Source organism: Streptomyces sp. NPDC101237, from assembly GCF_044767465.1.
GTDB classification, from domain to species: Bacteria; Actinomycetota; Actinomycetes; order Streptomycetales; family Streptomycetaceae; genus Streptomyces; species Streptomyces gramineus.
This window is the reverse complement of record NZ_JBIWNY010000006.1, coordinates 162,966-391,569: the sequence shown is the minus strand read 5'-3', so window position 1 is coordinate 391,569 and position 228,604 is coordinate 162,966. Positions and strand designations below refer to the sequence as shown.

Sequence of the window (228,604 nt, the reverse complement as noted above, 5' to 3'; positions counted from 1 at the left end):
TTTTGTTGGGCGGGGTCTTTTTGGGGTCGGCGCCGCCCCACGCGGGCGGCCACCACGGAAACACGGGGGGGGGGGCGGGGGGGCCGGGGGGGGGGGGGGGCCCCCCCGGGGGGGGGGGCCCCCCCCCACCACGTGTGGTGCCCGTGTGATCAGCGGCCGAGGGCTCGACGACCGCGGCCCTGCGAGAGGACCGGCAGGTTCTTGGCCGGAGCCTGGGAACGCGTGTCCTCCTCGAGGCGAAGGGCGAGCGCCGGGCAGCGGCGCACCGCGCGTAGCGCCTTGGCCTCCGCGAAGCGCGGCACCTTCGCCTGCGCCACCGTCGGGAAGCCGTCCGCACCCAGTTCGAAGACCTCCGGAAGGATGTCCGCGCACAGACCGTGGCCCCGGCACAGCGTCCAGTCCACGTGGATCTTCTGCCGACTGCCGCCGGCTTCCTCGGGCTCCGCACCGCCGGGGATACCGGTCGGCGTCTTGCCACCCTCGAAGAGCGGCAGAACGCCCTCCACGGGCCGTCCGCAGCCGTTCCCGAGGACGTGCGCGGCCAGGTCGTCGGTGAACGCCTTGATCGTCGACTCCAGGAACATCGCGGAGCCGTCCGGATGCGAGCACGCACCACGCCGTTTGACGTTCTTGGCGACCTGCTTGAGGGCCTCCAGGGCGGCCGGACCGCCGCCGTTGAGGATGTCCTCCATGCCGCGCGCGGCAGCGGGCAGGCCGAGGTAGCAGGGACCGCACTGTCCCGCGCTCTCCTCCGCCAGCCACTGGGCGACCCGCAGCGACTCGCCCAGGGGACAGGTGTCCTGGGTGATCGGCAGGATCGCGCCGGCGCCCAGCGCACCGCCCACCGCGTCCAGCGAGTTGCGGGAGACGATCGCCTCGTTGACCGTGGCCGCGTCGATCCACTTCCCGTGGTAGCCACCGGTCAGCACACCCTGCGGCACCGGCGGGGCGCCGGCCAGCTGCAGGACATAGCGCAGCGGCACGCCCGTGGGCACCTCGATCACCATGGGACGGGCGACCGCACCGGAGACCGTCAGCATGACAGTGCCCGGTTCGTCGTACAGGCCGGTGTTGCCGTAACGCTCCGGGCCGATCCGGGCGGCGATCGCCAACTGCGCGAACGTCTCCGCGTTCGACAGCAGCGTGGGCGCGCCGCCGACACCGTTCTGGGAGGCGCTGGTCTTGCGGCCCGGCGGGATCGCGGGGCCGCCGTCGATCGAACGGACCAGTGACGCGGCGGCACCGGTGACCATGCGGACCGGGTTGCGCTGCACGAACGCCTTCAGGGCCGAACGGCGACCGGTGCTCAGACCGCGCTCGGCGAGCGCCTGCTCCATGGAACGCTGCGTGGACTCCCTGGTGACCCCCACCACGAGCGTGCGGGCGCCCAGCGCCTCGGCGCACAGCAGCGCGCCGTCCAGGATCAGATGCGGGGCACGGTTGATGAGCACCGTGTCCTTGCGGCAGGCCGGCTCGTCCTCGCTGCCGTTGACGACGACCACCGGCCGGACACCGCGTTTGATCGCCGCTTCGGCGACCGACCGCAGTTTCTTGTGGAAGGGGAAGCCCGCGCCGCCGCGACCCTTCAGGTTGATGCGTTCGGAGAGCTGCGCGAGCTGCTCCCCGCCCAAGGGCTCAAGCGGCCCGTGCACCTTGAGGTGCATGGGCAGATCGAGCCTTTCGACAAGGTCGAAACCCGACGTGAGCTGCGGAAGGCCGACCACTCGGACTTCTGGTACGTCGGGCAGGGCCTCGTTCACCTATAGCCTCCGGAAGGCGTGTTCCAAGGTTCGCCCGAACCCGGTGCGTCGTATGAAGCGCCGGGCGCTGGTTCGTTGGCGGGACCGCTGTTGTACGTGTCATTCGAGTTGTACGTGCCATAGCCGGGGTTCGTCTCACCCGTGTCGTACACATCACGTCCACCTGTTCCAGCGGCGCCCGGATTGCCATAGACCGGGATGTTGTATCCGGTGTCCTGGAGCGGGTCGTACGCGGACGGCGGCGCCTCGCCGACCGGCGGCGGCGACGGGACCGGCCAGCTGCCCGAGGTGCTGTTGGGGTCGTCCATGCGCGGGAAGGACTCGGTGGCCTGCAGATCCAGCCGCTCCATGCGGGCGGTCTGACCGGCCGCGAACGGCGACTGGGGCTGTCCCGGCGAAGTGGCACGGTAGGCGGCCGCGAAACCGGAGGCCGGCTCGGCGGAGGGTGTACCGGTCGGGAAGAGCGGATGGGGCTGCGGCGCGGAGGCGCGCGCCCGAGAGGACCTCGGCTCGCGTTCACGGTCGCGACCGCCGTCGTAGCCGGACAGACCCGACTCGCCCATCCGCGCGCGGCTGGCGTCCAGGTCGTCCAGTTCGGGACGCTCCGAGCTGCCCAGAACGGAGACGAGACGGTCGGCGACCTTGCGCTTGAACGGGCGGGGTGCGGCGCGCAGCGCGAGTGCGGCCATCACGCCGACCAGGCAGAGCTCGTACGAGATCATGAAGAAGGGCTTCGCCGCGCGGCCCGCGAACAGACCGTGGATCAGTGCGGCGCACCAGGCCGGGTAGGCCAGCATGTGCATCGCCCGCCAGCGGGCCGCCACCACGGCCGGCGCGGCGAAGTTGCTGCGCAGGGCACCGGTGACGCCAACGAAGATCATCAGCAGTCCGGCCAGCGAGCCGAGCCCGATCAGACCGGCGCTTCCGGTGACGCCGAGGGAGAACGGGATGATCGCGGCGATCACCACGGTGTGATCGAGCGCGATCTTCGTGACGATGTGCACCAGCAGGAACGCGATCGAGGCGACCGCGGTCGTCCGGTGGACCGCCTGTCCGACGATCCGCTGGCGGGTGTTGAGGAAGATGCGGTCCTGTGCGATCAGACCCCAGATCACCGAACAGCTCAGCGAGACGAGCGACAGCACGCCCGCGCCGAAGTTCAGAAACGATTGGAACTGGCTGCCACCGGTCAGCACGACCACGGGTATGAGCAGCAGAACGACAGCAGACGCCACCCCCCAGACCGAACGGCCTGGCTTGGGGAGCGAGCTGTTACTACGACGAGGGTTCATGGGGGCAACTCCGAGCAGTTCGGGAAAGCGGTCCCGGTGCCGCAGCCTAAGTGGCGCCATACCGATCAGTACGAGGTTTGAGTTATTGCGTTGTTACCAAAGGGCAATATGGGTCGCGTGATGCCCCTTAGCGGTTGTTACGCGAAGTAATTTTTGAACCTGGTTCAACTTTCGTCCTGATTGTCGCCTTGGGCGTACGTGTCAACCGTTGATACGTAAGCGCGTCGCGGCTTGCTCAAGCGCTGCGGTACCCTGACGCCATGCGTGCCGTACGCCTTCTGCTTAGCGGGCCGCGCTGATCAGCACCGACCGCCGGACCATACGGCCGGTCGGCATCGGCGCGGCGTCCCCTCCTGTGCGAGGGGATTTTTCGTTTCTAGAAAGTCGCAGCCGCAGGCAGAGACGATCGATGGAGCTTTGAGGATCATGAGCGAGACGAACCCCGCTGCCGCCGCCACGTCGACGGAGGCTGCGCCGCACCGCTACACGGCCGCCCTGGCGGCTGAGATCGAGGCACGCTGGCAGGACTTCTGGGACGCCGACGGCACCTACGCCGCACCCAACCCCAAGGGCGACCTGGCCGGCGACCCCGAGCTCGTCGCCCGGCCCAAGAAGTTCATCATGGACATGTTCCCGTATCCGTCCGGGGCGGGACTGCACGTCGGCCACCCCCTGGGGTACATCGCCACCGACGTCTTCGCCCGCTTCCAGCGGATGAACGGCCACAACGTCCTGCACACCCTGGGCTTCGACGCCTTCGGCCTGCCCGCCGAACAGTACGCGGTGCAGACCGGCACGCACCCCCGCGTCTCCACCGAGTCCAACATCGAGAACATGAAGGCCCAGCTGCGCCGGCTGGGCCTGGGCCACGACAAGCGGCGGTCGTTCGCCACGATCGACCCGGACTACTACAAGTGGACCCAGTGGATCTTCCTGCAGATCTTCAACTCCTGGTATGACGACGAAGCGGACAAGGCCCGCCCGATCTCCGAACTGATCGCCCAGTTCGAGTCCGGTGAGCGCGCCGTACCGGGCCACACGCGCGCGTGGAACGAGCTGACCGCCACCGAGCGCGGCGACGTCCTGGGCGAGTTCCGGCTGGCCTACGCCTCCGACGCACCGGTCAACTGGTGCCCCGGCCTGGGCACCGTGCTGGCCAACGAGGAGGTCACCGCCGACGGGCGCTCCGAGCGCGGCAACTTCCCCGTCTTCAAGGCCAAGCTGCGCCAGTGGAACATGCGCATCACCGCCTACGCCGACCGGCTGCTGGACGACCTGGAGGCGCTGGACTGGCCCGAGGCGATCAAGCTGCAGCAGCGCAACTGGATCGGCCGCTCCGAGGGCGCCCGCGTCGACTTCCCGATCGATGGCGAGAAGATCACCGTCTTCACCACGCGCCCCGACACCCTGTTCGGCGCGACCTACATGGTGCTGGCCCCCGAGCACCCGCTGGTCGACACGTTCGTCCCGGCCGCCTGGCCCGAGGGCACCCACGAGGTGTGGACCGGCGGCCACGCCACGCCCGCCGAGGCCGTGGCCGCGTACCGCGCGCAGGCCGGCGCCAAGTCGGACGTGGAGCGGCAGGCCGAGGCCAAGGACAAGACCGGCGTCTTCACCGGCGCGTACGCGACCAACCCGGTCAACGGCGACAAGGTCCCGGTGTTCATCGCCGACTACGTGCTGATGGGCTACGGCACCGGCGCGATCATGGCCGTCCCGGCCGGCGACCAGCGCGACTTCGAGTTCGCGCGCGCCTTCGAACTGCCGATCGTGTGCATCGTCGAGCCGACCGACGGCCGCGGCACCGACACCTCCACCTGGGAGGACGCCTTCGCCTCCTACGACGCGAAGATCATCAACTCCTCCCACGACGACATCAAGCTGGACGGCCTGCCGGTCGCCGAGGCCAAGGACCGCATCACCGAGTGGCTGGCCCGCAAGGGCATCGGCGAGGGCACGGTCAACTTCCGACTGCGCGACTGGCTGTTCAGCCGCCAGCGCTACTGGGGCGAGCCCTTCCCGATCGTCTACGACGAGGACGGCGTCGCCCACGCGCTGCCCGAGTCGATGCTGCCGCTGGAACTGCCGGAGGTGGAGGACTACTCGCCGCGCACCTTCGACCCGGAGGACGCGGACACCCATCCCGAGACGCCGCTGTCGCGCAACGAGGAATGGGTCAACGTCACCCTGGACCTGGGCGACGGGCCCAAGAAGTACCGCCGCGAGACCAACACCATGCCCAACTGGGCCGGTTCCTGCTGGTACGAGCTGCGCTACCTGGACCCGCACAACGACCGCCAGCTGGTCGACCCGGAGATCGAGCAGTACTGGATGGGCCCGCGCCAGGGCATGCCGCACGGCGGTGTCGACCTGTACGTCGGCGGCGCCGAGCACGCCGTGCTGCACCTGCTGTACGCCCGTTTCTGGTCGAAGGTCCTGTACGACCTGGGACACGTCTCGTCCGCCGAGCCGTTCCACAAGCTGTTCAACCAGGGCATGATCCAGGCCTACGTCTACCGCGACAGCCGCGGCTTCCCGGTGCCCGCCACCGAGGTCGAGGAGCAGGACGGCGCCTACTTCCACCAGGGCGAGAAGGTCACCCGCCTGCTGGGCAAGATGGGCAAGTCCCTGAAGAACGCCGTGACTCCCGACGAGATCTGCGCCGAGTACGGCGCCGACACGCTGCGCCTGTACGAGATGGCGATGGGCCCGCTGGACGTCTCCCGCCCGTGGGACACGCGCGCGGTCGTCGGCCAGTTCCGGCTGCTGCAGCGGCTGTGGCGCGTCATCGTCGACGAGGCGACCGGTGAGGTCACCGTCACCGACGGCGAAGCGGACGACGAGACGCTGCGTGCGCTGCACAAGGCGATCGACGGGGTCCGTCAGGACCTGGAGGGCCTGCGTTTCAACACCGCCATCGCCAAGGTCACCGAGCTGAACAACCACCTGACCAAGGCGGGCGGCGCGGTACCGCGGACGGTCGCCGAGCCGCTGGTGCTGATGATCGCGCCGCTGGCCCCGCACGTCGCCGAGGAACTGTGGCGCAAGCTGGGCCACACCGACTCGGTCGTCCACCGGGACTTCCCCGTCGCCGACCCGGCCTACCTGGTGGACGAGACCGTGACCTGCGTCGTGCAGATCAAGGGCAAGGTCAAGGCACGCCTGGAGGTGCCGCCGGGCATCTCCGAGGACGAGCTGGAGAAGGCCGCGCTGGCCGACGAGAAGGTCGTCGCGGCGCTGGACGGCGCGGGCATCCGCAAGGTGATCGTCCGCGCCCCGAAGCTGGTGAACATCGTCACGGCCTGACGGCCGCGGGCCGCCTCCCCGGCGGCCCCCTACGGGCAGGTTCGGGGTTTTTCTGGAACTCCGGGCCTGCCCTTTGCGTTTACCGTTGAAGAGGGCGGCCGCCCCCGCCGTGCTCGGAAGCGGTCGAGCGACCGGGAGCCGAGGAGGAGCACCGTGGAAACAGTGATCGCCGTATTCGCCGTGCTCTTCCTGCTGTTCGTCGCGGGCGGGGCCTACGTCACCTTCAAGGCCGTCGGCGCCGCCAAGCGCGGTGTGGACCGCACGATCACGCAGGCCCGGCGGACCGTCGAGGACCACACCCTGCGCGCCAAGTCCGTGGTCCAGATCGGTCCGGCCGCCGAGATCGCACAGCTGCGTCTCGCCCTGCGCACCTCGATGCGGGCCACCCAGGACGCGCTGGACGCCGGCGCCGCCGAGGACGAGTCGCTGAAGGAGTCCCTCGCCCTCTTCCAGCGGCTCAGCGTGCACGGGCACGAACTGGACAGCGATCTCAGGCGCCTGGAGGCCGAGCCCGACCGCACCACCCTCGCCGCCCGACTGCCCGACCTGCGGGGGCGCACCACCCGCATCACCGAGTCCGCGGACGCGCTGCGATGGGCGGTGCGCGACCGGGCCCACCGGTTCGCCGACGACGATCTGGACACCCTGAGCACGCAGATCGGCGTCGAGGCGGACGCCCTGCGGCACTGGACCCGTCCCACCCCGGCCTCCGCCTCGGCGTCTTCGCCGTGGCCCGAGGCCGCCGCCGGCCAGGCCGGCCGGCAGACCTGGCCTGAGCCTCCCCGCTCCGCCCCGGACGAGGGTCCGGCACAGCCCGCGATCACCCCGCCCGGCCGCCGTCAGGCCTACCCTTGGCAGAAGAAGCCCCGGCCGGAGAGCACCACTTGAGACGGCCGGTCCTGGTCGGGACGGTCGGGGGCGGGCTGCCGCCCCTGGACTACGCCAGGTAACCTCCAGCTCATGTCCCGCCATGTCGCGATCGTCACCGATTCAACGGCCTACCTGCCGCCGCGGGCGATGGCGCGGCACGGCATCACCGCTGTTCCCCTGACCGTCGTCCTCGGTGACCGGGCTCTCGAAGAGGGCACCGAGATCTCGACCCGTTCCCTGGCCCAGGCGCTGCAGAAGCGGCGCTCCGTCACCACGTCCAGGCCCAGTCCCGAGGTGTTCGCCGAAACGTACCGCAGGGTCGCCGATGCCGGTGCCACCGACATCGTCTCCCTCCACCTGTCCGCCGAACTCTCCGGCACCTACGACGCGGCGGTCGTCGCGGCCCGTGAAGCACCCGTCCCGGTACGGGTGGTGGACACCGGGATGGTCGCCATGGCGCTCGGGTTCTGCGCGCTCGCGGCGGCCGAGGCCGCCGAGGCGGGCGGCACCGCCGACGAGGCGGTCTCGGCGGCGGAGAAACGCGCCGCGGGCACCTCGGCGTACTTCTACGTCGACACCCTCGACTATCTGCGCCGCGGCGGCCGTATCGGCACGGCCCAGGCGCTGCTGGGTTCGGCGCTGGCCGTGAAGCCCCTGCTTCAGCTGGACGGCGGACGGATCGAGCTCCTGGAGAAGGTACGGACGGCGTCCCGGGCCATCGCCCGCCTGGAAGAACTCGCCGCGGAGCGGGCCGGCGGCGCCGAGGTGGACATCGCCGTCCACCATCTCGCCGCCCCCGAGCGGGCCTCCTCCCTCGCCGACCGGCTGCGGGCGAGGGTGCCGGGGCTCGCCGAGCTGCATGTGAGCGAGGTCGGCGCGGTGATCGGCGCGCACACCGGCCCCGGCCTGCTCGGAGCGGTCGTCTCACTGCGGTGACCTGTGGATCACCGGGCGGCCGGCCCGTGGCTCTCACTCGTACGGGTGGTGAAGTTGTCCACAACCGGGCCGCCGTCCACGGAACTTGAGCAAGATCATCGCGGATCGGTGACGAGCCCCATCCTCGTCGCATGGCACTTCGATCACGCTCACACACGACCCATGCGACCAGCGGCCCAGGCAGGGGCCCCACCTCGGACGGCCGGAGCCGGAACCGCCGGCCCGCGGTTCTGCTCCGCGCCCGGCACCGCCCGGCCCCCGCGGAAGAACTCCGCCGCCGGGCGCAGCTGCTCTTCGGCGAACGGGGAGTCACCAGGCCCGGACCGGAACACGGACCCCCGCGCGCGGGAACGGTGACCGGTACCGGTGCGGCGGCCGGACTGACCGCGGCCACCTCCGGGATGCGCGCCGCCGCGTCCGGGGTACGCACCGCCGCGGCCGTCCTGTCCACGGCCGCCGCCGTGATGTCCTCGGCCCGCGTGCTCGGCGACGACAGCAGGGCCCCGCGCCGCCCGGCGCTTCCCGCCCTGCGGACCCGCGTCGGGCTCGCCGTCCGTGAGCGCATGCCGGTGTGGCTGCAGGCCCGCTGCGGGCTGGAGCGCCGGGGCGCGGTCGCGCTCGGCGTGGTCCTCGTCGTCGCCGGCGCCCTGGCCGTGCACCACTTCTGGTCGGGCCGGACCGAGACCGTGAACGCCCCGGAGGTGGTGCGGGCCGAGGCACCCTACGAGAAGAGCGGACAGAAGGTTCCCGCCGAGGCCGGCGACACCACTGCGGCGCCTGCCGGGCCCGCGCGCTCCGGTGGCGAGGTCGTCGTGGATGTCACCGGCAAGGTGCGTGAGCCGGGCGTGCACTCCCTGCCGGCCGGCTCCCGGGTCGCCGACGCGCTGCGGGCGGCGGGCGGGGTACGGCCCGGCACGGACACCGGCGGACTCAACCGCGCCCGTTTTCTGGTCGACGGCGAACAGATCGTCGTCGGGGGCCCCGCCCCGCCGGCCGCTCCGGGGCAGGCGCCAGGCGGTGCCGCTGCGGGAACGGGTCCGTCCGCACCGATCTCCCTGAACACGGCGACCGTGGAGCAGCTCGACGCCCTGCCCGGCGTCGGCCCGGTCCTGGCCCAGCACATCGTCGAGTACCGCACCGCGCACGTCGGATTCCGCTCGGTGGACGAACTCCGCCAGGTCAAGGGCATCGGCGACCGCCGCTTCTCCGACCTGCGGGACCTGGTACGGCCATGAGCACCACGACCGACGAGGCACAGCCGGGCACCAGGACCGTACGCGGGGCCCCGCACGCCCGGTCTGGTGGCCGGCTCGGCACCGCGCACCCCCGGCAGGACGCGGCGGCCGACCTGCGGCTGGTGCCGCCGGCGCTGGCCACCTGGGCGACGGCGGCGCTGACCCTGGACGCGCCGGTCACATGGACGGCCGGAACCGCCGCCGTCTGCCTCGTCGTCGGCCTGGCCCTGCTGTGGCGGAGCCGGGCGAACCGCGGGCCTGGCACGGCGACGGCCGGCCCTCCGGCACCCGCGCCCAGGCTGACGATCGCCGGCGCATCTCCGCACCACCAGCCCGCCGACCCCGTCGCCGACGAGGTCCCGGCCCTCCGACCGGCCTGGCGCCGAGCCTCCGTCGGCGCGCTGCTTCTCTGCGTCGCCGGAGCCGCCGCCTCCGCGGGGCTGCACGGGGCGGACGTGCACCGCGGCCCGGTACCCCGGCTGGCCCGCGCCTACGCAACCGTGACCGTCGAGGTGGATCTCACCGGCGACCCGTGGCTCAGCAGGCCACGGGTGCGCGGAGACCATGCCACTCCGGTCGCCGTGCTGGTGCGCGGCGAGGTACGGCGAGTGGAGAACGACGACGGGACGGCGGTGACGACGCGGTCACCGGTGCTGATGGCCGTCGACCCGGGCGTCCGGGCACCCGGCGGCGGTGGCCGCGCGCAGTGGCTCGGGCTGCTCCCGTCCACACGTCTGCGGGTGAGCGGCCGCCTGGCCCCGGCGACGGCGGGTGGGGACCGGACCGCCGCGATGCTGCGGGTACGGGAGCATCCGGCGCCGGCGGTGGTGGGCGAGCCCAGCGCTCCACAGCGGCTGGCCGGACGGTTGCGGGCAGGGCTGCGGGAGGCGACCGAGGGGCTGCCCGCGGACGCGCGGGCCCTGCTGCCCGGACTGGTCGTCGGCGACACCTCGCGCATCACGCCCGAACTGGACGAAGCATTCGAACAGACCGATCTCGCGCACACCCTCGCGGTCTCCGGCAGCAACCTCACCATCCTGCTCGCCCTGCTCATCGGCCCGCCGGGACTGGCGCAGCAGGTCGAGCGGCGCGGCCTCGCCCCACGCCTGGGACTGTCGCTGCGATCGACCTCCCTGTTCGCGTCCGCACTCACCCTCGGATTCGTGGTCGTGTGCCGGCCGGATCCCAGCGTGCTGCGGGCCGCGGTCTGCGGAGCCGTCGCCCTGCTGGCCCTGGCCACCGGCCGCCGCCGATCCCTGATCCCGGCGCTGGCCACGGCGGTTCTGCTGCTGGTGCTCTACGACCCGTGGCTGGCCCGCAGTTACGGCTTCGTGCTGTCCGTGCTGGCCACCGGAGCGCTGCTGGTGCTGGCGCCCGGCTGGAGCGAGGCGCTGCGACGGCGCCGGGTGCCGGAGCGGCTGGCCGAGGCACTGGGCGCGGCCGCCGCCGCGCAGGCGGTGTGCGCGCCGGTGGTCGTGGTGCTGTCGGCGCGGGTGAGCCTGGTGTCCGTCCCCTGCAATCTGCTGGCCGAGATCGCGGTCGCGCCGGCCACGGTCCTCGGGTTCGCGGCGCTCGCGGCGGCCCCGGTGGCGATGCCGTTCGCCAAGGCGCTGGCCTGGTGCGCGGGTTGGCCGGCCGGATGGATCGCCGGGATCGCCCGGTCCGGGGCCGCGTTGCCGGGCGCGGGAGTGGACTGGCCCGGCAGCTGGGCGGGGGCGCTGCTGCTGGCCGCGGTCACGGTGGTCGTCGTACCGCTCGGACGGCGGGCGCTGCGGCATCCCTGGTGGTGCGGGGCGTTCGCGGTGCTCCTCGCGCTGTTGGTCGTGCGGCCGGCGCCGCTGACCCGGGTGATCACGGGCTGGCCGCCGCCCGGCTGGCGGCTCGCGATGTGCGACGTGGGGCAGGGCGACGCCACGGTGCTCGCCGCGGGCGCCGGCACGGGTGTGGTGGTGGACGCCGGACCCGATCCGGCCCTGGTCGACCACTGCCTGCGGGAACTCGGCATCACCCGCATCCCGCTGGTCGTCCTGACGCACTTCCACGCCGACCACGTCGCCGGGCTGCCCGGGGTGCTGCGCGGGCGGACGGTGGCGCAGATCGAGACCACCGGGTTCGAGGAACCCGCGGAGCAGGCCGAGTTCGTGCGCAGAGAGGCGGCCGAGCACCGGATCCCCGTCACCCGCGCGGTCGCCGGAGAGCGCCGCGCCACCGGTGGGCTGGACTGGCAGGTGCTCTGGCCGCCCCCGGACCCGGTGGCGTCGCCCGACGGCCCGAACGACGCCAGCGTCGCCCTGCTGGTCCGTTCGGCCGGACTGCGGATGCTGCTGCTCGGGGACCTCGAACCGCCGGCCCAGCAGGAGCTGCTGAGATCACCGGCCGCCGCCGAGCTCGCTCGGGTGGACGTGCTGAAGGTGGCCCACCACGGGTCGGCATACCAGGATCCGCGGCTGCTGCGGCTGGCGGCGCCCCGGGTGGCGCTCATCTCGTGCGGGGCGGACAACCCGTACGGGCACCCGGCGCCCGACACGGTGGCGCGGCTGCGGGCCGCGGGGGCGGTCGTGCTGCGGACCGACCGGGACGGTGCGCTCGCCGTGACCGGCGGCCGGACGGGGCGCGGCGCGGGGGAGCTGGCGGTGGCGCGAGACTGAGGGCATGAACTCGCTGAACCCCGCGCAGACCGACGCGTACCTCCGCCGGCTCGGGGCCGCCCGCCCGGCCCGGCCCACCGCCGAGACCCTCCACGATCTGCATCTGAGGCATCTGCGAACCGTGCCCTTCGAGAACCTGTCGATCCACCTCGGCGAGGAGATCGTGCTGACGCCGGAGCGGCTGCTGGACAAGGTGACCAGCGCTGGCCGGGGCGGGTTCTGCTACGAACTCAACGGCGCCTTCTCGGCGTTGCTGGCCGCGCTCGGCTTCGAGGTCACGCTGCTGGCGGCGCGGGTGTACGGGGACGAGGGGCGGCTCGGGATCCCCTACGACCATCTCGCGCTGCGCGTCGGGACGGCGGACGGCAGTGAATGGCTCGCCGATGTCGGGTTCGGGGCGCACAGTCACCGTCCGCTGGCGTTCGCGGAGCGCGGTGAGCAGGAGGATCCGGGTGGCACGTTCCGGATCGCCGGAGCCGGGCCGGACGCGGCGGGCGCCGGGGGAGACGCCCGTGCGGGCACCGGGGATCTGGACGTGCTGCGGAACGGCAAGCCGCAGTACCGGCTGGAGGTCCGGCCGCGCGTCCTCGGGGACTTCGCGGCCGGAGCGTGGTGGCACAGCACCTCGCCGTCGTCCCACTTCACCCGGTCACTGGTGTGTTCCCGGCTCACCGAGGACGGCGGCCGCATCACCCTCGGCGGGCGGACGCTGACGACGACCGCCGCGGACGGGGCGCGCGAGGTACGGGACTTGGAGGGGGACGAAGAGGTACTGGCGGTCTACCGGGAGCGGTTCGGCATCCAACTGGACGGTGTGCCCGCCGTACGGGACGCGTCGGTCACCCGCTGAAACGGCTGATCCGGGCGGTGCGGAAGGCCTCGCCGGCACGGATGCCCCGCCTGCTCCTCGCAGGCGGTTCCGGCGTATCTGCCGGATTCCCGGAATGTGGTCCCGAGTTGCCCCGAAAGCATCTTCGATGATCGAATGTTCCTTCGTCGGTGACGGTGGCGAGGTGCGCAGAGGTGACGTGGATGTTCGGCGGCTTGAGGGGAAACCGGACGAATCGCGCGCAGCGGACGAGTCCCCTCACGGCGGTGCAGACCCCGCCCGACGCCGGAGTGGTGAGCTGCCGGGTGCTCGACCCGGTCGACCAGCCGGTCACGAACGCCGAGTTCACGGTCACCGACACCCTGGGACGCACGGTGGTGAGCGGCGGTGTGGATCCCTATGGCTCGTTCGTGACGGCGGTGCCGGCCGGCGAGTACCGGGTGGCGGTGTCCGCCGAGGGGTTCACGCCGTACCGGGCCGTCACGCAGGTCGCGGAGAACAGCCTCGCCTCGCTCGGTGACGTCACCCTCCAGGCCGCCCGGCCGCCGGAGCTGCCCGCGGCGGGGGACTGGGAGATCGAACCGACGCACTCCTCGATCGCCTTCACCGCGCGGCACATCGGACTGGCGAGGATCCACGGGCGGTTCAACTCGTTCGCGGGCGCGGTACGGATCGGTGATCCCATGGAGCGGTCCGCCCTGCACGTCGTGATCGACGCCGCGACCATCGACACGGGCGTGCGGATGCGGGATGACCATCTGCGGTCGGCGGACTTCCTGGACGTCGTGCGCTTTCCGACATTGGAGTTCTACGGCGACCGGTTCGCCCACCGGGGCGGCTCCCGGTGGGCCGTCACGGGGGCGCTGTCCCTGCACGGCGTGACCCGGACCGTGACGCTCGACACCGAGTACCTGGGCCTCGGCAACGGCATGGAGGGCGAGGTCCGGGCTGCCTGCCGGGCCACGACCGAGCTGCACCGCGACGACTTCACCGTGAGCTGGCAGACGATGCTCGCGCGCGGGATCGCGGTGGTCGGACCGAGTATCCGCGTCGACCTGGACGTGCAGATCGTGCCCAAGGGCTGAGCCGGTCGGGCGCCTCCTCGCCGCCGACGGCCGTGGCCGACAATGGTGCCGTGAGCGATGTGAGACACGTGCTGGTGCTGCCGGACCGCGACGCGGCCGAGGAAGCCGCCGAGGCGCTCGGGGAGCGCTTCGGGATCGGTGAGGAGCCGCGGCTGGTCCGGGACGCGCTGGCGGGGGAGGACGACGCCGAGGACGCCCAGTGGCTGGTGCTGCTGAGGGACGCCGAGGCCCGCCTGGACCCGGCGGCGCTGGACGAGTTCGCCGGCGAGTGGGAGGGATGGCGGGAGGAGCCGTAGTAGGCGCGCGGCGGCGTTGTCAGTGGGCCGTGGGATGCTTGGCGCGATGGCAAAGAAGACCGCTGATGACGATCCGCTCGCCCCGCTGACGCTCGCCGTGGGGCAGGAGGAACTGCTCCTCGACCGCGCCGTGCAGCAGGTGGTGGCCGCCGCCCGGGCCGCCGACGCCGACACGGACGTACGGGACCTCACCCCGGACCAGCTGCAGCCCGGCACGCTCGCCGAGCTGACCAGCCCCTCGCTCTTCGCGGAGCGCAAGGTCGTCGTCGTACGCAACGCGCAGGACCTGTCCGCGGACACGGTCAAGGACGTGAAGGCCTACCTGGCCTCGCCCGCCGAGGAGATCACACTGGTGCTGCTGCACGCCGGCGGCGCCAAGGGCAAGGGGCTGCTGGACGCGGCCCGCAAGGCGGGGGCGCGGGAGATCGCCTGCCCGAAGATGACCAAGCCGGCGGACCGGCTCGCGTTCACCCGCGGAGAGTTCCGCGCGCTGGGACGCTCCGCCACTCCCGAGGCCTGCCAGGCGCTCGTCGACGCCATCGGCAGCGACCTGCGGGAACTGGCCTCCGCCGTGACCCAGCTCGCCGCCGACGTCGAGGGCACCATCGACGAGGCCGTCGTCGGGCGCTACTACACCGGGCGCGCCGAGGCGTCGAGCTTCACCGTCGCCGACCGGGCCGTGGAGGGGCGTACGGCGGAGGCGCTGGAGGCGTTGCGCTGGTCGCTGGCGACCGGGGTGGCCCCGGTGCTGATCACCAGTGCGCTGGCGCAGGGTGTGCGGGCGATCGGGAAGCTGTCGGGCGCGCGCGGCGGACGGCCGGCGGATCTCGCTCGGGAGCTCGGAATGCCGCCCTGGAAGATCGACCGGGTGCGGCAGCAGATGCGTGGCTGGACGCCCGACGGGGTCGCGGTGGCGCTGCGGGCCGTCGCCGAGGCCGACGCGGGAGTCAAGGGCGGCGGAGACGATCCGGAGTACGCCCTGGAGAAGGCCGTGGTGACCATCGCGCGGGCGGCCCGCTCACGCGGCCGGAGCTGACCTCCGGACCGGAGCGAAGGGGCCTGGGTGACGCGGGCGGCGAGCCGCCGTGGAACGGGGCGCGCCCGGAATGCCGGAAGCCCCGGCGGTCTCCCTGGGGAAGGGGGACGTGCCGGGGCATCGGTTCAAGCTTTTCGAGCCCGTTCCCGCGTGGCGAACGCAGGCCGCGAACAGGCTCTGGGGGCCGTCAGGGGGCGGATGAGAGAGGGCCCGCCCGGATCCTTCCGGCTTCGTATCAAGTGTCAGCCCTGGAGGGACGCGACCTTGGAAGCGAGCGCCGACTTCTTGTTGGCGGCCTGGTTCTTGTGGATGACGCCCTTGGAGACGGCCTTGTCGAGCTGACGCGCGGCAGCGCGCTGGTACTCGGTGGCCTTCTCGACGTCACCCGCGGCAGCGGCCTCACGGGCCTTGCGGATCGCGGTCTTCAGGGAGGACTTGACGGCCTTGTTGCGCAGCCGAGCCTTCTCGTTGGTCTTGATCCGCTTGATCTGGGACTTGATGTTCGCCACGAATGAGCCTTTTCAGGTTCTGGTCCGGAACCACGCGGATCCCGTACCGATGAATTCTTGAGAGGTGCCTCGCGCTGAGAGGGCATGAGACACAGCTGCCCAGACTAGCAGCGGGGCGGGGGACGGCCCAAACCGGTCCCTGGTCCCCTGTCGTGGGACCATGGAGGCTACGTATCGATCCGACCCGAGGCACAAGGCGCCTCAAGAGACAGGACCCTGCGTGCCCGCGACCCCAAACAATGTGCCCGAGCCGAGCCGTACCGACCCGGCGCTGATCCGCAATTTCTGCATCATCGCGCACATCGACCACGGCAAGTCCACGCTCGCCGACCGGATGCTCCAGCTGACCGGTGTGGTCGAGCAGCGGCAGATGCGTGCTCAGTACCTCGACCGGATGGACATCGAGCGCGAGCGCGGCATCACGATCAAATCCCAGGCGGTGCGTCTGCCCTGGGCCCCTACCGAGGGCCCCGACCAGGGCAGCACGCACATCCTCAACATGATCGACACCCCGGGGCACGTCGACTTCACCTACGAGGTCTCGCGGTCGCTGGCGGCCTGCGAGGGGACCGTCCTCCTCGTCGACGCCGCCCAGGGCATCGAGGCGCAGACCCTCGCCAACCTCTACCTGGCGATGGAGAACGACCTCACGATCATCCCCGTGCTCAACAAGATCGACCTGCCGGCCGCGCAGCCCGAGAAGTTCGCCGAGGAACTGGCGAACCTGGTCGGCTGCGACCCGGACGACGTGCTGCGGGTCTCCGCGAAGACCGGTGTCGGCGTCGACGCGCTGCTGAACAGGGTCGTCAAGGAGGTCCCGGCGCCGGTCGGTGTCGCCGACGCCCCCGCCCGCGCGATGATCTTCGACTCGGTCTACGACTCCTACCGCGGTGTCGTCACCTACGTCCGTGTCATCGACGGCCAGCTCAACAAGCGCGAGCGCATCAGGATGATGTCGACCGGCGCCACCCACGAGCTGCTGGAGATCGGCACGAACTCGCCCGAGATGCTGGGCGCCGACGGCCTCGGCGTCGGCGAGGTGGGCTATCTGATCACCGGCGTGAAGGACGTCCGCCAGTCCAAGGTCGGTGACACCGTCACCAGCCAGAACAAGGGCGCCACGGAGGCCCTCGGCGGCTACAAGGACCCGAAGCCGATGGTCTTCTCCGGTCTGTATCCGCTGGACGGCTCCGACTATCCGGAGCTGCGCGAGGCCCTCGACAAGCTCCAGCTCAACGACGCCGCGCTCGTCTACGAGCCGGAGACGTCCGCCGCCCTCGGTTTCGGCTTCCGCGTCGGCTTCCTCGGCCTGCTGCACCTGGACGTCATCCGGGAACGGCTGGAGCGCGAGTTCGGGCTCGATCTCATCGCGACCGCCCCGAACGTGGTCTACCGCGTCGTGATGGAGGACGGCAGCGAGCACACGGTCACCAATCCGAGCGAATTCCCCGAGGGGAAGATCGGCGAGGTGTACGAGCCGGTCGTGCGCGCCACCATCCTGGCGCCGAGCGAGTTCATCGGCTCGATCATGGAACTGTGCCAGACCCGGCGCGGCACCCTGCTCGGCATGGACTACCTCTCCGAGGACCGCGTCGAGATCCGGTACACGCTGCCGCTCGCGGAGATCGTCTTCGACTTCTTCGACCAGCTGAAGTCGAAGACGCGCGGATACGCGTCGCTGGACTACGAGCCCACCGGCGAGCAGACGTCCAGCCTGGTCAAGGTCGACATCCTGCTGCACGGCGACAAGGTGGACGCCTTCTCGGCGATCACGCACAAGGACGCGGCGTACGCGTACGGCGTGCGGCTGGTCGCCAAGCTGCGCGAGCTCATCCCCCGGCAGGCCTTCGAGGTGCCCATCCAGGCCGCCATCGGCTCCCGGGTGATCGCCCGCGAGACCATCCGCGCCATCCGCAAGGACGTCCTCGCCAAGTGCTACGGCGGCGACATCTCCCGTAAGCGCAAGCTGCTGGAGAAGCAGAAGGAAGGCAAGAAGCGGATGAAGATGGTGGGTTCCGTGGAGGTTCCGCAGGAGGCCTTCATCGCGGTCCTCAGCAGCGATGACAACGCGGGATCGGCCAAGAGCAAGAAGTGACCACCGGTAACATCCGGCCGCGGCCGTAAAACGGGTGCAACAGGGGTCCGCGGTACGAAAGTGCGTCGGGCCCCTACGCGTGCGTAGGGTCGCTCTCGGTGGAACATGCGGGAAAACAGACAGGCCGGGGCCCCTTACGTACGGGCCGGTCGCGGCTTACTCTGATCCCTGCTCGATAGTTACTCACGAGTTAAACAAGTAGTCCGTACCGCACCGTGAGTGACCCCAGCCGCACTGAGCCAGCCGCACCGTCGCGGGCCCCCGGAGGATGTCGTGAGTGACACGCAGACACTGATCGAGAACCGTCCGCCGTCTGTGGCGGCCCTCTTCCTGGAGCGTGTGGCGGCCACACCGGACGCCGAGGCCTACCGGTACCCGGTGCCCGCCGCCTCCGGCGAGGGCCCGGACGAATGGAAGTCGCTGACCTGGGCGCAGGCCGCCGAACGCGTCTACGCGATCGCCGCCGGACTCATCGAACTCGGCATCCAGCCCGAGCAGCGCGTCGCTCTCGCCTCCTCCACGCGCGTCGAGTGGATCCTCGCCGACCTCGGCATCCTGTGCGCGGGGGCGGCCACCACGACCGTCTACCCGCAGACCAACGCGGAGGAGTCGGCGTTCATCCTGTCCGACTCCGGCAGCCGGGTGCTGATCGCCGAGGACGCGGCACAGGTCGCCAAGGCCCTGGAGAAGCGCGCGGAACTCCCCGAGCTCATCCGGATCGTCGTCATCGACCCGGCCGGCCCGGAGACGGGCGAGGGGGTCATCAGCCTGGCCGAGCTGGAGAAGCGCGGCGCCGAGTACCTGGAGGAACACCCCGAGCTGATCAAGGAGCGGGTCGGGGCGATCACCAAGGAACAGCTCGCCACGCTCATCTACACCTCCGGCACCACCGGCCGTCCCAAGGGTGTACGGCTGCCGCAGGACAACTGGTCGTACATGGCGAAGGCGATCGCCGCGACCGGCCTGATCGGCACCGACGACGTGCAGTACCTGTGGCTGCCGCTCGCCCACGTCTTCGGCAAGGTGCTCACCTCCGGGCAGATCGAGGTCGGACACGTCACGGCCGTCGACGGCCGCGTCGACAAGATCATCGAGAACCTGCCGATCGTGCAGCCCACCTACATGGCCGCCGTACCGCGCATCTTCGAGAAGGTCTACAACGGCGTCGCCGCCAAGGCCCGCGCCGGCGGTGCGGCCAAGTACAAGATCTTCCAGTGGGCGGCCGACGTCGCCCGCGAGTACGCCAAGGTCACCCAGGACAACTTCCGCCGCACCGGTGCCGCGACCGCGCCGTTCGCGCTGGCCGCCAAGCACAAGGTCGCCGACGGGCTCGTCTACTCCAAGCTGCGCGAGGCCTTCGGCGGACGGCTGCGGGCCTGTGTCTCGGGCTCGGCCGCGCTGGCACCCGAGATCGGCTACTTCTTCGCCGGCGCCGGTGTGCACGTCCTGGAAGGCTACGGACTGACGGAGTCCTCCGCCGCGTCCCTGGTCAACCCGGGCGAGGCCTACCGCACCGGCACGGTCGGCAAGCCGCTGCCCGGCTGCGAGGTGCGCATCGCCGACGACGGGGAGATCCTGCTCCGCGGACCCGGCATCATGGAGGGCTACCACGGCCTGCCCGAGAAGACGGCCGAGGTCCTGGAGGCCGACGGATGGTTCCACACCGGTGACATCGGTGAACTGTCCCCCGACGGCTATCTGCGGATCACCGACCGCAAGAAGGACCTCATCAAGACGTCCGGCGGCAAGTACATCGCGCCCGCCGAGGTCGAGGGACAGTTCAAGGCGGTCTGCCCGTACGTCTCCAACATCCTCGTGCACGGCGCCGACCGGAACTTCTGCACCGCCCTGATCGCCCTCGACGAGGCCGCGATCCTGGAATGGGCCAAGGAGAACGGCCTGGAGGGCAAGTCCTACGCCGAGGTCGTGGCGGCGCCGGCGACCGTCGAGATGGTCGACGGTTACGTCAAGCAGCTCAACGAGGGCCTGCAGCGCTGGCAGACCATCAAGAAGTTCCGGCTGCTGCCCCGGGACCTGGACGTGGAGCACGGGGAGATCACGCCGAGCCTGAAGGTGAAGAGGCCGGTGGTGGAGCGGGGCTACAAGCACCTCATCGACGAGATGTACGCGGGGACGCGCGAGGCGTAGCGGCCGCGCCGTCAGGTTCCGGCGCGCGGGGGCTGGTCGCGCGGCCCTCCGCGCCCCCGCGGCCTGATCAGCCGGCGCAGCTCGCCGACCTCGGCCCGCAGGGCCGCCGCGTCCGGCGGGCCGTCTTGCGACAGGTGGTCCTCCAGGACCGCCAGACGGGTGCTCAACTCGCCGAAGTCCGCCTGTTCCCGGGTCAGCAGGGTCTGCAGCTGCTGGTTCTTCCTGTGCAGCTCCAGGAACACGTTGACCTTCGCCCGCAGCACCCACGGGTCGAAGGGTTTCGTCAGATAGTCCGCCGCGCCCGTGGCATAGCCGCGGAAGGCGTATCCGGCGCCCTCCTCGGCTCCCGTCAGGAAGATGATCGGGACGTCCTTGGTCTGGTCGAGGCGTTTGATGTTCGCGGCCGTCTCGAAGCCGTCCATGCCCGGCATGCGGATGTCCAGGAGGACGACGGCGAAGCGGCCGCGCAGCAGGGCCTTCATCGCCTCCTCGCCGGAACGCGCGCGCACCATCGGCTCGTTCAGGGATCCCAGTACGGCCTCCAGTGCGGTCAGGTTGTCCTCCATGTCGTCGACCAGGAGGATGCCGGCCCGCTCGTCAGTGGTCATCGCCCCGTCCGTTCCCTGGTGGCGGCCGCGTCGTCCTGCGCGCCGTCGGGGTCCAGGCGTGCGAGCGTGGACGTCGAGCCCCTGCCCTGTTCGCCCGCCGCGACGACACGGCCGCCGGGCAGGCCCGCGATCTCGCGGCTGACGGACAGGCCGAGGCCGGTGCCGCCGTACTCGCGGCCGGCCGAGACGCGTTCGTCGAGGCGGCCGTGGCGCACCAGCTCCCGTTTCACGCGCTGCACCTCGGTGGTGAAGTGCACGCTGCGGTCCATGATCTGGTGGAAGACCGCCGCGAGTTCGCCGACGATCCCCTCCCCGCTCTCCGGCGCCTTCGGGAAGTCGCCGTCGCGGGCGGCGGTCGTCGCGGCGAGCGGTGGGCGCAGCTCGGATGCTCGGAGTTGGTGCGGTTTCTGTCCGTCTTCGAGCACACGCGTAGCACGGTTCTCACTCATGGCGGCCCACTTCGGTAACTCGGTGCTTATGGGCGCAGTCAGTCTGTCACTCTGTCCGCATCGACCGGGATGCATTCGTCCGAACTGCTCGGGGAGCTCGACATGGGGGCCATACCCACGCAACGGGAGACCGTCTCCCGGGTCCGTGAGGCGCCTGCGCACCACGAGGCGCCCGCGCACGAGGTCGCGGGCGCGTACGCGCAGGGGCGCGCGACCCTGCCCGGCAGCCCCCTCGCGCCGGGCTCCGCCCGCGCGCTGGTGCGCGCCAGCGTCGACGAGTGGACGGACTGCGGCCTGCTGGAGCCGGGACAGCGGGTCGCCGAGGACGCCATGGTCGTCGTCAGCGAACTGGTCACCAACGCCGTCGTGCACGCCGGCACCGACGTCGAGGTCGACTGGTGGCTGGAGGAGACGCGGCAGGAGACGGCGTTCGTCGTCGAGGTCACCGACCACCATCCCTCCCGCGCCCCGCGCGACCATCCGGGCGAGACGCCGTACGAGACGCCGGAGTACGGGCGCGGGCTGCGCCTGGTCGCCTCGCTCGCGGAGTCCTGGGGCGTCACCTACCGCATCGGCGCGAAGACGGTGTGGGCCCGCCTGACCGGCCGGGGCGGCACGCTCCCGGACGAGCAGGAGCTGAAGGTGGCCGAGATCCTCGCGCCGGAGCCTCCCGCGCACCCCTCCGCGCCGGAGCGCGGCTGCCTGAGGCGTTCGGACCGGGACCGGGACTGGCTGGACAGGGGCGCGCTGTCCTTCCTCGCCGAGGCCTCCGACCTGCTCGCCGGGCAGCTCGACGAGAACCTGGTGGCCGCGTTGACCGGCCAGCTGATCGTGCCGCGGCTGGCGGACTGGTGCGCGGTGTGGCTGGAGGACGAGTCGACCGTGCGGCCCGGCGGCCACGGCGAGGCGAACGGCGCGGGCGGGCCGCGCCTGGCCCGGGTGTGGCACGGCAGCGAGAACCGCATCGAGGACCTGCGCCGGGCGCTGGAGAAGGACCCGCCGTGCGTGACGGGCGGCCTGCGGTCGGGGCCCGAGCCGTATCCCTGGCCCGGCGAGGCGCTCGGCGGCCCGCAGGGAGCGGTCGGCTCGGCGCTCGCCTACCGGCTGATCGCCGGCGGACGTCCGCTCGGCACGCTGGTGATCGGGCGCCTGGGGCCGGCCGGTTTCCCGGACGAGATCACCGGCCTGGTGGAGGACTTCGGCCGCCGGGTGGCGCTCGCCATCGGCGCGGCCCGCCAGTACGCCCGGCAGGCCACCATCAGCGCCGTCCTGCAGCGCGGGCTGCTGCCCGGCGCGGTCGCCGAGATCCCGGGCATGCGCAGCGCCCTGGTCTACGAGCCCTGCGACAAGGGCGGTCCCAGCGGTGACTTCTACGACCTCTTCCCGGCCGGCGACGGCCGCTGGTGCTTCGCCGTCGGCGACGTGCAGGGCAAGGGTCCCGAGGCCGCGGTCGTGATCGGTCTGGCCCGGCCCTGGCTGCGGCTGCTCGCCCGCGAGGGCTACCGGGTCGCGGACGTCCTGGACCGGCTCAACCAGCTCCTCCTGGACGACGCCACCGAGGCCGCGGACGCCGCCGCACGCGCGCTGGTCGCCGCCGGCGGCCGCGCGGTGCCGCCGGGCGACGGTCCGCAGACACGTTTCCTTTCGCTCCTGTACGGCGAGCTGACGCCGCTGGAGGCGGGCGGGGTCCGCTGCACCCTGGCCTCCGCCGGACATCCGCTGCCGCTGCTCCTCGGTCCCGGCGGCGAGGTCCGCACCGCGGCCCGGCCGCAGACCCTGCTCGGCGTCGTGGAGGACGAGACGTACACCAGCGAGACCATCGAGCTCGGGCCCGGCGACAGCCTGCTGTGCGTGACCGACGGGGTCACCGAGCGCCGCTCGGGCTCCCGGCAGTTCGACGACGGCGACGGGCTCGCGCGGGCGCTCGCGGGCTGCACGGGCCTGAGCGCCGAGCTGATCGCCGAGCGCATCCGACGGCTCGTGCACGAGTTCGGCGGCGGCCAGCCGGCGGACGATCTCGCGCTGCTCGTCCTGCAGGCCGAGTGAGCCCGGCGGCCGGCGTCGAACGCTTCGGGCGGCGTACGGGACAATGGAGGACATGCCTTCCGCACTCCCCGACGGCGAGCCGGTCCCGGACGACGGCGCGCTCCCGGCGCACGCGCTGGCCGGTGCCGCCGACCGCCCTCTCGGGTTCTACCTGCACGTCCCGTACTGCGCGACCCGCTGCGGCTACTGCGACTTCAACACCTACACGGCGACCGAGCTGCGCTCCACCGGCGGTGTCCTCGCCTCCCGCGACAACTACGCCGACACCCTGGTCGACGAGGTCAGGCTGGCCCGCAAGGTCCTCGGCGACGACCCGCGCGAGGTCCGCACGGTGTTCGTGGGCGGCGGCACGCCGACGCTGCTGGCCGCCGGCGACCTGGTGCGGATGCTGGGCGCGATCCGGGACGAGTTCGGCCTGGCCGCCGACGCGGAGGTCACCACGGAGGCGAACCCGGAGTCCGTCGACCCCGCCTACCTGGCGGCGCTGCGCGAGGGCGGCTTCAACCGGATCTCCTTCGGCATGCAGAGCGCCCGGCAGCACGTGCTGCGCGTCCTGGACCGCACGCACACCCCCGGACGCCCCGAGGCGTGCGTCGCCGAGGCCCGCGCGGCCGGTTTCGAGCACGTCAACCTCGATCTGATCTACGGCACGCCGGGCGAGTCCGACGACGACTGGCGGGCCTCGCTGGACGCCGCGGTCGGGGCCGGCCCCGACCACGTGTCCGCGTACGCGCTGATCGTCGAGGAGGGCACCCAGCTGGCCCGCCGGATCCGCCGGGGCGAGGTCCCGATGACCGACGACGACGTGCACGCGGACCGCTACCTGATCGCCGAGGAGATGCTGTCGGCGGCGGGCTTCGACTGGTACGAGGTGTCCAACTGGGCCACCTCGGAGGCCGCCCGGTGCCTGCACAACGAGCTGTACTGGCGGGGCGCCGACTGGTGGGGCGCGGGACCGGGCGCGCACGCCCACGTGGGCGGCGTGCGCTGGTGGAACGTCAAGCATCCGGGGGCCTACGCGGCGGCGCTGGCGGCGGGACGGTCGCCGGGCGCCGGGCGCGAGGTCCTCACCGACGAGGACCGCCGGGTGGAGCGGATCCTGCTGGAGCTGCGGCTGCGCGAGGGGGTGCCGCTGACGCTGCTGAAGGAGCGGGGGCTGTCGGCGGCCCGGCGCGCGCGGACGGACGGGCTGCTGGAGAGGGGCCCGTACGACGACGGACGGGCCGTGCTGACGCTGCGCGGCCGGCTGCTCGCCGACGCGGTGGTCAGGGACCTCGTGGACTGAAGCCGGGGGAGCCGGCCCGAACCCCGGCGGCCCCGGCGGCCCTGGCGGCCCCGGCGGGGGCGCCGGGGCGGGGCGGCGGTGACCGGCTAGGGAGCCGTCACGAAGTCGATCAGTTCCTCCACCCGGCCCAGCAGTTCCGGTTCCAGGTCCTTGTAGGAGCCGACGCGGGCCAGGATCGCCTGCCACACCGCGCCCGTGTTGTCCGAGGGCCAGCCGAGCGCCCGGCACACGCCCGTCTTCCAGTCCTGGCCGCGCGGGACCCGCGGCCAGGCGTCGATGCCGACGGCGGCCGGTTTCACCGCCTCCCAGACGTCGATGTACGGGTGGCCGACCACCAGGGCGTGTTCGCTGGTGACCGACTCGGCGATGCGCCACTCCTTGGTGCCGGGGACCAGGTGGTCCACCAGGACCCCGAGACGGGCGTCGGGGCCCGGCGCGAACTCGTCGACGATGGCGGGGAGGTCGTCCACGCCCCCCAGGTACTCCACGACCACGCCCTCGACGCGCAGGTCGTCGCCCCAGACCTTCTCGACGAGTTCCGCGTCGTGGCGGCCCTCGACGTAGATGCGGCCGGCGCGGGCCACGCGCGCGCGTGCGCCGGGCACGGCGACCGAACCGGAGGCCGTCCGGGAGGGACGCGCGGGCCCGGCGGCGGGGCGCACGAGGGTGACCACCCGGCCCTCCAGCAGGAAGCCGCGCGGCTCCAGCGGGAAGACGCGGTGCTTGCCGAAGCGGTCCTCCAGCGTCACCGTGCCCGCCTCGCAGCGGATCACCGCGCCGCAGAAGCCGGTGCCGGGTTCCTCGACGACCAGGCCGGGTTCGGCGGCCACCTCCGGGACCGGTTTCGGCTTCTTCCACGGCGGGGTCAGGTCGGCGGAGTACTGGCGCATTCGGATGACGATAGGAGAAGCGGGGGCGGCGTGGTCACGACACGCCGAAGCGGGCGGCCAGCGCGTCGCGCTGCCGCCTGACGAACGCCGCGTCCACCACCGCTCCGTGACCGGGCACGTACCGGGCGTCCTCGCCGCCCAGGGACAGCAGGCGGTCCAGCGCGGCCGGCCAGCCGGGCGGTACGGCGTCGGGTCCGGCCTGCGGCTCGCCTGACTCCTCCACCAGGTCGCCGCAGAACACCACCGCGGGGTCGCCGGGGACGAGGACCGCGAGGTCGTGCCCGGTGTGGCCGGGGCCCACGGCGGCCAGCAGGACCCGGCGGCCGCCGCCGAGGTCCAGGGTCAGTTCGCCGCGCACCGTGCGGCCGGGCTCCGGCAGCGCGGCCACCGCCTCGGCGGCCTCGGCGGCCGGCAGGCCGTTGCGGACCGCGTCCCGGCGGATCTCCCCGCGGCCGTGCGCGAACACGGCCTCCGCGCCCGCCGCCGCGTACACCTCGGCGCCCGCGAACGCCGGGGTGCCGAGGACGTGGTCGAAGTGGGGATGGGTGAGCGCGAGATGGGTCACACGGCGCCCGGCCAGCCGCCGGGCCTGCCCGCGCAACCGCGCGCCCTCGGCGAGGCTCGACCCGGCGTCCACCATCAGGACCGGGCCCGCCCCGAGGACCAGCCCCACCGTGCAGTCCCAGCCCGGCAGCCGGCACCGGCCGACCCCCTCGGCCAGCCGCTCCCAGCCCAGCTCTTCCCAAGTCACCGTCATACCGGGACGCTAGCTGCAGAACGCAACGGGTCCCGGCCGACCTTGCCCGGTCGGTGCCCGACGGCCGTACACTGGGCCGGGGACCTGGCACTCGGGATCACAGAGTGCCAGACGAAAGACCCGCAAAGGCCGCGGGGACGACTTTCTGGAGGTGTGGCGCCGCATGCTGAGTGAACGCAGGCTTCAGGTCTTGCGCGCCATCGTCCAGGACTACGTCGGCACCGAGGAGCCGGTCGGCTCGAAGGCGCTGACCGAGCGGCACAACCTCGGCGTCTCCCCGGCGACCGTCCGCAACGACATGGCCGCCCTGGAGGACGAGGGGTACATCGCCCAGCCGCACACCAGCGCCGGGCGGATCCCGACCGACAGGGGCTACCGGCTGTTCGTCGACAAGCTGGCCGGCGTCAAGCCGATGACCGCGCCCGAGCGGCGGGCCATCCAGAACTTCCTCGACGGCGCCGTCGACCTCGACGACGTCGTGGCGCGGACGGTGCGGCTGCTGGCGCAGCTGACCCGGCAGGTCGCGGTCGTGCAGTACCCGTCGCTGACGCGGTCCACCGTGCGGCACGTGGAACTCCTCGCGCTCGCGCCGGCCCGGCTGATGCTGGTGCTGATCACCGACACCGGACGGGTCGAACAGCGTATGGTCGACTGTCCGGCGCCCTTCGGGGAGTCCGCGCTGGCGGATCTGCGGGCACGGCTCAACAGCCGGGTCGCGGGCCGCCGGTTCTCGGACGTGCCCCGGCTGGTGGAGGATCTGCCGGAAGCCTTCGAGGCCGAGGACCGCGGTACGGTCTCGGCGGTGCTCTCCACCCTGCTGGAGACGCTCGTCGAGGAGAACGAGGAGCGGCTGATGATCGGCGGCACCGCCAATCTCACCCGCTTCGGACATGACTTTCCCCTCATGATCCGGCCCGTCCTCGAGGCGCTGGAGGAGCATGTCGTGCTCCTCAAGCTCATGGGCGAGGCGGGGGATTCGGGCATGACCGTACGCATCGGTCACGAGAACGCCCACGAGGGACTCAACTCCACGTCTGTGGTGTCGGTCGGCTACGGTTCGGGCGGCGAGGCACTCGCCAAGCTCGGCGTGGTCGGACCGACCCGCATGGATTACCCGGGAACGATGGGAGCGGTACGAGCGGTGGCACGGTACGTCGGACAGATCCTGGCGGAGTCGTAAGTGGCCACGGACTACTACGCCGTTCTCGGCGTGCGCCGCGACGCGTCGCAGGAAGAGATCAAGAAGGCCTTCCGTCGGCTCGCGCGCGAGCTGCACCCGGACGTCAACCCGGATCCGAAGACCCAGGAGCGGTTCAAGGAGATCAACGCCGCCTACGAGGTGCTCTCGGACCCGCAGAAGAAGCAGGTCTACGACCTCGGCGGCGATCCGCTCTCGCAGAGCGGCGGCGCGGGCGCGGGCGGCTTCGGGGCCGGCGGCTTCGGGAACTTCTCGGACATCATGGACGCCTTCTTCGGCACGGCGTCGCAGCGCGGTCCGCGCTCGCGCACCCGCCGCGGCCAGGACGCCATGATCCGGATCGAGGTCGAGCTGGACGAGGCGGCCTTCGGCACGACCAAGGACATCCAGGTCGACACGGCGATCGTCTGCACCACCTGCAACGGTGAGGGCGCGGCGCCGGGCACCTCGGCGCAGACCTGTGACATGTGCCGCGGCCGCGGTGAGGTGTCGCAGGTGACGCGGTCCTTCCTGGGCCAGGTCATGACCTCGCGGCCGTGTCCGCAGTGCCAGGGCTTCGGCACGGTCGTGCCCACCCCGTGCCCGGAGTGCGCGGGCGACGGCCGGGTGCGCTCGCGCCGGACGCTGACCGTGAAGATCCCCGCCGGTGTCGACAACGGCACCCGCATCCAGCTCGCGGGCGAGGGCGAGGTCGGCCCCGGTGGCGGTCCGGCCGGTGACCTGTACGTCGAGATCCACGAGCTGCCGCACTCCACGTTCCAGCGGCGCGGCGACGACCTGCACTGCACGGTGACGATCCCGATGACGGCGGCGTCCCTCGGCACGAAGGTGCCGCTGGAGACGCTGGACGGCCTGGAGGAGGTCGACATCCGGCCGGGCACCCAGTCCGGGCAGTCGATCCCGCTGCACGGGCGCGGTGTCACGCACCTGCGCGGCGGCGGCCGGGGCGACCTGATCGTGCACGTCGAGGTGACGACCCCGACCAAGCTCGACCCCGAGCAGGAACGGCTGCTGCGGGAACTGTCGAAGCTGCGCGGCGAGGAGCGTCCCACGGGCCAGTTCCAGCCCGGCCAGCAGGGTCTGTTCAGCCGTCTCAAGGACGCGTTCAACGGGCGCTGACCGGCCGCCGGGCCGGGGCGCCGCCCCCGCGGGCCGGACATATGCGGCAGGTGCCGAAGGGGCGGCCCGATTCGGTCTTGTCCGGAGGACGTGACAACATGCCGTCATGTCCTCCGCACTGACCGATCTCTTCCCGCTTCCGATCGTGCAGGCCCCGATGGCGGGCGGGGTCTCCGTGCCGCAGCTCGCCGCCGCCGTGTCCGAGGCGGGCGGGCTCGGGTTCCTGGCCGCCGGGTACAAGACCGCCGACGGGATGTACCAGGAGATCAAGCAACTGCGGGGACTGACCGGCCGGCCCTTCGGCGTGAACCTCTTCGTGCCGCAGCCCGAGCACGCCGAGTCCGGCGCGGTGGAGGTCTACGCGCACCAGCTGGCCGGCGAGGCCGCCTGGTACGAGACCGAGCTCGGCGACCCGGACAGCGGCCGGGACGACGGCTACGACGCGAAACTCGCCGTGCTCCTCGACAACCCGGTGCCCGTGGTCTCCTTCCACTTCGGCGTGCCGAGTCCCGAGGCGCTCGAGGCGCTGCGCCGGGCGGGCACCCTCACCCTCGTCACCGCCACCACCGCCGAGGAGGCGCTCGCCGTCGAACGGGCCGGCGCCGACGCGGTGATCGCCCAGGGCGTGGAGGCCGGCGGGCACCAGGGCACCCACCGGGACGTGCCGGAGAACGACGGGTCCGGGACGGGCCTGCTGGCGCTGGTCGGCCGGATACGCGAGACCGTGGGTCTCCCGGTGGTGGCGGCGGGCGGCATCATGCGCGGCAGCCAGATCGCCGCCGTCCTCGCCGCCGGGGCGAGCGCGGCCCAGCTGGGCACCGCCTTCCTCGCCACCCCCGAGTCCGGCGCCGCCGAACCGCACAAGCGGGCGCTGACCGACCCGCTGTTCACCCGGACCGCGCTGACCCGGGCGTTCTCCGGGCGGCCCGCCCGCGGCCTGGTCAACCGCTTCCTGCGCGAGCACGGCCCGTACGCGCCCGCAGCCTACCCCGAGGTCCACCACCTCACCTCGCCGCTGCGCAAGGCCGCCGCCGCGGCCGGCGACGCGCAGGGCATGGCGCTGTGGGCCGGGCAGGGGCACCGGATGGTCCGCGAGCTGCCCGCGTCCCGGCTGGTGGAGGTCCTCGCGGAGGAACTCGCCGCCGCGGCGACAGCGTTGTCCGCCGGCGCCGGGGAGCCGGGCGTCACGGGGGCCGGGCGGTGACCGCCCCGGTGTTCGTGGTCGACCCGCTGACCGTCCTGGGCGGCGAGGTCGTCCTGGACGGACCCGAGGGCCGGCACGCGGTCTCCGTGAAGCGGCTGCGGCCCGGAGAGGACGTCATCCTCACCGACGGACGCGGGCGCTGGAGCGAGGGCGTCGTCAAGGCCGCCGAGGGCAAGGACCGGCTCGTCGTGACGGACCTGGACACCCTCCACGAGGAGCCGCCGCCGCGGCCCCGCATCACCGTCGTCCAGGCCCTGCCCAAGGGCGACCGCGGCGAGGTCGCCGTGGAGACGATGACCGAGGTGGGCGTCGACGCGATCGTGCCCTGGCAGGCCGCCCGCTGCATCACCCAGTGGAAGGGCGACCGGGGCCTGAAGTCCCTGGCGAAGTGGCGGGCCACCGCCCGCGAGGCCGGCAAGCAGTCCCGCCGGGTGCGCTTCCCCGAGGTCACGGACGCGGCGACCACCAAGCAGGTCGCCGCCCTCCTGGCCGGCGCCGACCTGGCCGTCGTGCTCCACTCCGACTTCGGACACGCCGTCGAACCCCTCGCCGCCGCGGCGCTGCCCGCCGACGGCGAGATCGTGCTGGTCGTCGGGCCCGAGGGAGGCGTCGCCCGGGACGAGGTGGCGCTCTTCGAGGAGGCGGGTGCCAGGGCCTGCACCCTGGGCCCTACGGTGATGCGTACGTCGACCGCCGGAACCGCGGCCGCGGCCCTGCTCCTGGGCCGGACCGGCCGGTGGTCCTGACCCGTACGACACCACCCCGACCCGAACCGCACCCCAGGGGGAACGCGCCGTGGAACTCGCCCAGGTCCGGCTCCTCGTCTCCGACTTCGCCGCCTGCTACCGCTTCTACGCCGAGGTGCTCGGGCTGAAGCCGCAGTCCGGGGCGAGCGAGGGACCGTACGAGAAGTTCAGCCCGCACCCCGGGTCGGCGGGGATAGCCCTGCAGGACCGGACCGTGATGGCCGAGGTGCTGGGCGAGCTGGGGGACGCCGCGACCGGGCACCGTTCGCTGGTGGTGCTGCGCGTCGACGACCTGGACGCCTACTGCGAGCAGCTCGCCGCGCGCGGCGCGGTCCTCGTGCACGGGCCGGCGCCGATGACCGAACGCATGCGCGTCGCCCACCTGAAGGACCCGGAGGGCAACCTGGTGGAACTCCAGGAATGGCTGCTGCTGCTCACCTGACGGGACACGGGCCACGACCCGTGCGGGTGACCCCCGCGAACACGTGAGTGGCCGCACGCCCCCTACCGTCACGGACCGGACGGTGGCAGTCTGCCTCCCATGGGGGCATCGAGGCCGCTTCGGCGGCGCCCGCGCGTGACCGGGCCGGCGGCCGTGGCCGGGCTCGTCGTGATCGCCGTGACCGGCCTGGCGGGCTGCCGGCCGACCGACCTGAACTCCGCGACCGTCGCGTACACCACCGACCGGACCGCCACCGCCGAGCTGCAACGCCAGCACGTCGACGTCAGCTGGCTCACCTGCACCGGGAACTACGGCTCGGCGGCCCCGAGGACGCCCTCGGCGTCCGAGACCGCCGTCGTCTCGGTGGACTGCCGGGGCCGGACCAAGGACGGCCGGGACATCACCGTGACCGGGCGGATCACCAAGGCGGTCAGCGGGGCCTGCGTGCGCGGGAACCTCGTCGCCAAGGTGGGCGGCAAGGAGTGGTTCCGGGTGTCGGGCCTCGGCGACTGCGACGCCACCCCGGCGCCCGTCTCCAGCACCTACCGGCCGCCCACCTTCGGACAGCGGCCCGGCCCCACCGTGACCGTGACGAGGACCCTGTGGTGCCAGGACGACCCCAAGTGCCGGCCCGTGCAGGGCAAGTGATCGAAACCGGTCACCGCGACCGGTCCGGCGTGCATAGTCTGAGCGGGTGACTCAGGGTGCAGCGACAGGACCGCGGTCCTACCTCCGATTTCCCCATGTCCACGGCGACCTGGTCGCCTTCACCGCCGAGGACGACGTGTGGCTCGCGCCCCTGGACGGCGGCCGGGCCTGGCGGGTCAGCGCCGACAACGTCCCGGTGACCCTGCCCCGCATCTCGCCCGACGGGACCACACTGGCCTGGACCTCCACCCGCGACGGCGCCCCCGAGGTGCACACCGCCCCCGTGGACGGCGGCTCCGCCACCCGCCTGACGCACTGGGGGAGTTCCCGCACCCAGGTGCGCGGCTGGACCGCCGACGGGCAGGTCCTCACGATCAGCACCTACGGCCAGGCCGGCCTGCGGCGCAGCTGGGCCAGGACCGTCCCGCTGGACGGCGGACCCTCCACCCTGCTGCCCTACGGCCCGGTCGGCCACGTCGCCCTCGGACCGCACACCGTGCTGCTCTCCGCGACGATGGGACGCGAGGCGGCCGCCTGGAAGCGGTACCGGGGCGGCACGGCGGGCCGGCTGTGGATCGACCGCGAGGGCGCGGGCGAGTTCGTCCGGCTGCACGGGGAACTCGACGGCAACATCGAACAGCCCGTGTGGGCCGGCGACCGGATCGCCTTCCTCAGCGACCACGAGGGGACGGGCGCCCTGTACTCCTCCCTCGCCGACGGCTCCGACCTGCGCCGGCACACCCCCCTCGGCGGCTTCTACGCCCGGCACGCGTCCGGTGACGGCACCCGCGTCGTCTACGCCTGCGCCGGTGAACTCTGGCTCCTGGACGACCTGGAGGGCGCCGAGCCGCGCCGGCTGGACATCCGGCTCGGCGGGGCCCGGGTGGACCGGCAGCCGGGCCCGGTCGACGCGGCCCACTGGTTCTCCTCCGCCTCGCCCGACCACACCGCGCGCGGCAGCGCCGTCCTGGTCCGCGGCGGCGTGCACTGGGTGACCCACCGGTCGGGCCCGGCCCGCGCCCTGGCCGCCGAGCCCGGCGTGCGCGCCCGCATGCCCGTCACCTTCCGCGCGGACGCGGAGGAGTGGGTGGTGTGGGTGACCGACGCCGAGGGCGACGACGCCCTGGAGTTCGCGCCCGCCACCGGACAGGTGCCCGGCGCCACCCCGCGCCGGCTCGCCGCAGGGCAGCTCGGCCGGGTCCTGGACCTCGCCGTCGCCCCCGACGGCGGCCGCGTCGCGGTCGCCGCGCACGACGGACGCCTGCTCCTGGTCGAACGCGAGACCGGCGAGGTGCGCGAGGTCGACCGCAGCGAGGACGGCGACGTGGGCGGGCTCACGTTCTCACCCGACTCCGGCTGGCTGGCCTGGTCCCACCCCGGCGTCGGCGGTCTCGCCCAGCTCCGCATCGCCCACACCACCGACCTCACGGTCACCGAGGCGACCCCGCTGCGCTTCAAGGACTACGCGCCCGCCTTCACCCGCGACGGCAAACACCTCGCCTTCCTCTCCACCCGCTCCTTCGACCCGGTCTACGACGAGCACGTCTTCGACCTCGCCTTCGTGGTCGGCGACCGGCCGCACCTGATCACCCTGGCCGCGACCACCCCCTCGCCGTTCGGCCCGCAGCGGCACGGCCGCCCCTTCGAGACCCCCGACAAGGACGAGACCCCGGACGCCGAGGGCACCCCCGCCACCCGCGTCGACCTGGAGGGCCTCGCCGACCGGATCGTGCCCTTCCCCGTCGAGGCCGGCCGCTACTCGGATCTGCGCGCCGCCAAGGACGGCGTGCTGTGGCTGCGGCACCCGGTGCGCGGCGTGCTCGGCGCCTCCCGCGCCCATCCCGAGGACCCCGACCCCAAGACCGAGCTGGAGCGCTACGACCTCGCCCAGCGGCGCATCGAGTACCTCGCCTCCGACGCCGACCACTTCGAGGTCAGCGGCGACGGCAAGCGCGTCCTGCTGTGGGCCGACGGCAAGCTCAAGGTCGTACCCAGCGACCGCCGTGCCTCGGGCGACGACGACAGCGACACCAACGTCACCGTCGACCTCTCGCGCGTGCGGCAGACCCTCGACCCGGCCGCCGAGTGGCGGCAGATGTTCGACGAGACCGGCCGCATCATGCGCGACCAGTTCTGGCGGCCGGACCTCGGCGGCCTCGACTGGGACGGCGTCCTGGACCGCTACCGCCCGCTCGTCGACCACGTCGCCACCCACGACGACCTGGTCGACCTGCTCTGGGAGGTGCAGGGCGAACTGGGCACCTCGCACGCCTACGTCACCCCGCGCCACGGCCACGGCCACGGGCCGCGCCAGGGCCTGCTCGGCGCCGACGTCTCCCGGCACCCGGACGGCAGCTGGCGCATCGACCGGATCCTGCCCGCCGAGACCTCCGACCCCGGCGCCCGCTCCCCGCTCGCCGCACCGGGCGTCGCGGTGCGCCCCGGCGACGTTATCGTGGCCGTCGCGGGCCGGCCCGTCGACCCGGTGACCGGACCCGGACCGCTCCTCGTCGGCACCGCGGGCAAGGCGGTCGAGCTGACCGTGTCGCCCGCGGGCGGCGGGGAACTGCGCCACCCCGTCGTCGTCCCCGTCGCCGACGAGGAACCGCTGCGCTACCACGCGTGGGTGGCCGGCCGCCGGGCCCGGGTGCGCGAGCTGTCCGAGGGCCGGCTGGGCTATCTCCACGTGCCGGACATGCAGGCGCCGGGCTGGGCGCAGATCCACCGCGACCTCGGCGTGGAGATGGCCCGCGAGGGCGTCGTCGTGGACGTCCGGGAGAACCGCGGCGGGCACACCTCGCAGCTCGTCGTGGAGAAACTGGCCCGCCGGATCGTCGGCTGGGACGTGCCGCGCGGCATGCGTCCCTTCAGCTATCCCGGTGACGCGCCCCGGGGCCCGGTGGTCGTCGTCGCGAACGAGTTCTCCGGTTCGGACGGGGACATCGTCAACGCGGCGATCAAGGCGCTCGGCATCGGCCCGGTCGTCGGCACCCGCACCTGGGGCGGGGTGATCGGCATCGACAGCCGCTACCGCCTGGTCGACGGCACGCTGGTCACCCAGCCGAAGTACGCGTTCTGGCTGGAGGGGTACGGCTGGGACGTGGAGAACCACGGCGTCGACCCGGACGTGGAGGTCGTACAGACACCGCAGGACTGGGCCGCCGGCCGGGATCCGCAGCTGGAGGAGGCGGTACGGCTGGCGCTGGAGGCGCTGCGGACCACGCCCGCGAAGACTCCGCCGGCGCTGCCCGGGTGAGAACGGCGCCCGGTCCGGCGGCGCGCCCGGCCCCCGCCGTCCCGCGGCCCGACCGACTACGATGCCCCCGAAGCTGATCACCGGTGAGGAGAAGCCATGGCAGGGGAACCCGAGGACGACTGCCTGTTCTGCAAGATCGTCGCAGGCCAGGTCCCCGCGACCGTCGTCCGCGAGACCGAGACCACCGTCGCCTTCCGGGACATCAACCCGCAGGCGCCCACGCACGTCCTGGTGATCCCCAAGGTCCACTACGCGAACGCGGCCGAACTCGCCGCGGCCGAACCCGAGGTGGCCGCCGGCATACTGCGCGAGGCGCGGGCCGTCGCCGACGAGGACAAGCTGGAGAGCTACCGCATCGTCTTCAACACCGGCAGCGGCGCCGGGCAGACCGTCTGGCACGCCCACGCGCACGTCATCGGCGGCCGTGGCCTGCAGTGGCCGCCCGGCTAGGTCGCCGTGTCCGTCCGTGAACTGGTGGTCCTCGGCACCGCCAGCCAGGTTCCCACCCGGCACCGCAACCACAACGGCTACCTGCTGCGCTGGGACGGCGAGGGCATCCTCTTCGACCCCGGCGAGGGCACCCAGCGGCAGATGCTGCGGGCCGGGGTCGCCGCGCACGACCTGAACCGGATCTGCGTCACCCACTTCCACGGCGACCACAGCCTCGGCCTCGCCGGGGTGCTCCAGCGCATCAACCTCGACAGGGTCCCGCACCCGGTCACCGCGCACTTCCCGGGGTCCGGGCAGCGGTTCTTCGACCGGCTCCGGTACGCCACCGCCTACCGGGAGACCGTCGGCGTCACCGAGGCGCCCGTCGACGCGGACGGCGACCTCGCCGTCACGCCCGCCTACACGCTCCAGGCCAGGAAGCTGTCCCATCCGGTCGAGTCCTACGGCTACCGGCTGGTCGAGCCCGACGGCCTGCGCATGCTGCCCGACCGGCTCGCCGCGCACGGCGTGAAGGGCCCGGACGTCGGCCGTCTGCAGCGCGAGGGCGTCCTCGGCGACGTCACCCTGGACCAGGTCAGCGAGGTGCGGCGCGGGCAGCGGTTCGCGTTCGTGATGGACACCCGCCTCTGCGACGGCGTGCACGCCCTCGCCGAGGACTGCGACCTGCTCGTCATCGAGTCCACGTTCCTCGACGAGGACGCCGCGCTCGCCGCCGAGCACGGCCACCTGACCGCCGGTCAGGCGGCCGCCGTCGCACGGGACGCCGGGGTACGGCACCTCGTGCTGACCCACTTCAGCCAGCGCTACCCCGACCCGGAGGAGTTCGCGCGGCAGGCACGGGACGTGGGCTACGCGGGCGAGTTGACCGTCGCGTACGACCTGCTCCGAGTGCCGGTTCCGAAGCGCAGGTGAAGCGGCCTTACGATGCTTTGATGCCCCTCCCCAAAGCGGAACTGCACCTCCACATCGAAGGCACCCTGGAACCGGAGCTGGCGTTCCGGCTCGCCGCCCGCAACGGCGTCGTGCTGCCGTACGCGGACACCGAGGCCCTGCGCGAGGCCTACCTGTTCAAGGATCTCCAGTCCTTCCTGAACCTGTACTACGAGCTGATGACCGTCCTGCGCACCGAGCAGGACTTCGAGGACCTCGCGAACGCCTATCTGGCGCGGGCCGCCGCGCAGGGCGTGCGGCACGCCGAGATCTTCTTCGACCCGCAGGCGCACATCGCGCGGGGCGTCCCCATGGGCACGATCGTCGAGGGGCTGTGGCGGGCGCTCGGGCGGAGCGCGGACAACCACGGGATGTCCACCCGGCTGATCATGTGCTTCCTGCGGGACGAGTCCGCCGACTCGGCGCTGGAGACGCTGGAGGCGGCCCGGCCCCACCTGGACCGGATCATCGGCGTCGGGCTGGACTCGGCCGAGGTCGGCCACCCGCCGGCCAAGTTCCGCGAGGTGTACGAGATGGCCGCCGACCTCGGACTGCGCCGCGTGGCGCACGCCGGTGAGGAGGGGCCGCCCGCCTACATCACCGAGGCCCTCGACCTGCTCGGCGTGGAGCGCGTCGACCACGGGCTGCGCTGCGTGGAGGACCCGGACCTGGTCGCCCGGCTGGTGCGGGAGCGGATCCCGCTGACGCTGTGCCCGCTGTCGAACGTCCGGCTGCGCGCGGTCGACGTGCTCGCCGAGCACCCGCTGCGGGCGATGCTCGAAGCGGGCCTGCTGTGCACGGTCAACTCCGACGACCCGGCCTACTTCGGCGGTTACGTCGCCGACAACTACCACGCGGTGCGCGACGCGCTCGGCCTGTCCAGGGAGCAGATGCGGGAACTGGCCCGCAACTCCTTCCTCGCGTCCTTCCTGGAGGACGACGAGGACCTGCGCGCCCGCTACCTCGCCGAGGTGGACGCCTACGAGTTCGGCGACGGGCCCCACCCCACGCCCGGCAGGCCCTAGGCGGCGACGTCCAGGCGGACCGGTGCGTCGGTCAGTGACGGGTAGGCCGTCGTGACGGTGGTGGTCCGGCGCCGCAGGGCCACCGCCGTCAGCGGGACCGCGACCGCCAGCAGGCCCGCCGCCAGGACCGCGCCCATCGCCGGGAACCCGGCGCGGGCCGACAGCAGGCTGCCGGTCATCGGGCCGACGGCCGTCCCCAGCGACGACGCCGATCCGACCAGCACCGCCCAGCGGCCCCGCGGGTCGAGGGAGGCGGCCAGACCGATGACGTACGACAGGACGACCGGGTAGAGCAGGTTCCAGGCGATCTCGCCGGACGCGAACGTCCTCAGGTCCGTGGCCGACGCGCTGAGCGCGATGCACCCGGCGATCAGCACCGTGCCGAGGCCGATCGGCAGGGCCTGCCCGAGCCGCGGACCGAGCGCGCCGGCCGCGACCACGCCCAGCAGGCCGGCGCCGAGCGCCACCGCGAAGACCACGCCGACGGTCACCTCGCCGAGGTGCGCCTGTGTCAGGCCGATGCGGCCGCTGACCCCCCACAGCGAGTTCTGCGCCGCCGACCAGCACGGCATCGCGGCGGCCAGCAGCAGACCGGAGCGCAGGTGCGGCAGCTTCGGGCCGCGGGTGACGGCGACGGTCCGCGCGGTACGGGGGGACAGGCGGGCGGTGAGCGGCCAGACCGCGAGCGCGGTGAGCGCGATCGCGGCGAGCGGCTGCCCGTGACCGGGCCCGAGGTGCGGGACCGTCAGGTACACGGCAGCGGCGAGCGCGGAGACGCCGAGCAGGCCGAGCGTGGTGACGCGGTGCGGGTCGCGCTGGGCGGCGATGCCGGTGGCAGCCACCGCGGTGACCGTGCCGGAGCCGAAGCCGCCGGCCAGCACGCCGGCCACGACCGCGGGGACGTACCCGGTGAGGGCGGCGCCGCCGTAGCCGAGCACGGCGAGCAGGAGTCCGGCGCGGGCCAGGGTGCGGGGGCCGGCGCGGTCCACGCGGGAGGCCAGCAGGAAGCCCGCCGCCGCGGAACTCAGCAGCAGGGCGCTGCCGATGACGCCGGCCTGGGTGGCGGAGACGGGCAGCCCCGAGTCGAGCCGGCCGACGGTGGTGGGGAGCAGGTAGGGGGAGAGGTACCCGGCCGTGAAGAGGGCGACGAGCGGCCAGGGGGTGGTGCGGGCGAACACGGGCGTTCCCAGGGCATGCGAAAGGAGCGACGGAGCGGGGGAAGGGGGCGCAGGCCGTCGACGGACAGGAACGCGCGGGCAATTTGTATCAAGTGCGGGGAGGGCGGAAGAAGGGGCGGTGGTGTGATGTGGGTCATGTTCCGTTTGGAGGGTGACCCGAGGGGCAGGAGCGCCGCGCGCCGTGGCGGACCGAGCGGTTCCGCCCGGTCCGTGACCGGCCGGCACGTGCGGTTCCGTCAGCGCCAGTTGACGGTGCCTCCGGTCGTCGCCGCCTCGATCCTCGCGCGGATCTCCCGCATCACGGCGACGATCCGGTCCTCGTGGTCCGGCGTCAGACGGGTCACCGGCACCGAGCAGCTGACGGCGTCCTGGGCCGGGGTGTCGTAGCGCAGGGCGAAGCCGAAGCCGGTGATGCCGGTGACGGCCTCCTCGCGGTCGATCGCGTGGCCCCGGGCGCGGACCTCGGCGAGGTCGGCGGCCAGCGCGTCCCGGGTGGTGCGGGTGCGCGGCGTCAGGGACTCGTACGGCCCCTCGGGGAGGTCCTCGTCGGGGCGCTGGGCGAGGAGGGCCTTGCCCAGGGCGGCGGCGTGCGCGGGCAGCCGGCGGCCCACCCTGCTGATCGTGCGCAGGTACTCGTGGGACTCCCGGGTCGCCAGGTACACCACGTCCCGGCCGTCCAGGCGGGCCAGGTGCACGGTCTCGCCCAGCTTCTGCGACGCCTCGTCCAGGTACGGGCGCACGAGGCGGACGCGCGGGTCGGAGTCCAGGTAGGTCGTGCCGGTCAGCAGGGTGCGGATGCCGACGCCGTAGAGGGAGCCGGTCGTGTCGGTGCGCACCCAGCCCCGCGCGATCAGGGTCTGCAGCAGGGCGTACATCGAGCTGCGCGGGACGCCGAGTTCGTCCGCCAGTTCCTGGAGGCGGGCCGGGCGGTCGCCGCGGGCCGCGAGGAGCTCCAGCAGCTCCACCGTGCGCGCCGCGGACTTCACCTCGCGGACGCCTGCTGTCTCGGACATGTGCCGATCGTAAGGGGCCCGGGGCGGGGTGCGCCGTTGACGGGGGGTGTTCGCATATCTAGTCTTGGTTCTCATACGTGTATGACATCTACATGGGGAGATGGATCGGTGGCCGGAGAGCCGAAGGACGTGGTGCAGAGGCTGCGGGACGCGATGGCGGGCGGGGTGCTGTCGTTCCCGCTCACCGCCTTTCACGCCGACGGGTCCCTGGATCCGGACGGATACCGGGAGTACGTCCGCGGGCAGCTCGCCGCCGGACCGGGCGCGCTCTTCCCGGCCTGCGGGACGGGCGAGTTCTTCTCGCTCGACGAGGACGAGTACCGGCAGGTCGTCGCCATCGCCGTCGAGGAGGCCGCCGGAGCGACCCCGGTGGTCGCCGGAGTGGGGTACGGCTGGGCGCAGGCCGCCCGGTTCGCCCGGGCCGCCGAGGAGGCCGGCGCCGACGCCCTGCTCGTCCTGCCGCACTACCTCGTCGCCGCCCCGCAGGACGGCCTGGTCGCGCAGCTGGAGCGGATCGCGGCCCGGACGTCCCTGCCGCTCATCGCCTACCAGCGCGGACAGGTCGCCTTCACCGCCGGGTCGCTGGCCCGCATCGCCCGCCTCCCCGGCGTCATCGGGCTCAAGGACGGCCACAGCGACCTCGACCGGCTGCAGCGGCTCACCCTCGCCGCCCCCGAGGACTTCCTGTTCTTCAACGGCGCCGCCACCGCCGAGATCCAGGCCCGCGCCTACGCCGCCGTCGGCGTCCCCGCCTACTCCTCCGCCGTGCACGCCTTCGCGCCGGAGATCGCCGACGCCTTCTTCGCCGCCCTCGGCGCCGGCGACCACGGCACGGTCGACACGCTGCTGCGCGACTTCTACGTGCCCTTCGTCGAACTCCGCGACCTGGTGCCCGGATACGCGGTGTCGCTGGTGAAGGCGGCGGCCCGGCTGCGCGGCCGGCCCGTGGGCCCGGTGCGCGCCCCGCTCACCGACCCGTGCGCCGCCCACCTCGACGACCTCGGGACGCTGCTGCGCACCGGCCTCGGCCTCGTCGGAGCGTCCCTGTGAACCCCGCGTCCGCCGCCGGGCGCCCGGCGGCGGACGGGCGGCGACGGCACGCTGCGTGACGGGGCTCCTTCGCGCGGTCGTACGGCGGGAGCCCCCGTCACCGCCCCGGCATGGTGCAGACTGGCCGGATCCGCACCACGTCCAGGGAGCGCACCGTGACCGCGTCCAACGCGTTCGCCGGAGAGGAACCGGAGTACCTCGACGACGACAGAGGAGCAACGACTTCGCACTGCGCCGCCCAGGTCGACCCGCTGGCCGGCCTGCGCGCGCCCGGCGATCCGCCGTGGGACGTCTACCTCACCGGCACCGTCTTCCTCGACATCGTCTTCACCGGCCTGCATGCCGCGCCCGTGCGCGGCACCGAGTCCTGGGCCCGGGGCATGGGCTCCAGTCCCGGCGGCGTCGCCAACATGGCCACCGCGCTGGCCCGGCTCGGCCTGAAGACCTCCCTCGCCGCCGCGTTCGGCGACGACCACTACGGCGAGTACTGCTGGGACGCCCTCGAACAGGGCGAGGGCATCGACCTCTCCCCGTCGCGGAGGGTGCGCGGCTGGCATTCGCCGGTCACCGTGTCCATGGCCTACGAGGGCGAGCGGACCATGGTCTCGCACGGCCACGAGCCGCCCGCCGACGCCCTGTTCCGGCAGCAGAACGCGGCCGGTCACCCGGCCCACGCGCGGGCCGCCGTCGCCTCCCTGACGCCCGGCACCCGCAGCCCCTGGATCGCCAGGGCCGCCGCCGAGGGCACCCGGATCTTCGCCGACGTCGGATGGGACGACACCGGCGCCTGGGACCTGGCCGGGCTCGCCGACCTGGAGCACTGCGAGGCGTTCCTGCCGAACGCCGAGGAGGCGCGGCGCTACACCGGCGCCGACTGTCCGCGGGCCGCCGCCCACGCCCTCACCGACCACGTGCCGCTGGCCGTCGTCACCCTCGGCGCGGAGGGCGCCTACGCCGTCGACGGGCGGACCGGCGAGTCCGCGGAGGTCCCGGCGATCGCCGTGGAGGCCCTCGACCCGACCGGCGCGGGAGACGTCTTCGTCGCCGGGTTCGTCACCGGCACCCTCGCCGACTGGCCGCTGGCCGACCGCCTCGCCTTCGCGGGCCTGACGGCGGCGCTGTCCGTCCAGGAGTTCGGCGGCTCCCTGTCCGCGCCCGGCTGGTCGGAGATCGGCGCGTGGTGGCGCGAGGTCCAGTCGGTGGACGGCCAGGACCCGGCGGCGCTGCGGCGGTACGCGTTCCTGGACGCACTGGTGCCGGAGGAGGACCTGGTGCGGCCCTGGCCGCTGCGCCGGGCGGTCCCGACGATCGGCTTCGGCCGGGCGGGGTGACGGTGCCGGTGGGGCGGGGGGCGGGTGCGCCGCCGTCGTGGTCGTCGCCCGCGCGGTTCCCCGTGCCCCTCAAGGGGCGCGGGGAACCGCGCGACAAGCCCCCACCTGCCCGCGGCCGGCGACGGACCCGCCCGCCCCCGCCTACGTCCCGGTCACCCCCGCGATCTGCTGCCGCACCAGCGCACGTCCCCCCTCCGACACCCCGGCCAGCGCCCCGGCGAACAGCTCCTCCACCGCGTCCCCGCCGGCCGCGGCCGACCCGCTGCTCACCACGTACCGCTCGCGCACCGCGACCCGCAGCACGCCCTCCGTGTCCACCGCCGCCGCGGCGATCGTCGGCACCTCGCCGCCCGCCGGGTCGGCGACCTTCGCGTACGCGCCCCGCACCGGCTCCCGCCAGCGCAGCGCCAGCAGGACCGGCGCCTTGGCCTCCAGCTCGGCCAGGTCCACCTCGTCCACGCCGTCCGCCGTGAGCACCTCGGCCCACGCGTCCAGCACGATCGCCGCCGGCAGCAGGTCCCGCAGGGCCGACCCGGCGATGTTCCCGCCCACCGTCGCCGTCCGGCGCACCGAGCCCGTGCCGACGCCCCTCGCCGCCGTCCGCAGCACCTCGGGAACCCGCTCGTCCACCTGGTGCAGCAGCACCGCGCCGCCGAGGACGCCGTCCCCGATCGCCGTCGCCTCCGGCACGTTCCGCAGGGACACCGCCTGTTCCGGGAAGCCGTCCCGTTGCCAGAGGGCCCAGACGAGGGTCGCGCCGCCGACGGGTATCGCTCCCTCGGCCAGGCACCGGCGTGCCTCGGCCACCGACGTGGGCAGACACAAGCGCACGGCTACCTGCCTTTCCGGACGGACAGGTGGCGCGGAGCGGACGCGGCCCCCCCCGGCCACGCGTGGCGGTGAACCCGGATTCTGCCGCGGCGCACCGGAGCGCATGCAGGGCTCACGGCGGCAATGGGGGCGCCTTCCGCCGGGAAAAGCCCTACGGCGTTGTCACCCCGGCGTCGTACGCTTGGTAACGCGAGGCCGCCCTCAGCTACGCGGCCGTGACGAGGAGGAACCGCAGGCCTTAAGCGCCGGCCCATGACTCAGACACCGACAGCTCACTCTCCCGCGCAGCCGCAGGCCCGAGCTCAGTTCGAGGTTCCCGCCCAGCACCCGATGGTCACCGTGCTGGGATCCGGCGACTCCCTGCTGCGTGTGATCGAGAAGGCCTTCCCGGCGGCCGACATCCATGTCCGGGGCAATGAGATCAGCGCGGTCGGCGATGCCCGTGAAGTCGCCATCGTCCAGCGCCTGTTCGACGAGATGATGCTGGTGCTCCGCACCGGACAGCCGATGACGGAGGACGCAGTGGAACGCTCGATCGCCATGCTGCGGGCGAGTGAGAACGGGGAGGGCGCGGAGGAGACCCCGGCCCAGGTTCTGACCCAGAACATCCTGTCCTCGCGCGGCCGCACGATCCGCCCGAAGACCCTCAACCAGAAGCGGTACGTCGACGCGATCGACAAGCACACGATCGTCTTCGGCATCGGCCCCGCCGGTACCGGCAAGACCTACCTCGCCATGGCCAAGGCGGTGCAGGCCCTGCAGTCCAAGCAGGTCAACCGCATCATCCTGACCCGGCCCGCCGTCGAGGCGGGCGAGCGGCTCGGCTTCCTGCCGGGCACGCTCTACGAGAAGATCGACCCGTACCTGCGGCCGCTGTACGACGCGCTGCACGACATGCTCGACCCGGACTCGATCCCGCGCCTGATGGCGGCCGGCACCATCGAGGTGGCACCGCTCGCCTACATGCGCGGCCGCACCCTCAACGACGCCTTCATCATCCTCGACGAGGCCCAGAACACCTCGCCCGAGCAGATGAAGATGTTCCTGACCCGGCTCGGCTTCGAGTCGAAGATCGTGATCACGGGCGACGTCACCCAGGTCGACCTGCCCACCGGGACCAAGTCCGGTCTGCGCCAGGTCCAGGACATCCTGGAGGGCGTGGAGGACGTCCACTTCTCCCGGCTGACGTCCCACGATGTCGTACGGCACAAGCTGGTGGGCCGTATCGTCGACGCGTACGAGCAGTACGACAGCACGCACGGCACGGAGAACGGCTCCCCTCAGGGCGGCCGCTCGAAGTCCGGGCACAAGGGGAAGTAGACGAGCACAGCGCCATGTCGATCGACGTCAACAACGAGTCCGGAACCGAGGTCGACGAGCAGGCGATCCTCGACATCGCCCGCTACGCCCTCGCGCGGATGCGCATCCACCCGCTCTCCGAGCTGTCGGTGATCGTCGTGGACGCCGACGCCATGGAGCAGCTGCACATCCAGTGGATGGACCTGCCCGGGCCGACCGATGTCATGTCCTTCCCGATGGACGAGCTGCGTCCGCCGTCGAAGGACGACGACGAGCCGCCGCAGGGGCTGCTCGGCGACATCGTGCTCTGCCCGGAGGTCGCCGCCAAGCAGGGTGCCGAGGCCGACACCCAGCACTCCATGGACGAGGAGCTCCAGCTGCTCACCGTCCACGGAGTGCTGCACCTGCTCGGCTACGACCACGAGGAGCCCGACGAGAAGGCCGAGATGTTCGGCCTGCAGGCGGCCATCGTGGACGGCTGGCGCGGAGAGAAGGGCCTGACCGGCCCCTCGCCCGCGCCCACGGTCTCCTAGCCGGGCGGTCGTCCTCACATGAGTCCCCAGATCGTCGCCGGAGCGATCGCGCTGGTCGTCGTCGCATGGCTGGCCGCCTGCGCCGAGGCCGGCATCGCCCGCGTCTCCAGCTTCCGCGCCGAGGAAGCCGTGAAGTCGGGGCGGCGCGGCAGCGCCAAGCTCGCCCAGATCGCCGCCGACCCCACCCGTTACCTCAACGTGGCGCTCTTGGTGCGCGTCGCCTGCGAGATGGCCGCCGCGGCCCTGGTCACCTACGCCTGCCTGAAGGAGATCCCCGCCACCTGGGAGGCGCTGCTCGCCGCGATCGGCGTGATGGTGCTCGTGTCGTACGTCGCCGTCGGCGTCTCCCCGCGCACCATCGGCCGCCAGCACCCGCTGAACACGGCCACCGCCGCCGCGTACGTCCTGCTGCCGCTGGCCCGCGTGATGGGCCCGGTCCCGAACCTGCTCATCCTCCTCGGCAACGCGCTCACCCCCGGCAAGGGCTTCCGGCGCGGTCCGTTCGCCTCCGAGGCCGAGCTGCGCGCCCTGGTCGACCTCGCCGAGAAGGAGTCGCTGATCGAGGACGAGGAGCGCCGGATGGTGCACTCGGTCTTCGAACTCGGCGACACCCTCGTGCGGGAGGTGATGGTCCCGCGCACCGACCTCGTCGTCATCGAGCGGTACAAGACCATCCGCCAGGCCCTCACCCTGGCCCTGCGCTCCGGTTTCTCGCGCATCCCCGTCACCGGGGAGAGCGAGGACGACATCGTCGGGATGGTGTATCTGAAGGACCTGGTCCGCAAGACGCACATCAGCCGGGACGCCGAGTCCGACCTGGTCTCCACCGCGATGCGGCCCGCGTTCTTCGTGCCCGACACCAAGAACGCCGGCGACCTGCTGCGCGAGATGCAGAAGGAACGCAACCACGTCGCCGTCGTCATCGACGAGTACGGCGGCACGGCCGGGATCGTCACCATCGAGGACATCCTGGAGGAGATCGTCGGCGAGATCACCGACGAGTACGACCGTGAACTCCCGCCCGTCACCGCCCTCGGCGACGGCCGCTACCGGGTCACCGCCCGCCTCGACATCACCGATCTCGGCGAGCTGTACGGCCCGGAGGAGTACGACGACGAGGACGTGGAGACCGTCGGCGGGCTGCTCGCCAAGGCGCTCGGCCGGGTGCCCATCGCCGGTGCCGCCGCCCAGGTCGAACTCCCCGACGGCCGGAAGCTGGCGCTGACCGCGGAGACCGCCGCGGGCCGCCGGAACAAGATCGTGACGGTGCTGGTGGAGCCGGTGCCGGTGCCCGACGACGCCGAGGAGGAGGCCGAGTGACCCCCGACCGGCTCCGCGCCCTGTGCCTCTCCTTCAACGCGGCGGCGGAGGAGTTCCCCTTCGGCCCGGACGCCTCCGTCTTCAAGGTGCTCGGCAAGATGTTCGCGCTGAGCCGGCTGGACGCGCGGCCGCTGACGGTCAACCTCAAGTGCGACCCGCAGGACGCGGTCCGGCTGCGCGCCGGCCACGAGGGACTGATCGTTCCCGGCTATCACATGAACAAGCGCCACTGGAACACGGTGACCGTGGACGGCGGCCTGCCCGACCGGCTGGTGAAGGAACTCGTCGAGGACTCCTACGACCTGGTCGTGGCCGGCCTGCCGAGGGCGGAACGGCTGCGGCTGGACCGGGCCTGACGCGGGCGTCCCGGGTGTCTGACCGAGTCAGGTTGTTCGTATGCTCGGAGCATGACCGAGAGCAGCGCGCTTGACCCCGAGGACCGGAAGATCGTCACCCTGGCCCGCTCGGCCCGGGCCCGCAACGGGGTGCCCGAGGGGGCGGCGGTCCGGGACTCGACGGGCCGCACCTACGTGGCCGGCACGGTGGAGCTGGCCTCGCTGAAGCTGAGCGCGCTGCGGACGGCGGTGGCCATGGCGGTGGCGTCGGGGGCGGAGTCGCTGGAGGCGGCGGCGGTCGTGACCGGCGCCGACGGGATCGGCCCCGAGGACCTGGAGGCGGTGCGGGATCTCGGCGGTGCGGGGACGCCGGTGCTGCTGGCGGGGCCGGACGGGGAAGTGCGGCTGACCCTCCCGGCCTGACCCCGTTGACTGCGTCGGGGGCCGGACGGGGACCGTTGACTGGGGTGGACCGCCGTCGTGGTTGCTCGCGCGGTTCCCCGCGCCCCTTTCGGTGCGCGGCCACCCCCCGCGCACCCGCACCCGCACCCGCCCGCGCGACCGTGCCGTCCCCTCGCAGTCGGCCAGATTTCAACCTTGTCGGTGTGTGTCGCTCGCGCATCAATGGGACCGTACGTTCCGACGGACCGTCAGATCAGGGCGGTGCGCAGGAACCGGCGCCCCGCGGTGTGCCCGCATCCACCCGGACCGGGGTCGCCATCCCCACATGGCATTCCCCCAACGGGAAGGGAGCCCGATCCCCATGAAACGCTTGACCACCGGTGCGGCACTCGCGGCGGGGACCCTCGCCGCCACGGCGCTGGTCTTCGCACCCTCGGCCGCCGCCGTCACCCCGACCACCGCGACCACCACCGCCAGCTGCGGCATCTTCGGCGGCGGCGCGGCCACCCTCACCGCGACCCAGAGCGGTACCTCGGCCACCCTCACGCTCACCTCCACCGCGATCACCACCCCGCTCGCCCTGTCGGCGAACTCCATCGCCTCCACGCTCACCATGGCCAACTCGCACGGCAGCAACGTCGTCTTCAGCGGCACCGTGAACCCGGCCATGGCCGCGGGCAGCGCCGTCACCGTCGGCCCGCTGCCCGGCACCGTCGCCTCCGGTGACAGCCTCGACTTCCGCGGCGGCTCGCTGAAGATGGTCATCTTCGGCATCACCGTCACCTGTACGTCCAGCGCGGCCCAGTCGCCCGGTCCGTTCGTCTTCTGATCCCGGGCGCGCTGACGGGTTCGTTCCGGATGCCGCAGAAGCTGATGAACCGTCAGGTTTCTGCGGCATCTCCATTGACTTCTCACGCGCCCTCCACATCAATGGCCCCCTGTCGGCGCAGAGGAGCCGCTGCGCCCGCAACCCTCAGGAGGGGGCTTCCATGGGTTCACCCCCAACATCACGAAGATCCCGACGGTGGCGCCTGGTCTCACTGTTCGGGGCGACCGCGCTCGCGGTCACGGCCGGGGGCGCGCTGGCCTGTCCGGCCGGTGCCGCCGGGACGAACGTCGACTTCGCCACCCACTGCATCCCGCCCGCCGTCGCGGGCCTCCCGCCGATCGACGGCACGACCACCGCGAGCGTCTCGGTGGACGACGCCGCACCCAAGGTCGGCGACACGGTCACCGTGACCTACACCGTGGTCACGCCCGCCGCCAACAACCCCACCGCGCTCGCCCTGCCGGCCGACATCATGACGCCGACCGGGAAGGTGACGCTGGGCGGGGCGCAGAGCGGGGACGTCACCGTGACCGGGCCGAAGAAGAACGACCCGGTGCCCGGCTACGGCACCTTCCCGTCGTTCTCGATGACCGGCACCTTCACGGTCACCTCGCCGGGTGCCATCACCCTCTCTCCCGGCGACTACAACATCCACACCAGCTACATCCTGGAGCTGGACACCCCCTGCACGGTCACCAACCCGCCGGCCCCGGTGTCGCAGACCGTCACGGCGACCGACTCGACCCCGGTCAACAACCGTGCCATCAGTCTGAGTTCGGCCTCCGGGAACGCCGGTGACAGCGTGACCGTCAGCGGGCGGAACTTCACCCCGGGCGCGGCCGTCACGCTCGCCGGCCGGTCCGGGAGCAGCCAGACCGCGGACACGGCCACCGCGACCGCGGGCTCCGACGGTTCCTTCAGCGCCCCGATCACCGTCGTGGACAAGACGACGACCGGGATCGTGGCGTACGAGGGAAGCGCGTGGAGCGACACGGCGGGCGCCGGTCCCGCCGCCTACGTCGTCAACGACACCACTCCGGTGCCGGACGGCAGCCAGAAGCTGACGACCACCGTCAAGGCGGGCACCCTGTCCATGTCCCAGGCCGGGAACTCCGTCGCGCTGTCGGCGGTCGACTTCGGCCAGGGCGGGGCGTCCACCGGCGCGCTGCAGACCGTCACCGTGAAGGACTTCCGCGGCGGTCCCGCCGGGTGGTCGCTCACCGGCAAGGTCACCGACTTCACCGGGCCCGGCGCCAAGATCGGCGCCGGGAAGCTGAGCTGGACGCCGTCCTGCGCGACCAAGGCGGGCAGCCCGAGCACCTGTGCGGCCGGTTCGGCGGGCGCCGTCGGCACCGCAGGAGCGACCCTCGCCTCGGCCCCGGACTCCGCCGTCACCGGCGGCGAGTTCACCGTCGGCGCCGGACTCTCCCTGGACGTACCGGCGTTCACGCCGCCGGGATCGTACTCGGGAGTCCTCACCCTGACGCTCAGCTGAGCCGTCTCCCCGTGGCGACCGGGCCCGCCGGACGGACCCGGTCGCCACCCGAACCGCTTCCGACCGGGGGTCCGCACCCATGCGTCGCGTCAAGCCGTACGTCCTCCTCCTGAGCCTGCTCCTTGCTCTCCCGTGCGCGGTGGCTCCCGCGCACGCCGCCGACAACGGCAGCTGGTCCGTCTATCCGGTCGCCTCCAGGATCGCCGCGCGGCCGTACTTCTACCTCTCCCTCGACCCCGGGCGGACGATCACCGACAAGGTGGCCGTCGCCAACAAGACCGGCAGGCCGCTCGCCTTCCGGCTGTACGCGGCCGACGCCTACAACACCGCGCGCGACGGCGGGTTCGCCGTCCGGACCGTGCGCGAGCGGATGCGGGGGGTGGGGGCCTGGGCGCGGATCGCGAAGACCCGGATCACCGTGCCGCCGCACCGGACGGTCACCGTCCCCTTCACCCTCCACGTGCCCCGGGACGCCGAACCCGGCGACCACCCGGGAGCGGTCGTGGCACTGGACGAGCGCGTCGACCCGGGGGCCGGCTCCCTCGCGCTCGGCGTGCAACGGGCCGTCGCCGCCCGCGTCTACCTGCGGGTGAGCGGACCCACGCTGCCTGCCGTCTCCGTCGAGAACGTGGCGCTCGTCCACCACCAGCCGCTCGTGCCCGGCCTCGGCGCCAGCACGGCGACGGTCTCCTACACCCTGCACAACACGGGAAACGTGACGCTGGACCCCCGGGTCCGGCTGCGGGCCGAGGGACTGTTCGGCCGTACGCTGCTCAGCCGGGACCTCACCGGCGTCCCCTCCGAACTGCTGCCCGGTGAGCGGGTACGCCTCACCGCACCCTGGCGGAACGCACCCCAGCTCGACTGGGGGAAGGTCACGCTGACGGCCAGCGCGACCGGCACCGAGGAGTCGGCGAGCACGTCGTTCCTCGCCCTGCCGTGGCTGGTGGTGGGGCTGGTCTTCGCCGCCGGAGTGGCCGGCGGGGTGCTGCTGGCCCGGGTGCGCCGGCGCGGCGGTCCGCCGCGGCCGTTCAGAGCGCGTCGGGGCCGCGCTCGCCCGTCCGTACCCGTACGACCGTCTCCACCGGCTGCGCCCACACCTTCCCGTCCCCGATCTTCCCCGTCCGCGCGGCCGTGACGATCGCCTCGATCACCGGCTCGGAGTCGGCGTCGGCCACGACCACCTCGATGCGGACCTTGGGGACCAGGTCGACGCGGTACTCGGCGCCGCGGTAGACCTCCGTGTGGCCGTGCTGCCGGCCGTACCCGCTGGCCTCGGTCACGGTCAGGCCGTGCACACCGATCTCCTGGAGTGCGGTCTTCACGGCGTCGAGGCGATGGGGCTTGACGATCGCGGTGACGAGCTTCATGGCTGGGGCTCGACCTTCTGGGCGGAGGGGAGGAGGGACGCGCCGACCGGGGCGCCGTGGCCCAGGACCCCGTGATCGTAAGCCGTCCCGGCGTGCGCCGTGAGGTCGGGACCGGTGTGCTCCTGGTCCTCGCCGGCCCGGAAGCCCGGTGTCCTGTCCAGCAGCCTGCCGAGCCCGTACGTCACGGTGAACGCGTACGCCGCGACGGCCGCCACCGCCACCGCCTGCTTCCCGAGCCGCGCCAAGCCGCCGCCGGAGGCCGCGCCCAGGGGGGTCGGGTGGCCGTCGCGCCGCTGCCCCACGAAGAGCCGGCCCGGCAGGCCCGTGCGGCCGACGGCCAGGGTGTTCAGGAAGACGGCGGCCGCGAGACCGTTCGCGCCGAGCGCGCTGCCCGCGTGGAACCGAACCAGCCGAACCAGAGCAGACCGGCGCCCAGGACCTCCGTGACGTTTCGTCGCCGCCGCGTCACCGAATTCTCACGGTACGGCGGGGCTCCGTGGATCAGGGAGAATGGGGGCCATGAGCGTTCGCAGCCAGTCAGCCGAGCCGTCGGAACCGTCGAAGGCCGCCCACCGGGCGGGCTTCGCCTGTTTCGTCGGGCGCCCCAACGCGGGCAAGTCCACCCTCACGAACGCTCTGGTCGGGCAGAAGGTGGCGATCACCGCCGACCAGCCGCAGACCACCCGGCACACGGTACGCGGCATCGTGCACCGGCCGGACGCGCAGCTGATCCTGGTCGACACCCCGGGCCTGCACAAGCCGCGCACCCTCCTCGGCGAGCGCCTCAACGACGTCGTCCGCACGACCTGGGCCGAGGTCGACGTGATCGGCTTCTGCCTGCCGGCGAACGAGAAGATCGGTCCCGGTGACCGCTTCATCGCCAAGGAGCTGGCCGGGATCCGCAAGACCCCGAAGATCGCCGTCGTCACCAAGACCGACCTGGTCGACTCCAAGGCCCTCGCCGAGCAGCTGATCGCCATCGACCAGCTGGGCAAGGAGCTGGGCTTCGAGTGGGCCGAGATCGTGCCGGTGTCGGCGGTCGCCGACAAGCAGGTGGCACTGCTGGCCGACCTCCTCGTCCCGCTGCTGCCCGAGGGCCCGGCGCTCTACCCCGAGGGCGACCTCACCGACGAGCCCGAGCAGGTCATGATCGCGGAGCTGATCCGCGAGGCGGCGCTCGAGGGCGTCCGTGACGAACTGCCGCACTCCATCGCGGTCGTCGTCGAGGAGATGCTGCCGCGCCCGGACCGCCCCGCCGACCGGCCCCTCCTGGACATCCACGCCAACCTGTTCATCGAGCGCCCCAGCCAGAAGGGGATCGTCATCGGCCCCCAGGGCAAGCGCCTGAAGGAGGTCGGCATCAAGTCCCGCAAGCAGATCGAGGCCCTGCTGGGCACCCCGGTCTTCCTGGACCTGCACGTGAAGGTCGCCAAGGACTGGCAGCGGGACCCGAAGCAACTGCGGCGGCTGGGGTTCTGAGGGCGCCGGGCATCCCGGGCCTCGGTGCCCTTCCCCGGGGCCCGGCGCGGCCCCGGCGAACGAGACCGTCGCCTACGGTGACGACGAGGTGCCGTCATCGGCGACAGCGTGCAACCCGGACGCGAGCGTGCGGACGCGCCGCGGGTCGCCGGGCGTCGGGTCCCGGTCCAGATCGAGTGGCTGCCAGTCCGCCGGTCGGTACCCCGCCATCACCCACAACCTCCGTCGCCGTCGTCCACTTCAGTGCGCGTGCGTCCCGGCAACGGTGTCCGAGGGGTCAGGAGCGGCTCGGTGCCATGTCCTGGAGCCCCACCACCCGCAGCAGTCGCAGGCGTTCGTGGGACGCGGTGCCCGGGCGGGCGGTGTGGACGACCAGTTGCTGGTGGGTGTCGGCGTTCAGGAGGACCTCGCAGTCCAGTTCCAGGAGGCCGACGACGGGGTGCAGGAAGCGTTTGGTCGTGGCGCGCCGGACCGCCACCTCGTGGTCGGCCCACAGGCGGGCGAACTCCTCGCTGCCCGAACGGAGTTCGGTGACGAGAGCGGCGAGGGCCGGGTCGGCGGGGCGGGCCGCGGCCACCGCCCGCAGGGACGCCACGTGGTCCCGGGTGTGGGCCGGACGGTCCTCCGGCGGGAACAGGTCACGGGCCGACGGGTCCAGGAAGTACCGCCGGAGCAGGTTGCGTTCGCGCGGCGGCCGGGCCAGGACGTCACCGCTGAGCGCCCGCGACAGCGCGTTCTGGGCCAGCACCTCGCCGTAGTCGGTCGTCACCAGAGCCGGGGTGTCGTGCAGCCGGTCCAGGACCAGCAGGAGGCCGGGGCGGACGTGGGTGCTCGTCGCCTCCCGGCGCGGCGGCTCCTCACCGGCCAGGTGGAACAGGTGGTCGCGTTCGTCCTCCGTCAGCCGCAGCGCGCGGGCCATCGCCGTGAGCATCTGGCGGGACGGGCGCGGGCCCCGGGACTGTTCGAGGCGGGTGTAGTAGTCCGCCGACATGCCGGCCAGGGACGCCACCTCCTCGCGGCGCAGTCCCGGCGTGCGACGACGGGAGCCGGCGGCCAGGCCCACGTCGGCGGGGTCCAGGCGGGTGCGGGCGTGGCGCAGGAAGTCGGCGAGTTCGGGGCGGTTCACCCCTCCAGGGTGACGCGGGCCGCCCGGCTTATCCAGGGACTGCCGCTCCCCTGATCGGGAGGTCTCTCCCGGTGCCGGGCCGGCGGGCCGAGGGTGGTGGTGACGGAGCGAAGGCCCCAGAAGGAGAACGTCATGATCACTCTTGTCACCGGAACGACCGGACAGGTCGGACGGCGGTTCGTGCCCAGGCTGCTCGGCCAGACGAGGCCCGGGGAGCGGGTGCGCGTGCTGGTGCGGGACGCGGCCCGCGGCGAGCCGTTCGCGGCCCTCGGCGCCGAGGTGGCCGTCGGCGACCTGCGGGACGAGGAGGCGCTCGGGAAGGCCGTCGCCGGGGCGGACGCCGTCGTGAACGTCGCCGCGGCCTTCCGCGGGGTGCCGGACGAGGAGGCGTGGGCCGTCAACCGCGATGCCGCGGTGGCCCTCGGCAAGGCCGCGCGCTCGGCCGGCGTACGACGGTTCGTGCAGGTCAGCACCGGGAACGTGTACGGCACCGGGCGCGGCAGGCCGCTGACCGAGGAGGACGAGAGCCGGCCCGGCGGCGAGCTGTGGGGCGCCTACCCGGAGTCCAAGGCGGCCGCCGAACGGGAGCTGCTCGCGCTGGCGGGCGCCATGGAGGTGCGGATCGGGCGGCTGCCGTTCGTCTACGGCGAGGGAGATCCGCACCTGGCCGCCGTCATGCGCTGGGCCGTGCACTGGGCGCCCGCCCAGCGGCTCCAGATGGCCCACCACGCGGATGTCGGGCAGGGGCTGATGCGTCTGCTGTACGCCCCGGCGGTCGGCGGCCCGCTCTACAACATCGCCGACGACGCGCCGGTCACGACCGTCGAACTGCACCGGCTCAACGGCGTGGAGATGCCCGCGGACCAGCACACCCGCACCGACCCCGACCCCTGGTTCGGGATCATGTCCAACCAGCGGATCCGCCGCGACCTCGGCTTCCGCCCGATCTACCCGAGCGTGTGGACCGCCCGCGACGCCGGCGCCCTGTGAGCGGCTGAGCGGCTAGTCGACCCCCCGTATCCGCCCCACCAGCCCCGCCCCCGCCAGCCCGATCACCGCCGCGAGCAGGTAGAGCACCCGGTAGCCGCCCAGGTAGGTCACGACCGGCGCGGCGAGGGCGGGGGCGGCGACCTGGGGCAGGGCGTTGGCCACGTTGATGACGCCGAGGTCCTTGCCGCGGTCCAGGGCCGTCGGCAGGACGTCGGTCATCAGGGCGAAGTCGACGGAGGTGAACACGCCGAAGCCGACGCCGAGCAGGGCCGCCGCGACGATCGCCCCCGGCCAGGTCTGCCAGACGGCCAGCAGCGCGGTCGCCGCCGCCATCAGCATCCCCGACCAGATCACGAACGGCTTGCGCCGGCCCACCCGGTCCGACCAGATGCCGCCGACCACGACGGTGGCCATCAGGGTCAGCCCGTTGACCGCCGTCAGGATCAGCACGCCCTGCTCGGGGTCGAAGCGGTGGAGGCGGTCGCGGAGGTAGTACAGCAGGTAGAGCAGGACCAGGGCGTTGCTGAGGTTGATCAGGAAGCGGGTCAGCCACGCCCAGCCCAGGTCCGGGTGGCGGCGCGGGCTGAGCCAGAACCCGGCGAGGAAGCCCCGCCGGGACCAGGGCGGCCGGTCCGCGGGCGCGAGCCGCAGGTCCGGGTAGCGGAGCACGTACGGCAGCACGCCGAGCGCCGTGAACACCGCGCACGCCGCATAGCCCGCCCCGACGCCCCCGGCGGCCGTCGCCAGGCCCGTGCCGCCGACCACCCCGAGGATCTGCGCGGCGCCCAGCCAGCCGCCCACCGCGCCCCGCTGGCTCCTGGGCACCCGGTCCGGCACGGCCGCCGTGACGGCCGCGAACGCCGCGTTCAGCGTCAGCTGGACCAGGCACCAGCCCAGCATCATCGTCCCCAGGCCGCCGGCGCCCGCGAGGAGCAGCAGGGACAGCGCCCCGCCGGCCGTGCCCGCGACGATCCACGGCGTACGCCGGCCCCGGCGGGACGCCGTACGGTCCGACAGCGCGCCGAAGAGCGGGTTCGCGGCCAGCGACACCACCGCGCCGACGCCCGTCACCCACGCGAGCATCGTCTCCTTCGACATCCCGGAGCCGGGCGCGAAGTCCTTCGCCTGGGAGGCGAGGAGGATCTGGAGCGGCCCGTACCAGCCCACCCAGATCGCCCCGTTGGCGAGGCTGAGCGCCGCGGTCCAGCCCCGGCCGACCCGCTCGGCCGGTTCGGCCAGCGCGGCCGGCTCCCGCGTCCGGGTCATCCGCGCGCCCGGGATCCCTGGGCCCGGAGCTGGTCGCGGAACCAGCGGTAGGACGACTTCGGGGTCCGCGTCTGGGTGTCGTGGTCCACGTGGACCAGGCCGAACCGGCGGGCGTAGCCCTCCGCCCACTCGAAGTTGTCCAGCAGCGACCAGACGAAGTAGCCGCGCACGTCCACCCCGGCCTCCACCGCCCGGTGCAGCGCCCGGATGTGGCCGTCCAGGTAGGCGATCCGGTCCTGGTCGTCGAGGCCCTCGTAGGAGCAGCCGTTCTCGGTGATGACGATCGGCGGGAGCCGGTCGCCGTAGCGGTCCCGGAAGCCGGTGAGGAGTTCGGTCAGGCCCTCGGGGACCACCGGCCACCCGAAGTCCGTCACCGGCACGTCCTCGATGTCCTGGACGGAGAAGGGAAGGTCGGCCGGGAGGGTGAGGCCGCCGAACTCGATCTCGGTGCCGCGCGGGGCGCCCACCTTCGTCGGGGCGTAGTAGTTGACGCCGTACCAGTCGAGCGGCTCGGCGATCACCGTGAGGTCCGCGGCGACGTCGCCCGGCATCAGGTCGCCCATGCCGTCCGGGTACGCGCCCAGCAGGACCGGCTCCGCGAACAGCCGGTTGAGGAGGAGGTCGTGGAAGGCGGCCGCGTCCAGGTCCGGCTGCGCGGGGGAGGCCGGCCAGGTGGGGCCGTGGGAGTTGGCGATGCCGATGTCGGCGGCCCCCGCCGCGCGCAGCGCCCGAACCGCCAGGCCGTGGGCGAGGAGCTGGTGGTGGGCGGCCGGGAGCGCGTCGAACATCAGCCGCTCGCCGGGGGCGTGGGCGCCGAGGGCGTGGCCGAACAGGGTGTGCTCGGCGGGCTCGTTCAGGGTGATCCACTTGTGGACGCGGTCGCCGAGCCGGTCCGCGACCGTCGCGACGTGGTCGGCGAACCGGGCCGCGGTGTCCCGTTCCAGCCAGCCGCCCTTGTCGTGCAGGGCGGTGGGCAGGTCCCAGTGGAAGAGGGTGGGGACCGGGCGTACGCCCACCGCGCACAGCTCGTCCACCAGCCGGTCGTAGAAGTCCAGGCCGCCGGCCGAGCGCACCCTCGGCCAGGAGACGGAGAAGCGGTACGCGTCCACGCCGAGACCGGCCAGCAGGGCGACGTCCTCGCGGTGGCGGTGGACGTGGTCGCAGGCCACCGCCGCCGTCGAGCCGTCCTTGATGCGGCCCGGCGCGGCCGAGAACACGTCCCACACGGAGGACTCGCGCTCGTCGGCCGCGCCTTCGATCTGATGGGCCGAGGTCGACACACCCCACAGGAAGCCGTCGGGGAAGCCGGGGAGCGGGGGTGCCGGATGGACCGCGTCAGTCGCCATGGCCGGGATCATCCTTACCACCGGTAACGGAAGTCAACGTCCTTGCGTGAACTACCCGTTGCCGGCGTCGTTCAGGCGCCCTCCTTCAACACCCTTGTGATCAGCTCCCGTTGTCCGGCGGTCAGCTGCGGATCGGCGGCGTACACGGTCCGCCCGTCCACCGTGATCCGGTACGCGAACCCGTCCGGCACGCCGTGCGGCGGCGCGCCCCGGCCGGCCGCGAGCGCGTGCTCGGCCAGGGTCTGCCACTCCTGGGCGTCGGGCCGCCCCGAGGTGTCCACCTCGGCCTGCCGCTCGATGCCCGCGAATCCGCCCGTTCGCCTCACCTGAATACGCATGGGTCCCTGTGTAGTACGGGATCAGGCGGTCTGCACACCCACCTGGGCCCACGCCTTGAGGACGGCCTCGCTCTCCTCGCCCTCCTCGAAGCGGGACCTGGCCGCGGCCACGGTGAGCTTCGCGAAGTCCGTGAAGCCGGCGTCCGCGCGCAGGTCACCGCCGGTGAGCACGTCGTACCAGATCTGCCCGGCCCGTTCCCAGGCGTTGCCGCCGAGGGCGGCGGCGAGCAGGTAGAAGGCGTGGTTGGGGATGCCGGAGTTGATGTGGACGCCGCCGTTGTCGCGGTTCGTCCTCAGATAGCCGGCCATGGTCGCGGGCTGCGGGTCCTTGCCGAGGCGGGGGTCGTCGTACGCGGTGCCGGGAGCCTTCATGGAGCGCAGGGCCACCCCGCGCACGCCCTCGGCGAGCAGCCCCTCGCCGATCAGCCAGTCGGCCTGGTCGGCGGTCTGGCCGAGGGAGTACTGCTTGATGAGCGAGCCGAAGACGTCCGAGACCGACTCGTTGAGCGCGCCCGACTGGCCGTAGTACTCCAGGTTGGCGGTGTACTGCGTGACGCCGTGGGTGAGTTCGTGGCCGATGACGTCGACGGAGCTGGTGAAGTCGGTGAAGATCTCGCCGTCGCCGTCGCCGAACACCATCTGCTCGCCGTTCCAGAAGGCGTTGTCGTAGTCGCGGTCGTAGTGCACGCTCGCGTCGAGCGCGAGTCCGGCGCCGTCGATGGAGTCGCGCTCGTACGCCTTCAGGTACAGCTCGAAGGTGGCGCCGAGACCGGCGTAGGCGCGGTTGACGCTGGCGTCCCGGCCGGGCTCGGAGCCCTCCTCGCGGACCTTGGTGCCGGGCAGGTCGGTGCCGTGCCCGGCGTCGTAGACCGTGCGGCGCGGCGCGCTGTCCGGGGCCGCCGGGGCGGCGACGGCGGTCAGCGTGCGCACGGCGGTGACCCGGCGCCGGGTACGGGCCGCGGAGTCGTGCTGCAGGGTGCGCAGCGCGGAGTCGGCGAGTGCGCCGTCCTCGTGCCGGGCGAGCTGGTCGAGGATGTGCGGCGGCACGATCCCGCAGAAAACGGGCGTGCGGCGGATGACGGGCTCAGAGCCCCCGTTGGTCGTCATGCACCGCACCCTCGCACTGGGTCATGCCGGTGTCACTACCCGCAACCATGATTGATGAAATACCGCGACAATTGATGACTCTGCGTGAGCGTGAGTGGTATGGCGCACGTTTTGTCCCTTTCGTTCTCGCGGTCCCGCATACTGATACGGCGCCCCGCGTCCGAAGGGGCTCGACTAGCATGCGGAGCATCATGCGTTTCGGGCTGCTTCTTCTTAGCTGCCGCGGCGAGGGCCTGTAGTCCAGGTCGACTCCCTCCCCGCGGAGCTTCGTGTTGCGTCGTCGGCCGTCCTTCCGGACATCCTGAGGAGCCCCGCATCATGGCGAACCGCCAGCAGCCCACCACCATGCCGGTCCACAAGTACGGCCGCTACGACCAGGTGGACATCCCGGACCGCACCTGGCCCCAGCGGCGCATCACCACCGCGCCCCGCTGGCTCTCCACCGACCTGCGCGACGGCAACCAGGCCCTGATCGACCCCATGTCGCCCGAGCGCAAGCGCCGGATGTTCGACCAGCTGGTGAAGATGGGCTACAAGGAGATCGAGGTCGGCTTCCCCGCCTCCGGCCAGACCGACTTCGACTTCGTGCGCTCCATCATCGAGGAGGAGGGCGCGATCCCCGAGGACGTCACGATCTCCGTGCTGACCCAGGCTCGCGAGGACCTGATCGAGCGGACCGTGGAGTCCCTGAAGGGCGCCCGGCGGGCCACCGTGCACCTGTACAACGCCACCGCCCCGGTCTTCCGCCGGGTGGTCTTCCGCGGCTCCAGGGACGACATCAAGCAGATCGCCGTCGACGGCACCCGCCTGGTGATGGAGTACGCGGAGAAACTGCTGGGCCCCGAGACCGAGTTCGGCTACCAGTACAGCCCGGAGATCTTCACCGACACCGAACTGGACTTCGCGCTGGAGGTCTGCGAGGCGGTGATGGACGTCTACCAGCCCGGTCCGGGCCGCGAGATCATCCTCAACCTGCCCGCCACCGTGGAGCGTTCGACGCCGTCCACGCACGCGGACCGCTTCGAGTGGATGCACCGCAACCTGTCCCGCCGCGAGCACGTCGTGCTCTCCGTCCACCCGCACAACGACCGCGGCACCGCCGTCGCCGCCGCCGAACTGGCACTGATGGCCGGCGCCGACCGCGTCGAGGGCTGCCTGTTCGGGCAGGGCGAGCGCACCGGCAACGTCGACCTGGTCACCCTGGGCATGAACCTGTTCTCCCAGGGCGTCGACCCGCAGATCGACTTCTCCGACATCGACGAGATCCGTCGTACGTGGGAGTACTGCAACCAGATGGAGGTCCACCCGCGCCACCCGTACGTGGGCGACCTGGTCTACACGTCCTTCTCCGGCTCCCACCAGGACGCCATCAAGAAGGGCTTCGACGCCATGGAGGCCGACGCGGCCGCCAGGGGCGTCACCGTCGACGACATCGAGTGGGCCGTGCCCTACCTGCCGATCGACCCGAAGGACGTCGGCCGCTCCTACGAGGCGGTCATCCGGGTCAACTCGCAGTCCGGCAAGGGCGGTATCGCCTACGTCCTGAAGAACGACCACAAGCTGGACCTGCCGCGCCGCATGCAGATCGAGTTCTCCCGGCTCATCCAGGCCAAGACGGACGCCGAGGGCGGCGAGGTCACCGGCTCCGACATCTGGGCGGTCTTCCAGGACGAGTACCTGCCGAACCCGGAGAACCCCTGGGGCCGCGTCCAGGTGCGCACCGGCCAGTCGACCACCGACACCGACGGCGTGGACACCCTCACCGTCGAGGCCGTCGTCGACGGCGAGGACACCGTCCTGACCGGCTCCGGCAACGGACCGATCTCCGCGTTCTTCGACGCGCTGCAGGGCCTGGGCATCGACGTACGGCTCCTGGACTACCAGGAGCACACGATGAGCGAGGGCGCCTCCGCACAGGCCGCCTCGTACATCGAGTGCGCGATCGGCGACAAGGTTCTGTGGGGGATCGGCATCGACGCGAACACGACGCGTGCCTCGCTGAAGGCGGTCGTCTCCGCCGTCAACCGCGCGACGCGATAACCCCTCTGACCGGCGGTTTACCGGCCCTGATCGCGAGTTGCCGCGATCAGGGCCCCGTCGTATACCGGCCATCGGGCCGTGGAGGTCACGGAAAGGTCTCGTACGGGGTACTGACTCCACCTCACCGATGTGGCTAACATCACGCCAGCGGTGGCGATGTTGCCACGGCGTTAAGGAGGTGCGACGTGCTGCCAGTACGGGGACGAGACGGCCGAACCGCCAGGCCTGCCCGCATTCTGGGCACCCGCACCGCATGGACACCCGTCGGCGACGGCGAGTTCTTCTGCCCCGGCTGCGGAGGCGACCGCAACTACCAGCGGCTCACCGGCCGTCGCCGCTTCACCCTGCTCGGCGTGCCCGTGCTGCCGCGCGGCACCACCGGACCCGTCGTGGAGTGCGCCGCCTGCCGCCACCACTTCGGCACCGACGTCCTCGACCACCCCACCACCTCCCGCTTCTCGGCGATGCTGCGCGACGCCGTGCACACCGTCGCCCTCGCCGTCCTCGCCGCCGGCGGCACCTGCGCCCGCACCTCCCTGGAGGCGGCCGCCGGCACCGTCCGCGCGGCCGGCTTCGAGGACGCCACGGAGGACCGGCTCAGCGCCCTCGTCGACGCGCTCGCCGCCGACACCGGCAGGGTCTTCGAGCAGCCGGGCGGCGCGAGCCTCGCGATAGAACTGCACGAGGCCCTCGACCCGCTGGCCCCGCACCTCGCCCCCGGCGGCCGCGAGTCCCTGCTCCTGCAGGCCGCCCGGATCGCGCTCGCCGACGGCCCCTACACCAACGCCGAGCGCGAGGTCCTCGGCACGGTCGGCGCGGCCCTGACCATCTGCGCCGCCGACGTGACCCGCCTGCTGGCGGCGGCCCGCACCCCGTCCTGACCTGACGGTGCGCCAGAGCGCCTCACCCGTTCGGCCGTTGCGGGGATGCGGTGGCGACGGCGTGGAGGACCATGGAGGCGTGAGCCATGTGTCTCCTGTGACCCGTGCGAGCCGGATCTCCCTCGCCGCCGCCCTGCTGCTCGGGGCGTTCACCGCCGCACCCAAGGCCTGGGCGGCCACCTGCGAGTCCTCCGTGCCCTACACGTCAGGGACGGAGGGCTACGCCCAGTTCCGCATCCCGGCCGCCGTCCGCACCGGCCACGGCACCCTGCTCGCCTTCGCCGAGGGCCGGCACAGCACCACCGGCGACAGCGGCGACATCGACGTGGTCCTCCGACGCTCCTCCGACGGCGGCTGCACCTGGGGCCCCCTCCAGGTGGTGACCGACGGCAACGGCGACACCCGCGGCAACCCGGCGCCCGTGGTCGACCCGCGCACCGGCGACGTCGTCCTGGTGACCTCCTACAACGACGGCTCAGTGAACGAGGCGCAGATCATGCGCGGCCAGGTCACCGAGGAGCAGAGCCGCCGGGTGTTCGTGCAGCGCAGCAGGACCGACGGCCGCTCCTTCACCGCCCCGCGGGAGATCACCGCACAGGTCAAACGCGCCGGCTGGCGCTGGTACGCCACCGGTCCCGGCCACGCCGTCGCCCTCACCGAGGGACCGCACCGCGGCCGCCTGGTGGTCGCCGCCGACCACTCCGGGCCGCCCCGCGCCGGCTCCACCGACACCGGCCGGGAGGCCAGGTACTACGGCGGCCACGCGATCTACAGCGACGACGGCGGCCACCGCTGGCACCTCGGCTTCGCCGACGACTCCTACACCGGCCGCGACAACGCCAACGAGACGACCGCCGCCCAGCTCCCCGGCGGCCGGATCTACTTCAACGCCCGTGACCAGAACGGCTCCAGCCCCGGCAACCGCCTCGACGCCTGGTCGAGCGACGGCGGGCAGACCCTGGACGCGCCCTACACCGTCCAGCCGACCCTGCGCCGGGTCCCGGTGGTCCAGGGCTCGGTCCTCCAGCTCCAGGGCCCCGACGCCCCGCTGCTCTTCTCCGCCCCCTCGGTCCCCACCGCCCGCCAGGCCATGGCCCTGTGGACCAGCACGGACCAGGGCATCAGCTTCGACCAGCTCCTCACCCTGTCCACCCTCAAGGCGGCCTACTCGGACCTGGTGCAGGTGAACCGCGGCACGGTGGGAGTGCTCTACGAGACGGGGACGCGGACGGCGTACGACACGATCGAGTTCCGGCGGGTGGCGGCACCCCGGCCCTGAACCCGGGCGCCGGGCAACCGAATCGGCGCGCCGGATGGCCGGGTGGGTGAGGGGGTGGCTGATGCGGGCCGAACTCGAGGCCCGGTTCCAGGAATTCGTCAGAGCGCGGTGGTCCCCTCCGGTGCGGACCGTCCATCCGCTCACCGGCGACCCGCACCACGCGCAGGACCTGACGCCGCGGAGGTCCGGCCGTCACCGGTGCCCCGCCCCGAGATCCGGCGGCGGGGCCTGCGGCGGCAGCACCCGCGAGGCCGCCCTGGACCACGGCTGGTTCGTCGCCACCGGCACCCTGGACCGCCAGGTCACCGCCGCCCACGGGTCCGCGGACACGGCCACGACGGCACACTCGTCTACGACTCCGACCAGGACCCCTCCTACGAGAGGACCCTGCCCCAGGCATGTCCGGCGCGCGTCATCGGTCCGACCTCTGATGGTTTACGCCATTCGTGTGCGCTGCCTTGACCGTCCCGAAACCCCCTCTTATGGTCACGCTTACACACGAGTCCGACGTCTCCTTCCCCCCACGCCGGAGGCACCGTGCGCGACGAGGCGACCCACGGCCGCAGGACGTTCCTGAAACACGCCGGGGCGCTGGGCGCGACCGCCTCGCTGACGACGCTGGCCGCCTGCGGACCCCGATCGACGATCGACCTCGGCGGCGACGGCACCGACCGCACCCTCACCGCCGTCATCGGCTACGGCAACGACGGCAGCTGGGACCCGACCCAGACCGCGTCCGCGTTCGCGATGGCCGCCAACAACCACATCTACGAGGGCCTCGCCGACACGGACCCGATCACCCGCGCGCCCTACCCCGCGCTGGCCACCCGGCTGCCCGCCGACCCGTCCGCCACCACCTGGCGGTTCACCCTGCGCCCCGGCGCAACCTTCCACGACGGCACCCCGGTCACCGCCGACGACGTGGTCTTCGTCTTCGACCGCATCCTCGATCCGGGCACCCAGACCCTCGCCAAGGGCTTCTTCGCGGGCTGGCTGAAGGAGGTCCGCAAGGTCGGCACCATGACCGTGGACCTGGTCCTCGCCTTCCCCTTCCCGGACGGCCTCGCCCGGCTCACCCTCGCCAAGATCATGCCGAAGCACGTGTTCTCCCGGCCCGGTGCCTGGGACGACGCGATCAAGGGACTGGCGGTGGGCACCGGACCGTACCGGCAGACCGCGCACCACCCGAAGTCCAACACCACCTTCGCCGCGTACGACGGCTACAACGGCCCCCGCCGGCCGGCCTTCCGCGCGATGAACTGGCTGACGATCGTCGACGCGGCCTCACGGGTCGCCAGGATCTCCGGCGCCGGCGCGGGCGCCCAGATCTCCGACAACATCCCCTACGCCAACATCCCCCGCCTCGAACAGGGCGGACTGTCGGTCGGCGGCGGCGCCGGGATGAACAACCTGTTCCTGATGTTCAACACACGGCACAAGCCCTTCGACGACGTCCGGGTCCGCCAGGCCCTGCACTACGCCATCGACAAGGAGCAGCTGGTCGAGGTCGCCCTCAAGGGCCACGGAAGGCCAGCGAGTTCGTTCCTCAACGAGACCAACCCCGCCTACCGCAGGGCCAGGACGGTCTACGGCCACGACCCGGACCGGGCGAAGGCGCTCCTGAAGGCCGCCGGAGTGCGCCGCCTGAGCGTGGAGATCCTCGCGGTCGACGTGAGCTGGCTCGTCGACTGCCTGCCCACCATCAAGTCGTCCTGGGACGCCGTCGGCGTCGCCACGACCCTGTCACCCCAGGAGACCACGGCCGTGTTCACCAAGATGGACCAGAAACAGGACTACCAGGTCGTCGCCGCCGTCTCGAACCCCAACCAGTTCGGCCTCGACGCCGACCTGATCATGCGCTACAACTACGGCCCCGGGAACCTCTGGATGGGCTACGCCCGCTGGTCGGACGACGCCGTCGCCAAGCGGCTCTTCGCCGCCATGGACGCGGCCACCCGCGAACCGGACCCGGACCGGAAGACGGCGATGATCCAGGAGTACGTCGACGTCGTCGCCGAGCAGGCCGTCCTCTACCCGGTCGTCCACAACGAGCTGATCACCGCCTGGGACCCGCGCCGGCTCACCGGCATAAGGGCCCAGCCCTACCCCGGCATCAACGTCCTGACGGCCAAGTGGGCCTGACGGCATGCACGCCGTCCCGCGCATCCTGCTGCGCCGTGTCCTCCTGCTGGTGCCGCTGCTGCTCGGCATCGCCCTGTTCGTGTTCCTGGTGATGCGCTTCTCCGACGTCGACCCGGCGTCCGCGTTCTTCCAGGGCGCCAACCCCACGCCGCGCCAGCTCCACGACTTCCGCGAGCGCAACGGCCTCCTCGACCCGCTGCCGCTGCGCTACCTCCACTTCGTCGGCGGCCTGCTCCACGGCGACCTCGGCACCAGCGCCCTGACCCGCACCCCGGTCCTCGGCCAGGTCGCCACCGCCCTGCCGCTCACCCTCCAGCTGACCTTCCTCGGCCTGGGCATCGCCGTCGTCCTGGCCCTCGCCGCGGGCGTCACCGCGGCCGTCCACCGCGACCGCTGGCCGGACCAGGCCATCCGCGTCCTGTCCCTCGTCGGCGTCGCCGCCCCCGCGTTCTGGCTGGCGCTGCTGATGATCCAGTACCTGGCCGTCGACCGGGGCTGGTTCCCGTCCGGCGGCTACATCAACCCGCAGGACTCCGTCACCGGCTGGCTGAGGACCATGGCGCTGCCCGCCCTCGCGCTCTCCCTGCCGGTCGCCGCCCAGCTCACCCGGATCGTGCGCACCTCGGTGGTCGAGGAACTCGACAAGGACTACGTCCGCACCGCGATCGGCAGCGGACTGCCGCCCCATGTCGTGGTCGGCCGCAACGTCCTGCGCAACGCGCTCGTCAACCCGCTGACCGTGCTCGGCCTGCGGGTCGGCTACCTGCTCGGCGGCGCCGTCGTCATCGAGACCGTCTTCGCCCTGCCCGGCATGGGCAAGCTGATGATCGACGCCGTGCAGAACGGCGACCCGGCCGTCGTCCAGGGCGTCGTGCTCACCACCGCGACCGGCTTCGTCGTCGTCAACCTTTGCATCGACATCCTCTACCTGCTGGTCAACCCCCGTCTGCGGGAGGCGGCATGACGACGTTCACCCGCGCGGCCCTCACCGCCGCCCTGGCCCGGCCCGGCGTACGGCTGCGCCGGCTGTCCCCGCTGTCGCTGGCGGCCCTCGTCCTGCTGGCCGTGGTCGTCCTGACGGCGCTGTGCGCGCCGTTCCTCGCCCCCGACGACCCGCTCGCCCAGCAGGCCCCCGAGGGCGGCACAGGACACCCCTCCGCCGCCCACTGGATGGGCCAGGACAGCCTCGGCCGGGACATCCTCAGCCGGCTGATGTACGGGGCCCGCTGGTCCCTCGCCATCGGCCTCGGCGCGACCGCGCTCGCCCTGGTCGCCGGCGCGCTGCTCGGCGCCCTCGCCGCCACCTCCCGCAAAGGCGTCGACGAGACGCTGATGCGCTGCCTGGACGTGGTGATGGCGTTCCCCGGCATCGCCCTCGCCGCCGTCCTCGTGGCCGTCTTCGGCGCCGGCGTCACCGTCCTGATCTGCGCGATCGCGTTCCTGTTCACCCCGCCCGTGGCCCGCGTGGTCCGGGCGAACGTCCTCGACCAGTACGGCGAGGACTACGTCACCGCCGAACGCGTCATCGGCGCCCGCACCCCGCACATCGTCCTGCGCCACGTCGCCGTCAACTGCGCCGCGCCCGTCCTGGTCTTCTGCACGGTCCAGGTCGCCGAGGCCATCGTCTTCGAGGCCTCGCTGTCCTTCGTCGGCGCGGGCGTGCGGCCCCCGGACCCGTCCTGGGGCAGCGTCATCGCCGACGGCAGGAACATGGTGCTCACCGGCGGCTGGTGGGCGACCCTCTTCCCCGGCCTGCTCATCCTCCTCACGGTCCTCTCGCTGAACGTGCTCTCCGAGGGCGTCTCGGACGCGTGGGCGTCCCCCGCGGAGCGGGAGCCGGAACCGGTCCCCGACCCCGTCGAGGCGCCACCCGAGCCGGGCGAGGTCCTGGAACTGCCCGCGCTGGGCGAGGCCGCCGAACGGCTCCGGGCCCGGGCCCGCCCGCTCCCGAGCGACGCCGGGCCGCCGGTCCTGTCCGTGGAGAACCTCACCATCGGCTTCCCGGACCGCCACCGCGGCGTGCACGTCGTCGACGGCATCAGCTTCGGCGTCCACCCGGGCGAAGTCCTCGGACTGGTCGGGGAGTCGGGCTGCGGAAAGTCCCTGACGGCCCTGACGATCATGGGTCTGCAGCCGAGGACGGCACGGGTGGCCGGCCGCATCGACTTCCACGCGGGCGCGCGAACGCGTCCCGCAGAGGCGGGCGTCCGCACCGGACACGCGGCTGCCGCCGGGCCGGAGCCGCAGCCGCCGCTGGACCTGACCGCCGGGCACCGCCGCGTCCTCGGCCACGAGATCGCGATGGTGTACCAGGACGCCCTGTCCTCCCTCAACCCCTCCATGACGGTCAACGCCCAGCTCAGACAGCTGGTACGACGCGGCGGCCAGCACCCGCCCGCCGAACTGCTCTCCTTCGTCGGCCTCGACCCCGCCCGCACGCTCCGCAGCTACCCGCACGAACTCTCCGGCGGCCAGCGCCAGCGCGTCCTGATCGCCATGGCCCTCTCCCGCGACCCACGCCTGATCATCGCCGACGAACCGACGACCGCCCTCGACGTCACCGTCCAGGCCCAGGTGATGGAACTCCTCCTGCGCCTGCGCGCCGAACTCGGCTTCGCGCTGATCCTCGTCTCCCACGACCTGGCCCTCGTCGCGGACGTCACCGACCGCGTGGCGGTGATGTACGGCGGGCAGATCGTCGAGACCGGCGTCACCGCGGAACTGGTCGCCGCGCCGGCCCACCACTACACCCGCGGCCTGCTCGGCAGCGTCCTGTCGCTGGAGTCCGGCGCCGAGCGGCTGACCCAGATCAGCGGCGTGGTGCCGTCCCCGGCCGGCTTCCCGGCGGGCTGCCGCTTCGCGGACCGCTGCCCGGCGGCGAGCGCGCTCTGCCGCACCACCGCACCGGACCTCGCCGGCTCCCGCGTGCACACCGTGGCCTGCCACCATCCGGCCGCCGACCTGGCCGGCGCGGAGGCGGTCACGTGAGCGCGGTGGAACTGGCCGGCGTCCACGTGGTCCACCGGGCGCGCGGCGGAGGCCTGTTCGGCCGGGACCGGGTGCACGCGCTGACCGGCGCGGACCTCACCGTGGCGCCCGGCGAGACCGTCGGCGTGGTCGGCGAGTCCGGGTGCGGGAAGTCGACGCTGGCCAAGGTCCTGGTCGGCATCCAGCGGCCGACCTCGGGCACGGTCGCCTTCCGCGGCCGCGACCTGTGGTCGATGACCCCCGCCGAGCGCCGCGCGGCCGTCGGCGCCGGTACCGGCATGATCTTCCAGGACCCGTCGACGGCCCTGAACCGGCGGCTGCCGGTACGCCGCATCCTGCGCGACCCGCTGGACGTCCACGAGCGCGGCACCAGGGCCGAACGGGAGGAGCGGGTACGGGAGCTGATGGGCCTGGTCGGCCTGCCGCGGGCGCTCGCGGACGCGCTGCCCGGCCGGCTCTCCGGCGGCCAGCGCCAGCGGGTCGCCATCGCCCGCGCGCTGGCCCTGGACCCCCACCTGGTGGTGGCCGACGAACCGACCAGCGCCCTGGACGTCTCGGTCCGCGCCCAGATCCTCAACCTCCTGCTCGACCTGCGCGAACGGCTCGGCCTCGCCATGGTCTTCGTCTCCCACGACATCCAGACGGTGCGGCGGATGAGCGACCGGGTGATCACCATGTACCTGGGCCGGATCGTCGAGGAGACCCCGGCCGACGAGGTCACCGAGCACGCCCGGCACCCGTACACCAGGGCCCTCTTCTCGGCCGCCCCCGGCCTGCTCCGCCCGATCGACCCCATCCCGCTGACCGGCCCGGTGCCCTCGGCGGTCCGGCCGCCGTCCGGGTGCCCGTTCCGCACCCGGTGCTGGAAGGCGGACGACGAGTGTGCCGTCCGCATGCCTGACTTCACGGCCGCGTCACGCCCCGCTCACCGCTACCGCTGTCACCATCCACTGGAGGAGGACCAGCCGAGCCGCCGTCTGCCCAGGGAGCCCTGATGACCCTGTCCACCCCGCTGACCGGAGTCGTACCGCCCGTCTGCACCCCCCTGACCCCGGACGGCGAGGTGGACGTCGCCTCGCTGCGCGGGCTCGTCGAGCACCTGGTGACCGCCGGGGTGAGCGGACTGTTCGTGCTGGGCTCGACCTCGGAGGCCGCCTACCTCACCGACCGGCACCGCCGGCTGGTCACGGAGACGGTGGTCTCCCACGCGGCCGGCCGGCTCCCGGTGCTCGCCGGGGTCATCGACATGACGACGCCCCGGGTCCTGGACCACGTGGCGTCCGTCACCGCGGCGGGCGCGGACGCGGTCGTCGTCACCGCGCCCTTCTACACCCGCACCCACCCCGCCGAGATCGCCCGCCACTTCCGCCTGGTCGCCGACCGCTCGCCGGTCCCGGTGATCGCCTATGACATCCCGTCCGCCGTGCACACCCGCCTCCCCGCCGACCTGGTCCTGGAACTGGCCGCCGAGGGGGTGCTGGCCGGCCTGAAGGACTCCAGCGGCGACCTGGCGGGCTTCCGCGAGGTCGTCACCGGCAGCCGGGGCCTGTCCGGCTTCAGCGCGCTGACCGGCTCCGAGCTGACCGTCGACTCGGCCCTCGCGCTCGGCGCCGACGGGGCGGTACCGGGACTCGCCAACGTCGACCCGGACGGCTATGTCCGGCTCTACCGGCTCTGCCGGGCCGGCGACTGGGACCGCGCGCGGGCCGAACAGGAGCGGCTGTGCGGGCTGTTCGGGATGGTCAGGGCCGGTGACGGGCACCGGATGGGCGGCAGCTCGGCGGCGCTGGGCGCGTTCAAGGCGGCGCTGCACCTGCGCGGGGTCATCGCCTCCCCGGTCACGGCGGAGCCCCAGGTGCCGCTGTCGCAGGCGGAGACCGAGTGCGTGGGCAAGCACCTCGCGGCCGCGGGACTGATGTGAGCGGTGCCGCCGCGGCGGGCCGTCCGGGACAGACTCCGGACGAGTCTAGGCACGCGGCGCCACCGCGGTGATGCGAAGCGTGAAATCCCCGGGGGCGGGGGAGCCAGGTGAGGTGACTGCGACGAACCTCCCCGTCGGCTCCTGCGCCGTCGACACCGGTACCGGACGGCTGGGCATCGTCATGGGGCACGAGGGTCCCTACGTGCAGCTGCGGCCGTACGGGGGAGGACGCGAGTGGGACGCCCGGCCGGACGCCGTGCGGATCGCGACCCAGGCCGAACGGCTCAGCGCGGCCACCGCCCACGCCAACGCCCGCAGCCGCGGCGAGGTGCCCTGAGGAACCCGGCCCGCGCCGGCCCCGCGGCGCGGCAGGGCAGAATGGGCCCATGAGCCTGTTCCGCGACGACGGCATCGTGCTGCGCACCCAGAAGCTGGGTGAGGCGGACCGGATCATCACGCTGCTCACCCGCGGCCACGGCCGGGTGCGGGCCGTGGCCCGCGGGGTACGGCGGACCAAGTCGAAGTTCGGCGCCCGGCTGGAACCCTTCTCCCACGTCGACGTGCAGTTCTTCGCCCGGGGGAGCGAGCTGGTCGGGCGCGGGCTGCCGCTGTGCACGCAGAGCGAGACCATCGCGCCCTACGGCGGCGGCATCGTCACCGACTACGCGTGCTACACCGCCGGGACCGCCATGCTGGAGACCGCCGAGCGGTTCACCGACCACGAGGGCGAACCGGCCGTCCAGCAGTACCTGCTGCTGGTGGGGGCGCTCCGGACGCTCGCCCGCGGCGAGCACGCACCCCACCTCGTCCTGGACGCCTTCCTGCTGCGCTCCCTCGCCGTGAACGGCTACGCGCCGAGCTTCGACTCCTGCGCCAAGTGCGGCATGCCCGGTCCGAACCGTTTCTTCTCGGTCGCCTCCGGCGGCAGCGTCTGCGTCGACTGCCGGGTCCCCGGCAGCGTCGTACCCTCACCGCAGACCCTGGTTCTCCTCGGCGCGCTGCTTACGGGAGACTGGGAGACGGCGGACGCGGCCGAGGCGCGGCACGTGCGGGAGGGCGCCGGGCTGGTGTCCGCCTATCTGCACTGGCATCTGGAGCGGGGGCTGCGCTCGCTCAGGTACGTCGAGAAGAGCTAGAGGGAGACGAGAAGCACATGGTCGTACGAGGGATCCTGGGGAGCCGGCGCCGCGAGTACAGGACGCCGGAGCCGCACCCCTCCGGTGCCCGGCCGCCCAAGCTCCCGGGCGAGCTGGTCCCGGGCCACGTGGCCATCGTGATGGACGGCAACGGCCGCTGGGCCAAGGAGCGCGGGCTGCCGCGCACCGAGGGCCACAAGGTCGGCGCCGAGCGCGTCCTGGACGTGCTCCAGGGCTCCATCGAGATCGGCGTGCGGAACATCTCGCTCTACGCCTTCTCCACCGAGAACTGGAAGCGCTCGCCCGAAGAGGTCCGCTTCCTGATGAACTTCAACCGCGACTTCATCCGCAGGACCCGCGACCAGCTCGACGCACTGGGCATCCGGGTGCGCTGGGCGGGCCGGATGCCCCGGCTGTGGAAGTCGGTCGCCAAGGAACTCCAGGTCGCCCAGGAGCAGACCAAGGACAACGACCTGCTCACCCTGTACTTCTGCATGAACTACGGCGGCCGCGCCGAGATCGCCGACGCCGTGCAGTCGATCGCCGAGGAGGTCAGGGCCGGCCGCCTCGACCCGTCGAAGATCTCCGAGAAGACCATCCAGAAGCACATGTACTACGGCGACATGCCGGACGTGGACGTGTTCCTGCGCCCCAGCGGCGAGCAGCGCACCTCCAACTTCCTGCTCTGGCAGAGCGCTTACGCCGAGATGGTCTTCCAGGACGTCCTGTGGCCCGACTTCGACCGCCGTGACCTGTGGCGCGCGTGCCTGGAATTCGCCTCCAGGGACCGCCGGTTCGGCGGCGCGATCCCCAACGAGGAGCTGCTGGCCATGGAAGGCGACCGGTCCGGCGACTGACGGCCACCCGCCGTTCACGAAAGCCGTCCAGGATGCGGGAGTTCATGCCCGGCCCCACCGGTCTCCCGCCCCTGGACGGTCCTTCGTGAAGCGTGTCACCCCTCTTCTCGCCCTGGGCGCGCTGCTGCTGGCGGCGCTGCCCGCGCACGCCGCCTCCGACGGGCCCGCCCGCCGCGACGGCTACGGCACCAAGGCGGTGTACTCGCCCGGCCAGGACCCGCGCACCTACCGGCAGCCGCCCGCCGGGTACACCGCCGTGTTCACCGACGTCACCGCGGCCGAGGCGGTCCACAACCTCTACGCCATCGCGCCCGCGATGAGCGAGGAGAGCCCGGACGGCAGGGGCTGGGACTTCGGCCGCTACCTCGCCCCGCGCGACGCGGCCTGGTTCGGCTACCTCGGCGACGCCGAGGACTTCTACGAGAAGGGCCCGAGCTTCGCGGACAGCGACATCACCTACAGCATGGCGCGCCCCCTCCTGGACGACCTGTTCCGGCAGGCCGAGGCCAGGCGGGACGGCACCGGCACGCTGGGCGCCGAACTCCGCTTCACCCACGCCGAGGAGATCATCCCGCTGGCGGCGCTGATGGGACTGCCGGGCAGCGGGAGGCCCGCGACGCCGGGCCGGACCTACACCTGGGCGAACAACCCCTGGCGCGGCGCCGACGTCGCCCCGCTGGCCTCCAACATCCAGTGGGACGTCTTCAGGAAGGGCGACGACCACCTCGTGCGGATGCTCTACGACGAGAAGGAGATCCCCTTCAAGGCCGGCTGCCGGCCCGTCTCCCGGGGCAGCACGTTCTACCGCCTCGACGAGCTGGAGAAGTGCTTCGACCGGACCTGACCGGCGCCGCTACGATCCGCCCATGGTCATGGACATGGGGCGGGACGCCGAGCAGGGCGTGGTCGAGCTGAACTACCGGCCGGTCGCGGGGGACTTCACGGACGCGCTGCGGCAACGGGAACGGCTGAGACGGCGCAGATGGGTGCGGTACTGGGCCGTCGGCCTGGTGGGGTTCGCCGCCGTGCTGAACGCCGCGCTCGCGGTGGCGGGGTCGGCGCAGCCCGACTGGTTCCTGCTGACCGTCCTGCCACTCGGGCTCGCCCTGGTGCTCTTCACCCCCTGGCTCCAGGCCCGCGCCTTCCTCAGGCTCGCCGCCCGCCAGGGCGCGTACCGGGCGACCGTGGCGGACGCCGGGGTGACGGTGGCCAACGACCACGGCACGACCTCGGTGGTCTGGGCGGCGCAGCCCCGCTACCGGGAGACGAAGGACGTCTTCGTCACCTACAGCGACGACAAGAACGCCTCGTGCTTCACCGTGCTGCCCAAGCGGGGTCTTTCGGACCCCGCCGACGTCGACCGGCTGCGCGCGGTCCTCGACCGGCGTCTCGCGCGCGGCTAGCGCGGGCGGCTCAGCAGCCCGTGGCGGTCCGGGCGCAGTCCGCGCACGTCCCGAAGATCTCGACGGTGTGGGCGACGTTGACGTAGCCGTGCTCGGACGCGATCGCCTCCGCCCACTTCTCGACGGCCGGTCCCTCCACCTCCACCGCCTTGCCGCACACGCGGCAGACCAGGTGGTGATGGTGGTCGCCGGTGGAGCAGCGCCGGTACACGGACTCGCCGTCGGAGGTGCGCAGGACGTCCACCTCGCCGGCGTCGGCGAGGTTCTGGAGGGTGCGGTACACCGTGGTGAGGCCCACCGAGTCGCCCTTGTGCTTGAGCATGTCGTGCAGTTCCTGCGCGCTGCGGAACTCCTCGACCTCGTCCAGGGCCGCCGCCACGGCTGCCCGCTGACGGGTCGAGCGGCCCTTCACGGGCGGTCCAGCGGTCGTCACCGGTTGCCTCCTCACATGACTGTTTCTGCCGGGCCATTGTGCCAGCCCGCGGGCGGCGCGGTCAGACGCCGATCTCGTCGGCGGCCTGCCGTCCGGCCGGAATCGCGCACTCCGCCGGATCCCCGGCGGGCCGCCGCGCGGCCGCGGCACGGGCGCGCCGCCGGGCCAGCGGCGCGGCCAGCAGGCTCAGCACCACGAACGCGGCGATGGTCAGCAGCACGATCGTCGCCCCCGGCGGGACGTACTGGTAGTACGACGTGATGGTGCCGCCGATCGTCACCGTCACACCGATCGCGACGGCGATCGCGAAGGTGGCCGCGAAGCTGCGGCTCAGCTGCTGGGCGGCGGCCACCGGGACCACCATCAGCGCCGACACCAGCAGCAGGCCCACCACGCGCATGGCGACGGTCACGGTGACCGCGGCCGTGATCGCGGTCAGCAGGTTCAGCGCCCGCACCGGCAGGCCCGTCACCCGGGCGAACTCCTCGTCCTGGCTGACCGCGAACAGCTGCCGGCGCAGACCGAGGGTGACCAGCAGGACGAAGGCGGCGAGCACGCAGATCGCGGTCACGTCCGACTCGGACACCGTCGACAGCGAGCCGAAGAGGTAGGACATCAGGTTGGCGTTGGAGCCGCCCGGCGCGAGGTTGATCAGCATCACGCCGCCGGCCATGCCGCCGTAGAAGAGCATCGCGAGGGCGATGTCGCCGCGGGTGCGGCCGTACCAGCGGATCAGTTCCATCAGGACGGCGCCGAGGACGGAGACGGCCGTGGCCATCCACACCGGGGAGGTGGAGAGCAGGAAGCCGAGGCCGACGCCGGTCATCGCCACGTGGCCGATGCCGTCGCCCATCAGCGCCTGGCGGCGCTGGACCAGGTAGATGCCGACGGCGGGCGCGGTGATGCCGACCAGGACGGCGGCGAGCAGGGCCCGCTGCATGAAGGCGTAGTTCAGGAAGTCCATCAGCTCAGCAGTCCCGTGCGCAGTGGTGTGTGCTCGTCGTGGGGGTGGACGTGGTCGTGGCCGGGCAGGGCGTGCTGGCCCACGGCCCGCGGGGGCGGCCCGTCGTGCAGGACGCAGCCGTCGCGCAGCACGACCGCGCGGTCGATCAGCGGTTCCAGCGGGCCGAGTTCGTGCAGGACCAGCAGGACCGTGGTGCCCCGGGCGACCTGCTCGCGCAGGGTGCGCGCGAGGATCTCCTGGCTGGCCAGGTCCACGCCGGCCATCGGCTCGTCCATGATCAGGACGTCGGGGCGGGCGACCAGGGCGCGGGCGATCAGCACCCGCTGGTGCTGGCCGCCGGAGAGCGCCTCGACGTTGTCCCTGGCCCGGTCCGCCATCCCGACCAGGTCGAGCGCGTCCCGGACGGCCTGGTGGTCGGCCCTGCGGAAGAAGCCGAAGCGGGTGCGGGAGAGCAGGCCCGCGGAGACGACCTCGGTGACGGTGGCGGGCACCCCGCCGGCGGCGGTGGTGCGCTGCGGGACGTAGCCGACCCGCGACCAGTCGCGGAAGGCGCGGCGCGGGGTGCCGAACAGGGTGATCTCGCCGCCGGTGGCCGGCACCTGGCCGATGATCGTGCGGATCGCGGTGGACTTGCCGGAGCCGTTCGCGCCGAGCAGGGCGACGACCTCGCCGCGGTGCACGGTCAGGTCGATGCCGCGCAGCACGGGGCGCGCGCCCAGCTCCGCGGTGACACCGCGCAGGGATATGACGGACTCGGTCATCTTCTCTCCGCTCATTTCGCGCCCAGGGCGGTTTGGAGTGCCTTGAGGTTGGCCTGCTGGACGGCGAAGTAGTCCTTGCCGCGGGACTTGCCGGTGATGCCCTCGAGGGGGTCCAGGACGTCCGTCCTCAGTCCGGCGTCGGCGGCGATGGTCCGGGCGGTCTTGTCGCTGACGAGCGTCTCGTAGAACACGGTGGAGACGCCGTCGGCCCTGGCCATGGTCTCCAGGTCCTTCACGCGGGCGGCGCTCGGCTCCGACTCGGGGTCGAGGCCGTTGATGGCCTCCTCGGTCAGGCCGTAGCGCTCGGCGAGGTAGCCGAAGGCCGCGTGGGTGGTGATGAAGACCTTGGTCCTCGTGTTCGCCAGGCCGTCCTTGAACGCGGTGTTCAGGGCGTCCAGCCGCTCGACCAGCGACGCGGTGTTCTTCCTGTAGTCGCCCGCGTGGTCGGGGTCGGCCTTCTCGAAGGCCTTGCCGACGCCCTCGGCGACCTGGGCGTAGCGCACCGGGTCCAGCCAGATGTGCGGGTCGAGGCCGGACGCCTCCCCGTTCTTGGAGGTGTCGTGCGAGGCCGCGTGGCCGCCGACCTCGTTGCCGTGCTGTTCCAGCGTGGTCAGGGAGGCCGCGTCGATCTTCGTGCCCACCGAGGACTGGGCGACGGCGGCGTCGACGGAGGGCTGGAGGTTCTTCAGGTAGAGGACCGCGTCGGACTTCTCGATCCCGATGATCTGCTTGGGGCTGATCTCCAGGTCGTGCGGTTCCTGGCCGGGCGAGGTGAGACTGGTGACGTAGACGTGGTCCCCGCCGATCCTCTCGGCGAGGAAGGCCATCGGATAGAAGGAGGCGACGACGTCGAGCCTCCCGGTCCCGGCCGCCGTGGCGTCACCTCCGCAGGCCGTGAGGGTCGCTGTGCCGAGGGCGGTGACGGTGGCCGCGGCGGCCGCGGATATGAGGCGACGTCGTACGTTCATGAGAGTCATTTTCAACAAATATGGAAACCGTTGTCAACAAGCTCCGGGGGTCGCTTCGGTGGACGCCGGTGCGCGCCGGGCCGCCCGTCCGTCATGGGGGACCGATTTGGCCGGGGGGGAGCCCCCGCCGGTAACCTGAGTCATTCGCTGTGAAGCATCTCGCTTCGTCGCCCGTCGTCGTAATGAAGAGAGCACCGTGGCCGCCGACAAGATCGACACCATCGTCAGCCTGAGCAAGCGCCGTGGCTTCGTATTCCCGTGCAGTGAGATCTACGGCGGACAGCGCGCCGCCTGGGACTACGGGCCGCTCGGTGTCGAGCTCAAGGAGAACCTGAAGCGCCAGTGGTGGCGCTACATGGTGACGGCGCGCGAGGACGTGGTCGGTCTCGACTCGTCCGTCATCCTGGCCCCGGAGGTCTGGGTGGCCTCCGGTCACGTCGCCACCTTCACGGACCCGCTCACCGAGTGCACCGCGTGCCACAAGCGGTTCCGCGCCGACCACCTGGAGGAGGCCTACGAGGCCAAGCACGGCCGCCTCCCGGAGAACGGTCTGGCGGACGTGAACTGCCCCAACTGCGGCAACAAGGGCCAGTTCACCGAGCCCAAGCAGTTCTCGGGTCTGCTCTCCACCCACCTCGGCCCGACCCAGGACAGCGGCTCCGTCGCCTACCTGCGCCCGGAGACCGCCCAGGGCATCTTCACCAACTTCGCCCAGGTGCAGACCACTTCGCGCCGCAAGCCGCCGTTCGGCATCGCCCAGATGGGCAAGTCCTTCCGCAACGAGATCACGCCCGGCAACTTCATCTTCCGCACCCGCGAGTTCGAGCAGATGGAGATGGAGTTCTTCGTCAAGCCGGGCGAGGACGAGAAGTGGCAGGAGTACTGGATGGAGCAGCGCTGGAACTGGTACACCGGCCTGGGCCTGCGCGAGGAGAACATGCGGTGGTACGAGCACCCGAAGGAGAAGCTCTCCCACTACTCCAAGCGCACCGCCGACATCGAGTACCGCTTCCAGTTCGGCGGCAGCGAGTGGGGTGAGCTGGAGGGCGTCGCCAACCGCACCGACTACGACCTGAACGCCCACGGCAAGGCCTCCGGCCAGGACCTCTCCTACTTCGACCAGGAGGCCGGGGAGCGCTGGACGCCGTACGTCATCGAGCCCGCGGCCGGTGTCGGCCGCGCGATGCTGGCGTTCCTGCTCGACGCCTACGTCGAGGACGAGGCGCCGAACGCCAAGGGCAAGCTGGAGAAGCGCACGGTGCTGCGCCTTGACCACCGCCTGGCGCCGGTCAAGGTCGCGGTGCTGCCGCTGTCCCGCAACCCCGAGCTGTCCCCGAAGGCCAAGGGCCTCGCCGCCGCCCTGCGGCAGCACTGGAACATCGAGTTCGACGACGCCGGCGCCATCGGCCGCCGCTACCGCCGCCAGGACGAGATCGGCACGCCGTACTGCGTGACCGTCGACTTCGACACGCTGGAGGACAACGCGGTCACCGTCCGCGAGCGTGACTCGATGAAGCAGGAGCGGGTCTCCCTGGACCAGATCGAGGGCTACCTCGCCGGGCGCCTGCTGGGCTGCTAGGTCCGTCGCCGCCCCCTGATGCCCGCCCTCCGGCCGACCAGATCGGCCGGAGGGCGGGCGTCTTGGACCGGGCGGCGCGGCGGCGCGGCGGTGCGTCCTGAGCGCCGGTGAGCCCGGCCGGCCTCGGGGGCGCGGGGAGCTGCGCGATCGACCCCCACCGGCCCGCGGGGATCCACCGGCCCGCGGGGGCGCTGTGGCCGGTCTCGTGCGGTCAGCGGTGCTGGAGCGACCTCACGTTGTCGCCGAAGGTCCAGTTCTTCGAGCCGTCCCAGTTCAGCGACCAGGTCATCAGGCCCTTGAGGGACGTGCCGTAGTGGTTCCAGGCCTGGGCGACCAGGCTCGGCGACATGTAGCCGCCGCCCGCGCCCGACTGCGCGGGCAGCCCCGGGACCTGCTTGTCGTACGGCACCCTGATCGTCGTGCCCTGGACGACCAGGCCCTTGTCGAGGCAGTCGGTCTGGGCGGTGAAGCCGGCCACCGTGCCCGCCGAGTAGGAGTCGCCGGAGCAGCCGTACATGCTGCCGTTGTAGTACTGCATGTTCAGCCACCACAGCCGGCCGTTGTCGGCGTACTTCTTCACGATCGGCAGGTAGGCGCCCCAGATCGAGCCGTAGGTGATGCTGCCGCCGGTGACGTACGCCGTCTCCGGGGCCATCGTCAGGCCGAAGCCGGCCGGCATCTGGGCGAGCACCCCGTCGATGATGCGCACCAGGTTGGCCTGGGACGTGGAGAGCTGTCCGATCGAGCCGCTGCCGACCAGCCCGGTCTCGATGTCGATGTCGATGCCGTCGAAGTTGTACTTCTTCAGGATCGGGACGATCGTCGCCACGAACCGGTCGGCCACGGCGGACGAGCTGAGGTCGATGCCGGCCGCCGCGCCGCCGATGGACAGCAGGATGGTCTGTCCCGCGGCCTTGGCCGCGCACATCTCCGCGGGGGTCGCCACCTTCACGCCCGCGTCCATGCCGTTCTCCCACAGCGCGGTGCCGTCGGAGCGGATGACCGGGAAGGCCGCGTTGATCACGTTGTAGCCGTGCGCGGCGATCCGGGAGTCGGTGATCGGGGTCCAGCCGAACGGCGGGTGGACGCCGTTGGCCGAGCCGTCCCAGTTCTCCCAGTAGCCCTGCAGGACTTTCCCGGCCGGCCTCGACTTCACCGCGCAGGTGTCGGCGGCGGAGGCGGGAGCGGCGGCGGGCAGCTGGGTGAGCGCGGCGGTCGCCAGGGCGGCGGCGAGCAGGCTGAGGGCGCGGCGGAGCATACGGATCCTCCCGGTGGGGGTGCGGTGAGGGGGCGCGGCCAGGCGGTGCTGTCGTAGCCATGACAGTGCTCGTGGTCCAGACCTCTCGTCAATACGTCTGGACCATAACGCGGCCATGTATGGAATGACAGATATTGAAATCTGTCAGCTGTCATGCCAAGCTGGGGGCATGACGACGCACACGCGCACCCTCGGAACCACCGGCCCCCGCGTCCACGCTCTCGGCCTCGGCTGCATGGGCATGTCCCCCCTCTACGGCGAGGCCGACCGCGCCGAGTCGATCGCCACCGTCCACGCGGCCCTCGACGCCGGCGTGACGCTCCTGGACACCGGCGACTTCTACGCCATGGGCCACAACGAGATGCTGGTCGGCGAGGCCCTGCGCACCGCCCCCGCCGGCCTCCGTGAAAAGGCCCTGACCAGCGTCAAGTTCGGCGCCCTGCGCGACCCGGCGGGCGGCTGGAACGCCTACGACGGCCGCCCCCATGCCGTGAAGAACTTCGCCGCCTACTCCCTCCAGCGCCTCGGCGTCGACCACATCGACGTCTACCGGATCGCCCGCGTCGACCCGGACGTGCCGATCGAGGAGACGGTCGGCGCGATCGCCGAACTCGTCGAGCAGGGATACGTCCGGCACATCGGGCTCAGCGAGGCCTCGGTGGACAACATCCGCCGGGCCGCCGCCACCGCGCCCATCTCCGACCTGCAGATCGAGTACGCGATCATCACCCGCGACATCGAGCGGGAGATCCTGCCCACCACCCGCGAACTGGGCATCGGCATCACCGCCTACGGCGTGCTGTCCCGGGGCCTGATCTCCGGCCACTTCACCAGCGACCGGCAGCTCGGCGCCGGCGACTTCCGGGCCTTGTCGCCGCGCTTCCAGGGCGACAACCTCCGGCACAACCTCGACCTCGTCGAGGCGCTGCGCAAGATCGCCGACGAGAAGGGCGTGACCGTCGCGCAGATCGCCATCGCCTGGGTGCTCTCCCGCGGCGAGGACATCGTGCCGCTCGTCGGCGCCCGCACCCGCGAGCGGCTCACCGAGTCGCTGGGGGCGCTGGACGTCACGCTGGACGAGGCCGACCTCGCGGCGATCGAGGAGGCCGTGCCGGCGGGCGCCGCGGCGGGCACCCGCTACCCGGCCGCGCAGATGAGCCATCTCGGCACGGAGCACTGATCCCGGTGCCAGGTACCGTCTAGGCCATGGCAGCGACGTCCCCGACCCCGGCCCTGACCGCCGAGCGCATCCTCGAGGCGACCGAGGAGGTGCTGCGCCGGCACGGCCCGGCCAAGGCCACCGTGGTGGACGTGGCCCGCGCGCTCGGCGTCAGCCACGGCAGCGTCTACCGGCACTTCCGGACCAAGGCGGCGCTGCGGGAGGCGGTGACGAAGAGGTGGCTCGACCGCACCTCGGAGCAGCTGTGCGGCATCGCGGCCGCCGACCGGGACCCCGGGGCGCGGCTGCGCGACTGGCTGTGGGCGCTCTTCGACGCCAAGCGCCGCAAGGCCGGCGACGACCCGGAGCTGTTCGCCACCTACATGGTCCTGGTCGACGAGAACGGCCCGGCGGTCACCGAGCACATCGACGACCTGACCGGGCAGCTGGCCCGGATCCTGCGGGACGGGGCCGGCACGGGAGTCTTCACCGTGTCCGACCCCGCCGCGGCGGCCCGGGTCGTCTTCCAGGCCACCGGCCGCTTCCACGACCCGGGCTACGCCCGCGAGTGGATGCGGCCGGAGGCCGAGGCGGACTTCGCCTCACTGGCCGACCTGCTGCTGCGCGGTCTCAGCTCACCTTGACGCTGACCGTGGGGGAGTGGGTCTTGCCGGCCGCGATCCGCAGATGCTCGGTGCCCTTGGTGTTGATCTTCGCGGTGAGCGCGTAGGCGCTGCCGTTTTTGACCTTGACGCTCGCCCGGAGCGGCACCCACTTCCCGTGGTTCTCGTGCTGGAGCACCAGCGGCGTGCCGATCTTCAGGCCCTGGGTACGGCCGGTGAGGATCACCTTGTCGCCGGCCTTGACCGAGGTCTTGTTCGTCTTGACCGAGATCGAACCCAGGGCGGACTTCGACGGGCTCGGCTTCGGCTTGGCGCTGCTCGGCGCGGGGCTCGGCTTGGCCTGCGCGGCGAACGAGCCGGCGGTGCCGGCCGACAGCAGGGCCAGGGAGAGGGCGCCGGCGGCGAGGACCCGCGAGACCGGGCGGTGGATGCGGTGCATGGCAGAGCTCCTGTCGACGAGGACGAGGGACTCCTCAAGGCTTGGCCGGGCCGCGCGCGACGGCGACCCGGGCGGTTCCCGAACGGGTCGCGAACACCCCTCGGCCCGGCAAAGTCCGCAGGTGGCGACCGGCGCGCCGACCTCGCGGCAGACCCTCGCGCCGTCACCCGAATGCAGTAACCGCCGGACCGGCGGGAAGCGGTCACCGCGCGACTACGCCGTGACCCGCCAGAACTCCCGCATCAGCGGGCTGGGGGTCGGGCCCGTCATGGCCACCTGGGTCATCAGGACGGTGACCGTGCCGGTCGCCGGGACCAGGTGCGCGGTGGTGCCGGTGCCGCCCACCCAGCCGTAGCGGCCGGGCACGTTCCACGGATCGGCCGGGACGACGTCGACCTGGCCGCCGTACCCCCAGCCCTGGCCCTCCAGGAAGAGGGCGGCGCGCTCGCGCTGCGACGCCGTCAGGTGGTTGGTGGTCATCCGGCTGACCGAGGTCGCCGACAGCAGCCGGCGGCCGTCCGGCGCGGCGCCCGCGTTCAGCAGCAGCCGGGCGAACGCCAGCCAGTCGTCGGCCGTCGAGACCAGACCCCCGCCGCCCGAGGCGAAGCGCGGCACCCGGCCGTAGTCGCCGTCCGGGGTGTCCGTCAGGCGCAGGGAGCCGTCCTGGGCGGGCGCGTACGACGAGGTGAACCGGTCCCGCTTGGACGCCGGCACCTCGAACCCGGTGTCCCGCATGCCCAGCGGCTCGAAGATCCGCTCCGAGAGGAGATCGGGGAGGGCGAGGCCGGACACCCGGGCGGCCAGGATGCCCTGCAGGGCGGACGAGGTGCCGTACAGCCAGGCCTCGCCCGGCTGGTGCAGCATCGGCACCCCGGCGAGCAGACCCAGCCAGGTGTCCGCGTCCGGCCACTCCTGGAAGGGACGGCCGTGGTCCTGCACCTCGGACAGGGCCCGCGCGGCGGGCAGCGAGAAGTCCTCCGGCAGGCCCCAGCCGGCCCGGAAGCTGAGCAGGTCCTCGACGGTCACCGGCCGGGCGGCTGGCACGACGTCGTCGACGGGGCTCCGCGGCGTGCGGACCACCATCGGCTTCGCCAGCTCCGGAAGCCACTCGGCCACCGGGTCGTCCAGCCCGATCCGGCCCTCGTCCACCAGCATCAGCACCGCCGCCGCGGTCACCGGCTTGGTGATCGACGCGATCCGGAAGATCGACTCCCGGGTCATCGGCGCCGACCCCTCGGCGTCGGCGTTCCCGACGGCCACCGCCTCCACGTCGGCACCGCGGGCGACCAGCCCCACGGCCCCGGGAACGGTTCCGTCCTCGACACGGCGGCGCAGCGTGGCACCGAGCGGTGAGTCGTTCATCGGTCGTCCTTCCGTCGGATGCGGTCGCACCTACGACCCGCGCACCGGCCGGAACTCATCGCGAGGGCTGCGCACCCTCGGGATCCACGGTGGCCTGGTGGGCCTCGGCCAGGTGCTCCTCGGCCTTCAGCCAGGGCAGGAACTGCGCGTTCTGCCGCCAGCCGCAGGTGTCACACCTGATCGTGCGCTGGATGCCGGTGCGCCGGACCCGCACCGTGTGCTCCCGCCCGTGCTGGTCCCATCGGCTGACCCTGCTCGAATCCAGCTGTGACATGACGCCTCCGAGTCGGTGCCCGATCTGCCCTCGGGCACGCGTCGACGGGAGGAGTGTGCAGCATCACCAACATCAACAGGGATTTCTTCACAGCGAGTTGGCCAAGCCGTGTCCGGCCGGCCGGGTTTTCGCCGCTGGAGGGGCCCCTCCCGGTGTACATCCCGGCCCTCGTGCCAACCCGGCCGCCCCGAGCCCGACTTGGTGTACCGGCGGAAACCCTGGACACGGCATTGACCAAGGCTCAAGATGAGAGCGACCTATGCTGAAGCGGCCACCGGCACGGAGAGGCGATGCTGCCGGATCCACAACGTTTCCTTGCCGTGTCCGGCCGCCGGATCGCTCGCGCCGAGGGCGCGTCCCAGGTCGTCGGGGAACTGCGCCTGTCGACCGTTCCCGATCTGGCGGACGGCATGTTCGTCTACCTCGCCGACCGGGGACAGGACCCGGACGGCCCGCCACGCCTGCTGCTGGAGGGCCCGCCGGCCGAACTCGGCGGCCTGATGGGCGGCGCGCCCCCGGCCGTCGTCCAGGCCCCGTCCGGCGGAGCGCTCGCCGCGTTCCTGCGCTGCGGACGGGCGCGCGGCAGGGACACCGACGACGTGGAGGAGGCCCTCGGTGAACTCCTCGGGACCGCCTCCCGCCTCCCGCGGGGCAACAGGATCCTGCTCGCCCCGCTGCGCGCACCCGACGCCGTCGTGGGTCTCGCGGTGTTCCTGCGGCGCATGGACCGGGAGGACTTCGTGGCGGACGACATCGCCCTCGCCGACACGCTGGCGGCGCTGGCCGCGCTCGGCGTGAGCGAGGACACCGAAGCCCCGCGCACCCGCCCCGCCGCCCCCAGAGCGCCCGACGAGGACCGGCTGCGCTACGTCGGCGCCGCCACCCGCCGGATCGCCCGCGGCTTCGACACCGACGAGATCGTGCTCGGCCTGTGCCGGGCCGCCGTACCGACCTACGCGGACGCGGCCCTCGTCTACCTGCGCGACCCGCTCCCGGTCGGGGACGAACGCCCCGCGGGACCGGCCGTGCTGCGGCTGCGCCGCACCGACCGGATCAAGGGCCCCGGCGCCGAGGGCCTGGTCTGGCCCGCCGAGGCCGTCGACGACGAGCAGGACGACCTGGACGCCGGCGACTGGAGCGAGGTGGTGCCCGGCGGCGCGCTCGCCGAGGTGCTGCGCGGGGTCCGGCCGGTCTTCGCCGACGACCGGGCCACCCGCACCGCGCTGAGTGAACTCGTCGGCGAGGACAGCGCGTTGAACGGCTGGTCCGGCATGCACGCGATCCTCGCCCCGCTGCGCGGCCGCCGCCGCGTCACCGGTGCGGTGGTCTTCCTGCGCCGCCCGGAACGTCCCGCCTTCGAACCCGCCGATCTGCTGGTCGCCGCCCAGCTGGCCACCCACACCGCGCTCGGCGTCGACAAGGCGGTCCTCTACAGCCGCGAGGCCTTCATCGCCGACCGGCTGCAGCGCGCGATGCTGCCGCACTCCCTGCCCCGGCCCACCGGCGTCCGGCTGGCCGTCCGCTACCTGCCCGCCGCCGAGACGGCCCGTGTCGGCGGCGACTGGTACGACGCGATCCCGCTGCCCGGCAGCCGGGTGGCCCTCGTCGTCGGGGACGTCATGGGGCACTCCATGACCTCCGCCGCCGTGATGGGCCAGCTGCGCACCACCGCGCTGACCCTGGCCGGCCTCGACCTGCCCCCGCAGGAGGTGCTGCACCACCTCGACGAGCAGGCCCAGCGCCTGGGCACCGACCGCATGGCGACCTGCCTGTACGTCGTCTACGACCCGGTCTCGCACCGCATCACCGTCGCCAACGCCGGCCATCCGCCGCCGATCCTGCTGCACCCCGGCGGCAAGACGGAGGTCCTCGCGGTGCCGCCCGGCGCCCCGATCGGCGTCGGCGGCATCGACTTCGAGGCCGTCGAACTGGACGCGCCCGCCGGGGCGACCCTGCTCCTGTACACCGACGGCCTGGTCGAGTCCCGGCTGCGCGACGTGTGGACCGGCATCGAGCAGCTGCGGGAACGCCTCGCCGCCACCGCCCAGCTGACCGGCCCCGACCGGCCGCCTCCCCTGGAGGCGCTGTGCGACGAGGTCCTCGACATGCTCGGCCCCGGCGACCGTGACGACGACATCGCCCTGCTCGCCGCCCGCTTCGACGGCATCGCGCCCAGCGACGTCGCCTACTGGACCCTCGAACCGGAGGTCGGCAGCCCCGGCCGGGCCCGCCGGCTCACCCGCCAGGCCCTGGCCGGCTGGGGCCTCGACGACCTCAGCGACACCGCCGAACTCCTGGTCAGCGAGATCGTCACCAACGCGGTACGGCACGCCTCCCGGCCGATCACCCTGCGGCTGCTGCGCACCGACGTGGTGCGCTGCGAGGTCGGCGACGACGTCCCGCAACTGCCCCGGCCGCGCCGGGCCTCACCGGAGGAGGAGCACGGCCGGGGCCTGTTCCTGGTCAACCGCCTGGCCCGCCGCTGGGGCACCACCCGCCTGGGCACAGGCAAGATCGTCTGGTTCGAACTCCCCCACACGACAACCCCCTGACCCTCCAGAAGGAGCGCCCACAACCACGCACCCCGAGGCCCGGCCGAGCCCCGAAGGGGCGCGGGGAACTGCGTGACGGGCCACGACGGCGCTGCACCGGGGACACGTGCTCAGCCCGGCTTGATTGGGGCGCGGGGAACTGCGCGACCGGCCACGACGGCGCGGCACCGGGCACACGTGCTCAGCCCGGCTTGGTAGGGGCGCGGGGGAACTGCGCGACCGGCCACGTCGGCACCGCACCCGACCGACACGCACCGCCCCCAGCCTCACCCCCATCCACCCACCCACGGCTCACCCCACCGCACGCGGCAACCGCAAACTCAACACCCCCGTCACCACCACCAGCCCCAACTGCACCAACAGCGCCACGACCAGCGCATCCCGGAACCCGTGATGCGGAACCAGGGACAGGAACAGCGTCCCGAGCGTCGCCACACCCAACGCCAACGCCGACTGCTGCGTGGTGACCATCACCCCGCTCCCCACCCCCGCCCGCCCCACCGGCACCTCCGACATCACCAGCCGCAGCACATTCGGCAACTGCAGCGCCTGCCCCGCACCGGCGACCGCGACCCCGGGCAGCAGCCCGGCGAAGTCCAGGTGCGGCCAGTCCCGCCGGACGGCCAGCACGATCAGGACGACGCCGATCCCCTGGAGCACCGATCCCGCCGTCACCACCCGGCTGCCGTACCGCGCGATCAGCCGCGGCCCGGCCAGGGACACGAACAGGAAGGCGACGGCCATCGGCGCGAGGGCCAGCCCCGCCGGGACCGGGCCCAGACCCTCCCCGCTCTGCAGGGCCACGGCGATCACGAACATGAACCCGCTGAAGCCGACGGAGAACGGCACCATGAGCACCAGACCCCGCCGCAGCGAGGCGAGGGCGAACAGACTCGGCGGGACCAGCGGGGTCCGGCCGGCCCGGTCGGCGCGGCGCTCCACGGCGTAGAACGCGCAGGCCACCGCCGGGAACGCGGCCAGCGACAGCCAGGTCCACAGCGGCCAGCCCGCCGCCCGGCCCTCCGTGAGCGGGGCGAGCAGGGTCAGCAGGGAGAGGGCGAGCAGCACGGTGCCGGGCCCGTCGACGGGCTCGGGCCGCTGCGACCGCGTCTCCGGCACGAGCCGCGCCCCGAGCACCAGCCCGACGGCGACGACCGGCACGTTGACGAGGAACACGGCGCGCCAGCCGGTGCCGGCGATGTCGGCGGCCACGAGCACGCCGCCGAGGATCTGCCCGGCGACCATCGACAGGCCGGCGGTGGCGCCGTACAGGCTCATGGCCTTGGCACGGCGGCCGCCGCTGGTCGCGGCCTGGATGGTGGCGAGGACCTGGGGGAGCATCGCGGCCGCGGCGGCGCCCTGGGCGACCCGGGCGGCCACCAGCGACCAGGCGCCGGGCGCGAGTCCGCAGGCCAGCGAGGTCAGCCCGAACGCGGCCATGCCGGCGAGGAAGAGCCGGCGGCGGCCGAACAGGTCGCCGAGCCGCCCGCCGAGCACGAGCAGGACGGCGTAGGCGACGCCGTACCCGGCGACGACGAGCTCCAGGACCGCCTCGCTCGCGTGCAGGTCGGTTCCGATGGTGGGCAGGGCGACGTTGACGATGAAGAAGTCGACGAGCGGCAGGGCCGCGGCCAGCAGGACGGTGAACAGCCCCGGCCCGCCGAGCGCGGGTGGCGCGGACGGCGGGCGCACGGCCGCCGTGGTGACGGTTTCGGTCATGACCCCGAGCCTGCTCCGGCGCTCAGAGGGGTACCAGAGTCTTCTTGTCCTGGTAGAAGAAGTACCTGGCAACAGGATCCGCGACGCGGCAGGCTGGAACCATGACGACCTCGGCGCACGACACGGTTCCGGTTCGCACGACGACGCCGGTCCCGGCGGATTCGGCGGCCTCGGCGGCCCGCAGCGCCGTCGGCGTCCGGCGCAGCGAACTGGCCGTGTTCCTGCGCAGCCGTCGCGAGCGGATCACCCCGGAGCAGGTCGGCCTGCCGCACGGCACCCGCCGCCGCACGCCCGGCCTGCGCCGCGAGGAGGTCGCGCAGCTCTCCGCGGTCGGCGTCACCTGGTACACCTGGCTCGAACAGGCCCGCGACATCCAGGTCTCCGTGCAGGTCCTGGACGCCCTGGCGCGCACCCTCCTGCTGGACGCCAGCGAACGCGCCCACCTCTTCCAGCTGGCCGGCGCCGCCGACCCGACCCCGGCCGCCCACTGCACCGGCGTCACCCCGGCGCTGCACCAGATGCTGCGCGCCCTGGAACCCTTCCCGGCCACCATCCAGAACAGCCGCTACGACATCCTCGCCCACAACCGGACCTACGGCCGCCTGATGGGCGACCTCGAAGCGGTACCGCCCGAGGACCGCAACTGCATGATCCTCGTCTACACCAACCCCGACTGGCGCAGGTCGATCGTGAACCTGGAGGAGACCCGCCGTCTGATGGCCGCCAAACTCCGTGCCTCGATGGCCGGCCATCTCGCCGAGCCCGCCTGGAAGATGCTGGTCAAGCGGCTGACCACGGAGTCCCCTGAGTTCCGCGCGAACTGGGAGCGCTATGAGGTGGTGGACCTGCGCACCCGAACCAAGCAGTTCCTCAACCCGTACGTCGGTTTCCTCTCCCTGGACCACACCGACCTGTGGCTGACCCGCGAGACCGGTGCGCGCCTGGTCACCTACACGCCGACGGACGACGAGTCCCGGCAGCGGCTGGAACAGCTCCACGCGCTGGCGGTCGCCGCCGAACGGGACTGAGTACGGGTACTCAGGACAGCGCGCCGCCGTCGGCAGACGATGCAGGGACGAAGCCGAACCGACGACCGGCCCCGGGGGGACACCGATGACGACCGGCCCTGCGCGCACCCTTGTCCGACTGACGCTCACCAACCGGGTCTCGGTGGCCTACCTCGCCGTGGTCGCCGTGGTCGTCGCCAAGGCGGCGGCCGACTCCCCGGCCGCCGCCGAAGGCCCCGAACAGGACTTCGCCTGGCTCTGGCCGCCCCTGGTCACCTTCCCGTCCTTCCCGCTCGTCGCGGCCCTGGGCCGCACGGCATGGGGCACGACGACCGGCCCGACATGGTCCTTCGCCGCGGTACTCGCCATATCGGCGTTACTCCAGTCCCTGGCCCTGGGCACGCTCGCCCAGGCAGTACGAACCCGCCACCAACGCATGCTCCACTCCTGCTGACCCCGACCACGGGGCCCGAGCGGCCGCACTCGCCCTCCTGATGCGGCGTTCCGAGAGTGCCGACGCCTCCATCACCTTCGCTTGCCACGCACGGACTCGGCGGCGGAGGCGGCCCCGCGTCACCGACACGGAGTGACTCCGAACGATCCAAGGGAACTCGCCGAACTGCTTGGCGGCGCAGCTGTGCCGGACCCGTGCCCATTCGAGCTGGGAACCCCTGGAGCTGGCTTCGTGTCGGCAGTCAGTCGTCCGCGATCCGGCATCGCAGAACCTCGATTCAGTGTCCGAGATGCTGCGTCAGGAGGTCGGCGAAGCCGGGCAGACCGGCTTTCGCGAGTCGAGCGATGGCATCAGTGAGCGTGACGGGCGGGTTGCGCTTCTCTCCGGCAAGCCTGACCACCGTGTCCGCCACCTCACCCGGTAACTCGCCGTACAGCCCGCACAGGTACGAGTCAGGGTCGATCACCCGCACTCCGCGCCGAGCCAGGTCACCCGCAGGGAAGTCGGAAAGATTCCAGGTGACCAGGGCGCCGGCACCTGCGGCCACCGCTGCCGCCGCATGGTGCCGGTCGTCGGGATCGTCGCCAGGCATCTCGTCCACAAGATGCTCGTAGGACGCCGCCGCGATCTCACAGTCAGCGAAGAAGCGTCGAACAGCGTGGCCGACCGCGGCAGCCGACTCGGCTGAACGCCTGCCCTCCCGGACGATGACCCGCTCCCACTCCGCGAGGAGTCGCTCGGACCACACGATCTCGTGAACGGAGTCCTCCGTGAGAGCCAGCATCACGTCCATCACCGAGAACGGGAACAGGACGTTGGTGTCCACAAAGACCCGCGGTGCCACCTTTTCCCCTTTGCCTCGCCGCTGGCGGCGGGAACCGTGTCAACTGGCCGAGTCGGCATCGCCCAACAGGTCGGCGATCTGGCGCCGTCCCTCCCTGCGGCGCTCACGCCGCTGCTGGAACGCCAGCACATCGGCAAGGCGCACCACGCGGTGACTGCTTCCCGGCAGATTTGTCGATGGGATGTCGCCGGCATCAAGCAGGCGAGTGACGAACGGCCGGGACAGGCCCAGAAGTTCAGCGGTCTCAGCAGGTGACAGCTGAACCTCGGAGGCCAGGACCGTGACCGCGTGCCCGCGAGAAAGCTCGTCGGCGGAGGCGAGGAGGATGCGGACCAGTTCCCGTGGCAGCGCCAGCTCGCTGCCGTCCGAGGTGCGCATCAGAACCTGAACCTGCTCTGGTGCCATGCGGGCAGCCTCGGTGAGAGCGCGCTGATGCGAAGGATTCGGTTCGACCTTCTCAGCACGGGCAAGAACGCTCGAACGAGCCACAGCCGCCTCCGATCACTGACCAGACCAAAAATCCATCTGCAATAACTGTAACCGCGAGATCCTGCGCGGACAATCGTGAGGGTCACCAGGATGTCTGCCAGTCCCCGACCAGTAGTGGATCCCACTCCTGAAGCGGTGCTCCCGCGCCATGGCGCGCCGCGAGGCCTGCGAACTGGTCGAGTCGGCGTGATCCTTGCGGACCAGTGTCATGAGACCCCCCGGCAGCAAGGTTGCCGGCGAGGCGGGACCCATCGCCCGTCTCGGTGTTCTGCTCCTTCAGCCGGGTTCGCGACCGTTCAGTTAAAGGCAGGCGCCCAGTAGGCATCCGACGCCGGCACTCACGGGCACGGGCACGGGCGGCGGCGAGAATCAACTGGCGGTCAGACCCGCTCGCCCGTCGCCCCCACGACCTGGCGGATCTCCGCCGACTCCAGGCGGTGGGCCGCGCGCTCGGCGGTCGTACGGGCCCAGCGGCCGTTCGTCAGGGCGCCGATGACCAGGACCGCGAGGCCGCAGCCGGCGAGGATCCACCAGCCGGGGCGGGCGGCGGTCACGAACGTCTCGCGGTACGACGACGTGCCGATGCCCGACGCCAGCACCGCGCCGATCACCGCGACGCCCAGGGTCTGGCCGAGCTGCCTGCTGGTGGAGGCGACCGCGGCGGCCACGCCCGCCTGCGACCTCGGCATCCCGGAGACCGCCGTGTTGGTGATCGGCGCGTTCACGAAACCGAAGCCGATGCCGAACAGGACGTAGCCGAGGAACAGCGCGGTGTTCGAGGTTTCCGCCTCGAAGGCCGCGAACAGCACCGCGCTCCCGGTCATCGCCACACCGGCGATCACCAGTGGCAGCCGTGGGCCCCGGCTGCCGACCAGGCGTCCGGCGAACGGGGCGCACAGGAACATCGGGACGGCCATCGGCAGCATCCACAGGCCCGCGTGCAGGGCGTCCAGGCCGCGCACGTTCTGCAGGTACAGCGTGGACAGGAACAGGAAGCCGCCGAGCGACGCGAACGCGCTGATCGCGATCACGGTGGCCCCGCTGAACGGCGCGGAGCGGAAGAACCGCAGGTCGATGAGGGGTTCGGCGCGCCGCGGCTCGTAGAAGAGCAGGCCGGCCAGGGCGGCGAGGGCCACCGCCGCGAAGGGCAGCACCGTGGACGCGCTCGCCGTCGGCGCCTCGATGATCGAGTACGTCAGCGCCCCGAACAGCGCGATGACCAGCACCTGGCCGACCGGGTCGGGCCTGCGGGCCTTCGGCGCCCGCGACTCCGGCACGAAGCGCAGCGTCAGCAGCAGCGCGGCCAGGCCCACCGGGAGGTTGACCCAGAAGATCGCGCGCCAGCCGACCGACTCCACCAGCAGGCCGCCGACCAGCGGTCCGGCCGCCATGGATATGCCGACGACCGCTCCCCACACGCCGATCGCCCGCGCGCGCTCGCGCGGGTCGGTGAAGGTGTTGGTGATGATCGACATGGCGACCGGGTTGAGCATCGAGCCGCCGACCGCCTGGACCATGCGGAAGACGATCAGCAGTTCGAGGTTCGGCGCCAGCGAGCAGAGCAGCGAGCCCACCGAGAAGACGACCAGCCCGGTCATGAAGACCTTCTTGCGGCCGACCCGGTCGCCCGTCGATCCGGCCAGCATCAGCAGCGAGGCCAGGACCAGGGTGTACGCGTCGATGGTCCACTGCAGACCGGCGGTCGAGGCGTGCAGTTCGCGCTGCATGGACGGCAGGCCGACATTGAGCGCGGTGGTGTCGAGACTCACGATCAGCAGGCTCATGCAGCAGATCGCGAGCACGAGCATGCGTCGGCGATGGGTCAGCTCGGGCATGGATCCCATCGTACGCCCATGTCGATAGTGCGTCTAACTAATGAGTGTTACATGATCATGACGGAGGGTGTCCGGGGACGGTTGTCCACAGGGCCGGCCGAGCACCGCGCGACGTACGCGACAATGGGGGAATGCCCGAGTCCACGACCCCGCTCCAGATCGGCCCGCACACCGTGGCGCCGCCGGTCGTCCTGGCCCCCATGGCCGGGATCACCAACGCGCCCTTCCGCACCCTGTGCCGAGAGTTCAGCGGGGGCAAGGGCCTGTTCGTCAGCGAGATGATCACGACCAGGGCCCTGGTCGAGCGCAACGAGAAGACGATGCAGCTGATCCGCTTCGACGCGACCGAGAAGCCGCGCTCGATCCAGCTGTACGGCGTCGACCCGGCCACCGTCGGCAAGGCCGTCCGCATGATCGCGGAGGAGGGTCTCGCCGACCACATCGACCTGAACTTCGGCTGCCCGGTCCCCAAGGTGACCCGCAAGGGCGGCGGCGCGGCCATGCCCTACAAGCGCAACCTGATGCGCGCGATCCTGCGCGAGGCGGTCGCCGGGGCCGGGGACATGCCGGTCACCATGAAGATGCGCAAGGGCATCGACGACGACCACATGACCTACCTGGACGCCGGCCGTATCGCCGTCGAGGAGGGCGTCACCTCGATCGCCCTGCACGGCCGCACCGCCGCCCAGCACTACGGCGGCACCGCCGACTGGGAGTCCATCGCCCGCCTGAAGGAGCACGTCCCGGAGATCCCGGTGCTCGGCAACGGCGACATCTGGTCCGCCGAGGACGCGCTGCGGATGGTCCGTGAGACCGGCTGCGACGGCGTCGTGGTGGGCCGCGGCTGCCTGGGCCGGCCATGGCTGTTCGCGGACCTGGTGGCCGCCTTCGAGGGCCGGCCGCAGGACATCGCGCGACCGGCGCTCAAGGAAGTCGCCGACGTCATGGTCCGGCACGCCACCCTGCTCGGCGAATGGCTCGGCGACGAGTCCAAGGGCGTCGTCGACTTCCGCAAGCACGTCGCCTGGTACCTCAAGGGGTTCGCGGTCGGCAGCGAGATGCGCAAACGCCTCGCCGTCACCTCCTCGCTGGCCGAACTCCGCGCGGGCCTCGATGAACTGGACCTCGACCAGCCCTGGCCGGCCGGCGCCGACGGCCCCCGCGGCCGCACGTCCGGCAACAACCGCGTGGTCCTCCCGGACGGCTGGCTGAAGGACCCCTACGACTGCTCGGGCATCAGCGAGGACGCGGAACTGGACACCTCGGGCGGCTGAGGCCGCAAGCGGTCTCGACGCGGACTTCGGGGCCCAGGCCCACGCCAAGGGCGAGCTGTACGGGAAGGGCGACTTCCCGCCGAGCGGCGGCGAGTCCGGAGCGGCGGTGCCTCCTCCCGGCGTCAGTTCGTCTTCGGGTGCGGGGTGGAGCCGTAGGCGGTCAGGAACTTGTCGCGGAAGGCGCTCATCTTCCACACCGGGGCGTCGTGCGCCGGGCGCAGGCCGTCGGTCCAGTTCCAGGAGTCGATCGCGTCCAGCACCTTCGGGTCCTTGGCGACGATCGCGATCGGCACGTCACGGCTGGCGTGGTTGCCGCTGACCCGGGCGATCGGCTGGTGGTCGCCGAGGAAGACCAGCACCGTGTCGTCGTTGCCGTAGCGCTGCAGCCACTGGGAGAGCGCGGTCACCGAGTACTGGACCGACTTGCCGTACTCCTGGCGCGACTTGGTGGTGTCGGCGATGACGTCGGAGGCCTTGTTGCCGGCCTTCTGGATGGCGTCGAAGACCGACCCGTCGCCCAGCTGGTCCCACGGCACCATCTTCGGGATCGGCGCCCACGGCTGGTGGCTGGAGGTCAGGATCAGGAACGACATCCGCGACTTGCCGTCGGCCGGCTTCTTGCTGTGCACCCGCTCCTGGAACTGCTGGAGCGCGTACTGGTCGGGCATCGTCGACCAGCTGAACTTGGGCCCCTGGTAGCCGAGCTGGAAGGCGTTGTAGACCTTGTCCAGGCCGTAGTAGCTCTGTTCCGGCCAGCCCTTCTGGATGCCCGGCATCACGCCGACCGTGTCGAAGTCACCGGTCTTCTGGAAGGCCTTGGTGATGCTGAGGTGGTCGCTTGCCATGACCGTCCGGTAGCGCTGCTGGTTGCTCACCCACAGCCCCGACATGGTCGTGGAGTGCCCGAGCCAGCTGCTGCCGCCGTAGGTCGCCGACGTCAGCCATCCGCTCTTGGCGGCGAAGCCGGCCTTGGCGAGCGCCTTGGTCTGGGCGTCGAGGGTGCTGTCCACCCCGGGCGCCTCGATCGGGTCCTCGATGGCGCTGCGGCCGTAGCTCTCGATGAACGTGAAGATCATGTCCTTGCCGCGCAGGTCGGGCACCAGTTGGTCGGCCGGGGTGTTCCCGAACGCGTCCACCTTGGCGACCTTCCGGAACTCGGCCTCGTCGTGCAGGGTGTCGCGGACCTGACGGGCCTTGATCTCCAGCGCGTTCGCGGTGCGGTCGGAGGCGAGCGGCACCCCGCCGGCGATCTGGAGGCCGAAGGACGAGCAGGTGATCCAGACGACACCGGCGATCAGCGTGCCCCGGGTGGCCTGCCGCTGATGCCGGGCGAGCAGATTGCTCAGCCGGACCGTGGCCAGGGCGAGCAGCACGCACAGCAGCACCACGAGGACGACGGCGCCGACGCTGACGGCGACGGTGGCCGTCTTTCCGAGGGTGTCCTCCAGGTAGGACTCCGCGTCGCCGAGCAGGCTCCAGTCCAGGATCGCGTTGAAGCTCCGGCCGAGGTACTCGGTGAACCCCATGTCGAGGAAGTTGATCAGGGTCAGCGCGCCGAGCACGACGCCGAACACCGCGGCCAGCACGACACGGGGCCGCCGGGGCAGCGCCAGCGCGACGGCCGCCGCGACGATCCCCTCGGACGGGATCCGCAGGAACTTCGCCGGGCCGAGCCCGACCAGGGTGTTCGGCATCACCAGCGCGGCGATCACCAGCGCGGCGCAGAGCACGGTGATCCCGACGGAGATCGCGGCGGCGGCACCGGGATGAGCGTCCCGCCACGCCGCCCGCCGCACCCGTACCCGCCCGCTCCAGGCGGCCCACCCGCGCCGCCGCCCGCGCGCGTCCTCCGCGGATTTTTCCTCGCGCGCGCCGTCGGCCCCGGCGTCGGTGTCGGTGACGGCACTGGCATCGGCACCGGTGTCCGCGTCGGCCCGGCCCCCGGCCTCGGAGACGGCGGCCTCGGACTCGGGCACCGCCGGACCGTCCTCGGACTCGGCTCCGGACTGGGACTCGGCTCCGGACTTGGCCTCGGCTGCTCCGGACTTGGCCTCAGCTGTTTCGGACTTGGCCTCAGCCGTTTCGGGCTCGGCCTCCGCATTCCCGGGCGTGGCGCTGGACGTCCCGGGCGTGGCGCCGGACGTCCCGGGCGTGGCGTCCGCCATTCCCGGCGTGACGTCCGCCGTTTCGGGCTCGGCGTCCGCCGATTCGGCGGCGGTCGCGGTATCGGCGGCCGGCGCACCGGGAACGGCGGTCGTCGTGTCCGACGTCGGGGCGGATCCCGGAGCGGATCCCGGAGCGGGTTCCGAAGCGGTTTCCGGCTCGGCCGGTTCCGGTCCGGCGGCCGCGTCGGTGCTCTCCGGCGCCGGGGCCTCGGACTCCGCCGGTGCGGCCTCGCGTTCGGACGGCCCCGAGGACGTGTCCGATGACTGGCGAATGCTCGTGTGCTGAGGCAACCCGGAGGTCCTTCCGTGCGAGACCCGTGGAACGGAGACGGCGGGCCGGCGCCGAGGAGATCCGGCCCCGCCGTCATTCCGTACGGCCCTCACAAGGCCCCTGTTCAGGTCTTTCGGCAAACAAGGGGCAAATACAGCGCGCCTCACGCGAGGCGGCGGGCCACGGGGGACGCTACGCCCCGCCGACCGCGGTCAGCAGCGCCAGCGGGGCCGCCGCCGACCTGGACTCCCGCACGCACGCATGCGGATACGGAACCGGTTCCGGATGCGTGTCCCGCCCGTATCCGGCCAGCACCTCCGGCAGCCGGTGCCCGCCGGCCGTCGCCGCGTCGACCAGCCCGTGCGCCACGGCCCGCGCCTCGTCGTGCAGCCCGTACCGGGCCAGCCCCAGCGCGATGAGCGCGTTGTCGTGCGGCCACACCGATCCCCGGTGGTACGACAGCGGGTGGTACGCCGCCTGACCGGCGGCCAGCGTCCGGACCCCCCACCCCGAGAAGAAGTCCGGCTCCAGCAGCCGCCGCCCGACCTCCTCGCCGTACTCCTTGTCGAGCAGCCCCGACCACAGCAGGTGCCCGGCGTCCGAGGCGAGCGCGTCGACTTGGCGGCCCTCGCCGTCCAGCGCCAGCGCGGGGAAGGCGGGCCCGTGCATCCAGAAGTCCCGCTGGAAACGGTCCCGCAGGTCCGCCGCGGCCTGTTCGAGGAGCGCCGCGTAGGTCTCGTCGGCCCACACCGTCCGTGCCAGCCAGGAGGTGCGGCGCAGCGCGTCGTACGCGTAGCCCTGCGCGCCCGCCGCCATCACGGTCCCCACCGGCCGGCTGCCGTCGGCGGAGCAGATCGCGCCGGGGGAGTCCTTCCAGTTCTGGTTGGCGAGGCCGCCCTTGTCCGCGCGGTAGACGAGGTAGCCGCGCGAGGTCAGCCCGCCGTGGTCGAGCATCCAGCCGACGGCCGCACGGGCGTTGCGCTCCAGGCGCCGGGCCATGCCGGTGTCCCCGGTCCGCTCCACGTAGGCGCCGAGCAGGATCAGGAAGAGCGGGGTGGCGTCGACGGAACCGTAGTAACGGCCGTACGGCACCTGCCCGAAGTGCGCCAGCTCGCCGTGCCGCACCTCGTGCACGATCTTGCCGGGCTGCGCCACCGGGTGCGCGCCGGCCACGGTGGCCTGGGTGGCGGCGAGCGCCGGGAGGGTGGCGGCGGCCAGCCGGGGGCGGTACGGCAGGGCGAACAGGGAGGTGATCAGGGCGTCGCGGCCGAGCAGGGTCAGGAACCAGGGGGCGCCCGCTGCGGGGACCTTGAGGTCCTCGCCGTCCGGGCCGGTGGCCGGCACCTGGAGCGCGGCGAGGTCGGAGAGGCCGCGGGCGCAGGCCGCCGCCAGCTCGGGCCAGCCCGTCGGGAAGGCCACGCCCTCGACGAACTCGCCCTCCAGGGCGAGAAGTTGCTCGTTGAGCGCGGCCGGGTCGCGCGGGACGCGCAGTGCGCGCCGGTCGCCGTGCGGGCGCCCGATGACGCGGACGACCAGCTCGGTGGTGCCGTGCGGGGCGAGGTCCAGCGTCCACACCATGCGGCGGGCGCCGGTCCCGGTCTCCTCGACGCCGTCCGGCGGCGGTTCGGCGCTGATCGTCGTACAGGACCGCCACTCGCCGCGGCGGTAGCCGAACTCCAGGCCGTCGGCGAGGACCTGGCGGGAGCGCACGGCTCCGGACTTGGTGTAGGTGCGGTGGTCGGCGCGGAGTTCGAACTGGTCGGTGAAGTCGGCGTCGGCGGTGATCGCGAGCCGGACGGCGGTCGGCACCGGGCGGTTGCTGGTGATCCGCAGCGACTCGGCGAACGAGCCGTCGCCGACGGCCTGTTCGCGGAAGACGGTGTACGCGGGCGGTTCCTGGCGGCCGCCGCGCGGCACCAGTACGCACCGGGTGCCGTCCCCGTCGGAGACCGGGGTCAGTACCTCGGGCAGCGCTCCGTCGACCGTCAGCTGCCAGCGGCTGAGGTGGCGGGCGTCCCGTACGAACAACCCGTCCGGGGAGCCGCCGCCCCGTACGCCGCTGATGTCTCCGCGGTCGTCCACGGCGGCGAACGTCGCGCCGTGCACGAGCAGATGATGTCGGTCCGTCATCCCCGGTCCCCTCCTCTGGTCAACAGGTCGAACGTGAGGCGCCTGCCGAGGGCACCCCGCTTTGTCAGCTCTTGTCCATCTTTTGAAGCTGTCGGTGATTTTGCTGTCCGTGGTGCGGTGCGTGCTGCCGGCGGTGCAGGTCGAGGGCGAGCGCCGCGGTCCAGCTGAACCCCCTCGCCCCGCACGCCTCGCCCGTGCACGGGTCGACGTACTCGGCGAACCCGGTGGCGTCGGCCGCCTCGACGACCGCCTCGCCGAGCGCGTCGGCCCGCTCCCGCTCCCCGTGCAGCCGCAGTCCCCGTTCCAGCAGCCAGCCGGTGTTCGCCCAGGCCGGGCCGCGCCAGTAGCGGTGCGGGTCGAAGGCCGCGCCGAGCAGGTCGTAGCTGGGGACCAGGTGCGTGCCGGTGCCGAAGTGCGGGCCGCTCAGCGTCCGGACGAGCGCGGCGGCGATCTCGCGCGGCAACTCCGGCACGATCAGCGGGATCAGGCCGGAGACGCCGCGCTCGGGGATCAGGCCGCCGCGCAGGTCCCGGCAGAGGAAGATCTCCCGCTCCGGGTCCCACAGCCGCTCCACCAGGGCCGCCGTCAGCCGCTCCGCGCGCGCGTGCCGGGCCGTACCGGCGGCCCCCAACTCCTGCGCGATGTGGGCCAGGGCGTGCTCGGAGGCGATGAGCAGCGCGTTGAACGCCGGGTCCTCGACGGCGAACTCCCGCTGCCGGTCCGCGTATCCGGCGTCCCGGTAGTCCGCGGCCAGCCGTACGTACCGCCCGTAGTCCAGGTCCGTCGGCCGGTCCTCGGCGGCGCCGTGGTCCAGGTCCGCGCGCTGGAAGGAGCGCGCCGGAGCGGGCGCGACACGGGCCAGGGGCGTGTCCCAGCAGGGGCTGTTGTCCATACCCTGTTCCCAGGGGTGCACGACGGAGGCGAGACCGCCGCCGCCGAGGTCCCGCCGGTGCAGCAGGTAGCGGTGCCAGGCGGCGAGCCGCGGATGGACGGTGGCCAGGAAGCCGCGTGCCCGGGACAGGCCGGGGTCGGCGAGGTGCACCAGCCAGGCCGCCAGCGCGTGCACCGGTGGCTGCACGATCCCGGAGGTCTGTACGGTCCGCGGGGCGCCCGCGGCGCGGCCCGCGGTCGAGGAACGCCAGAAGTCGGGGCTCGGGAAGTACGCGTCGAGGGGTACGGAGGGGTTGAACACGATGTGCGGGATCCGCCCGTCGGCCCACTGGGCGGCCAGCAGCGTCTCCAGTTCGGTCTGGGCGCGCAGCGGCGACAGGTGCCGGAGGCCGATCGCGACGAACGCCGAGTCCCAGGACCACTGGTGCGGATACAGGCTGCGGGAGGGCACCGTCGAGCCGCCGGTCCAGTTGTCGGCCAGTACCCGAGCCGCCCTGACGTGCAGCGAACCGGGACCGACGGGGTCGGGGGCGCGCGTGGACGGCGGATCGTATGCGATCCCGGAACCGAGCGCATGGGCTGTGAGCTGGGCAGTGCGATCCACTCGGGGCTCCCCGAAGACGTCCGGCCGGCCGGGTTCGGCAGTGGCTACCGTAGGGTTACGTCTATTTAACACGCAAAACTCAATATGTAATGCAAGCTTGAGAAACACAAGGGGGTGCGCATGACCGGACGTCCCGGCAGGACCGGCAAGGGCGGCGGACAGGCGAGCTCGGGCGAACTGCTGGAGCTGGTGCGCAGCGGACGGGCCGTGACGCGCGGCGCCCTCCAGCAGGCCACCGGACTCTCCCGCGCGACCGTCGGCCTGCGCCTGGACCGGCTGTTCCGGGCCGGGTGGCTGCGCGAGGGGGCCGGCGGCCCGGTCGACTCGCCGCTCGGCGGCCGCCCCTCGATCACCCTCGAATTCGACGACGCGCACGCCGTGGTGCTGGCCGCCGACCTGGAGACCCGCCACGCCCGGGCCGCCGTCCTCACCCTGACCGGCGAGATCCTGGCCGAACACGCGGGCACGCTGGTCGTGCAGGACGGCCCGGACGTCGTGCTCACCGGACTCGGCCGGTGGTTCGCCGAGTTGCTGGAGAAGACCGGGCACGCGCCGGACGAGGTGTGCGGGATCGGCCTCGCGGTGCCGGGCCCGGTGGACACCGAGACCGGCCGCGTCGTGCAGCCGCCGATGATGCCGGGCTGGGACGGCTACGACATACGCGGCCGCATGGCCCGGGCGTTCACCGAGCACACGGGCGCGCCGCCGGGTGTTCCGGTCCTGGTGGACAACGACGCCAACCTGATGGCGTACGGCGAACAGCGCACCGCCCACCCGGACTGCTCGGCCTTCGTCCTCGTGAAGGTCTCCACGGGTATCGGCGCCGGAGTGGTGGTCGACGGCTCGATCTACCGGGGCGTCGACGGTGGCGCCGGCGACATCGGCCACATCCGGGTCGGCGCCGAGGCGCAGTGCCGCTGCGGCTCGTACGGCTGCCTCGCCGCCGTCGCCAGTGGCGGCGCGGTGGCCCGGCGGCTGGCGGAGGCCGGGGTTCCGGCGGCCTCCGGCTCGGATGTGCGCGATCTGCTCGCCTCCGGCCACCCGGAGGCGGCGGCCCTGGCCAGGGAGGCCGGACGCCGCGTCGGGGACGTCCTGGCGACGGTCGTGACCCTGCTGAACCCGGGGGTGCTGATGATCGCCGGGGATCTGGCGGGCACGTCCTTCCTCACCGGCGTGCGCGAGCTGCTGTACCAGCGCGCGCTGCCCCGTTCCACCGCCCACCTGGACGTCGTGACCTCGCGGCTCGGTGACCGGGCCGGGGTGATAGGCGCCGGGGCGCTGGTCGTGGAGCATCTGTACGCCCCGGAGCGGGTGGAGGAGCGGTTGCTGGCGCTCGGGATGTGAGCGGCCGGGGCGGTGCGACGACGGCGGGGTCTCCGTCCGTTTCCGGCGTCCGTCACTCGTCCGCATGGTGAAATCCCGGCGTCTGTGGCAGCGTGATTCTCGCCACCCTTGATAAGGGTTGCGCTCAGATGAGCGGATCTTGAGCGGCTGCACTTCTCCAAGGGGTGGCACTGGGTGCCACCCCTTGATCGTTCATCGATCGAAATCAGACGTGCATCCAGCCTGCTCATGTGAGCGAAGTAGTGCGGCCCTGAGCGGTCATGCGTTCAAGAAGTGAAAACATGTGCGCCACTCCGCTTGCCAACCTTTGACTTTCGATCCGGTGGCGGACGGTCGGTTACCAGCGCATGACACGCGAGTAGACGTACCCAGACGCCTTTGATCTGGGTATGTTCCTCGCCGTCAGGGCAGCCATCGCGTCCTTCAGGGAGTCGAGACCCGTGTCGGAAAACAAAGAACCCCACGTAGCGAAGTTCGTTTACGACTTCACCGAGGGAAACAAGGACCTCAAGGACCTCCTGGGTGGCAAGGGCGCGAACCTCGCCGAGATGACCAACCTCGGCCTCCCCGTTCCCCCCGGCTTCACGATCACGACGGAAGCCTGCAAGGTCTACCTCGACAGCGGCGAGGAACCGGTGGCACTGCGTGACGAGGTGAGTGCGCACCTCGACGCCCTGGAGCAGCGGATGGGCAAGAAGCTCGGCCAGGCCGACGACCCGCTCCTGGTCTCCGTCCGTTCCGGCGCGAAATTCTCCATGCCCGGCATGATGGACACCGTCCTGAACATCGGTCTCTCCGACAAGTCCGTGCAGGGCCTCGCCAAGCAGGCCGGCGACGACCGCTTCGCGTGGGACTCCTACCGCCGCCTCATCCAGATGTTCGGCAAGACCGTCCTCGGCGTCGACGGCGAACTCTTCGAGGAGGCCCTCGACGCGGCGAAGGACGCCAAGAAGGTCACCGTCGACACCGAACTGGAGGCGGCCGACCTCAAGAAGCTGGTCACCAGGTTCAAGAAGATCGTCAAGGCCGAGGCCGGCCGGGACTTCCCCCAGGACGCGCGCGAGCAGATGGACCTCGCCATCCGCGCGGTCTTCGACTCCTGGAACACCGACCGCGCCAAGCTCTACCGCCGCCAGGAGCGCATCCCCGGCGACCTCGGCACCGCGGTCAACGTCTGCACGATGGTCTTCGGCAACCTCGGCCCCGACTCCGGCACCGGCGTCGCCTTCACCCGCGACCCGGCCTCCGGCCACCAGGGCGTCTACGGCGACTACCTCCAGAACGCGCAGGGCGAGGACGTCGTCGCGGGCATCCGCAACACGGTCGCCCTCGCCGAGCTGGAGACCATCGACAAGAAGTCGTACGACCAGCTGATGCAGATCATGGAGACGCTGGAGAACCACTACAAGGACCTCTGCGACATCGAGTTCACCATCGAGCGCGGCCGGCTGTGGATGCTCCAGACCCGCGTCGGCAAGCGCACCGCGGGCGCCGCCTTCCGCATCGCGACCCAGCTGGTCGACCAGGGCCTGATCGACGAGACGGAGGCCCTGCAGCGCGTCACCGGCGCCCAGCTCGCGCAGCTGATGTTCCCGCGCTTCGACGAGCAGGCGAAGGCGCAGCAGGCCGGCCGGGGCATCGCGGCCTCGCCGGGCGCGGCCGTCGGCAAGGCGGTCTTCGACTCGTACACCGCCGTCAAGTGGTCCCGCTCCGGCGAGAAGGTCATCTTGGTCCGCCGCGAGACCAACCCCGACGACCTCGACGGCATGATCGCGGCGGAGGGCATCCTGACCTCCCGCGGCGGCAAGACCTCCCACGCGGCCGTCGTCGCCCGCGGCATGGGCAAGACCTGCGTGTGCGGCGCGGAGGAGCTGGAGGTCGACACCAAGCGCCGGCGGATGACGGTCCCCGGCGGCCAGGTGGTCGAGGAGGGCGACGTCATCTCCATCGACGGCTCCTCCGGCAAGGTCTACCTGGGCGAGGTCCCGGTCGTGCCGTCCCCGGTCGTCGAGTACTTCGAGGGCCGCATGCACGCGGGCGCCCAGGACGCCGGCGAACTCGTCGAGGCCGTGCACCGGATCATGGCGTTCGCCGACCGCAAGCGCCGGCTGCGGGTGCGCGCCAACGCCGACAACGCCGAGGACGCGCTGCGCGCCCGCCGCTTCGGCGCCCAGGGCATCGGCCTGTGCCGCACCGAGCACATGTTCCTCGGCGACCGCCGCGAACTGGTGGAGCGCCTGATCCTGGCGGACACCCAGGAGGACCGCGAGGAGGCCCTGCAGGCCCTGCTCCCGCTCCAGAAGAAGGACTTCGTCGAACTCTTCTCGGCGATGGACGGCCTTCCGGTGACGGTCCGTCTCCTCGACCCGCCGCTGCACGAGTTCCTCCCGGACATCACGGAGCTCTCGGTCCGGGTGGCCCTCGCGGAGTCCCGCCAGGAACCCCACGAGAACGAACTCCGCCTCCTCCAAGCCGTCCACCGCCTGCACGAGCAGAACCCGATGCTGGGCCTGCGCGGCGTACGCCTCGGCCTGGTCATCCCCGGCCTGTTCACCATGCAGGTCCGCGCGATCGCCGAGGCCGCGGCCGAACGCAGGAACGCCAAGGGCGACCCGCGCGCCGAGATCATGATCCCGCTCGTCGGCACCGTCCAGGAGCTGGAGATCGTCCGCGAGGAGGCCGACCAGGTCATCGCGGAGGTCGAGCAGGCCACGGGCACCAGCCTCAAGCTGGCCATCGGCACGATGATCGAACTCCCGCGGGCCGCGCTGACGGCCGGCCAGATCGCCGAGGCCGCCGAGTTCTTCTCCTTCGGCACCAACGACCTCACCCAGACCGTCTGGGGCTTCAGCCGCGACGACGTCGAGGCCTCCTTCTTCACCGCGTACCTGGAGAAGGGCATCTTCGGCGTCTCCCCCTTCGAGACCATCGACCGCGACGGCGTCGGCTCCCTGGTGAGGTCGGCCGCCGAGGCCGGCCGCGCCACCCGCCCCGACCTCAAACTCGGCGTCTGCGGCGAACACGGCGGTGACCCGGAGTCCGTCCACTTCTTCCACGAGGTGGGCCTGGACTACGTCTCCTGCTCCCCGTTCCGCATCCCGGTCGCCCGCCTGGAAGCGGGCCGCGCGGCAACCCAGTCGGAGGGCAGCGACCACCGCTGACGGACCCCGGGTCCGTCGTCCGTCCCCGACCCTCAAGACCGATGGACGACGGCCCCGGCACGCAAGAAGGGGGCGGCACCCTGTGCGGGGGTGCCGCCCCTTCGGGCATGAGCTGCGGAGGCCGTCAAGCTAGGGTGCTGACCAGGGAAAATGCCGTTTGTCTTCGTTGGCTGCCGTTGACCCCGCGTGATGCCGTTGTGCCCTCGTTGTGCCCTCCCGGTGCGGCTGCACCCCGTCGCGCGCCAGCGCCACAGCGGTCCGGCCCTGTTGCGCCCAACACGCCTTCCAACTGTCCGCGCGGGCGTCCGGGGGCGTTCGCTTGGGTTCGCGGAGCAGGTCACACGGGGTGCGCGTACGTCCACGAACGGTGCTGGCCATGGGTGCACTGGACAAAGACCAGGACAACGAAGCCTCGTTGGCCATCAGGTGGTCATCGGCGTCACGCGTGGATGTCGGGGTGCGCAAGCACGCGTACGGCATGCGGGCGGTAGTCATCCCTGCTCCGCTCAGCCTCGTAGCCAAGTGCCGCCAGCGTGGCGAGGACTGCCGTGACCGTGGACGCGTAGGTCTGGCTGGCGACCTTCAGGAAAGGATCATCAACCTGCGCGTGCTTGAACGCGGCCCGAATCGCTTCCCGTACCCGAGGGTGCAGCCGCCAGTGAAGCCAGACGCCCCCTCCGGCGTCATCGAGGTCATCTAGCTCGATCCAGCCGCCCCCTTCATAGGGCAGGGGGTCGTGTTCGGCGGTGGCGTGAACGGTCAGGCCAGAGGCAGACAGATCCTGCCGCACCCGCTCAGCGAGCCGACGCAGACGGTCGACCTCGCTGGGCGCGAGCTTTCTCGGGCTCAGGTCCTCACTGTCAGGATTCACAGCCTGCACGTTATCGAGCAGCCGTCGAGCTGCCGGCCTCAGCCGCAATCGGTACTGACATCCCGTTGCCGACCGGCTTGCCGCAGGTCGCGCCGGCGGGGAGTCGAGAACGCAGCGGTTTTCAAGACCGCGCCCCAGCCACGTCAGAGGAGGCCGAGGTCGTCGAGTTCCTTGTGGAGGGCGGCGCGGGGTCGGGGGGTGGCGTCGGTGAGCGGGCGGGGGGTGCGGTCGTCGGGGCGGGGGCGGCGGTTGCGGAGGAGCCAGGCTCCCAGGAGGCCGCCGAGCAGGCCGCCGAGGTGTCCGAGCCAGCTCACGCCCGGTGTGCCGGGTACGGCCACGGTCAGCAGGTAGGCGAAGGACGCGCCCATCACGATCCCGATCAGCGTGTCGATCAGGTGCCGGTCGAAGAGGCCGCGCACGACGACGTAACCGAAGTATCCGAAGATCAGGCCGCTGGCGCCGACCGTGGCCACGTCGCCCTTCTCGAAGAACCAGACCACCGCACCGCTGCTCACCGCGATCAGCAGGGTCAGCGCGAGGAACCGCAGGACCCCGCGGTAGGCGGCGAGGAAGCCGAAGACGAACAGCGGGCCGGAGTTGCTCTCGATGTGCGCCCAGTTCCAGTGCAGCAGCGGCGCGACCAGGATGTCGGGGAGCGTGCGCACGTCGCCGGAGACCACGGCGTGGTGCCGGGACAGGGCGTAGTGGCCGGCGGCGTTGGCGAGCTGGACCAGCCAGACGACGGCCAGCAGCGTGAACATCACGAAGAACGCCTTGCGCGCCTCCGCGATCATCTCCTCGGGACTCGTCGGACCCGGACCGGCCCACCGCGCGTTCGACGTACCCATGGCAGCATCCCCCTCCACCTTCACCTGCTACTTTACGCGCGACAAGGGGACGGGCCGCGTGCCCGCGTACGTACGGGGGTAACTCTTGGGCAGAGCGGGAATCGCCGTTCCGGTCGTCCTTCTCGTGCTGACCGGCTGCACCGCCACGGCACCGGCCGCCGGCCGCCCCGCCGCGAGCGGGACACCGGCCCAGGCCGCTCCGTCCGTCCCCTCGGCCACGCCCACCGCCTCCGGTGACCCGCGTACTCCGCCTCAGCTCGTCGACGTGCAGCGGACGTTCGTCGCGGCGGGCGGCAGGACCCGGCCCCACGTGTTCCCGGTGATCCCGGACATCCGGCGGGGAACCCTGGAGGTCGGCGTGGTCTGCTCGGGGTCCGGGACCGTCGAGGTCACGGTCGGCTCTCTGGTGTCCTCCTCCACCGTGTGCGCCGACGGCGACCCGGGGCAGCACGACGAGAGCGTTCTCTACCGCGAGTACAGAAACGTTTCCGTGTCCGTGACGTCCAGGACGACCGGATCCTGGGGGCTCTCGGTGGGATGGACCAGGTCCGTCGCCGCGCCGCGGGGCTGACCGCGGATCACAGCGCCGGCTCCGCCCACAGGTCTGCCGGTACGACGCCGGTGGAGCGGCCGTAGGGGTCCAGGAGGCGGCCGAGGAGTTTGTCCTGGCGCAGCGTGACGACCCGGTCGGCGATGTCCAGCGCCGGATGGGCCGTGGCCAACTGGCTCTCCAGGCGGGGGATGTCGGCGAGCGAGTGCAGCGTGGCCTGGAGCACGAGGTTCTCGGGACCGCTGACCGCCGCGCAGTTGCGGGTCTCGGGGAGACGGATCACGGACTGCCCGACGTGCGGGAGATCGGCGGGCGGCACCTTGGCCCAGAACGTCACGGCGACCGGCCAGCCGCCCAGGGGACGGGCGAAGTCGCAGCGGAAGCGGAGCAGACCGCTGCGGGTGAGGTGCTCGATGCGGCGCTTGGCGGTGGACAGGCTGACGCCCAGCTGCCGTGCCAGCGCCTGGTAGGAGATACGGCCGTCCCGCGCGAGGTGGGTGATCAGCGCCCGGTCGACGGGCGTGGCCCCGGCGGTGCGCGGCGCGCCGGCGGACGGGACCGGAGGGGGCGTCAGGCGGGCGCGCTGGGCGGGGGCGAGGGCCGCGATGCGCCAGTGACCGCCCTCGGTGAACATGTGGGTGACCACCCGGGACCGTACGGCGGTGATGCCGGGCAGGTGCGGGAGCCGGTCGAGGGTGTAGCGGGACAGGGCCGACAGGTCCCGGGTGGCGACCGTGGCCAGCAGGTCGTGGCCGGTGGCGGTGCGTTCGATGGTGACCGGGTGCGGGTGCCGGCCGAGGACCTCCGCGACCCGGGCCGTCGTCCCCGGCGCGCAGTCGATCACGACGTACGCCACACAGATCTGTTCGAGCAGGCGCGGGCCGGGGGAGAAGCCGACCCAGGCGGTGCCCTGCTCACGCAGCCGCTCGTAGCGGCGGGCCACGGTGACGGGGTCGACGTCCAGGACGCGGCCGAGTTCGGTCCAGGAGGCGCGCGGGCGCAGCTGGAGGGCGTTGATCAGCGCCAGCTCGTCCTCGCTCAGGAGAGCCGGGACAGCATCCTGCGCATGCGGGCCGATGGAGCGAGAATCCTGCGTTTCGGGGCTTAGCCGCGTCACTCTTCCATTGTGGACCCACGGGCCCGCGACCGGCGGGCGGGGCTGAAGGAGGTCTGGATCCATGGCGTTCGCCGACTACCAGAACGAGATCTACCTCGACGGGCTGAGCGGGGTGGTGCCGCCGTTCCCGATGACGTACGACGATCTGGAGCCCCTGGCCCAGGCCGCGATGCCCGCCTCCGTGCGGTCGTACGTCGCGGGCGGCGCGGGCGACGAGCGGACCCAGCGGGCCAACGTCGACGCGTTCGAGGGCTGGGGTCTGGTGCCGCGCATGCTGGTGGGGGCCAAGGACCGGGATCTGTCCGTCGACCTGTTCGGGATGCGGCTGCCCGCCCCGCTGTTCATGGCTCCGGTCGGGGTGATCGGGCTGTGCGCGCAGGACGGTCACGGTGATCTCGCGGTCGCGCGCGCGGCCGCCCGTACCGGCGTGCCGATGGTCGCCTCCACGCTCAGCGTCGACCCGCTGGAGCAGGTCGCCGCCGAGTTCGGCGACACCCCGGGCCTCTTCCAGCTCTACACGCCCACCGACCGCGGGCTGGCCGAGAGCCTGGTGCACCGGGCCGAGCAGGCCGGTTTCAAGGGGATCGTGGTCACCCTGGACACCTGGATCACCGGCTGGCGTCCCCGGGACCTGGCCACGTCCAACTTCCCGCAGCTGCGCGGGAACTGCCTGGCCAACTACACCAGCGATCCCGTCTTCCGCTCGCTGCTCGGCGGCCGGAGCCCCGAGGCCGACCCGCAGGCCGCGGTCGCCCTGTGGGCCGGCGTCTTCGGCAACCCGCTCACCTGGGACGACCTGCCCTGGCTGCGGTCGATCACCGGCCTGCCGCTGATCCTCAAGGGCCTCTGCCACCCGGAGGACGTCCGCCGGGCCAAGGACGCCGGCGTGGACGGCGTCTACTGCTCCAACCACGGCGGCCGGCAGGCCAACGGCGGCCTGCCCGCCCTCGACGCGCTGCCCGTCGTGGTCGAGGCCGCCGACGGGCTGCCGGTGCTGTTCGACTCGGGCGTGCGCACGGGGGCGGACGTCGTCAAGGCCGTGGCCCTGGGCGCGACCGCCGTCGGCGTCGGCCGGCCGTACGCGTACGGTCTCGCCCTCGGCGGTGAACCCGGCCTGGTCCACGTGCTGCGCGCCCTGCTGGCGGAGGCCGACCTGATCATGGCCGTCGACGGGTATCCGACGCTCGCCGATCTCACGCCGGAGGCGCTGCGGCGCGTCCTGTGATCCGGTGCGGCCGCGGCGGACGCCCCGGCGGTCAGCGGGCGGCGGCCGGTGCCGGTGCCGCGGTCCGACGGCGACGCGCGTGACGTGCTGATGGCGCTCGGCGGGATCAGCCTGGTGGCGGCGAGCGAGGAACAACGCGAACTGGCGAGCCGCCTCATCGACCTGCTGCTGCGCGGGGCCGTCGGGTCCTGACCGCGCCCGCCCCCGCGGCGGGGCGCGGGCGCGGCCGCCGGGAATCCTGTTGAGGCGCCGCCGCGGGTACGGCAGGGTCCTCGGCCATGGAGTTCTTCTGCTACCACCGTGACCGGGCCGGTTCCCTCCCGCTGCGCCGGGAGCTGACGGAGGAGCACTGGTCCTACATGGACCGGTACGAGGCCGAGCTGATCGCCCGCGGGCCGGCCTTCACCGCCGACGGCGAGACCCTCGCCGGCAGTGTGCACATCGTCGGCCTGCCGGATCCGGCCGCCGCGCGCGCCTTCGCCTTCGACGAGCCCAACCACCAGGCAGGCGTCTACCGGGACGTGCTGCTGCGCCGCTGGCACAACCTGCTGGGCCGCACCATGGCGGACTTCCCCGGCGGCCGGACCGGCGACGACCGCTACCTGGTACTGGGCCTGGCCCCCCAGCAGCCCCCCGCGACCGCCGCCCCCGCCCTCGGCCTCCCGTCCGGCATCGACCACGACGAGCTGATCGCCTTCGGCCCGCTGCTCTCCGACGACGCGTCCACCTGGCTCGGCACGGCGGCCCTCCTCCGCGCACCGGACCCGGCCCGCGCCCAGACCGTCCTGGCGCCGCACCGGTACGCGCAGACGGAGGTCTACCGGTGGGAGTTCGGCGGCCGCCGCTGACGAACCGGGGCGCCTAGCCGGTCAGCGATGTCGCCAAGGCGTCGGCGAACCGCGTGACGCGGTCCAGCCGAGGGCCGCCGCGTGCGACGCGGAAGCCGTGCCGGCGGCCGTGGAACGACGCCTGGACGGCGTGGAACTGCGCCCAGCGCCGCACGCGTTCGCGGTCGAGGTGCGCGGCCTCCGCGAAGACGTCCAGGAGGCGGTCGACCGTCCTGGTCAGGTCGTCGGCTCCCATCAGGGACAGCGCGCGGGACTTGAGCAGCGTGCCGCCGTCGTACGCCGGATCCCCCGCCCAGCCCTTCGGGTCGACCGCCAGCCACGGTTCCCGGTCCGCCCGCAGGATGTTCCGTGCGTGCAGGTCGCCGTGGACGAGCGTGTCGGGCTGGTCGCTGCCCAGGTCACGGGCGGTGGCGACGGCCGCGTCCACCACGCGGGACGGTAGCCCGTGCGCCAGGTGCGCGGCGTCCCTGCGCAGTTCCGACACCCAGGTGCCGACCCGGTCCCGGAGCCGCGGCAGGCCCGCGGGAGCGGGGACGGCCAGGCGGTGGTTCAGGCGGCCCGCGACGCGCACCACCGTCTCGTCGTCGGGCCGCAGGGTCGCCAGCGTCGACATGTGGGCCCGTTCCAGCAGGAGGGCGAAACGGGCGTCGTCCCGCCGGTGCAGGAGAACGGCTCCGCGGCCCTCCCACGCCTCGAACGCGTCCGGTTCGTGGACGTTGCCCGGGTGCGGGAAGGACACCTTGAGGACGAACCGTCCGGCGTCCGAAGGCCGCCGCACCGGGACGACCACTCCCACGCCCCCGTGCGTCACCTCGCCGTCGGGTACGCACTCCCATCGCTCCAGCAGGTCCTCGACGATCGCGGGGAGCCCGGCGATCCACGCCGCCCCGGGCTCGCCCTCGCGGTCGACGGTGCCGCGCGCCAGCCCCTCCGGAATGCCGATCACCCCGGCACCCTACGTGCCGCAGTACGGCCGCGTGTCCGTCCTCCCGGGGCGGCGGAGGCTCGTAGGCTGGCCGTGGCACGGATTTCGTCTGTGGAGGGCGTCCTCATGCGCAGCGGCTGGAGCAGCGGCGACGTCCCGGATCTCGCCGGCCGGGTCGCCGTCGTGACCGGGGCCAACAGCGGGCTCGGGTACGTCACGGCGCGCGAGCTGGCCCGCAAGGGTGCGCGGGTCGTGCTGGCCTGCCGGAGCGAGGCGCGGGGGCAGGAGGCCGGGGACCGGATGGCCGCCGAAGTACCCGACGCGTACCTTGAGTTCGGGCGCCTCGACCTCGCGGACCTGTCCTCGGTACGGGACTTCGCGGCCTCGTTCCCGTACGCCCGGCTCGATCTCCTGGTCAACAACGCCGGGTTGATGGCGCCGCCGCGGGGGATCACCGCGGACGGGTTCGAGACCCAGTTCGGGGTCAACCACCTCGGGCACTTCGCGCTCACCGGGCTGCTCCTGCCCGTCCTGCTGGCCACTCCGGCCGCCCGGGTCGTCACCGTCTCCAGCATGATGCACGTCGTCGCCAACATCGACCTCGACGACCTCGGCGGCACCCGCCGGTACCGGCGCTGGGTCGCCTACGCGCGGTCCAAGAGCGCCAACCTGCTCTTCGTCCACGAGCTGGCCCGGCGCGTCGACGCGCACGGCGGCGACCTCGTCGCGGCGGCCGCGCATCCCGGGTACGCGGCGACCAACCTGCAGACCGCCGGGCCGCGTGCCGAAGGGCGGCGCGGGGCCGAACGGGCGATGACCGCCGCGAACGCGGTCTTCGCCCAGTCCGCCGAGGCGGGCGCGCTGCCCACGCTGTACGCGGCCACCGCGCCCGGCGTGCGGCCCGACTCCTTCACCGGGCCCTCGCTCGCCATGTGGCGCGGCGGCCCGGCCCCGTCCTGGCGGGCGCCCTGGACCCGCGACGACACCATGGCGCGACGCCTGTGGGAGGCCTCGGAGCGGCTCACCGGGGTCTCCACCGCGACGGCCCTGAAGGAGATCTGAGAGGCGGGCGCCGGCCGAGAGGGCTACAGCGAGCCGCCGCCGTCCACCACCAGGTCGGTGCCGACCGTCGCCGCGGCGTCGTCCGAGGCCAGGTACAGCACGGCCGCCGCGATCTCCTCGGTGGTGGAGACCCGGCCCAGGGGCAGGGTGGCACGGACCCGCTCCGCGTGGTCCCCCTCCGTCTCGCCCGCGCGCAGGAACGATCAGTCAAGTATCGCCTGTTCCGGTACGACGGCCCCCGCAGGCCCCGCGGCGACCGTCCTTACCGCGTAGGCGGTCACCCGTACCGTCCCGTCGTCCAGGCACCGGCCGGTGGCCAGGTCGAAGCGCTGTCTGAGCAGCGGCGAGGCGACGAAGGGGCGGCCCCGGTGGGTGCCGGTCAGACCGCGGGAGAGGACGGCCGCGCCGCCGAACGGGTCGCGGTTGTCGATGGCGAAGAGGCGGTCCGCGCGGTCCCGGAACACGGCGGCCTGGCGGCCGTCCGGCAGCAGCGCGGCCACGCCGCGCCCCGGGGTCAGCCGGCCCAGGCCGCAGACCGTGAACCAGCCGTCGTCCAGGCGGAGCTGGACCGTCGGGTCGGTGGTGCCGAGGGTCACGGTCATCGCGGGGCGCTTCCTTCCAGGACGTCCGGCGCGGGACGCAGGCCGATCGACAGCAGGGGCAGGTCGGGCTTGATCTGGCCGCGCTCGGGCACGAAGCCGACGACCGGATCGGGCGTGCCGGGCGCGTTGACGAAGGACACGAACCGGGCGAGCCTGTCGGGGTCGGCGAGCGTCGACGCCCACTCGTCGGCGTAGTGGGCCACGTGTGCCGCCATCAGCGACTCCAGTTCCCCGCCGATCCCGAGGGAGTCCTCGACCACCACCTCCCGTACGTGGTCGAGGCCGCCCGGGATCCGCTCCAGCCACGCCGACGTGCGCTCCAGGCGGTCCGCGGTGCGGATGTAGAACATCAGGAAGCGGTCGATCAGCCGGACCAGCCCGGCGTCGGTCAGGTCCCGGGCGAGCAGGTCCGCGTGGCGTGGAGCGGCACCGCCGTTGCCGCCGACGTACAGGTTCCAGCCGCTCGCGGTCGCGATGACGCCGAAGTCCTTCGACCGGGCCTCCGCGCACTCCCGCGCGCAGCCGGACACCGCCGACTTGAGCTTGTGCGGCGACCGCAGGCCCCGGTAGCGCAGCTCCAGGCCGATCGCCATCCGGACCGAGTCCTGCACGCCGTACCGGCACCAGGTCTGCCCGACGCACGACTTCACCGTGCGCAGCGCCTTGCCGTACGCGTGACCGGACTCGAAGCCCGCGTCCACCAGTCGCCGCCAGATCAGCGGAAGGTGTTCCACCCGCGCGCCGAACATGTCGATCCGCTGGCCGCCGGTGATCTTCGTGTAGAGGCCGAAGTCGCGGGCGATCCCGCCGATCACGATCAGGCCCTCGGGGGTGATCTCACCGCCGGGGATGCGCGGGACGACCGAGTACGAGCCGTTCTTCTGGAGGTTGGCGAGGAAGTGGTCGTTGCTGTCCTGGAGCGCCGCCTGCTCACCGTCCAGCACGTAGCCGCTCGCGCCGATCGTCGGGGCGAGGGAGGCGATGACCGAGGCCACCACCGGCTTGCAGACGTCGCAGCCGTCCCCGCCCCGGGCCTCCTCGCGGCCGAACCGGTCGAGCAACTGCCGGTAGCCGGTGAGGCGCAGCGCGAGGACGATCTCGTACAGCTCCTGCCTGGTCCGCGCGAAGCAGCCGCACAGGCCGGTGTCGGCCCGTACGCCGGCCGCCGCCAGCTCGTCCGCGACCAGCCGGCCGAGAACCTTGACGCAACTGCCGCAGCCGGTACCGGCCTTGGTGCACCCGCCGACCTCCGCCACGGTGGTGCGGGCGTGCCCGGTCACCGCGGCGCGGACCGCGCCCTTGGTGACGTTGTGGCAGGAGCAGACCACCGCCTCGTCCGGGAGCGCGGACGGCCCGAGGCGGGCGCCGCCGGGCGCCCCGGGCGGCAGCACCAGCGACTCGGGCGGGACCGGCGGCACCGAACCGGTGAAGGCCTTCAGGGTCCCGTACGCCTCCGCGTCGCCGACCAGGACGCCGCCGAGCAGCGTGCCGTCCCGGCCGACCACCAGCTTCTTGTACAGGCCCGAACGGGCATCGGAGTAGACGACGTCCAGGCAGCCCTCGGCCGTCCCGTGCGCGTCGCCGAAGGAGGCCACGTCGACGCCGAGCAGCTTCAGCCGGGTGGACAGGTCGGCGCCGGTGAAGGCCGACTCCTCCCGCGCGATGGCGGCCGCCGCCGTCGCCGCCTGCGCGTACCCCGGTGCCACCAGTCCGTACACCCGGCCGTCTGCCGCCAGCGCGCACTCGCCGATCGCGAACACGCGCGGGTCGTCCACCGTACGGCCCTGCTCGTCGACGGCGATGCCGCCGCGCTCGCCGACGGACAGGCCGCAGTCCCGGGCGAGCCGGTCGCGCGGACGGACCCCGGCGCTGAACACCACCATGTCGGCGGCGAGTTCGCTGCCGTCCGACAGCCTCATACCGGTGACGGCACCCGAGGGGCCCGTCATGATCTCCTCGGTGCCCACTCCCGTGCGCACGCTCAGGCCCTTCTCCTGGACGGCGCGCAGCAGGGCCGCGCCGCCGCCCGCGTCCACCTGAGCCGGCATCAGCCGGGGCGCGAACTCCACGACGTGCGTGGCGAGCCCGAGCCCCTGCAGCGCGCCCGCCGCCTCCAGCCCGAGCAGGCCGCCGCCGACCACGGCGCCCACGGCCGCCCCGTTCGTCGCGTACGCCTCGATCGCCAGCAGGTCCTCGATCGTGCGGTAGACGAAGCAGCCCTCGGCGTCGGCGCCCGGGACGGGCGGCACGAACGGGTACGAGCCGGTGGCCAGGACGAGCGTGTCGTAGCCGAGGACCCGCCCGGACCTGGCCGTCACCCGCCGTGCCGCGCGGTCGACGGCGACCGCCGGGTCGCCGAGGCACAGCTCGATGCCGTGCGTGTCGATGAACGCCTGGTCGGTCAGGGAGAGTTCGTCGACGGACGTGCCGGTGAAGTACGACGTGAGGGCGACCCGGTCGTAGGCGGGACGGGGTTCCTCGCACAGCACGACCACGCGGTGCGTGGCGGTCAGGCCGCGCTCGGCCAGCTCCTCCAGGAAGCGCTGGCCGACCATGCCGTGACCAACGAGCACGAGGGTGGGCGCGGTCTTCGGGGCGGCGGTCATCGGGAGCCTCCGGCGTGCGCGGACGCGCCGGGTACGGTGTCGTGGCCGGGGCGGGTCCGGGCGTCGCCGCCGGTCACCGCCGCACGCGTGGTCGAGGTCATGTCCGGGAGCGTGCGGCGCCGACGTTACCCGGCCGCATCCCCGCTGTTTCCCGTGCGGAACGCTGCCCTCCCCGGGGGTCGGCGCGGGATGTGAGGGGTCAGCGGCTCGCCGTCAGGTGGGCGAAGACGACGACGTTGCCCTGGTAGCCGGTGGTCCGGGAGTAGCCGCCGCCGCAGGTGATGACCCTGAGTTCCGGACGCGGCGCGGCTCCGTAGACCTTCTCGTCGGGGAAGTCGCGGGCCTGGTAGACCTCGACCGCGTCGACCGTGAAGACGGCCACGGACCTGTCCTGGCGGTCCACCTCGATGGTGGCGCCGCGCTTGAGGGCCCCGAGGTCGTAGAAGACGGCGGGGCCCTCGGTGTTGTCCACGTGCCCGGCGACGATCGCGGTGCCGCTCTCGCCGGGCGCGGTGCCCGACTCGTACCAGCCGGCGAGGTTCTTGTCCGCGGCCGGCGGGACGTCGAGGCTGCCCGCGGCGGTGAGGGCGAGGCCCATGAGGGGCGCGTTCACCCGGATCGCGGGGATGCGGATGCGGGTGGGCGGGGACGGGGGCAGCGCGGGGGCCCCGAGGCGTTCCTCGCCGGGATCGGGGCGGCCCTCGGCGGCGGAGGGCTGGGGCGGCGCGGTGTGCGGGCCGGAGAAGGGGCCGAGCAGCCAGACGCCCGAACCGAGCGCCACGACGGTCACGGCGGCTATCGCGGTGTCCCCTATCCTGCGCATGCGAACCCCTTTGCCGGAGGCTGGACCTTCAGACGCGGGGGAGAGGGCCTCACGGAAGCGACCTGACCCCCTACCCCCTCCGGGCCGCGAGGGGCGTCGGACCCGGAGGGGGTGGGATGTGCGGTACCGGCGGACGGACAGCGGAGGGTGTCCGTCAGATCCCGTCGCCTCTCGCCCGGCGATGCAGGAGCCAGGTACCGCCCGCGGCGGCGACGGCCAGAGCCGTCACACCCGCCGCGGTCTGCACGGGGTCGGTGCCCAGGGCGCCGACCCCCGTCTTCACACTGCCGTGCGGCTGGATCTGCCCGCCGGCGGTCGTCAGTGCCACCGTCAGGTCACCGGTCACCTGCCGGTGCCCGTCGGCGCACTTCGCGACGATCTCGTACGTCCCCGGCTGCGCGCCGGCCGGCACCTGGAACTGGCCGATCGCCTCGCCCTCGTGGGCGCTGGGCGCGAGCGTGAACGTCCCGGCGCCCACCGAGCCGGCGTCGCCGACCGCCGACGACTCCTTCCCGCAAGCCGCGGTGTTCGCGGAGACCACGGCGCCCGGCGCCGTGGTCGACGGGTAGACGTCCAGGCCGCCGGTACTGCCGCCGTACGCCGGCGCGGCGGCGAGACCGGCCGCGGCCACGGCGAGCGCGGCCCCGGTCAGCGGACGGACAGTGCGTCGCATGGTGCTCCCTCGTCGAACTCGTCCCACTTCCTTGCTCTTCCGAGGTAAAAGCAGGCGGGCCGGACGCGCTCCCTGAGATTCCGTCAGGTGTGGGATGAATGGGTGTCACGGGGAGGGGGCCGGGCGGCGGTTGTGTGGGAGTTCTGGCAGGTCAAGGGGGGTGCGAGGGCTCTAGTATGAAAAGCACACGAACGGCGGGCCCCCGTGGGGAGTGAACGGGTGACCGAAGCCGCACCCCGAACGGCACCGGGGTCCGTGGTGCGGGATTCGGGGGTGCGGGATTCGAGGGTGCGGGATTCGGGGGTGCGGGATCGGGCCGGGACGGTTCCGGCACCGACGGATCGGGCGGCGCCGATTTCCGCTCGGTGGTTTCCGCCTCGGAGGTTTCGGCCCCTCGTGGAATTCGGCCTCGACGGAATTCGGCCGCGGGGGATTCGACCGCGGCGGTTTCGGCCCGTCCGGTTTCGGCGGCTCACGGTTTCGGCCGGGACTCCTCGCCCTCTTTGAGGGACGGTGCCCGCCGTATCCGCCGCGTCTCCGTCCCTGGCCGTCAGCCTCCCTACGGTGTCGACCGGATCGCCGCGATGTCGAACTGCAGGCGCACCGTCTCGCTGACCATCGCGCCGCCCTCCGCCAGGCGGGAGTTGTAGGAAAGGCCCCAGTCCATGCGGTTGATGGTGGTGGTGCCGTCGAAGCCGACGCGCTCGTAGCCGAACGGGTCCGTGACGTTACCTATGTACGTGAGTTCCAGGTCCACCGGGCGGGTCGTGCTCCTGATGGTCAGGTCGCCCGTCATGACGTACACGTCGGGGGACTTGAGGTGGACCGCCGTGCTCTGGAAACGCATCCGCGGATGGGTCGCGGCGTCCAGGAAGTCACGGCCGACCAGGTGGGCGTCCCGCTGCTCCACGCCCGTGTCGACGCTCCCCGTGGACAGGATGATCTCCGCCTGGGACCGGGAGGGGTCGCGGCCGTCGAAGTAGAGGCGGCTCTTGTACTCGGTGAAGGATCCGCGGACGGTCGTCACCATCGCGTGCCGGACCGAGAAACCGATTCTGCTGTGCGCCGGGTCGATGATCCACTCGCCGGTGAGGGCGGCGAGAGCGGGGTCGAGAAGGACCGGGGCCGAGCCGGAGGAGGCGGGGGCCGCCGCCGGGCTCGGGGGGACCGTGGGGGTGCGGCGGGACGGGTGGGGGCGGCTGAACAAGTTCATGACTCATCTAGTTAGTGCACGCGGAGAATTGCCGCAAGTGCTCGTCACGGGGGCGGAGTTCGGGAATTGCGCACGCCGTCACCGGAACCGCACATCACTGCACGGCATCACCATGGAATCCACCCGGGAAATGCCCGCAACGGACAGGTCCGGTGAATTCCGAATGGCGATGTCTCCCTTTTGCCGCCCCGGCCGGTGGGCCGGGGCGGTCTCCTCGGGTCGGCGGGCCGCCGCCGCTCAGTTGACGTTCACGGCGCTCCAGGCCGCCGCCACCGCGTTGTACTCGGTGCTGCCCGCGCCGTACAGGTCCTTCGCCGCGTTGAGGGTCGCCGTCCGGGCGCCCGCGTAGTTGGTCGAGGACGTCATGTAGACCGTCAGCGCGCGGTACCAGATCGCGCCCAGCTTGTCGTGGCCGATGCCGGTGACCGTGGAGCCGTTGTACGTCGGCGAGTCGTAGCTGACGCCGTTGACGGTCTTCGGGCCGCTGCCCTCCGCCAGCAGGTAGGCGAAGTGGTTGGCGACGCCGGAGGAGTAGTGGACGTCCAGGTTGCCCACCGACGAGCTCCAGTAGTCCGCCGAACTCCCGTCCTTCGACGGCTTGTCCATGAAGCGCAGGGCCGCCTTGCCGAAGCCGGGACGGACGATCTTCTCGCCGATCAGGTAGTCGCCGGGGTCGGAGGGGTTGTTCGCGTACCACTCGACCAGGGTGCCCAGGATGTCGGAGGTCGCCTCGTTCAGGCCGCCGGACTCGCCGGAGTAGGTCAGCGCAGCGGTCTTGGAGGTGACGCCGTGGGTCATCTCGTGGCCCGCCACGTCCAGGGCGACCAGCGGACCGAAGGTGGTCCCGTCACCGTCGCCGTAGGTCATGCAGAAGCAACTGTCGTCCCAGAAGGCGTTGTTGTAGCTGTTGCCGTAGTGGACGCGGTTGTACGAGCCCTTGCCGTCGCCCGCGATGCCGTTGCGGCCGTGGACGTTCTTGTAGTAGTCCCAGGTCTCGTTGGTGCCGTACTGGGCGTCGACGGCCGCCGAGGCGCGGTCCGAGGCCGCCCCGGTGCCCCAGTGGTTGTCGGCGTCCGTGAACACCGTCGACGGCGCCCGGACGATGCAGATGCCGAAGATGCACAGGTCCGTCTTGTTGGCCGCGTCACCCGTGTACGTGTTGCCGCGGGTGGGGTCCGTGAGGTTGTACGACGAGCCGGACTGCGTCGTCTGGAGCGGGACCGTGCCGCTGTACAGCGAGGCGCCGTCGCCCGTCGCCGTCTCGATGCTGTCCCAGGCGTCGATCTGGGCGCCGGTACGGGCGTTGGTCAGCACCGTGCGGGCGACCGGGTTGCCGAGCGAGTCCTTGCCGACCGCGTTCGTGCGCCAGGCCAGCTTCGGGGTGCCGTGCAGGGCGTCGACGACCAGCTCGGGTCTGGCCTTCACCTGCTTCAGCGCGTCGCCGAGGTTGGCCGCGCGCAGCGCGTTCACCGCGAGGTCGGCGGCCTTCGGGGCGGATATGTCCGGGACGGTCGAGGAGAGGGATATCGCGCCGCGGGTCGCCCGGTCGGCGCCGCGGTAGGCGCCGTCCGCCTTGAGGTGGACGACGAAGTCGCCGCCGAGGACCGGGAGCTGACGGTAGGTCCGGTCGTACCGGACGTGCTGGGCGCCGTTCCTGTCGACGATCACGTCCCGGACCCGGGTGCCCTCGGCGGAGGTGAGTCCGAGGGTGCCGGCGTGGTGGACGAGCGCCTGCGCCGCGTTGTCGATCGCGGTGGCCCGGGTCGGCCGCGCGTCGGCGTGGGCGGCGGGGGAGAGCGCGGCGGCCAGCAGGGTCGCGGTGGTGGCGGCGATGCCGGCCGTGGTGAGACGGGAAACGCGGGTGTTCGGTGTCCGGCTCATCAGTCTCCTTGGGGAGGCGCCTCGAAGGCGTGGGGGTGGCGCTGATGACGACAGCGATTTAAGAGGCCATGACAACTCATGTCCATAGCGCCTCCATGGAGATGTGTGTGGGGGTGGAGGGGATGGAGAATCCTTTCTGTGACCACCCCCGACCCCCGCCACCTCCCGTTCTTCGTCTACGGCACGCTCCGCCCCGGCGAGCCGAACCATGACCGGTTCCTGCGGGGACGGACCGAGTCCGAGGAGCCCGGCCGGCTCCCGGACGCGGTGCTCTACGACGGACCCGGCTACCCCTGGGCCGTCGAGGAGCCCGGCGGTTCGGTGCACGGTGACCTGGTCACCGCCCCTGCGGAGGGTTACGGCCGACTCCTCCTGGAACTCGACGAGTTGGAGGAGTACGCGGCCGGCGACCCGCGCAGCCTGTACGTGCGCGTGGAGCGGGACGTGGTCCGGCGGCGGGACGGGGTGGCCGTCCGGGCCTGGGTCTACCTGGCGGGAGCCGCCGTCGCCGCCGGACTGCGGGCGGACGGCCGCCGAATCGAGGGCGGCGACTGGTCGACCCGCGGTCTGCCGGGCCAGGCAGCCACCTGACCGGCTCCGGCCCGCCCCGCCCCGACCGGATTCGGCGGTCCGGTGAGGACCAAGTGGCTTGATCCGTGTCGGGGTTGGCCGGTCGGTCACCGTTGTGACGTCGACGGGCCGGGCTACAGTCGTGCACCTGTTCGCGCAGCACGCCCGACGGCCCGGTCCGGGCCCCGCCGCACCCGGCCCCGGCCTCCCCCCCACGTACACGCATGCAGCCAGGAGGTCTCCGAGCCATGCCTCTGCGCCACCTCGCCCCACGCGACCAGCACCTCTTCTGGCAGTACGGCCGCGGCCCCAGCGTTCCCGTCCACGAACCGCTCGTGCACCGCGCGGTCGAACGGCACGCGATCGTGCACCCGCACGCGGTCGCCGCCGAACACCACGGCGCGACCCTCACCTACGGCGAACTCGACCGCTACGCCGGTGCCCTCGCCGCGCACCTGGTCCGGGAGGGCGTCCGGCCAGGCGACCACGTCGGACTCTTCGCCCGCCGGTCCGTCCCGATGCTGGTCGGCCTGCTCGCCGTCCTCAAGGCGGGCGCCGCCTACGTCCCGCAGGACGTCGGCCGGGCCTCCCCGGACCGGCTCCGCCAGGTCGCGCGGACCGCCCGGACCCGGGTGGTCCTCACGCACAGGGAACACCTCCCGCGCATCCCGCTCCCCGACGGCCACCGGCTGATCGCCCTCGACGACCCGGTGCCGTGCCAGCGGCTCACCCCGATCCTGCTCCCGCACCCCGACGACGGCTGCCACGTCGTCTTCGCCGCCGGCCGCCCCGAGGGCGTGAAGGTGACCCACCGCAACGTCACCAGCCTGCTGCACACCGAACCGGGCGGCCTCGGCGTCCGGCCCGGCGACCGGGTCGCCCAACTCCTCGACCTCGCCGGCGGTCCGGCAGCCCGGGAGATCCTCGGCTGCCTCACCCGCGGCGCCACCCTGGTCATCGGCGACGACGACCTCGCCGCCGCGGCCGCCGCCGCGACCGTCCTGATCGCCACCCCGGCCGTGCTGGCCGGCATCGACCCCGCCGACTGCCCGCGCCTGCGCACCCTCGCCGTCACCGGGCAGCCGGGCCCCTCGCAGGCGCTCGTGGACCGCTGGTCGCGGCGGGCCGCCGTCCACGACTGCCGGGGTCCGGCCGCGGGAGCCGTCGTGAGCACCATGGCCCGCCACGACCCGTCGGCCGGGCGGCCGCCGGCGGCCCGGCCCGTGCCCAACACCACCGTGTACGTCCTCGACGCCGACCGCAGGGCGCTGCCCGTCGGCGAGACCGGCGAGGTGTGGGCGGGCGGCGACTGCGTCCCGGCCGGGCACGTCGGCGGTGACGCGTCCGACGCCGGACGGTACGCGCCCGATCCGTTCCTCGGCGAGGGCCGCGCCATGGTCCGCACCGGCACCCTCGGCCGCTGGACCTCGCACGGCGGCCTCGAACACCTCGGCCCCGCCGGCGAGGACCGCCCCGAGCCGCCCGCGCGGACGCGCACCGCCGGACGCCCGTCGCGCCCGGTCACCGTCCCCTACGCCGACACCGCCCCGCGCGCCTGAAGGCTCTAACCGGCCCGGCGGTCCGCCGCGGCCAGCGCGTCCGCCACCCCCGGTTCCCTCGCGCCGAGGAACCGGGGATCGGGCTCGAAGACCGCGTCCAGGGCCGCCTTGCCCGCCGCCAGGATCTCGCGCGTCCCGCCGTAGTACCAGGTCACGTCGTGCTTGGCGTCGACCCCGACGCCGTACGACGCCACTCCCGCCGCCTCGCACAGCGCCACCGCGCGCCGGATGTGGAAGCCCTGGCTGATCAGCACCGCCCGGTCCACGCCGAAGATCTTCTTCGCGCGGACGCAGGAGTCCCAGGTGTCGAAGCCCGCGTAGTCGGTGACGACGCGTCCGGCCGGGACCCCGTGCCCGGCCAGGTACGTGCGCATCGCGTCCGGCTCGTCGTAGTCCGCACGGCTGTTGTCACCGGTGACCAGGACCACCCGGATACGGCCCTCCTTGTACAACTCCGCCGCCGCGTTCAGGCGGTTGGCGAGGTACGGCGACGGCTCGCCGTCCCACAGGCCCGCGCCGAAGACGACCGCCACGTCGGCACGGGGGACGTCCGCCGCCGTGCGCAGCCGGCCGGCCGTCGACACGTACAGCCAGGTGACCGGCAGCAGCGCCAGCACGCAGCCGGCCATCACGCCCTGCACCAGGCGCCGTCTGCCGGCACGGGTGCGCGGCAGCCGCGGTCGTCGGATCCTCATACGGTCGTCCCCCTCGCTTGCCCCACGGCTTCCCCCGGTCCCTCGCAAGGGCTCCGACCCTGGAGGACGCGGTCCAGGACGTTCCGGTTCACTCACAACGCCCCGGCCCGCGCCGTGAAGCGCGCGAAAACTCGCGTGACGGCCGGGCAACCCGGGCGCAACCGTGCCCGGGGAGGATCTCGGCATGACCGTGTCCGGCCCTCCTTCGCGTCCCGGCCCGCCCGCACTGGTCCTGGTGGCCCACGGCAGCCGGGACCCGCGCGCGCTCACCACCGTGCGCGCGCTCGCGGACCGGGTGCGCGCGCTGCGCCCCGGCCTGTCCGTGCGCCTCGGCCACATCGAACTGAACGAACCCCTGCTCCCGGACGCCCTCGCATCCCTCGGCGGCGCCCCGGCCGTCCTCGTGCCGCTCCTGCTCGGCCGCGGCCACCACGTCAAGCGGGACATCCCGCGGGCGGCGGCCGCCGCCCGCGCCGCGACGCGCCTCGCCGCCCCGCTCGGACCGCACCCCCTGCTCGTCGACGTCCTGCACGACCGGCTGCTGGAGGCGGGCTGGCGGCCACGGCCGGCCGGTGGCGTGGTCCTGGCGGCGGCCGGTTCCCGCGACCCCGACGCGGCGGCCGACACCGGCCGCACGGCCGGCCTGCTCGCCGCCCGCCTCGGCGTCCCGGTCCTCGCGGCCTACGCCTCCGCGGCGGCCCCGACGGTCCCGGACGCGATCGCCGCCCTGCGCGCGCGGGGCCGCCACCCCATCGCGCTCGCCTCCTACTTCACGGCCCCGGGCCGGTTCGCGACGGAGTGCGCGGCGCACGTCCCGCGGCTCGCCGCCGCTCCGCTGGGAGCCCACCGGGCGATGGCGGACCTGGTCCTGCACCGGTACGACCGGTCCCTCGCGACACCGCTGACGGCGGCCGCGTAGAACGGAGGGAAGCCGGGCGGACGTCCCGCAACCCCCGTTTTGTCACCGTCAACCCGTACTGTCGAACCATGGCAGTCCCCGCACCCGCACCCACCTCGGCCTACGATCCGGCGTCAGCCGACCGCTGGGCCCCCGAACCCGACAAGCGCCCCGGACGCACCGCCTTCCAGCGCGACCGCGCCCGCGTCCTGCACAGCGCCGCGCTGCGCAGGCTCGCGGGCAAGACCCAGGTCGTCACGCCCGGCAACACCAGCCAGATGTGGGACGCCAGCCCCCGCACCCGCCTCACCCACTCCCTCGAATGCGCCCAGGTCGGCAGGGAACTGGGCTTCGCCCTCGGGTGCGACCCCGACCTCGTCGAGGCCGCCTGCCTCTCCCACGACCTCGGCCACCCGCCCTTCGGCCACAACGGCGAACAGGCGCTGAACGAGTTCGCCGACGACTGCGGCGGTTTCGAGGGCAACGCCCAGTCGCTGCGGCTGCTCACCCGCATCGAGCCCAAACGGTTCACCCCGGAGGGCTCCGTCGGCCTCAACCTCACCCGGGCCGCCCTGGACGCGGCCACCAAGTACCCGTGGCCGCGCGGCGCGCACCCCACCGACCCGGCGTCCCCGAAATTCGGGGTGTACGAGGACGACCGTCCGGTCTTCGACTGGGTCCGCAAGGAGGCTCCGGGCACCCGCACCTGCTTCGAGGCGCAGGTCATGGACTGGTCCGACGACGTGGCCTACTCGGTGCACGACGTCGAGGACGGCCTGCACGCCGGCCACATCGATCCCAACTGCCTGCACGCGGAGCCGGAACGGCAGGAGATCCACGCGGTCGCCGTCGGCAGGTACGTGCCGGCCGGCACCGACCCCGCCGAACTCGACGCCGCGCTCGACCGGCTCCAGGACGAGGAGTGGTGGCCGCACGGCTACGACGGCAGCGCCGTCGCCCAGGGCCGCCTCAAGGACGCCACCAGCCAGCTCATCGGCCGTTTCTGCCTGGCCGCGGAGTCCGCCACCCGCGAGCGGTACGGCACCGGCCGGCTCACCCGCTACGGCGCCGAACTCGTCGTACCGCGCGAGGTCCGGCTGGAGTGCGCGGTGCTGAAGGCGATCGCCCACCGTTACGTCATGCAGCGCGCCGAGCAGGAGCGGATCCGCGCCGAGCAGCGGGTCGTCGTCGCCGAACTCGCCGACGCGCTGACCCGGCGCGCCCCGGACGGCCTGGACCCGCAGTTCCGGGCGCTGTTCGACACGGCGGGCGACGACCTCGGCCGCAAACGTGTGATCGTCGATCAGATCGCCTCGCTCACCGACGCCTCGGCACGGTCGCTGCATGCGAGGCTGACGGGGCGTATGTGAACATTGTGCGCCCCGCTGTGACACTCCGTGGACTGAACGGGTCATGATCGCGCCAGTGGGGGGCACTCCCTCTTCCCGCATCACGCTGCGTGCGGGAGGCTCACAGTGCGGCGCATGTGGGCGGCATATGTAGCGGCACCCTTACGAGGAGGCTTCAAGTGGTCGACGCGGACCAGACATTCGTCATCGTCGGTGGCGGACTCGCCGGCGCGAAGGCGGCCGAGACGCTCCGGGCCGAGGGTTTCACCGGCCGGGTGATACTGATCTGCGACGAACGCGACCACCCCTACGAGCGGCCGCCGCTGTCCAAGGGCTACCTGCTCGGCAAGGAGGAGCGCGACAGCGTCTTCGTGCACGAGCCCGCCTGGTACGCCCGCCACGACGTCGAGCTGCACCTCGGCCAGACCGTGGACCGCGTCGACCGCGCCGCCAGGACCGTCCGCTTCGGCGACGACGGCACGATCGTCCGCTACGACAAGCTGCTGCTGGTCACCGGCGCCGAACCGCGCCGCCTGGACATCCCCGGCACCGACCTGGCCGGCGTCCACCACCTGCGCCGCCTGGCGCACGCGGAGCGCCTCAAGGGCGTTCTCGGCGCCCTGGGCCGCGACAACGGCCACCTGGTGATCGCGGGCGCGGGCTGGATCGGCCTGGAGGTGGCGGCGGCGGCCCGTACGTACGGCGCCGAGGTCACCGTCATCGAGCACGGCCCGACCCCGCTGCACGGCGTGCTCGGACCCGAGCTGGGCAACGTCTTCGCCCAGCTGCACCAGGAGCACGGGGTCCGGTTCCGCTTCGGCGTGCGGCTCACCGAGATCGTCGGCCAGGACGGCGTGGTGCTCGCCGCCCGCACCGACGACGGCGAGGAGCACCCGGCGCACGACGTGCTCGCCGCGATCGGCGCGGCGCCGCGCGTCGGGCTCGCCGAGGCGGCGGGGCTGGAGATCGCCGACCGGGAGCACGGCGGCGGCATCGTCGTCGACGAACGGCTGCGCACCTCCGACCCGAACATCTACGCGGCCGGCGACGTGGCCTCCTTCCCGCACACCCTGTTCGGCACCCGGCTGCGGGTCGAGCACTGGGCCAACGCGCTGAACGGCGGCCCGGCGGCGGCCCGCTCGATGCTCGGCGGGGAGGCGGCCTACGACCGGGTGCCGTACTTCTTCTCCGACCAGTACGACCTCGGGATGGAGTACAGCGGCTGGGCGCCGGCCGGCTCCTACGACGAGGTCGTCATCCGGGGCGACGCGGGCAGGCGCGAGTTCATCGCGTTCTGGCTGAAGGAGGGCCGGGTCCTGGCCGGGATGAACGTGAACGTGTGGGATGTCACAGAGCCGATCCAGAAGCTGATCGTCTCGCGGGCGGCGGTGGACTCGGACGCGCTGGCCGATCCGAAGGTGCCGCTGGAATCGCTCGCCTAGGCGGCCGCCGGGGCCGGCGGCCGGGCGGGCGCGGCCCGGAGCGCGGCCGCGCGCACGGTTCCTCCGAGGGCCTTCACCCGCGGGCGCACCCGGCGCCCCGAAGGAGCACTCCGGTGACCGTAGAATTCACCCGTGGCAGGACGGATCAATGACGAGGACGTGAAGGCGGTACGGGACGCGGTCCCGATCGACGCCGTCGTGTCCGAGTACCTCCAGCTGCGCAACGCGGGCGGCGGGAACCTCAAGGGACTCTGCCCGTTCCACGACGAGAAGTCGCCGTCCTTCCAGGTCAGCCCGAGCAAGGGACTCTTCCACTGCTTCGGCTGCCAGGAGGGCGGCGACACCATCACGTTCGTGATGAAGGTCGACCACCTCTCCTTCTCGGAGGCCGTCGAGCGGCTGGCCGGACTGGCCGGCATCACCCTGCGGTACGAGGAGGGCGGCTACAACCCCTCCCACCAGCGCGGCGAACGGATCCGGCTGGTCGAGGCGCACAAGATCGCCGCCGGGTGGTACGCGGAACAGCTCGCCACCGGCCCGGAGGCCGAGGCCGGCCGCGTCTTCCTCGCCGAGCGCGGCTTCGACCAGGCCGCCGCCGTCCACTTCGGCGTCGGCTACAGCCCCCAGGGCTGGGACCACCTCACCCGCTACCTGCGCGGCAAGGGCTTCACCGACAAGGAACTGGTGCTCTCCGGACTGTCCCAGGAAGGGCGGCGCGGGCCCATCGACCGGTTCCGGGGGCGGCTGATGTGGCCGATCCGGGACATCGGCGGCGAGGTCGTCGGCTTTGGCGCCCGCAAGCTGTACGAGGCGGACAACGGACCCAAGTACCTCAACACGCCCGACACCCCGATCTACCGCAAGTCCCAGGTCCTGTACGGCATCGACCTCGCCAAGCAGAGCATCGCCAAGGCCAGCCGCGCGGTCGTGGTCGAGGGCTACACGGACGTCATGGCCTGCCACCTGGCCGGGGTGACGACCGCGATCGCCACCTGCGGCACGGCCTTCGGCAGCGAGCACATCAAGATCCTGCGCCGGCTGCTGATGGACAACGGCAGCGCCCGGGTGATCTTCACCTTCGACGGTGACGCGGCCGGCCAGAAGGCCGCCCTGCGCGCCTTCGAGGACGACCAGAAGTTCGCCGCCGAGACGTACATCGCCATCGCGCCCGACGGCATGGACCCGTGCGAGCTGCGCCTGGCCAAGGGCGACGAGGCGGTGGCCGACCTGACCGAACCGCGGGTCCCGCTGTTCGAGTTCGCGCTGCGCCGGATCGTCGACCGCTACGACCTGGACACGCCGGGCGGCCGCGCGGCCGCGCTGGACGAGGCGGTGCCGGTGGTGGCCAAGATCAAGGAGGTCACGCAGCGGCGCGAAGTCGCGGTGCAACTGGCGGGCCTGGTCGGCATCCGCGACGAGCAGTACGTCGTGGAACGGGTCGGCGCGACCAGCAGGCGCACCGGCGGACGGCAGCGTCCCGGGGCGTCGCGCACCCGCCAGGGCGGATACGAGGAGGCGCCGCCGAGGCCGGGCCTCTCCGGCCCCTCCCTCACCCTGCGCAACCCCGTCTACATCACCGAACGCGAGCTGCTGAAACTGGCGCTCCAGCGCCCCGAGCTGGTCTCGCCGGTCTTCGACGCCTTCGGTGTCGACGAGTTCACCGCCGCGCCGTACGCGGCCGTGTGCCAGGCCATCCTCGACTCCGGCGGCGTGGAGTACGGCGTCCACGAACCCCAGGAGTTCCTGCACCAGGTCCTCGAGTCCGTCCCCGACGACACCGTCAAGTCGATGGTCACCGAACTCGCCGTCGAACCCATCAGGGCCAGGAACGTCGACGAGCCCTACGCGGGCGCCCAGTTGGTCACCGTCCGGCGGCGTGCGGTCGAACGCCGGGTCGCCGAGATCCAGGTCACCCTGACCCGGCTCGGCCAGCACGGAGACCCCGCTCAACTCGCCTCCGTACAGAACGAGTTGTGGGTCCTCCAGCAGTACGACCAGGCGTTGAGGCAGCGCGGCGCCGCCGCTCTCTGAGCACGCGGTCACGGACCGGACGCAAAAAGTCACCGCACGCCCCTCGTGGCGGCGATGTGTCGTACCCCACACTGGGTGCGGTGCCTGAGTCCTCGGAGCGCGGCCGGCCCGTCCCGGACGGGCCCCACACCCCCGCCGTTCCACTCATCGCGTACGGGACGGACAGCGGCGAGGCCGTCGTCTCCGCCCCCGAAGTACCGCTGCCGTACCCCCTGGCAGCGATCATCCTGGAGGTCGCCCGCGTGCAGACCCAGACCCTCACCCAGACCGACGGCACGCTGACGGACGAGCCGGCGGCCGACGCCGGCGGACACGCCGGTGTGCCACCGCAGAGCCGGCTCGCGCTGCACCCCGAGACGGAGCCGGAGCAGCCGAAGGAGGCCGAGGGCCCGGCCGCCGAGGACCTTGCGGGCGACGCCCCGGAGTCCGAGCCGGAGCCCGCCCGCGCGGTCCGCGTCGACACCGGCAGCCCCTCCTCCGACCTGTTCCGCCAGTACCTGCGCGAGATCGGCCGCATCCCGCTGCTCACCGCCGCCGAGGAGGTCGAACTCGCCCGCCGGGTCGAGGCCGGCCTGTTCGCCGAGGAGAAGCTGGGCACCGCGCCGGACCTGGAGGGCGAGCTGGCCCTGGACCTGGACCGGCTGGTCGTGATGGGCCGCATGGCCAAGCGCCGCCTGATCGAGGCCAACCTGCGGCTCGTCGTCTCCGTGGCCAAGCGGTACGTCGGCCGCGGGCTGACCATGCTGGACCTCGTCCAGGAGGGCAACCTGGGCCTGATCCGCGCCGTCGAGAAGTTCGACTACGCCCGCGGCTACAAGTTCTCCACGTACGCGACCTGGTGGATCCGCCAGGCCATGTCCCGCGCCCTGGCCGACCAGGCCCGCACCATCCGGGTCCCGGTCCACGTCGTGGAACTCATCAACCGGGTGGTGCGCGTCCAGCGCCGGATGCTCCAGGAGCGCGGCTACGAGCCGACGCCCGAGGAGGTCGCCGCGCACCTCGACCTGGCGCCGGAACGGGTCGGAGAGGTCCTGCGGCTGGCGCAGGAACCGGTCTCCCTGCACGCGCCGGTCGGCGAGGAGGACGACGTGGCCCTCGGCGACCTCATCGAGGACGGCGACGCGGCCAGCCCGGTGGAGTCGGCGGCGTTCCTGCTGCTGCGCGAGCACCTGGAGGCGGTGCTGTCCACGCTCGGCGAGCGGGAGCGCAAGGTCGTCCAGCTGCGGTACGGCCTGGCCGACGGGCGGCCGCGGACGCTGGAGGAGATCGGGCGGATCTTCGGGGTGACCCGGGAGCGGATCCGGCAGATCGAGTCGAAGACGCTCAACAAGCTCCGCGACCACGCCTTCGCGGACCAGCTGAGGGGCTACCTGGACTGAACCGACGCGGAAGGGGGGGGGCCCCCGGGGGGGCCCCCCACCGCCTGTTGCGCGACCTGTCCGGTCACGCCGGCAGCCCACGGTCCCGGACGACGTGCTTCATCACCAGGGTCGAGGTCAGGCGCTGCACGCCCGGCAGGGTCGCGAGCCGTTCGTCGTAGAGCCGCTGGAAGGCGGCGAGGTCGGCGGTGACCACCCGCAGCAGGTAGTCGGGCTCGCCGAACAGCCGTTGCGCGTCGAGCACATGGGGGATCTCCGCGAGCGCCCGCTCGAAGTCGGCCACCGTGTCCCGGTCCTCCTGCCGCATGGAGACGAAGACCAGCGCCTCGAACGGCAGCCCCACGGACGCCGGGTCCACCACCGCCCGGTACCCGCTGATCGCTCCCGACCGCTCCAGCTCGCGCAGCCGCCGATGGCACGGCGAGACGCTCAGCCGCACCCGCCCGGCCAGCTCGGTCACGGTCTGCCGCCCGTCCTTCTGGAGCTCGGCAAGAATCTTCCGGTCCACGTCGTCCATGAGGCGGATTCTCCCCCGCAGACCCCGGTTCCGCGCACACTCCGACACCACTTTCGGGGCATTCGCTCCTCATGTGCCCGGCGTCGTCCCCATGGCCTGGTGCACCGCCGTCTACCTGACCGTGGGCACCATGGCCCGGCGGCTGCTCTCGGCCCGTCCGCGCGCGGCCCGGCGGTCACCCGTACCTCGGGGCGCCGATGGTGGGCAGCGGGGCGCTCCCGCTCGCCCGGCACGCCCTGTGACGACGCCGGGCGGCCGCTCCCCTCGTCCGGTCCCCGCGGCTACGTCCGATCGAGCCGGAACACGCGGATCTCGCGGTCCACGCGCTCCTGGTAGGCGGCGTACGGCGGCCAGAAGGCGAGCAGCAGCCGCCAGGCGTCCGCCCGCTCCGCCCCGCGCAGCAGCCGGGCCGTGACGGGAACGTCGTGTCCTTTCCAGCTGATCTCGGCGGCCGGGCGCTCCAGGAGGTTGTACGTCCAGGCGGGATGGCCGGTGCGCCCGAAGTTGGAGCCGACGAGGTACCAGCCGTCCCCCGCGGGCATGCACGCCAGCGGCGTACGGCGGGGCAGGCCGCTGCGCGCGCCCGTGGAGGTGAGGATCACCCCGGGCAGCATCCGGGTGCTGAGCAGCGTCCGGCCGCGGCTGAGCCGGTGCACGGCCCGGTCCAGGGCCGGGACCACGTGCGGGGCCACCCGGGCGAACCCCCGCGTCGCGGAGACCCGCTGCACCAGCCGTGCGCCGATCACACCGCCACCTCCCGTCCCCCGAACAGGCCCGCCGCGTCGGCGGCCCGCGCGCGCAGCCGGTGCACGGGCCCGAAGAGCAGGTCGTCCCCGGCCGCCCGCTTGAAGAACAGGTGCGCCTCGTGCTCCCAGGTGAACCCGATGCCGCCGTGCAGCTGGATCCCCTCCGCGGCCGCCGACCGCAGCGCCTCCAGTGCCTGGGCGAGGGCCAGCGCGCCGGCCGGTTCCCCGTGGGCCGTCGCCCAGGCCGCGTAGTAGGCGGCCGACCGGGCCGCCCGCACGGCCACGTGCACGTCGGCCAGCCGGTGCTTGACGGCCTGGAACGACCCGATGGCCCGGCCGAACTGCTCCCGCTGCCCGACGTACGCCACGGTCCGCTCCAGCGCCCGCTCCGCGGCCCCCACCGCCTCGCCCGCGAGCACGGCGGCCACGGAGTCGCCGAGGGCCGCGAGCGCCGGCCGGGCGTCGGTGTCCGCGTCGCCCAGCGGTTCGGCGGTCACGTGGCGCAGCTGGATCCTGGCCTGCGGGCGGGTGGGGTCGAGGGTGGTGCGCCGGGTCCTGACGAGGCCGTCGGCGTCCCCGGCGACCAGGTAGAGCCGGACGCGCGAGCGGGCGTAGCCGCCGGTGTGCGCCGGGACCAGGAGCAGCCCGGCGCTGTGTCCGTCGAGCACCTGGTCGGCCTCGCCGTACAGCTGCCACCGCTCGCCCCGGTGCCGCGCCTGGACGCCGCCGGCCCGTCCGCCGCCGGCCCAGTCGCCGCCGCCCGGCCCGGTGAGCGCCAGGGCGGTGCCGAGCCGGGCGCCGGGGACGGCGAGGGCGGCGGTGAGGCCGCCCCGGGCGATCCTCGGCAGCAGCGCGGCGCGTTGGGCGTCGGTGCCGAGGCCGAGCAGCAGCGGGGCGGCGAGGACGGCGGTGGCGAGGAACGGCGAGGGCGCGAGGGCGCGGCCCAACTCCTCCGCGACGAGCGCGACTTCGGTGACCGAGCAGCCGGTCCCGCCGTAGGCCTCGGGGAGGGCGAGTCCGGGCAGGCCGAGCTGTTCGCCGAGGGCGGTCCACAGGGCGGGGTCGTGGCCCTGCGGGCGGTCGGCGGCGGCCCGTACGTCCTCCGTCCCGCATCGCCTGCGGAGCAGTTCGCGCAGGGCGCGCCGGATCTCGTCCTGTTCGTCGGTGAAGCGGGCGTCCATGACCGGACCTCCTGACGATCTGACGGCCCGTCATGCTAGGGGCAGCGGATGCAGTTGCACAGGGGTGACGGGTACCGGATCTGATGTACCGTCAGATCCATGAGCGGACCCCGCAAGGTCGCCGTCGTCGGCGTGGCCCTGTCCGACTGCGGCCGCGTGGACGACGCCACCGCCTACGCCCTGCACGCCCAGGCCGCCCGCCGCGCGCTCGCGGACGCGGGCCTCGGCCGGGAGGCCGTGGACGGCTTCGCGTCGGCGGGCCTCGGCACCCTGGCCCCGGTGGAGGTGGCCGAGTACCTGGGCCTGCGTCCCATCTGGGTCGACTCCACCTCGGTCGGCGGCTCGACGTGGGAGGTCATGGCGGCCCACGCGGCGGACGCGATCGCGGCCGGCCGCGCCCGTGCGGTCCTGCTGGTCTACGGCTCCACGGCCCGCGCCGACGTCAAGGCGGGCCGCAGGACGGGCAACCTGTCCTTCGGGGCCGGCGGGCCGCTCCAGTTCGAGGTCCCCTACGGCCATACGCTCATCGCCAAGTATGCCATGGCCGCCCGTCGCCACATGATCGAACACGGCACGACGATCGAGCAGTTGGCGGAGGTGGCCGTCCAGGCCAGGGCCAACGCGGCGCTGAATCCCGAGGCGATGTTCCGCACCCCGGTCACCGTCGACGAGGTCCTGTCCGGCCCGATGATCGCGGACCCCTTCACCAAGCTGCACTGCTGCATCCGCTCGGACGGGGGCGCGGCGGTGCTGCTGGCGGCCGAGGAGTACGTACGGGACTGCCGCACCAGGCCGGTGTGGGTGCTGGGGACGGGCGAGTACGTCTCGCACGCGGCCATGTCGCAGTGGGAGGACTTCACGGTGTCCCCGGCGGCGGTCAGCGGCGGACTCGCCTTCCGCCGGGCGGGCGTCCGGCCGTCGGAGATGGACTTCGCGGAGATCTACGACGCCTTCACGTACATGACGCTGGTGACGCTGGAGGATCTCGGCTTCTGCGCGAAGGGCGAGGGCGGCGCGTTCGTGGAGAAGGGCCGGCTGCGGGTCGAGGGCGGCGCGCTTCCGGTGAACACGGACGGCGGCGGCCTGTCGGCTCAGCACCCGGGCATGCGGGGCCTGTTCCTGCTGGTCGAGGCGGTACGGCAGCTGCGCGGTGAGGCCGGTGACCGGCAGGTGCGCCGGGCGGACGGCGGGCTGCCGGAGCTGGGGGTGGCGTCGGGGACCGGCGGCTGGTTCTGCTCCTCGGGCACGGTGGTGCTGGGCCGCGGGTGACACCGCGGGCGGCCCGGCGCCGGGGCCGCCTCAGCCGCGCACCGGCACGATCCGGTGGCCGCGGCGGGGCCCGGGGGCGTCGACCAGGCGGACGCCGACGTGGTTGCGGGCGGCCGCCCAGGCGACGGTGGCGGCGACCAGGGTCAGGACGGCCGCGCCGACCGGGAGGATCAGCGGCGCCGACTGCCCGGCCGCAAGGGCGCGGCCGCTCTCGAGGACGGCGTGGAGCAGCGAGGCGGCGGACAGTGCCAGGGCGAGGACGCAGCCGGTGGCCCAGGTCAGCCGGACGCGCCGGGTGCGGACGTGGTCGCGGACCTCGGCGAGGAGCGCGGCCGAGCAGACCGGGCACTCCAGCTCGACCCGGTCCCGGCCCGCCGCCGGCCGGACCAGCCGGAAGTCGCGGGCGGCCCAGGTGACCGTCCGCGCCCTGGGCCGCCCGCCGTCGCCGAGCACGTGCCGTACGCCCACTCTCACGGTCCTGGGTCCCCTCATGCCGGACAGTGTGGGCCCGGGGCACAGGCGTTCGCAGGAATTCGCCCGGTTGTGCCCGGGAGTCCGGCGGCCGGGTCCCCCGGGGCAGGCCGGGACGCCGTACGACGTGCTGCCGGGGCGGCCTCGCGGGTTCCCGAGTGATACTCGGCACATGGCAGCAACGGATCTTCACGCCCTCCTGAAGTCGCTCCGGGTCTGGTCCCCCGAGACCACCGAGCTGCGGCCCTTCGACCCGTCGTCGGCGCCGGACGACCCGCTCGCGCTCTTCACCACCTGGTTCGCGGAGGCGGTGGCGGCCGGACAGCCGGAGCCGCACACCGTGTCGCTGGCGACCTCGGACGAGGAGGGCCGGGCGGACGTACGGATCGTGATGCTGCACGGCGCCGACCGGGACGGCTGGTCCTTCGCCTCCCATCTGACCAGCCGCAAGGGCCACCACCTGAGCGCCCGGCCGTACGCCGCGCTGGCCTTCTACTGGCCGGTCCTCGGCCGCCAGGTCCGGCTGCGCGGGCCGGTCACCGCGGCCCCGTCGGAGGAGAGCCAGGCGGACCTGCACGCCCGCTCGACGGGCGCCCTCGCGGCGGCGCTCACCGGCAGGCAGAGCGGACCCCTGACCTCGCTGGAGGAACTGCGCGAGGAGTCGGAGGCCGCCTGGGACCGGGCCCGCGCCGACCCGTCCGCCCCCTCACCGACCTGGACCCTCTACCGGCTGCGCCCGGACGAGGCCGAGTTCTTCCAGGGCGAGCCGGACCGCCGGCACGTCCGCCTCCGCTACGCCGGCGAGGACGACGGGAGCTGGCGCAGGCAGCTGCTGTGGCCGTGAGCGCGGCCGGCTACGCCGCCTCCTCGAAGGCGTACACCGCCCAGTCGGCGACCGGCCGGTAACCGATGCGCCGGTAGAGCGCGTTGCTCGTCGGGTTCGCGAGGTCCGTGAAGAGGAGCACCCGGCCGACGCCCCGCGCCAGGGCGGCCCGGCTGACCTCCGCGGTCACCGCGCCGGCGTAGCCGCGGCCGCGCAGCCGGGGCGGGGTGTAGACGGGAGCGATCCGGGCCTGGCCGGCGACCGTGGGAGTCACGCCCGCCATGGACACCGGGGTGCCGTCGGGGGTCTCCCACAGCGTGACACCGCCGTACGAGAGCCGGAAGTCCGCCCAGTCCGCGCCGTTCCGGGCGCCCTGGACGCCCGCGTCCGCGACGAAGCCGTCGTGCCAGCGGATCAGCAGCTCCCGGTCGGCGGGCCCGGCCAGCCTGGCCCGGCCGGCGGGCGCCGGGGCGGGGACCGTCAGCTCGTCGAGCCGGTAGAGCCGTTCGAGGTCCCGGAGCGTGCCGGGCGTCCCGGTGCGCCGTTCCCAGGCGGCCGCGAACGCCCGCGCCGTCTCGCGTTCCGCGGCGAACGCGGAGAAGAGATGGCCGAGGCCGTGCAGCCGTGCGGCCAGCGACTCGGTCTCGTCGTCCGTCAGGCGGGTGGTGCGCAGGGCGTACGGCGGGGTGTGCAGGAGGGCCGCGGCCACGCTGCCGTCCGGGCGGGTCAGGTGGCCGAGGAACGGCGGTGCGTCGCCGTACGCCGACGCACCGCGCTGCCGCAGCTGCCCGGTCACCGTCAGGTGGACGGTGTGCAGGTCCGGGCGGGAGCCGAGGAAGTCCTCCACGCGGGCGAGGAACGCGTGCGTGTCGGAGGTGAAGTGCCAGCCGGACGCGTCGTCCGGCCGGGCTGCGGGGGTGTCGGGGGCCATGGTCGATGGTCCCGCCGTCCGCCGTGGCCCGCACGTGAATTAGCCGAGCGCCGGCTCCGGGTCCGAGGCGAGGCGGGCGTGCAGGTGGGCGTCTCGGAACGCGTGGGGGCGGCCCGCCTCGAACATCGCGCCGCGCAGTGTCCCCTCGTACGGGAAACCGCAGGTCCGCGCGATCCGGCAGGATGCCTCGTGGCCGAGGGCGTGGCCCAGTTCCAGGCGGTGGAGGCCCAGGTCGGTGAAGGTCAGCCGGGCGGCGAGGGCCAGGGCGTGGGTGGCGACCCGGCGGCCCCGGGCCTCGGGCAGCACCCAGTAGCCGACCCGGGCCGAGCGGGACACCCGGTCGATCATGTTGATGCCGATGTGCCCGAGGGTCGTGCCGCTCTCCGCGTCCGCGATCCGGTACGGCGCGCATCCGCCGCCGGCCGCCTGGTCCCGCTGCCGCAGCAGGGCGGTCCGGGCCCCTGCGAGGTCGATGTCCGGCTGCAGCGGGGTGTTCCAGCGCAGGAAGTCCAGGTCGGTGCGGCCGCGCAGCCAGGCCTCGGCATGGTCCCGCGAGTCCGGGTCCCACCGGTCCAGGCGCAGGCCGTGGCCGTGCGGGGCGGCGTCGAAGGGGTGGGCGGCGGGTTGTTCGTCGGTCTGGGCCATGGGGTCATTGAAACCTCTGATGCCCAAGGCGGCCCAGACCGCGTCCCCGCCCGCGGCCTCGTCAGCGCGACGCGGGGCGGAACACCGGTACGCCCGCGCGGAAGACGACCTCCAGCTCCAGTCCGGCGCGGGGCCGCGGCGTGTCCACCAGTTCGGTCATCATGCGCGGCCCCTCGGCCAGGTCGACCACGGCGGCGACGTAGGGGACACGGTCGCCGAACGGCGGCAGGTCGTTGCGGTGCACGACGGACCAGGTGTAGAGGACCGCGCGGCCGGTCGCGGGCCGCCAGTCGACGTCCTCGCTCCAGCAGTGCGGGCAGAACTCCCGCGGGTAGTGGTGGGCCCGGCCGCAGGCGCCGCAGCCGCGGATCAGGAGCCGGCCCTCGGCCGCCGCCTGCCAGTAGGGGCGGGTGAAGGCGTCCGGTTCGGGGAGGTCGTACCGCCGGGCGGCCGGCGCGCTCGTCGCATCCATGTTCCTGACGGTAGGTCAGATCGGCCTGGCGGCCCAGAGGATGGCGGCCGGACCGCGTCCTGAATCCGTCGTTCCCGTCGGACCACGTGGGCTACGCCACACGTCCCACCCAGCTCTCCTACGGGTGTGATCAATCCGCAACCAATTCCGGTCTTGACCGAGACCCATCAACGTAACGCGAGATTACGCTCCCGTCCATGGTCGTGTTTCCCCCCACCGTCTCACCCGTCTACGTCATCGGCGCCGGCCCCGGCGGGCTCGCCGCCGCGTACGCGTTGCGGGCCCGGGGCGTCCGCGCCGTCGTCCTGGAGAAGTCCGAAGACGTCGGCGCCTCCTGGCGCGGGCACTACGACCGGCTGAGGCTGCACACCACCCGCCGCCTCTCGGCGCTGCCCGGACTTCCCATGCCGCGCCGTTTCGGCCGCTGGGTCGCCCGCGACGACGTGGTCCGCTACCTGGAGAAGTACGCCGAGCACCACGAACTGGAGATCGTCACCGGCGTCGAGGTCTCCCGGGTGGAGCGCGCGGCCGACGGCGACGGCTGGCTGCTGCACGCCTCCGGCGGCCGGGAGCTGACCGGCTCCGCGGTGGTGGTCGCCACCGGCTTCAACCACACCCCGCGCATCCCCGGCTGGCCCGGCCTGGACGGCTACGACGGCCGGTTCCTGCACGCCGACGCGTACCGGAACGCCGAGCCGTTCGCCGGCCAGGACGTCCTGGTGGTGGGCGCGGGCAACACCGGCGCCGAGATCGCCGTCGACCTGAGGGAGGGCGGCGCCGCCCGGGTGCGGCTCGCCGTCCGCACGGTCCCGCACATCGTGCGCCGCTCGGTGGCCGGCTGGGCCGCCCAGTACAACGCGATCCTGATACGACGCCTCCCGGTGCCCCTCGTCGACCGGCTGGCCCGCGCGATGGCCAGGGCCAGCGTGCCGGACCTGGCCGCGAAGGGACTGCCCCGCCCGGACACCGGCCTGCTCAGCCGGGTCGGACAGGGCGCCATCCCGGTCCTGGACGTCGGCCTCCTGGACGCGGTGCGCGAGGGCGGGGTCGAGATCGTGGCCGCCCTGGACGGCTTCGAGGACGGCAAGGCGGTCCTCGCCGACGGCACCCTGCTCTCCCCCGACGCGGTGATCGCCGCGACCGGATACGCGCGCGGGCTGGAGAACCTGGTCGGCCACCTCGACGTCCTCGACGGCCACGGCCTGCCGGTCGCCCACGGCCCCCGCGCCCCGAAGAACGCCCCCGGCCTCTACTTCACCGGGTACACCAACCCCATCAGCGGCATGTTCCGGGAGATGGCGATCGACGCGGAGAAGATCGCGAAGGCCGTCGCCCGGCGGCAGCGGGCGGCCCAGGGGCGGTGACGGCCCCGTCCGCGCCGGGCCGGTTCCCGGCGGACACCGGGCGAGAAGCGCGTTCCGCGTCGACTTTGCGTGCAGACCCGTTCCTGACGCTGCGTCAGTTCAGTAATCTGACACAGCGTCAGTTTATTGGGCTGTCACACAGGAGCGGGCGGAACGATGCTTGGATCAACCCACGGCACCCTCACCACCGACTCCCGCCGGGCCCGGGTCATCGCCTGCGGTGAGCAGCGACCCGGGCCCGCCGTCCACGGCCGGACGGCCGACACGGACGAACACGACGTCAGCGGACGGCCGCTGCACGCGGACGTCCCCGACCTGGACCGGTTCTTCCGGCCCGAGTCCGTCGCCGTGATCGGCGCCTCGGACACCGAGGGACGGCCCAACACCGGCATCACCCGGCAGCTCCTCGACTGGGCGGAGCGGGTCGGGGCCCGGGTGCACCCGGTGCACCCGACCCGGCCGTCGGTCTTCGGCATCCCCTGCGCCAGGTCCGTGGCCGACCTGCCCGAGGAGGTCGACCTCGCCGTGCTGCTGGTCGCCGACCCTCTTCCGGTGATCGAGGAACTGACCGAGGCCAAGGTGCGGTTCGCCGTGGTCTTCGCGTCCGGGTTCGCCGAGACCGGCGAGGAGGGAGCGGCCGCGCAGGTCCGGCTCGCCGCCGCCGTGCGCCGCTCCGGACTGCGGCTGCTCGGCCCGAACACCAACCTGAACGCCTTCGAGCGGTTCCGGGACGACCTGGAGGGACCGGCGATCGCGCTGATCACCCAGTCCGGGCACCAGGGCCGGCCCGTCTTCGCCGCCCAGGAACTCGGCATCCGCCTCTCGCACTGGGCGCCCACCGGCAACGAGGCCGACCTGGAGACCGCCGACTTCATCTCCTACTTCGCCGAACGCCCCGAGGTCGGTGCCATCGCCTGCTACGTGGAGGGCCTCAAGGACGGCCGCGCCTTCCTGCTGGCCGCCGACCGCGCGGCCCGCCGCGAGGTGCCGGTGGTCGCCGTGAAGGTCGGCCGCACCGAGGCGGGCGCCCGCACCGCCGCCTCCCACACCGGCAAGCTGACCGGCGCCGACGACGTGATCGACGCGGCCCTGCGCCAGTACGGCGTGATCCGCGTCGACGGCCTCGACGAACTCCAGGACACCGCGGCCCTGCTGGCCCGGGCGCGGGCGCCGCGCGCCGACGGCGTGGTCGTCTACTCGATCTCGGGCGGCACGGGCGCGCACGTCGCCGACCTCGCGTCCGGTCTCGGGCTGACCCTGCCGGTGCTGTCCGAGGCGCGCCAGGCCGAGCTGCACCAGTGGATACCGGAGTACCTCAGCGTGGCCAACCCGGTCGACAACGGCGGGCATCCGGTGGGCGACTGGCGCGGCCGGAAGATCATCGACGCGATCCTCGCCGATCCTGCGGTCGGGGTACTGATCTGTCCGGTCACCGGCCCGTTCCCGCCGCTCAGCGACCGGCTGGTGCGGGACCTGGTCGACGCGGCCGAGGCGAGCGACAAGCTGGTGTGCGTGGTGTGGGGGTCCCCGGTCGGCACCGAACCCGCCTACCGCGAGGTCCTGTTGGGCTCGTCCCGGGTGGCCACGTTCCGCACGGTCGGCAACTGTCTGACCGCCGTCCGCGCCTACCTCGACCACCACCGCTTCGTCCGCGCCTACCGCTCCCCCTTCGACGAGGCCCCGCGCACGCCCTCACCCTCCTACCGCAAGGCGCTCGCGCTGATGCGGCCGGGACAGCAGCTCAGCGAGCACGCGGCGAAGCAGCTGCTGCGCGCCTACGGCATCCGGGTGCCGCGCGAGCAGCTGGTGACCAGTGCGGCCGCCGCCGTGCGCGCGGCGGGCCTGGTCGGCTATCCGGTGGTGATGAAGGCGTCCGGCGCGCAGATCGCCCACAAGACCGAGCTGGGTCTGGTGAAGGTCGGGCTGACCTCCGCGAGCCAGGTCCGGGACGCCTACCGGGAACTGACCGACATCGCCCGCTACGAGGGCGTCGCGCTCGACGGGATCCTGGTCTGCCAGATGGTCGAGCGGGGCGTGGAGATGGTGGCCGGGGTCACGCACGACGCCCTGTTCGGGCCGACGGTGACCGTCGGGCTCGGCGGGGTGCTGGTCGAGGTGCTGCACGACGCGGCGGTACGGGTGCCGCCGTTCGGCGAGGAGCAGGCCCGGGACATGCTCGCCGAACTGCGCGGACGGCCCCTGCTGGACGGGGTCAGGGGGCGGCCGCCGGCCGACCTGGAAGCGCTCGTCGAGGTGATCCTGCGCGTCCAGCGGATGGCGCTGGAACTCGGCGGCCATCTCGCGGAGCTGGACATCAATCCGCTCATGGTGCTGCCCGAGGGGCAGGGCGCGGTGGCGCTGGACGCGCTGGCGGTGTGCCGCTGATGGACACCGTCCGGTACGTGACGCGGGAGCGGGTCGCCCACCTCACCCTCGACCGCCCCGACGCCCTCAACGCCCTCACGCCCGACCAGCGGGACCACGTCGTCCGCCTCCTCGACGAGGCCTCCGCCGACCCGGGGATCGGGGCGGTGGTCGTCACGGGCACCGGCCGCGGCTTCTGCGCGGGCGCCGACCTGCGCGGCGGCGCCACCACCGCCGAGCGCCTGCCCGGCGACGTGGCCCGCACCATCCGGCTCGGTGCCCAGCGTCTGATCGCCGCCGTCCTCGACTGCGAGAAGCCGGTGATCGCGGCGGTCAACGGCACCGCGGCCGGCCTCGGCGCCCATCTCGCGCTCGCCTGCGACCTGGTCCTGGCCGCCGAGTCCGCCCGGTTCATCGAGGTGTTCGTGCGCCGCGCCCTGGTCCCCGACGGCGGCGGCGCCTACCTCCTGCCCCGCCTGATCGGCCCGCACCGCGCCAAGGAGCTGATGTTCTTCGGCGACGCCCTGTCCGCCCCGGAGGCCGAACGCCTCGGCCTGGTCAACCGGGTGGTGCCGGACGACGAGCTGGCCGGGACGGCACGCGACTGGGCGACCCGCCTGGCATCCGGCCCGACCCGGACCCTCGCCCTCACCAAACACCTGGTGAACGCCTCCCTGGACGCCGACCGCGCATCGGCCTTCGCGTCCGAGTCCACCGCCCAGGAGATCAACATGACGACCCGGGACGCCCAGGAGGGCCTGCGTGCCTTCGTGGAGCGCAGGAGCCCTGAGTTCCTGGGCCGTTGACGGCGATATCAGGTCCGCACCCCTTCCTATCTGACAGGCCGTCACCTTCAATGGAGGGGTGATGGGACACGCAGGAGCGGCCGCTGCCGCTGTCCGTTATCTCAGGTCGGCTCCCGCGGCGGGGCCCGCTCCGGGGCCTGTGGACGCCCTGCCGCGGCCGGAGTTGCGGTGTGTGGGTGCGGACGAGCGGGCGCCGGTGGATCCGGCGGAGTTCCGGCGCGTGCTGGGGAACTTCGCGACCGGGGTGACCGTCATCACCGCGCCGCCCGCCGACGGTGCGTCCTCTCCCGCGGGTTTCGCCTGCCAGTCCTTCTCCTCCCTCTCCCTCGATCCGCCGCTGATCTGCTTCATGGTCGGCCGGACGTCGGCCACCTGGCCGCGCATCGCCCGCGCGGGCGTCTTCTGCGTCAACGTCCTCGGCGCGGACCAGGGCGAGCTGTGCCGCGCCTTCGCGGTGAGCGGCGCGGACAAGTTCGCGGGCGTCGCGCACGACCCGTCCCCGGTGTCCGGCGCGCCCCGCCTGGCCGGCGCCGCCGCCTGGATCGACTGCGCGGTCCACGCCGTCCACACCGGCGGCGATCACCTGATCGTGGTGGGCCGGGTGGCCGCGCTCGGCGCCGCCGAGGCCCCCGGCGGGCCGCTGCTGTTCCACCGGGGCCGGTTCACCGGGCTCGGGCCGGTCGGCTAGACGGCCGGGGCGGGTGTGCCGAGGAGCGGTCGGCGGCGGATGACCAGGGCCATCAGGGCCGCCGCCGCGCACAGGGCGCCGGAGGCGTACCAGACCATGTCGTAGGTGCCGAAGACGTCGCGGGCGACTCCGCCGAGGTAGGCGACGAGGGCCGCGCCGACCTGGTGGGAGGCGAGCACCCAGCCGAAGACGATGGCGCTGTCGTCACCGAAGTGCTCCCGGCACAGGGCCAGCGTGGGCGGGACGGTGGCGACCCAGTCGAGGCCGTAGAAGACGATGAAGAAGATCATCGGCGGGTGGATGGCGGGGCCCAGCAGCATCGGCAGGAAGAGCAGGGAGAGGCCGCGCAGGGCGTAGTAGACGGCGAGCAGCCGGCGGGCCTCGAAGCGGTCGGTGAACCAGCCGGAGGCGATCGTGCCCACGACGTCGAAGACGCCGATGACCGCGAGGAGCGAGGCGGCCGTGGTGACCGGCAGGCCGTGGTCGTGCGCGGCGGGCACGAAGTGCGTCTGGACCAGGCCGTTGGTGGAGGCGCCGCAGATCGCGAAGGTGCCGGCGAGCAGCCAGAAGGGCCCGGTGCGGACGGCGGACAGCAGCACCCCGACGGTCCGGCGCGCGGCTCCGGTGACCGGGGCCGGCTTCGGCACGAACTCCGCGGCGCCGTACGGCTTCAGGCCCACGTCGGCCGGGTGGTCGCGCAGCAGCAGCCAGACGAAGGGGACCACCGCGAGGGCGGCCAGGGCGACGGTGACGGCGGCCGGCCGCCAGTCGTAGCGCTCGACCATCCAGGACAGCAGCGGCAGGAAGATCAGCTGGCCGGAGGCGGACCCGGCGGTGAGGATGCCGCTGACCAGACCGCGCCGCGTGGTGAACCAGCGGTTGGTGACCGTGGCGGCGAAGGCCAGAGCCATCGAGCCGGAGCCGAGGCCGACCAGCAGGCCCCAGCACAGCATCAGCTGCCAGGCCGTCGTCATCCACACGGTCAGCCCCGAACCGATCGCGATGACGGTCAGGGCCACGGCCACCACCCGGCGGATGCCGAAACGGTCCATCAGGGCGGCCGCGAACGGCGCGGTGAGCCCGTACAGCGCGAGGTTGACGGAGACGGCCGCGCCGATCGTGCCGCGCGACCAGCCGAACTCCTGGTGCAGGGGATCGATGAGCAGGCCGGGCAGGGAGCGGAAGGCGGCCGCGCCGATGATCGTGACGAAGGTGACGGCGGCGACGAACCAGGCACGGTGGACGCGCGGCGAACGGGTCGGCTCCGGGGCCTCGACGGATGCTGCGGCTTCGCTTGTCTGGGTCACGCCATCAAGCTTCGAGCAGCGAATTCATCCCATCGAGTGGCCCGGAGGACAGTGTTCGTTAGGATCGGGCCATGAGCAGTGGCCCCGGGTTCCGCCCGCACCGAGTCGTCGTCCTCGCCCTGGACGGCCTGCTCCCCTTCGAGCTGGGCATCCCGCACCGCATCTTCGGCCGGCCCAAGGACGCGCGGGGCCGCCACCTGTACGAGGTCGTGACCTGCTCGGTGCGGCCGCCGGGGCCGGTCGAGACGGACGCCGACTTCGCGGTCCACGTGCCGAACGGCCCGGAGGCGCTGGCCACCGCCGACACGGTGGTGGTGCCGGCCTCCTACGAGCTGGGCCCGGTCTTCGAGCAGGGCGTCCTCACCCCCGAACTGGCCGCCGCGCTCGCCCAGATCCGCCCCGGCACCCGGCTGGCCTCCATCTGCACCGGTGTCTACGTGCTGGCCGCCGCCGGCTACCTGGACGGCCGCCCGGCGACCACGCACTGGGCCGAGGCGGACCATCTCCAGCGGCTCTTCCCGCGGGTCAGGGTGGACGCGGACGTCCTGTTCATCGACGACGGGGACGTGCTGACCTCCGCCGGGGTGGCGGCCGGCATCGACCTGTGCCTGCACATCGTCCGCCGCGACCACGGCACCGCCGTCGCCAACGAGGTGGCCCGCCGTACCGTCGTCCCGCCGCACCGGGACGGCGGCCAGGCCCAGTACATCCACCGGCCGGTCCCCGACCCGCAGGTCGCCGGCACCGCCGCCGCCCGCGCCTGGGCCCTGGACCGTCTGCACGAGCCCCTCCAGCTGCGGGACATGGCCGCGCAGGAGGCCATGTCGGTACGGACCTTCACGCGCCGTTTCCGCGAGGAGACCGGCATCAGCCCCGGCCAGTGGCTCACCCAGCAGCGCGTCGAACGCGCCCGGCAGCTCCTGGAGTCCACCGGGCTGTCGATGGACCGGGTGGCGCGGGACGCCGGCTTCGGCACGGCGCAGTCGATGCGGCAGCACCTCCAGTCGGCGCTCGGCGTCACCCCGACCGCCTACCGGCGGACCTTCCGGGCCGCCGCGGTCCGCTGACGGTTCCCGGCGCTCCGCCGGCGGAACGTGGCCGCTAGAACGTGAGGACCCCCCGGGCCACCCGGCCCGCCTCCGCGTCGGCGCGGGCCTTCTCGAAGTCCTCCACCGGGTAGGTCGCGGTGACCAGCTCGTCGAGCATCAGGCGGCCCTGCCGGTACAGCTCGGCGTACAGGGCGATGTCGCGCTGGGGGCGGGAGGAGCCGTAGCGGCAGCCGAGGATGGACTTGTCGAGGAACATCGAGGCGACGACGAAGGATGCCTCGGCGGTGGCGGCGGGGGTGCCGAGGAGGACGGCCTGGCCGTGCCGGTCCAGCAGGTCGACGGCCTGCCGGACCAGTTCGACCCGGCCGACGCACTCGAAGGCGTGGTCGACGCCGGCCGGCAGCAGGTCCCGGACGCCTTCCGTCGAGGTCAGGAAGTCGGTCGCGCCGAACCGCAGGGCGGTCTCCTCCTTCGCCGGGTTGGCGTCCACGGCCACGATCCGCAGGGCACCCGCGATCCGGGCGCCCTGGATGACGTTGAGCCCGATCCCGCCGGTGCCGATGACCAGCACGGTGTCGCCGCGGTCCACGCGGGCCCGGTTCAGCACGGCGCCCACGCCGGTCAGGACACCGCAGCCGATGAGGGCGGCCGAGGTCAGCGGGATGTCCTTCGGGATCCGCACCGCCTGCACGGCCTTGACGACCGTGCGCTCCGCGAAGGCCGAGTTGGACGCGAACTGGTAGAGGGCCCGGCCGCCCCGGGTGAACGGCTGCCGCGGGCGCCCAATGGCCTTCCGGCACATGGTGGGCCGCCCGCGGTCGCAGTCGGCGCAGGCACCGCAGTTGGCGAGCGTGGACAGGGCGACATGGTCGCCGGGCGCCACATGGGTGACTCCCGCGCCGACCGCCTCCACCACGCCGGCGCCCTCGTGTCCGAGCACCACGGGAACGGGGAAGGGTATGGTCCCGTCCACCACGGACAGGTCGCTGTGGCACAGCCCGGCCGCCGCCACGGAGACCAGCACCTCACCGGCTCCCGGTTCCCGTACGTCCAGGTCGTCGACGACCCGCACCTGCTTCCCGTCGAACAGCACTGCGCGCATCACGACTCGACCCCCTTCGGTTCCCTCGGCAGACCGAGCACCCGCTCGGCGATGATCGTGCGCTGCACCTGGTCCGATCCGCCGTAGACGGTGTCGGCCCGGGAGAAGAGGAACAGGTGCTGGGCGGCGTCCAGTTCGTAGGGCGCCGCGGCCGACCAGTCCGCCGGGCCGATGCTCGCGCCGGCGCCCCGCACCAGCACGGCGAGTTCTCCGAGCCGCTGGTGCCAGCCGGCCCACAGCAGTTTGGCCACGCTGGGCGCGCCGGGTTCGGCGGCCGGACCGCCGAGCGTGCGCAGCGCGTTCCAGCGCATCACCCGCAGCTCGGCCCACTGCCGTACGAGCCGCGCCCGTACCAGCGGATCGTCGGCGGCCCCGGTCGCCACGGCGTCCCGCACCACCCGGCCCAGCTCCTCGGCGAACCCGATCTGCTGGGCGAGGGTGGACACCCCGCGCTCGAAGCCGAGCAGGCTCATGGCCACCCGCCAGCCGTTGCCCTCGCCGCCGACGACGTGCTCCGCGCGGGCGTGCGCCCCGTCGAAGAAGACCTCGTTGAAGTCGCTGGTGCCGGTCATCTGGCGGATGGGGCGGACCTCTATGCGGCCGGGCTGGTCCATGGGCACCAGCAGGAAGCTGAGGCCGTGGTGGCGCCGGGAGCCGGGCTCGGTCCTGGCGAGCACGAAGCACCAGTCGGCCTCGTGCGCGAGCGAGGTCCAGATCTTCTGTCCGATGACGCGGTAGCCGTCCGCCTCGCGTACGGCCGCGGTCCGCACGCCGGCGAGATCGGACCCGGCGCCGGGCTCGCTGTACCCCTGGCACCACAGCTCCTCACCGGCGGCGACGGCGGGCAGGAAGCGTGCCTTCTGCTCGGCGCTGCCGTGGGCGATGAGGGTCGGGGCGAGCAGGTTCTCCCCGATGTGCCCGGAGCGCGGCGGGGCGGCCGACCTGGCGTACTCCTCGGCCCAGGCGACCTGCTGGGTGAGCGTGGCGGTGCGGTTCCCGTACCCGCCCTCCGCCCACCCGAGCCCGATCCATCCGGCGGCCCCGAGGGCACGCTCCCAGCCGCGCCGGTCGGCGGCGGCCGGGGCGTGCGCGTCGAGCCAGGCCCGGACCTCGCCGCGAAACGCGTCGTCCTCCGGCGCGAACCCGAACTCCACGGTGACCTCCAGAGTGAGTGAAAGAGAACGGCCGACACCCCTTGAGGGGCGCGGGGAACGGCGCGGCCCCGCGCCCGCCCACGCACCGCACACCCCTGCCGCCAGCTAGGCGTTCGGCCGGTTTCCCGCCCGTGCGGCCGCTTCCATCGCCGCCAGCCGCGCCAGCATCGGCATCGGATCGACCCCCACGCTCCCCGGCAGGGCGCGCGCGATCGCCTCCGGTGTCCAGGACCCCTCGGCGGCGTAGGCGGCCCGCAGTTCCCGCGGCTGGGCCCAGACCGCGATCTTCGGCCCGGCCACCGTGTACACCTGCCCGGTGATCTCCGCGTCCCGCGCGGCGTCGGACAGCAGGTAGACGACGAACGCCGCGACGTCCTCCGGCTCGCCGATCTCCGCCAGTTCCGTCGGCACGCCCGCGGACATCCGGGTCCGGGCCACCGGCGCCACCGCGTTCGCGGTCACCCCGTACTTGTGCAGGCCGAGCGCCGCGCTGCGCACCAGCGAGATGATCCCGCCCTTGGCCGCGCTGTAGTTGGCCTGGGAGACCGAGCCCTGGTGGTTGCCGCTGGTGAACCCGATCAGCGTGCCGGCGCGCTGGGCGCGCATCACCGCCGACGCCGCGCGGAACACCGTGAACGTGCCTTTGAGGTGGGTGGCGACCACCGGGTCCCACTCCTGCTCGGTCATGTTGAACAGCATCCGCTCGCGCAGGATCCCCGCCACGCACACGACCCCGTCGAGACGGCCGTACGAGGACACCGCGGTGTCCACGACCCGCCGGCCGCCCGCCATCGTGGAGATGTCGTCGGCGACCGCGACCGCGTCGCCGCCCGCCGCCCCGATCTCCTTGACCACGGCCTCGGCGACCTCACTGGCGGGCGAGCCGCCGTCGACCGAGACGCCGTGGTCGTTGACGACGACCTTCGCTCCTTCGGCCGCCGCGGCGAGCGCGACCGCCCGTCCGATGCCACGCCCCGCACCGGTCACGGCGACGACCTTGCCTGCCAAGAAGTTCCCCACGCCGGCCCCTTCCCGCGGTATCTGACGGACCGTTAGATTTTATGGCGCGTCGGACGCGCGGACACAAGCCCCGGGGAGGAACCGGATGTCACTGCCCACCGCCCAGGCCGCGATGCGCGAGATCGCCGAGCGCGTCAACAACTGGGGCCGCTGGGGCGCCGATGACGAGATCGGCACGCTGAACCTGATCACCGACGAGGTGGTACGGGAGGCGGCGGCGACCGTCCGCACCGGCCACCGGGTCCCGCTCGCCCTCCCGCTGCGGCAGGACGGCGTGCAGACCGGCATGATCCCGGGCCGGGTCAACCCGATGCACGTCATGGTGCAGATCAACCAGGAACTCTTCGGGCCGGGAACCGTCGCGTGCAGCGACGACGCGGTGACCATGGGCCTGCAGGCGGGCACCCACTGGGACGCGCTCACCCACGTCTCGCACGCGGGGAAGGTGTACAACGGCCGCCCGGCGGACACCGTGACCGCGCACGGCGGCGCCGAGTTCGGCGGGATCGACAAGGCCCGGCACGTCGTCTCGCGCGGGGTGCTGCTGGACGTGGCCCGCGCGCGCGGTGTGGACCGGCTGGCGGGCGGCCACGCGGTCACGCCCGAGGACCTGGACGCGGCCGAGGAGCTGGCCGGGACGGCGGTGCGGGCCGGGGACATCGTGCTGGTGCGGACCGGTCAGGTGCGGGTGTACCTCGCCGGGGACAAGCACGGGTACGGCTATCCGTCACCGGGCCTCTCGGTGCGCACCCCGGAGTGGTTCCACGCCCGTGACGTGGCCGCCGTCGCCAACGACACGCTCACCTTCGAGATCTTCCCGCCCGAGATCGAGGACCTGTGGCTGCCCGTGCACGCCCTGGACCTCGTGGAGATGGGGATGCTGCAGGGCCAGAACTGGAATCTCGAAGAGTTGTCCACAGCCTGTGGAGAAACCGGACGGTACGCGTTCCTGCTGTCGGCGATGCCGGAACCGTTCGTCGGGGCGACGGGCACCCCGGTCGCGCCCGTGGCCGTGTTCTGAGACGCGCGGGGCCGGTGCCACGCCGGGGCCGGCGTGGCACCGCCCTCCCCCCGTTCCCCCCGGAACACCCGGACGGCAGCGCGCACCGGCCCGCCCCGGGCCAGGCTCGCGCGCCGCCGTCCGGCTCGTCCCACACGCGGCGAGGATCTCCCCCCACGGATCCCTCGCCGTCCCCTCGCGGCGAATCGCAGGCCTCAAGCGTGAGCATGCCGTCACAAGGCGTCAACACTCGTTCAGGATTTTATGACCTATGCCCTGGTTGGGGGCGGGCGCGCACGGATGCACGGCCCGGCGCATCACCGCACGGCCGGGATCACACCGCCTCGAAGGCCAGCCCTTCGAACGTGGCCAGTCCGCTTCCGTAGGCCACCGCCGCACCCTGTCCGGGCTCCGAACACCGGTCGAGTTCGCACCAGATGCGCTTGCCGGCGCCCTCCGGGCTCCAGCCCCAGCGGTCGGCCAGCCCGTCGACGAGGGCGAGGCCCCGGCCGCCGGTCGCGTCCGTGGCGACGCAGCGCGGTACGGGCGCGCGGTCGCTGCTGTCGGCGACCTCCAGCCGCACGGTGACCGACTCCCCGGCCCCCTCGCGGTCCGAGCCCGGCAGCGACAGCCTCAGCACGGCCGGACAGCCCGTGTGCACGACGGCGTTGGTGACCAGCTCGGAGACGAGGAGGATGAGCGTCTCGGCGAGCGGCTCGTCCGCCGCTATACCGGACCCGGCGAGGCGCGAGCGCGCCCACTTCCTGGCCCGTCCCACCTCCGCGGGGTCGGGCCGGATCTCCAGCTGCACTTGAAGCACCTGCACCGCTCACACCATCCGAACCGGCGGACACATGAACCCGCGCCGAGCGAGCGCCGCGACAAGGACCGCGACGACAAGGACGGCCAGGGCCACGATCGTAGCCATTTTCTGCATGGCCAGAACAACGGCCAGAGCAAGGGTCACGGAACGTGATTCCCTTACGAGACAGCATGGTTGACGTACAGTCACCCCAACAAGCGCTTCGGGCATATTCCAACGCGAAGGAGTACGCGTACGCCATACTGTGCGACGCTCGCCGCGGGGAGTCGAACAGGCGGGGGCCGAAGCCCTTGCCGCCCTGCCAGCAGCGGTACGCACCATGAACCGCGGGGCCGCTTCGACGGCACCGCCGGCATGGCTCGTCCTCGGAACCACTCGCATCCCACAGAAGGTACCCGAGGGAACGCCCGACTCCAGGCCGTGACGAGTCACGCGTTGGACACAACCCGATATCAACGCTCCGTGACACCGGTATGCCACGATCCGCGACACCGGTCCGCGCGGGGGCGCCGATTCCGCAGACCAGTACGTTTTAGAACAGTCGCCCGAGGAGGTCGGCGGCGAGCGCTTCCTCACTCTCCGTGCCTCCTCCGCCACGTCGGGCACGCACCCAGGCCCGCTTCAGGTGCAGGTGCACCTCGGCCTCCCAGGTGAAGCCCATGCCGCCGTGCACCTGGAGACAGTCCCGGGCGCCGCGTACGGCGGCCTCGTCGGCCAGCAGCCGGGCCGCCGCGATGTCCACCCGGTCGGCGGTCACCGCGGCCGCGTAGACGGCCGCACGCGCCGTCTCGGCCCGCACCAGCATCTCGGCGCACAGGTGCTTCACCGCCTGGAAGGCCCCGATCGGCCGCCCGAACTGTTCGCGGGTCCGGGCGTGTTGCACGGCGAGCTCCCCCACGCGCGCGGCGGTGCCCAACTGCTCGGCGGCGGTGAGCAGCACGGCGACCGGGTCGGGCGGCGCGGCATCCGCTCCCGGCACCCGGTGCAGCGGCGTCAGCGGGTCCACCGAACGCAGCGGCACGGCGCCCGCCGCGTCCCCCAGGACGGCGTCGGCCCCGGCCAGCCACTCCGCAAGGCCGCCGTCCACCCGGGCCACCACGGCCTCCCCCGCGGCCGCGCCGGGGACGTCGGCCGCCGCCAGATGGGTGGCCACCAGCGGTCCGGTCAGCAGGGCCCGTCCCGCCTCCTCGAAGACCAGCACGGCCTCCGGCAGCCCGAGTCCGACCCCGCCGTCCGCCTCCGGCAGCCGCAGCGCGAAGAACCCGGCCGCCCCGAGCTCCCGCCACAGGTCACGGTCCAGTCCGGGCGCGCCGGCCGCGGCCCGCAGCGCCTCGCCGTCGAACCGGCGCGCGAGCAGTTCCCGCATCCCCTCCCGCAGTGCGCGCTGTTCGCCGCTCAGCCGGAAACGCATGCCCGCTCACCGTCCCTTCGGCAGCCCGAGGATCCGCTCGGCCACGATGTTCCGCTGGATCTGGGAGGTGCCGGCCGCGATGGTGTACGAGAGCGAGGAGAGCCGGTCCAGGACCCACGGCCGGTCCAGGTCCAGGGCGTCCGGGCCGAGCACGGCCGCGGCCGCGTCGTACAGCTCCTGCCGTGCGTGCGAGTAGCGCAGTTTGAACACCGAGCCGCCGACGCCGGGCACGCCCCTGCCCTCGGCCTCGCTGACGTTCCACTGGGTGAGCCGCCACAAGGCCCGGAACTCGGCGTTCAGGCGGCCGAGGCGGCGGCGCAGCTCCGGGTCGTCCCAGGTGCCGTTCGCGCGCGCCTCGCGGGCCAGGGAGCCGAGCACCCGGCGGCAGGCGACGACCTCGCCGACGAAGGCGGTGCCGCGCTCGAAGGAGAGCGTCACCATGGTGACGCGCCAGCCGTCGTTCTCGGCGCCCACCCGGTGCGCCACGGGCACCCGCACCTCGTCGAGGAACACCTCGGCGAACTCGGCGGATCCGGCGAGCGTGCGCAGCGGCCGTACGGTGACACCCGGCGCGTCCATGGGCAGGGCCAGCCAGCTGATGCCGCGGTGCCGGGGCGCCTCCGGGTCGGTGCGCACCAGCAGTTCGCACCAGTCGGCGACCTCCGCGTGCGAGGTCCAGATCTTGGAGCCGCTGACCACGTAGTCGTCCCCGTCGCGCCGCGCGCGGGTGCGCAGCGCGGCCAGGTCCGAGCCGGCGCCGGGTTCGCTGAAGCCCTGGCACCACACCTCGTCCCCGCGCAGGATCGGTGCCAGCCAGCGGGCCCGCTGCTCCTCGGTGCCCTCGGCGGCGATCGTCGGACCCGCGTGCAGCAGGCCCACGAAGTTGGCGCCCACGTAGGGCGCGCCGGCCCGCTCGGTCTCCTCCAGGAAGATCAGCCGCACGGTGGGCGACGCGTCCCAGTGCACGTCCGCGTAGCCGGCGTCGTACAACATCCGCTGCCAGCCGAGGTCGTAGGCGCGGCGGGCCGGCCAGTCCTCGGGCCGCGGCTTCGCCGGCAGGCCGGGGAGCGCCTTGGCGAGCCACTCCCGCAGCCGCGCCCGGAAGTCCTCCTCCTCGGGCGTGTACGACAGGTCCACCGGCAGGCACCCCCAGGGAGCTGATGGTTCGTCAGATCTTGCAGGCTAACCCCGCACCCCTGGACCGGCAAGGTGCCAGGACCTAACATCTGACGACTCGTCAGTTCTGCTGGGCAGGGGGACTCCATGAACGCCACCGCACACGAACTGAGCGCCTCCCGCACGCTCTGGGACCTGGTCGCGCGCCGGGCCGAACTCACCCCGGAGCGGCCGGTGTTCCTCCAGGGCGAGCGCACCCTGTCCTTCGGCGGGCTGCGCGCGCGTGCCGAGCGCGCGGCGGCCGGGCTGTACGCCATGGGGGTGCGCCCGGGCACGGTCGTCGCCTGGCAGCTGCCCACCCGCATCGAGACGGCCGTGCTGTCCTTCGCGCTGGCCCGCCTGGGCGCAGTGCAGAGCCCCCTCATCCCCTTCTACCGGGACCGTGAGGTCGGCTTCGCCCTGCGCGAGTCCCGGGCCGAGTTCTTCGCCGTACCGGGCGTCCGGCGCGGCTTCGACCACACGGAGATGGCCAGGCGGCTGGGCGCGAAGGGCGTCTTCGAGGCGTACGACGAGCTGCCCGACGGCGATCCGGCGGTGCTGCCGGCTCCGCCCGCCGAGGGCACCTCCGTCCGGTGGATCTACTGGACCTCGGGCACCACCTCGGAGCCCAAGGGCGTGCTGCACACGGACCGTTCACTGATCGCGGGCGGCTCGTGCCTGGCGCACGCGCTGCGGCTGACGGCTGACGACGTGGGGTCGATGGCCTTCCCGTACGCGCACATCGCGGGCCCCGACTACACGGTCATGCTGCTGCTGTACGGCTTCCCCGCGGTCATGTTCGAGCAGTTCGCGCTGCCGGACGCCCTCCCGGAGTACCGCAGGCACCGGGTGACGGTGGCGGGCGGCTCGACGGCGTTCTACTCGATGTTCCTCGCGGAGCAGCGCAGGCAGCCGGGGGTCCCGGTGATCCCCTCGCTGCGGCTGCTGGCCGGCGGCGGGGCGCCCAAGCCGCCGGAGGTGTACCACGCGGTGGTGCGCGAGATGGGCGTGCAGCTGACCCACGGGTACGGCATGACCGAGGTGCCGATGATCACGATGGGGGCGCCGGACGACACGGCGGAGAACCTGGCGACGACGGAGGGGCGACCGCCCGAGGGCATGGAGATACGGGTCGCCGAGGGCGGCGAGGTGCGGTTGCGCGGGGAGGCGGTGTGCCAGGGGTACCTGGATCCGGCGCAGACCGCCGAGGCCTTCGACGCGGACGGCTTCCTGCGCACGGGTGACCTGGGGCGGCTGACCGAGAGCGGTCACCTCGTGCTCACCGGACGCCTCAAGGACGTCATCATCCGCAAGGGCGAGAACATCTCCGCCAAGGAGATCGAGGACCTGCTCGCCGCGCATCCGGCGGTCGGTGACGCGGCGGTGGTGGGACTGCCGGACGCGGAGCGCGGCGAGCTGGTCTGCGCGGTCGTCGAACAGCCTCCGGGGAGCGCCGTGCTGACCCTGCCGGAGGTGGTGGCGTACCTGCGCGCGGCGGGACTGTCGGTGCACAAGCTGCCCGAGCGGCTGGAGGTGGTGGACGCCCTGCCGCGCAACGACACCTTGCGCAAGGTGCTCAAGTACCGGCTGCGCGAGTGGTTCTCGGCGCCCGCCGGGCCGGGCGGCGCTACTCCGGAATCGTGAAGTAGCGGGCGAACGCCGGGACGATCTCCTTCTCCGCGACCCGTCCGTCGCCGTCGACGTCCAGGCCGGAGGCGACGGCGCGGGCGAGTTCCGGTGGGACGCCGAGGACGCGCAGCAGGCGCACGGTGTCCGTGACGGTCGCCGTGCCGTCGTTCGCGGTGTCCGCGAGGGCGAGGGCCGCGTGCAGGAAGGGCCGGGCGATCTCGCCGAACCGGTCGGGGTTGTCGTGCAGGCGCTTGACCGCGCCGCTCACGAACTCCTGGCGGCTGATGCGCTGGTCGCCGTCCCGGTCCGCCATCCCGGCCATGCCCTGCCAGAAGGCCTCCGCGCCGGCGTACAGCGCCTGGCCCTTGTCGGAGCGGGCGGGGGCGCCGAACTCGGCGAGGAGTGCCTTGGCCGCGGAGTTGAAGTCCTCGCGGTCGATCCAGCCGTTGCCGTCCTGGTCGAAGGTTGCGAACCGGGCGGCGATCCGTCGCTCGTACTCGGTGCTGACCATGTGTGTTCGGGCCGCCTTACGTGACGTGGGGGTTCCTCTCGCAGGGAGCGTACGACGCGGACGGCGGCCGGGGAGCGGGAAAACGACCCTTGTGCCAAGACCGGGGGAATTCCGCGACAACACGGCGGCACGGCGAGGGCCGTCGGCTATGGAGGCACGGCTGAGCCCGCTCCCCGGCCGTGGGCGTCCGCGCGGCCCGCTACGCCGAGAGCGGGTCCTCCTCCTCGCTGACCGCGCTGTCCATGTCGGGATACACGTCGAACAGCCGTCTCACGCCGAGGGCGCCGAGGACGCGGTTGACGTGAGAACCGTCACTCGCGCCCTGGGCGGGCAGGATCAGTCGCAGCCGGCCCTGGCAGGAGCGGATCAGACGGCGGGTGGCGATGAGGACGCCGACCCCGCTGGAGTCGCAGAAGAAGACGTCGGAGAGGTCGAGGACCACGCTGTGGCAGCCCTCGGCGACCGCGTCGTGCACCCGTTGGCGCAGCACCGGCGAGGTCACCAGGTCCAGTTCGCCCGACACTCCGAGCACGGCCCACTCGCCCTGTTCGACATCGGTCACCTTGAAAGTCACGGCTCAGCCCTCCGCTTGCCGGATCTCGGGAACCGCCCGGAAACGGAGCCAGTTCCTTCGCTTCTTTTCGCGCGGCTGCCCAGCGGCCGTTCCCCGAAACCCCCGATGACAAACGAGCGATGATCAGCAAGGGTCTTGTTTCGGTCACCATTGATCCTGTTCGATCAGAAGCAGAAGGTTCGCCCCGACCTGACTGTGGCACCGCCGGTGCGTCCGCGGGGGCGCACCGGGCGGCGCACACGGAAGCGCACCGGGGAAGACGGCGGGTCTCTACCACTCACGGGCCCTCAGGGGGCGCGCATTGCCATAAAGGGGCGTGCGTCGTCCGACGTGCCGACTACATTCGAGGAGACGGTGGAGACAGGCTGGACGCAGACACGGGGAGGGGGCCGCATGGCGAAGAAGGACGTTCCGCCCCGCTGGGACCGCACGATGCAGCAGCGACTGGCCCGCGGCGAGGCGGCCGCCCTCGGCGAGCTCTACGACCGCTTCGCCTCGCTCGTGCACGGCCTCGCCCACCGCGTCCTCGGGGACGAACGGGCCGCCGACTCCATGACCCGCGAGGTCTTCGCCCACGTCTGGGAGCATCCGGACGCCTACGACCCCCGGCAGGGCCCGCTGCGCTCCTGGGTCGCCGCGCTGACCCACCGGCTCGCCGTACAGCGCCTCCGGGCCACCGAGACCGCCGCGCTCACCCCGGGCGACACCGGCGCGCAGGCCACCGCGGAGCTGGAGCGCAAGGTGCGCCGTGCCTCCGTCGCCGCCCGCGCCGACTACATCGTGCACTCCATGCCGACCCCGCTGCGGGCCGCCCTGGACCTCGCGTACGTCCAGCGCCGCGACTACCGCCAGACCGCGGTGGACCTCGGCGTCACCGAGGACGAGGCCCGCCGCCGGCTGCGCCTCGGCCTGCTCCTGCTCTCCACCGCGCACGACGCCGGGAGACCGCCCGGATACGGAGGTGCGGTGTGACCGGCGCCGACCCGTTCGACGCACACACCGGCTCCGGCGACGGAGCCGGCGCCGCGCCCCGCGACCCCGTCGGCGGGACGGGCGGTCCGCCGGCCGTCCCGCTGCCCAGGGCCTCCGTCGAGGACGGCGGCCGTCCGCTGCCCGCACCCGACGGCCTGCCGCCTGAGCCGCTGGAGCTGCCGCACGACGTCCTGAAGTCGCTGCTGGGCGCCTGGGCGCTCGCGGCCTGCTCGACGGCGGAGGCCCTCGCCGTCGAGGTCCACCTCGGCGACTGCGGGGCCTGCGCGGACGAGGCACGGCGGCTGCGCGAGGCGGTCGGCCTGCTGCACCAGCCGGAGAGCCTCGACCTCGACCCCGGTCTGCGCACCCGCGTCCTGGAGGCCTGCCTCGACCGCCGGCCGCCGCGCATCCCGATCCCCGCCTGGGCGACGCCCTACGACGCCGAGACCGCGCGCCTGGACGCTCTGCTCCAGGACATCGGCGACGCGGAGTGGCACGCGCCGGTACGGCTGCGCTGGTTCGACGGCGCCGCGCCGACCAGCCGCCGGACGACGGTCGCCGGGGTCATCGCGCACCTGCTGTCCGTCGACGGTCTGGTGGCGGCCGCGCTCGGCCTGGACGACCCCCTGGGCGCGGCGACCGGACAGGGCCCCGCGGCCCGCACGGAGACCTTCTGGCAGGCCTCGCACCTCCCGCCGACCCGCGCGGTGCGGGGGCCCTGGCGCGAGCAGAGCCACCGGCTCGTGCAGACCGTCTCCTTCACCGGCGGCGGCGCCGGGCGCCTCGGGGTGTCCTACGGCGACTTCGCGCTGCCGCTGCACGACGCGATGCTGGACCGCGCCTTCGAGTGCTGGGTGCACGCGGAGGACATCGCGGTGGCCGTGGACTACCCCTACGAGCCGCCGGCCCCGCGGTATCTGCACCGGATGATCGACCTCGCGGCGCGGATGCTTCCCACCGCGCTGGCGGCGCGCCGGCAGGCGGGGCTCGCGACGCCCGGTCCGACCCCGCACCTGGTGTCCGCCGGGCGCCCCGGGCGCAGCCTGCGGCTGGAGATCGAGGGCAACGGCGGGGGTGAGTGGCTGATCCCGCTGGACTCGCCGGCGGCGGTGGGGTCGGAGGAGTTCGAGGTGGCGCACGTGGCGCTGGACGACGTGGAGTTCTGCCGGCTGGCGGCAGGCCACGTTCCTCCGGAGGATGCGGCGGCGGGCCAGCTGGGAGACCGGGCGGCGATCAGAGACGTCCTCTTCGCGACGGCAAGCCTGAGCCGGATGTAACCAGCCGGTTCGCCGAAGGGGCGGGGTGGTGCGCTGTCAGGGCGACTGCGGCCCGCCGGTGACCGTTCGGGTGTCAGGCGAAGACGACCGTTCGGCGGCCGTTGAGGAGGATGCGGCGTTCCGCGTGCCACTTCACCGCCCGCGCCAGCGCCTGGCACTCCACGTCCCGCCCGACCGCCACCAGCTGGTCCGGGGTGACACCGTGCCCCACCCGCTCGACCTCCTGCTCGATGATCGGCCCCTCGTCCAGGTCCGCCGTGACGTAGTGCGCCGTCGCCCCGATCAGCTTGACGCCCCGCGCATGCGCCTGGTGGTACGGCTTCGCGCCCTTGAAGCTCGGCAGGAACGAGTGGTGGATGTTGATGATCCGCCCGCTGAGCTGCTTGCACAGCTCGTCCGAGAGGACCTGCATGTACCGCGCCAGCACCACCAGCTCGACGTTCTCCTCGCGGACCAGCTCCAGGAGTTGGGCCTCCGCGTCGGCCTTCGTCTCCTTCGTCACCGGGATGTGGCGGAAGGGGACGTGGTACGACTCCACCAGCTCGGCGAAGTCGGTGTGGTTGGAGACCACCGCCGCGATCTCCACCGGCAGCGCACCGGTCCGCGCGCGGAAGAGCAGGTCGTTCAGGCAGTGCCCGAACTTGCTGACCATCAGGACGACGCGCATCGGCTGGTCGGCCCCGTTGATCTGCCAGTCCATGTGGAAGGAGTCACCCACCGCCGCGAAGCTGGCCCGCAGCTTGTCGACCGTCACCGGCGCGTCGGCCGAGAAGTGCACGCGCATGAAGAACAGACCCGTGTCGTGGTCCCCGAACTGCTGACTGTCCTCGATGTTGCAGCCGGTCATGAACAGGTAGCTCGACACGGCGTGCACGATCCCCTGCTTGTCCGGGCAGGAGAGGGTGAGGACGTACTGGTCGGCCAGCGTGGCCTGGGCTCGGGTGGGCTGATCCGTCATGCGCCCCAGAATCTCATGCCGGGCCGTCCCGCACCGTCCGCGTCCGTGTGACGGACTCAGGCCGCCCGCGTCATGATCCGCAGTACCTCCAGGGTGCGCGGCGGGACGTCCGGGTCGTCGCCGTCGCTCGCCGCCAGGCGCATGTGCGCGTCCCGGGCCGCACGGACCGCGTCCGGCCACCCCTGGTGGTCGAGGTACGCCGAGACCGGCGCGTCCGGGCCGACCTGGTGCATGATCCGCAGGACCCGCAGCACGGCGGTGTCGACGAGCGCCGCCTCCTGCGAGTCGCGGAATATCGTCCCGACGTATTTCTCCGCGGACCAGTTGTCCAGCCAGGTGTCCTCGACCAGCCGGTAGACCGCGTCGGTCACGTCGCCGTACCCGTCCTGCCCGGCCAGCCAGACGTTCCGCTGGAACTCCTGGTCGGAGAGCATGTGCAGCGCGGAGCGCACATTGCTGCGCCAGCGCCACCACGGCATGTCGTTGAGTGGCATGCCGCCCATGGTGGAGGAGCGACGGCCGCGACGGGAAGAGTTCTCCGAACCTTGCACGGTCATCGATCGTACGTTCCTCGTCACACGCCCGTCACAGGCCCCCGCAATTCACCTGTGCGTCACCTTTGGTTGACCATGGGTCACTCGCGGGTTATTCATGTGGGGGAATCGTGCGTGTCCATGACCGGCAGGCGTCCCACCCTCAGCACCATCCTCCCCGCCACCCAGCGGCGCGTCAGAGCCACCGCGGTGTCCGCGGTGGCCATGACCGCCTGTGCGTCCCTCGCCGCCGGATGCGGGGCCGTCCCAGGATTCTCGGCCGCCGGGGGCGACGAGATCAAGGTGATGACCTGGGCGCCGCAGAAGACCAGTGCCACCAACAAGCCCGGCATGCCCGCCATGGCGTCGGCCATCGTCCGCTGGGTCAACTCCCAGGGCGGTGTGAACGGCCGCAAGCTGAAGCTGGTGACCTGCAACGACCACAACAGCAGCGTGGGCGCCGCGAACTGCGCCCAGCGGGCGGCCGACCAGGACGTCGTCGCCGTCGTCGGCTCCTACAGCCAGTTCGGCGCTTCCTACTTCGCGCCGCTGGAAGGGGCCGCCATTCCCTACATAGGCGGCTACGGCGCGTCGAACGAGGAGTTCACCAGTCCCGTCTCCTACCCGGTCAACGGCGGTCAGCTCACGCTGCTGGCCGGCCTCGGCGAGGCGCTGGCCGGCTCCTGCGGGCCGGTCACCCTGGTCCGCCCGGACAGCATCGCCGGTGACCAGCTGCCCCAGCTGCTCGACTCGGGCCTGCAGGCCCGCGGCCACGCCAAGTCGGTCGACCAGCTCGCCGCCGAAGACCTCACCGAGTACGACAAGCAGTCCCAGCAGGCCCTGGAACACGCCACCTCGGACCCGCAGCGGACCGGCTGCGTGGTGCCCGAGCTCGGCGACCGCACGGCCACCTTCATGGACAACTTCCAGCGCGCCCGCCAGGACTACCCGAAGGTGAAGACGGCCGCCGAGGTCGGCAGCGTCGACCAGACGGTGATCAACTCCACGGGCGGCGCCTCCGGCCCGTACGAGGGGTCGTACATCACCGGCTGGTACCCGGCGGCCTCGGACAAGCGCTGGGACGAGATGAAGAAGGTCATCAGCAAGGAGGCCTTCGGCGACAACCGGATCGACCCGGCGGACGCCGGCGTGCAGACGACCTGGATCGCCTACCAGGTGCTGCTCGCCGCCCTGAAGAAGATCGGCGCGAGCGACGTCACCTCCGACAGCGTGCGCCGCACCCTCAACGACGGCCTCAGGGTCTCCACCGGCGACCTCACCCCGTCGCTGTCCTGGCCCTACCAGGGCAAGCTGGCCGCGGCCGGCTTCTCCCGGCTGGTCAACACCGACGTGAACGTCCAGACGGTCAAGGGCGGCCTGCTCCGGTCGGCGAACAAGAAGGCGCTCGACATGACCGACATCCTGCAGAACGCGGACCTCACCTGACCGGCCGGCCGGCGCACCGCCGGCCGGCCCTCAGCGGGGTCCGGTCTCACAGCTGGGTCGGCTGCCGCTGGGTCAGGCCGTACTTGCCCGCGATCGAGTTCCACAGCGCGGCCGCCTTCACCTTCTCGGAGCTGGCGGTCCCGCTCTCCCGGTTGCCGGCCGCGGTCTGGCCGGTGCCGCGGGCCTGGCCCTTGCGGCAGCCGTGGTGGCCCTTGGCCTGGTCGGCCCAGGCCGCGTAGTGGTTGTCGGCGTTCGCGGAGGCCTGCCACGCCTTGGTGAGGGCGGCGGTCAGCTCGGCGTTGTTCGGCAGCTTGTCGACGGACAGCTTCGACAGGCGGGTGATCAGCCCGGTCCGCTGCGTGGCGGCGTTGCGCAGGTCCGAGGCGGAGCCGTCCAGGTTCTTGCACTGCTTCACGTCGGCGACGGCGCTGATCACCGTGGCCCGGCTGCTGCCGCTGTCGGCGAGCAGCTTGTCCAGGGCCGCGGCCTGCGCCTTGCCCGGGTCGGCGGCGCCCGACGAGGACCCGCCGGTGGCGGGCGCGGTCGCGGCGACGGTCTTGTTCGCGTCGCCGGAGCCGCCGTCGCCGCCACCGCTGAAGAGCGCACCGGCGCCGATGCCGAGGACGGCGATGCCGATCCCGACGGCGGCGACCAGCGGCACTTTCGACCTGCCGCCGCCCCGGCCGCCGTCGTCACCGTCGTGGCCGTGGTCGTACGACGACGGGGGCGGGGTGTACGCGGGCGGCTGCTGCTGGTAGCCCTGCGGCTGCTGGAAGCGCGGCAGCTGGGCCGTGGACCCGGCCGGCTGCTCGGCGCCCGGACCGCTGCGGAAGAGGTTGTCGAACTCGGCGGGCGGCTGCCGGTCCCCGCCCTGCTCGGCACCGGCCTGGTAGGGCGGGATGTACTGCGTGGCATCGGCGTCGGAGTGCGCGTGCTGCGGGCCCGGGTAGCCGCCCTGCTCGTGTGCCGCCTCCGGCGGCAGCGCACCGGGGCCGACCGGCGGTATCAGCTGGGTGGCCCCTTCCGGACCGGCGGCCACCGGCGGTATGTACTGCGTGGCCCCCTCGTCCGCCGGCGCGGCGGGCACCGGCGGTATGTACTGGGTCGCGCCGTCGTCGGCGGTGGGCAGTCCACCGGGGTACCCGCCGTGCTGCGGGGCGGCGGGCGGCAGCGGGGCGCCGTAGGACTGCTGGGGCTGCGCGCCGTAGCCGTAGCCCTGCTCGTAGCCGCCGTCGTACGACGGGCCTGCCACGCCCTCCGGCGGGAGCGCGCCCGCGCCGGAGCCGTACGGGTCGGCGTGCGGCTGCGCCGCGTGCGACGGGGCCGCGTGCGACTGGGCGCTCCAGGCGGGCGGCAGTTCGGGGGCCGGCTCCTGGGGGTGCCACTCCTGGCCGGCCGCCTGCGGCCAGCTCTGCTCGGCCTGCGGTTGGCCGGGACCCCACGACTGCCCCCAGGCCTGGCCCTCGGAGGGCGCGGTGGTCGGCGCCTGGGCGGGCGCGGCCGGCCGCGTCGGGGGCGCGGGAACACCCGTCATGCCCGGCAGCAGCGGCTCGCCACCGTCGGAGGGCAGCACGATGCCTTCGCGCGCGGGCTCGCCCTGTCCACTCTGCGTCACCGGGACTCCTACTAATGGGGGACCTTGTGAATCGTCGGCTCACGCTACCGGGTCCCCAGAACCCGCTGCCACGCACCTGGTGGCGCAACCTCCTGCCCTGTGACCGCAGTAACAGAACCGCCCCGCGGTGCGCTGTATATGCCGTCACGTGCACGGCACGGTGTGGTTTCCCACACGTTCACGCGGCCGCGGGGCAGGAATTCACGCGGCCGCCTGCAGATCCAGCCGGGCGCCGAACTCCCTGACGACCGGTTCGTCCCGGAACGGCTCCAGGCGCTGCTGGAAGTCCTCCAGGTACTCGGCGCCCCGGTTGGAGCGGACCGTCTCCAGGAGTTCCACCGCCTTCAGGCCGGTGGCGCAGGCCTGTTCGATCTCGCGCTGCTGCACCTGCGCCGTGGCGAGGAGCACATAGCCGATCGCACGCCGCCGCGCCCGCGACGGCGGATGCCCGGCCAGCGACTGCTCCGCGCTGCGCGCCGCCGCGTCGGCCTGCCCCAGGTCCCGGTGGCAGTGCGCCAGCTCGTCGGCGAGGTAGGCCTCGTCGAAGTGCGCGATCCACGCCGGGTCGTCCCCCGAGGACGGGTCGGCCGCCTCCATCGCCGACACCGCGCGCCCCGAGGCCAGCTGCGCCGACCGCGCGTCGCCGAGCAGCGCGTGCCCGCGGGCCTCGGCCGCGTGGAACATGGCCTCCGCACGCGGCGTGACGCGCCCCCGCGCCCCTTCCTGCGCTGCCCTCGCCAACTGGGCGATCTCGCGCGGGTTCCCGAGCTGCGCGGCGAGGTGACTCATGGAGGCGGCCAGCACGTAGCCGCCGTAGCCGCGGTCGCCGGCGGCCTGCGCGAGGCGCAGCGACTGGATGTAGTACCGCTGCGCCAGGCCGGGTTGCCCGGTGTCGACGGCCATGTACCCGGCGAGTTCGGTGAGGCGGGCGACGGCCGCGAACAACTCCCTTCCCACGGACTCCCGGTAGGACCCGGCGAGCAGTCCGGAGACCACGCTGTTGAGGTAGTGCACGACGACCGGGCGCACGTGTCCGCTGCCGTACTGGTGGTCGAGGTCGGTGAGCGCCTGGGTCATCGCCTTGACGGCCGCGACGTCCGAGGGCCCGACCCGGGGTCCGGCCTGCCGCGCGACCTGCGCGTCGGGCGCCGAGATCAGCCAGTCCCGGCTGGGCTCGACCAGCGCGGACGCGGCGACCGAGGAGCCGGACAGGAAGTCCCGGCGGCCCACGTCGCTGCGCCACAGTTCGCAGACCTGCTCGATGGCCCCCAGCACCGTCGGCGAGAACTGGAGGCCGACGCCGGACGCGAGGTTCTTGCCGTTGGCCATCCCGATCTCGTCGATCGTGACCGTGCGGCCCAGCTTGCGGCCCAGCGCCTCGGCGATGATCGCGGGCGCGCGGCCCCGCGGCTGCTGTCCGCGCAGCCAGCGGGCCACGGACGTCTTGTCGTACCGGAGGTCGAGACCGTGCTCGGCGCCGCACATGTTGACGCGGCGGGCCAGCCCGGCGTTCGAGCACCCCGCCTCCTGGATGAGCGCCTGCAACCGTTCGTTCGGCTGCCGCGCGACAAGCGGCCTTGCGGCCATGGCGTACCCCCTGCGAACTCCCTGTAGGGAAAAGATCCGGCCTTGACGATCACTGCCCAGCGGACATACCGAAAATGCGGGACATGCGAGGATTGCCGGGTAAACGCGACGGAATTGCGGGGACGCCCGTCGCCAACCCCCCAGGTGTCAGTACCCGCTCACGCCCTGGTTCCTCCTGCGCGCCCCCGCACATGCATCCATGCGCCCCAGGTGCGGAATCGATGCTCCTCCCCCGCGCGCGCTACGCCCGTAACTCCAGGTGGGTGCGGGAGTTGTGATGAACGTGGAAGAGACGATCGTCGGCACCGAAGCCGCTCAGATTCCGAAGCAGCGCGGGGAATCGCTGCTGGAGACCGCCGTACGCTACGCCGAGGAGCGCCACTGGGACGTCTTTCCCGGCACCTGGCTGGAAGCGGTCGAGGGGGTGCAGCGCTGTTCCTGCGGGGAGGTCGCGTGCGCGACCCCCGGCGCGCACGCGGCGCGTCCGGACTGGGTGTCGCAGGCCACCGGGAGCGCGACGGTGGCGCGCCGGATGTGGCAGAAGCAGCCGACGGCGTCGATCCTGCTGCCGACGGGCCGGACCTTCGACGCCCTCGACGTCCCGGAGACGGCCGGGTTCCTGGCGCTGGCGCGGATGGAGCGGATGGAGCGGACCCTCGGCCCGGTGACGCTCACTCCGGCCCGCAGGATGCAGTTCTTCGTGCTGCCGGGCGGCGCGGCGAAGATGCCCGACCTGGTGCGGAAGCTGGGCTGGTCGCCGGCGTCGCTGGACCTGGTGGCGCTGGGCGAGGGCGCGTACGTGCCGGCGCCGCCGACCCGGCTGGGTCCCGGGGGCGCGGTGCAGTGGGCCTGCCGGCCGACGCCGGCGAACCGGTGGCTGCCGGACGCGGAGGAGCTGGTCTCGGCGCTGGCGTACGCCTGCGGGCGGGACCGGTAGCACGCCCGCCGGACCCCGGTCGCCCACCGCGCCGGCGGCCGGGGGTGCCGGGTGGCAGGTCGCGCCCGCGCGGCGGCGACCGCACGCCGAGACGGCCCGACGCCGCGAAACCCCGCCGTCCCCTTAGGGTTTCACCCATGACCGAAGCGGTGCGCGTTCGTGGGCTCTGGAAGCGGTTCGGGCAGCAGGTGGCGGTCGGCGGGATCGATCTGTCGCTCCCCGCCGGGAAGTTCGTCGGGCTGGTCGGGCCCAACGGAGCCGGGAAGACCACCACCCTCTCCATGGTGACCGGGCTGCTCCGGCCGGACCAGGGGAGCGTCGAGGTGGTGGGCCACGACGTGTGGCGGGACCCGGTGGCGGTGAAGGCCAGGATCGGCGTCCTGCCCGAAGGACTGCGCCTCTTCGAACGGCTCTCCGGGCGCGAACTGCTCGGCTACAGCGGCCGACTGCGCGGGCTGCCCGGCGCCGAGGTCGACAAGCGGGCCACCCAGCTCCTGGACGTGCTGGACCTCGCCGGCTCCCAGCACAAGCTCGTCGTCGACTGCTCGACCGGCATGCGCAAGAAGATCGGACTCGCGGCGGCTCTCCTCCACAACCCCGAAGTCCTCTTCCTGGACGAGCCGTTCGAGGGTGTCGACCCGGTGTCCGCGCAGACGATCCGGGGCGTCCTGGAGCGGTACACCGCCTCCGGCGCGACCGTCGTCTTCTCCTCGCACGTCATGGAACTCGTCGAGTCGCTGTGCGACTGGGTGGCCGTGATGGCGGCCGGACGGATCCGCGCGACGGGCACCCTGGAGGACGTGCGCGGGGCGCACGGCACCCTGCAGACCGCCTTCCTCGAACTGGTCGGCGCGCGGGGCCGGGACGCCGGTTCCGACCTGGACTGGCTGGGCGGCGGTGCGGCCCGATGACGGACGTGACCGCCACCGTCGTACGGCTGAAGCTGTCCCTGCTGCGCAACGGGCTGCGGCAGTCCGGTGGCCGGCGGGCCGCGTTCGTCGTGTCGGCCGTGCTCGCGCTGCTGTTCGGGGCCGCGCAGCTGCTGGTCCTGATCATGCTGCGCGGGCATGCGCACGCCGACGCGGTCGCCGTACCGGCGGCGGTCGTCCTGGCGCTGGGCTGGGCGTTCATGCCGCTGTTCTTCCCGAGCGGGGACGAGACCCTGGACCCGACCCGCCTGGTGATGCTCCCGCTGCGGCCCCGGCCCCTGGCACGGGCCCTGCTGGCCGCCTCCCTGGTCGGTGTCGGCCCGCTGTTCTCGCTGCTGCTGCTGACGGGCTGCGCGGTGGCCGTGGCGCACGGCGCGGCGGGGTACGGCGTCGCGGTCCTCGCGGTGGCCCTCGCGCTGCTGGTCTGCGTGGCCCTCGCCCGGACCGTGGCCGCCGCGAACGTCCGGCTGCTCAGCAGCCGCAAGGGCCGTGACCTGGCGGTGCTGAGCGGACTGGTCATCGCGGTCGGGGCGCAGCTGGTCAACTTCGCCGCCCGCAGCCTCGGTTCGGCCGGGCTCGGGGAACTGGCCCCGGTGGCCGACGTGCTGCGCTGGCTGCCGCCGGCGTCCGCGATCGGCGCGGTGCACGCGGCGAGCACGGGCTCGTACGGCACGGCCGCCGCGCAACTGGGCCTCACCGTGCTCGCGTTGGCGCTGCTGGTCGGCGCCTGGGCCCGGACCCTGACCCGGCTGATGACCGCGCCGGACGGTTCGACGCTCCAGGCACCCGACCCGGCCGGCCGCGCCCGCGCCTCCGACGGCGCGGGGCTCGGGCGGCTGCTGCCCGCCGGCCGCACCGGGACGGTCATGACGCGCAGCCTGCGCTACGTGTGGCGCGACCCCAAGACCAAGGCCGCGTGGGTGACGTCCCTGGCCATCGGCCTGATCGTGCCCGTCTTCAACGCCCTCCAGGGCACCGGGTCGATCTACTTCGCGTGCTTCGCCGCCGGCATGCTCGGCATCCAGATGTACAACCAGTTCGGGCAGGACACCTCCGCCTTCTGGATGGTCGCGCTCACCATCTCCTCGCCACGGGACGCCTACGTCGAACTGCGCGGGCGGGCACTGGCGCTGCTGGTGATCACCCTGCCGTACGCGACCCTGGTGACCGTCCTGACCACGGCCATGCTGGGTGACTGGCCCCGGCTGCCGGAGGTGCTCGGGCTGTCCTTCGCCCTGCTCGGCGCGATGCTGGCGACCGGCGCCTGGACCTCGGCCCGCTTCCCCTACTCGATCCCCCAGGACAGCCACAAGAACGTCGCCGCCGGTCAGGCCGGCCTGGCCTGGATCGCCATCTTCGGCGGCATGGTCTCGGCGGCCCTGCTGTGCGCCCCCGTGATCGCCCTGACCATCACGCTGAACGTGAGCGCGGGCGGCGGGGAGTGGACCTGGCTGCTGCTGCCGGTGGGGGCGGCCTACGGGGCGGCCATCACCTGGTCGGGCCTGCGCGCGGCGGCACCGCGCGCGGCGGCGAACCTGCCGGAGATCCTGTCGGCGGTGAGCAGGGGGTGAGCGGGGCGCGCCGCGCCTCATGACCGGCGGCGGGACGGCGTCCCGCCGCGGTACGGCTCACTCCGTCACGCGTTCGAGGAATGGTTCCACGGCCGCCCGCCAGGCCTCCGGCCGGTCGTACGGCAGCAGGTGCCCCGCCTCGGCCACCTCGGCGTACTCCCCCTGGGAGAGCACCCGCACCATCTCCTGCGCCTCCGCCCGGCCCAGCTCGCCGTCCACGCCGCGCACGACCAGCGCGGGGCACGGCACCTGGGCCAGTTCCTCCCAGTGCGCGTCGTACACCCAGGTCTCGCGGGACTTCAGCATCTGGTCGGGGTCGAAGACGGGCCGCCAGCCGTCGGCGCGCTCGTGCATCACCTCGGCGTAGAACTCCCCGCGCGCCGGGTTGGGCCGCTCCACCCAGGGGTCGTCCTCGCCGAACCACTTGCGTACGTCGGAGAGCGTGGCGAAGGGAAGGGGCCAGGACCTGAACCAGTCGGCCCACTCGCGCTGCGAGGCCGCGCCCAGCGCGGAGGCCCGCATGTCGCAGATGACCAGGCCCCGGACCAGATCGGGGCGCTTCGCGGCGAGCTGCCAGGCGGTCAGCGCGCCCATGGCGTGGCCGATGAGCACGGCCGGGCCGAGGCCCAGCTGCTCGATGGCGGCCGCGGCGTCCTCGACGTACGCCTCCCGGGTGTACGCAGCCTGCGGAGGCTTGCCGCTCTGGCCGTGGCCGCGCTGGTCGAGCGCGACGGCGCGGTGCCGGTCGGAGAGCCAGCGGGCGGTGGAGGCCCAGTGCGAGGCGCGGCCCATCAGGCCGTGCAGTAACAGCACGCCGGGGAACGCGCGGTCCGGCGCGGAACGGTCCCCGTGCGGCCGCGCCGAGTCCTCCGACTTGGGCGGGTCCGCGAACTCCCAGGCGGCGAGGTGTACGCCGCCGGCTCCTGTCACGTCGATGCGTCGTGCCATGAGCCTGGCACCCCCCTAGCTCCGCGTGCCTGATGTCGCCTCGTGTCGCTTCGGTACCGCTGCAGACTATCGAATATCTATTCGAACATCGGGGTTCTCGCGGGCAACACCCCTCGTTCGAGTGACCCCTCCCCAGGCATGATCGGCGCCACCAGGGGGATTTGTTCTGCGGGGGGCGGACCGCTCGGGGAAGACGGTCCGAGGGGATGACCCTGAGAGCTCGGGGCTCCGGGTCAGCTCTGGGGAGGACAGGCCCCGGCACCTGAGGGTGCCGGGGCCGGGCCCCGCTCTTTGTGCACGCCTCCGGCACATCTTCCCCGCCCCCTCAGGTCGTATGCCTCTCGCGACAGCCTCGCACGCGAATCGTCCGAGCGCTGCGATTCGGAGCACTGAATCTCGGAACCGACGCGTTCGACAGGCCTCTCGGGAACGTCGAGGGAGGACGCCAACTCCCCTATGAGCAGGGGAAGTTGAGGAACAGCCGGATGCCGTCGGCCGTCGGCGCACAGGCGCCGGACGGCCGGCTTCCGGTGGACGGCGACGGCCGCTCAGCGCTTGGCGACGAACACGTGCGAGGCGACGTCGGCCTCCAGCTCGGCCGCCTCGCCGCCGCTGCCCACCAGCACCCCGCCTGCCGCCTCCGTCACGCTCACCACCGAACCGGGCTGCACACCCGCCCGCCGCAGCGTGTACATCAGCTGCGCGTCGGTCTGGATGGGCTCACCGATCCGGCGTACGACCACGGTCTTGCCGTCCGCACCCGGATCCAGGTCGGCCAGGGACACCATGCCCTCGTCCAGGAACGGATCCGCGCCGTCCTTCTCGCCCAGCTCCTCAAGACCCGGGATCGGATTGCCGTACGGCGACTCGGTCGGATGGCGCAGCAGCTCCAGCACCCGCCGCTCCACCGCCTCGCTCATCACGTGCTCCCAGCGGCACGCCTCGGCGTGCACCTGCTCCCACTCCAGGCCGATCACGTCGACCAGCAGGCACTCGGCGAGCCGGTGCTTGCGCATCACGCGCGTCGCCAGCCGCCTGCCCTCGTCGGTCAGCTCCAGATGGCGGTCGCTGGCGACGGACACCAGGCCGTCCCGCTCCATCCGCGCCACCGTCTGGCTCACCGTCGGCCCGCTCTGGTCGAGCCGCTCCGCGATGCGGGCGCGCATGGGGACCACGCCTTCCTCTTCGAGTTCGAGGATGGTGCGGAGATACATCTCCGTGGTGTCGATCAGTCCGGACATACGTGCCCCTCGATTACCTCTGCCGGAAGCCCGGCCGCCTGCGTGCGCTGGCCCTGACACCAATTCTGCCGGATCCCACTGACAAGCGGGGGACGCGGGGAAAACAGGGGCCCGGCACACCGGCCCGCGGCCGCCGCTCCCCGGCCGTATTGACACCGAGATGGTCCAGACCGGAGGGTGATCCGCGACACACACCACTCGGCGTCGAGCAAAGGGGCACCGCATGAGCGACGGCACACCCGCCGACCTGTTCTTCGACGCCGCGATCGGCCTCCTGCAACGCGTCCGCGAGGAGGAGGCCGAGACCATCACCGCCGCCGGCGTCCTCCTCGCCGACACCGTCGCCTCCGGCGGCCGGCTGTTCGCCTTCGGCGCCGGGCACTCCTCCCTCGCCGCCCAGGACCTCGTCTACCGCGCGGGCGGCCTCGCCCTCATGAACCTGCTGGCCGCGCCCGGCCTCGTCGGCGTCGACGTGATGCCCGCGACCCTCGGTTCCCGCCTGGAACGCGTCGACGGACTCGCCACCGCCGTCCTCGACACCTCGCCGCTGCGGGCCGGCGACGCCCTGGTGATCATCTCCCTGTCCGGCCGCAACGCGCTGCCCGTCGAGATGGCCGTCAGCGCCCGCACCCGCGGCGCCAAGGTCATCGGCGTGACCTCCGTGGCCTACGCCGCCGAGACCGCCTCCCGGCACTCCTCCGGCACGTACCTCAAGGACCACTGCGACGTCGTCCTCGACTCGAAGATCGCCATCGGGGACGCCGAACTCACCCTCGACACCATCCCCGCCCCCTTCGCCCCCGCCTCCACGGTCGTCACCAGCGCCCTGCTCCAGGCGGTGCTGGCCACCACGGCGGCCACCCTGGCCGACCGCGGCATCGAACCCCCGCTGCTGCGCTCCGGGAACGTCGACGGCGGCCACGAATGGAACGCCCGCCTCTTCCAGGAGTACGGCGACCGGATCTTCTACCAGCACTGACGCGACCCGGCACCGGACACCGCTACTGCTGCCGCTCCCGCACCAGGTGGGCCAGGTCAAGCGCCGTCGCGATCCGCACCGCCACGTCCTCCGCGTACGTGGCGTCCACGCGCTCGAAGCGGCTGCGCCCCGGCCCGCGCAGGAACGTCAGCACGCCCAGCGTCCGCCCCCGGCTGCGCAGCACCGCGCACAGCGCGTGCACCGCGTCCCCCGGCCACTGCCGCTCCAGCGCCCACTCCCGCGCGCTGTCCGCCGGCACGTTCCCGGCGTCCGCCCGCACGCTCCCGGCGCGCGCCACGCACTGCAACGCCGGATGACCGTCGTCGTAGCGCACCGGCAGCCCGGCCGCACCGGTCAGCAGGCTCGGGCCCGGCGCCCCGGACGGCGTGGCCGCGATCCGCACCAGCCGTACCGGACCCACCTCCCCGTCCGCCCGCGAACCGCCCACCACCCGGTCGACCACGGCGTGATCGGCGAACCCGGCCAGCGCGAAGTCCAGATGCAGGGTGGCCGCCTCCACCGGGTCCTCGCACTCGGAGGCCGCGCGGCCCGCACGGTGCAGCTGGTTCGCGCGGAAGCGCAGCATCGCCGCCTCCTGCTCGGCCTGCTTGGCCTCCGTGACGTCCTGGAACAGCCAGCCGACCCCGAGCGGCACCGGCTCCTCCGCGAGCGGCGACGCCAGCCGCAGGAACCCCGACCGCCAGCAGCGCCGCTGCTCGCCCTCCTCCGTGCGCACGCTCACCCACATCTCGGCCGGCGCGGGCGGCGCGCCCTCGGCCAGGACGTGCGTCAGCGCGCCCTCCAGCTCCTCCACGCCCTGCGCCAGCAACTCCCCGAGCGGGCGCCCCAGCGCGGAGGTGCGCCCGGTCCCGAGCGCCCGCGCGGCGAACGCGTTGACCACGGCGGGCCGCAGGTCCGCGTCCACGAGGACGACACCCCAGGCCGCGTCCTCGAACAGCGCCTCGCTCAGCGCGATGGACCGCTCCAGGTCGATCTGGGTGTGCACCTCGCTGAACGCGCAGTACACGCCCGCGGGCTTGCCGTCCGGGCCGCGCACGGCCGCGGACTGGGTCCGCACCAGCACCCGGCCGCCGTCCTTGGTGAGCAGCGCGAACTCGTGCACCTGACGTCCCGGGGCGTGCATGGCCGACAGCAGCCGCCCCTCGACCTCGTCGGCGTCCGCCTCGCGCACCGCCCACCCGGCGAACCCGTGCCGGCCCACCGCCTCGGCGGCCGTCCACCCGAGGATCCGCTCGGCCTCGCGGTTCCAGTGGGTGACGAAGCCGTCCGCGTCGAACGCGCACAGGGCCGCGTCCATGCCGTCCAGGAGCGCGGCGAGCAGATCCGATCCGCCCGAGTCCTCCGGACCGTCCCGCTCCGGCTCGGGCTCGCCGGGCCCCAGCTCGTCGGTGGTCCCACTACGCCGGGAAGCACTCACCTGGACCCCCATCAGGCTGCGTCCGCACGCACGGCGCGTCGGTTCCTCGCTGCCCTTCATTCAACTCGAACGTGATGCAGCCCACACCGTGTTCCCGCAAGATTGAAGGAATCGTTGCGCGCGGACGCTCACAGCCCCAGCCGAAGATCGACCCACTCATCGTTCCCTCCGTCGAGCACATACCGCTCCACCTCGACGAACCCGTGCCGCCCGGCGAACCGCAGCCCGTCCTCGTTGACCGCCAGCACACACGTCCCGACGGCCTCGGCACCCTGCTCGCGCGCGTGCGCCAGCCCACGCTCGTACAACGCCTTGCCGAACCCCCGCCGCCGAAACCCCGGCAGCACGCGCGCGATCACCGTCACCGCGCCGTCGACCGCCGGCCGCACGGTCGAACACCCCACGAGCACGTCGCCGAGATACGCGTTCTCCAGCCGATAGCCGCGCTCCAGCCGCTCCCGCGCCTCGGCGGCCGACATCGCGGCGGGCGGCACGACGACGTTGTGCACGTACCGCCACCCCTCCAGCCCGCTCCCGCCCACACCGACACCGACGACCCTCAGCCGCTCCCCGCCCACGCCTTCCCCCGCTCTTCCCGCCGTCCGCTCGGGCGGGAAACGCTAGCCAGTTCTCCGTCACCGCCTCAACGCATAAAAAACAGCACTTCGGATACGGCTACGGCACTCGACCTGAACTCACTCCGCCGGCATCTCCAAAAACAGTTGAGCCCTTCCGAACGGCTTCGTAGAGTTGCTGATACTTCAGAGAGGAGGTGGTTCGGTAGATGTATGCATATCGGACGGAAGAGGTGGCTGCGGGCTGACGGCTCGCCACCACACGATGTGCGGTGCCGGACCGGCGTGCACGAGATGTACGCAGCCGGCCAATCCAACGCAGTCACCCGACCCGCGAGCTCGCCGGTACGTCCGGCCGGCTTCTCCGTCGTCAGGCGGAGAGACCCGAGCTCGCGGGTCGTCTGCGTTCCCTGGGCAGGTCAGGGGCTGAGACGTTCCACGCGCCAGGTGCCGTCGGGGGCGGCGACGTAGCGGAGGCGGTCGTGGAGGCGGTTGTGGCGGCCCTGCCAGAACTCGATGGTGCGGGGTTCGACCCGGAAGCCGCCCCAGTGCGGGGGGACCGGGACCTGTTCGCCCTCGGGATAGCGGGCCCGCAGCTCGGCGTAGGCGGTGTCGAGTTCGGTGCGGGAGCGGATGACCGAGGACTGGGCGCTGGCCCAGGCGCCGAGCTGGGAGCCGTGCGGGCGGGTGCGGAAGTAGGCGGTGGTCTCGTCGCGGCCGGTGCGGCGGGCGGTGCCGGTGACGACGACCTGGCGGGCCAGGGCGTGCCAGGGGAAGAGCAGGGAGACGTGCGGGTTCGCGGCGATGTCCCGGGCCTTGCGGGAGTCGTAGTTGGTGTAGAAGACGAAGCCCTTCGCGTCGAACTGCTTCATCAGGACCGTGCGTGAGCTGGGGCGGCCCTCGGCGTCGGCGGTGGAGACGACCATCGCGTTGGGCTCGTGGATCACGCCGTCGTCGGCCGCCCGCGCGGCCTGTTCGAACCAGTGCGTGAACTGGTCCATCGGGTGGACGGGCAGGTCGTTCTCGTCGAGGCCCTCGGCCCGGTAGTGCTGGCGCATCGCAGCGGGGTCACGGTCGGTCACGCGGTCATCCTGCCGTACGGGCCCAGGGGTTCGGGTCATAGGGTGCGCCAACCCCCATGGTGGCACTGAGTGCCGCTGGGCTCCCCAATTCTGGCACTCGGGGTTATGGTGCAGATGCCTCCGCCGTACACCTCTATCGAGGAGCCGCCCCATGTCCGACTTCGTACCCGGGCTCGAAGGAGTCGTCGCGTTCGAGACGGAGATCGCCGAACCGGACAAGGAGGGAGGCGCCCTGCGGTACCGGGGCGTCGACATCGAGGACCTGGTCGGGCACGTCTCGTTCGGGAACGTCTGGGGGCTGCTGGTCGACGGTGCCTTCAATCCCGGTCTGCCGCCCGCCGAGCCGTTCCCGATCCCGGTCCATTCGGGTGACATCCGGGTGGACGTGCAGTCCGCGCTCGCCATGCTCGCCCCCGTGTGGGGGCTGAAGCCGCTTCTCGACATCGACGCGGAGCAGGCCCGGGACGACCTGGCGCGGGCCGCGGTCATGGCGCTGTCGTACGTCGCCCAGTCCGCGCGCGGGCAGGGGCTGGCGATGGTGCCGCAGCGGGAGATCGACAAGGCGAACTCGGTGGTCGAGCGGTTCATGATCCGGTGGCGCGGGGAGCCGGACCCGAGGCACGTGGCGGCGGTGGACGCCTACTGGACGTCGGCCGCCGAGCACGGGATGAACGCGTCGACCTTCACCGCGCGGGTCATCGCCTCCACGGGCGCGGACGTCGCCGCCGCGCTGTCGGGCGCGGTGGGTGCCATGTCGGGGCCGCTGCACGGCGGTGCGCCGTCCCGGGTGCTCGGGATGATCGAGGAGATCGAGCGGACCGGGGACGCGACGGCGTACGTCAAGGGCGCGTTGGACCGGGGCGAGCGGCTGATGGGGTTCGGGCACCGGGTGTACCGGGCGGAGGATCCCCGGGCGCGGGTGCTGCGGCGGACGGCGCGGGAGCTGGGGGCGCCGCGGTTCGAGATCGCGGAGGCGCTGGAGAAGGCGGCGCTGGAGGAGCTCCACAACCGGCGGCCGGACCGGGTGCTCGCCACCAACGTGGAGTTCTGGGCGGCGATCATGCTGGACTTCGCCGAGGTGCCGGCGCACATGTTCACGTCGATGTTCACGTGCGCGCGCACCGCCGGATGGTCGGCGCACATCCTCGAACAGAAGCGGACGGGCCGGCTGGTGCGGCCGTCGGCGCATTACGTGGGGCCGGGGTCCAGGAAGGTGGCGGACATCGAGGGGTTCGCGGACATCGCCCACTAGGGCGCCCCGGGCGGGCGAGGCCCCGTTGTCAGGCCAGCACCTCGTCCAGGAGCGCCGCCCACTGCGTCACCACGCGTTCCCGCCTCGCCTTGTCGTCGGTCAGGAGGTTGGCGAGGCCGAGGCCTCGGGCCATGTCCAGGAGGCCCTGGACGGTCTCCCGGGTGCCGGGCCGGGATTCGTCCGCGGACAGGAGGTCCACGGCGATGCGGTGGGTCTCGCGGCCGACGCGGGCCTCCAGTTCGGTGACGCGGGGGCGGAGCTGGTCCTCGTCGGAGGCGGCGACCCAGAGGTGCAGGGCGGCGCGGAAGAGGGGGCCGGTGAAGAGGTCGACGAGGGCCGAGACGACGGCTCTGCGGTCGGCCGCGGCCCCGTCGGGGAAGAGCGCCCGGATGGCGTTCGAGCGTTCCTCGGCGACGAACTCGACGGCAGCGGTGAAGAGGTCCTCGCGGGTGGGGAAGTGGTGCTGGGCGGCGCCCCGGGAGACGCCGGCGCGTTCGGCGACGACGGCGACCGTGGAGCCCGCCCAGCCGCGTTCGGCCAGGCAGGCCACGGCGGCTTCCAGGAGCCGTTGCCGGGTGGCCCGGCTGCGGTCCTGCTTCGGCGCCCGTTCCGCCGTACTCACACCACCCACGCCGCGTCCCGTCGTTCGAGGAAGGCCGTCATCCCCTCGCGGGCCTGGTCGGAGGAGAACAGCCGGGCCGAGAGCGCGGTGAGGGTGGCCGCGTCCCGGTCGAATGTCTCCAGCACCCTAGCCGTGAGCAGCCGTTTCGTCTCGGCCAGGGCCTCGGGTGCGGAGCGCCGCAGTCCGTCGAGGACGGGTTCGAGGGCGGTGTCGACGTCGTCGGCGGCGGCGGTGAGCAGGCCCAGGCGCACGGCTTCGGCCGGGTCGAAGCGTTCGCCGGTGAGGTAGTAGCGGGCGAGGGTGCGGGGGTCGGCGCGCGGGAGGAGCGGCAGGGAGATCACCGCGGGGGCGACGCCGATGCGCACCTCCGTGAAGGCGAAGGTGGAGTCGGTGGAGGCGGCGGCGATGTCGCAGGCGGCGAGAAGGCCGAGGCCGCCCGCGCGGACGTGTCCGGTGACGCGGGCGACGACCGGTTTGGGCAGCTCGACGATCCCGCGCAGGAGCTGGACGAGGGCGTCGGGGTGGGGCGGGTCGCGCAGGTCGGCGCCCGCACAGAAGGTGGTCCCGGTGTGGGTGAGGACGACAGCGCGGACGTCGGGGTCCTTGGCGCAGTCGGCGAGGGCTTCGGCGAGTTCGGCGACGAGGGCGGCGGACAGGGCGTTGCGGGTGGGGACGGAGTCGAGGCTGAGGGTGGCGACGGCACGCGCGCGGGTGTGTCCGACGGACGTCATGGGCGCTCCTCGGATTCCGCGGTCGGGGCGGCCGCGGTCGTGGCGAGGCCGCGGAGTTCGCGGCGGAGTATCTTCCCGGAGGCGGCGCGGGGCACGCCGGCGATGAAGGTGACCTTGCGGACGCGTTTGTAGGGTGCGACGCGTTCGGCGACGTAGAGCATGGTCTCGTTCTCGGTGAGTGCGGTGGCGGTGGGCTGGCGGACGACGAAGGCGTGCGGGATCTCGTTGCCGTCCTCGTTGTACGCGCCGACGACGGCGGCGTCGGCGATGCCGGGGTGGGTGAGCAGGACGGCCTCCAGTTCGGCGGGGGCCACCTGGAAGCCCTTGTACTTGATGAGTTCCTTGACGCGGTCGACGACGAACAGCCAGCCGTCGGCGTCCGTGTGGCCGACGTCCCCGGTGTGCAGCCAGCCGTCGGTGTCGATCATCTCGGCGGTGGCGTCGGGGCGGCCGAGGTAGCCCTTCATGACCTGGGGGCCGCGGATGAGGATCTCGCCGGGTTCGCCGGTGCCGAGGTCCTTGTGCGGGTCGTCGAGGGAGACGATCCGCATCTCGGTGCCGGCGATGAGGCGGCCGACGGTGCCGGGCGGCGCGTGGTGCATGGCGTCGATCGGGACGACGTGGGTGCCGGGCGAGAGTTCCGTCATGCCGTAGGCCTGGGCGACGGGCGGCAGGCCGAGGCGTTGCGAGCAGGCGGCGGCGAGGCGGGCGTCCAGAGGTGCGGCGGCGCTCATGACGTAGTGCAGGGAGGAGAGGTCGTACTGCTCGACCAAGGGGTGCTTGGCGAGGGCGAGGACGATCGGCGGGGCGACGTACAGGCCGGTGATGCGGTGGTTCTGGATGGCCGCGAGGAAGGTCTCCAGGTCGAAGCGGGGCAGGACGACGACGGTGGCGCCCATCCGCAGCGGCGCGTTCATGAGCGCGGTGAGGCCGTAGATGTGGAAGAGCGGGAGCACGGCGAGGACGCGTTCGCCCGGGCCGGTGGGGACGGCGGGTTCCAGCTGGGCGAGGTTGGTGGCGATCTGCCGGTGGGTGAGCATCACGCCCTTGGGGACGCCGGTGGTGCCGGAGGAGTACGGCAGTGCGGCGACGTCCTCGGCGGGGTCGATGGCGACGTGCGGTTCGGGTGCGGTGGAGGCGAGCATGTCGATCAGTGAGCGGTGTCCGGGCGCGCTGTCGCAGACGAAGATCTCGGCCACGCCGCCGGCGAGTTCGGCGGCCCGGCGGGCGGTCTCCAGGAGCGGTGAGACGGTGATGATCCAGCGGGCGGCGGAGTCCGTGAGCTGTTTGGCGAACTCCTCGGGGGTCGCGAGGGGGTGCACGGTGGTGACGGAGGCGCCCGCGCGCGTGGCCGCGTAGAAGGCCGTCGGGAAGGCGACCGTGTTCGGGCTGTGCAGGGCGAGCACGTCGCCCTTGCCGACGCCTGCGTCGGCGAGTCCGGCCGCGATCCTGCGGTGGAACCGGTCCAGTTGTGCGTAGCTGAGGGTGGTGCCGTCGGTGCCGTCGATCAGGGCGGGCGTGTCGCCGAACGCGGCGGCGCGGCCCAGCACGGCCTCGTGGATGGGGAGTTCTACGGGCGGAACGTCTGCGTACGCGCTGCGGAACACGGTTCCTCCAAGGCGGCCTAGTACGACTTGGGCAGGCCGAGGGTCTGGTGGGAGACGTAGTTGAGAATCATCTCCCTGCTCACCGGAGCAATACGAGCCACGCGCGCGGCCGTTATCAACGAGGCGAGTCCGAATTCCCGGGTGAGGCCGTTGCCGCCGAGGGTGTGCACGGCCTGGTCGACCGCGCGCACGCAGGCCTCGGCGGCCGCGTACTTGGCCATGTTGGCGGCCTCGCCCGCGCCGACGTCGTCCCCGGCGTCGTAGAGGTGGGCCGCCTTCTGCATCATCAGGCGGGCGAGTTCGAGCTCGATGTGGGCCTGGGCGAGCGGGTGCGCGATGGCCTGGTGGGCGCCGATGGGGGCCTTCCAGACGGTGCGCTCGCGCGCGTAGCCGATCGCCTTGGTCAGGGCGTGGCGTCCCATGCCGATCGCGAAGGCGGCCGTCATGATCCGTTCCGGGTTCAGTCCGGCGAAGAGCTGGAGCAGTCCGGCGTCCTCGTCGCCGACGAGTGCGTCGGCGGGCAGCCGTACGTCGTCGAGGGTCAGCTCGAACTGTTTCTCGGCGGCGTTGAGTTCCATGTCGATGGGGCTCTTGTGGAAGCCCTCGGCGTCGGTCGGGACGATGAACAGGCAGGGCTTGAGGCGGCCGGTGCGGGCGTCCTCGGTGCGGCCGACGATCAGGACGGCGTCGGCTATGTCGACGCCGGAGATGTAGACCTTGCGGCCGGTGAGCAGCCAGTCGCCGGTGTCGGGGTCGCGGCGGGCGGTGGTGGTGATGCGGTGCGAGTTGGAGCCGGCGTCGGGTTCGGTGATGCCGAAGGCCATCAGGCGTGAGCCGTCGGAGAGTCCCGGGAGCCAGGCCCGCTTCTGTTCCTCGGTGCCGAAGCGGGAGATCACGGTTCCGCAGATGGCGGGCGAGACCACGAGCATGAGGAGCGGGGAGCCCGCGGCGCCGAGTTCTTCGAGGACGATGGAGAGTTCGGCGATGCCGCCGCCTCCGCCGCCGTACTCCTCGGGGAGGTTCACGCCGAGGTAGCCGAGTTTCCCGGCCTCCTGCCAGAGTTCGGCGGGGTGGCGGCCCTCGGCGATGGTGCGGGTGATGTAGGCGCGGCCGTACTTCTTGCCGAGGGCGGCGACCGCTTCGCGGAGTGCCTTGTGCTCGTCGGTTTCGATGGGGGTGGACACGGTGCTCCTTCGGGTGCGGGATCGTCGTGGTTTCTCGCGCTCACGCGGCGGCAGCCGCGCATGGGATACAGCCCCGCGCCCCTAAGGGAGGGGCGCTTGTACTACCGCCAGCAGAGAGCCGGGCTCCACCTGTTGGCCGACCGCGGCCCGCAGCTCGCTCAGCGTTCCCGTCACCGGCGCCGTGATCTGGTGCTGCATCTTCATGGCCTCCAGCCACATCAGCGGCTGCCCGGACTCCACCGGGGCGCCTTCCGCCAGGCCTTCGGCGATCCGTACGACCGTTCCCGGCATCGGTGCCAGCAGGGAGCCCGGTGCCAGCTGGGCCTTCGGGTCGGGGAAGCGCGGGAGTGCGGTGAGGGCCGTGCTGTTGACGTGGATCCGGTCGCCGTACCGGGCCACCGCGAACTTGCGGTGCACGCCCTCGATGTCGAGGACGACCAGGTGCGCGTCGGCGTGCACGACCCGTACGCCGTCCGCCGCGAGACCGTCGCGGGTGTGCCGGTAGTGGACCTCGTGCTCCTCGCCGGCCATCAGGTACCGCTTGGTCTGCGGCTGGGAGGCGAGGTTGCGCCAGCCGCCGAACCGGGAGCGGCCGTGGGCGTCGGCGAGGGCGGCGGCGAGCGGGGCGTGCGGGTCGGGGGCGGGGGCCGTCAGGGCGGCGAGGTGACGGTCGTAGAAGCCGGTGTCCATGCGGGCCGCGGTGAACTCCTCGTGGCGCAGGGAGCGGACGAGGAGGTCGCGGTTGGTGGTGGGGCCGTGCACGGTGGCCTGTTCCAGGGCGTGGGCCAGTCTGCGCAGGGCCTCCGCGCGTGTGGGGGCGTGCGCGACGGCTTTGGCGAGCATCGCGTCGTAGTGGACGCCGATCTCGTCGCCGTCGCCGTAGCCGGTGTCCAGGCGGACGCCGCCGGGGACGGCGAGGCGGTGCAGGGTGCCGGTCTGCGGGGCCCAGTCGCGGGCCGGGTCCTCGGCGTACAGGCGGGCCTCGACGGCGTGCCCGCGGGCGGGCGGAGGGTCGGCCGGGAGGGCGTGGCCCTCGGCGACGCGGATCTGTTCGGCGACCAGGTCGACGCCGAAGACGGCCTCGGTGACGGGGTGTTCCACCTGGAGGCGGGTGTTCATCTCCAGGAAGTGCGCCTCGGTGCCGTCGACGAGGAACTCCACGGTGCCGGCGCCCGTGTAGGAGACGGCGCGGGCGGCGCGCACGGCCAGCGCGTACAGCTTCTCGGTGAGCCCGTCGGGGACACCGGGCGCCGGGGCCTCCTCGATGACCTTCTGGTGCCTGCGCTGGAGCGAGCAGTCGCGGGTGCCCAGCGGCCACACCGTGCCGTGCGCGTCGGCGAGGATCTGCACCTCCACGTGGCGGCCGCGTTCGATGTAGGGCTCGACGAACACCTCGCCGTCGCCGAAGGCACTCGCGGCCTCGGCGCGCGCGCCCTCCAGCGCGGCGTCCAGGTCGCCGAGACGTCGCACGACGCGCATCCCGCGCCCGCCGCCGCCCGCGGCCGCCTTCACCAGTACGGGCAGGTCGGCCTCGGTGACCTCGCCGAGCGGCGCGGTCCCCATCAGCTCCTTGGCGCGCGTCTTGGACGCCATCGCCTCGATCGCCTCCGGGGGCGGGCCGATCCAGACCAGGCCGGCGTCGAGGACGGCGCGGGCGAAGTCGGCGTTCTCGGAGAGGAAGCCGTAGCCGGGGTGCACGGCGTCCGCGCCGGCGCTCACGGCGGCCTTGACCACCAGGTCGCCGCGGAGGTAGGTGTCCGCGGGCGTGGCGCCCGGCAGCCGTACCGCGCTGTCGGCCACGCGCGCGTGCAGCGCGTTCTCGTCGGCGTCCGAGTGCACGGCGACGGTCCTGATGCCGAGTTCGGCGCAGGTCCGGAAGATCCGGCAGGCGATCTCGCCCCGGTTGGCGACCAGCAGAGTCGAAATCATTGATGCCTCACATCCGGAAGACGCCGAAGCCGCCCCGCGCGCCTTCGTAGGGGGCGGTGTGGATGGCGGACAGGCACAGGCCGAGGACGGTACGGGTGTCGCGCGGGTCGATGACGCCGTCGTCGTACAGCCGCCCGGACAGGAACATCGGCAGCGACTCGGACTCGATCTGCTGCTCGACCATGGCGCGCAGCGCGGCGTCGGCGTCGTCGTCGTAGGGCCGGCCCTTCGCGGCGGCCGACTGGCGGGCGACGATCGAGAGCACGCCGGCGAGCTGCTGCGGGCCCATGACGGCCGACTTGGCGCTGGGCCAGGCGAACAGGAAGCGGGGGTCGTAGGCGCGGCCGCACATGCCGTAGTGGCCGGCGCCGTAGGAGGCGCCCATCAGGACGGAGATGTGCGGGACACGGCTGTTGCTGACCGCGTTGATCATCATCGCGCCGTGCTTGATGATCCCGCCCTGCTCGTACTCCTGGCCGACCATGTAGCCGGTGGTGTTGTGCAGGAACAGCAGCGGGATGTCGCGCTGGTTGGCGAGCTGGATGAACTGGGCGGCCTTCTGGGACTCCGCGGAGAACAGGACGCCCTGGGCGTTGGCCAGGACGCCGACGGGATAGCCGTGCAGGGTGGCCCAGCCCGTCGTCAGGCTGGTCCCGTACAGCGGCTTGAACTCGTCGAAGTCGGAGGCGTCGGCGAGCCGTGCGATCACCTCGCGCGGGTCGAAGGGGGTCTTGAGGTCGCCCGGGACGATGCCGAGGAGGTCGTCGGCGGCGTACTTGGGCGGCTCGGCCGGGCCCGGGTCGCGGTACGCCTTGCGGTGGTTGAGGCGGGCCACCACGCGGCGGGCCTGGCGCAGCGCGTCCTGCTCGTCGACCGCGAAGTAGTCGGCGAGGCCCGACACGCGCGCGTGCATCTCGGCGCCGCCGAGCGACTCGTCGTCGCTCTCCTCGCCGGTGGCCATCTTCACCAGCGGCGGTCCGCCGAGGAAGACCTTGGCCCGCTCCTTGACCATGATCACGTGGTCGGACATGCCGGGGATGTAGGCGCCGCCCGCGGTGGAGTTGCCGAAGACGACGGCGACGGTGGGGATGCCCGCGGCCGACAGCCGGGTGAGGTCGCGGAAGACGGCGCCGCCCGGGATGAAGATCTCCTTCTGCGAGGGCAGGTCGGCGCCGCCGGACTCGACCAGGCTGATGCAGGGCAGCCGGTTGGCGAGGGCGATGTCGTTGGCGCGCAGGGCCTTCTTCAGCGACCAGGGATTGCTGGCGCCGCCGCGCACGGTCGGGTCGTTGGCGGTGATCAGGCACTCCACGCCCTCGACGACGCCGATCCCGGTGACCAGCGAGGCGCCGACGGCGTAGTCGCTGCCCCAGGCGGCCAGCGGCGACAGCTCCAGGAAGGGGGTGTCGGGGTCCAGGAGGAGTTCGATGCGCTCGCGGGCGAGGAGTTTGCCGCGCCCGCGGTGGCGCTCGACGTACTTCTCACCACCGCCCGCGAGGGCCTTGGCGTGCTCGGCCTCCAGGTCGGCGAGCTTGGCGAGCATGGTGTCGCGGTTCGCCCGGTGGTCGGGGCGGTGGGTGTCGAGGGTGGTCTCGATGACCGTCACAGGAGGGCCTCCGGGATGTCCAGGTGGCGGGAGCGGAGCCATTCGCCGAGGGCCTTGGCCTGGGGGTCGAAACGGTGTTGGGCGGCCACGCCCTGGCCGAGGATGCCTTCGACGGTGAAGTTGACGGCGCGCAGGCCGGGCAGCAGGTGCCGGGTGACGGTCAGCTCGCGGCTCTCGGGGACGAGCTGCCGGAAGGCGTCGGCGGTCAGGGTGTGCGCGAGCCAGCGCCAGGCCTCGTCCGAGCGCACCCAGACGCCGACGTTGGCGTTGCCGCCCTTGTCACCGCTGCGGGCTCCGGCGACGAGGCCGAGGGGCGCCCGCCGGGTCGGTCCGGCCGGCGGCGGCTCGGGCAGCGGCGGCTCGGGCGGGTCCCGCAGGACGAGGGTGTCCTGGGCCGGCGGCACGGGGATCCGCCGGCCGTCCCCCAGGACGGCCACGTGGGGTACGTCGCCCTGGGGGACGTACACGTCCTCGAAGACCCCGTAGGGCGCGCCCTTCCCGGGCGGGGCCAGCACGTGGAAGCCCGGGTAGCTGGCGAGCGCCAGTTCCACGGCGGCTCCGCTCAGGGCCCGGCCGACGGGTTCCTGCTCCGGGTCGCGGACGACGAGCCGCAGCAGGGCGCTGGCGGTCTCCTCGGTGTCCGCGTCGGCCCGGTCGGTGCGGACCAGTTCCCACCGCACCTCCCGCGGGGGCGACTTGGCGAGGGCGTCGGCCATCTGGTCGCGTACGAGGTCCGCCTTGGCCTCGATGTCGAGGCCGGTGAGTACGAAGACGACCTCGTTGCGGAAGCCGCCGAGACGGTTGCGGCCGACCTTGAGGGCGGGCGGCGGCGCCTCGCCCCGGACGCCCTCGATCCGCACCCGGTCCCGGCCGTCCTGGCGCAGCCGCACGGTGTCGAGGCGCGCGGTGACGTCGGGGCCCGCGTACCGGGCGCCGCCCGTCTCGTACAGGAGCTGCGCGGTGACCGTGCCGACGTCGACGAAGCCGCCGGTGCCGGGGTGCTTGGTGATGACGCAGCTGCCGTCCTCGTGGAGTTCGGCGAGCGGGAAGCCGGGCCGCCGCAGGTCCCGGCCGGGTCCGGCGTCGGTGAAGAAGGCGTAGTTGCCGCCGGTGGCCTGGGTGCCGCACTCCAGGACGTGTCCGGCGACGACGGCGCCCGCGAGCCGGTCGTACTGCTCCGGGCCCCAGCCGAAGTGGGCGGCCGCGGGTCCGGTGACGAGGGCGGCGTCGGTGACCCGGCCGGTGACCACGACGTCGGCGCCGGCCCGCAGGCACGCGGCGATCCCGAAGCCGCCGAGGTAGGCGTGGGCGGCGAGGCTGCCGGGGTGGGCGGCGGTGAGGTCGTCACCCTCGACGTGGGCGACGCGCACGGGGATGCCGAGCCGGCCGGCCAGTCGCCGTACCGCGTCGGCGAGTCCGGCGGGGTTGAGGCCGCCGGCGTTGGTGACGATCCGTACGCCGCGCTCGTGGGCGAGGCCCAGGGAGTCCTCCAGCTGGCGCAGGAAGGTGCGGGCGTAGCCGGCGCCGGGGTCCTTGAGGCGGTCGCGGCCCAGGATGAGCATGGTCAGCTCGGCGAGGTAGTCGCCGGTGAGGACGTCGAGTTCGCCGCCGGTGAGCATCTCGCGCAACGCGTCGAAGCGGTCGCCGTAGAAGCCGGAGGCGTTGCCTATGCGCAGGGTCACGCGGTGCCGCCCCTCGGGGTGCGGCCGGTGCCGGGCGGGCCCGCGAAGGCCTGGGCGATGTCGAGCCAGCGGTCGGCGTCGGGGCCCGTGGCGGTGACGGCGAGGTCGGCGCGGTGGGCGCGCTGGGTGACGAGCAGGCAGAAGTCGAGTGCGGGGCCGGTGACGCGCTGCGGCGCGTCCTCGGGGCCGTGGGTCCACAGCTCGCCGCCGGGGCCGGTGATCTCCACCCGGAACTCCTCGGCGGGCGGGGTGAGTCCGTGCACCAGGTAGGCGAAGTTCCGTGCCCGTACGCCGATGCGGACCACGTGGGCGAGGCGGGCGGTGGGGGTGCGGACCACGCCGAGGGCGTCGGCGATGTCCTGGCCGTGGGCCCAGGTCTCCATGAGGCGGCCGGTGGCCATGGAGGCGGCGGACATGGGCGGTCCGAACCAGGGGAAGCGGGTGCCGGGCGGGGCGGCGCGCAGGGCCCGGTCCAGGGCGGCGCGGCCCTCGCGCCAGCGGGACAGCAGTTCGGCGGCCGGCAGCCGGGCGCCGTCCTCGGCGCCGTCGTCGACGAAGGTGTCGGGGGCGCCGAGCGCCTTCTCGGCCTCCGCGCGGAAGCCGTCCTCGTCGGTCACGGCGAGCAGGGCCGCGCGGTCGGTCCAGTGCAGGTGGGCGATCTGGTGGGCGACGGTCCAGCGGGGCGCGGGGGTGGCGAGGGTCCACCGCTCGGTTCCCGACTCGGCTACCAGCCGGTCGAGTTCCGTGCTCTCCTCACGCAGGTCGTCGATGACGGGCGTCGGCTCGGACATGGGGAGGAGCATGGCAGCGGCCCGAGAAACAATCAAGCACGCTTGCATGAATGTGCCGTCCGGGCCGGCGGGGGCGCTCCCCCTGGGGCATTCCTGGCCGTTCCCGGGGGATTCCTGGGGGATTCCTGGGGGATTCCTTGGGGCGCCCGGTCGGGGCGGTGGTGTCCGGATGGCCTATGTTCGATGCGAACATCCGGCGACGAAGTGATGTGTGGGGCGTGCGGAGGACGGATCAACTCGCCGCGGGGGCGGAGGCGACGGTCGTCGTGGAGTCCGCCGCGGCCGGTCACGGCCAGGCGGCCGGCGAGGGGGGCGCGGACGCGTCCTCGCGTGAACTGCCACGCCACTGGCCGCTCCTCCTGGTGGCCGCCGCCGTCCTCCCCGGCACCCTGCTCTTCTTCCTCGGCCAGGGCGTGAGCAAGGCCGCGCTGCAGGCCTGGCAGACGGTGTGCCTGGCGGTGGTCGTGCAGGCGACGCCGTTCCTGCTGCTCGGTACGGCGCTGTCGGGGGCGATCAACGCGTTCGTGCCGGAGCGGGTGTTCACCCGGCTGCTGCCGAAGCGGCCCGCGCTGGCCGTACCGGTCGCCGGGCTGGCCGGTGTGGTCCTGCCGGGGTGCGAGTGCGCTTCGGTACCGGTGGCGAACAGCCTGATCGGACGGGGCGTCACGCCGGCCGCCGCCTTCGCGTTCCTGCTCTCGGCGCCCGCCATCAATCCGGTCGTGCTGACCGCCACCGCCATCGCCTTCCCGGGCACCCCGCTGATGGTCCTGGCCCGGCTGCTCGCCTCGCTGGTGACGGCCGCCGTGATGGGCTGGCTGTGGCTGTGGCTGGGCCGCGCGGAGTGGCTGCGGCCCGCCGTGCGGCACACCGGGCACGAGACGGGGCACAGCCGCCTGACGGAGTTCCGCACCGCCTTCCAGCACGACTTCCTGCAGGCGGGCGGCTTCCTGGTGGTCGGCGCCATGGCCGCGGCCACCTTCAACGTGGCGGTGCCGCGCGCGGTGCTCGACACCTTCTCCGGTTCGCCCTGGCTGTCGGTGCTGCTCCTGGCCGCGCTGGCGATCATCCTGGCGGTCTGCTCGGAGGCGGACGCGTTCGTGGCGTCGTCGCTCACCGGCTTCTCGCCCACGGCCCGGCTGGCGTTCATGGTGGTCGGGCCCATGGTGGACCTCAAGCTGATCGCGTTGCAGACGGGCACGTTCGGCCGGGCCTTCGCGGTCCGTTTCTCGGCCGCCACGACGGTCGTCGCGGTCCTGTGCAGTGCGGTGGTCGCAGGGGTGCTGCTGTGAGACGTCCGCTTCAGGTGACGCTGCTGGCCCTCAGCGGCCTCGGCCTCCTGCACGCCTCGCTCTTCACCGACGTCTGCCTGCGCTACGTCAAGCCGGGGATGCGGCCGCTGCTGATCGCGTCCGGGTTCGTGCTGCTGGTGCTGGGCATCGCGGAGGCTGCGGGGCGGAAGGGGCGCGCGGCGGGCACGGACGGTGCCGGGCCCCACGGTCACGACCACTTTGCCGTGCCGAAGGTGGCCTGGCTGCTCCTGCTGCCCGCGCTGAGCCTGCTCTTCCACGCCCCGCCCGCGCTCGGCGCGTACACCGCTTCCCGGCAGCCCGCCAAGGTCGTGGACCAGCGGGACGGCTTCGACCCGCTGCCGCGGACCTCACCGCTGCCGATCACCCTCACGGACTTCACCACGCGGGTGCGGCAGGACCGCTCGCTGGCCATCAGGGGGCGGACGGTGCGGATGAGCGGGCTGGTCACGCCGGTCGCGGGCGGCGGCAGCTGGGACCTGACCCGGATCATCATCTCGTGCTGCGCCGCCGACGCGCAGTCGGTGAAGGTGCGGATCTACGGCAGCAGCGTGCCGCCGACCGACACCTGGGTGTCGGTCACGGGGAACTGGCACCCGGGCGGAAAGCTGGGCACGGCGTCCGCGCCGGTCGCGCTGGACGCCCAGAGCGTGCGGAGGATCCCGAAGCCGTCGAACGGCTATCAGGACGCGCTGCCCTTCCCCGCCTCCTGAAGCCCGTTCGCGCGCCCGCGGCGTCCCGCCTGGGTGCGGACGGCGCCGATGCTCGCGGCGATGACGAGGGCGACCGCGGCGGCCTGGGCGGCCGACAGGGCCTGGTCCAGGATGAGGAAGCCGGCCGTCGCCGCGATCGCCGGTTCCAGGCTCATGAGGACGGCGAAGGTGTGCGCGGGCAGCCGCCGCAGGGCGAGGAGTTCGAGGGTGTAGGGCAGGACGGAGGACAGGACGGCGACCGACGAGCCCAGCGCCAGGGTGGTCGGGTCCAGGAGCTTGCCGCCCGCCTCGGCGATGCCCAGCGGGAGGAAGAGCAGCGCGGCGACCGCCATGGCGAGGGCGAGGCCGTCGGCCTGCGGGAACCGGCGGCCGGTGCGCGCGCTGAAGATGATGTAGGTGGCCCACATGGCTCCGGCGCCCAGGGCCAGGCCGACGCCGACGGGGTCGAGGCCGCTGAAGTCGCCGCCGCCGAGCAGGAAGACGCCGGCCAGGGCGAGCGCGGCCCAGAGCGCGTTGACCAGCCGCCGGGAGACCAGCACGGACAGGGCGAGCGGGCCGAGGACCTCCAGGGTGACGGCGAGGCCCAGCGGGATGCGGGCGACGGCCTCGTAGAACAGGCCGTTCATCGCGCCCATGGTGACGCCGAAGACGACGACCGTGCCCCAGTCGGCGCGGGAGTGGCCGCGCAGCCGGGGCCGGCAGACGACCAGCAGGATCACGGCGGCCGCGAACAGCCGCAGGCACACCACGCCGAGCGCGCCCGCCCTGGGCATCAGGGTCACCGCGACGGCGGCGCCGAACTGCACGGAGATCCCGCCGGCCAGCACCAGCCCGACGGGGCCGAGCGAGCCGAGGCGGCCGGGTGCTGCGCCGCCGGGGGCGACGGCGGGCGCGGACACGGTGGTGGGCGTCGGCTGTGAGGTGCGGGGGGTGGTCACGGGCGGTCCAGGAAGCTCGTCGTTCATTGCGGTGCACTGCTCAGTCCAGGGTAATGGACTTGGACAGGCGCGTGAAGCCCTTACGGAGCTGTCCTGGCCGCCCACCGTCCGCGCCTCGGTGTCGCCGCAGGTCATGCCCGGCGGGGTCCGCCAAGGGACCCGGCCGGAGAGGTTCCTCTCCCTCGCGGCGGAGTCAGCGGCGGGCCATGTACACGTCGAACGCCTTGTGGAGCAGCCGGTTGAGCGGGAAGTCCCACTCCCCCAGGTACTCGACGGCCTCCCCGCCCGCGCCGACCTTGAAGCGGAGCAGGCCCAGCAGGTGGTTGGACTCCTCCAGGGTGTCGGTGATGCCCCTGAAGTCGTACACGGCGGCGCCCATGTCGTGGGCGTCGCACATCATCCGCCACTGGACGGCGTTGTTGGGCTGGACCTCGCGCCTGCGGCCGGTGGAGGCGCCGTAGGAGTACCAGACGTGGTCGCCGACGGTGAGCATGGTCGCGGCGGCGAGGACCTCGCCGTCGTGGTGGGCGAGGTAGAGGCGCATCCGGTCCGGGTGCTCGGCGGTGAGCGCGGTCCACATGCGCTGGAAGTAGGTGAGCGGGCGCGGCAGGAAACGGTCGCGCTCGGCGGTCTCGGCGTACAGCGTGTAGAAGGCGGGCAGGTCCTCGTAGCCGCCGCGGACCACCTTGACCCCGGCCTTCTCGGCCTTCTTCACGTTGCGCCGCCACTGCTGGTTGAGCCCCCCGCGGACGTCGTCCAGCGACCGTCCGGCGAAGGGGACCTGGAACACGTAGCGCGGCTGGCCGGCCGCGAACCCGTCCTCGCCGCCGTCCTCGGCCTGCCGCCATCCCAGCCGGCGCAGCCGTTCGGCGAGCGCGAGGGCGCCGGGCTCCTCCGAGGTCGGCGGGGCGTCCCGCAGCCGCCGGGCGGCCGGGTCGGCGATCGCCTCCTTCACCGCCTCCGCGCTCCACCGCCGTACGACGACGGGCGGCCCCATCTTCACCGCGAACGCCCCGCGGCCCTTCAGGTGGGCCAGCAGCGGGCCGAGCCAGCGCTCCGGCTCCGGGTCGTGCCAGTCGATGACGGGACCCTCGGGCAGGTAGGCCAGGTACCGCCTGACCTTGGGCAGCGCCCGCAGCAGCACCAGCGCGGCCCCGACCATCCGCCCCTCCCCGTCGAACCATCCGAGGCTCTCCGCCTGCCAGTCCGGCTTCACGTCACCCCAGGACGGCAGTTGCAGGTGGCTCGGGGAGGGGCGGCGGGTGTCGGTGAAGGCGAGGTGCTCGGCACGGGAGACGGGCTGGAGACGCAGGGGGGCGGCGGCTGATGTCATGGGCGAGGGCTCCTCGGGGTGATCCTGGACGGTCGGGCAGCCGGTCGACGGCGACGGCATCAAGCAGAACAGACCCGGACCTGCTCGGAATCGTTTCCGCGCACCCCGTCGCGGGCGTGTCGGAACCCTTGCCGCGAATGCCGCCGCCCCGCCCGCGCGGCCGCCGACCGCCCGCGGCCGCCGCTACCCGGCCCCGGTGGCCGCCTCCCGTCCGTCGCCGGGGCCGAAGGCGGACAGCGCCTCGGCGTCGGTCACCCGCGCGTTCAGGTAGAAGTCCGCCCAGTGCGCGATGTCCGGGTACGCGCACTCGGCACGCAGCCGGGCCACCGCCGCCGGGATGTCGTACGGCGTCACCCTGAGGTCCGCTCCGGGGCCCAGCAGGCACCAGTGGGCACCCGGACGGCCGTACGGCATGCCCACGCTGCCGGGGTTGACGACCAGACGGCCGTGGACGAGCCGGGTGTACGGCATGTGGGTGTGACCGCAGACGACGGTCGTGACGGCCGGGTCGAGCCCGGTGAACACCTCGGCCCAGCGTTCCGGTGCGGAGTCGACCAGGACGATCTCCTCGTCGTCGCGGGGTGTCGCGTGGCAGAACAGGACGCGGCCCAGGCCGCGCACCGTGAGGGTGGCGGTCCTGGGCAGGGCGGCGAGGAAGTCGACCTGCCCGGCGGTGAGCGCGTCCGCGGCGAACGGGCCGATCGGGTCCGGGATCGCCGTGCGCAGGCCGCGGCGGTACTCGACCAGTTCGCGGTCCGCGTTCCCCGACAGCCACAGCACCCGGCCGCCCAGCGCGCGCAGCGTCTCGATCACCCGGTCGGGCTGCGGGCCCGCGGTGATGTCGCCGGTGAGGACGATGCGGTCGGCCGCGGACACCTCCGGTTCCGCGAGGACCGCCTCCAGCGCGGGCAGCACCCCGTGGATGTCGGAGAGGACCGCCACCCGGTCCACGCCGGTCCCGGTCACGGCCGCCGCCCTTCCCCGTCCGGCTCCAGCGCCTCGGCCAGGACCTCCGCCAGATGCCTCCCCCGCACCCCGGCCAGCTGCTCCAGCTGCGTCCGGCAGGAGAAGCCGTCCGCCAGGACCACCGCCTCCCGGGGCGCCGCGGCCACCGCCGGCAGCAGCCGCTCCCGCGCGCAGGTCTTCGACACCTCGAAGTGTCCTTTCTCGAAGCCGAAGTTGCCGGCCAGGCCGCAGCAGCCGCCGACCAGGTCGCCGGTCAGTGCGGCGGCCGCACGGAGCCTGCGGTCGGCGGCGTCGCCCAGCACCGCGTGCTGATGGCAGTGGGTCTGGCCGGTGACCGGGCGGTCCAGGCGGGGCGGGGTCCACCCGGGGGCCAGCCGTTCCAGCGCCTCCGCGAAGGTGACCACCGCCGCCGCGAGACGGGCCGCCCGCGGGTCGTCCGGGAGGAGTTCCGGCAGGTCGGCGCGGAGGGCGGCGGCACAGCTGGGTTCCAGGACCACGAACACCGGCGCCTGCCGGCCGGGACCCGGATCCGGCGGCACGAGCGGGGCCAGCAGGTCGAGGGTGCGGCCGAGCACCGCGCGCGCCTCGTCGAGCTGGCCCGTCGACAGGTACGTCAGCCCGCAGCACGGACGGGAGTCCCGCAGCGGCCCCGGCCGCGCCGGGAGCTCGGCCACCGTCACGCCCGCCGCCTCCAGCACCCGGACCGCCGCCCGGCCCACCGACGGGGACAGGTGCTCGGTGAACGTGTCCGGCCACAGGTAGGCCGTCGGCGCCGGGACCCGCGGCCCGCCGCCGGGACCCGCGGCCCGGTCCCGCGGGCGTCCGCGCCGCCGGCGTCGCAGCCAGCGGCTGAACGGCTCCCTCGCCAGGCGCGGGAACTCCCGCTCCGGCGCGACCCCGCCCAGGCGTGCGGCCAGCGCCGCCAGCGGGCGCACCGCAGCGAGCGCGTTGACCAGGCCCGCGGTGCGCGTCCGGGCCACCAGGCTCAGCCAGCGCGGCAGCCGGCCCATGCTGTAGTGCGACGCGGGACGCCGCCGCCCGGCGTAGTGGTGGTGCAGGAACTCCGCCTTGTAGGTCGCCATGTCCACCCCGACCGGGCAGTCGGTGCGGCAGCCCTTGCAGGACAGGCACAGATCCAGCGCGTCCCGTACCTCCGTGGACCGCCAGCCGTCCGTCACCAGCTCGCCCGCCAGCATCTCGTGCAACAGCCGGGCCCGGCCGCGCGTCGAGTGCGCCTCCTCGCCGGTGGCCCGGAAGGACGGGCACATCACCGACGCGCCGGACGCCTCGGTCGTCCGGCACTTCGCCACCCCCACGCAGCGGCGGACGGCCGCCGAGAAGTCGCCGCCGTCGGCCGGATAGCCGAAGGCCACCGGCAGCGGCTCGCGGGGCAGCACGGCGAAGCGCAGGTTGGTGTCCAGCGGAGCGGGCCGGACCAGCATGCCGGGGTTGAGGAGGTCGTCGGGGTCCCAGACGCCCTTCGCGCGCTCGAACAGCGCCACCATCGGCGCGCCGTACATCCGCGGCAGCAGTTCCGCCCTGGCCTGGCCGTCCCCGTGCTCCCCGGAGAGCGAGCCGCCGTGGGCGACGACGAGGTCCGCCAGCTCCTGCGAGAAGCGGCGGAAGCGGGCCACGCCCGCCGCGTCGAGCAGGTCGAAGTCGATGCGGACGTGGATGCAGCCGTCCCCGAAGTGGCCGTACGGTGTGCCGCGCAGGCCGTGCGCGGCCAGCAGGCTCCTGAAGTCCCGCAGGTAGGCGCCCAGTCGGGCCGGCGGCACCGCGCAGTCCTCCCAGCCGGGCCAGGCCTCGCTGCCGTCCGGCATCCGGGTCGCCGTACCGGAGGCGTCCTCGCGGACGCGCCAGAGCGCGCGCTGTCCGGCCGGGTCGGTGACGACCAGTGCGTCCAGGACGTCCGCCGCGCGGACCACGGCCTCGCCGCGCGCGCGTGCCTCCGCGGCCGTCTCCCCGCCGGTCTCCACGAACAGCCAGGCGCCGCCGCGCGGCAGTCCGGCCGGGGACCGCACCAGGTCGGCGGCCATGCCCTCCACCGTGAGCGGGGCGGCGGCGAGCAGTCCGGCCGCCGCCTCCGCCGCCGCGCTCTCGTCGGCGTACCCGAGGACCGCGAGGGCCCGCGCGCGGGGTGCCTGGACGAGGCGGACGGTGGCCTCGGTGAGGATCCCGAGCGTGCCCTCGCTGCCGCAGAAGGCGCGGGCCACGTCGGCGCCGTTCTCGGGGAGCAGGGCGTCCAGCGCGTAGCCGGAGATCCGCCGGGGCAGGTCGGGGAACCCGGTGCGCAGGCGGGCCAGTTCGCCGTCGACCAGCTCGCGCAGGCCCGGCGGCGCGCCGGCCCAGTCCCGGCCCAGGCGCAGCCGGGCGCCCCGCGCGGTGACGACGTCCAGTTCGCGGACGCTGTCGGCGGTGGTGCCCCAGGCCACGCTGTGCGAGCCGCACGAGTTGTTGCCGATCATCCCGCCGAGCGTGCAGCGGCTGTGCGTGGAGGGGTCGGGGCCGAAGCGCAGACCGTGCGGGGCGGCGGCCTCCTGGAGTCGGTCCAGGACCAGACCCGGCTGGACGACGGCCGTACGGGTGACCGGGTCCAGGGCGATCAGGCGGTTCAGGTGGCGGGTGAGGTCCAGCACCACGCCGGTGCCGGTGGCCTGCCCGGCGATCGAGGTGCCGCCGCCTCTGGCGACCACCGGCACCGCGTGCGCCCGGCACACCTCCAGGACGGCCGCCACGTCGTCCGCGTCCCTGGGCGCCACCACCCCCGCCGGGACCCGCCGGTAGTTGGACGCGTCCATGGTGACCAGCGCCCGCGAGGTGACGTCGAAGCCCACCTCGCCCCGGACGGCGCCGCGCAGCTCAGCCTCCAGATCGACCATGCCTCCCAGTCTGCCCGCCGCTCCCGGCCGTGACGCGGGACGACGGCCGGGGAACCGGACCCGGCGGACGGCCTGCACGCGCCCGTCTCACCCGACGGACTACATTTCGACCGGGTTTCCTCCAGCCACTACGCTCGCCCCGTGGCTGACATCCAGATCCCCGCTGACATCAAGCCCGCCGACGGACGCTTCGGCGCTGGCCCCTCCAAGGTGCGGACGGAGGCGCTGGACGCGCTCGCCGCGACCGGTACCTCCCTGCTGGGCACCTCCCACCGCCAGGCCCCGGTGAAGAACCTGGTCGGCCGGGTCCGAGAGGGCATCAGCGCCCTGTTCTCCCTCCCGGACGGCTACGAGGTCGTCCTCGGCAACGGCGGGTCCACCGCGTTCTGGGACGTCGCCACGCACGGCCTGATCGACGCCAAGTCGCAGCACCTGACCTTCGGCGAGTTCTCGTCCAAGTTCGCCAAGGCCGCCCGGCTCGCGCCCTGGCTGGCCGACCCCACCGTCATCGCCGCCGACCCGGGCACCCACCCGCGGCCGCGGGCCGAGGCAGGCGTGGACACCTACGCGTTCACCCACAACGAGACGTCGACCGGTGTCGCCATGCCGATCGAGCGGGTGGCCGGGGCCGACCCGGGCGCGCTCGTGCTCGTGGACGCCACCTCCGGCGCGGGCGGCCTGCCGGTCGACGTCAGCGAGACCGACGTCTACTACTTCGCCCCGCAGAAGTCCTTCGCCTCCGACGGCGGCCTGTGGATCGGTGTCTTCTCCCCCGCGGCGGTCGAGCGCGCCGAGCGCGTCCACGCGTCCGGCCGGCACGTGCCGGAGTTCTTCAGCCTGCCCACGGCGATCGACAACTCCCGCAAGAACCAGACGTACAACACCCCGGCGCTCGCCACCCTCTTCCTGCTCGACCAGCAGCTGGAGTGGCTGAACGGGCAGGGCGGCCTGGCCTGGTCGACGGCCCGCACGAAGGACTCCTCGACCCGCCTGTACACCTGGGCCGAGGAGAGCAAGTACGCCACCCCGTTCGTCGCCGACCCGGCCCAGCGCTCCCAGGTCATCGGCACGATCGACTTCGCCGACGAGATCGACGCGGCGGCCGTCGCCAAGGTGCTGCGCGCCAACGGCATCGTGGACACCGAGCCCTACCGCAAGCTCGGCCGCAACCAGCTCCGCGTCGCGATGTTCCCGGCGATCGACCCGGCCGACGTCGAGGCGCTGACGAAGTGCGTCGACTACGTGATCGAGAAGCTCTGATCACCGCCGTACGACGGTGAAGGGCGCCCGGTGCATCGCACCGGGCGCCCTCGTCTCACCTCACCCGGCCGAGCAGGTCACGCTCGGCGCTCCCGAGCCGCCCGGCGCGCCGCCGAACCCGAAGCTCACCGAACCGCCCGCCGGGACGGACCCGTTGTGCGCGGCGTTCACGGCGGCGACCTTCTGGCCGCTCTGCGTGTAGGAGGCGTTCCACATGTTCGTGACCTGCTGCGAGCCGCTCCACGTCCAGGTCACCTTCCAGGAACCGATCGCGGCCGTACCGGTGTTGGTGACCGTGACGTCGGCGTTGAAGCCGCTGCCCCAGTCGCTGCTGACGGTGTAGGAGGCCGCGCAGGAGGCGCCGGTGCCACCGCCGCCACCGCCGCCGCCACCGCCGCCCGTGCCCGGGAAGAGCGGCGCCTTGATGCTCGCCAGGTATCCGTCCTTCACCGTGTCCACGGTCTGCCAGTCGTCCTTCAGGATCCCGCCCGTGTCACCGGAGTTCGGGTTCCACGACCAGAAGGTCCACTGGAAGGAGTCGGCGCCGTACGTCGCGGTCGGCCGCAGGTAGTTCACCAGCGCGGTGAGCCACTTCTGGTCCACGGTGGAGGCGAGCGTGGTGCCGAACTCGCCGACCCACACCGGCGCGATGTTCTGCTTGAACAGGTAGCCCCAGTACTTGTCCCAGATCCCGGGCATGTTGGCGGGGAACGAGGGATCGCCGAACCAGGGCTGCTGGGCCACGCTGGTGGCGTATTCGTGGGCGGAGTAGACGACCCGGCCGGGGACGCTCAGCTGCACCGGGTACGGTCCGGCGCCCATCAGGTTGCCGCCCCACCAGCCGGAGACGCCGTTGACCGTCTGCACGCCCTCGACGAAGACCAGCAGGTCGGGGTTGACGGACAGCACGGCGTTCCCGGCGCGCTGCGCGGCGAGCCGCCAGTCGACGGTGGTGTCCCCGCAGCCCCAGCAGGCGGGGTCGTGGGGCTCGTTGTGGAGGTCGATGCCGATGACGGTCGGGTCGGCCGCGTAACGCCCGGCCAGGGCCTTCAGGTCGGCGATCCACGTGGACTCGGGGACCGACGCGGTGTACCAGAGCGCCGACTGGCCGCCGGCGTCCGGGCGGTGCCGGTCCAGGATGACCTTGAGGCCGTCCTGGCCGGCGTAGGCCACGATGCGGTCCATCACCTGGAGCGAGTTCAGCCCCTGGAGGTCGGCGTTCTTGCCGCTGCTGAAGTCGATGCCGGTGGGGACGTTCGTGCTCTTGAAGATGTCGTCGCTGTAGGGCAGCCGGATGGTGTTGTAGCCCAGCGACCTCATCTGGTCGATCATGCTCTTGTAGTCGCGCGACCAGAGGCCGTGCACCACGTAGTTGGCGGTCTCGAACCCGAACCAGTTGATCCCGGCGATCCGGACCGGCTGTCCGGCCGCGTCCAGGATCTGCCGGCCGCTGGTGTGCCAGTAGCCGGCCCCGGGGGCGGCCGCCGCGTGCGCGGGGTGCACGGCGGCGAAGGGCAGGAGGAGGGTGGCGGCGGCAGCGCACAGCGCTTTTCGCAGGGTGCGTAAGCGGAACATGCGGCTGTTCCTCTCGGAAGTTCCACTGGGAGCGCGGTCCCGAACATGGGAGCGCTCCCATGCACCGCGCACCTCCCAGGAAACTGACACACCGTCATCACGTCAAGACGTACGACGCGGCTCTTCGCTCCTTCTCCGCACCGGACCCTCAGGACGCCGGGGGGCCGACCGCGGCCGTGACGGCGCCGATCACGCCGTCGGCGGTGACGGTCACCGAGACCGTGACGGGCCGCACCCGGTCCGGCTCCACGGCCGGGGCGGGCGGGACGACCGGGGAGGTCAGGACGAGGGCGGGCCGCACGTGGAGGGTCGTGGTGGCCGCCGCCGAGAACGGCAGGCTGTCCCGCTGGCCGCCGGTCAGGCCGTACGTCCCGCCGCTCGGGTCGCCGGTGCCGGCGGCGCCGTCCAGGCTGCTGACGATCTGCGCGGTGCCGCCGCCGGCCGCGTCCGGCGCGGTGACGACGGTGACCACGAGGGTGCCCTTGAGGCGCACCTTCTCGCCCGGGCCCGCGAAGGTGCCGTCGACCGGCAGACCGACCGAGCGGTGCCGCGGAACCGGGGCGGGCGTGGCGGCGGCGGCCGCCGGGAGGGTCAGGCCCAGGGCGGCCGTGAGCAGGCAGATCCTCCCGGCCGGGCGCGGGGCGGTTCGGCGCATGGGAGCTCCCGTTCCGTGCGGCGCGGGGCGGTCGCGATGTGCCGTCCCCGGCCCGCGGGACCCCTCCAGCCTGCGCGGACCGGCCCGGCACCGCCGCTCCGGTGGGCCGGACGGGTGACGCCAGGACGGACGTCAGTCCCGGCGGCCGGGCGTGCGCCGCAGCAGACGCAGCCCGAGGAAGGCGAGCACGGCGACGCCGACGGCGACGGCGCCGACCTTGACCTTGCCGTTGGCGGCGCCGCCGTCTCCCGAGGCCGACGAACTCCCGCTGCCGGACGGCGACGTGCCGGCCGGGCCGCCGCCCGGCACGTCCTCGGCCTGCACGGGGCTGTCGGAGCCCTCGCTGCCGTACATCAGCCTGGTCCCGTCGGCGGAGTAGCTGACGGACTCGCCCTGCTTCTGGAGCGGCACGTCGAGCCGCCCCTCGCGCTTGATCCTGCCGCCGTTCCAGTCGTAGTAGATGCCGCCGAAGTAGCCGCGGACGGCGAGCTGCTTCCCGTCGGGCGAGAAGGCCGCGTCGGTGGCCCACAGATCGACGGTGGCCACCGGCTTGAAGACGTTGGTGCCGGAGGAGGACAGGGTCGCCGGGCCCTCGTAGAGGTGGCCGCCGTCCTCCTTCTTGTCGATGATGTACACCCGGCCGGTCTTCGGGTGGACGATCAGCGACTCGGCGTTCCGGGCGCCGTTCGCGTACTTGACGACGTACTGCGTGGCCCTGACCGTCTGGTCCCGGAGGACCTTCGGCTCGGGCAGCCGGTAGATCCACACGTACGGCCAGCTGCCGTCGAGGTTGTCGCCGATGTCGCCGACGTAGATCTGGTGGTCGGGTCCGATGGAGATGGCCTCCACGTCACGGGGCCTGCCGATGCCGCTGAGCGTCACCGTGGCGACGGTCTTCCCGGTGGCGCTGTCGACGGCGTAGATGTAGGGGCCGTCGTCGCTGTCGTTGTGGGTCCAGTAGATGCCGGGGTGCAGGTGGGAGGCGGCGAGACCGCTGGACTCGGTGATCCGCGGATCCGTGATCGTGAATCCCTTGTCGCCGGTGCCGTCGGCGGCGGAGGCGGGCGCGGCGGCGAGGGCACCCGTGAGCAGGATCCCGGCGAGGAGGGCGAACGGTCGTGGACGCATGGGCCCAAGCCTGCCATCCCGCGCTGTGCGCGGGCGCGGCGGACGTGTCGGTCCTCACACCCCACCGCTCCCGCTGATCGTCCATCATGAGCGGATGCTCAGGTTCATGCCCGTCGGGGACTCGATGACCATCGGCAGCACGGGCGAACACACATGGCGGTACCGCATGTGGCAGCACCTCTGCGCGACCTACGGCGGCCCGTTCACGCTGGTCGGCCCCCGCGAGACGCTGTACGACAAGCTCGCCGACGCGCCCGCCTCGTACGCCTACGCCGATCCCGGCTTCCCGCGCGCCCACCTGGCCGGCTGGGGCGAGGGCTGGCTGCACATGGCGCCGCTGATCGGCGAGGCGGTACGCGCCCACCGGGCCGACGTCCTCCTGGTCTCCCTCGGCCTGATCGACCTCGGCTTCTACACGAACGCGGAGCAGACGGCGGCGAACGCGCGGTCCTTCGTCGCCGCCGCCCGGGAGGCCAACCCGCGCGTGCGCATGGTGGTGCTGCCGGTGATCCCGAACATCCGGGCGGCGTCGGACGCGCAGTTCGCGGACCAGGTGAACCTCTTCAACGTGCTGCTGGCGAAGACCGTCGCCGACCTGGACGAGCCCCGCTCCCCGCTGCTGCTGGCCTCGCCCCCGCCGGCGTACGACATCGACACGGACACCTACGACGGCACCCACCCGAACGCGAACGGCGAACACCGGATCGCCGAGGCCTTCGCCGAGGCGATGTGGCAGGGCTGGGACCTGGGCGAGGAGTACGTGGCCGCAACGCCCTGACCGGATCCCGCCGTTGCCCGGTCACCGTACGTATCGTTGTACGGCGCGGCCGCAGCCCCCGGAGGGCGGCCGGGGAGGAGCGCCAGGATGACCGTCCTCGAAGACAGGATCGCGATGGCCGAGAGCGACGCCAACACCAAGCGCCTGGACGAGTGGTTCGAGCGCCTTGAGCGGATGCCCGTCCCCGAAGGATTCCGAGTCGAGATCGTCGGGGGCAACGTCCACATGGTGCCGCAGCGGAACACGCACTGGCAGATCATCCGCCAGATCCTGTGGGACATCGAAGACAGGTACGGCCGGAAGGCCAAGATCTTCTCGGACGTCCGGATCGACTTTCCCGGGCACGAGAACGGCTTCTGCCCGGACGTGGCCGTGCTCAAGGAATCGGCGAAGCCCGACGAGACGGGCCACTGGCGCTACCAGGACGTGGAGTTCGTCGCCGAGGTGATCTCGAACGGCACGGCCGCCAACGACTACGGCCCGAAGAGGACCGCCTACGCGGAGGCCGAGGTCCCCGTCTACGTCATCGCGGACCCCTACCAGGGACGCTGCCTGATCTACACCGACCCCAAGGACGGCGACTACGACGAGCCCACGCGCGTGGACTTCGGCACCGACCTCGACCTGACCGGCACACCGGTGGACCTCGTCATCAGGACCGACGACTTCCCCCGCGACTAGGACCCGGCGCACGCACACCCCGGCAACGCCCTGACCGGATCCCGCCGTTGCCCGGTCACCGTACGTATCGTTGTACAGCGCGGCCGCGTCCGTCCGTGGGGCGGCCGGGGAGGAGCGCCAGGATGACCGTCCTCGAAGACAGGATCGCGATGGCCGAGAGCGACGACGAGATCACGCTGGACGAGCTGTTCGAGCGGATCGAGAAGATGCCCGCCCCCGAGGGATACAAGGTCGAGATCGTCGAGGGGACCGTCGTCATGACGCCACAGCGGGACACCCACTGGGAGATCATCGCGGACATCTACGAGCAGTTGCGGACCAAGTACCCGCGCAAGCGGGTCAAGTCCGACGTCCGTGTCGACTACCCAGGGCATCTGAACGGGTTCGCGTCCGACGTGACCGTGGTGGCCGAGGGGGCGGCCAGGAACGCGAAGGGCCTGTGGCGCTACCAGGACGTCGAGTTCGTCGCGGAGGTCATCTCCCGGGGCACCGCGGCCAACGACTACGGCCTGAAGAAGGCCGCCTACGCCCAGGCCGAGGTCCCCGTCTACCTGATCGCCGACCCCTACCAGCGCCGCTGCCACGTCTACACGAACCCCAAGGGCGACGACTACGCGACCGAGACGAAGGTCGGCTTCGGGGACGCGGTGGATCTCACGGCCACGGCCGTCGGGCTCACCCTGAACACCGACGAGTTTCCGGTCGACTGACGCTGCGCGCGCACCGGAGTCGGGCGGTTTCCACGGGTTCCCTCGGCTAGGGTCGGCCGGGCCTGCCGTTCGCGCGAGCGAAGGTGGCTCCGGATGCCGGACCAGGGTCTCGACATGTCCGCCCTCGACGGCGGGTTCGCGCTGCCGGGCCCGGTGGCCGAAGGGGACGAGTTCGACGCACGGCCAGGACGTCTTCGACGCGCTCGGCGCCTCCCGCCGTCCCCCCGCCGCAGGTCCCGGGCCGAGACCGGGCTCCGGGCGGTCGGCGCGGACGCGGATCGGTGGCTCGACATCGCCCGCGTCTTCCTCTGAGGAACCCCGGACCGACCGGCCCCGAGTGCTTGCCTGGAGCGCACTCCAAGACGTTGGCTGGGTGACCATGAAGTACACGCAGCTCGGACGTACCGGACTCAAGGTCAGCCGACTCGTCCTCGGCACCATGAACTTCGGCCCGCAGACCGATGAGGCCGCCAGCCACGCGATCATGGACGCGGCGCTGGATGCCGGCATCAACTTCTTCGACACCGCCAATGTGTACGGGTGGGGCGAGAACAAGGGCCGGACCGAAGAGATCATCGGCAGCTGGTTCGCCAAGAGTCCCGCGCACCGCGACAAGGTCGTGCTCGCCACCAAGGTCTACGGCAACATGGCCGCCGAAGGCGATGCCTGGCCGAACCACGACAAGCTCTCCGCCGTCAACATCCGGCGGGCCGTCGACGCCAGCCTGAAGCGGCTGGGGACCGACCGCATCGACCTCTACCAGTTCCACCACATCGACCGCCGGACCCCCTTCGAGGAGATCTGGCAGGCGATCGACACCCTCATCGCGCAGGGCAAGATCCTGTACGTGGGGTCCTCCAACTTCCCCGGCTACAAGATCGCCCAGGCCAACGAGATCGCCGCCCGCCGCGGCGGCACGATCGGGCTGGTCAGCGAGCAGTGCCTGTACAACCTCGCCGAGCGGCGTGCCGAGATGGAGGTCATCCCGGCCGCGCAGGAGTACGGCCTCGGGGTCATCCCCTGGTCGCCGCTGCACGGCGGGCTGCTCGGCGGTGTGATCAAGAAGGAGGTGGCGGGCGGGCGCCGGGCCGGCGGCCGGGCCGCCGACGCTCTCGCCAACACCTCTCTCCGGGCCCAGGTCCAGGCCTACGAGGACCTGCTCGACAAGCACGGGGTGGCACCGGGCGAGGCCGCGCTGGCCTGGCTGCTCACGCGTCCCGGCGTGACCGGCCCGATCGTCGGTCCGCGCACCGGCGAGCAGCTGGAGTCCGCGCTGCGGGCCGTCGAGCTGGAGCTGAGCGAGGAACTGCTGGCCGGCCTGGACGAGATCTTCCCCGGTCCGGGGCCCTCTCCGGAGGCCTTCGCCTGGTAGCCGGCGTCGGGAACGAGGTCCCGTAGGGGGCCGGGGGACCGCGTGACCGGCCGTGTGCCGCCCGTGGCGGGCACGGCGGCCGCGGTTCCCCGGCCGGGCCTCACCTCATCGCCGACGCCACCGCGACGACGACGAACAACAGCACGAGCGCACCGGCCATGATCCGGTTCCGGGTCTTCGGGTCCACGGCACCGAGCCTAACCGCCCGCCCCCAGCTCCCAGGAAGCGACCACCTCGTACCGCGGCTGCTCCCCGGGCACTCCCGAGACCGGCAGGTCGCTGCGCACCAGCGCCAGCTCGCCGACCGTCCAGGTCCGGCTCGCGAACCCGGCGAGTTGCTCGACGTACGGCCCGGTCCGCACCGCGTCCCGGCTGCGCGCCACCGTCAGGTGGGCCTTGTAGCGGCGGTGCTCCCCCATCGGCACGCCCGCCTTCCGGGCCGCCGCCTCCGCGCGCTCGGCGAGGCGGCGCAGGGCGTCCAGATCCCCCCGCGCGCCCGCCCACAGGGCCCGCCCATGGCCGAACTGGCCGCCGCCCGCCACGGCCAGCTCGAAGGGCGCGGTGCGGTGCGCGGCCCGCTCCAGCCGCTCCACCAGGCCGGGTACGACGTCGTCCTCGACCTCGCCGTAGAAGGCGAGGGTGTAGTGCCAGCCGGGACGGCCGGTCCAGCGCAGCGTCTCCGCACCGGGCAGCCGCTTCAGCCGGTCGACCTCGGCGGCGAGCTCGGCGGCCGCCTCGGGCGGGGGCAGCACGGCGGCGAAGAGTCTCATGGGGACCAGCCTGCCATCACGGCGAGACGAGGATCACCCTCGCGGGGGGGCCGGCCCGGGAACGGGCGGGGGGCCAGGGACGACCTCACGGGACCAGGCCGATCGGACGGGACCCGGGCGATCGGACGGGACCCGGGGGGCCTACGAACGGAACCGGAGCGACGACCGTTCGGCACCGGAGCGACCGGACGGGGACCGGCCGTACGAAACCGGTCGGACGGGGACCGGTCGGACGGGGACCGACCGTACGGACCCGGCCGTACAGAACCGGTCGGACGGGGACCGGCCTGACGGGGACCGGCCGTACGGAACCGGGCTGACGGGATCACCGCGACCGGTACCGGTCCGGGGCGCGCGCCGCGTCTCCGTACCGGTACCGGGCGGGTGTCTCAGGCGGCCGCGGCCAGTTCCTCCCGCTCCTGGCGCGGGACGAACCGCACTCGCGGGTGGCCGCCGTACCAGCCGATCGACAGGCGCAGGTTGCCGACGCGGGCCAGGACCAGGCCGATCACCACGGCCGCCGCGGCCGCGATGGCGCCGCCCACCGCGAGACCGGCGCGGACGCCGTACGTGTCGGTGATCCAGCCGGCGATCGGCGCGCCGATGGGGGAGCCGCCCATGAACACCATCATGTACAGGGCCATCACCCGGCCGCGCATGGCCGGGTCGGTGCCCATCTGGACGGTGGTGTTGGCGGTGACGTTGACCGTCATGCCGAACATGCCGATCGGGACCATCAGCAGGGAGAACAGCCACAGGGACGGCGCGGTGGCCGCCACCAGCTCCAGGCCGCCGAAGGCCACGGCCGCCGCGAGCATCACCCGCAGCTTGGCCGTGCCGCGCCTGGCGGCGAGCAGCGCGCCGGCCAGGGAGCCGACCGCCATCAGGGTGTTGAAGAGGCTGTAGGAGCCGGCGCCCGCGTGGAAGACGTCGTCCGCGAAGGCCGAGAGGTAGACGGGGAAGTTGAAGCCGAAGGTGCCGATGAAGCCGACCAGGATGATCGTCCAGGTCAGGTCGGGGCGGCCGGCCACGTAGTGCAGGCCCTCCCGCAGCTGGCCCTTGCCTCTCGGCGCGCGCCGGACGGCGTGCAGGTCGCGCCCGCGCATCAGGAGCAGGCCGACGATGGGGGCGACGAAGGACAGGCCGTTGAAGAGGAACGCCCAGCCGGTGCCGACACCGGTGATCATCAGGCCGGCGACGGCGGGGCCGACCAGACGGGCCGACTGGAAGTTGGCGGAGTTCAGGCTGACCGCGTTCTGCAGCTGGTCGGGGCCGACCATCTCGGAGACGAAGGACTGGCGGGCCGGGTTGTCGACGACCGTGGCCAGGCCGACGAAGAAGGCGGCGAGGTAGACGTGCCAGACGTGCACGTGGCCGGAGAGGGTCAGCAGGGCGAGCGCGACGCCGGTCAGGGCCATGGCCGACTGGGTGACGAGGAGGGCGCGCCGCTTGTTCAGCCGGTCCACCAGGACTCCGCCGTAGAGGCCGAAGAGGAGCATCGGCAGGAACTGCAGGGCGGTGGTGACGCCGACCGCCGTCGCGGAGCCGGTGAGGCTGAGGACCAGCCAGTCCTGGGCGATCCGCTGCATCCAGGTGCCTATGTTGGAGACGACCTGGCCTGCGAAGAACAGGCGGTAGTTGCGGACCTTCAGCGAGCTGAACATCGAGGATCTGCGGGGGACGGGGGTAGTCGGGGCGGTCGGTGCGGGGGCGGAAGGTGCTCCGGGTCCCGTACTCAAAGTGCGTTCGCCTCCTCTTTCTCTGGCTGGTCGCCGCCGGGGCGCTCCAGCCGGTGCGCCCCTTCGGCCCACTCGCGGTGTGAAGGGGTCTTACAGATGTGCGAGCTTCTCCAGGACGGGGGCGGCGGCACGGAGCTTGGCCCATTCGTCCTCGTCCAGGCCGTCCACCAGACCGGCCAGGAACGCGTTGCGCTTGCGACGGCTCTCCTCGAGCATCGCCTCGGCCTGCTCGGTCCTGGTGACGACCTTCTGGCGCCGGTCCTCGGGGTGCGGCTCCAGACGGACCAGTCCCTTGGCTTCGAGCAGCGCCACGATGCGGGTCATCGAGGGCGGCTGCACATGCTCCTTGCGGGCCAGCTCACCAGGGGTGGCCTGCCCGCAGTTGGAGAGGGTGCCCAGCACCGACATCTCGGTGGGGCTCAGTGACTCGTCGACCCGCTGGTGCTTCAGCCGTCGCGAGAGTCGCATCACGGCGGAGCGGAGTGAGTTCACGGCGGCCGCGTCGTCGCCATGGGTAAGGTCCGGCATGTTCCTTAGAATAACTCATTACTCTTTCTAAGGACCACCCGGGGCACGCCGATGCGCCCGTGACCTCGGCCACCACATCCCGAGGCCCGGAGTCACCCGCAAAACATCGCGTCACCCGTACGAGTGAGTCGAATCCGGAAAGTCACGCATCGGGCGCCCCGATGTGGCGCCCTCGTATGCATGGGGACCAGTGTGCTCAGCCTGCGGATAGACAAAGAGCTGCTCGACCGGCTCCGGCACCATGCGGCGAAAAGAGGAATGAGCGTCCAGGACTACGTGGTCCGGACGCTCATTCGCGGCGACTTCGACGAGCGGTTCTCGGCCGCCGTCGAGGAGACGGAGAGGTTCTACGGCGATCAGGTCAAGGTCACGTGAGACCCGGACCCGGCCGGGATCAGGTCAGGCCCAGGGCCGGCATCAGGTAGTAGAAGGCGAACACGGCCGCGACCGCGTACATGGCCACCGGGATCTCCTTGGCCCGGCCGGCGGTCAGCCGCAGCACCACGAAGGTGATGAAGCCCATGCCGATGCCGTTCGTGATCGAGTAGGTGAACGGCATCATCACCATGGTCACGAAGGCCGGGATCGCGACGGTGTAGTCGGCCCAGTCGATCTCCTTGATCGAACCGGCCAGGATCAGGAAGCCCACCGCGAGCAGCGCCGGGGTGGCGGCCTGGGAGGGGACCATCGTGGCGATCGGCGTCAGGAACAGCGCGACGGCGAACAGCCCGCCGGTGACGACGTTGGCGAAGCCGGTCCGCGCCCCCTCACCGACACCGGCCGTCGACTCCACGAAGCAGGTGGTGGCCGAGGAGGAGCTGGCACCGCCGGCCGCGACCGCGACGCCGTCGATGAAGAGAACCTTGTTGATGCCCGGCATGTAGCCCTGGGCGTCGGTCAGCTTGGCCTCGTCGCTGACGCCCATGATCGTGCCCATGGCGTCGAAGAAGCAGGACAGCAGGACGGTGAAGACGAAGAGGATGCCGGTCAGTACGCCGACCTTGCCGAAGCCGCCGAACAGGCTGACCTTGCCGAGCAGGCCGAAGTCCGGGGTCGAGACGGGGTTGCCGGGCCACTTCGGGACGGTCAGGCCCCAGGTCGTCACATGGGCGACGGAGTTGATGACCAGCGCGAGCACGGTCATCGCGACGATGGAGATCAGGATCGCGCCGGAGACCTTGCGGACGATCAGCGCGAGGGTCAGCAGCGCGCCGAGCACGAAGACCAGGACCGGCCAGCCGTCGAGGTGACCGGTCGCGCCGAGCTGGAGCGGGACGGTGGTCTGGGCGACGTCCGGGATGCGGCTGACGAAGCCGGAGTCCACCAGGCCGATGAGCATGATGAACAGGCCGATGCCGATCGAGATCGCCTTGCGCAGGCTGTAGGGCACCGCGTTCATCACGCGCTCCCGCAGGCCGCTGGCCACCAGCAGCATCACGACGATGCCGGCCAGCACGACCATGCCCATGGCGTCGGGCCAGGACATCCGGGGCGCCAGCTGGAGGGCGACGACGGAGTTCACGCCGAGCCCGGCGGCGAGCGCGATCGGGACGTTGCCGATGACACCCATGAGCAGCGTGGTGAAGGCGGCGGTGACGACGGTCGCGGTGACCAGCTGCCCGTTGTCGAGCTGGTGGCCGTACATGTCCTTCGCGCTGCCGAGGATGATCGGGTTCAGCACGATGATGTAGGCCATCGCGAAGAACGTGGCGAAGCCGCCGCGCACCTCGCGGGCGAGGGTGCTGCCCCGCTCGGAGATCTTGAAGTAGCGGTCGAGCGCGCCGTACGCGGGGGTCGCACCCGGCTGTTCGGGGGCGGGGGCCTGAGTGGAAGCCGGGGTCGACATTGGAGGTTCCTACGATCAGAAGTAGCCAGACACAAACGGTTTCAGTATGAACATATGAGTCCCAGATCGCCATCTCCGCGCGTAGAACCCCGCGGTGCGTAAGCTGAGCACCATGGCGAAGTGGACCCCCCAGCACGAGGCACCGGAACCCCTGGAGGGACCCGTGGTGCCGACGATCATCGGCGGCACGATCCTCTGGTTCGTCCTCTTCCTGGTCCAGCTCCCCTTCTACGGCTGGTACGCCGACCACGGCCACACCTGGTGGGTGTGGACCTGCCTGGCCGGCGGCGGCCTCGGGCTGATCGGCATCTGGTACGTGAAGGGGCGCGACGCGGCCATCAAGCGCGCGGAGGCCGCCCGCACCCTGTAGAGGCCGCCCCGGGTCCGCTCTACGACCAGGGCAGGACTTCACTCCTCCCCTGGTCGGATCTTCCGGGCACTCGGCAGGTGAACACGCAAATCCGCACGTACCGTCGAACGTATGACGCACATCGACGCGGGCGCGGAACTCGACCCGGTGCATCCGGTCCCGCTGCCTCCCCCGGTCCGGCCCGGCGGACTGACCGCCGCCGAGGTCGCCGAGCGGATCGCGCGCGGCGAGGTGAACGACGTACCGGTGCGCAGCAGCCGCTCGTTCGGCGAGATCGTGCGCGCGAACGTCTTCACCCGGTTCAACGCGATCATCGGTGTGCTCTGGGTGGTCATGCTGGTGGTGGCGCCGATCCAGGACAGCCTGTTCGGCTTCGTGATCCTCGCCAACACGGGCATCGGCATCGTGCAGGAGTGGCGGGCCAAGAAGACGCTGGACTCGCTCGCGGTGATCGGCGAGTCACGGCCGACCGTGCGCCGCGACGGAGCCGCGGTGGAAGTGGCCACCAGTGAGATCGTCCTCGACGACCTCATCGAGGTCGGCCCCGGCGACAAGATCGTGGTGGACGGGGTCTGCGCCGAGGCCGACGGCCTGGAGATCGACGAGTCGCTGCTCACCGGCGAGGCGGACCCGGTCGTCAAACGCCACGGCGACCAGGTGATGTCGGGCAGTTTCGTGGTCGCGGGCGGCGGCGCCTTCGCCGCCACCAAGGTCGGCCGGGAGGCCTACGCGGCCCAGCTCGCCGAGGAGGCCTCGCGCTTCACGCTCGTCCACTCCGAACTGCGCACCGGCATCTCGACCATCCTCAAGTACGTGACCTGGATGATGGTCCCGGCCGCCGTCGGCCTGGTCGCCACCCAGCTCGTGGTCAAGAACAACGGCCTCAAGGACGCCGTCGCCCGCACGGTCGGCGGCATCGTCCCGATGGTCCCCGAGGGCCTCGTGCTGCTCACCTCGGTCGCCTTCGCGATCGGCGTGATCCGGCTGGGCCGCCGGCAGTGCCTGGTGCAGGAACTCCCCGCGATCGAGGGCCTGGCCCGCGTCGACACCGTCTGCCTGGACAAGACCGGCACGCTGACCGAGGGCGGCATGGACGTCACCGAGCTGCGGGCGCTGGACGGGGTGGACGAGGGGTACGTCCGCAAGGTGCTGGGCTCGCTCGGCGAGTCCGACCCGCGCCCGAACGCCTCCCTCCGGGCGATCATCGACGCCTACCCCGACAGCGAGGACTGGCGGTGCGTGGAGTCGCTGCCCTTCTCCTCCGCCCGCAAGTACAGCGGCGCCACCTTCAGCGAGGGCGACGGGGAGCTGAGCACCTGGCTGCTGGGGGCGCCGGACGTGCTGCTCGGCGCCGACGACCCGGCACTGGCCGAAACCGTGCGGCTCAACGAGGAAGGCCTGCGGGTGCTGCTCCTCGCCCGCGCCTCCCGGGACCTCGACCACGCCAGGGTCGCCGACGGCGCCCGGCCCACCGCCCTGGTGGTCCTGGAACAGCGGCTGCGCCCCGACGCCGCCGACACGCTCCGCTACTTCGCCGACCAGGAGGTCAAGGCGAAGGTGATCTCCGGCGACAACGCGGTGTCGGTCGGCGCGGTGGCCGCCAAGCTCGGCCTGAGCGGCAGGACGGTGGACGCGCGCCGGCTGCCCGAGGAGCCCGCGGAACTGGCCGAGGCGCTCGACGAGGGCACCGTCTTCGGTCGCGTCACCCCGCAGCAGAAACGGGACATGGTCGGGGCCTTGCAGTCCCGCGGGCACACGGTCGCGATGACGGGCGACGGCGTGAACGACGTACTCGCCCTGAAGGACGCGGACATCGGCGTCTCGATGGGCTCCGGCTCGGAGGCCACCCGGGCGGTCGCGCAGATCGTCCTGCTCGACAACAGCTTCGCCACGCTGCCCTCGGTGGTGGCCGAGGGGCGCCGGGTGATCGGCAACATCACCCGGGTCGCCACCCTGTTCCTGGTCAAGACGGTCTACTCGGTGCTGCTCGCGGTGCTCGTGGTCTGCTGGCAGGTCGAATACCCGTTCCTGCCCCGGCACTTGACGCTGCTGTCCACCCTCACCATCGGCATCCCGGCCTTCTTCCTGGCCCTCGCGCCCAACAAGGAGCGGGCCAGACCGCACTTCGTACGCCGCGTGATGCGCTACTCGGTCCCGGGCGGGGTGCTGGCCGGTGTCGCGACCTTCGTGACGTACCTGATCGCCCGCCACTACTACACGGGCTCCGGCTCCCTGGACGCGGAGACCAGCGCGGCGACCCTGACCCTGTTCCTGATCTCGATGTGGATCCTCGCGATCATCGCCCGCCCGTACACCTGGTGGCGGGTGGCGCTGGTGCTCTCGATGGGCGCGGCCTTCGTCCTCGTCCTCGCGGTACCGGCGCTGCAGAGCTTCTTCGCGCTGAAACTGGTGGGCACGGTGATGCCGTGGACCGCGGTCGGCGTGGCGGTGGTGGCGTCGGCGGTGCTGGAGGTGGTGTGGCGGTGGGTGGAGCGGCGGTTCCCGGTGTGAGCGCCGGAGTCAGACGGCGGGCCACATGGTCTTACCCGATGCCAGTCCGCCCTTGCCGTTGCCCGCGAACCAGCTCAGCTGGCCGTTGACCTCCATGTAGGCGATGTCGGCCTTGCCGTCGCCGTTGAAGTCACCGCTCAGCAGGGGACGGAAGCTGGTCCAGTCCTTGCCGGACCACATCGAGCGGGCCTTGTCGAAGGTGCCGTCGGCCTTGGCCGGATACAGGCTCAGGGAGCCGTCCGAGGCGACCGCGGCGATGTCGTCCCGGCCGTCGCCGGTGAAGTCGCCCGTCGCGATGTGTTCCTTCTTCCAGGTCTTGTCCGGCCACATCGCCTTCTTCTGGTTCACCAGCTTGCCAGCGGCGTCCCTCTTGTAGCTGTAGAGCGACCCGTCAGGCCACTGGAACAGCAGTGTGTCGCGTGCCTTGACGGAGCTGTGCAGGACGGCAGCCGGGAGCAGTTCCTTCCAGGCGGCGTCCGTCCACAGCTTCGTCCTGGTCCACCAGAGCGCGGGGATCAGCCCCCGCTGCCCCATGAACAGGTCACCGTTGTCGTGGACCGAGATCACCTCCGGTCCCGGCACGTCGTCGAAGTCGCCCGCGAGAATCTCCTGGATTCCGGGACGCCCGAGCGCGCGCAGGACGGTGCCGAACTGCAGCGTTCCGTCCGGCCGGGTGTAGAAGACCTGGATCGAGTCGTCGGCCAGCTGCGCGACGACGTCCGTACGACCGTCGCCGTTGAAGTCCGCGGTCGACATGGCGTCCCGGACTGCCTTCTGACGCGTGGTCATGCGCACCCGCTGGACCCAGTCCGCGATGTCGTCCACGCGGGTGGCGACGGCCCCGGTGCGGGTCTCCGCGGAGTTGAAGCAGCCGCCGTCCCAGGAGGCGGTGACCACGGCGGTCAGGTCGCCGCCCGCGTCGAGCACGGGACCACCGGCGTCCCCGGGGCACAGAGAGGCGCCGGAGGTGGGCGAGAGCGCCAGCGTGGTGGCGGCGACGGAGTCCACACCGAACTCACCGGCGTGGGCCTTTCCGGGCGCCCACTCGGACCGGGTGCGGCCGTATCCGACGGCTCTGAGCCGGTCGCCCTGGGCCGGCGCCGCCGAACCGAGCTGGGCCGCGGCGATGTCGGGGAAGGGGCCGTCCAGAGGGTTCTCGATGCTCGGATCGTCGATACGCGCCATGACCAGGTCGCGGTCGGGGTGCGGGATCAGTTGCAGTACCTGCTGCTTCTCCGGCGCCTTGGCGGGCCGGTCGCCGCCCGCGGTGACCACGGTGGGGTACGGCGGCTTCCCCGCCGTCAGCTTCGTCGCGTGCTGCGGGTCGGCCGCGAAGCAACTGGCGGAGGTGAGGACCCACTGGGCGTCGACCAGGGTGCCCGAGCAGGCGCGTTCGTTCTCCTTGCCGAAGGCTATGTGCAGCTTCACGGTGAACTGGTCGGCGTCGTCGGCGACCTGGTCGCCGGCGACGGAACGGGCGGGCGACGCGCCCAGGAGTCCGGTGGCGAGACCGGCCGCCAAGACCCCGGCGATCCACGCCGTGCGCTTCCCGGAGGTACGGGGGTGTGTCACGTTTCCTCGCATCACGAGACGGCTCTGCCGACGCAGAAGCCGTGGGGGTGTCCGTGTACGGGTGCGCACGGACGGGGGAGTCGGTGGATCAGCCGGTCACGCGGAGTTCGACCAGTACCGCGCGGGCACCGCCGAAGACGCCTTCACCGACGGACTGGAAGCCGCCCTGCGGCACATCGACCGTCGTGGTCGTGCCCTCGGCGGTGAGGTCGGCGCTCATCGGATGGTCGGCGGCCTCCACCGCGAAGACGCGCGGGAGTTCGAGCGTGAGGCGGCCGGTCTTGGCCGTGGCCCGGAAGCAGTAGGTGCCCTGGCGGCCGGCGGAGTCGTCCTTGACGGTGAGCACGCGGATCTGCTGGGCCGCCTGGTCGCAGTCGGCCAGCAGGATGTGGCCGTCCCCCTTCTTGAGCCTGATCCCCTTCTCGGCCAGGATCCGGTCGGCTCCGGGATACCCGTAGTCCTCGACCGCGACGGGCGGCGTCGAGGGAGCCGGAGCGGACGGCGGGTCGTCGGCCGAGGCCACGGAGACGCCCGCGAGCGTGGCGACTCCGGCCACGCATGCGGACACCACTATTTTTCGGGCACGGAAAAGCACTGAGGGGTCCCTCCAGGAAGGAATTCTCGAAAAAGAGATGACCTCAATCGCAGGCGCGCCAAAAACGCTGAAGAAGCCGCAAAATTGCCCCCGCAATTAAAGGAAACAGGGCATGGAAGTGCCCTGGAAAAGAGGCGCCACTGGTCAGGCGGCGGCAAAGACAACCCACAGAGTAGTCAAAGGATGGTCATGCGTCAACGCACAAGCTTCACAGTCGCACCAATGAAGGCCCATGAATCATGGGCCACTTACGCGTCATGGAGCGACAAAAGGGGCATAATTCCTGTCGTTCGTCCGGCACGCCGTCCCGGCGGAAAAAGTTGGTTCGATTTACAAAGTTGACGAGGGTTACGCTGCCTTCTCACATATTCGGCGACTCGCATTCGGGGGCGTCGCCGATGACCGAGACAGGTGTTAGGTGAATCGAAGAACTGACCAGCTCGATACCACCGGAATAGCGGCGCGTCTCCTACGCCGAACGGCATTCACCCTCCTCCCGCTGGCCCTCACCGGCGGGCTGCTGGGCGCGGCGCCCACCGCGGGAGCCGCACCGGCCGGGACGAGTCCGCGAGCCGCCGCCCAGGCGTGGACCGGCGCCGGACAGCGCGACCAGGTGGTCGCCTACTGGGAGAAGGGCGGTCCCGGCGTCAAGGCGGCTGCCGAGGCGGCACTCACCGGCAGCGACGCCGACATCCAGGCCTTCCTGGCCGCGGCCGACGACCTCTCCTTCCAGGACGAACGGGTCAGCGCCGCTCAGCTCGCCTCCGTCGGGGGCCCGGAGCTGCTGACCGCCGCCCGCCAGGCGCTGGCCGGAACACCGGCCCAGCTGCACGAGTTCCTGGACGACGGCTGGGAAGACCCGATGGAGCAGGACGACCGCGTCCGGGTCGCCCAGATCATCGGCACCGCAGGCCCCAACGTGCAGAGCGCCGGCCGGGCCGCTCTGGCGGGCGGCGCCGACGACGTACGGAAGTTCCTCACCGAGGGCCGCTCCGCCCAGCAGGCGGAGGACGAGCGGGTCCAGGTCGCGCAGATGGTCGGCGCGGGCGGCACCAACGTGCGGGCCGCGGGGCGCCTGGCGCTGGGCGGCACCACGGCGGACGTCCACGAGTTCCTCCAGGTCGGCCAGTTCGTCGCGCGGGCCAAGGACGAGGAGCACGCCTCGGTCGCCGAACTCGCCGAGCAGGCGAAGGAGGCGGGCCGGCAGGCCGCCGAGGAGACCGCGGCCGCCAAGGCCGAGTCAGCCAAGGCGGTGAAGGCCGCCGACCTCGCCAAGGACGCAGCGCTGCGGGCCCAGGCGGAGGCGAAGGCCGCCAAGGACGACACGGGCAAGGCCGCGAGCGCCGCCAAGCGGGCCGCTTCCGCCGCCGCACAGGCCGCGGCCGCCGCGCAGCGGGCGATCGACGCGGCCAACGCCGCCAACAACTCGGCACGTGTCGCCGCCAACGCGGCCGCACAGGCGGCGGCCGCCGCGGCCGGTGCCGCACAGGCGGCGTCCCGAGCCCGGGACGCCGCCGCCGACGCCGCGGTGGACGCCAAGAAGTCGGAGGCCGCGCGCAAGGCGGCCGATGACGCCGAGAAGGCCGCCAGGGGCGCCGATCTCGCCGCCGACGCCGCCGACCAGGCGGCCAGGGCCGCCGACGCCGCCGGTGACGCCGCGCACTCGGCGGCCGGCGCGGGCGCCAGTGCCAGGGCCGCCGCCGACGCGGCGGCCGAGGCCGGTGACTACGCGGGCCAGTCGAGTGCGGAGGCCGCCGAGGCGCGCTCCGCCGCGGCCGCCGCCAGGCGCCACGCCGGAGAGGCCAACCGTGCCGCGGGCGAGGCCGAGGCGCTGGCGCACAAGTCGGGCAAGGCCGCCCGCGAGGCCCGGGACGCCGCGACGTCCGCGGCCGCCCACGCGCGCAACGCGGCCAAGGCGGCCCGGGATTCGGCCGAGCACGCGGGCGACTCCGCGAAGGCCGCCGCCAGGTCCACGGAACACGCCACCGCCGCCACCGCCGCCGCCGACGCCGCCACCGCCGCCGTGGCCAAGGCCCAGGAGATCTACACCCTGGCCCGTCAGGTCGAGGCGGAGGAACTGCGCGGCCGTACCAACGCCGGCATCGAACGGGCCAGGGACGACAAGGAGCAGGCCGACGCCCGGACCGCCGCGCAGGCGGCGTCCGAGAAGGCAACCGGGGACCGGCAGGCCGAACGGGACCGTCTGGTGTCTGAGGCGGCCGGGCCCGGCGCCGACCTCGGCGCCGTCGCCAGGCAGGGCCGCGCCCTGGCCGTGCGCGTGATGAAGGGCGGCGGCGCGGCCTGGGGACGCGCCGCGGCCGAGGCCGCGCTCGGCGGGACCGACCAGGCCGTCGTCGACTACCTGCGCACCGGCTGGACGACCGCCGAACAGCAGGACCAGCGCTCGTACGTGGAGCGCCTCGCCGAGGAGAGCGAGGACAAGACGGTACGGGACGCGGCCGAGACCGCTCTGGACGGCGACGCGGCCGTCATCGGCGCGTTCGTGGCGAACGGCCAGTACCAGGTGGCCGCCGAGAGCATGCGCGTGGCCATCGCCCGGGTACTGGACGGCGCAGGCCCCGTGCTCGTCGACGCCGGCCGCAAGGCCCTCGCGACCGGGGATCCGAAGACCTACAGCACGTTCCTGCTCACCACGCAGCACACCGCGCGGACGCAGGACGAGCGGGTCCGGGCGGCCCAGCTGATCGACAGCGGGACACCGGAGGTGAAGTCCGCAGCGCGGATCGCCCTGGAGGGCTCGCCGCAGGCGCTGCACGCCTTCGTCGTCTCCGGCCAGTACCAGGCGCTGCGCAGGGACGGTCTGGCCGCCACCCACCTCGCCCAGGTGCAGAAGCTGATCGCGGACGCGGCTAAGGTCGCGGCGACCGCGCGGCAGAACGCGGCCACGGCCCAGAAGGTGGCCGCGACCGCGCGCAAGGCGGCGGCCGAGGCCGGCGAGTGGTCGAAGAAGGCGAACGCGGCCGCCACGGACGCCGAGGGCTACGCGAAGAAGGCCGACCAGTACGCCAAGGACGCGGAGGACGCGGCGACCCGGGCCGCCGCCTCCGCCAGGACCGCCCGCGCCGCGGCCGAGCGGGCCGACGCCGACGCGGCCGACGCGGCCAGGTCGGCGGCGGACGCCACCGTGTCCGCGGAGACCGCCCAGGCCGCCGCGTCGAGCGCCTCGTACTACGCCGACCAGGCATGGAAGTCCGCGGTCGCGGCGGGCAAGGACGCCGACGCCGCGCTGAAGGCGGCGACCGACGCGTTCAAGGTCTCGGTGCAGAAGTACCGGGAGGAGGCGGAGGCCCGGCGCAAGGCGGCGGTCGCGGCCAAGGAGAAGGCGCAGAGCGACGGCGGGGCCCGCGCCCGTGAGCTGTACCGCTGCGGGCAGGGACTCATCCCCTGTGACCCGCAGGGCTTCGCCCGCTGGTGTCAGCATCAGGAGATCTACTGCGGCATCCTGGCCCACGGCGAGGAGTTCGGCGACGCCGCCGAGCAGCTGTGGAACGCGGAGAAGGAACTGCTGGGCCTCGGCCAGTACGAGGCGTGCATGGAGCGGAAGGACCTCGGCGCGTGCGGCACTCTCGCGGTGGATGCCCTGCTCAAGAGCAAGTTCAAGGTCCTCGACCGGGTCTTCGACGAGCTGAAGCTGCTGAGGCGCGGCTGCAGGATCCTCGGCAAGGCGCCGCTGGCGAAACCGGCCGCGCCGAGGTCGATGGCGCGCGCGGCCGCGAACGGCGCGTCCGGCTGCCTGGAAGGCTCCATCGACCACGTGGTCCACGACCCGGACACGGGGAAGATCATCACTGACATCGACCTGTTCGAGAACGATGTGATGTGGGAGCTGAAGTCGGCCATCTACGCGGACGACGTGTGGCTGGCCAAGCACGTGGACCTGAAGCTGGCGAACTACCTCAAGTGCCGGAAGCTGCTCCCCGGCTACGAGAACGCGCCCATAGGCTTCCGCTTCACGACGTCGGGGATGGACCCGCGTTTCCGGACCGCCCTGCAGGAGCGGTTCAGGGAACTCAGGAAGAAGTATCCCGACCTCGACCTCAGACTGGAGATCGCAGATTGAGTTATCCCTTCGAGTACGGCGACGAGACGCTCTGGGACGCGGGGTACCACGGCGGGAAGCTGTACCACGCCCTGGCCCAGGGGGCGGCCGGGTTCCTCGGCGTGCCTTCGGGACTGACGGCCACGCCGCACGGGAGCTGCGCGGTGGACGGCACGGTGTTCCGGGTCTTCGTCCACCGCCTCTACGACCTGTACGCGTCGAGTTCGCACGAGGTGCTGCGGGAGCTGGGACACGGCCTGCTCGCCACCTCGCTCGTCCTGCTGGACCGGACCGGTGAGCGGATCACCCTGCGGCCGGAGGACGCGGCGGCCCTCGGCGAGGCGCGGACGGCTCTCGCGAGGGCCATGGCGTCGTAGCGTCGGGACGAACGTCACATGAGACCGGGGGCCGTCCTGGCGGGCGGCCCCCGGTCTTCGTGTGCGCGGCGGAGTGCTACTGCACGTCGACGTAGTCGGCCGTGGCGCTGACCGCGGGGGTCGTGGAGGTGCCCGCGAAGGAGTAACGGTAGTAGCCGTCGACCGTCGCGGTGGTCGTGGTCTTCAGGGCGCCCGTGGAGGAGGCCTTGACGGTCTTCAGCGTGGTGTAGGTGCTGGAGCCCTTCTTGCGGAACTGGAGCTTGACGGACTGGCTGCCGTAGCCGCCGTACTTGTTCGTCTCCCAGTTGGCGCGGGTCAGGCTGCCGGTCACGGTGACCGTCTTGCCCTTCTTGACCGGCTCGGGAGCGGCGTCGACCGTCAGCTTGGCGGCGCGCAGGACCTTGGCGCTGCCCAGGCCGCCCACCCACTTGGCGCCGCTGGTGCCGACGGCGACGGCGCCGACGGTCCAGGAGCCCGCCTCGGAGTTGATGAGGTCCTCGTCACCGCCGACCGTGAAGACCAGGCTGGCCTTGCAGTTGAGGACGGTGGTGGAGGCGGCGGTGCAGGTGCCCGGCTCGTCCGAGACGAAGAGGTCGCTCGGCCTGGTGACCGAGGTGCCGCGGTAGATGGCCGGGCCGGTGGCGAAGTCGGTCGACTTCAGGCTCGACGGGTGCGTCACGGTGTACGTGACCGCGAAGGACGCCTTGGCCGTGCCGACGACCATGCTGCTGCCCTTGTTGACCTTCACGTTCGAGAAGGTGACGTTCGGCGAGGTGCCGGCGGCGTGCGCGGCCGGGGCGACGAACGCGGTGAGGGCCAGGGCGCCGGAGACGGCGGCCACAGTGGCACGAATGCGCATGGATTCCCCAGTGGGAAAGGTGGGCCCGAGGCCCAGGTGATCTAGGGAGCCTGTTGGCTCAGGTGATCAGATCCACGAGGGACGGGACTGGTTGTACGGGCGGGACGCAATCCGATCAGATTTTTAATCTTTTGCGAGCGGATTACGTCCCCTTGGGGTTACTTCACGTCGACGTAGTCGCCCGCCGCGTTGACCGCCGGAGTCGTGGACGTGCCCACGAAGGAGTACCGGTAGAAGCCGTCCACCGTCGCCTTGGTGGTCGTCTTCAGCGTGCCGGTCGTGGAGGACTTGATGCCCTTGACGTTCGTGTAGGTGCTGGAGTTCTTCTTGCGGAACTGCAGCCGCACGGGCTGGGTCGCGTAGCCGTGGTACTCGCCGTCGTCCCAGTTGGCGCGGGACAGCTTGCCGGTGACCGTGATGGTCTTGCCCTTCTTCACCGGCTCCGGGGCCGCGTTCACCGTCAGCTTCGACAGGCGCTGGAGCCTGGTGGTGGCCAGGTGGTCCCCCTCGGCGTAACCGATCTTGCTCCAGTCGCCCTGGGACGGGTCCTGCCCGTTGAGGGCGATCGCGAAGCCGTACGCCTTCCAGGTGGTGGCGTCGGCGTTGGAGAGCTCGTCGGCAGCGAAGACGTCGATGGTGCTCTCGCAGGTCGCGGTCGTCGCCGACGTGTCCGTGCAGGACGGCCAGTCCATGCCGAACAGCTCGTTGGCGGGTTCGTCGATGTCGCCGCGGTAGATCTCGACGTCCATCAGGAAGTCGTCCGCGTGGATGTCGACGTCGGCGCCGTGCGTCACCTTGTAGGTGACCGGGAACGTGCCGTGCGTGGTGGTGCCCGCGACGATCGGCTTGCCCTTGTTGACCTGCACGCCGGAGAAGGACAGGTCCAGCGGGTAGGGGGTGCCGGGGTCGTCCCCGGTCGCGGCGGTGTACGCCGACCGGCCGCCCTGGTGCGCCTGGACGAGCTTCGCCAGAGCGGAGGGGCTGTAGGAGGTGCCGCCGGTGGCCTGTGCGGCGGGCACGGCGACGGCGGAGAGGGCCAGGACGCCGGAGGCGGCGACCACGGTGGCGCGTATGCGCATGAATTCCCCTGTAGGAAGTGACCGGTGAGTCTGCTGACTCGCACGATCAGATCCACGACGGGGGAGAAAGGTTGTGCGAAGTGCGGAGGTCGTGTGAGATTCCTCCGGTGGTCGCCCGCGCCGCCGGTCGCAGGACCTCGTCCGTCCGGAAGGACACCCCCATGAGATACCTCGTCGCCTGCTACGCCAAGGACGAGGACACCCCCGAGTCGGTCACCGACGTCTCGTCGGTGGGCGTCCACGCGCTGGGACGGCTGCTGGCGATACCCGCGCACCAGCTCACCGACGTGCACCCGCTGCGGCCGGAACACGCGGACGGTTTCCGGCGGCTGACCGGGATGACACTGGACCTGGACCGCTGCGAGTACTTCCTGGAGGTGGAGGCGCGCTGACGCCGGAAGGCGTGCGCGCGTCCGCACGTGGCCCGGACCGCCGGGCCACGTCCCGTCCTCCGCGTGACCCGGCAGGACCTCAGTCGAACCAGCGGTCCCGGGCCAGTTCCTCCGTACGGGACGGGTCCTCCAGCAGCGCGGCCACCTCGAAACGGCGCGGCCACTGCCCGGCCGCCCAGGCGAGGCCCGCCGCCACGCCCTCCAGGGTCGCGGCGTGCAGGACGCCGTCCCCGGTGAGCCGCCAGTCGATCTCGACGCCGTCGACCACCAACTCCTCGTGCTCGACGTAGGTTTCCGGGGTGCGCGGACCGAGCAGCACGCGGACCGGCCCGGGAACGTCGTGTTCGGTGCCCTCCGAGTCCACCGACCCCGTCACCGACTCGCTCAGCCGCCGCACCTGGAACAGCTCGGCCAGTTCGGCGGCGCGGGCCGGCCGTACCGGGAGCAGCGGGACGCCGGCCGTGAACGGCAGCAGGTCCGGGGAGTCGACCACCACCGCGTCCGCCGCGTCCACCACCTCCACCCGGCCGTCGACCACCGCCCGCACCTCGTCGGGAAGGGTCACCTGCTCGGGGTCCAGGTCCGCCAACGCGCCGTACAGGGCGTGCAGCTGGGCGCCGCCGACCGAGCGGTCCGGGTCGGCGAGGCGGTCCAGGAGTTCGGCGGCGCCGCCCGGCTCGTCGAGGAGCGCGGCGACCGACGTCCGTACGCCCAGCGCCCGCAGCACCTGCTCGTCCTCAAAGCCGGTCGCGTCGGCCTCCTCGTAGAGGCCGCGCAGCAGCGGGTCGCCGCCGGAGGCCAGCAGACCGGCGGGCCGGCGGCCGTCGAGCACCGGGTGACCGCGCAGCCACCACGCCGTGTACGGGCGTACGACCTCGTGGGTGCCGTCCGGCAGCAGGATGCGGACCGGCTGGGTCAGGGCGTCCCGCAGCGGCGGCCTGGCGAGCAGCGCGAGCGCCTCGGGCCAGTGGTCCTCGTCCACCAGGTCGAGGTCGCGGACAGCGGTCAGCTCGGTGGCCACCGGGGGCACGGGCGAGTCGGGGAAGCGGTCGAGGATGTCCTCGCACCAGACGTCGACGGCGTCGAGCAGTCCGGCGTCGTCGGGTTCCGCGAAGTCGCCCTCGCGCGGCTCCAGTTCGTCCGGGTCCAGGACGACGTCGGTGGCGCGGACCAGCGCGAAGTCGGCCAGCACGCCGCAGGCGGCGAGCGGCTGCTCGCCCCACTTGTCCGCCAGCTCGGCGTCCACGGCGGCCAGTTCACCCGCCCTGATCACGCGGGCGAACGGGCTGCCCGGGAAGACGAGTTCACCGGCGGGGGCCGGCTCGCCGTCCTCGTCGGGCAGGGCGAGGGCACCCAGCCAGGGTTCGTCGCCGGGTTCCAGTCCGGCGTCCCGCACCAGGGCGAGGACGGTGTCCGCCAGTTCCTCGGCGTCCAGGGTGTCCTCCTCCCAGTCCAGGCCCCCGTCGTCGTCCAGGGACGCGGCCACGGCGGCCCGGACCTGCGGGGTGGTGAGGATCGCGCGCGGGGTCGCGGGCAGGGCGCCGAGCTTCTCGAGGAGGGGGTGGGCGGCGTCCTGGTGGGCGACCTTGAGGCCGAGGCGGGCCAGGATCTCCGGGTCGACGACCGCGTCCGGGCCGGGGAGCAGGACCTGGCGGGGGCCGATGGTCGTACGGGCTCCCCCGGAGCCGGCCCGGGAGGTGCCCCCGGCCAGCGGGACCGGCAGGCCCGACAGCCGTTCCGGGTCGACGCCCGCGAGGCTGTCGTACAGCCGCCACCACCAGTCCGGGTCCTTCTCCAGGCCGGCCAGACGGTCGACGGCGTCGGCGAGCGGGAGCCGGGTGACGGACAACGTCCGTAGTTCCACACGGCGTTCGAGGCCGGCGGGCAGGAGGGTCGGGAGGACCTCCGCGAGCACCCGGACCGTCTCCGCGCCCGCGCCCTCCACGATCTCGGCGTCCCGCGGGCGCAGCGCCTCGGGAAGCTCGCTGTCGCCGCCGCCCTCGACGGCGGGCGGCAGGAACGCGGTGCGCGGCAGCCGTTCCAGGATCGCCTGGCGCAGCGCGCCGTCCAGTTCGCCCTTGCCGAGCGGGCCGGGCACCAGGTGGATGATCTCCTCCCCCACCGGCCGCCAGCCGGCGAGGAGTTCGGCGTACGCGTCGGCCGCGCGCCGCACCAGGAAGTCGGTGAGCGGGCCGGGCGCGGCGTGCCGGCGGGTGGTGTCCAGCGGGAAGGACGCGATGAGCAGGGCGGGGACGCCGAGGGGTTCGTCACTGGGGGTGGGGGCGTGCAGCACGGCGGCGGTGCGCGGCCGGTCCGGGGCGCCCGCGGCGTCGGTGGGCACGGCCCAGGTCAGCGACCAGTGCGGGCGCAGCCGTTCCTCGACCGGCCGGTCGGCGAGCAGGTCCGGGGTGAGCGGACCGTGCGCGGAGACGGTGCGCCAGCGGGTCGTGCCCTGACGGGAGTCCGCCACGACGGTGAGTTCACCGTCGGTGCCGCGGCTGAGGGTGCGCACGGTGTCGCCGGTCTCGATCACGACCTCGGCGAGTCCCGGCAGGGCGAGCAGGAGGGCGTCGTCGACGGCGGCGAGGAGGCGTTCGGCGAGGTCGGTGGCGGCGGGGTCCCGCAGCGGCAGGATCACGACCGTGTCGTAGGGGTCCGGGGCGGTGCCCTCGGCGGCGAACGGGAGCCGCAGCAGCGGCACATGGCCGTCCCGGCGGCGGATCTCGTCGCCGAGTCCGCCGCTCTGCCGGGCGGTCTCCTCCGCCAGCTCGCGGGCCTCGGCGAGCGACCACCGCACGCCGCCGTGCCGGCCGACCACCGCGGGCTCGTCGGTCACCGCGAGGACGGCGGCGAAGCCGACGCCGAACCGTCCGACGGCACGGTCGGTGTCCTCGCGCTTGGCGGAGGCGCGCAGAGTGGAGAGGGACTCGACGCCGGCCGCGTCCAGCGGGGCGCCGGTGTTGGCGGCGAACAGGACACCGTCGCGGAGGGTGAGCCTGAACCGGCCGGGGACACCGGCGCGGGCGGCCGCGTCGGCGGCGTTCTGGGCGAGCTCGACGACGAGCCGGTCCCGGTAGCCGCCGAGGACCAGGTCCTCCTCGGCGTTGGCGTCCTCACGGAACCGGGCGGGGCTGGTGGCCCAGGCGTCGAGGACACCGCGACGCAGGCGGGCGGTGCCGAACGGATCGGCGCCCTCGGCGGCGGGCCGCACGAACTTGCTCACGTTCACTCTCCTCGTCGACGTGAGGACGAAGGTACCGCGCGCCGGGGATCCGTCCGGCCGCCCACCCGACGCGACCAGCCGAGCGGCGCACACCCGGCGGCGCCGGTACGGCGTACGCGGTCACCCGCGGCGTCGGGGAGATCCCGGTACGCCCACAGCCCCGCACCGGGGCCGTGGGGCCACACCGCTGCCCGGCGAGGGCACGTACGGCCGACGCGGTGACGGCGGTACGGCCGACGCGGCGCCGAGGCCGTACCGACCGGTCGTCACTCCGGGGCGGCGGGCGGGAGGCCCGCCGCACGGGTCAGGAGTGGCCCAGCTCCGCCGACGCCTCGTCCTCCGTCGCCGGTACCGAACCGGAGTCGGCGGACGGGCGCAGCGGGAAGGGGTCGACGCGGGTCTCGTCGATCACCGGAGGTGCCACCACCGGAGGCTTCGGCATGACCGCGGCCTCGGAGTGGCCGCCGCAGCCGTAGGCGAAGGAGACGACCCGGCCGTCGGCCGGGGAGAACTCGTTGGCGCAGACGCCGAAGGCCTGGCCCAGGGAGCCGCCGATGGGGGTGAGGAAGCCGCAGCTGACGCAGGTCGCGGGGGCCGCCTGGGCCATCGGGGTCGTGGAGCCGAACGCCTCCTCCCAGCGGTCGGCGGCGATGTGCAGGCCGTAGCGGGACAGCACCCGGGCGCGGCGCATGCCCAGTTCCTCGGCGACGGAGGCGATCGTGCCCCGGGAGGGGACCGTGGGGAGGTTCGCGGGCGTGCCCGCGGTGACGTCGGCGTCCTCCGCCTCCGCCAGCTCCTCCATCTCCTCCGACACCGGGGAGTTCGGCTCCGGGCCGTCCTCGCCGGTGTAGCCGGGCTCCAGACGCAGGTCCTCGGCCTCGGTGGGGAGCAGGTCGCCGGGGCCCATGTCGCCGGGGCGCAGCCGCTCGCTCCAGGGCACCCACTCGGGGGCGAGGAGGGCGTCGGAGCCGGGCAGCAGGACGACCTCGTCCAGCGTGACGAGCTTGGCGCGCGAGGCGCGGGCCACCGTCACCGCCCAGCGCCAGCCGCGGTACCCGAGTTCCTTGCACTCGAAGTAGTGCGTGACGACGCGGTCACCCTCGGCGACCACTCCTGCGTGCTCGCCCACCACTCCGGGTGCGGCGGCCTCCTCGGCGGCGGTGCGTGCGAGGTCGACCGCCTCGGCGCACAGACGGTCGGGGGTGCGGCTTCGCGTTGTCGCTGCGCTCACAGGTATCGCTTCTCTCCTACGCCGTCTCACGAGTGCGGCTGCCTCCGGCGGTGGGGCGGACGGAGCGGACCTGTGGGCCGCATCGACGTCCGCGTCCGATCGCTCTCGGGCGCACCTCTGCCATCCATTGTGCTTTATGGCTGAGATACGCACGCTACCCCGTCGCCGGTCGTGGGCGACAGTCCGGCGCGGAGCCTGGGTCGGCGAAGGCGGTGGCGGCGGTGCCGTCTCCGACTCGCTTGGTCACAAAGTGCACTAGGAACTGTCGTCTCAGGGCACTATGAACGACGTGGCAACCGCGAAATCCCCCCAGCGCACCGTCGGGGCCGGTAGCGGTGCGGGCCGGATGCGCGGTGCCGTCCGCTCCGTCGGGCGTGCCCTGCACCTCCCGGTGACCGGTACCGCCCGGAGCATCCGCAGGGCCACGCACGCGCACGGCGCCGGCGAGTCCGGTCTCGGCAAGCTGATCGAACTGCACGCGGTCAACGGCGCGGGTGACGTCATGGTCACCGTCGCGCTGGCCTCCACCGTGTTCTTCTCGGTGCCGACCGACGAGGCCCGCGGGCGGGTCGCGCTGTACCTCGCCATCACCATGGCGCCCTTCACCGTGCTCGCCCCGGTCATCGGCCCGCTGCTCGACCGCCTCCCGCACGGCCGGCGCGCCGCGATGGCCGGCGCAATGCTGGCGCGGGCGCTGCTCGCGCTGATCATCTCGGGCGCGGTGGCCGGCGGCAGCCTGGAGCTGTACCCGGCGGCGCTCGGGGTGCTGGTCGCGTCGAAGGCGTACGGCGTGGTGCGCAGTGCCGTCGTGCCCCGGCTGCTGCCGCCCGGCATCTCCCTGGTGAAGGCCAACTCGCGGGTCACGCTCGCCGGGCTGCTCGCCACCGGTGTGGCCGCCCCGGTCGGCGCCGGGCTGCACGCCATCGGTGACCCCTGGCCGCTGTACGGCGCCTTCGTGATCTTCGTCGCGGGTACCTTCCTCTCCTTCACGCTGCCCGCGAAGGTCGACTCGGCCAAGGGCGAGGACGTGGCGCTGCTCGCCGCCGACGAGGAGCACCTGCACGGCCCGCTCCGCAAGGGGACGAAGCGGCCGGGGCTGCGGACGGTGGGTCCGGCCGTCACGCACGCACTCGGCGCGAACGCGGCCCTGCGCTGCCTCTCCGGCTTCCTGATCTTCTTCCTGGCGTTCCTGCTCAGGGAGCACCCGCTGACCGGTGAGAGCGCCGCGGTGTCGCTGGGGATAGTGGGGGTGGCCGCGGGCGCGGGCAACGCGCTCGGTACGGCGGTGGGCGCCTGGCTGCGCTCCCGGACGCCGGAGATCATCATCGTGACGGTGGTCGCCGTGGTGCTGGGGACGGCGATCGTCGCGGCCCTGTTCTTCGGGGCACTGCTGGTGGCCGTGCTGGCGGCGGTGGCCGGATTCGGGCAGGCGCTGGCCAAGCTGTGCCTGGACGCGCTGATCCAGCGGGACGTGCCGGAGCAGGTGCGCACCTCGGCGTTCGCCCGCTCCGAGACGCTGCTCCAGATGGCCTGGGTGTTCGGCGGCGCGGTGGGCATCGTGATGCCGCTGAACGGGACCCTGGGCCTGGTGGTGGCGGCCGTGATCGTGGCGGCCGGCTGGCTGGCCACCCTGCGCGGCCTGCTCGATTCGGCCCGGCACGGTCCCCGGACCCGGCCGAGGGTGGCCTGAGGCGCGCAGCCGGCGTAACGAACCGGGCACGCCGTACCCCACGTGGGGAGACGGCCCGGAGCGCCCGATAGCCTTCGGCCATGACCACGCTGCACTCCCGCTCGCGACGCCGCCGCGTCGTCGCCGCCGCCGGCGCCGTTTCCGCCGGACTGCTCGTTCTGTCGGCCTGTGACAAGCCGACGCCGATCGCCACGATCACCGTCGGTACGTCCTCGGTCAACTCCGAGGCCGCCTGCTACAACGACGGCAAGGCCCTGAACGCGGCCTCCCTCGCGAACTGCCTCAAGGACACCGGGATCGAGTCCATCAAGGTGGATCCGGACGACACGGTCCGCTTCGGCGTCGACCCGAAGATCGCGGACAACGGCTGGACGATCCTGATGAACGGTCAGCCGCTCACCGACTCCAGCAAGAAGACCTACCGCACCATCCCGGGCAGCGTGTTCTTCAACGCCCAGTACGGCGCCTCCGGCAACTCGACGCTCGTCTCCATCAAGGAGGGCGACAAGTCGGTGCTGGGCCTGTGGTCCTTCAAGCTCAAGAAGGACGCCTGACCACGTCCGCCGTACGCGTCCTCGTGGCCACCGCGGTCCCGGCCGAACGGGACGCGGTGGCGGCGGCGTTCCCGGGCGGTACGACCGAGGTACGGCTGCCCGCCGCGACGCTGCTGCGCACCGCGGGCGGGTACGACCTGCTCGCCGCCGGAGTGGGTCCGGCCCCGGCCGCCGCGGCCACCGCGACCGCGCTCACCGTGGCCGCCCTGGAGGGCCGCCCCTACGCGCTGGTCGTCTCCGCCGGGATCGCCGGCGGTTTCCAGCCCGCGGCCCCCGTCGGGTCGCTCGTCGTCGCCGACGAGATCGTCGCGGCTGACCTGGGCGCCGAGACCGCCGACGGGTTCGTGCCGGTCACCGAACTGGGATTCGGGACCGTCAGCCACCGTCCGCCGGATCCACTCGTACGAGCCACCGCCGAGGCGACCGGAGCCCGCCCCGGGGCGGTCCTCACCGTGTCCACCGTGACCGGCTCGGCCGCCCGCGCCGCCGACCTGTGCGCCCGGCACCCGCACGCCCTCGCGGAGGCCATGGAGGGCTTCGGCGTGGCCGAGGCGGCCGCCGCGCACGGCGTACCCGTACTGGAGATCCGCGCGGTCTCCAACCCCGTCGGTCCCCGCGACCGGGACGCCTGGCGCATTCCGGCCGCCCTGGACGCCCTGACCGGGGCCTTCGGGAAGCTCGCGCCCGTCCTGGAGAGTTGGAACCCTCATGACCACCGCTGACTCGTTGAGCATCGCCTACTCGCCCTGCCCGAACGACACCTTCGTCTTCGACGCCCTCGCCCACGGCCGTGTCGAGGGCGCGCCCGCCCTCGACGTGGCCTTCGCGGACATCGACATCACCAACGGCATGGCCGAGCGCGGCGAGTCCGACGCGCTGAAGGTGTCGTACGCCGTGCTGCCGTACGTCCTCGACGAGTACGCGCTGCTGCCCTGCGGCGGCGCGCTGGGCCGGGGCTGCGGGCCGCTGGTGCTGACCCGGGAGGCCGGGGCGGACCTGACGGGCCGTACGGTCGCCGTGCCGAGCGAGAGGTCGACGGCGTACCTGCTGTTCCGGCTGTGGGCGGCGGACACGCTGCCGGGCGGGGTCGGCGAGATCGTGGTCATGCCGTTCCACGAGATCATGCCGGCCGTGCGGGACGGGAAGGTCGACGCGGGGCTGGTGATCCACGAGGCGCGTTTCACCTACCAGAACTACGGGCTGCACAAGCTCGCCGACATGGGCGAGCACTGGGAGAGCACGACGGGCCTGCCGATCCCGCTCGGCGCGATCATCGCCAAGCGGTCCCTCGGCACGGAGACGCTCACCCGGCTCGCCGATGCGATCCGCGCCTCGGTCCGCGCGGCCTGGGACGACCCCGAGGCCTCCCGGCCCTACGTCATGGCGCACGCGCAGGAGATGGACCCGGCCGTCGCCGACCAGCACATCGGGCTCTACGTCAACGAGTTCACCTCGGAACTCGGTGAGGACGGCTACGCGGCCGTTCGCGGGCTGCTCACCCGGGCGGCGGCCGAGGGACTCGTCCCGCCCCTCGGCCCGCACGCACTCGATTTCCCGTAAAAGCGGTTACGGACGTGCCCGCTTACGTGACGTGCCGGTCTCTTGACCGCTTACACGTCGAGCTGGTCCGCGACCGCCCGCAGCAGTCCGGCGATCTTCGCGCCGGCGGCCTTGTCGGGGTAACGGCCGCGCTCCAGCATCGGCGTGATGTTTTCGAGCAGGGTCGTCAGATCCTGGACGATCGAGGCCAGTTCGTCCGGCTTCTTGCGCTGGGCGGCGGCGACCGACGGAGTGGGGTCGAGCAGGACCACCGACAGTGCCTGGTCACCGCGCTGACCGGCGACGACGCCGAACTCCACGCGCTGTCCGGGCTTGAGTGCGTCGACCCCGTCGGGGAGAACCGAGGAATGGACGAAGACGTCACCGCCGTCGTCGCGGGAGAGAAAGCCGAAGCCCTTCTCGCTGTTGAACCACTTGACCTTGCCGGTAGGCACGTCTGTCCTCGTCCTCGTATCTCGTCGGAAACTGCTCGGTAAACTTCTGAATGCAACAGCTCTGGAACGGCTCTTGACAGCACTCGGGCGGGTCGACCGTGACCCGCCGGTACCAAGGCTAATGGTCTGCGGGCGCGTGACAAGACGTCGCCCGGTTGTTCCTTCGGGCAGGGAACTACCCTGGTCGAGTGCGTGACAAAACCCAAGCGAATTCCGCCGGGCCCGGCGACCGACTGATCCGCGCCGGTGCCGTGCTCTTCTTCATCGGTACGGTGGCCACTCTCGTCACCGTGATACCGCTGTTCCTCGGCGCGAAGCCTTTTCCGACCTACATGTACCTGTTGAGCATGCTCATGGGCGTCGGCTTCCTGGTCGCGGCCGCCGGAGTGCTCCAGTCGATCACGGCGGGGCGCCGTCAGGCCCGGGAGGCGTCCTCCCGGTAGGCCGCCAGCCAGGCCGGGAGTTCGGTGAGATCCCCCAGCACCACGTCGGCGCCCGCCGCGAGCAGTTCGTCCGCGGCGCACGGCCCGGTGGCCACGGCGACGGACAGCGCTCCGGCGGTACGTGCCCCGCGCACGTCGCCGACGTGGTCCCCGACGTACACGCTCGCGCCGTGCTCGCGCAGCGCGGCGGCCTTCTGCTCGGCCCAGAGGTCGCCGACCACCGCGTCCGGGACCATGCCGAGATGGGTGAGGTGCAGCTTCGCGTTGGGCTCGTACTTCGCGGTGACCACGACGGCCCTGCCGCCCGCGCCGCGCACCGCCTCGATCGCCTCGCGGGCGCCGGGCATGGCGGGCGTCGCGGCGATGGCTATCTCCGGGTACATCGCCCGGTACAGCTCGCTCATCTCCGCGATCCGCTCGGCCGGGAACCAGTTGATCAGTTCCTCGGCGAGCGGCGGCCCCAGCCGGGTGATCGCGAGATCGGCGTCGATGTGGGTTCCCGTCCGCTCGGCCAGCGCCGTGTAGCACGCGTGGATCCCGGGCCGGGAGTCGATGAGGGTCATGTCGAGATCGAACCCGACGGTGAGGGCGCGAGAAGTCATATCGACCATTGTGCCGGGGGGTGCGGAAGGCACCGGGTTCCGGTCACGGGCCGGGTGCGGGCCGGTGGGGGCTTGTCGCGCCGGATCAGGGGGCCCACCTGCTCGGGGGCGCGGGGAACCGCGCGAACGGCCGCCACCGGCCCGCCGCCGACCGACGACCCGACCTCTGTCCGGGCCCGGCCGGGCCGGTCGTCACCGCTTCCGCTGCGACCGCCACACCAGATACAGCGCCGACGCCACCGCCGCCCCCCGCACCACCCACGGCCACGTCTCACCCACCGCGTCGCTCATGTGCCCCTGCGCCACCGGCTCGCCCCAACGGCCCGCGCTGCGGCCCCACAGCCAGACCAGGCCCGCCGTCACGGACAGGCCCGGGACCCACATCACGGCCAGCTTGGTCTCCGCCGGGGTGAGCCGGCGGGAGCCGTAGGCGATCAGCCAGCCCAGGAGCAGCGCGAACCAGTTGCCGAGGACCGCGCCCACCACCAGCGCCGCCGCGGCGAGCAGCAGCAGCGGGTTGCTCCAGCCGACCGCCGGCCTCGGGACGCCCCACAGCCGTCGGCGGACGGGCGCCACGACCTCCTCGACCGCCCCGGCCCCCGGCACCGGCACCGGCTCGGCCACCGCCTCCTCCGGTTCGTCCTCGCGCGGCCGCGGCTTCCGCAGCAGCTCCGGGATCTCCACGCCGCCCACGAACCCCGGCACGCTGTCGCCGTCGCCGAACGGGCTGCTGTCCACCCGCCACCAGTCGCGCGGCGTCGGGCCGGCCTCCCGTTCGGCGGACCGGGGCCGCGGTACGACCCGGCGCAGGTGCTCGCTCCCGGTGGGCGCCCCGGCCTCCCGCTGGACGGGAACAGCAGGCCCCTGCGGTGCCGGCGCGGCGGTCTCCGCCGTACCTCCGGCCGCCTCGACGACCTCGTCGGGCGAGCCCAGCCGGTCCAGGATGCGCCGGACCGCGGCGGGGCTGTCCACGGCCGCCTTCGCCCGGTGCCGGTCGATCTCGTTGCGCAGCCCCGACACCAGCCGCATCCGGTCGGCCGACGACAACTGGCGCTGGTGCGCGATGTCCCCGACCCGGCTCAGATACTCGTAGACGACCTGATCGCTCTCGATCCCCACGAAGTCCCCTCCGGGGCCGCTGTCTTGAATGACTCTGCGCAACGACGGTAGCGCAGGTCACCCGTCATGTCGGCCCGCGCGTCCACGGGCAACGCCGCTCCGGCCGGGGGCGGTTGCCGCATCCGTCGTCCCGGGCCGCCGTCCGCCGCCCGGGGTGACGGGTGCACGACGAGCGGGTCGGGAACCGCCCGGTGACCCCGGTGCCCGTCCCGCACCCGCTACCGTGGGTCGGATGAGCAACCCGGCCACCCCGCCGCGCTCCCTCGCGGAGGCGCTTCGCGCCAGGGACGACGCCTCCCTGGCCGTCCTGCTGCGCGCCCGCCCCGACCTCATCACCCCCGTCCCCACCGACGTCACCCAGCTGGCCACCCGGGCGGGCACCCGCGCCTCGGTGCTGCGCGCCCTGGAGCGCCTGGACCGCTTCGCGCTGCAGACCGCGGAGGCGCTGGCGGTGGCCGGCGACCCGACGGCCTACGCCGAACTGCTCGGCCTGATGGCCGGCGACGCCGGGGACCCGGCGGTCGCCGCCGCCCTGCCGCGCGCCCTCGGCACGCTCCGCGACCAGGCGCTGGTGTGGGGCGACGACGACCGGCTGCGGCTGGTGCGGACCGCGCGCGAGGTGCTCGCCCCGTCCCCGCAGTACCCCTCGCCGACCGGGCTGGGCCCGAGCGTGCGGGAGGCCGCCTCGGGCATGTCACCGGGCCGCATCCAGGAGATCGTCACCGCCGCCGGACTGCCCTCGACCCATGACGCGGTCTCCGCGGTGAACGCGCTGGGCAAGCTGTTCGGCCACCGCAGGAAGATGGCGAAGCTGCTCGCCGGCGCGCCCGCCGAGTCCCTCGACGTCCTCTCCCGGCTGGTCTGGGGCCCGCCGTACGGTCAGGTCACCCCGGAACCCGCCGCCCATCTGCGCTGGCTCCTGGACCGCGGCCTGCTGCTGCCGACCGCGCCGGGCACGGTGGTCCTCCCCCGCGAGGTCGCCCTGCACCTGCGGGAGGGCCGCGCGCACCGCGAGCCGGAGCCGGTGCCGCCGGTGGTCGAGCCGACGGCCACGCACCGTCCACAGGTTGTGGACACCACGGCGGCCGGACAGGCGTACACCGCGCTGGCCACCGTCGAGGAACTGCTCAAGGACTGGGACGAGGGCGGACCCGCGGTGCTGCGGGCCGGCGGTCTGAGCGTCCGGGACCTGAAGCGCACCGCCGTCGCCCTGGACCTGCCCGAGCCGGTCGCGGCCTTCTGGGTCGAGCTGGCGTACGCGGCCGGGCTGCTCGCCTCCGACGGCGAGGCCGACGAGCGGTACGCGGCCACCCCCGCCTACGACGAGTGGCTGGACCGGCCCCCGGCCGAACGCTGGGCCCTGCTCGCCCAGGCCTGGCTGACCGCGACCCGCGCCTCCGGTCTGGTCGGCGGCCGGGACGCCAAGGACCGCACGCTGTCCGCACTCGGCCCCGGCCTCGACCGCTCGGCCGCACCCGAGGTACGCCACCGGGTGCTGACGCTGCTGGCCGGGCTCCCGGAGGGCACCGCGCCGGCCGCCGCCTCGGTGCTGGCCCGGCTGCGCTGGGAGCGGCCGCTGCGCGGACCGCAGCAGCAGGGTGAGGACCTGCGCGGCCGGCTGGCCCGCTGGACCCTGTCGGAGGCCGAACTGCTCGGCGTGACGGGACGCGGGGCGCTGTCGGCCCACGGCAGGGTGCTGCTGGGCGCGCCGCCGGCCGAGACCGAGCAGGAACCGGAGCCGCGCCGGTCCACCGGTCCCGGCGACAAGCTGCCCGTGCACCACCACCGTCCCGCCGCCCTCGAACCGCTCTCGCCGCCCGAGCAGGCCGTCGCCGCCGCGGCCGCGGGCCGCCTGCTGGCCCCGCTGCTGCCGGAGCCCCTCGACCACGTCCTGCTCCAGGCCGACCTGACCGCGGTCGCTCCCGGCCCGCTGAGACGGCCGCTCGCCGACGCGCTGGGTGTGCTCGCCGACGTCGAGTCCAAGGGCGGCGCGACCGTCTACCGCTTCACGCCCGCCTCGGTCCGCCGTGCCCTGGACGCCGGCCGCACCGCGACCGACCTGCACGCCTTCCTCACCGCGCACTCCCGCACGCCGGTACCGCAGCCGCTCGCCTACCTGGTCGACGACGTGGCCCGCA

201 protein-coding genes and 3 pseudogenes (1 of these 204 running past the window's edge) are annotated in these 228,604 nt (G+C 72.9%); 107 read left to right on the top strand and 97 right to left on the bottom strand.

Annotated features, from left to right (window positions below; genetic code table 11):
- Positions 1–149 precede the first annotated feature (149 nt).
- Entirely contained in the window at positions 150–1,760 is a 1,611-nt protein-coding gene (locus ACIRQ9_RS13015; protein WP_351940256.1) for an NADH-ubiquinone oxidoreductase-F iron-sulfur binding region domain-containing protein, read from the bottom strand.
- Positions 1,757–3,052: a cytochrome b/b6 domain-containing protein gene (locus ACIRQ9_RS13010; RefSeq protein ID WP_404170885.1), complete on the bottom strand. Its 1,296-nt coding sequence runs from the start codon at positions 3,050–3,052 to the stop codon at positions 1,757–1,759. The genes ACIRQ9_RS13015 and ACIRQ9_RS13010 overlap by 4 nt, the downstream gene beginning before the upstream one ends.
- Before the next feature lie 426 nt (positions 3,053–3,478).
- Here ACIRQ9_RS13010 and leuS point away from each other — a divergent pair, with 426 nt between their 5' ends.
- From leuS to holA, 9 genes are all read left to right on the top strand, one after another.
- Positions 3,479–6,358: a leucine--tRNA ligase gene (leuS, locus tag ACIRQ9_RS13005; RefSeq protein ID WP_404170882.1), complete on the top strand. Its 2,880-nt coding sequence runs from the start codon at positions 3,479–3,481 to the stop codon at positions 6,356–6,358.
- Between the two features lie 153 nt (positions 6,359–6,511).
- Positions 6,512–7,246: a hypothetical protein gene (locus ACIRQ9_RS13000; protein WP_404170879.1), complete on the top strand. Its 735-nt coding sequence runs from the start codon at positions 6,512–6,514 to the stop codon at positions 7,244–7,246.
- A 72-nt stretch (positions 7,247–7,318) separates the two neighbouring features.
- The gene (locus ACIRQ9_RS12995) at positions 7,319–8,164 is read left to right on the top strand and encodes a DegV family protein (protein ID WP_404170876.1); all 846 of its coding nucleotides are present in this window, start codon (positions 7,319–7,321) and stop codon (positions 8,162–8,164) included.
- Between the two features lie 131 nt (positions 8,165–8,295).
- Positions 8,296–9,399, top strand: a complete 1,104-nt coding sequence (locus ACIRQ9_RS12990) for a helix-hairpin-helix domain-containing protein (protein WP_404170873.1) — start codon at positions 8,296–8,298, stop codon at positions 9,397–9,399.
- Positions 9,396–12,047, top strand: a complete 2,652-nt coding sequence (locus ACIRQ9_RS12985) for a ComEC/Rec2 family competence protein (RefSeq protein WP_404170870.1) — start codon at positions 9,396–9,398, stop codon at positions 12,045–12,047. Before ACIRQ9_RS12990 ends, ACIRQ9_RS12985 begins: the two co-directional genes overlap by 4 nt.
- A 13-nt stretch (positions 12,048–12,060) precedes the next feature.
- Entirely contained in the window at positions 12,061–12,897 is an 837-nt protein-coding gene (locus ACIRQ9_RS12980) for an arylamine N-acetyltransferase (RefSeq protein WP_404170940.1), read from the top strand.
- Positions 12,898–13,079: 182 nt separating this feature from the next.
- Positions 13,080–13,961: a YceI family protein gene (locus ACIRQ9_RS12975; protein WP_404170937.1), complete on the top strand. Its 882-nt coding sequence runs from the start codon at positions 13,080–13,082 to the stop codon at positions 13,959–13,961.
- A 50-nt stretch (positions 13,962–14,011) separates the two neighbouring features.
- The gene (locus tag ACIRQ9_RS12970; RefSeq protein WP_404170867.1) at positions 14,012–14,257 is read left to right on the top strand and encodes a hypothetical protein; all 246 of its coding nucleotides are present in this window, start codon (positions 14,012–14,014) and stop codon (positions 14,255–14,257) included.
- Between the two features lie 46 nt (positions 14,258–14,303).
- Positions 14,304–15,293 carry a DNA polymerase III subunit delta gene (holA, locus tag ACIRQ9_RS12965; protein ID WP_404170864.1) on the top strand — a complete coding sequence of 330 codons (990 nt, stop codon included), beginning with the start codon at positions 14,304–14,306 and terminating at the stop codon, positions 15,291–15,293.
- 242 nt (positions 15,294–15,535) lie between these two features.
- Here holA and rpsT read toward each other — a convergent pair whose 3' ends face one another.
- A complete protein-coding gene (rpsT, locus tag ACIRQ9_RS12960; protein WP_133041041.1) occupies positions 15,536–15,802 on the bottom strand; it encodes a 30S ribosomal protein S20 in 267 nt (88 codons plus the stop codon).
- A gap of 220 nt (positions 15,803–16,022) precedes the next feature.
- On the opposite strand from rpsT, the gene lepA reads away from it, so the two are divergent.
- A complete protein-coding gene (lepA, locus tag ACIRQ9_RS12955) occupies positions 16,023–17,897 on the top strand; it encodes a translation elongation factor 4 (RefSeq protein ID WP_404170860.1) in 1,875 nt (624 codons plus the stop codon).
- Positions 17,898–18,170: 273 nt separating this feature from the next.
- Positions 18,171–20,045, top strand: coding sequence for an AMP-dependent synthetase/ligase (locus ACIRQ9_RS12950; protein ID WP_404170857.1), 1,875 nt, complete (start codon positions 18,171–18,173; stop codon positions 20,043–20,045).
- Positions 20,046–20,056: 11 nt separating this feature from the next.
- Here ACIRQ9_RS12950 and ACIRQ9_RS12945 read toward each other — a convergent pair whose 3' ends face one another.
- Both ACIRQ9_RS12945 and ACIRQ9_RS12940 read right to left on the bottom strand, forming a co-directional pair.
- The gene (locus ACIRQ9_RS12945; protein ID WP_404170854.1) at positions 20,057–20,653 is read right to left on the bottom strand and encodes a two-component system response regulator; all 597 of its coding nucleotides are present in this window, start codon (positions 20,651–20,653) and stop codon (positions 20,057–20,059) included.
- Positions 20,650–21,102: a hypothetical protein gene (locus ACIRQ9_RS12940; protein WP_404170851.1), complete on the bottom strand. Its 453-nt coding sequence runs from the start codon at positions 21,100–21,102 to the stop codon at positions 20,650–20,652. The genes ACIRQ9_RS12945 and ACIRQ9_RS12940 overlap by 4 nt, the downstream gene beginning before the upstream one ends.
- Positions 21,103–21,204: 102 nt before the next feature.
- On the opposite strand from ACIRQ9_RS12940, the gene ACIRQ9_RS12935 reads away from it, so the two are divergent.
- On the top strand, positions 21,205–23,148 hold the full coding sequence (locus ACIRQ9_RS12935) for a SpoIIE family protein phosphatase (RefSeq protein ID WP_404170848.1): 1,944 nt from the start codon (positions 21,205–21,207) through the stop codon (positions 23,146–23,148).
- Between the two features lie 52 nt (positions 23,149–23,200).
- Complete coding sequence (gene hemW, locus ACIRQ9_RS12930) at positions 23,201–24,433, top strand: radical SAM family heme chaperone HemW (protein ID WP_404170845.1); 1,233 nt, start codon at positions 23,201–23,203, stop codon at positions 24,431–24,433.
- Between the two features lie 86 nt (positions 24,434–24,519).
- Here the strand turns inward: hemW and ACIRQ9_RS12925 are convergent, their stop codons facing one another.
- Together ACIRQ9_RS12925 and ACIRQ9_RS12920 are read right to left on the bottom strand one after the other, a co-directional pair.
- On the bottom strand, positions 24,520–25,323 hold the full coding sequence (locus ACIRQ9_RS12925) for a DUF3097 domain-containing protein (protein ID WP_404170842.1): 804 nt from the start codon (positions 25,321–25,323) through the stop codon (positions 24,520–24,522).
- Between the two features lie 34 nt (positions 25,324–25,357).
- Positions 25,358–26,080 carry an MBL fold metallo-hydrolase gene (locus ACIRQ9_RS12920; RefSeq protein ID WP_404170839.1) on the bottom strand — a complete coding sequence of 241 codons (723 nt, stop codon included), beginning with the start codon at positions 26,078–26,080 and terminating at the stop codon, positions 25,358–25,360.
- A 163-nt stretch (positions 26,081–26,243) separates the two neighbouring features.
- Here ACIRQ9_RS12920 and hrcA point away from each other — a divergent pair, with 163 nt between their 5' ends.
- The 10 genes from hrcA to ACIRQ9_RS12870 all read left to right on the top strand — a co-directional run bounded on the left by hrcA (position 26,244) and on the right by ACIRQ9_RS12870 (position 37,098).
- On the top strand, positions 26,244–27,260 hold the full coding sequence (gene hrcA / locus ACIRQ9_RS12915; RefSeq protein ID WP_404170836.1) for a heat-inducible transcriptional repressor HrcA: 1,017 nt from the start codon (positions 26,244–26,246) through the stop codon (positions 27,258–27,260).
- Entirely contained in the window at positions 27,261–28,397 is a 1,137-nt protein-coding gene (dnaJ, locus tag ACIRQ9_RS12910) for a molecular chaperone DnaJ (RefSeq protein WP_404170833.1), read from the top strand. It abuts the gene before it with no gap.
- 106 nt (positions 28,398–28,503) lie between these two features.
- Positions 28,504–29,601: a nitronate monooxygenase gene (locus ACIRQ9_RS12905; RefSeq protein ID WP_404170830.1), complete on the top strand. Its 1,098-nt coding sequence runs from the start codon at positions 28,504–28,506 to the stop codon at positions 29,599–29,601.
- Positions 29,598–30,347, top strand: a complete 750-nt coding sequence (locus tag ACIRQ9_RS12900) for a 16S rRNA (uracil(1498)-N(3))-methyltransferase (protein WP_404170827.1) — start codon at positions 29,598–29,600, stop codon at positions 30,345–30,347. The genes ACIRQ9_RS12905 and ACIRQ9_RS12900 overlap by 4 nt, the downstream gene beginning before the upstream one ends.
- A 49-nt stretch (positions 30,348–30,396) precedes the next feature.
- Positions 30,397–30,789, top strand: a complete 393-nt coding sequence (locus ACIRQ9_RS12895) for a VOC family protein (protein WP_404170824.1) — start codon at positions 30,397–30,399, stop codon at positions 30,787–30,789.
- Positions 30,790–30,888: 99 nt separating this feature from the next.
- Positions 30,889–31,437 carry a hypothetical protein gene (locus tag ACIRQ9_RS12890; protein ID WP_404170821.1) on the top strand — a complete coding sequence of 183 codons (549 nt, stop codon included), beginning with the start codon at positions 30,889–30,891 and terminating at the stop codon, positions 31,435–31,437.
- A gap of 46 nt (positions 31,438–31,483) precedes the next feature.
- On the top strand, positions 31,484–34,693 hold the full coding sequence (locus tag ACIRQ9_RS12885) for a S41 family peptidase (protein WP_404170818.1): 3,210 nt from the start codon (positions 31,484–31,486) through the stop codon (positions 34,691–34,693).
- 96 nt (positions 34,694–34,789) lie between these two features.
- The gene (locus ACIRQ9_RS12880) at positions 34,790–35,143 is read left to right on the top strand and encodes an HIT domain-containing protein (RefSeq protein WP_404170815.1); all 354 of its coding nucleotides are present in this window, start codon (positions 34,790–34,792) and stop codon (positions 35,141–35,143) included.
- A 6-nt stretch (positions 35,144–35,149) separates the two neighbouring features.
- On the top strand, positions 35,150–36,055 hold the full coding sequence (locus ACIRQ9_RS12875) for a ribonuclease Z (protein ID WP_404170811.1): 906 nt from the start codon (positions 35,150–35,152) through the stop codon (positions 36,053–36,055).
- 20 nt (positions 36,056–36,075) lie between these two features.
- Positions 36,076–37,098, top strand: a complete 1,023-nt coding sequence (locus ACIRQ9_RS12870) for an adenosine deaminase (protein WP_404170808.1) — start codon at positions 36,076–36,078, stop codon at positions 37,096–37,098.
- Here the strand turns inward: ACIRQ9_RS12870 and ACIRQ9_RS12865 are convergent.
- Both ACIRQ9_RS12865 and ACIRQ9_RS12860 read right to left on the bottom strand, forming a co-directional pair.
- Positions 37,095–38,276 carry an MFS transporter gene (locus ACIRQ9_RS12865; protein WP_404170805.1) on the bottom strand — a complete coding sequence of 394 codons (1,182 nt, stop codon included), beginning with the start codon at positions 38,274–38,276 and terminating at the stop codon, positions 37,095–37,097. The two genes, ACIRQ9_RS12870 and ACIRQ9_RS12865, sit on opposite strands and share 4 nt — an antisense overlap.
- Before the next feature lie 236 nt (positions 38,277–38,512).
- Complete coding sequence (locus tag ACIRQ9_RS12860) at positions 38,513–39,289, bottom strand: IclR family transcriptional regulator (RefSeq protein ID WP_404170802.1); 777 nt, start codon at positions 39,287–39,289, stop codon at positions 38,513–38,515.
- Positions 39,290–39,370: 81 nt separating this feature from the next.
- Here ACIRQ9_RS12860 and ACIRQ9_RS12855 point away from each other — a divergent pair, with 81 nt between their 5' ends.
- Both ACIRQ9_RS12855 and ACIRQ9_RS12850 read left to right on the top strand, forming a co-directional pair.
- A complete protein-coding gene (locus ACIRQ9_RS12855; protein ID WP_404170799.1) occupies positions 39,371–40,339 on the top strand; it encodes a 5-dehydro-4-deoxyglucarate dehydratase in 969 nt (322 codons plus the stop codon).
- 155 nt (positions 40,340–40,494) lie between these two features.
- Positions 40,495–41,670, top strand: a complete 1,176-nt coding sequence (locus ACIRQ9_RS12850; RefSeq protein WP_404170934.1) for a carbohydrate kinase family protein — start codon at positions 40,495–40,497, stop codon at positions 41,668–41,670.
- Between the two features lie 141 nt (positions 41,671–41,811).
- Here the strand turns inward: ACIRQ9_RS12850 and ACIRQ9_RS12845 are convergent, their stop codons facing one another.
- Entirely contained in the window at positions 41,812–42,501 is a 690-nt protein-coding gene (locus ACIRQ9_RS12845; protein WP_404170796.1) for an FAD binding domain-containing protein, read from the bottom strand.
- A gap of 252 nt (positions 42,502–42,753) precedes the next feature.
- Here ACIRQ9_RS12845 and ACIRQ9_RS12840 point away from each other — a divergent pair, with 252 nt between their 5' ends.
- From ACIRQ9_RS12840 to ACIRQ9_RS12805, 8 genes are all read left to right on the top strand, one after another.
- Complete coding sequence (locus tag ACIRQ9_RS12840; RefSeq protein ID WP_404170793.1) at positions 42,754–43,821, top strand: PhoH family protein; 1,068 nt, start codon at positions 42,754–42,756, stop codon at positions 43,819–43,821.
- Between the two features lie 14 nt (positions 43,822–43,835).
- Complete coding sequence (ybeY, locus tag ACIRQ9_RS12835; protein ID WP_351319547.1) at positions 43,836–44,333, top strand: rRNA maturation RNase YbeY; 498 nt, start codon at positions 43,836–43,838, stop codon at positions 44,331–44,333.
- 18 nt (positions 44,334–44,351) lie between these two features.
- Positions 44,352–45,653 carry a hemolysin family protein gene (locus tag ACIRQ9_RS12830; protein WP_404170789.1) on the top strand — a complete coding sequence of 434 codons (1,302 nt, stop codon included), beginning with the start codon at positions 44,352–44,354 and terminating at the stop codon, positions 45,651–45,653.
- On the top strand, positions 45,650–46,009 hold the full coding sequence (locus ACIRQ9_RS12825) for an MmcQ/YjbR family DNA-binding protein (RefSeq protein ID WP_404170786.1): 360 nt from the start codon (positions 45,650–45,652) through the stop codon (positions 46,007–46,009). Before ACIRQ9_RS12830 ends, ACIRQ9_RS12825 begins: the two co-directional genes overlap by 4 nt.
- A 51-nt stretch (positions 46,010–46,060) precedes the next feature.
- The gene (locus ACIRQ9_RS12820) at positions 46,061–46,411 is read left to right on the top strand and encodes a cytidine deaminase (RefSeq protein ID WP_404170783.1); all 351 of its coding nucleotides are present in this window, start codon (positions 46,061–46,063) and stop codon (positions 46,409–46,411) included.
- Positions 46,412–46,751: 340 nt separating this feature from the next.
- Positions 46,752–47,219: a hypothetical protein gene (locus ACIRQ9_RS12815; RefSeq protein ID WP_404170780.1), complete on the top strand. Its 468-nt coding sequence runs from the start codon at positions 46,752–46,754 to the stop codon at positions 47,217–47,219.
- 160 nt (positions 47,220–47,379) lie between these two features.
- Positions 47,380–48,714 carry a beta-xylosidase gene (locus ACIRQ9_RS12810; RefSeq protein WP_404170777.1) on the top strand — a complete coding sequence of 445 codons (1,335 nt, stop codon included), beginning with the start codon at positions 47,380–47,382 and terminating at the stop codon, positions 48,712–48,714.
- 79 nt (positions 48,715–48,793) lie between these two features.
- Positions 48,794–49,852, top strand: a complete 1,059-nt coding sequence (locus tag ACIRQ9_RS12805; RefSeq protein WP_404170774.1) for a WxL protein peptidoglycan domain-containing protein — start codon at positions 48,794–48,796, stop codon at positions 49,850–49,852.
- On the opposite strand, the gene ACIRQ9_RS12800 is transcribed toward ACIRQ9_RS12805, so the two are convergent.
- Both ACIRQ9_RS12800 and ACIRQ9_RS12795 read right to left on the bottom strand, forming a co-directional pair.
- Positions 49,746–50,084 carry a P-II family nitrogen regulator gene (locus tag ACIRQ9_RS12800; RefSeq protein WP_404170771.1) on the bottom strand — a complete coding sequence of 113 codons (339 nt, stop codon included), beginning with the start codon at positions 50,082–50,084 and terminating at the stop codon, positions 49,746–49,748. The genes ACIRQ9_RS12805 and ACIRQ9_RS12800 overlap by 107 nt on opposite strands.
- Positions 50,081–50,523: pseudogene (locus ACIRQ9_RS12795) on the bottom strand (hypothetical protein); the annotation flags it as partial. The gene ACIRQ9_RS12800 and the pseudogene ACIRQ9_RS12795, both read right to left, overlap by 4 nt.
- Before the next feature lie 71 nt (positions 50,524–50,594).
- Here ACIRQ9_RS12795 and era point away from each other — a divergent pair.
- On the top strand, positions 50,595–51,563 hold the full coding sequence (era, locus tag ACIRQ9_RS12790; RefSeq protein ID WP_404170768.1) for a GTPase Era: 969 nt from the start codon (positions 50,595–50,597) through the stop codon (positions 51,561–51,563).
- 277 nt (positions 51,564–51,840) lie between these two features.
- On the opposite strand, the gene ACIRQ9_RS12785 is transcribed toward era, so the two are convergent.
- A complete protein-coding gene (locus ACIRQ9_RS12785) occupies positions 51,841–52,689 on the bottom strand; it encodes a helix-turn-helix transcriptional regulator (protein WP_404170765.1) in 849 nt (282 codons plus the stop codon).
- 132 nt (positions 52,690–52,821) lie between these two features.
- Between ACIRQ9_RS12785 and ACIRQ9_RS12780 the strand changes: the two genes are divergently transcribed.
- Positions 52,822–53,679, top strand: coding sequence for an NAD-dependent epimerase/dehydratase family protein (locus ACIRQ9_RS12780; protein WP_404170762.1), 858 nt, complete (start codon positions 52,822–52,824; stop codon positions 53,677–53,679).
- A gap of 12 nt (positions 53,680–53,691) precedes the next feature.
- Here ACIRQ9_RS12780 and ACIRQ9_RS12775 read toward each other — a convergent pair whose 3' ends face one another.
- From ACIRQ9_RS12775 to ACIRQ9_RS12760, 4 genes are read right to left on the bottom strand one after another with little or no spacing between them, the layout of a single operon-like run.
- Entirely contained in the window at positions 53,692–54,945 is a 1,254-nt protein-coding gene (locus ACIRQ9_RS12775) for an MFS transporter (protein ID WP_404170759.1), read from the bottom strand.
- Positions 54,942–56,303: a GH1 family beta-glucosidase gene (locus ACIRQ9_RS12770; RefSeq protein WP_404170756.1), complete on the bottom strand. Its 1,362-nt coding sequence runs from the start codon at positions 56,301–56,303 to the stop codon at positions 54,942–54,944. Before ACIRQ9_RS12770 ends, ACIRQ9_RS12775 begins: the two co-directional genes overlap by 4 nt.
- A gap of 59 nt (positions 56,304–56,362) precedes the next feature.
- Positions 56,363–56,629 (bottom strand): protealysin inhibitor emfourin, encoded by a 267-nt coding sequence (locus ACIRQ9_RS12765; protein ID WP_404170753.1) that lies wholly within the window; start codon positions 56,627–56,629, stop codon positions 56,363–56,365.
- 21 nt (positions 56,630–56,650) lie between these two features.
- Positions 56,651–57,736: a M4 family metallopeptidase gene (locus ACIRQ9_RS12760; protein WP_404170750.1), complete on the bottom strand. Its 1,086-nt coding sequence runs from the start codon at positions 57,734–57,736 to the stop codon at positions 56,651–56,653.
- Positions 57,737–58,054: 318 nt separating this feature from the next.
- On the opposite strand from ACIRQ9_RS12760, the gene leuA reads away from it, so the two are divergent.
- The 13 genes and pseudogenes from leuA to ACIRQ9_RS12695 all read left to right on the top strand — a co-directional run bounded on the left by leuA (position 58,055) and on the right by ACIRQ9_RS12695 (position 72,383).
- Positions 58,055–59,776 (top strand): 2-isopropylmalate synthase, encoded by a 1,722-nt coding sequence (leuA, locus tag ACIRQ9_RS12755; RefSeq protein ID WP_404170747.1) that lies wholly within the window; start codon positions 58,055–58,057, stop codon positions 59,774–59,776.
- A gap of 185 nt (positions 59,777–59,961) precedes the next feature.
- A complete protein-coding gene (locus ACIRQ9_RS12750; protein WP_404170745.1) occupies positions 59,962–60,657 on the top strand; it encodes a TerB family tellurite resistance protein in 696 nt (231 codons plus the stop codon).
- A 97-nt stretch (positions 60,658–60,754) separates the two neighbouring features.
- A complete protein-coding gene (locus ACIRQ9_RS12745; protein WP_404170931.1) occupies positions 60,755–61,936 on the top strand; it encodes an exo-alpha-sialidase in 1,182 nt (393 codons plus the stop codon).
- Between the two features lie 537 nt (positions 61,937–62,473).
- Positions 62,474–64,078, top strand: coding sequence for an ABC transporter substrate-binding protein (locus tag ACIRQ9_RS12740; protein ID WP_404170743.1), 1,605 nt, complete (start codon positions 62,474–62,476; stop codon positions 64,076–64,078).
- 4 nt (positions 64,079–64,082) lie between these two features.
- Complete coding sequence (locus ACIRQ9_RS12735; RefSeq protein ID WP_404170741.1) at positions 64,083–65,042, top strand: ABC transporter permease; 960 nt, start codon at positions 64,083–64,085, stop codon at positions 65,040–65,042.
- Positions 65,039–67,066, top strand: coding sequence for a dipeptide/oligopeptide/nickel ABC transporter permease/ATP-binding protein (locus ACIRQ9_RS12730; protein ID WP_404170739.1), 2,028 nt, complete (start codon positions 65,039–65,041; stop codon positions 67,064–67,066). Before ACIRQ9_RS12735 ends, ACIRQ9_RS12730 begins: the two co-directional genes overlap by 4 nt.
- On the top strand, positions 67,063–68,061 hold the full coding sequence (locus ACIRQ9_RS12725) for an oligopeptide/dipeptide ABC transporter ATP-binding protein (protein ID WP_404170737.1): 999 nt from the start codon (positions 67,063–67,065) through the stop codon (positions 68,059–68,061). Before ACIRQ9_RS12730 ends, ACIRQ9_RS12725 begins: the two co-directional genes overlap by 4 nt.
- Positions 68,061–68,987 (top strand): dihydrodipicolinate synthase family protein, encoded by a 927-nt coding sequence (locus ACIRQ9_RS12720; RefSeq protein WP_404170734.1) that lies wholly within the window; start codon positions 68,061–68,063, stop codon positions 68,985–68,987. Before ACIRQ9_RS12725 ends, ACIRQ9_RS12720 begins: the two co-directional genes overlap by 1 nt.
- 112 nt (positions 68,988–69,099) lie before the next feature.
- Positions 69,100–69,324 carry a hypothetical protein gene (locus ACIRQ9_RS12715; RefSeq protein ID WP_404170946.1) on the top strand — a complete coding sequence of 75 codons (225 nt, stop codon included), beginning with the start codon at positions 69,100–69,102 and terminating at the stop codon, positions 69,322–69,324.
- 49 nt (positions 69,325–69,373) lie between these two features.
- Entirely contained in the window at positions 69,374–70,123 is a 750-nt protein-coding gene (gene recO, locus ACIRQ9_RS12710; RefSeq protein WP_351319609.1) for a DNA repair protein RecO, read from the top strand.
- A gap of 17 nt (positions 70,124–70,140) precedes the next feature.
- Positions 70,141–70,980, top strand: coding sequence for an isoprenyl transferase (locus tag ACIRQ9_RS12705; RefSeq protein ID WP_404170731.1), 840 nt, complete (start codon positions 70,141–70,143; stop codon positions 70,978–70,980).
- A 265-nt stretch (positions 70,981–71,245) separates the two neighbouring features.
- Positions 71,246–71,824, top strand: a pseudogene (locus tag ACIRQ9_RS12700) (histidine-type phosphatase); the annotation flags it as partial.
- Between the two features lie 22 nt (positions 71,825–71,846).
- The gene (locus tag ACIRQ9_RS12695) at positions 71,847–72,383 is read left to right on the top strand and encodes a YcxB family protein (protein ID WP_404170728.1); all 537 of its coding nucleotides are present in this window, start codon (positions 71,847–71,849) and stop codon (positions 72,381–72,383) included.
- Between the two features lie 10 nt (positions 72,384–72,393).
- Here the strand turns inward: ACIRQ9_RS12695 and ACIRQ9_RS12690 are convergent, their stop codons facing one another.
- From ACIRQ9_RS12690 to ACIRQ9_RS12675, 4 genes are all read right to left on the bottom strand, one after another.
- A complete protein-coding gene (locus ACIRQ9_RS12690) occupies positions 72,394–72,816 on the bottom strand; it encodes a Fur family transcriptional regulator (RefSeq protein ID WP_404170726.1) in 423 nt (140 codons plus the stop codon).
- Positions 72,817–72,877: 61 nt separating this feature from the next.
- Positions 72,878–73,780 carry a metal ABC transporter permease gene (locus ACIRQ9_RS12685; RefSeq protein ID WP_404170723.1) on the bottom strand — a complete coding sequence of 301 codons (903 nt, stop codon included), beginning with the start codon at positions 73,778–73,780 and terminating at the stop codon, positions 72,878–72,880.
- Complete coding sequence (locus ACIRQ9_RS12680) at positions 73,780–74,541, bottom strand: metal ABC transporter ATP-binding protein (RefSeq protein ID WP_404170720.1); 762 nt, start codon at positions 74,539–74,541, stop codon at positions 73,780–73,782. Before ACIRQ9_RS12680 ends, ACIRQ9_RS12685 begins: the two co-directional genes overlap by 1 nt.
- 11 nt (positions 74,542–74,552) lie before the next feature.
- Entirely contained in the window at positions 74,553–75,509 is a 957-nt protein-coding gene (locus ACIRQ9_RS12675) for a metal ABC transporter substrate-binding protein (protein WP_404170717.1), read from the bottom strand.
- A 196-nt stretch (positions 75,510–75,705) separates the two neighbouring features.
- Between ACIRQ9_RS12675 and ACIRQ9_RS12670 the strand changes: the two genes are divergently transcribed.
- Entirely contained in the window at positions 75,706–77,088 is a 1,383-nt protein-coding gene (locus ACIRQ9_RS12670) for a glycine--tRNA ligase (protein ID WP_404170714.1), read from the top strand.
- Between the two features lie 211 nt (positions 77,089–77,299).
- Here the strand turns inward: ACIRQ9_RS12670 and ACIRQ9_RS12665 are convergent, their stop codons facing one another.
- Positions 77,300–78,346, bottom strand: a complete 1,047-nt coding sequence (locus ACIRQ9_RS12665) for a chitinase (protein WP_404170711.1) — start codon at positions 78,344–78,346, stop codon at positions 77,300–77,302.
- A gap of 169 nt (positions 78,347–78,515) precedes the next feature.
- Between ACIRQ9_RS12665 and ACIRQ9_RS12660 the strand changes: the two genes are divergently transcribed.
- Positions 78,516–79,526 (top strand): aldo/keto reductase, encoded by a 1,011-nt coding sequence (locus ACIRQ9_RS12660; RefSeq protein WP_404170708.1) that lies wholly within the window; start codon positions 78,516–78,518, stop codon positions 79,524–79,526.
- A 26-nt stretch (positions 79,527–79,552) separates the two neighbouring features.
- On the top strand, positions 79,553–80,149 hold the full coding sequence (locus ACIRQ9_RS12655; protein ID WP_403300226.1) for a TetR family transcriptional regulator: 597 nt from the start codon (positions 79,553–79,555) through the stop codon (positions 80,147–80,149).
- Here ACIRQ9_RS12655 and ACIRQ9_RS12650 read toward each other — a convergent pair.
- The 3 genes from ACIRQ9_RS12650 to ACIRQ9_RS12640 form a co-directional block, all read right to left on the bottom strand.
- Positions 80,136–80,567 (bottom strand): hypothetical protein, encoded by a 432-nt coding sequence (locus ACIRQ9_RS12650; RefSeq protein WP_404170705.1) that lies wholly within the window; start codon positions 80,565–80,567, stop codon positions 80,136–80,138. The genes ACIRQ9_RS12655 and ACIRQ9_RS12650 overlap by 14 nt on opposite strands.
- A gap of 213 nt (positions 80,568–80,780) precedes the next feature.
- The gene (locus ACIRQ9_RS12645) at positions 80,781–81,929 is read right to left on the bottom strand and encodes a serine hydrolase domain-containing protein (protein ID WP_404170702.1); all 1,149 of its coding nucleotides are present in this window, start codon (positions 81,927–81,929) and stop codon (positions 80,781–80,783) included.
- A 55-nt stretch (positions 81,930–81,984) separates the two neighbouring features.
- A complete protein-coding gene (locus ACIRQ9_RS12640) occupies positions 81,985–82,203 on the bottom strand; it encodes a hypothetical protein (protein ID WP_404170698.1) in 219 nt (72 codons plus the stop codon).
- Positions 82,204–82,925: 722 nt separating this feature from the next.
- On the opposite strand from ACIRQ9_RS12640, the gene ACIRQ9_RS12635 reads away from it, so the two are divergent.
- Positions 82,926–84,755: a SpoIIE family protein phosphatase gene (locus ACIRQ9_RS12635; protein WP_404170928.1), complete on the top strand. Its 1,830-nt coding sequence runs from the start codon at positions 82,926–82,928 to the stop codon at positions 84,753–84,755.
- A 291-nt stretch (positions 84,756–85,046) separates the two neighbouring features.
- Here the strand turns inward: ACIRQ9_RS12635 and ACIRQ9_RS12630 are convergent, their stop codons facing one another.
- Entirely contained in the window at positions 85,047–86,474 is a 1,428-nt protein-coding gene (locus ACIRQ9_RS12630; protein WP_404170695.1) for an MFS transporter, read from the bottom strand.
- A gap of 101 nt (positions 86,475–86,575) precedes the next feature.
- Here ACIRQ9_RS12630 and ACIRQ9_RS12625 point away from each other — a divergent pair, with 101 nt between their 5' ends.
- Both ACIRQ9_RS12625 and ACIRQ9_RS12620 read left to right on the top strand, forming a co-directional pair.
- The gene (locus tag ACIRQ9_RS12625) at positions 86,576–87,502 is read left to right on the top strand and encodes a helix-turn-helix transcriptional regulator (RefSeq protein WP_404170692.1); all 927 of its coding nucleotides are present in this window, start codon (positions 86,576–86,578) and stop codon (positions 87,500–87,502) included.
- Between the two features lie 85 nt (positions 87,503–87,587).
- Positions 87,588–87,935 (top strand): SCO4225 family membrane protein, encoded by a 348-nt coding sequence (locus tag ACIRQ9_RS12620; protein WP_404170689.1) that lies wholly within the window; start codon positions 87,588–87,590, stop codon positions 87,933–87,935.
- 277 nt (positions 87,936–88,212) lie between these two features.
- Here the strand turns inward: ACIRQ9_RS12620 and ACIRQ9_RS12615 are convergent, their stop codons facing one another.
- From ACIRQ9_RS12615 to ACIRQ9_RS12605, 3 genes are all read right to left on the bottom strand, one after another.
- Complete coding sequence (locus tag ACIRQ9_RS12615; protein ID WP_404170686.1) at positions 88,213–88,761, bottom strand: PIN domain-containing protein; 549 nt, start codon at positions 88,759–88,761, stop codon at positions 88,213–88,215.
- Between the two features lie 57 nt (positions 88,762–88,818).
- Positions 88,819–89,184, bottom strand: a complete 366-nt coding sequence (locus tag ACIRQ9_RS12610) for a helix-turn-helix domain-containing protein (RefSeq protein WP_404170683.1) — start codon at positions 89,182–89,184, stop codon at positions 88,819–88,821.
- A gap of 464 nt (positions 89,185–89,648) precedes the next feature.
- Positions 89,649–91,103 carry an MFS transporter gene (locus tag ACIRQ9_RS12605; protein ID WP_404170681.1) on the bottom strand — a complete coding sequence of 485 codons (1,455 nt, stop codon included), beginning with the start codon at positions 91,101–91,103 and terminating at the stop codon, positions 89,649–89,651.
- A gap of 131 nt (positions 91,104–91,234) precedes the next feature.
- On the opposite strand from ACIRQ9_RS12605, the gene dusB reads away from it, so the two are divergent.
- The gene (dusB, locus tag ACIRQ9_RS12600; RefSeq protein ID WP_404170678.1) at positions 91,235–92,377 is read left to right on the top strand and encodes a tRNA dihydrouridine synthase DusB; all 1,143 of its coding nucleotides are present in this window, start codon (positions 91,235–91,237) and stop codon (positions 92,375–92,377) included.
- Between the two features lie 122 nt (positions 92,378–92,499).
- Here the strand turns inward: dusB and ACIRQ9_RS12595 are convergent, their stop codons facing one another.
- The gene (locus ACIRQ9_RS12595) at positions 92,500–94,071 is read right to left on the bottom strand and encodes a sulfatase-like hydrolase/transferase (RefSeq protein ID WP_404170925.1); all 1,572 of its coding nucleotides are present in this window, start codon (positions 94,069–94,071) and stop codon (positions 92,500–92,502) included.
- A 415-nt stretch (positions 94,072–94,486) separates the two neighbouring features.
- On the opposite strand from ACIRQ9_RS12595, the gene ACIRQ9_RS12590 reads away from it, so the two are divergent.
- Positions 94,487–94,828: a hypothetical protein gene (locus ACIRQ9_RS12590; protein ID WP_404170675.1), complete on the top strand. Its 342-nt coding sequence runs from the start codon at positions 94,487–94,489 to the stop codon at positions 94,826–94,828.
- A 177-nt stretch (positions 94,829–95,005) separates the two neighbouring features.
- On the opposite strand, the gene ACIRQ9_RS12585 is transcribed toward ACIRQ9_RS12590, so the two are convergent.
- Complete coding sequence (locus ACIRQ9_RS12585; RefSeq protein WP_404170672.1) at positions 95,006–96,943, bottom strand: glycogen debranching N-terminal domain-containing protein; 1,938 nt, start codon at positions 96,941–96,943, stop codon at positions 95,006–95,008.
- A gap of 64 nt (positions 96,944–97,007) precedes the next feature.
- On the bottom strand, positions 97,008–98,438 hold the full coding sequence (locus ACIRQ9_RS12580; protein ID WP_404170669.1) for an MGH1-like glycoside hydrolase domain-containing protein: 1,431 nt from the start codon (positions 98,436–98,438) through the stop codon (positions 97,008–97,010).
- 120 nt (positions 98,439–98,558) lie between these two features.
- Between ACIRQ9_RS12580 and ACIRQ9_RS12575 the strand changes: the two genes are divergently transcribed.
- Together ACIRQ9_RS12575 and ppdK are read left to right on the top strand one after the other, a co-directional pair.
- On the top strand, positions 98,559–99,782 hold the full coding sequence (locus ACIRQ9_RS12575; RefSeq protein WP_404170666.1) for an ROK family protein: 1,224 nt from the start codon (positions 98,559–98,561) through the stop codon (positions 99,780–99,782).
- A gap of 440 nt (positions 99,783–100,222) precedes the next feature.
- Positions 100,223–102,943 (top strand): pyruvate, phosphate dikinase, encoded by a 2,721-nt coding sequence (ppdK, locus tag ACIRQ9_RS12570; protein WP_404170663.1) that lies wholly within the window; start codon positions 100,223–100,225, stop codon positions 102,941–102,943.
- Between the two features lie 439 nt (positions 102,944–103,382).
- Here the strand turns inward: ppdK and ACIRQ9_RS12565 are convergent, their stop codons facing one another.
- The gene (locus ACIRQ9_RS12565) at positions 103,383–103,814 is read right to left on the bottom strand and encodes a hypothetical protein (protein ID WP_404170661.1); all 432 of its coding nucleotides are present in this window, start codon (positions 103,812–103,814) and stop codon (positions 103,383–103,385) included.
- Between the two features lie 143 nt (positions 103,815–103,957).
- On the bottom strand, positions 103,958–104,662 hold the full coding sequence (locus tag ACIRQ9_RS12560) for a rhomboid family intramembrane serine protease (RefSeq protein WP_404170658.1): 705 nt from the start codon (positions 104,660–104,662) through the stop codon (positions 103,958–103,960).
- 85 nt (positions 104,663–104,747) lie between these two features.
- Between ACIRQ9_RS12560 and ACIRQ9_RS12555 the strand changes: the two genes are divergently transcribed.
- On the top strand, positions 104,748–105,233 hold the full coding sequence (locus tag ACIRQ9_RS12555) for a hypothetical protein (RefSeq protein ID WP_404170655.1): 486 nt from the start codon (positions 104,748–104,750) through the stop codon (positions 105,231–105,233).
- Between the two features lie 7 nt (positions 105,234–105,240).
- On the opposite strand, the gene ACIRQ9_RS12550 is transcribed toward ACIRQ9_RS12555, so the two are convergent.
- Positions 105,241–106,329 (bottom strand): Lrp/AsnC family transcriptional regulator, encoded by a 1,089-nt coding sequence (locus ACIRQ9_RS12550; RefSeq protein ID WP_404170652.1) that lies wholly within the window; start codon positions 106,327–106,329, stop codon positions 105,241–105,243.
- Between the two features lie 61 nt (positions 106,330–106,390).
- Between ACIRQ9_RS12550 and ACIRQ9_RS12545 the strand changes: the two genes are divergently transcribed.
- The 3 genes from ACIRQ9_RS12545 to ACIRQ9_RS12535 all read left to right on the top strand — a co-directional run bounded on the left by ACIRQ9_RS12545 (position 106,391) and on the right by ACIRQ9_RS12535 (position 108,402).
- On the top strand, positions 106,391–107,554 hold the full coding sequence (locus ACIRQ9_RS12545) for an alpha-hydroxy-acid oxidizing protein (RefSeq protein ID WP_404170649.1): 1,164 nt from the start codon (positions 106,391–106,393) through the stop codon (positions 107,552–107,554).
- A 48-nt stretch (positions 107,555–107,602) separates the two neighbouring features.
- Complete coding sequence (locus ACIRQ9_RS12540; protein WP_404170646.1) at positions 107,603–107,746, top strand: hypothetical protein; 144 nt, start codon at positions 107,603–107,605, stop codon at positions 107,744–107,746.
- 86 nt (positions 107,747–107,832) lie between these two features.
- On the top strand, positions 107,833–108,402 hold the full coding sequence (locus tag ACIRQ9_RS12535) for a YciI family protein (protein WP_404170643.1): 570 nt from the start codon (positions 107,833–107,835) through the stop codon (positions 108,400–108,402).
- A gap of 13 nt (positions 108,403–108,415) precedes the next feature.
- On the opposite strand, the gene ACIRQ9_RS12530 is transcribed toward ACIRQ9_RS12535, so the two are convergent.
- Complete coding sequence (locus tag ACIRQ9_RS12530; protein ID WP_404170640.1) at positions 108,416–109,348, bottom strand: aminoglycoside phosphotransferase family protein; 933 nt, start codon at positions 109,346–109,348, stop codon at positions 108,416–108,418.
- A 105-nt stretch (positions 109,349–109,453) separates the two neighbouring features.
- Here ACIRQ9_RS12530 and ACIRQ9_RS12525 point away from each other — a divergent pair, with 105 nt between their 5' ends.
- A complete protein-coding gene (locus tag ACIRQ9_RS12525) occupies positions 109,454–110,389 on the top strand; it encodes an oxidoreductase (RefSeq protein ID WP_404170922.1) in 936 nt (311 codons plus the stop codon).
- A gap of 23 nt (positions 110,390–110,412) precedes the next feature.
- Here ACIRQ9_RS12525 and ACIRQ9_RS12520 read toward each other — a convergent pair.
- From ACIRQ9_RS12520 to ACIRQ9_RS12490, 7 genes and pseudogenes are all read right to left on the bottom strand, one after another.
- Positions 110,413–110,586, bottom strand: a pseudogene (locus ACIRQ9_RS12520) (SDR family oxidoreductase); the annotation flags it as partial.
- Positions 110,587–110,592: 6 nt separating this feature from the next.
- Positions 110,593–110,991 (bottom strand): nitrite reductase small subunit NirD, encoded by a 399-nt coding sequence (nirD, locus tag ACIRQ9_RS12515; protein ID WP_404170637.1) that lies wholly within the window; start codon positions 110,989–110,991, stop codon positions 110,593–110,595.
- A complete protein-coding gene (gene nirB / locus ACIRQ9_RS12510) occupies positions 110,988–113,597 on the bottom strand; it encodes a nitrite reductase large subunit NirB (RefSeq protein WP_404170634.1) in 2,610 nt (869 codons plus the stop codon). Before nirB ends, nirD begins: the two co-directional genes overlap by 4 nt.
- A 199-nt stretch (positions 113,598–113,796) precedes the next feature.
- Complete coding sequence (locus ACIRQ9_RS12505; protein WP_404170631.1) at positions 113,797–114,420, bottom strand: class F sortase; 624 nt, start codon at positions 114,418–114,420, stop codon at positions 113,797–113,799.
- Positions 114,421–114,574: 154 nt separating this feature from the next.
- Positions 114,575–115,093, bottom strand: a complete 519-nt coding sequence (locus ACIRQ9_RS12500) for a hypothetical protein (protein ID WP_404170628.1) — start codon at positions 115,091–115,093, stop codon at positions 114,575–114,577.
- Between the two features lie 559 nt (positions 115,094–115,652).
- The gene (locus ACIRQ9_RS12495; RefSeq protein ID WP_404170625.1) at positions 115,653–116,306 is read right to left on the bottom strand and encodes a YceI family protein; all 654 of its coding nucleotides are present in this window, start codon (positions 116,304–116,306) and stop codon (positions 115,653–115,655) included.
- A gap of 237 nt (positions 116,307–116,543) precedes the next feature.
- Entirely contained in the window at positions 116,544–118,187 is a 1,644-nt protein-coding gene (locus tag ACIRQ9_RS12490) for a M4 family metallopeptidase (RefSeq protein WP_404170622.1), read from the bottom strand.
- A gap of 138 nt (positions 118,188–118,325) precedes the next feature.
- On the opposite strand from ACIRQ9_RS12490, the gene ACIRQ9_RS12485 reads away from it, so the two are divergent.
- Together ACIRQ9_RS12485 and ACIRQ9_RS12480 are read left to right on the top strand one after the other, a co-directional pair.
- A complete protein-coding gene (locus ACIRQ9_RS12485) occupies positions 118,326–118,778 on the top strand; it encodes a gamma-glutamylcyclotransferase family protein (protein ID WP_404170619.1) in 453 nt (150 codons plus the stop codon).
- A gap of 227 nt (positions 118,779–119,005) precedes the next feature.
- Entirely contained in the window at positions 119,006–120,316 is a 1,311-nt protein-coding gene (locus ACIRQ9_RS12480) for an AMP-binding protein (RefSeq protein WP_404170616.1), read from the top strand.
- 5 nt (positions 120,317–120,321) lie between these two features.
- Here ACIRQ9_RS12480 and ACIRQ9_RS12475 read toward each other — a convergent pair whose 3' ends face one another.
- Complete coding sequence (locus ACIRQ9_RS12475; protein WP_404170613.1) at positions 120,322–121,011, bottom strand: vancomycin high temperature exclusion protein; 690 nt, start codon at positions 121,009–121,011, stop codon at positions 120,322–120,324.
- Positions 121,012–121,195: 184 nt separating this feature from the next.
- On the opposite strand from ACIRQ9_RS12475, the gene ACIRQ9_RS12470 reads away from it, so the two are divergent.
- The 5 genes from ACIRQ9_RS12470 (at position 121,196) to ACIRQ9_RS12450 (ending at position 128,110) form a co-directional block, all read left to right on the top strand.
- Positions 121,196–121,930: a sirohydrochlorin chelatase gene (locus ACIRQ9_RS12470; protein ID WP_404170610.1), complete on the top strand. Its 735-nt coding sequence runs from the start codon at positions 121,196–121,198 to the stop codon at positions 121,928–121,930.
- Between the two features lie 68 nt (positions 121,931–121,998).
- Positions 121,999–123,279: a deoxyguanosinetriphosphate triphosphohydrolase gene (locus ACIRQ9_RS12465; RefSeq protein WP_404170607.1), complete on the top strand. Its 1,281-nt coding sequence runs from the start codon at positions 121,999–122,001 to the stop codon at positions 123,277–123,279.
- A 158-nt stretch (positions 123,280–123,437) separates the two neighbouring features.
- Positions 123,438–124,700: an NAD(P)/FAD-dependent oxidoreductase gene (locus ACIRQ9_RS12460; RefSeq protein WP_404170604.1), complete on the top strand. Its 1,263-nt coding sequence runs from the start codon at positions 123,438–123,440 to the stop codon at positions 124,698–124,700.
- 132 nt (positions 124,701–124,832) lie between these two features.
- The gene (gene dnaG, locus ACIRQ9_RS12455; protein WP_404170601.1) at positions 124,833–126,731 is read left to right on the top strand and encodes a DNA primase; all 1,899 of its coding nucleotides are present in this window, start codon (positions 124,833–124,835) and stop codon (positions 126,729–126,731) included.
- 80 nt (positions 126,732–126,811) lie between these two features.
- Positions 126,812–128,110: an RNA polymerase sigma factor gene (locus ACIRQ9_RS12450; RefSeq protein WP_404170598.1), complete on the top strand. Its 1,299-nt coding sequence runs from the start codon at positions 126,812–126,814 to the stop codon at positions 128,108–128,110.
- A 64-nt stretch (positions 128,111–128,174) separates the two neighbouring features.
- Here ACIRQ9_RS12450 and ACIRQ9_RS12445 read toward each other — a convergent pair whose 3' ends face one another.
- The 3 genes from ACIRQ9_RS12445 to ACIRQ9_RS12435 form a co-directional block, all read right to left on the bottom strand.
- The gene (locus ACIRQ9_RS12445) at positions 128,175–128,627 is read right to left on the bottom strand and encodes an Lrp/AsnC family transcriptional regulator (protein WP_404170595.1); all 453 of its coding nucleotides are present in this window, start codon (positions 128,625–128,627) and stop codon (positions 128,175–128,177) included.
- A gap of 281 nt (positions 128,628–128,908) precedes the next feature.
- The gene (locus tag ACIRQ9_RS12440; RefSeq protein WP_404170592.1) at positions 128,909–129,373 is read right to left on the bottom strand and encodes a nitroreductase family deazaflavin-dependent oxidoreductase; all 465 of its coding nucleotides are present in this window, start codon (positions 129,371–129,373) and stop codon (positions 128,909–128,911) included.
- Positions 129,370–130,554, bottom strand: a complete 1,185-nt coding sequence (locus tag ACIRQ9_RS12435; protein ID WP_404170589.1) for an acyl-CoA dehydrogenase family protein — start codon at positions 130,552–130,554, stop codon at positions 129,370–129,372. The genes ACIRQ9_RS12440 and ACIRQ9_RS12435 overlap by 4 nt, the downstream gene beginning before the upstream one ends.
- Positions 130,555–130,653: 99 nt before the next feature.
- Here ACIRQ9_RS12435 and ACIRQ9_RS12430 point away from each other — a divergent pair, with 99 nt between their 5' ends.
- A complete protein-coding gene (locus tag ACIRQ9_RS12430; RefSeq protein WP_404170586.1) occupies positions 130,654–131,823 on the top strand; it encodes a thiolase C-terminal domain-containing protein in 1,170 nt (389 codons plus the stop codon).
- Positions 131,824–131,853: 30 nt separating this feature from the next.
- On the opposite strand, the gene ACIRQ9_RS12425 is transcribed toward ACIRQ9_RS12430, so the two are convergent.
- Complete coding sequence (locus ACIRQ9_RS12425) at positions 131,854–132,315, bottom strand: hypothetical protein (protein ID WP_404170583.1); 462 nt, start codon at positions 132,313–132,315, stop codon at positions 131,854–131,856.
- A gap of 151 nt (positions 132,316–132,466) precedes the next feature.
- Here ACIRQ9_RS12425 and ACIRQ9_RS12420 point away from each other — a divergent pair, with 151 nt between their 5' ends.
- Complete coding sequence (locus tag ACIRQ9_RS12420) at positions 132,467–133,138, top strand: pyridoxal 5'-phosphate synthase (protein ID WP_404170580.1); 672 nt, start codon at positions 132,467–132,469, stop codon at positions 133,136–133,138.
- A 10-nt stretch (positions 133,139–133,148) separates the two neighbouring features.
- On the opposite strand, the gene ACIRQ9_RS12415 is transcribed toward ACIRQ9_RS12420, so the two are convergent.
- The 3 genes from ACIRQ9_RS12415 to ACIRQ9_RS12405 form a co-directional block, all read right to left on the bottom strand.
- Positions 133,149–134,048, bottom strand: a complete 900-nt coding sequence (locus ACIRQ9_RS12415) for a GNAT family N-acetyltransferase (protein ID WP_404170577.1) — start codon at positions 134,046–134,048, stop codon at positions 133,149–133,151.
- 39 nt (positions 134,049–134,087) lie between these two features.
- Complete coding sequence (locus ACIRQ9_RS12410; protein ID WP_404170574.1) at positions 134,088–134,693, bottom strand: GNAT family N-acetyltransferase; 606 nt, start codon at positions 134,691–134,693, stop codon at positions 134,088–134,090.
- A 61-nt stretch (positions 134,694–134,754) separates the two neighbouring features.
- The gene (locus ACIRQ9_RS12405; protein WP_404170571.1) at positions 134,755–135,165 is read right to left on the bottom strand and encodes a Zn-ribbon domain-containing OB-fold protein; all 411 of its coding nucleotides are present in this window, start codon (positions 135,163–135,165) and stop codon (positions 134,755–134,757) included.
- Positions 135,166–135,362: 197 nt separating this feature from the next.
- On the opposite strand from ACIRQ9_RS12405, the gene ACIRQ9_RS12400 reads away from it, so the two are divergent.
- From ACIRQ9_RS12400 to ACIRQ9_RS12385, 4 genes are all read left to right on the top strand, one after another.
- Positions 135,363–136,529, top strand: a complete 1,167-nt coding sequence (locus tag ACIRQ9_RS12400; RefSeq protein ID WP_404170568.1) for a flavin-containing monooxygenase — start codon at positions 135,363–135,365, stop codon at positions 136,527–136,529.
- A 156-nt stretch (positions 136,530–136,685) separates the two neighbouring features.
- Positions 136,686–138,914, top strand: a complete 2,229-nt coding sequence (locus ACIRQ9_RS12395; protein ID WP_404170565.1) for an acetate--CoA ligase family protein — start codon at positions 136,686–136,688, stop codon at positions 138,912–138,914.
- Entirely contained in the window at positions 138,914–139,699 is a 786-nt protein-coding gene (locus tag ACIRQ9_RS12390; RefSeq protein WP_404170562.1) for an enoyl-CoA hydratase/isomerase family protein, read from the top strand. Before ACIRQ9_RS12395 ends, ACIRQ9_RS12390 begins: the two co-directional genes overlap by 1 nt.
- Positions 139,700–139,760: 61 nt before the next feature.
- The gene (locus ACIRQ9_RS12385) at positions 139,761–140,387 is read left to right on the top strand and encodes a flavin reductase family protein (RefSeq protein ID WP_404170560.1); all 627 of its coding nucleotides are present in this window, start codon (positions 139,761–139,763) and stop codon (positions 140,385–140,387) included.
- Here the strand turns inward: ACIRQ9_RS12385 and ACIRQ9_RS12380 are convergent.
- Entirely contained in the window at positions 140,384–141,694 is a 1,311-nt protein-coding gene (locus ACIRQ9_RS12380) for an MFS transporter (protein ID WP_404170557.1), read from the bottom strand. The two genes, ACIRQ9_RS12385 and ACIRQ9_RS12380, sit on opposite strands and share 4 nt — an antisense overlap.
- A 71-nt stretch (positions 141,695–141,765) precedes the next feature.
- Here ACIRQ9_RS12380 and ACIRQ9_RS12375 point away from each other — a divergent pair, with 71 nt between their 5' ends.
- On the top strand, positions 141,766–142,761 hold the full coding sequence (locus ACIRQ9_RS12375) for a GlxA family transcriptional regulator (RefSeq protein WP_404170554.1): 996 nt from the start codon (positions 141,766–141,768) through the stop codon (positions 142,759–142,761).
- Between the two features lie 34 nt (positions 142,762–142,795).
- Here the strand turns inward: ACIRQ9_RS12375 and ACIRQ9_RS12370 are convergent, their stop codons facing one another.
- The 3 genes from ACIRQ9_RS12370 to ACIRQ9_RS12360 form a co-directional block, all read right to left on the bottom strand.
- Positions 142,796–143,845, bottom strand: a complete 1,050-nt coding sequence (locus tag ACIRQ9_RS12370) for a Zn-dependent alcohol dehydrogenase (protein ID WP_404170552.1) — start codon at positions 143,843–143,845, stop codon at positions 142,796–142,798.
- Entirely contained in the window at positions 143,845–144,999 is a 1,155-nt protein-coding gene (locus ACIRQ9_RS12365) for an acyl-CoA dehydrogenase family protein (RefSeq protein WP_404170549.1), read from the bottom strand. The genes ACIRQ9_RS12370 and ACIRQ9_RS12365 overlap by 1 nt, the downstream gene beginning before the upstream one ends.
- 105 nt (positions 145,000–145,104) lie before the next feature.
- On the bottom strand, positions 145,105–146,019 hold the full coding sequence (locus ACIRQ9_RS12360; RefSeq protein WP_404170546.1) for an SDR family NAD(P)-dependent oxidoreductase: 915 nt from the start codon (positions 146,017–146,019) through the stop codon (positions 145,105–145,107).
- Between the two features lie 85 nt (positions 146,020–146,104).
- Between ACIRQ9_RS12360 and ACIRQ9_RS12355 the strand changes: the two genes are divergently transcribed.
- Positions 146,105–147,040, top strand: coding sequence for a cyclase family protein (locus ACIRQ9_RS12355; RefSeq protein WP_404170543.1), 936 nt, complete (start codon positions 146,105–146,107; stop codon positions 147,038–147,040).
- Positions 147,041–147,353: 313 nt separating this feature from the next.
- Here ACIRQ9_RS12355 and ACIRQ9_RS12350 read toward each other — a convergent pair whose 3' ends face one another.
- The 3 genes from ACIRQ9_RS12350 to ACIRQ9_RS12340 form a co-directional block, all read right to left on the bottom strand.
- Positions 147,354–147,830, bottom strand: coding sequence for an ATP-binding protein (locus ACIRQ9_RS12350; protein WP_404170919.1), 477 nt, complete (start codon positions 147,828–147,830; stop codon positions 147,354–147,356).
- A 544-nt stretch (positions 147,831–148,374) separates the two neighbouring features.
- The gene (locus ACIRQ9_RS12345; RefSeq protein ID WP_404170540.1) at positions 148,375–149,253 is read right to left on the bottom strand and encodes an acyl-CoA dehydrogenase family protein; all 879 of its coding nucleotides are present in this window, start codon (positions 149,251–149,253) and stop codon (positions 148,375–148,377) included.
- Between the two features lie 6 nt (positions 149,254–149,259).
- Positions 149,260–150,390 carry an acyl-CoA dehydrogenase family protein gene (locus ACIRQ9_RS12340; RefSeq protein ID WP_404170537.1) on the bottom strand — a complete coding sequence of 377 codons (1,131 nt, stop codon included), beginning with the start codon at positions 150,388–150,390 and terminating at the stop codon, positions 149,260–149,262.
- A gap of 126 nt (positions 150,391–150,516) precedes the next feature.
- Between ACIRQ9_RS12340 and ACIRQ9_RS12335 the strand changes: the two genes are divergently transcribed.
- Positions 150,517–152,052 (top strand): class I adenylate-forming enzyme family protein, encoded by a 1,536-nt coding sequence (locus ACIRQ9_RS12335; RefSeq protein ID WP_404170534.1) that lies wholly within the window; start codon positions 150,517–150,519, stop codon positions 152,050–152,052.
- Here the strand turns inward: ACIRQ9_RS12335 and ACIRQ9_RS12330 are convergent.
- Entirely contained in the window at positions 152,036–152,548 is a 513-nt protein-coding gene (locus ACIRQ9_RS12330; protein ID WP_404170531.1) for an EF-hand domain-containing protein, read from the bottom strand. The two genes, ACIRQ9_RS12335 and ACIRQ9_RS12330, sit on opposite strands and share 17 nt — an antisense overlap.
- A 199-nt stretch (positions 152,549–152,747) precedes the next feature.
- Positions 152,748–153,122 (bottom strand): STAS domain-containing protein, encoded by a 375-nt coding sequence (locus ACIRQ9_RS12325; protein ID WP_404170528.1) that lies wholly within the window; start codon positions 153,120–153,122, stop codon positions 152,748–152,750.
- Between the two features lie 393 nt (positions 153,123–153,515).
- On the opposite strand from ACIRQ9_RS12325, the gene ACIRQ9_RS12320 reads away from it, so the two are divergent.
- Both ACIRQ9_RS12320 and ACIRQ9_RS12315 read left to right on the top strand, forming a co-directional pair.
- On the top strand, positions 153,516–154,094 hold the full coding sequence (locus ACIRQ9_RS12320; protein WP_404170525.1) for a sigma-70 family RNA polymerase sigma factor: 579 nt from the start codon (positions 153,516–153,518) through the stop codon (positions 154,092–154,094).
- Entirely contained in the window at positions 154,076–155,371 is a 1,296-nt protein-coding gene (locus ACIRQ9_RS12315) for a maleylpyruvate isomerase N-terminal domain-containing protein (protein ID WP_404170916.1), read from the top strand. The genes ACIRQ9_RS12320 and ACIRQ9_RS12315 overlap by 19 nt, the downstream gene beginning before the upstream one ends.
- 73 nt (positions 155,372–155,444) lie before the next feature.
- Here ACIRQ9_RS12315 and purU read toward each other — a convergent pair whose 3' ends face one another.
- Both purU and ACIRQ9_RS12305 read right to left on the bottom strand, forming a co-directional pair.
- A complete protein-coding gene (gene purU, locus ACIRQ9_RS12310) occupies positions 155,445–156,329 on the bottom strand; it encodes a formyltetrahydrofolate deformylase (protein ID WP_404170522.1) in 885 nt (294 codons plus the stop codon).
- Positions 156,330–156,385: 56 nt separating this feature from the next.
- On the bottom strand, positions 156,386–156,886 hold the full coding sequence (locus tag ACIRQ9_RS12305) for a hypothetical protein (protein ID WP_404170519.1): 501 nt from the start codon (positions 156,884–156,886) through the stop codon (positions 156,386–156,388).
- Between the two features lie 117 nt (positions 156,887–157,003).
- Here ACIRQ9_RS12305 and ACIRQ9_RS12300 point away from each other — a divergent pair, with 117 nt between their 5' ends.
- Positions 157,004–158,308, top strand: coding sequence for an ABC transporter substrate-binding protein (locus tag ACIRQ9_RS12300; protein WP_404170516.1), 1,305 nt, complete (start codon positions 157,004–157,006; stop codon positions 158,306–158,308).
- A 46-nt stretch (positions 158,309–158,354) separates the two neighbouring features.
- On the opposite strand, the gene ACIRQ9_RS12295 is transcribed toward ACIRQ9_RS12300, so the two are convergent.
- Both ACIRQ9_RS12295 and ACIRQ9_RS12290 read right to left on the bottom strand, forming a co-directional pair.
- Positions 158,355–159,923 (bottom strand): hypothetical protein, encoded by a 1,569-nt coding sequence (locus tag ACIRQ9_RS12295; protein ID WP_404170514.1) that lies wholly within the window; start codon positions 159,921–159,923, stop codon positions 158,355–158,357.
- A gap of 201 nt (positions 159,924–160,124) precedes the next feature.
- Positions 160,125–161,510: a transcriptional regulator gene (locus ACIRQ9_RS12290; RefSeq protein ID WP_404170511.1), complete on the bottom strand. Its 1,386-nt coding sequence runs from the start codon at positions 161,508–161,510 to the stop codon at positions 160,125–160,127.
- Positions 161,511–161,793: 283 nt separating this feature from the next.
- Here ACIRQ9_RS12290 and ACIRQ9_RS12285 point away from each other — a divergent pair, with 283 nt between their 5' ends.
- From ACIRQ9_RS12285 to ACIRQ9_RS12275, 3 genes are all read left to right on the top strand, one after another.
- A complete protein-coding gene (locus ACIRQ9_RS12285) occupies positions 161,794–162,447 on the top strand; it encodes a bifunctional DNA primase/polymerase (RefSeq protein WP_404170913.1) in 654 nt (217 codons plus the stop codon).
- Between the two features lie 137 nt (positions 162,448–162,584).
- Positions 162,585–163,358, top strand: a complete 774-nt coding sequence (locus ACIRQ9_RS12280) for an ABC transporter ATP-binding protein (RefSeq protein WP_404170508.1) — start codon at positions 162,585–162,587, stop codon at positions 163,356–163,358.
- Positions 163,355–164,947: a transporter gene (locus ACIRQ9_RS12275; RefSeq protein ID WP_404170505.1), complete on the top strand. Its 1,593-nt coding sequence runs from the start codon at positions 163,355–163,357 to the stop codon at positions 164,945–164,947. Before ACIRQ9_RS12280 ends, ACIRQ9_RS12275 begins: the two co-directional genes overlap by 4 nt.
- 57 nt (positions 164,948–165,004) lie before the next feature.
- Here the strand turns inward: ACIRQ9_RS12275 and ACIRQ9_RS12270 are convergent, their stop codons facing one another.
- Both ACIRQ9_RS12270 and ACIRQ9_RS12265 read right to left on the bottom strand, forming a co-directional pair.
- A complete protein-coding gene (locus tag ACIRQ9_RS12270) occupies positions 165,005–165,895 on the bottom strand; it encodes an alpha/beta fold hydrolase (RefSeq protein WP_404170502.1) in 891 nt (296 codons plus the stop codon).
- Between the two features lie 548 nt (positions 165,896–166,443).
- Positions 166,444–167,136, bottom strand: a complete 693-nt coding sequence (locus ACIRQ9_RS12265) for a metal-dependent transcriptional regulator (RefSeq protein ID WP_351321325.1) — start codon at positions 167,134–167,136, stop codon at positions 166,444–166,446.
- A gap of 223 nt (positions 167,137–167,359) precedes the next feature.
- Here ACIRQ9_RS12265 and ACIRQ9_RS12260 point away from each other — a divergent pair, with 223 nt between their 5' ends.
- Positions 167,360–168,115: an SIS domain-containing protein gene (locus ACIRQ9_RS12260; protein ID WP_404170499.1), complete on the top strand. Its 756-nt coding sequence runs from the start codon at positions 167,360–167,362 to the stop codon at positions 168,113–168,115.
- Positions 168,116–168,137: 22 nt separating this feature from the next.
- Here ACIRQ9_RS12260 and ACIRQ9_RS12255 read toward each other — a convergent pair whose 3' ends face one another.
- The 3 genes from ACIRQ9_RS12255 to pdxH form a co-directional block, all read right to left on the bottom strand.
- Entirely contained in the window at positions 168,138–169,553 is a 1,416-nt protein-coding gene (locus ACIRQ9_RS12255; RefSeq protein WP_404170496.1) for a PAS domain-containing protein, read from the bottom strand.
- Between the two features lie 128 nt (positions 169,554–169,681).
- Positions 169,682–170,032 carry a GNAT family N-acetyltransferase gene (locus tag ACIRQ9_RS12250; protein WP_404170910.1) on the bottom strand — a complete coding sequence of 117 codons (351 nt, stop codon included), beginning with the start codon at positions 170,030–170,032 and terminating at the stop codon, positions 169,682–169,684.
- 515 nt (positions 170,033–170,547) lie between these two features.
- The gene (gene pdxH, locus ACIRQ9_RS12245; protein WP_404170493.1) at positions 170,548–171,249 is read right to left on the bottom strand and encodes a pyridoxamine 5'-phosphate oxidase; all 702 of its coding nucleotides are present in this window, start codon (positions 171,247–171,249) and stop codon (positions 170,548–170,550) included.
- A gap of 112 nt (positions 171,250–171,361) precedes the next feature.
- On the opposite strand from pdxH, the gene ACIRQ9_RS12240 reads away from it, so the two are divergent.
- Positions 171,362–172,462 (top strand): citrate synthase 2, encoded by a 1,101-nt coding sequence (locus ACIRQ9_RS12240; RefSeq protein ID WP_404170490.1) that lies wholly within the window; start codon positions 171,362–171,364, stop codon positions 172,460–172,462.
- 28 nt (positions 172,463–172,490) lie between these two features.
- Here ACIRQ9_RS12240 and ACIRQ9_RS12235 read toward each other — a convergent pair whose 3' ends face one another.
- The 8 genes from ACIRQ9_RS12235 to ACIRQ9_RS12200 form a co-directional block, all read right to left on the bottom strand.
- A complete protein-coding gene (locus ACIRQ9_RS12235) occupies positions 172,491–173,093 on the bottom strand; it encodes a TetR/AcrR family transcriptional regulator (RefSeq protein WP_404170487.1) in 603 nt (200 codons plus the stop codon).
- Positions 173,081–173,815: an enoyl-CoA hydratase family protein gene (locus ACIRQ9_RS12230; RefSeq protein ID WP_404170484.1), complete on the bottom strand. Its 735-nt coding sequence runs from the start codon at positions 173,813–173,815 to the stop codon at positions 173,081–173,083. Before ACIRQ9_RS12230 ends, ACIRQ9_RS12235 begins: the two co-directional genes overlap by 13 nt.
- Complete coding sequence (locus ACIRQ9_RS12225) at positions 173,812–175,422, bottom strand: 4-coumarate--CoA ligase family protein (RefSeq protein WP_404170482.1); 1,611 nt, start codon at positions 175,420–175,422, stop codon at positions 173,812–173,814. The genes ACIRQ9_RS12230 and ACIRQ9_RS12225 overlap by 4 nt, the downstream gene beginning before the upstream one ends.
- 17 nt (positions 175,423–175,439) lie before the next feature.
- Positions 175,440–176,606 carry an acyl-CoA dehydrogenase family protein gene (locus ACIRQ9_RS12220; RefSeq protein WP_404170480.1) on the bottom strand — a complete coding sequence of 389 codons (1,167 nt, stop codon included), beginning with the start codon at positions 176,604–176,606 and terminating at the stop codon, positions 175,440–175,442.
- Between the two features lie 81 nt (positions 176,607–176,687).
- On the bottom strand, positions 176,688–178,535 hold the full coding sequence (locus ACIRQ9_RS12215) for an acetyl/propionyl/methylcrotonyl-CoA carboxylase subunit alpha (RefSeq protein ID WP_404170477.1): 1,848 nt from the start codon (positions 178,533–178,535) through the stop codon (positions 176,688–176,690).
- 7 nt (positions 178,536–178,542) lie between these two features.
- Entirely contained in the window at positions 178,543–180,141 is a 1,599-nt protein-coding gene (locus ACIRQ9_RS12210) for an acyl-CoA carboxylase subunit beta (RefSeq protein WP_404170474.1), read from the bottom strand.
- Positions 180,138–181,823 (bottom strand): acyclic terpene utilization AtuA family protein, encoded by a 1,686-nt coding sequence (locus ACIRQ9_RS12205; protein ID WP_404170471.1) that lies wholly within the window; start codon positions 181,821–181,823, stop codon positions 180,138–180,140. The genes ACIRQ9_RS12210 and ACIRQ9_RS12205 overlap by 4 nt, the downstream gene beginning before the upstream one ends.
- Positions 181,820–182,614, bottom strand: coding sequence for a TIGR03084 family metal-binding protein (locus ACIRQ9_RS12200; protein ID WP_404170468.1), 795 nt, complete (start codon positions 182,612–182,614; stop codon positions 181,820–181,822). Before ACIRQ9_RS12200 ends, ACIRQ9_RS12205 begins: the two co-directional genes overlap by 4 nt.
- A 218-nt stretch (positions 182,615–182,832) precedes the next feature.
- Here ACIRQ9_RS12200 and ACIRQ9_RS12195 point away from each other — a divergent pair, with 218 nt between their 5' ends.
- Together ACIRQ9_RS12195 and ACIRQ9_RS12190 are read left to right on the top strand one after the other, a co-directional pair.
- Positions 182,833–183,903 (top strand): permease, encoded by a 1,071-nt coding sequence (locus ACIRQ9_RS12195; RefSeq protein ID WP_404170465.1) that lies wholly within the window; start codon positions 182,833–182,835, stop codon positions 183,901–183,903.
- Entirely contained in the window at positions 183,900–184,634 is a 735-nt protein-coding gene (locus ACIRQ9_RS12190; protein WP_404170462.1) for a TIGR03943 family putative permease subunit, read from the top strand. The genes ACIRQ9_RS12195 and ACIRQ9_RS12190 overlap by 4 nt, the downstream gene beginning before the upstream one ends.
- Here ACIRQ9_RS12190 and ACIRQ9_RS12185 read toward each other — a convergent pair.
- From ACIRQ9_RS12185 to ACIRQ9_RS12170, 4 genes are all read right to left on the bottom strand, one after another.
- Complete coding sequence (locus ACIRQ9_RS12185; protein WP_404170459.1) at positions 184,604–185,599, bottom strand: EamA family transporter; 996 nt, start codon at positions 185,597–185,599, stop codon at positions 184,604–184,606. The genes ACIRQ9_RS12190 and ACIRQ9_RS12185 overlap by 31 nt on opposite strands.
- Before the next feature lie 166 nt (positions 185,600–185,765).
- Positions 185,766–186,905: a lipid II:glycine glycyltransferase FemX gene (locus ACIRQ9_RS12180; protein WP_404170456.1), complete on the bottom strand. Its 1,140-nt coding sequence runs from the start codon at positions 186,903–186,905 to the stop codon at positions 185,766–185,768.
- Positions 186,906–187,088: 183 nt separating this feature from the next.
- A complete protein-coding gene (locus tag ACIRQ9_RS12175) occupies positions 187,089–187,871 on the bottom strand; it encodes a metallophosphoesterase family protein (RefSeq protein ID WP_404170454.1) in 783 nt (260 codons plus the stop codon).
- Positions 187,868–190,753: an FAD-binding and (Fe-S)-binding domain-containing protein gene (locus ACIRQ9_RS12170; RefSeq protein ID WP_404170451.1), complete on the bottom strand. Its 2,886-nt coding sequence runs from the start codon at positions 190,751–190,753 to the stop codon at positions 187,868–187,870. Before ACIRQ9_RS12170 ends, ACIRQ9_RS12175 begins: the two co-directional genes overlap by 4 nt.
- Positions 190,754–190,894: 141 nt before the next feature.
- Here ACIRQ9_RS12170 and serC point away from each other — a divergent pair, with 141 nt between their 5' ends.
- On the top strand, positions 190,895–192,013 hold the full coding sequence (gene serC, locus ACIRQ9_RS12165) for a phosphoserine transaminase (RefSeq protein ID WP_404170448.1): 1,119 nt from the start codon (positions 190,895–190,897) through the stop codon (positions 192,011–192,013).
- 60 nt (positions 192,014–192,073) lie between these two features.
- Here the strand turns inward: serC and ACIRQ9_RS12160 are convergent, their stop codons facing one another.
- The 3 genes from ACIRQ9_RS12160 to ACIRQ9_RS12150 form a co-directional block, all read right to left on the bottom strand.
- Positions 192,074–193,588: a cellulase family glycosylhydrolase gene (locus ACIRQ9_RS12160; RefSeq protein WP_404170445.1), complete on the bottom strand. Its 1,515-nt coding sequence runs from the start codon at positions 193,586–193,588 to the stop codon at positions 192,074–192,076.
- Positions 193,589–193,736: 148 nt separating this feature from the next.
- The gene (locus ACIRQ9_RS12155; protein WP_404170442.1) at positions 193,737–194,243 is read right to left on the bottom strand and encodes a hypothetical protein; all 507 of its coding nucleotides are present in this window, start codon (positions 194,241–194,243) and stop codon (positions 193,737–193,739) included.
- A 132-nt stretch (positions 194,244–194,375) separates the two neighbouring features.
- Positions 194,376–195,371, bottom strand: a complete 996-nt coding sequence (locus tag ACIRQ9_RS12150) for a WD40 repeat domain-containing protein (RefSeq protein WP_404170439.1) — start codon at positions 195,369–195,371, stop codon at positions 194,376–194,378.
- 94 nt (positions 195,372–195,465) lie between these two features.
- Between ACIRQ9_RS12150 and ACIRQ9_RS12145 the strand changes: the two genes are divergently transcribed.
- The 5 genes from ACIRQ9_RS12145 to ACIRQ9_RS12125 all read left to right on the top strand — a co-directional run bounded on the left by ACIRQ9_RS12145 (position 195,466) and on the right by ACIRQ9_RS12125 (position 198,912).
- On the top strand, positions 195,466–196,149 hold the full coding sequence (locus tag ACIRQ9_RS12145) for an SGNH/GDSL hydrolase family protein (RefSeq protein WP_404170436.1): 684 nt from the start codon (positions 195,466–195,468) through the stop codon (positions 196,147–196,149).
- An 87-nt stretch (positions 196,150–196,236) separates the two neighbouring features.
- Positions 196,237–196,830, top strand: a complete 594-nt coding sequence (locus ACIRQ9_RS12140) for a Uma2 family endonuclease (protein WP_404170433.1) — start codon at positions 196,237–196,239, stop codon at positions 196,828–196,830.
- A 122-nt stretch (positions 196,831–196,952) separates the two neighbouring features.
- On the top strand, positions 196,953–197,540 hold the full coding sequence (locus ACIRQ9_RS12135; protein WP_404170430.1) for a Uma2 family endonuclease: 588 nt from the start codon (positions 196,953–196,955) through the stop codon (positions 197,538–197,540).
- A 93-nt stretch (positions 197,541–197,633) separates the two neighbouring features.
- Positions 197,634–197,852 carry a hypothetical protein gene (locus ACIRQ9_RS12130; protein ID WP_404170427.1) on the top strand — a complete coding sequence of 73 codons (219 nt, stop codon included), beginning with the start codon at positions 197,634–197,636 and terminating at the stop codon, positions 197,850–197,852.
- Between the two features lie 67 nt (positions 197,853–197,919).
- Positions 197,920–198,912, top strand: coding sequence for an aldo/keto reductase (locus tag ACIRQ9_RS12125; protein ID WP_404170907.1), 993 nt, complete (start codon positions 197,920–197,922; stop codon positions 198,910–198,912).
- 197 nt (positions 198,913–199,109) lie between these two features.
- Here the strand turns inward: ACIRQ9_RS12125 and thpR are convergent, their stop codons facing one another.
- From thpR to ACIRQ9_RS12110, 3 genes are all read right to left on the bottom strand, one after another.
- A complete protein-coding gene (thpR, locus tag ACIRQ9_RS12120) occupies positions 199,110–199,682 on the bottom strand; it encodes an RNA 2',3'-cyclic phosphodiesterase (protein WP_404170424.1) in 573 nt (190 codons plus the stop codon).
- Between the two features lie 389 nt (positions 199,683–200,071).
- The gene (locus ACIRQ9_RS12115; RefSeq protein ID WP_404170421.1) at positions 200,072–201,346 is read right to left on the bottom strand and encodes an MFS transporter; all 1,275 of its coding nucleotides are present in this window, start codon (positions 201,344–201,346) and stop codon (positions 200,072–200,074) included.
- A 165-nt stretch (positions 201,347–201,511) separates the two neighbouring features.
- Entirely contained in the window at positions 201,512–201,949 is a 438-nt protein-coding gene (locus ACIRQ9_RS12110; protein ID WP_089101888.1) for a MarR family winged helix-turn-helix transcriptional regulator, read from the bottom strand.
- A 180-nt stretch (positions 201,950–202,129) separates the two neighbouring features.
- Here ACIRQ9_RS12110 and ACIRQ9_RS12105 point away from each other — a divergent pair, with 180 nt between their 5' ends.
- Complete coding sequence (locus ACIRQ9_RS12105) at positions 202,130–202,324, top strand: ribbon-helix-helix protein, CopG family (protein WP_351321383.1); 195 nt, start codon at positions 202,130–202,132, stop codon at positions 202,322–202,324.
- 19 nt (positions 202,325–202,343) lie between these two features.
- Here ACIRQ9_RS12105 and ACIRQ9_RS12100 read toward each other — a convergent pair whose 3' ends face one another.
- Positions 202,344–203,795: an NCS2 family permease gene (locus ACIRQ9_RS12100; RefSeq protein ID WP_404170417.1), complete on the bottom strand. Its 1,452-nt coding sequence runs from the start codon at positions 203,793–203,795 to the stop codon at positions 202,344–202,346.
- A 112-nt stretch (positions 203,796–203,907) separates the two neighbouring features.
- On the opposite strand from ACIRQ9_RS12100, the gene ACIRQ9_RS12095 reads away from it, so the two are divergent.
- Both ACIRQ9_RS12095 and ACIRQ9_RS12090 read left to right on the top strand, forming a co-directional pair.
- Positions 203,908–204,165: a DUF2530 domain-containing protein gene (locus ACIRQ9_RS12095; RefSeq protein ID WP_404170414.1), complete on the top strand. Its 258-nt coding sequence runs from the start codon at positions 203,908–203,910 to the stop codon at positions 204,163–204,165.
- 111 nt (positions 204,166–204,276) lie between these two features.
- A complete protein-coding gene (locus ACIRQ9_RS12090; RefSeq protein WP_404170412.1) occupies positions 204,277–206,676 on the top strand; it encodes an HAD-IC family P-type ATPase in 2,400 nt (799 codons plus the stop codon).
- A gap of 9 nt (positions 206,677–206,685) precedes the next feature.
- On the opposite strand, the gene ACIRQ9_RS12085 is transcribed toward ACIRQ9_RS12090, so the two are convergent.
- A complete protein-coding gene (locus ACIRQ9_RS12085; RefSeq protein ID WP_404170409.1) occupies positions 206,686–208,248 on the bottom strand; it encodes an FG-GAP-like repeat-containing protein in 1,563 nt (520 codons plus the stop codon).
- Between the two features lie 88 nt (positions 208,249–208,336).
- Positions 208,337–208,804 (bottom strand): hypothetical protein, encoded by a 468-nt coding sequence (locus ACIRQ9_RS12080; protein ID WP_404170406.1) that lies wholly within the window; start codon positions 208,802–208,804, stop codon positions 208,337–208,339.
- Positions 208,805–209,261: 457 nt separating this feature from the next.
- Between ACIRQ9_RS12080 and ACIRQ9_RS12075 the strand changes: the two genes are divergently transcribed.
- Both ACIRQ9_RS12075 and ACIRQ9_RS12070 read left to right on the top strand, forming a co-directional pair.
- The gene (locus ACIRQ9_RS12075) at positions 209,262–212,924 is read left to right on the top strand and encodes an ALF repeat-containing protein (protein WP_404170403.1); all 3,663 of its coding nucleotides are present in this window, start codon (positions 209,262–209,264) and stop codon (positions 212,922–212,924) included.
- The gene (locus tag ACIRQ9_RS12070; RefSeq protein ID WP_404170400.1) at positions 212,921–213,280 is read left to right on the top strand and encodes a DUF6086 family protein; all 360 of its coding nucleotides are present in this window, start codon (positions 212,921–212,923) and stop codon (positions 213,278–213,280) included. The genes ACIRQ9_RS12075 and ACIRQ9_RS12070 overlap by 4 nt, the downstream gene beginning before the upstream one ends.
- Positions 213,281–213,356: 76 nt before the next feature.
- Here ACIRQ9_RS12070 and ACIRQ9_RS12065 read toward each other — a convergent pair whose 3' ends face one another.
- Both ACIRQ9_RS12065 and ACIRQ9_RS12060 read right to left on the bottom strand, forming a co-directional pair.
- Positions 213,357–214,139 (bottom strand): hypothetical protein, encoded by a 783-nt coding sequence (locus ACIRQ9_RS12065; protein ID WP_404170397.1) that lies wholly within the window; start codon positions 214,137–214,139, stop codon positions 213,357–213,359.
- A 158-nt stretch (positions 214,140–214,297) separates the two neighbouring features.
- Positions 214,298–215,218, bottom strand: coding sequence for a hypothetical protein (locus tag ACIRQ9_RS12060; protein ID WP_404170395.1), 921 nt, complete (start codon positions 215,216–215,218; stop codon positions 214,298–214,300).
- Positions 215,219–215,379: 161 nt separating this feature from the next.
- Here ACIRQ9_RS12060 and ACIRQ9_RS12055 point away from each other — a divergent pair, with 161 nt between their 5' ends.
- Positions 215,380–215,610 (top strand): hypothetical protein, encoded by a 231-nt coding sequence (locus ACIRQ9_RS12055; protein WP_404170392.1) that lies wholly within the window; start codon positions 215,380–215,382, stop codon positions 215,608–215,610.
- A 79-nt stretch (positions 215,611–215,689) separates the two neighbouring features.
- Here the strand turns inward: ACIRQ9_RS12055 and ACIRQ9_RS12050 are convergent, their stop codons facing one another.
- Both ACIRQ9_RS12050 and ACIRQ9_RS12045 read right to left on the bottom strand, forming a co-directional pair.
- Positions 215,690–218,833, bottom strand: coding sequence for a sacsin N-terminal ATP-binding-like domain-containing protein (locus tag ACIRQ9_RS12050; RefSeq protein ID WP_404170389.1), 3,144 nt, complete (start codon positions 218,831–218,833; stop codon positions 215,690–215,692).
- 304 nt (positions 218,834–219,137) lie between these two features.
- Complete coding sequence (locus tag ACIRQ9_RS12045) at positions 219,138–220,064, bottom strand: DUF3027 domain-containing protein (RefSeq protein ID WP_404170386.1); 927 nt, start codon at positions 220,062–220,064, stop codon at positions 219,138–219,140.
- Positions 220,065–220,410: 346 nt separating this feature from the next.
- Between ACIRQ9_RS12045 and ACIRQ9_RS12040 the strand changes: the two genes are divergently transcribed.
- The 4 genes from ACIRQ9_RS12040 (at position 220,411) to ACIRQ9_RS12025 (ending at position 223,868) form a co-directional block, all read left to right on the top strand.
- On the top strand, positions 220,411–221,754 hold the full coding sequence (locus ACIRQ9_RS12040; RefSeq protein WP_404170904.1) for an MFS transporter: 1,344 nt from the start codon (positions 220,411–220,413) through the stop codon (positions 221,752–221,754).
- A gap of 80 nt (positions 221,755–221,834) precedes the next feature.
- Positions 221,835–222,308: a DUF2771 domain-containing protein gene (locus ACIRQ9_RS12035; protein WP_404170383.1), complete on the top strand. Its 474-nt coding sequence runs from the start codon at positions 221,835–221,837 to the stop codon at positions 222,306–222,308.
- Positions 222,278–223,030 (top strand): futalosine hydrolase, encoded by a 753-nt coding sequence (locus ACIRQ9_RS12030; protein ID WP_404170380.1) that lies wholly within the window; start codon positions 222,278–222,280, stop codon positions 223,028–223,030. The genes ACIRQ9_RS12035 and ACIRQ9_RS12030 overlap by 31 nt, the downstream gene beginning before the upstream one ends.
- Positions 223,017–223,868 (top strand): 1,4-dihydroxy-6-naphthoate synthase, encoded by an 852-nt coding sequence (locus ACIRQ9_RS12025; RefSeq protein ID WP_404170377.1) that lies wholly within the window; start codon positions 223,017–223,019, stop codon positions 223,866–223,868. Before ACIRQ9_RS12030 ends, ACIRQ9_RS12025 begins: the two co-directional genes overlap by 14 nt.
- Before the next feature lie 50 nt (positions 223,869–223,918).
- On the opposite strand, the gene ACIRQ9_RS12020 is transcribed toward ACIRQ9_RS12025, so the two are convergent.
- Positions 223,919–224,302 (bottom strand): cold-shock protein, encoded by a 384-nt coding sequence (locus ACIRQ9_RS12020; RefSeq protein WP_093501504.1) that lies wholly within the window; start codon positions 224,300–224,302, stop codon positions 223,919–223,921.
- A gap of 188 nt (positions 224,303–224,490) precedes the next feature.
- On the opposite strand from ACIRQ9_RS12020, the gene ACIRQ9_RS12015 reads away from it, so the two are divergent.
- Positions 224,491–224,745 carry a hypothetical protein gene (locus ACIRQ9_RS12015; protein ID WP_404170373.1) on the top strand — a complete coding sequence of 85 codons (255 nt, stop codon included), beginning with the start codon at positions 224,491–224,493 and terminating at the stop codon, positions 224,743–224,745.
- Here ACIRQ9_RS12015 and ACIRQ9_RS12010 read toward each other — a convergent pair.
- Complete coding sequence (locus tag ACIRQ9_RS12010; RefSeq protein ID WP_404170370.1) at positions 224,718–225,347, bottom strand: HAD family hydrolase; 630 nt, start codon at positions 225,345–225,347, stop codon at positions 224,718–224,720. The genes ACIRQ9_RS12015 and ACIRQ9_RS12010 overlap by 28 nt on opposite strands.
- Positions 225,348–225,539: 192 nt before the next feature.
- A complete protein-coding gene (locus ACIRQ9_RS12005; protein ID WP_404170367.1) occupies positions 225,540–226,466 on the bottom strand; it encodes a hypothetical protein in 927 nt (308 codons plus the stop codon).
- 232 nt (positions 226,467–226,698) lie between these two features.
- Between ACIRQ9_RS12005 and ACIRQ9_RS12000 the strand changes: the two genes are divergently transcribed.
- Positions 226,699–228,604 carry the 5' portion of a helicase-associated domain-containing protein gene (locus ACIRQ9_RS12000; protein ID WP_404170364.1) on the top strand. 629 nt of this gene lie beyond the right edge of the window, so the window shows 1,906 of its 2,535 coding nt (coding positions 1–1,906); the start codon lies at positions 226,699–226,701; the stop codon falls past the right edge of the window.

Coding starts and splice junctions, on each gene's coding strand:
- ACIRQ9_RS12770 (WP_404170756.1), bottom strand. CDS start 56,303: ATGATCCCGGCCATGGCGACTGACGCGGTCCATCCGGCACCCCCGCTC.
- leuS (WP_404170882.1), top strand. CDS start 3,479: ATGAGCGAGACGAACCCCGCTGCCGCCGCCACGTCGACGGAGGCTGCG.
- ACIRQ9_RS12415 (WP_404170577.1), bottom strand. CDS start 134,048: ATGGCCCCCGACACCCCCGCAGCCCGGCCGGACGACGCGTCCGGCTGG.
- ACIRQ9_RS12935 (WP_404170848.1), top strand. CDS start 21,205: ATGGGGGCCATACCCACGCAACGGGAGACCGTCTCCCGGGTCCGTGAG.
- ACIRQ9_RS12605 (WP_404170681.1), bottom strand. CDS start 91,103: ATGCCCGAGCTGACCCATCGCCGACGCATGCTCGTGCTCGCGATCTGC.
- ACIRQ9_RS12630 (WP_404170695.1), bottom strand. CDS start 86,474: ATGACCGAAACCGTCACCACGGCGGCCGTGCGCCCGCCGTCCGCGCCA.
- ACIRQ9_RS12105 (WP_351321383.1), top strand. CDS start 202,130: ATGGGGACCAGTGTGCTCAGCCTGCGGATAGACAAAGAGCTGCTCGAC.
- ACIRQ9_RS12655 (WP_403300226.1), top strand. CDS start 79,553: ATGGCAGCGACGTCCCCGACCCCGGCCCTGACCGCCGAGCGCATCCTC.
- ACIRQ9_RS12400 (WP_404170568.1), top strand. CDS start 135,363: ATGGTCGTGTTTCCCCCCACCGTCTCACCCGTCTACGTCATCGGCGCC.
- ACIRQ9_RS12435 (WP_404170589.1), bottom strand. CDS start 130,554: ATGGACGCCCGCTTCACCGACGAACAGGACGAGATCCGGCGCGCCCTG.
- ACIRQ9_RS12860 (WP_404170802.1), bottom strand. CDS start 39,289: ATGTCCGAGACAGCAGGCGTCCGCGAGGTGAAGTCCGCGGCGCGCACG.
- ACIRQ9_RS12320 (WP_404170525.1), top strand. CDS start 153,516: ATGGCGAAGAAGGACGTTCCGCCCCGCTGGGACCGCACGATGCAGCAG.
- era (WP_404170768.1), top strand. CDS start 50,595: ATGGGGGCCATGAGCGTTCGCAGCCAGTCAGCCGAGCCGTCGGAACCG.
- ACIRQ9_RS12115 (WP_404170421.1), bottom strand. CDS start 201,346: ATGTTCAGCTCGCTGAAGGTCCGCAACTACCGCCTGTTCTTCGCAGGC.
- ACIRQ9_RS12395 (WP_404170565.1), top strand. CDS start 136,686: ATGCTTGGATCAACCCACGGCACCCTCACCACCGACTCCCGCCGGGCC.
- ACIRQ9_RS12735 (WP_404170741.1), top strand. CDS start 64,083: ATGCACGCCGTCCCGCGCATCCTGCTGCGCCGTGTCCTCCTGCTGGTG.
- ACIRQ9_RS12720 (WP_404170734.1), top strand. CDS start 68,061: ATGACCCTGTCCACCCCGCTGACCGGAGTCGTACCGCCCGTCTGCACC.
- ACIRQ9_RS12575 (WP_404170666.1), top strand. CDS start 98,559: ATGACCGGACGTCCCGGCAGGACCGGCAAGGGCGGCGGACAGGCGAGC.
- ACIRQ9_RS12920 (WP_404170839.1), bottom strand. CDS start 26,080: ATGACGGTGACTTGGGAAGAGCTGGGCTGGGAGCGGCTGGCCGAGGGG.
- ACIRQ9_RS12035 (WP_404170383.1), top strand. CDS start 221,835: ATGACCACGCTGCACTCCCGCTCGCGACGCCGCCGCGTCGTCGCCGCC.
- ACIRQ9_RS12055 (WP_404170392.1), top strand. CDS start 215,380: ATGAGATACCTCGTCGCCTGCTACGCCAAGGACGAGGACACCCCCGAG.
- ACIRQ9_RS12660 (WP_404170708.1), top strand. CDS start 78,516: ATGACGACGCACACGCGCACCCTCGGAACCACCGGCCCCCGCGTCCAC.
- ACIRQ9_RS12230 (WP_404170484.1), bottom strand. CDS start 173,815: ATGACGTCCGTCGGACACACCCGCGCGCGTGCCGTCGCCACCCTCAGC.
- ACIRQ9_RS12200 (WP_404170468.1), bottom strand. CDS start 182,614: ATGTCCGAGCCGACGCCCGTCATCGACGACCTGCGTGAGGAGAGCACG.
- ACIRQ9_RS12940 (WP_404170851.1), bottom strand. CDS start 21,102: ATGAGTGAGAACCGTGCTACGCGTGTGCTCGAAGACGGACAGAAACCG.
- ACIRQ9_RS12420 (WP_404170580.1), top strand. CDS start 132,467: ATGGCAGCAACGGATCTTCACGCCCTCCTGAAGTCGCTCCGGGTCTGG.
- ACIRQ9_RS12650 (WP_404170705.1), bottom strand. CDS start 80,567: ATGCACCGCATCCACCGCCCGGTCTCGCGGGTCCTCGCCGCCGGCGCC.
- ACIRQ9_RS12010 (WP_404170370.1), bottom strand. CDS start 225,347: ATGACTTCTCGCGCCCTCACCGTCGGGTTCGATCTCGACATGACCCTC.
- ACIRQ9_RS12090 (WP_404170412.1), top strand. CDS start 204,277: ATGACGCACATCGACGCGGGCGCGGAACTCGACCCGGTGCATCCGGTC.
- ACIRQ9_RS12155 (WP_404170442.1), bottom strand. CDS start 194,243: ATGCGCCGAACCGCCCCGCGCCCGGCCGGGAGGATCTGCCTGCTCACG.
- ACIRQ9_RS12640 (WP_404170698.1), bottom strand. CDS start 82,203: ATGTCACAGCTGGATTCGAGCAGGGTCAGCCGATGGGACCAGCACGGG.
- ACIRQ9_RS12150 (WP_404170439.1), bottom strand. CDS start 195,371: ATGCGTCCACGACCGTTCGCCCTCCTCGCCGGGATCCTGCTCACGGGT.
- ACIRQ9_RS12995 (WP_404170876.1), top strand. CDS start 7,319: ATGTCCCGCCATGTCGCGATCGTCACCGATTCAACGGCCTACCTGCCG.
- ACIRQ9_RS12260 (WP_404170499.1), top strand. CDS start 167,360: ATGAGCGACGGCACACCCGCCGACCTGTTCTTCGACGCCGCGATCGGC.
- ACIRQ9_RS12880 (WP_404170815.1), top strand. CDS start 34,790: ATGGCAGGGGAACCCGAGGACGACTGCCTGTTCTGCAAGATCGTCGCA.
- ACIRQ9_RS12635 (WP_404170928.1), top strand. CDS start 82,926: ATGGACCGGGAGGACTTCGTGGCGGACGACATCGCCCTCGCCGACACG.
- ACIRQ9_RS12170 (WP_404170451.1), bottom strand. CDS start 190,753: ATGGTCGATCTGGAGGCTGAGCTGCGCGGCGCCGTCCGGGGCGAGGTG.
- ACIRQ9_RS12680 (WP_404170720.1), bottom strand. CDS start 74,541: ATGACCGAGTCCGTCATATCCCTGCGCGGTGTCACCGCGGAGCTGGGC.
- hrcA (WP_404170836.1), top strand. CDS start 26,244: ATGCTGAGTGAACGCAGGCTTCAGGTCTTGCGCGCCATCGTCCAGGAC.
- ACIRQ9_RS12160 (WP_404170445.1), bottom strand. CDS start 193,588: ATGTTCCGCTTACGCACCCTGCGAAAAGCGCTGTGCGCTGCCGCCGCC.
- recO (WP_351319609.1), top strand. CDS start 69,374: ATGAGCCTGTTCCGCGACGACGGCATCGTGCTGCGCACCCAGAAGCTG.
- ACIRQ9_RS12240 (WP_404170490.1), top strand. CDS start 171,362: ATGTCCGACTTCGTACCCGGGCTCGAAGGAGTCGTCGCGTTCGAGACG.
- hemW (WP_404170845.1), top strand. CDS start 23,201: ATGCCTTCCGCACTCCCCGACGGCGAGCCGGTCCCGGACGACGGCGCG.
- ACIRQ9_RS12870 (WP_404170808.1), top strand. CDS start 36,076: ATGCCCCTCCCCAAAGCGGAACTGCACCTCCACATCGAAGGCACCCTG.
- holA (WP_404170864.1), top strand. CDS start 14,304: ATGGCAAAGAAGACCGCTGATGACGATCCGCTCGCCCCGCTGACGCTC.
- ACIRQ9_RS12985 (WP_404170870.1), top strand. CDS start 9,396: ATGAGCACCACGACCGACGAGGCACAGCCGGGCACCAGGACCGTACGC.
- ACIRQ9_RS12140 (WP_404170433.1), top strand. CDS start 196,237: ATGACCGTCCTCGAAGACAGGATCGCGATGGCCGAGAGCGACGCCAAC.
- ACIRQ9_RS12780 (WP_404170762.1), top strand. CDS start 52,822: ATGATCACTCTTGTCACCGGAACGACCGGACAGGTCGGACGGCGGTTC.
- ACIRQ9_RS12305 (WP_404170519.1), bottom strand. CDS start 156,886: ATGACCGTGCAAGGTTCGGAGAACTCTTCCCGTCGCGGCCGTCGCTCC.
- ACIRQ9_RS12355 (WP_404170543.1), top strand. CDS start 146,105: ATGTCACTGCCCACCGCCCAGGCCGCGATGCGCGAGATCGCCGAGCGC.
- ACIRQ9_RS12975 (WP_404170937.1), top strand. CDS start 13,080: ATGTTCGGCGGCTTGAGGGGAAACCGGACGAATCGCGCGCAGCGGACG.
- ACIRQ9_RS12775 (WP_404170759.1), bottom strand. CDS start 54,945: ATGACCCGGACGCGGGAGCCGGCCGCGCTGGCCGAACCGGCCGAGCGG.
- ACIRQ9_RS12025 (WP_404170377.1), top strand. CDS start 223,017: ATGACCACCGCTGACTCGTTGAGCATCGCCTACTCGCCCTGCCCGAAC.
- ACIRQ9_RS12110 (WP_089101888.1), bottom strand. CDS start 201,949: ATGCCGGACCTTACCCATGGCGACGACGCGGCCGCCGTGAACTCACTC.
- ACIRQ9_RS12185 (WP_404170459.1), bottom strand. CDS start 185,599: ATGAACGACGAGCTTCCTGGACCGCCCGTGACCACCCCCCGCACCTCA.
- ACIRQ9_RS12925 (WP_404170842.1), bottom strand. CDS start 25,323: ATGCGCCAGTACTCCGCCGACCTGACCCCGCCGTGGAAGAAGCCGAAA.
- ACIRQ9_RS12610 (WP_404170683.1), bottom strand. CDS start 89,184: ATGGCACCAGAGCAGGTTCAGGTTCTGATGCGCACCTCGGACGGCAGC.
- ACIRQ9_RS12130 (WP_404170427.1), top strand. CDS start 197,634: ATGCCGGACCAGGGTCTCGACATGTCCGCCCTCGACGGCGGGTTCGCG.
- ACIRQ9_RS12535 (WP_404170643.1), top strand. CDS start 107,833: ATGGAGTTCTTCTGCTACCACCGTGACCGGGCCGGTTCCCTCCCGCTG.
- ACIRQ9_RS12060 (WP_404170395.1), bottom strand. CDS start 215,218: ATGCGCATACGCGCCACCGTGGTCGCCGCCTCCGGCGTCCTGGCCCTC.
- ACIRQ9_RS12480 (WP_404170616.1), top strand. CDS start 119,006: ATGCCTCTGCGCCACCTCGCCCCACGCGACCAGCACCTCTTCTGGCAG.
- ybeY (WP_351319547.1), top strand. CDS start 43,836: ATGTCGATCGACGTCAACAACGAGTCCGGAACCGAGGTCGACGAGCAG.
- ACIRQ9_RS12145 (WP_404170436.1), top strand. CDS start 195,466: ATGCTCAGGTTCATGCCCGTCGGGGACTCGATGACCATCGGCAGCACG.
- ACIRQ9_RS12675 (WP_404170717.1), bottom strand. CDS start 75,509: ATGAACGTACGACGTCGCCTCATATCCGCGGCCGCCGCGGCCACCGTC.
- ACIRQ9_RS12335 (WP_404170534.1), top strand. CDS start 150,517: ATGAACGCCACCGCACACGAACTGAGCGCCTCCCGCACGCTCTGGGAC.
- ACIRQ9_RS12100 (WP_404170417.1), bottom strand. CDS start 203,795: ATGTCGACCCCGGCTTCCACTCAGGCCCCCGCCCCCGAACAGCCGGGT.
- dusB (WP_404170678.1), top strand. CDS start 91,235: ATGCCCGAGTCCACGACCCCGCTCCAGATCGGCCCGCACACCGTGGCG.
- ACIRQ9_RS12645 (WP_404170702.1), bottom strand. CDS start 81,929: ATGAACGACTCACCGCTCGGTGCCACGCTGCGCCGCCGTGTCGAGGAC.
- ACIRQ9_RS12330 (WP_404170531.1), bottom strand. CDS start 152,548: ATGGTCAGCACCGAGTACGAGCGACGGATCGCCGCCCGGTTCGCAACC.
- ACIRQ9_RS12525 (WP_404170922.1), top strand. CDS start 109,454: ATGCGCAGCGGCTGGAGCAGCGGCGACGTCCCGGATCTCGCCGGCCGG.
- ACIRQ9_RS12595 (WP_404170925.1), bottom strand. CDS start 94,071: ATGCCGAACACCCTGGTCGGGCTCGGCCCGGCGAAGTTCCTGCGGATC.
- ACIRQ9_RS12840 (WP_404170793.1), top strand. CDS start 42,754: ATGACTCAGACACCGACAGCTCACTCTCCCGCGCAGCCGCAGGCCCGA.
- ACIRQ9_RS12685 (WP_404170723.1), bottom strand. CDS start 73,780: ATGGACTTCCTGAACTACGCCTTCATGCAGCGGGCCCTGCTCGCCGCC.
- ACIRQ9_RS12180 (WP_404170456.1), bottom strand. CDS start 186,905: ATGACATCAGCCGCCGCCCCCCTGCGTCTCCAGCCCGTCTCCCGTGCC.
- ACIRQ9_RS12815 (WP_404170780.1), top strand. CDS start 46,752: ATGAAACGCTTGACCACCGGTGCGGCACTCGCGGCGGGGACCCTCGCC.
- ACIRQ9_RS12125 (WP_404170907.1), top strand. CDS start 197,920: ATGAAGTACACGCAGCTCGGACGTACCGGACTCAAGGTCAGCCGACTC.
- ACIRQ9_RS13010 (WP_404170885.1), bottom strand. CDS start 3,052: ATGAACCCTCGTCGTAGTAACAGCTCGCTCCCCAAGCCAGGCCGTTCG.
- ACIRQ9_RS12705 (WP_404170731.1), top strand. CDS start 70,141: ATGGTCGTACGAGGGATCCTGGGGAGCCGGCGCCGCGAGTACAGGACG.
- ACIRQ9_RS12505 (WP_404170631.1), bottom strand. CDS start 114,420: ATGCGCAGGATAGGGGACACCGCGATAGCCGCCGTGACCGTCGTGGCG.
- pdxH (WP_404170493.1), bottom strand. CDS start 171,249: ATGACCCGAACCCCTGGGCCCGTACGGCAGGATGACCGCGTGACCGAC.
- ACIRQ9_RS12730 (WP_404170739.1), top strand. CDS start 65,039: ATGACGACGTTCACCCGCGCGGCCCTCACCGCCGCCCTGGCCCGGCCC.
- nirD (WP_404170637.1), bottom strand. CDS start 110,991: ATGACCGTGACCCTCGGCACCACCGACCCGACGGTCCAGCTCCGCCTG.
- purU (WP_404170522.1), bottom strand. CDS start 156,329: ATGACGGATCAGCCCACCCGAGCCCAGGCCACGCTGGCCGACCAGTAC.
- ACIRQ9_RS12390 (WP_404170562.1), top strand. CDS start 138,914: ATGGACACCGTCCGGTACGTGACGCGGGAGCGGGTCGCCCACCTCACC.
- ACIRQ9_RS12905 (WP_404170830.1), top strand. CDS start 28,504: ATGTCCTCCGCACTGACCGATCTCTTCCCGCTTCCGATCGTGCAGGCC.
- ACIRQ9_RS12405 (WP_404170571.1), bottom strand. CDS start 135,165: ATGGATGCGACGAGCGCGCCGGCCGCCCGGCGGTACGACCTCCCCGAA.
- ACIRQ9_RS12300 (WP_404170516.1), top strand. CDS start 157,004: ATGACCGGCAGGCGTCCCACCCTCAGCACCATCCTCCCCGCCACCCAG.
- ACIRQ9_RS12135 (WP_404170430.1), top strand. CDS start 196,953: ATGACCGTCCTCGAAGACAGGATCGCGATGGCCGAGAGCGACGACGAG.
- ACIRQ9_RS12065 (WP_404170397.1), bottom strand. CDS start 214,139: ATGCGCATTCGTGCCACTGTGGCCGCCGTCTCCGGCGCCCTGGCCCTC.
- ACIRQ9_RS12495 (WP_404170625.1), bottom strand. CDS start 116,306: ATGAACTTGTTCAGCCGCCCCCACCCGTCCCGCCGCACCCCCACGGTC.
- thpR (WP_404170424.1), bottom strand. CDS start 199,682: ATGAGACTCTTCGCCGCCGTGCTGCCCCCGCCCGAGGCGGCCGCCGAG.
- ACIRQ9_RS12760 (WP_404170750.1), bottom strand. CDS start 57,736: ATGACGACCAACGGGGGCTCTGAGCCCGTCATCCGCCGCACGCCCGTT.
- ACIRQ9_RS12425 (WP_404170583.1), bottom strand. CDS start 132,315: ATGAGGGGACCCAGGACCGTGAGAGTGGGCGTACGGCACGTGCTCGGC.
- ACIRQ9_RS12385 (WP_404170560.1), top strand. CDS start 139,761: ATGGGACACGCAGGAGCGGCCGCTGCCGCTGTCCGTTATCTCAGGTCG.
- nirB (WP_404170634.1), bottom strand. CDS start 113,597: ATGACCGCCGCCCCGAAGACCGCGCCCACCCTCGTGCTCGTTGGTCAC.
- ACIRQ9_RS12275 (WP_404170505.1), top strand. CDS start 163,355: ATGACGGACGTGACCGCCACCGTCGTACGGCTGAAGCTGTCCCTGCTG.
- ACIRQ9_RS12830 (WP_404170789.1), top strand. CDS start 44,352: ATGAGTCCCCAGATCGTCGCCGGAGCGATCGCGCTGGTCGTCGTCGCA.
- ACIRQ9_RS12430 (WP_404170586.1), top strand. CDS start 130,654: ATGAGCGGACCCCGCAAGGTCGCCGTCGTCGGCGTGGCCCTGTCCGAC.
- ACIRQ9_RS12810 (WP_404170777.1), top strand. CDS start 47,380: ATGGGTTCACCCCCAACATCACGAAGATCCCGACGGTGGCGCCTGGTC.
- ACIRQ9_RS12475 (WP_404170613.1), bottom strand. CDS start 121,011: ATGAGGATCCGACGACCGCGGCTGCCGCGCACCCGTGCCGGCAGACGG.
- ACIRQ9_RS12465 (WP_404170607.1), top strand. CDS start 121,999: ATGGCAGTCCCCGCACCCGCACCCACCTCGGCCTACGATCCGGCGTCA.
- ACIRQ9_RS12560 (WP_404170658.1), bottom strand. CDS start 104,662: ATGGGTACGTCGAACGCGCGGTGGGCCGGTCCGGGTCCGACGAGTCCC.
- leuA (WP_404170747.1), top strand. CDS start 58,055: ATGGCGAACCGCCAGCAGCCCACCACCATGCCGGTCCACAAGTACGGC.
- ACIRQ9_RS12375 (WP_404170554.1), top strand. CDS start 141,766: ATGAGCAGTGGCCCCGGGTTCCGCCCGCACCGAGTCGTCGTCCTCGCC.
- ACIRQ9_RS12820 (WP_404170783.1), top strand. CDS start 46,061: ATGACCGAGAGCAGCGCGCTTGACCCCGAGGACCGGAAGATCGTCACC.
- ACIRQ9_RS12370 (WP_404170552.1), bottom strand. CDS start 143,845: ATGCGCGCAGTGCTGTTCGACGGGAAGCAGGTGCGGGTCGTCGACGAC.
- ACIRQ9_RS12545 (WP_404170649.1), top strand. CDS start 106,391: ATGGCGTTCGCCGACTACCAGAACGAGATCTACCTCGACGGGCTGAGC.
- ACIRQ9_RS12215 (WP_404170477.1), bottom strand. CDS start 178,535: ATGATTTCGACTCTGCTGGTCGCCAACCGGGGCGAGATCGCCTGCCGG.
- ACIRQ9_RS12855 (WP_404170799.1), top strand. CDS start 39,371: ATGACATCTACATGGGGAGATGGATCGGTGGCCGGAGAGCCGAAGGAC.
- ACIRQ9_RS12665 (WP_404170711.1), bottom strand. CDS start 78,346: ATGCTCCGCCGCGCCCTCAGCCTGCTCGCCGCCGCCCTGGCGACCGCC.
- ACIRQ9_RS12890 (WP_404170821.1), top strand. CDS start 30,889: ATGGGGGCATCGAGGCCGCTTCGGCGGCGCCCGCGCGTGACCGGGCCG.
- ACIRQ9_RS12500 (WP_404170628.1), bottom strand. CDS start 115,093: ATGCGACGCACTGTCCGTCCGCTGACCGGGGCCGCGCTCGCCGTGGCC.
- ACIRQ9_RS12990 (WP_404170873.1), top strand. CDS start 8,296: ATGGCACTTCGATCACGCTCACACACGACCCATGCGACCAGCGGCCCA.
- ACIRQ9_RS12695 (WP_404170728.1), top strand. CDS start 71,847: ATGGTCATGGACATGGGGCGGGACGCCGAGCAGGGCGTGGTCGAGCTG.
- ACIRQ9_RS12625 (WP_404170692.1), top strand. CDS start 86,576: ATGACGACCTCGGCGCACGACACGGTTCCGGTTCGCACGACGACGCCG.
- ACIRQ9_RS12095 (WP_404170414.1), top strand. CDS start 203,908: ATGGCGAAGTGGACCCCCCAGCACGAGGCACCGGAACCCCTGGAGGGA.
- ACIRQ9_RS12270 (WP_404170502.1), bottom strand. CDS start 165,895: ATGGCACGACGCATCGACGTGACAGGAGCCGGCGGCGTACACCTCGCC.
- ACIRQ9_RS12345 (WP_404170540.1), bottom strand. CDS start 149,253: ATGCGTTTCCGGCTGAGCGGCGAACAGCGCGCACTGCGGGAGGGGATG.
- ACIRQ9_RS12445 (WP_404170595.1), bottom strand. CDS start 128,627: ATGGACGACGTGGACCGGAAGATTCTTGCCGAGCTCCAGAAGGACGGG.
- ACIRQ9_RS12410 (WP_404170574.1), bottom strand. CDS start 134,693: ATGGCCCAGACCGACGAACAACCCGCCGCCCACCCCTTCGACGCCGCC.
- ACIRQ9_RS12470 (WP_404170610.1), top strand. CDS start 121,196: ATGACCGTGTCCGGCCCTCCTTCGCGTCCCGGCCCGCCCGCACTGGTC.
- ACIRQ9_RS12805 (WP_404170774.1), top strand. CDS start 48,794: ATGCGTCGCGTCAAGCCGTACGTCCTCCTCCTGAGCCTGCTCCTTGCT.
- ACIRQ9_RS12490 (WP_404170622.1), bottom strand. CDS start 118,187: ATGAGCCGGACACCGAACACCCGCGTTTCCCGTCTCACCACGGCCGGC.
- ACIRQ9_RS12585 (WP_404170672.1), bottom strand. CDS start 96,943: ATGACGGACCGACATCATCTGCTCGTGCACGGCGCGACGTTCGCCGCC.
- ACIRQ9_RS12265 (WP_351321325.1), bottom strand. CDS start 167,136: ATGTCCGGACTGATCGACACCACGGAGATGTATCTCCGCACCATCCTC.
- ACIRQ9_RS12620 (WP_404170689.1), top strand. CDS start 87,588: ATGACGACCGGCCCTGCGCGCACCCTTGTCCGACTGACGCTCACCAAC.
- ACIRQ9_RS12800 (WP_404170771.1), bottom strand. CDS start 50,084: ATGAAGCTCGTCACCGCGATCGTCAAGCCCCATCGCCTCGACGCCGTG.
- ACIRQ9_RS12945 (WP_404170854.1), bottom strand. CDS start 20,653: ATGACCACTGACGAGCGGGCCGGCATCCTCCTGGTCGACGACATGGAG.
- ACIRQ9_RS12250 (WP_404170910.1), bottom strand. CDS start 170,032: ATGTCGGCCGCCGAGGCGCGGGAGCGGCTGGAGCGCGGCTATCGGCTG.
- ACIRQ9_RS12280 (WP_404170508.1), top strand. CDS start 162,585: ATGACCGAAGCGGTGCGCGTTCGTGGGCTCTGGAAGCGGTTCGGGCAG.
- ACIRQ9_RS12765 (WP_404170753.1), bottom strand. CDS start 56,629: ATGCGTATTCAGGTGAGGCGAACGGGCGGATTCGCGGGCATCGAGCGG.
- ACIRQ9_RS12040 (WP_404170904.1), top strand. CDS start 220,411: ATGCGCGGTGCCGTCCGCTCCGTCGGGCGTGCCCTGCACCTCCCGGTG.
- ACIRQ9_RS12290 (WP_404170511.1), bottom strand. CDS start 161,510: ATGGCCGCAAGGCCGCTTGTCGCGCGGCAGCCGAACGAACGGTTGCAG.